The organism is Nocardia arseniciresistens, assembly GCF_046764875.1.
GTDB lineage: Bacteria > Actinomycetota > Actinomycetes > Mycobacteriales > Mycobacteriaceae > Nocardia > Nocardia arseniciresistens.
Genome location: NZ_JBKORD010000008.1, coordinates 114,037 through 344,722, shown reverse-complemented (window position 1 = coordinate 344,722; position 230,686 = coordinate 114,037). Strand labels below are relative to the sequence as shown.

General features: G+C 65.3%; 203 protein-coding genes, 2 tRNA genes, 1 pseudogene and 1 riboswitch. Of the genes and pseudogenes, 55 read left to right on the top strand and 151 right to left on the bottom strand.

From position 1 onward, the window contains the following. The first annotated feature begins 136 nt into the window (after positions 1–136). Complete coding sequence (locus ACLMAJ_RS17405; RefSeq protein WP_412014810.1) at positions 137–631, top strand: DUF3830 family protein; 495 nt, start codon at positions 137–139, stop codon at positions 629–631. A gap of 119 nt (positions 632–750) precedes the next feature. On the opposite strand, the gene ACLMAJ_RS17400 is transcribed toward ACLMAJ_RS17405, so the two are convergent. Continuing rightward, positions 751–2,151 carry an amidase gene (locus tag ACLMAJ_RS17400; RefSeq protein WP_412014740.1) on the bottom strand — a complete coding sequence of 467 codons (1,401 nt, stop codon included), beginning with the start codon at positions 2,149–2,151 and terminating at the stop codon, positions 751–753. 90 nt (positions 2,152–2,241) lie between these two features. Next, positions 2,242–3,207: a D-2-hydroxyacid dehydrogenase gene (locus ACLMAJ_RS17395; protein WP_412014739.1), complete on the bottom strand. Its 966-nt coding sequence runs from the start codon at positions 3,205–3,207 to the stop codon at positions 2,242–2,244. An 86-nt stretch (positions 3,208–3,293) separates the two neighbouring features. Between ACLMAJ_RS17395 and ACLMAJ_RS17390 the strand changes: the two genes are divergently transcribed. From ACLMAJ_RS17390 to ACLMAJ_RS17380, 3 genes are read left to right on the top strand one after another with little or no spacing between them, the layout of a single operon-like run. Continuing rightward, complete coding sequence (locus tag ACLMAJ_RS17390) at positions 3,294–4,034, top strand: maleate cis-trans isomerase family protein (RefSeq protein WP_412014738.1); 741 nt, start codon at positions 3,294–3,296, stop codon at positions 4,032–4,034. Positions 4,035–4,045: 11 nt separating this feature from the next. Beyond that, positions 4,046–4,780, top strand: a complete 735-nt coding sequence (locus ACLMAJ_RS17385) for a maleate cis-trans isomerase family protein (protein WP_412014737.1) — start codon at positions 4,046–4,048, stop codon at positions 4,778–4,780. Beyond that, on the top strand, positions 4,767–5,420 hold the full coding sequence (locus ACLMAJ_RS17380) for a GntR family transcriptional regulator (protein ID WP_412014736.1): 654 nt from the start codon (positions 4,767–4,769) through the stop codon (positions 5,418–5,420). The genes ACLMAJ_RS17385 and ACLMAJ_RS17380 overlap by 14 nt, the downstream gene beginning before the upstream one ends. A gap of 25 nt (positions 5,421–5,445) precedes the next feature. Here the strand turns inward: ACLMAJ_RS17380 and rlmN are convergent, their stop codons facing one another. Then, positions 5,446–6,555 (bottom strand): dual-specificity RNA methyltransferase RlmN, encoded by a 1,110-nt coding sequence (gene rlmN / locus ACLMAJ_RS17375; RefSeq protein ID WP_412014735.1) that lies wholly within the window; start codon positions 6,553–6,555, stop codon positions 5,446–5,448. A 194-nt stretch (positions 6,556–6,749) separates the two neighbouring features. On the opposite strand from rlmN, the gene ACLMAJ_RS17370 reads away from it, so the two are divergent. Then, positions 6,750–7,088, top strand: a complete 339-nt coding sequence (locus tag ACLMAJ_RS17370; protein WP_412014734.1) for a LapA family protein — start codon at positions 6,750–6,752, stop codon at positions 7,086–7,088. A gap of 22 nt (positions 7,089–7,110) precedes the next feature. Here ACLMAJ_RS17370 and ACLMAJ_RS17365 read toward each other — a convergent pair whose 3' ends face one another. From ACLMAJ_RS17365 to rpsB, 5 genes are all read right to left on the bottom strand, one after another. Beyond that, positions 7,111–8,190 (bottom strand): phosphatidate cytidylyltransferase, encoded by a 1,080-nt coding sequence (locus ACLMAJ_RS17365; RefSeq protein WP_412014809.1) that lies wholly within the window; start codon positions 8,188–8,190, stop codon positions 7,111–7,113. Between the two features lie 80 nt (positions 8,191–8,270). After that, positions 8,271–8,828 carry a ribosome recycling factor gene (gene frr, locus ACLMAJ_RS17360; RefSeq protein ID WP_412014733.1) on the bottom strand — a complete coding sequence of 186 codons (558 nt, stop codon included), beginning with the start codon at positions 8,826–8,828 and terminating at the stop codon, positions 8,271–8,273. 50 nt (positions 8,829–8,878) lie between these two features. Next, a complete protein-coding gene (gene pyrH / locus ACLMAJ_RS17355; RefSeq protein WP_412014732.1) occupies positions 8,879–9,607 on the bottom strand; it encodes a UMP kinase in 729 nt (242 codons plus the stop codon). A gap of 193 nt (positions 9,608–9,800) precedes the next feature. Continuing rightward, a complete protein-coding gene (tsf, locus tag ACLMAJ_RS17350; protein WP_412014730.1) occupies positions 9,801–10,625 on the bottom strand; it encodes a translation elongation factor Ts in 825 nt (274 codons plus the stop codon). A 104-nt stretch (positions 10,626–10,729) separates the two neighbouring features. Continuing rightward, positions 10,730–11,632 carry a 30S ribosomal protein S2 gene (gene rpsB, locus ACLMAJ_RS17345; protein WP_412014729.1) on the bottom strand — a complete coding sequence of 301 codons (903 nt, stop codon included), beginning with the start codon at positions 11,630–11,632 and terminating at the stop codon, positions 10,730–10,732. 424 nt (positions 11,633–12,056) lie between these two features. Here rpsB and ACLMAJ_RS17340 point away from each other — a divergent pair, with 424 nt between their 5' ends. The 3 genes from ACLMAJ_RS17340 to ACLMAJ_RS17330 are packed head-to-tail and all read left to right on the top strand — an operon-like array spanning position 12,057 to position 13,662. Further along, a complete protein-coding gene (locus ACLMAJ_RS17340) occupies positions 12,057–12,518 on the top strand; it encodes a hypothetical protein (RefSeq protein WP_412014728.1) in 462 nt (153 codons plus the stop codon). A 7-nt stretch (positions 12,519–12,525) separates the two neighbouring features. After that, a complete protein-coding gene (locus tag ACLMAJ_RS17335; RefSeq protein ID WP_412014727.1) occupies positions 12,526–13,080 on the top strand; it encodes a M23 family metallopeptidase in 555 nt (184 codons plus the stop codon). A 51-nt stretch (positions 13,081–13,131) separates the two neighbouring features. After that, positions 13,132–13,662 carry a DUF1990 domain-containing protein gene (locus ACLMAJ_RS17330; RefSeq protein WP_412014726.1) on the top strand — a complete coding sequence of 177 codons (531 nt, stop codon included), beginning with the start codon at positions 13,132–13,134 and terminating at the stop codon, positions 13,660–13,662. Between the two features lie 369 nt (positions 13,663–14,031). Here ACLMAJ_RS17330 and ACLMAJ_RS17325 read toward each other — a convergent pair whose 3' ends face one another. The 19 genes from ACLMAJ_RS17325 to ACLMAJ_RS17235 form a co-directional block, all read right to left on the bottom strand. Continuing rightward, complete coding sequence (locus ACLMAJ_RS17325) at positions 14,032–14,397, bottom strand: GatB/YqeY domain-containing protein (RefSeq protein WP_412014725.1); 366 nt, start codon at positions 14,395–14,397, stop codon at positions 14,032–14,034. A gap of 297 nt (positions 14,398–14,694) precedes the next feature. Next, a complete protein-coding gene (locus tag ACLMAJ_RS17320) occupies positions 14,695–16,596 on the bottom strand; it encodes an alkyl/aryl-sulfatase (RefSeq protein ID WP_412014724.1) in 1,902 nt (633 codons plus the stop codon). A gap of 45 nt (positions 16,597–16,641) precedes the next feature. After that, on the bottom strand, positions 16,642–16,950 hold the full coding sequence (locus ACLMAJ_RS17315) for a DUF202 domain-containing protein (RefSeq protein WP_412014723.1): 309 nt from the start codon (positions 16,948–16,950) through the stop codon (positions 16,642–16,644). Continuing rightward, complete coding sequence (locus ACLMAJ_RS17310) at positions 16,947–17,309, bottom strand: YidH family protein (RefSeq protein WP_412014721.1); 363 nt, start codon at positions 17,307–17,309, stop codon at positions 16,947–16,949. Before ACLMAJ_RS17310 ends, ACLMAJ_RS17315 begins: the two co-directional genes overlap by 4 nt. Further along, positions 17,306–17,983 carry a DUF3159 domain-containing protein gene (locus tag ACLMAJ_RS17305; RefSeq protein WP_412014720.1) on the bottom strand — a complete coding sequence of 226 codons (678 nt, stop codon included), beginning with the start codon at positions 17,981–17,983 and terminating at the stop codon, positions 17,306–17,308. The genes ACLMAJ_RS17310 and ACLMAJ_RS17305 overlap by 4 nt, the downstream gene beginning before the upstream one ends. 131 nt (positions 17,984–18,114) lie before the next feature. Beyond that, complete coding sequence (locus tag ACLMAJ_RS17300; RefSeq protein ID WP_412014719.1) at positions 18,115–18,846, bottom strand: acetoacetate decarboxylase family protein; 732 nt, start codon at positions 18,844–18,846, stop codon at positions 18,115–18,117. 207 nt (positions 18,847–19,053) lie between these two features. Further along, complete coding sequence (locus ACLMAJ_RS17295) at positions 19,054–19,974, bottom strand: tyrosine recombinase XerC (protein ID WP_412014718.1); 921 nt, start codon at positions 19,972–19,974, stop codon at positions 19,054–19,056. A 148-nt stretch (positions 19,975–20,122) separates the two neighbouring features. Next, positions 20,123–21,238, bottom strand: a complete 1,116-nt coding sequence (gene dprA / locus ACLMAJ_RS17290; protein WP_412014808.1) for a DNA-processing protein DprA — start codon at positions 21,236–21,238, stop codon at positions 20,123–20,125. Between the two features lie 605 nt (positions 21,239–21,843). Beyond that, complete coding sequence (locus tag ACLMAJ_RS17285; RefSeq protein ID WP_412014717.1) at positions 21,844–23,352, bottom strand: YifB family Mg chelatase-like AAA ATPase; 1,509 nt, start codon at positions 23,350–23,352, stop codon at positions 21,844–21,846. Further along, positions 23,352–23,708 (bottom strand): YraN family protein, encoded by a 357-nt coding sequence (locus tag ACLMAJ_RS17280; protein ID WP_412014716.1) that lies wholly within the window; start codon positions 23,706–23,708, stop codon positions 23,352–23,354. Before ACLMAJ_RS17280 ends, ACLMAJ_RS17285 begins: the two co-directional genes overlap by 1 nt. A 224-nt stretch (positions 23,709–23,932) precedes the next feature. Then, entirely contained in the window at positions 23,933–24,238 is a 306-nt protein-coding gene (locus ACLMAJ_RS17275) for a DUF2469 domain-containing protein (protein ID WP_011210678.1), read from the bottom strand. Between the two features lie 43 nt (positions 24,239–24,281). After that, complete coding sequence (locus ACLMAJ_RS17270) at positions 24,282–25,037, bottom strand: ribonuclease HII (protein ID WP_412014807.1); 756 nt, start codon at positions 25,035–25,037, stop codon at positions 24,282–24,284. 114 nt (positions 25,038–25,151) lie between these two features. Then, positions 25,152–25,937 carry a signal peptidase I gene (gene lepB, locus ACLMAJ_RS17265; protein WP_479725037.1) on the bottom strand — a complete coding sequence of 262 codons (786 nt, stop codon included), beginning with the start codon at positions 25,935–25,937 and terminating at the stop codon, positions 25,152–25,154. A 120-nt stretch (positions 25,938–26,057) separates the two neighbouring features. Next, complete coding sequence (gene rplS / locus ACLMAJ_RS17260; protein ID WP_029893064.1) at positions 26,058–26,399, bottom strand: 50S ribosomal protein L19; 342 nt, start codon at positions 26,397–26,399, stop codon at positions 26,058–26,060. A 217-nt stretch (positions 26,400–26,616) separates the two neighbouring features. Continuing rightward, positions 26,617–27,489, bottom strand: a complete 873-nt coding sequence (locus ACLMAJ_RS17255; RefSeq protein WP_412014715.1) for a hypothetical protein — start codon at positions 27,487–27,489, stop codon at positions 26,617–26,619. A 28-nt stretch (positions 27,490–27,517) separates the two neighbouring features. Further along, positions 27,518–30,010 (bottom strand): Tex family protein, encoded by a 2,493-nt coding sequence (locus tag ACLMAJ_RS17250; protein ID WP_412014714.1) that lies wholly within the window; start codon positions 30,008–30,010, stop codon positions 27,518–27,520. Between the two features lie 270 nt (positions 30,011–30,280). After that, on the bottom strand, positions 30,281–30,748 hold the full coding sequence (locus ACLMAJ_RS17245; protein WP_412014713.1) for a hypothetical protein: 468 nt from the start codon (positions 30,746–30,748) through the stop codon (positions 30,281–30,283). Positions 30,749–30,853: 105 nt separating this feature from the next. Next, positions 30,854–32,479 (bottom strand): AMP-binding protein, encoded by a 1,626-nt coding sequence (locus tag ACLMAJ_RS17240; RefSeq protein WP_412014712.1) that lies wholly within the window; start codon positions 32,477–32,479, stop codon positions 30,854–30,856. After that, on the bottom strand, positions 32,479–34,110 hold the full coding sequence (locus ACLMAJ_RS17235) for an AMP-binding protein (protein WP_412014711.1): 1,632 nt from the start codon (positions 34,108–34,110) through the stop codon (positions 32,479–32,481). The genes ACLMAJ_RS17240 and ACLMAJ_RS17235 overlap by 1 nt, the downstream gene beginning before the upstream one ends. A 94-nt stretch (positions 34,111–34,204) precedes the next feature. Between ACLMAJ_RS17235 and ACLMAJ_RS17230 the strand changes: the two genes are divergently transcribed. After that, positions 34,205–35,059 carry a helix-turn-helix transcriptional regulator gene (locus tag ACLMAJ_RS17230; protein ID WP_412014710.1) on the top strand — a complete coding sequence of 285 codons (855 nt, stop codon included), beginning with the start codon at positions 34,205–34,207 and terminating at the stop codon, positions 35,057–35,059. 98 nt (positions 35,060–35,157) lie between these two features. Here the strand turns inward: ACLMAJ_RS17230 and trmD are convergent, their stop codons facing one another. The 11 genes from trmD to ftsY form a co-directional block, all read right to left on the bottom strand. Next, the gene (trmD, locus tag ACLMAJ_RS17225; RefSeq protein WP_412014709.1) at positions 35,158–35,841 is read right to left on the bottom strand and encodes a tRNA (guanosine(37)-N1)-methyltransferase TrmD; all 684 of its coding nucleotides are present in this window, start codon (positions 35,839–35,841) and stop codon (positions 35,158–35,160) included. Between the two features lie 78 nt (positions 35,842–35,919). After that, on the bottom strand, positions 35,920–36,444 hold the full coding sequence (gene rimM / locus ACLMAJ_RS17220; protein ID WP_412014708.1) for a ribosome maturation factor RimM: 525 nt from the start codon (positions 36,442–36,444) through the stop codon (positions 35,920–35,922). Continuing rightward, positions 36,445–36,687 (bottom strand): RNA-binding protein, encoded by a 243-nt coding sequence (locus ACLMAJ_RS17215; RefSeq protein ID WP_412014707.1) that lies wholly within the window; start codon positions 36,685–36,687, stop codon positions 36,445–36,447. An 82-nt stretch (positions 36,688–36,769) separates the two neighbouring features. Further along, a complete protein-coding gene (gene rpsP / locus ACLMAJ_RS17210; RefSeq protein ID WP_412014706.1) occupies positions 36,770–37,207 on the bottom strand; it encodes a 30S ribosomal protein S16 in 438 nt (145 codons plus the stop codon). A 375-nt stretch (positions 37,208–37,582) separates the two neighbouring features. Continuing rightward, on the bottom strand, positions 37,583–38,677 hold the full coding sequence (locus ACLMAJ_RS17205) for an amidohydrolase family protein (RefSeq protein ID WP_412014705.1): 1,095 nt from the start codon (positions 38,675–38,677) through the stop codon (positions 37,583–37,585). Between the two features lie 174 nt (positions 38,678–38,851). Then, complete coding sequence (gene ffh / locus ACLMAJ_RS17200) at positions 38,852–40,426, bottom strand: signal recognition particle protein (protein WP_412014704.1); 1,575 nt, start codon at positions 40,424–40,426, stop codon at positions 38,852–38,854. Between the two features lie 105 nt (positions 40,427–40,531). Then, positions 40,532–40,864 (bottom strand): hypothetical protein, encoded by a 333-nt coding sequence (locus ACLMAJ_RS17195; RefSeq protein ID WP_412014703.1) that lies wholly within the window; start codon positions 40,862–40,864, stop codon positions 40,532–40,534. A 118-nt stretch (positions 40,865–40,982) separates the two neighbouring features. Then, positions 40,983–43,430: a [protein-PII] uridylyltransferase gene (locus tag ACLMAJ_RS17190; protein ID WP_412014702.1), complete on the bottom strand. Its 2,448-nt coding sequence runs from the start codon at positions 43,428–43,430 to the stop codon at positions 40,983–40,985. Positions 43,431–43,517: 87 nt separating this feature from the next. Then, positions 43,518–43,856: a P-II family nitrogen regulator gene (locus tag ACLMAJ_RS17185; protein ID WP_040780799.1), complete on the bottom strand. Its 339-nt coding sequence runs from the start codon at positions 43,854–43,856 to the stop codon at positions 43,518–43,520. A 5-nt stretch (positions 43,857–43,861) separates the two neighbouring features. Next, on the bottom strand, positions 43,862–45,241 hold the full coding sequence (locus tag ACLMAJ_RS17180) for an ammonium transporter (RefSeq protein WP_412014701.1): 1,380 nt from the start codon (positions 45,239–45,241) through the stop codon (positions 43,862–43,864). Between the two features lie 258 nt (positions 45,242–45,499). Continuing rightward, positions 45,500–47,143 carry a signal recognition particle-docking protein FtsY gene (gene ftsY, locus ACLMAJ_RS17175; RefSeq protein WP_412014700.1) on the bottom strand — a complete coding sequence of 548 codons (1,644 nt, stop codon included), beginning with the start codon at positions 47,141–47,143 and terminating at the stop codon, positions 45,500–45,502. 111 nt (positions 47,144–47,254) lie between these two features. On the opposite strand from ftsY, the gene ACLMAJ_RS17170 reads away from it, so the two are divergent. Next, the gene (locus tag ACLMAJ_RS17170; RefSeq protein ID WP_412014699.1) at positions 47,255–47,644 is read left to right on the top strand and encodes a DUF2237 family protein; all 390 of its coding nucleotides are present in this window, start codon (positions 47,255–47,257) and stop codon (positions 47,642–47,644) included. Between the two features lie 80 nt (positions 47,645–47,724). Here the strand turns inward: ACLMAJ_RS17170 and ACLMAJ_RS17165 are convergent, their stop codons facing one another. Beyond that, on the bottom strand, positions 47,725–48,525 hold the full coding sequence (locus tag ACLMAJ_RS17165) for a TetR/AcrR family transcriptional regulator (protein ID WP_412014698.1): 801 nt from the start codon (positions 48,523–48,525) through the stop codon (positions 47,725–47,727). Between the two features lie 118 nt (positions 48,526–48,643). Here ACLMAJ_RS17165 and ACLMAJ_RS17160 point away from each other — a divergent pair, with 118 nt between their 5' ends. Continuing rightward, positions 48,644–49,561 carry an NmrA family NAD(P)-binding protein gene (locus tag ACLMAJ_RS17160; RefSeq protein WP_412014697.1) on the top strand — a complete coding sequence of 306 codons (918 nt, stop codon included), beginning with the start codon at positions 48,644–48,646 and terminating at the stop codon, positions 49,559–49,561. Positions 49,562–49,594: 33 nt separating this feature from the next. On the opposite strand, the gene ACLMAJ_RS17155 is transcribed toward ACLMAJ_RS17160, so the two are convergent. Together ACLMAJ_RS17155 and smc are read right to left on the bottom strand one after the other, a co-directional pair. Beyond that, a complete protein-coding gene (locus ACLMAJ_RS17155; RefSeq protein ID WP_412014696.1) occupies positions 49,595–50,398 on the bottom strand; it encodes a hypothetical protein in 804 nt (267 codons plus the stop codon). A gap of 97 nt (positions 50,399–50,495) precedes the next feature. Next, the gene (smc, locus tag ACLMAJ_RS17150; RefSeq protein ID WP_412014695.1) at positions 50,496–54,107 is read right to left on the bottom strand and encodes a chromosome segregation protein SMC; all 3,612 of its coding nucleotides are present in this window, start codon (positions 54,105–54,107) and stop codon (positions 50,496–50,498) included. Between the two features lie 200 nt (positions 54,108–54,307). Here smc and ACLMAJ_RS17145 point away from each other — a divergent pair, with 200 nt between their 5' ends. Further along, positions 54,308–55,264: a hypothetical protein gene (locus tag ACLMAJ_RS17145; RefSeq protein ID WP_412014694.1), complete on the top strand. Its 957-nt coding sequence runs from the start codon at positions 54,308–54,310 to the stop codon at positions 55,262–55,264. A gap of 62 nt (positions 55,265–55,326) precedes the next feature. Here the strand turns inward: ACLMAJ_RS17145 and ACLMAJ_RS17140 are convergent, their stop codons facing one another. Continuing rightward, positions 55,327–57,168: a hypothetical protein gene (locus ACLMAJ_RS17140; RefSeq protein ID WP_412014693.1), complete on the bottom strand. Its 1,842-nt coding sequence runs from the start codon at positions 57,166–57,168 to the stop codon at positions 55,327–55,329. Positions 57,169–57,241: 73 nt separating this feature from the next. Beyond that, entirely contained in the window at positions 57,242–57,667 is a 426-nt protein-coding gene (locus ACLMAJ_RS17135) for a DUF1707 SHOCT-like domain-containing protein (protein WP_412014692.1), read from the bottom strand. Between the two features lie 254 nt (positions 57,668–57,921). Here ACLMAJ_RS17135 and ACLMAJ_RS17130 point away from each other — a divergent pair, with 254 nt between their 5' ends. Continuing rightward, positions 57,922–59,469 carry a long-chain-fatty-acid--CoA ligase gene (locus ACLMAJ_RS17130; protein ID WP_412014691.1) on the top strand — a complete coding sequence of 516 codons (1,548 nt, stop codon included), beginning with the start codon at positions 57,922–57,924 and terminating at the stop codon, positions 59,467–59,469. 49 nt (positions 59,470–59,518) lie between these two features. Here ACLMAJ_RS17130 and ACLMAJ_RS17125 read toward each other — a convergent pair whose 3' ends face one another. The 7 genes from ACLMAJ_RS17125 to ACLMAJ_RS17095 all read right to left on the bottom strand — a co-directional run bounded on the left by ACLMAJ_RS17125 (position 59,519) and on the right by ACLMAJ_RS17095 (position 66,319). After that, positions 59,519–59,968, bottom strand: coding sequence for a DUF350 domain-containing protein (locus ACLMAJ_RS17125; RefSeq protein WP_412014805.1), 450 nt, complete (start codon positions 59,966–59,968; stop codon positions 59,519–59,521). Between the two features lie 28 nt (positions 59,969–59,996). Then, the gene (locus tag ACLMAJ_RS17120) at positions 59,997–61,160 is read right to left on the bottom strand and encodes a glutathionylspermidine synthase family protein (RefSeq protein WP_412014690.1); all 1,164 of its coding nucleotides are present in this window, start codon (positions 61,158–61,160) and stop codon (positions 59,997–59,999) included. Further along, positions 61,160–62,092, bottom strand: coding sequence for a hypothetical protein (locus ACLMAJ_RS17115; RefSeq protein WP_412014689.1), 933 nt, complete (start codon positions 62,090–62,092; stop codon positions 61,160–61,162). The genes ACLMAJ_RS17120 and ACLMAJ_RS17115 overlap by 1 nt, the downstream gene beginning before the upstream one ends. A gap of 28 nt (positions 62,093–62,120) precedes the next feature. Continuing rightward, positions 62,121–62,420 carry an acylphosphatase gene (locus ACLMAJ_RS17110; RefSeq protein WP_412014688.1) on the bottom strand — a complete coding sequence of 100 codons (300 nt, stop codon included), beginning with the start codon at positions 62,418–62,420 and terminating at the stop codon, positions 62,121–62,123. Between the two features lie 37 nt (positions 62,421–62,457). Continuing rightward, positions 62,458–62,925, bottom strand: a complete 468-nt coding sequence (locus tag ACLMAJ_RS17105; protein WP_412014687.1) for an OsmC family protein — start codon at positions 62,923–62,925, stop codon at positions 62,458–62,460. A 114-nt stretch (positions 62,926–63,039) separates the two neighbouring features. Continuing rightward, positions 63,040–63,720, bottom strand: a complete 681-nt coding sequence (locus tag ACLMAJ_RS17100) for a response regulator (RefSeq protein ID WP_412014804.1) — start codon at positions 63,718–63,720, stop codon at positions 63,040–63,042. A 64-nt stretch (positions 63,721–63,784) separates the two neighbouring features. Continuing rightward, positions 63,785–66,319 carry an ATP-binding protein gene (locus ACLMAJ_RS17095; RefSeq protein ID WP_412014686.1) on the bottom strand — a complete coding sequence of 845 codons (2,535 nt, stop codon included), beginning with the start codon at positions 66,317–66,319 and terminating at the stop codon, positions 63,785–63,787. Between the two features lie 1,056 nt (positions 66,320–67,375). Here ACLMAJ_RS17095 and ACLMAJ_RS17090 point away from each other — a divergent pair. Genes ACLMAJ_RS17090 through ACLMAJ_RS17075 form a run of 4 tightly spaced genes read left to right on the top strand, consistent with a single transcriptional unit; the run spans position 67,376 to position 72,291 of the window. Then, positions 67,376–67,558: a potassium-transporting ATPase subunit F gene (locus tag ACLMAJ_RS17090; RefSeq protein ID WP_412014685.1), complete on the top strand. Its 183-nt coding sequence runs from the start codon at positions 67,376–67,378 to the stop codon at positions 67,556–67,558. Next, positions 67,559–69,229: a potassium-transporting ATPase subunit KdpA gene (gene kdpA, locus ACLMAJ_RS17085; RefSeq protein WP_412014684.1), complete on the top strand. Its 1,671-nt coding sequence runs from the start codon at positions 67,559–67,561 to the stop codon at positions 69,227–69,229. A 1-nt stretch (position 69,230) separates the two neighbouring features. After that, the gene (kdpB, locus tag ACLMAJ_RS17080) at positions 69,231–71,402 is read left to right on the top strand and encodes a potassium-transporting ATPase subunit KdpB (protein ID WP_412014683.1); all 2,172 of its coding nucleotides are present in this window, start codon (positions 69,231–69,233) and stop codon (positions 71,400–71,402) included. Between the two features lies 1 nt (position 71,403). Next, complete coding sequence (locus tag ACLMAJ_RS17075) at positions 71,404–72,291, top strand: potassium-transporting ATPase subunit C (protein WP_412014682.1); 888 nt, start codon at positions 71,404–71,406, stop codon at positions 72,289–72,291. Between the two features lie 78 nt (positions 72,292–72,369). Here ACLMAJ_RS17075 and ACLMAJ_RS17070 read toward each other — a convergent pair whose 3' ends face one another. Continuing rightward, complete coding sequence (locus tag ACLMAJ_RS17070; protein WP_412014681.1) at positions 72,370–73,458, bottom strand: winged helix DNA-binding domain-containing protein; 1,089 nt, start codon at positions 73,456–73,458, stop codon at positions 72,370–72,372. Between the two features lie 79 nt (positions 73,459–73,537). Here ACLMAJ_RS17070 and ACLMAJ_RS17065 point away from each other — a divergent pair, with 79 nt between their 5' ends. Then, positions 73,538–73,822 (top strand): hypothetical protein, encoded by a 285-nt coding sequence (locus ACLMAJ_RS17065; RefSeq protein WP_412014680.1) that lies wholly within the window; start codon positions 73,538–73,540, stop codon positions 73,820–73,822. Positions 73,823–73,839: 17 nt separating this feature from the next. Here ACLMAJ_RS17065 and ACLMAJ_RS17060 read toward each other — a convergent pair whose 3' ends face one another. The 11 genes from ACLMAJ_RS17060 to ACLMAJ_RS17010 all read right to left on the bottom strand — a co-directional run bounded on the left by ACLMAJ_RS17060 (position 73,840) and on the right by ACLMAJ_RS17010 (position 84,765). Further along, positions 73,840–76,002, bottom strand: coding sequence for an amylo-alpha-1,6-glucosidase (locus tag ACLMAJ_RS17060; protein WP_412014679.1), 2,163 nt, complete (start codon positions 76,000–76,002; stop codon positions 73,840–73,842). Beyond that, entirely contained in the window at positions 75,999–77,102 is a 1,104-nt protein-coding gene (locus ACLMAJ_RS17055) for a glycosyltransferase family 4 protein (RefSeq protein ID WP_412014803.1), read from the bottom strand. Before ACLMAJ_RS17055 ends, ACLMAJ_RS17060 begins: the two co-directional genes overlap by 4 nt. Positions 77,103–77,449: 347 nt before the next feature. After that, complete coding sequence (locus ACLMAJ_RS17050; protein WP_412014678.1) at positions 77,450–77,881, bottom strand: carboxymuconolactone decarboxylase family protein; 432 nt, start codon at positions 77,879–77,881, stop codon at positions 77,450–77,452. 91 nt (positions 77,882–77,972) lie between these two features. Further along, positions 77,973–79,499, bottom strand: coding sequence for a substrate-binding domain-containing protein (locus ACLMAJ_RS17045; protein WP_412014677.1), 1,527 nt, complete (start codon positions 79,497–79,499; stop codon positions 77,973–77,975). 175 nt (positions 79,500–79,674) lie between these two features. Beyond that, entirely contained in the window at positions 79,675–80,733 is a 1,059-nt protein-coding gene (locus ACLMAJ_RS17040) for a PHP domain-containing protein (protein ID WP_412014676.1), read from the bottom strand. 5 nt (positions 80,734–80,738) lie between these two features. Continuing rightward, positions 80,739–81,320 (bottom strand): dihydrofolate reductase family protein, encoded by a 582-nt coding sequence (locus tag ACLMAJ_RS17035; protein WP_412014675.1) that lies wholly within the window; start codon positions 81,318–81,320, stop codon positions 80,739–80,741. A 132-nt stretch (positions 81,321–81,452) separates the two neighbouring features. After that, on the bottom strand, positions 81,453–82,319 hold the full coding sequence (gene mutM / locus ACLMAJ_RS17030; protein ID WP_412014674.1) for a bifunctional DNA-formamidopyrimidine glycosylase/DNA-(apurinic or apyrimidinic site) lyase: 867 nt from the start codon (positions 82,317–82,319) through the stop codon (positions 81,453–81,455). A 1-nt stretch (position 82,320) separates the two neighbouring features. Next, complete coding sequence (gene rnc, locus ACLMAJ_RS17025) at positions 82,321–83,043, bottom strand: ribonuclease III (RefSeq protein WP_412014673.1); 723 nt, start codon at positions 83,041–83,043, stop codon at positions 82,321–82,323. A gap of 22 nt (positions 83,044–83,065) precedes the next feature. Continuing rightward, the gene (rpmF, locus tag ACLMAJ_RS17020; RefSeq protein ID WP_412014672.1) at positions 83,066–83,248 is read right to left on the bottom strand and encodes a 50S ribosomal protein L32; all 183 of its coding nucleotides are present in this window, start codon (positions 83,246–83,248) and stop codon (positions 83,066–83,068) included. Positions 83,249–83,311: 63 nt separating this feature from the next. After that, entirely contained in the window at positions 83,312–83,941 is a 630-nt protein-coding gene (locus ACLMAJ_RS17015; RefSeq protein ID WP_412014671.1) for a YceD family protein, read from the bottom strand. A gap of 77 nt (positions 83,942–84,018) precedes the next feature. After that, a complete protein-coding gene (locus ACLMAJ_RS17010) occupies positions 84,019–84,765 on the bottom strand; it encodes a DivIVA domain-containing protein (RefSeq protein WP_412014802.1) in 747 nt (248 codons plus the stop codon). A gap of 391 nt (positions 84,766–85,156) precedes the next feature. On the opposite strand from ACLMAJ_RS17010, the gene ACLMAJ_RS17005 reads away from it, so the two are divergent. From ACLMAJ_RS17005 to ACLMAJ_RS16980, 6 genes are all read left to right on the top strand, one after another. Next, positions 85,157–85,669 (top strand): GtrA family protein, encoded by a 513-nt coding sequence (locus ACLMAJ_RS17005; protein ID WP_412014670.1) that lies wholly within the window; start codon positions 85,157–85,159, stop codon positions 85,667–85,669. A 319-nt stretch (positions 85,670–85,988) separates the two neighbouring features. Continuing rightward, positions 85,989–86,117, top strand: a complete 129-nt coding sequence (locus tag ACLMAJ_RS17000; RefSeq protein ID WP_412014669.1) for a hypothetical protein — start codon at positions 85,989–85,991, stop codon at positions 86,115–86,117. A gap of 223 nt (positions 86,118–86,340) precedes the next feature. Beyond that, entirely contained in the window at positions 86,341–86,703 is a 363-nt protein-coding gene (locus tag ACLMAJ_RS16995) for a hypothetical protein (RefSeq protein WP_412014668.1), read from the top strand. A gap of 163 nt (positions 86,704–86,866) precedes the next feature. Then, entirely contained in the window at positions 86,867–87,190 is a 324-nt protein-coding gene (locus ACLMAJ_RS16990; RefSeq protein WP_412014667.1) for a hypothetical protein, read from the top strand. A gap of 28 nt (positions 87,191–87,218) precedes the next feature. Next, positions 87,219–87,773: a hypothetical protein gene (locus tag ACLMAJ_RS16985; RefSeq protein ID WP_412014666.1), complete on the top strand. Its 555-nt coding sequence runs from the start codon at positions 87,219–87,221 to the stop codon at positions 87,771–87,773. A 230-nt stretch (positions 87,774–88,003) separates the two neighbouring features. After that, positions 88,004–88,600: a hypothetical protein gene (locus ACLMAJ_RS16980; RefSeq protein ID WP_412014665.1), complete on the top strand. Its 597-nt coding sequence runs from the start codon at positions 88,004–88,006 to the stop codon at positions 88,598–88,600. 112 nt (positions 88,601–88,712) lie between these two features. On the opposite strand, the gene coaD is transcribed toward ACLMAJ_RS16980, so the two are convergent. The 3 genes from coaD to ACLMAJ_RS16965 are packed head-to-tail and all read right to left on the bottom strand — an operon-like array spanning position 88,713 to position 93,211. Beyond that, a complete protein-coding gene (gene coaD, locus ACLMAJ_RS16975; RefSeq protein ID WP_412014664.1) occupies positions 88,713–89,198 on the bottom strand; it encodes a pantetheine-phosphate adenylyltransferase in 486 nt (161 codons plus the stop codon). A gap of 3 nt (positions 89,199–89,201) precedes the next feature. Continuing rightward, entirely contained in the window at positions 89,202–89,777 is a 576-nt protein-coding gene (gene rsmD, locus ACLMAJ_RS16970) for a 16S rRNA (guanine(966)-N(2))-methyltransferase RsmD (RefSeq protein WP_412014663.1), read from the bottom strand. After that, positions 89,774–93,211, bottom strand: coding sequence for a pyruvate carboxylase (locus ACLMAJ_RS16965; RefSeq protein ID WP_412014662.1), 3,438 nt, complete (start codon positions 93,209–93,211; stop codon positions 89,774–89,776). Before ACLMAJ_RS16965 ends, rsmD begins: the two co-directional genes overlap by 4 nt. 478 nt (positions 93,212–93,689) lie before the next feature. Then, positions 93,690–93,919: riboswitch (cobalamin riboswitch) on the top strand. A gap of 80 nt (positions 93,920–93,999) precedes the next feature. Here ACLMAJ_RS16965 and metE point away from each other — a divergent pair. From metE to ACLMAJ_RS16945, 4 genes are all read left to right on the top strand, one after another. Further along, positions 94,000–96,333 carry a 5-methyltetrahydropteroyltriglutamate--homocysteine S-methyltransferase gene (gene metE / locus ACLMAJ_RS16960; protein ID WP_412014661.1) on the top strand — a complete coding sequence of 778 codons (2,334 nt, stop codon included), beginning with the start codon at positions 94,000–94,002 and terminating at the stop codon, positions 96,331–96,333. A gap of 663 nt (positions 96,334–96,996) precedes the next feature. Further along, positions 96,997–97,311: a hypothetical protein gene (locus ACLMAJ_RS16955; RefSeq protein WP_412014660.1), complete on the top strand. Its 315-nt coding sequence runs from the start codon at positions 96,997–96,999 to the stop codon at positions 97,309–97,311. Positions 97,312–97,380: 69 nt separating this feature from the next. Further along, entirely contained in the window at positions 97,381–97,722 is a 342-nt protein-coding gene (locus tag ACLMAJ_RS16950; protein WP_412014659.1) for a hypothetical protein, read from the top strand. Positions 97,723–97,857: 135 nt separating this feature from the next. After that, entirely contained in the window at positions 97,858–98,409 is a 552-nt protein-coding gene (locus ACLMAJ_RS16945; protein WP_412014658.1) for a hypothetical protein, read from the top strand. A 15-nt stretch (positions 98,410–98,424) separates the two neighbouring features. On the opposite strand, the gene ACLMAJ_RS16940 is transcribed toward ACLMAJ_RS16945, so the two are convergent. The 4 genes from ACLMAJ_RS16940 to ACLMAJ_RS16925 all read right to left on the bottom strand — a co-directional run bounded on the left by ACLMAJ_RS16940 (position 98,425) and on the right by ACLMAJ_RS16925 (position 104,226). Continuing rightward, on the bottom strand, positions 98,425–100,968 hold the full coding sequence (locus ACLMAJ_RS16940; protein ID WP_412014657.1) for an ATP-binding protein: 2,544 nt from the start codon (positions 100,966–100,968) through the stop codon (positions 98,425–98,427). Between the two features lie 42 nt (positions 100,969–101,010). After that, positions 101,011–102,465: an AAA family ATPase gene (locus ACLMAJ_RS16935; RefSeq protein WP_412014656.1), complete on the bottom strand. Its 1,455-nt coding sequence runs from the start codon at positions 102,463–102,465 to the stop codon at positions 101,011–101,013. Positions 102,466–102,523: 58 nt separating this feature from the next. Then, positions 102,524–103,114, bottom strand: a complete 591-nt coding sequence (locus tag ACLMAJ_RS16930) for a dihydrofolate reductase family protein (protein ID WP_412014655.1) — start codon at positions 103,112–103,114, stop codon at positions 102,524–102,526. A gap of 365 nt (positions 103,115–103,479) precedes the next feature. Further along, positions 103,480–104,226, bottom strand: a complete 747-nt coding sequence (locus ACLMAJ_RS16925) for a MerR family transcriptional regulator (RefSeq protein ID WP_412014654.1) — start codon at positions 104,224–104,226, stop codon at positions 103,480–103,482. Positions 104,227–104,395: 169 nt separating this feature from the next. Between ACLMAJ_RS16925 and ACLMAJ_RS16920 the strand changes: the two genes are divergently transcribed. After that, entirely contained in the window at positions 104,396–104,764 is a 369-nt protein-coding gene (locus ACLMAJ_RS16920; protein ID WP_412014653.1) for a DUF1707 SHOCT-like domain-containing protein, read from the top strand. Here the strand turns inward: ACLMAJ_RS16920 and ACLMAJ_RS16915 are convergent. After that, on the bottom strand, positions 104,761–106,971 hold the full coding sequence (locus ACLMAJ_RS16915; protein ID WP_412014652.1) for a serine/threonine-protein kinase: 2,211 nt from the start codon (positions 106,969–106,971) through the stop codon (positions 104,761–104,763). The two genes, ACLMAJ_RS16920 and ACLMAJ_RS16915, sit on opposite strands and share 4 nt — an antisense overlap. A gap of 342 nt (positions 106,972–107,313) precedes the next feature. Continuing rightward, positions 107,314–108,861 carry an amino acid permease gene (locus tag ACLMAJ_RS16910; protein WP_412014651.1) on the bottom strand — a complete coding sequence of 516 codons (1,548 nt, stop codon included), beginning with the start codon at positions 108,859–108,861 and terminating at the stop codon, positions 107,314–107,316. A 211-nt stretch (positions 108,862–109,072) separates the two neighbouring features. Here ACLMAJ_RS16910 and ACLMAJ_RS16905 point away from each other — a divergent pair, with 211 nt between their 5' ends. Further along, positions 109,073–110,161, top strand: coding sequence for an SPFH domain-containing protein (locus ACLMAJ_RS16905; RefSeq protein WP_412014650.1), 1,089 nt, complete (start codon positions 109,073–109,075; stop codon positions 110,159–110,161). Between the two features lie 40 nt (positions 110,162–110,201). Here the strand turns inward: ACLMAJ_RS16905 and ACLMAJ_RS16900 are convergent, their stop codons facing one another. The 18 genes from ACLMAJ_RS16900 to ACLMAJ_RS16815 form a co-directional block, all read right to left on the bottom strand. After that, positions 110,202–115,139, bottom strand: a complete 4,938-nt coding sequence (locus ACLMAJ_RS16900; RefSeq protein ID WP_412014801.1) for an NAD-glutamate dehydrogenase — start codon at positions 115,137–115,139, stop codon at positions 110,202–110,204. 168 nt (positions 115,140–115,307) lie between these two features. Next, the gene (locus ACLMAJ_RS16895; RefSeq protein WP_412014649.1) at positions 115,308–115,880 is read right to left on the bottom strand and encodes a hypothetical protein; all 573 of its coding nucleotides are present in this window, start codon (positions 115,878–115,880) and stop codon (positions 115,308–115,310) included. Positions 115,881–115,987: 107 nt separating this feature from the next. Further along, a complete protein-coding gene (locus ACLMAJ_RS16890; protein WP_412014648.1) occupies positions 115,988–117,049 on the bottom strand; it encodes a discoidin domain-containing protein in 1,062 nt (353 codons plus the stop codon). 81 nt (positions 117,050–117,130) lie between these two features. Further along, a complete protein-coding gene (locus ACLMAJ_RS16885; RefSeq protein ID WP_412014647.1) occupies positions 117,131–117,484 on the bottom strand; it encodes a helix-turn-helix domain-containing protein in 354 nt (117 codons plus the stop codon). Positions 117,485–117,496: 12 nt separating this feature from the next. Further along, entirely contained in the window at positions 117,497–119,206 is a 1,710-nt protein-coding gene (gene eccE, locus ACLMAJ_RS16880) for a type VII secretion protein EccE (protein ID WP_412014646.1), read from the bottom strand. Then, positions 119,203–120,558 carry a type VII secretion-associated serine protease mycosin gene (gene mycP / locus ACLMAJ_RS16875; protein ID WP_412014645.1) on the bottom strand — a complete coding sequence of 452 codons (1,356 nt, stop codon included), beginning with the start codon at positions 120,556–120,558 and terminating at the stop codon, positions 119,203–119,205. The genes eccE and mycP overlap by 4 nt, the downstream gene beginning before the upstream one ends. Continuing rightward, positions 120,558–122,075 carry a type VII secretion integral membrane protein EccD gene (gene eccD / locus ACLMAJ_RS16870; protein ID WP_412014644.1) on the bottom strand — a complete coding sequence of 506 codons (1,518 nt, stop codon included), beginning with the start codon at positions 122,073–122,075 and terminating at the stop codon, positions 120,558–120,560. The genes mycP and eccD overlap by 1 nt, the downstream gene beginning before the upstream one ends. Next, entirely contained in the window at positions 122,072–123,277 is a 1,206-nt protein-coding gene (locus tag ACLMAJ_RS16865; protein WP_412014643.1) for a MinD/ParA family ATP-binding protein, read from the bottom strand. Before ACLMAJ_RS16865 ends, eccD begins: the two co-directional genes overlap by 4 nt. 449 nt (positions 123,278–123,726) lie before the next feature. Continuing rightward, entirely contained in the window at positions 123,727–124,557 is an 831-nt protein-coding gene (locus ACLMAJ_RS16860) for an ESX secretion-associated protein EspG (RefSeq protein WP_412014642.1), read from the bottom strand. An 82-nt stretch (positions 124,558–124,639) separates the two neighbouring features. Continuing rightward, complete coding sequence (locus tag ACLMAJ_RS16855; protein ID WP_412014641.1) at positions 124,640–124,957, bottom strand: hypothetical protein; 318 nt, start codon at positions 124,955–124,957, stop codon at positions 124,640–124,642. 91 nt (positions 124,958–125,048) lie between these two features. After that, positions 125,049–125,435, bottom strand: coding sequence for a WXG100 family type VII secretion target (locus ACLMAJ_RS16850; RefSeq protein WP_412014640.1), 387 nt, complete (start codon positions 125,433–125,435; stop codon positions 125,049–125,051). Between the two features lie 41 nt (positions 125,436–125,476). Further along, positions 125,477–126,898, bottom strand: coding sequence for a PPE family protein (locus ACLMAJ_RS16845; protein WP_412014639.1), 1,422 nt, complete (start codon positions 126,896–126,898; stop codon positions 125,477–125,479). Between the two features lie 26 nt (positions 126,899–126,924). Then, positions 126,925–127,248, bottom strand: a complete 324-nt coding sequence (locus ACLMAJ_RS16840; protein ID WP_412014638.1) for a hypothetical protein — start codon at positions 127,246–127,248, stop codon at positions 126,925–126,927. Between the two features lie 106 nt (positions 127,249–127,354). After that, a complete protein-coding gene (gene eccCa / locus ACLMAJ_RS16835) occupies positions 127,355–131,371 on the bottom strand; it encodes a type VII secretion protein EccCa (RefSeq protein ID WP_412014637.1) in 4,017 nt (1,338 codons plus the stop codon). Further along, complete coding sequence (gene eccB / locus ACLMAJ_RS16830; protein WP_412014636.1) at positions 131,368–132,921, bottom strand: type VII secretion protein EccB; 1,554 nt, start codon at positions 132,919–132,921, stop codon at positions 131,368–131,370. Before eccB ends, eccCa begins: the two co-directional genes overlap by 4 nt. Positions 132,922–133,032: 111 nt before the next feature. Further along, a complete protein-coding gene (gene eccA / locus ACLMAJ_RS16825) occupies positions 133,033–134,793 on the bottom strand; it encodes a type VII secretion AAA-ATPase EccA (protein ID WP_412014635.1) in 1,761 nt (586 codons plus the stop codon). 522 nt (positions 134,794–135,315) lie between these two features. Beyond that, on the bottom strand, positions 135,316–137,040 hold the full coding sequence (locus tag ACLMAJ_RS16820; RefSeq protein WP_412014634.1) for a WXG100-like domain-containing protein: 1,725 nt from the start codon (positions 137,038–137,040) through the stop codon (positions 135,316–135,318). Positions 137,041–137,067: 27 nt separating this feature from the next. Beyond that, complete coding sequence (locus ACLMAJ_RS16815; protein ID WP_412014633.1) at positions 137,068–138,012, bottom strand: C40 family peptidase; 945 nt, start codon at positions 138,010–138,012, stop codon at positions 137,068–137,070. Positions 138,013–138,192: 180 nt separating this feature from the next. On the opposite strand from ACLMAJ_RS16815, the gene ACLMAJ_RS16810 reads away from it, so the two are divergent. After that, entirely contained in the window at positions 138,193–139,230 is a 1,038-nt protein-coding gene (locus tag ACLMAJ_RS16810) for a hypothetical protein (RefSeq protein WP_412014632.1), read from the top strand. A gap of 191 nt (positions 139,231–139,421) precedes the next feature. On the opposite strand, the gene ACLMAJ_RS16805 is transcribed toward ACLMAJ_RS16810, so the two are convergent. From ACLMAJ_RS16805 to ACLMAJ_RS16765, 9 genes are all read right to left on the bottom strand, one after another. Further along, positions 139,422–141,350 carry a type VII secretion target gene (locus tag ACLMAJ_RS16805; protein ID WP_412014800.1) on the bottom strand — a complete coding sequence of 643 codons (1,929 nt, stop codon included), beginning with the start codon at positions 141,348–141,350 and terminating at the stop codon, positions 139,422–139,424. Between the two features lie 157 nt (positions 141,351–141,507). Continuing rightward, positions 141,508–144,006: a hypothetical protein gene (locus ACLMAJ_RS16800; protein ID WP_412014631.1), complete on the bottom strand. Its 2,499-nt coding sequence runs from the start codon at positions 144,004–144,006 to the stop codon at positions 141,508–141,510. 7 nt (positions 144,007–144,013) lie between these two features. Continuing rightward, complete coding sequence (locus ACLMAJ_RS16795; RefSeq protein WP_412014630.1) at positions 144,014–144,322, bottom strand: hypothetical protein; 309 nt, start codon at positions 144,320–144,322, stop codon at positions 144,014–144,016. Positions 144,323–144,357: 35 nt separating this feature from the next. Further along, positions 144,358–144,726: a hypothetical protein gene (locus tag ACLMAJ_RS16790; protein ID WP_412014629.1), complete on the bottom strand. Its 369-nt coding sequence runs from the start codon at positions 144,724–144,726 to the stop codon at positions 144,358–144,360. Further along, positions 144,723–145,466 carry a hypothetical protein gene (locus ACLMAJ_RS16785; protein ID WP_412014628.1) on the bottom strand — a complete coding sequence of 248 codons (744 nt, stop codon included), beginning with the start codon at positions 145,464–145,466 and terminating at the stop codon, positions 144,723–144,725. The genes ACLMAJ_RS16790 and ACLMAJ_RS16785 overlap by 4 nt, the downstream gene beginning before the upstream one ends. After that, the gene (locus ACLMAJ_RS16780) at positions 145,466–145,813 is read right to left on the bottom strand and encodes a hypothetical protein (RefSeq protein WP_412014627.1); all 348 of its coding nucleotides are present in this window, start codon (positions 145,811–145,813) and stop codon (positions 145,466–145,468) included. The genes ACLMAJ_RS16785 and ACLMAJ_RS16780 overlap by 1 nt, the downstream gene beginning before the upstream one ends. Beyond that, a complete protein-coding gene (locus ACLMAJ_RS16775; protein WP_412014626.1) occupies positions 145,810–147,339 on the bottom strand; it encodes a PPE domain-containing protein in 1,530 nt (509 codons plus the stop codon). Before ACLMAJ_RS16775 ends, ACLMAJ_RS16780 begins: the two co-directional genes overlap by 4 nt. A gap of 30 nt (positions 147,340–147,369) precedes the next feature. Next, positions 147,370–149,835, bottom strand: coding sequence for a hypothetical protein (locus ACLMAJ_RS16770; RefSeq protein ID WP_412014625.1), 2,466 nt, complete (start codon positions 149,833–149,835; stop codon positions 147,370–147,372). Between the two features lie 45 nt (positions 149,836–149,880). Continuing rightward, positions 149,881–152,118, bottom strand: coding sequence for a hypothetical protein (locus tag ACLMAJ_RS16765; protein WP_412014624.1), 2,238 nt, complete (start codon positions 152,116–152,118; stop codon positions 149,881–149,883). A gap of 393 nt (positions 152,119–152,511) precedes the next feature. On the opposite strand from ACLMAJ_RS16765, the gene ACLMAJ_RS16760 reads away from it, so the two are divergent. Further along, positions 152,512–153,954 (top strand): C40 family peptidase, encoded by a 1,443-nt coding sequence (locus ACLMAJ_RS16760; RefSeq protein WP_412014623.1) that lies wholly within the window; start codon positions 152,512–152,514, stop codon positions 153,952–153,954. Positions 153,955–153,967: 13 nt separating this feature from the next. Here ACLMAJ_RS16760 and ACLMAJ_RS16755 read toward each other — a convergent pair whose 3' ends face one another. Both ACLMAJ_RS16755 and ACLMAJ_RS16750 read right to left on the bottom strand, forming a co-directional pair. Then, positions 153,968–155,242: a transglycosylase SLT domain-containing protein gene (locus tag ACLMAJ_RS16755; protein WP_412014622.1), complete on the bottom strand. Its 1,275-nt coding sequence runs from the start codon at positions 155,240–155,242 to the stop codon at positions 153,968–153,970. Between the two features lie 91 nt (positions 155,243–155,333). Further along, positions 155,334–155,930: a C40 family peptidase gene (locus ACLMAJ_RS16750; RefSeq protein ID WP_412014621.1), complete on the bottom strand. Its 597-nt coding sequence runs from the start codon at positions 155,928–155,930 to the stop codon at positions 155,334–155,336. Positions 155,931–156,069: 139 nt separating this feature from the next. On the opposite strand from ACLMAJ_RS16750, the gene ACLMAJ_RS16745 reads away from it, so the two are divergent. Continuing rightward, complete coding sequence (locus ACLMAJ_RS16745) at positions 156,070–156,273, top strand: hypothetical protein (protein WP_412014620.1); 204 nt, start codon at positions 156,070–156,072, stop codon at positions 156,271–156,273. Positions 156,274–156,339: 66 nt separating this feature from the next. Here the strand turns inward: ACLMAJ_RS16745 and ACLMAJ_RS16740 are convergent, their stop codons facing one another. The 8 genes from ACLMAJ_RS16740 to ACLMAJ_RS16705 all read right to left on the bottom strand — a co-directional run bounded on the left by ACLMAJ_RS16740 (position 156,340) and on the right by ACLMAJ_RS16705 (position 165,894). Further along, positions 156,340–158,673 (bottom strand): hypothetical protein, encoded by a 2,334-nt coding sequence (locus ACLMAJ_RS16740; protein WP_412014619.1) that lies wholly within the window; start codon positions 158,671–158,673, stop codon positions 156,340–156,342. A 128-nt stretch (positions 158,674–158,801) separates the two neighbouring features. Beyond that, entirely contained in the window at positions 158,802–161,330 is a 2,529-nt protein-coding gene (locus tag ACLMAJ_RS16735) for an ATP-binding protein (protein ID WP_412014618.1), read from the bottom strand. Next, positions 161,330–161,824 carry a hypothetical protein gene (locus tag ACLMAJ_RS16730; protein ID WP_412014617.1) on the bottom strand — a complete coding sequence of 165 codons (495 nt, stop codon included), beginning with the start codon at positions 161,822–161,824 and terminating at the stop codon, positions 161,330–161,332. The genes ACLMAJ_RS16735 and ACLMAJ_RS16730 overlap by 1 nt, the downstream gene beginning before the upstream one ends. Then, a complete protein-coding gene (locus ACLMAJ_RS16725; protein ID WP_412014616.1) occupies positions 161,821–162,081 on the bottom strand; it encodes a hypothetical protein in 261 nt (86 codons plus the stop codon). The genes ACLMAJ_RS16730 and ACLMAJ_RS16725 overlap by 4 nt, the downstream gene beginning before the upstream one ends. 18 nt (positions 162,082–162,099) lie before the next feature. Further along, positions 162,100–163,107, bottom strand: a complete 1,008-nt coding sequence (locus ACLMAJ_RS16720) for a conjugal transfer protein (RefSeq protein ID WP_412014615.1) — start codon at positions 163,105–163,107, stop codon at positions 162,100–162,102. A 67-nt stretch (positions 163,108–163,174) separates the two neighbouring features. Further along, on the bottom strand, positions 163,175–164,326 hold the full coding sequence (locus ACLMAJ_RS16715) for a GAF domain-containing protein (RefSeq protein WP_412014614.1): 1,152 nt from the start codon (positions 164,324–164,326) through the stop codon (positions 163,175–163,177). A gap of 169 nt (positions 164,327–164,495) precedes the next feature. Further along, entirely contained in the window at positions 164,496–165,389 is an 894-nt protein-coding gene (locus tag ACLMAJ_RS16710; protein WP_412014613.1) for an ROK family protein, read from the bottom strand. Between the two features lie 52 nt (positions 165,390–165,441). Further along, on the bottom strand, positions 165,442–165,894 hold the full coding sequence (locus ACLMAJ_RS16705; protein ID WP_412014612.1) for a hypothetical protein: 453 nt from the start codon (positions 165,892–165,894) through the stop codon (positions 165,442–165,444). Positions 165,895–166,160: 266 nt separating this feature from the next. On the opposite strand from ACLMAJ_RS16705, the gene ACLMAJ_RS16700 reads away from it, so the two are divergent. Further along, positions 166,161–166,871 (top strand): MerR family transcriptional regulator, encoded by a 711-nt coding sequence (locus ACLMAJ_RS16700; protein ID WP_412014611.1) that lies wholly within the window; start codon positions 166,161–166,163, stop codon positions 166,869–166,871. A 52-nt stretch (positions 166,872–166,923) separates the two neighbouring features. On the opposite strand, the gene ACLMAJ_RS16695 is transcribed toward ACLMAJ_RS16700, so the two are convergent. The 3 genes from ACLMAJ_RS16695 to prpB all read right to left on the bottom strand — a co-directional run bounded on the left by ACLMAJ_RS16695 (position 166,924) and on the right by prpB (position 169,467). Continuing rightward, positions 166,924–167,295 carry a nuclear transport factor 2 family protein gene (locus ACLMAJ_RS16695; protein WP_412014799.1) on the bottom strand — a complete coding sequence of 124 codons (372 nt, stop codon included), beginning with the start codon at positions 167,293–167,295 and terminating at the stop codon, positions 166,924–166,926. A gap of 130 nt (positions 167,296–167,425) precedes the next feature. After that, a complete protein-coding gene (locus ACLMAJ_RS16690) occupies positions 167,426–168,553 on the bottom strand; it encodes a bifunctional 2-methylcitrate synthase/citrate synthase (RefSeq protein ID WP_412014798.1) in 1,128 nt (375 codons plus the stop codon). Between the two features lie 5 nt (positions 168,554–168,558). Beyond that, positions 168,559–169,467: a methylisocitrate lyase gene (gene prpB / locus ACLMAJ_RS16685; protein WP_412014610.1), complete on the bottom strand. Its 909-nt coding sequence runs from the start codon at positions 169,465–169,467 to the stop codon at positions 168,559–168,561. Between the two features lie 26 nt (positions 169,468–169,493). On the opposite strand from prpB, the gene ACLMAJ_RS16680 reads away from it, so the two are divergent. Beyond that, entirely contained in the window at positions 169,494–169,670 is a 177-nt protein-coding gene (locus tag ACLMAJ_RS16680; protein WP_412014609.1) for a DUF1737 domain-containing protein, read from the top strand. A 35-nt stretch (positions 169,671–169,705) separates the two neighbouring features. Here ACLMAJ_RS16680 and ACLMAJ_RS16675 read toward each other — a convergent pair whose 3' ends face one another. After that, a complete protein-coding gene (locus ACLMAJ_RS16675) occupies positions 169,706–171,229 on the bottom strand; it encodes an MmgE/PrpD family protein (RefSeq protein ID WP_412014608.1) in 1,524 nt (507 codons plus the stop codon). 138 nt (positions 171,230–171,367) lie between these two features. Between ACLMAJ_RS16675 and ACLMAJ_RS16670 the strand changes: the two genes are divergently transcribed. Further along, the gene (locus ACLMAJ_RS16670) at positions 171,368–172,789 is read left to right on the top strand and encodes a short-chain fatty acyl-CoA regulator family protein (RefSeq protein WP_412014607.1); all 1,422 of its coding nucleotides are present in this window, start codon (positions 171,368–171,370) and stop codon (positions 172,787–172,789) included. Positions 172,790–172,863: 74 nt separating this feature from the next. On the opposite strand, the gene recG is transcribed toward ACLMAJ_RS16670, so the two are convergent. Both recG and ACLMAJ_RS16660 read right to left on the bottom strand, forming a co-directional pair. Beyond that, positions 172,864–175,146 carry an ATP-dependent DNA helicase RecG gene (recG, locus tag ACLMAJ_RS16665; RefSeq protein ID WP_412014606.1) on the bottom strand — a complete coding sequence of 761 codons (2,283 nt, stop codon included), beginning with the start codon at positions 175,144–175,146 and terminating at the stop codon, positions 172,864–172,866. A 4-nt stretch (positions 175,147–175,150) separates the two neighbouring features. Beyond that, the gene (locus ACLMAJ_RS16660; RefSeq protein WP_412014797.1) at positions 175,151–176,824 is read right to left on the bottom strand and encodes a DAK2 domain-containing protein; all 1,674 of its coding nucleotides are present in this window, start codon (positions 176,822–176,824) and stop codon (positions 175,151–175,153) included. A gap of 383 nt (positions 176,825–177,207) precedes the next feature. Between ACLMAJ_RS16660 and rpmB the strand changes: the two genes are divergently transcribed. The 3 genes from rpmB (at position 177,208) to ACLMAJ_RS16645 (ending at position 178,839) form a co-directional block, all read left to right on the top strand. Beyond that, entirely contained in the window at positions 177,208–177,399 is a 192-nt protein-coding gene (rpmB, locus tag ACLMAJ_RS16655) for a 50S ribosomal protein L28 (protein WP_039799620.1), read from the top strand. Between the two features lie 90 nt (positions 177,400–177,489). Next, the gene (locus tag ACLMAJ_RS16650; protein WP_412014605.1) at positions 177,490–177,987 is read left to right on the top strand and encodes a GNAT family N-acetyltransferase; all 498 of its coding nucleotides are present in this window, start codon (positions 177,490–177,492) and stop codon (positions 177,985–177,987) included. A gap of 78 nt (positions 177,988–178,065) precedes the next feature. Then, positions 178,066–178,839 (top strand): enoyl-CoA hydratase/isomerase family protein, encoded by a 774-nt coding sequence (locus ACLMAJ_RS16645; RefSeq protein ID WP_412014604.1) that lies wholly within the window; start codon positions 178,066–178,068, stop codon positions 178,837–178,839. Positions 178,840–179,056: 217 nt separating this feature from the next. Here the strand turns inward: ACLMAJ_RS16645 and ACLMAJ_RS16640 are convergent, their stop codons facing one another. The 4 genes from ACLMAJ_RS16640 to ACLMAJ_RS16625 are packed head-to-tail and all read right to left on the bottom strand — an operon-like array spanning position 179,057 to position 182,099. Then, positions 179,057–179,920 carry an alpha/beta fold hydrolase gene (locus ACLMAJ_RS16640; RefSeq protein ID WP_412014603.1) on the bottom strand — a complete coding sequence of 288 codons (864 nt, stop codon included), beginning with the start codon at positions 179,918–179,920 and terminating at the stop codon, positions 179,057–179,059. Positions 179,921–179,977: 57 nt separating this feature from the next. Beyond that, the gene (locus ACLMAJ_RS16635; RefSeq protein WP_412014602.1) at positions 179,978–180,241 is read right to left on the bottom strand and encodes a hypothetical protein; all 264 of its coding nucleotides are present in this window, start codon (positions 180,239–180,241) and stop codon (positions 179,978–179,980) included. Between the two features lie 41 nt (positions 180,242–180,282). Beyond that, the gene (locus ACLMAJ_RS16630; protein ID WP_412014601.1) at positions 180,283–180,966 is read right to left on the bottom strand and encodes a uracil-DNA glycosylase; all 684 of its coding nucleotides are present in this window, start codon (positions 180,964–180,966) and stop codon (positions 180,283–180,285) included. Between the two features lie 11 nt (positions 180,967–180,977). Then, positions 180,978–182,099, bottom strand: coding sequence for a thiamine-monophosphate kinase (locus ACLMAJ_RS16625; protein WP_412014796.1), 1,122 nt, complete (start codon positions 182,097–182,099; stop codon positions 180,978–180,980). Positions 182,100–182,280: 181 nt separating this feature from the next. Here ACLMAJ_RS16625 and ACLMAJ_RS16620 point away from each other — a divergent pair, with 181 nt between their 5' ends. Further along, complete coding sequence (locus ACLMAJ_RS16620; RefSeq protein ID WP_412014600.1) at positions 182,281–182,988, top strand: DUF3515 domain-containing protein; 708 nt, start codon at positions 182,281–182,283, stop codon at positions 182,986–182,988. A 22-nt stretch (positions 182,989–183,010) separates the two neighbouring features. On the opposite strand, the gene ACLMAJ_RS16615 is transcribed toward ACLMAJ_RS16620, so the two are convergent. From ACLMAJ_RS16615 to ACLMAJ_RS16605, 3 genes are all read right to left on the bottom strand, one after another. Next, positions 183,011–183,316: a DUF6191 domain-containing protein gene (locus tag ACLMAJ_RS16615; protein WP_412014599.1), complete on the bottom strand. Its 306-nt coding sequence runs from the start codon at positions 183,314–183,316 to the stop codon at positions 183,011–183,013. A gap of 35 nt (positions 183,317–183,351) precedes the next feature. After that, on the bottom strand, positions 183,352–184,482 hold the full coding sequence (locus ACLMAJ_RS16610; protein WP_412014598.1) for a D-alanine--D-alanine ligase family protein: 1,131 nt from the start codon (positions 184,480–184,482) through the stop codon (positions 183,352–183,354). 76 nt (positions 184,483–184,558) lie between these two features. Beyond that, positions 184,559–185,569: an NAD(P)H-dependent glycerol-3-phosphate dehydrogenase gene (locus ACLMAJ_RS16605; RefSeq protein ID WP_412014597.1), complete on the bottom strand. Its 1,011-nt coding sequence runs from the start codon at positions 185,567–185,569 to the stop codon at positions 184,559–184,561. 31 nt (positions 185,570–185,600) lie between these two features. Here ACLMAJ_RS16605 and cofC point away from each other — a divergent pair, with 31 nt between their 5' ends. The 3 genes from cofC (at position 185,601) to ACLMAJ_RS16590 (ending at position 189,506) form a co-directional block, all read left to right on the top strand. Further along, the gene (gene cofC, locus ACLMAJ_RS16600) at positions 185,601–186,299 is read left to right on the top strand and encodes a 2-phospho-L-lactate guanylyltransferase (protein WP_412014596.1); all 699 of its coding nucleotides are present in this window, start codon (positions 185,601–185,603) and stop codon (positions 186,297–186,299) included. An 82-nt stretch (positions 186,300–186,381) separates the two neighbouring features. Next, positions 186,382–188,541, top strand: a complete 2,160-nt coding sequence (locus ACLMAJ_RS16595; protein ID WP_412014595.1) for an RNA degradosome polyphosphate kinase — start codon at positions 186,382–186,384, stop codon at positions 188,539–188,541. Positions 188,542–188,561: 20 nt separating this feature from the next. Beyond that, positions 188,562–189,506 (top strand): NUDIX hydrolase, encoded by a 945-nt coding sequence (locus tag ACLMAJ_RS16590; protein WP_412014795.1) that lies wholly within the window; start codon positions 188,562–188,564, stop codon positions 189,504–189,506. Positions 189,507–189,583: 77 nt separating this feature from the next. On the opposite strand, the gene ACLMAJ_RS16585 is transcribed toward ACLMAJ_RS16590, so the two are convergent. From ACLMAJ_RS16585 to leuC, 3 genes are all read right to left on the bottom strand, one after another. Then, positions 189,584–190,246, bottom strand: coding sequence for an HU family DNA-binding protein (locus tag ACLMAJ_RS16585; RefSeq protein ID WP_412014594.1), 663 nt, complete (start codon positions 190,244–190,246; stop codon positions 189,584–189,586). A 156-nt stretch (positions 190,247–190,402) separates the two neighbouring features. Further along, the gene (gene leuD, locus ACLMAJ_RS16580; protein WP_412014593.1) at positions 190,403–191,011 is read right to left on the bottom strand and encodes a 3-isopropylmalate dehydratase small subunit; all 609 of its coding nucleotides are present in this window, start codon (positions 191,009–191,011) and stop codon (positions 190,403–190,405) included. A 106-nt stretch (positions 191,012–191,117) separates the two neighbouring features. Continuing rightward, entirely contained in the window at positions 191,118–192,542 is a 1,425-nt protein-coding gene (leuC, locus tag ACLMAJ_RS16575; RefSeq protein WP_412014592.1) for a 3-isopropylmalate dehydratase large subunit, read from the bottom strand. Between the two features lie 165 nt (positions 192,543–192,707). Here leuC and ACLMAJ_RS16570 point away from each other — a divergent pair, with 165 nt between their 5' ends. The 3 genes from ACLMAJ_RS16570 to ACLMAJ_RS16560 all read left to right on the top strand — a co-directional run bounded on the left by ACLMAJ_RS16570 (position 192,708) and on the right by ACLMAJ_RS16560 (position 194,302). Then, positions 192,708–193,409 (top strand): IclR family transcriptional regulator, encoded by a 702-nt coding sequence (locus tag ACLMAJ_RS16570; RefSeq protein WP_412014591.1) that lies wholly within the window; start codon positions 192,708–192,710, stop codon positions 193,407–193,409. Positions 193,410–193,442: 33 nt separating this feature from the next. Beyond that, a complete protein-coding gene (locus tag ACLMAJ_RS16565; RefSeq protein WP_412014590.1) occupies positions 193,443–193,943 on the top strand; it encodes a PPOX class F420-dependent oxidoreductase in 501 nt (166 codons plus the stop codon). Between the two features lie 173 nt (positions 193,944–194,116). Next, positions 194,117–194,302 carry a DUF5302 domain-containing protein gene (locus ACLMAJ_RS16560; RefSeq protein ID WP_412014589.1) on the top strand — a complete coding sequence of 62 codons (186 nt, stop codon included), beginning with the start codon at positions 194,117–194,119 and terminating at the stop codon, positions 194,300–194,302. A 122-nt stretch (positions 194,303–194,424) separates the two neighbouring features. Here ACLMAJ_RS16560 and ACLMAJ_RS16555 read toward each other — a convergent pair. The 4 genes from ACLMAJ_RS16555 to ACLMAJ_RS16540 form a co-directional block, all read right to left on the bottom strand. Further along, a tRNA-Glu gene (locus ACLMAJ_RS16555) sits at positions 194,425–194,497 on the bottom strand. Positions 194,498–194,644: 147 nt separating this feature from the next. Beyond that, positions 194,645–194,716 (bottom strand) — tRNA-Gln (locus tag ACLMAJ_RS16550). Positions 194,717–194,837: 121 nt separating this feature from the next. After that, complete coding sequence (gltX, locus tag ACLMAJ_RS16545; RefSeq protein WP_412014588.1) at positions 194,838–196,325, bottom strand: glutamate--tRNA ligase; 1,488 nt, start codon at positions 196,323–196,325, stop codon at positions 194,838–194,840. A gap of 16 nt (positions 196,326–196,341) precedes the next feature. Further along, positions 196,342–197,118: a fumarylacetoacetate hydrolase family protein gene (locus ACLMAJ_RS16540; protein ID WP_412014587.1), complete on the bottom strand. Its 777-nt coding sequence runs from the start codon at positions 197,116–197,118 to the stop codon at positions 196,342–196,344. Positions 197,119–197,383: 265 nt separating this feature from the next. Between ACLMAJ_RS16540 and ACLMAJ_RS16535 the strand changes: the two genes are divergently transcribed. Next, positions 197,384–198,562, top strand: a complete 1,179-nt coding sequence (locus tag ACLMAJ_RS16535; RefSeq protein WP_412014586.1) for an MFS transporter — start codon at positions 197,384–197,386, stop codon at positions 198,560–198,562. Positions 198,563–198,749: 187 nt separating this feature from the next. On the opposite strand, the gene ACLMAJ_RS16530 is transcribed toward ACLMAJ_RS16535, so the two are convergent. From ACLMAJ_RS16530 to ACLMAJ_RS16520, 3 genes are all read right to left on the bottom strand, one after another. Then, entirely contained in the window at positions 198,750–199,757 is a 1,008-nt protein-coding gene (locus ACLMAJ_RS16530) for a 3-isopropylmalate dehydrogenase (protein ID WP_412014585.1), read from the bottom strand. Between the two features lie 158 nt (positions 199,758–199,915). After that, complete coding sequence (gene serA / locus ACLMAJ_RS16525) at positions 199,916–201,514, bottom strand: phosphoglycerate dehydrogenase (RefSeq protein WP_412014584.1); 1,599 nt, start codon at positions 201,512–201,514, stop codon at positions 199,916–199,918. Positions 201,515–202,269: 755 nt separating this feature from the next. Beyond that, positions 202,270–202,764: a winged helix-turn-helix transcriptional regulator gene (locus ACLMAJ_RS16520; RefSeq protein WP_412014583.1), complete on the bottom strand. Its 495-nt coding sequence runs from the start codon at positions 202,762–202,764 to the stop codon at positions 202,270–202,272. Between the two features lie 117 nt (positions 202,765–202,881). Here ACLMAJ_RS16520 and ACLMAJ_RS16515 point away from each other — a divergent pair, with 117 nt between their 5' ends. Then, positions 202,882–203,529 carry a dihydrofolate reductase family protein gene (locus tag ACLMAJ_RS16515; RefSeq protein ID WP_412014582.1) on the top strand — a complete coding sequence of 216 codons (648 nt, stop codon included), beginning with the start codon at positions 202,882–202,884 and terminating at the stop codon, positions 203,527–203,529. Positions 203,530–203,603: 74 nt separating this feature from the next. On the opposite strand, the gene ACLMAJ_RS16510 is transcribed toward ACLMAJ_RS16515, so the two are convergent. Together ACLMAJ_RS16510 and ACLMAJ_RS16505 are read right to left on the bottom strand one after the other, a co-directional pair. After that, a complete protein-coding gene (locus tag ACLMAJ_RS16510; protein ID WP_040693519.1) occupies positions 203,604–203,807 on the bottom strand; it encodes a cold-shock protein in 204 nt (67 codons plus the stop codon). A gap of 373 nt (positions 203,808–204,180) precedes the next feature. Continuing rightward, positions 204,181–204,930, bottom strand: coding sequence for a TetR/AcrR family transcriptional regulator (locus tag ACLMAJ_RS16505; RefSeq protein WP_412014581.1), 750 nt, complete (start codon positions 204,928–204,930; stop codon positions 204,181–204,183). Positions 204,931–205,062: 132 nt separating this feature from the next. On the opposite strand from ACLMAJ_RS16505, the gene ACLMAJ_RS16500 reads away from it, so the two are divergent. Beyond that, entirely contained in the window at positions 205,063–205,704 is a 642-nt protein-coding gene (locus ACLMAJ_RS16500) for a hypothetical protein (RefSeq protein ID WP_412014580.1), read from the top strand. 45 nt (positions 205,705–205,749) lie between these two features. Here ACLMAJ_RS16500 and ACLMAJ_RS16495 read toward each other — a convergent pair whose 3' ends face one another. The 3 genes from ACLMAJ_RS16495 to ACLMAJ_RS16485 all read right to left on the bottom strand — a co-directional run bounded on the left by ACLMAJ_RS16495 (position 205,750) and on the right by ACLMAJ_RS16485 (position 211,342). After that, the gene (locus ACLMAJ_RS16495; protein WP_412014579.1) at positions 205,750–206,379 is read right to left on the bottom strand and encodes a chorismate--pyruvate lyase family protein; all 630 of its coding nucleotides are present in this window, start codon (positions 206,377–206,379) and stop codon (positions 205,750–205,752) included. Between the two features lie 110 nt (positions 206,380–206,489). Continuing rightward, positions 206,490–208,631 carry a linalool dehydratase/isomerase domain-containing protein gene (locus tag ACLMAJ_RS16490; protein ID WP_412014578.1) on the bottom strand — a complete coding sequence of 714 codons (2,142 nt, stop codon included), beginning with the start codon at positions 208,629–208,631 and terminating at the stop codon, positions 206,490–206,492. Positions 208,632–208,768: 137 nt separating this feature from the next. Next, positions 208,769–211,342, bottom strand: coding sequence for an ATP-binding protein (locus ACLMAJ_RS16485; protein WP_412014577.1), 2,574 nt, complete (start codon positions 211,340–211,342; stop codon positions 208,769–208,771). A 377-nt stretch (positions 211,343–211,719) separates the two neighbouring features. Here ACLMAJ_RS16485 and ACLMAJ_RS16480 point away from each other — a divergent pair, with 377 nt between their 5' ends. From ACLMAJ_RS16480 to ACLMAJ_RS16455, 6 genes and pseudogenes are all read left to right on the top strand, one after another. After that, the gene (locus ACLMAJ_RS16480; RefSeq protein ID WP_412014576.1) at positions 211,720–212,982 is read left to right on the top strand and encodes a cytochrome P450; all 1,263 of its coding nucleotides are present in this window, start codon (positions 211,720–211,722) and stop codon (positions 212,980–212,982) included. 206 nt (positions 212,983–213,188) lie between these two features. Next, positions 213,189–213,599 (top strand): VOC family protein, encoded by a 411-nt coding sequence (locus ACLMAJ_RS16475; RefSeq protein WP_412014794.1) that lies wholly within the window; start codon positions 213,189–213,191, stop codon positions 213,597–213,599. A gap of 446 nt (positions 213,600–214,045) precedes the next feature. Beyond that, positions 214,046–214,384 (top strand): annotated as a pseudogene (locus ACLMAJ_RS16470) (pyridoxal-phosphate dependent enzyme); the annotation flags it as partial. Positions 214,385–214,466: 82 nt separating this feature from the next. After that, the gene (locus tag ACLMAJ_RS16465) at positions 214,467–215,069 is read left to right on the top strand and encodes a pyridoxal-phosphate dependent enzyme (RefSeq protein WP_412014575.1); all 603 of its coding nucleotides are present in this window, start codon (positions 214,467–214,469) and stop codon (positions 215,067–215,069) included. Between the two features lie 16 nt (positions 215,070–215,085). Continuing rightward, complete coding sequence (locus tag ACLMAJ_RS16460) at positions 215,086–215,280, top strand: hypothetical protein (protein WP_412014573.1); 195 nt, start codon at positions 215,086–215,088, stop codon at positions 215,278–215,280. A 66-nt stretch (positions 215,281–215,346) separates the two neighbouring features. Next, a complete protein-coding gene (locus ACLMAJ_RS16455; protein WP_412014572.1) occupies positions 215,347–216,267 on the top strand; it encodes a hypothetical protein in 921 nt (306 codons plus the stop codon). A 5-nt stretch (positions 216,268–216,272) separates the two neighbouring features. Here ACLMAJ_RS16455 and ACLMAJ_RS16450 read toward each other — a convergent pair whose 3' ends face one another. The 15 genes from ACLMAJ_RS16450 to ACLMAJ_RS16380 form a co-directional block, all read right to left on the bottom strand. Beyond that, positions 216,273–218,891, bottom strand: a complete 2,619-nt coding sequence (locus ACLMAJ_RS16450) for a helix-turn-helix transcriptional regulator (RefSeq protein WP_412014571.1) — start codon at positions 218,889–218,891, stop codon at positions 216,273–216,275. Between the two features lie 89 nt (positions 218,892–218,980). Continuing rightward, positions 218,981–219,571 carry a F0F1 ATP synthase subunit B family protein gene (locus tag ACLMAJ_RS16445; protein ID WP_412014570.1) on the bottom strand — a complete coding sequence of 197 codons (591 nt, stop codon included), beginning with the start codon at positions 219,569–219,571 and terminating at the stop codon, positions 218,981–218,983. Between the two features lie 2 nt (positions 219,572–219,573). Beyond that, positions 219,574–220,068, bottom strand: coding sequence for a F0F1 ATP synthase subunit B (locus tag ACLMAJ_RS16440; RefSeq protein WP_412014569.1), 495 nt, complete (start codon positions 220,066–220,068; stop codon positions 219,574–219,576). Between the two features lie 6 nt (positions 220,069–220,074). Further along, positions 220,075–220,332: a F0F1 ATP synthase subunit C gene (locus tag ACLMAJ_RS16435; protein ID WP_397045908.1), complete on the bottom strand. Its 258-nt coding sequence runs from the start codon at positions 220,330–220,332 to the stop codon at positions 220,075–220,077. A 46-nt stretch (positions 220,333–220,378) separates the two neighbouring features. Next, on the bottom strand, positions 220,379–221,140 hold the full coding sequence (gene atpB / locus ACLMAJ_RS16430) for a F0F1 ATP synthase subunit A (protein WP_412014568.1): 762 nt from the start codon (positions 221,138–221,140) through the stop codon (positions 220,379–220,381). Between the two features lie 23 nt (positions 221,141–221,163). Continuing rightward, positions 221,164–221,523, bottom strand: a complete 360-nt coding sequence (locus ACLMAJ_RS16425) for a hypothetical protein (protein ID WP_412014567.1) — start codon at positions 221,521–221,523, stop codon at positions 221,164–221,166. Positions 221,524–221,881: 358 nt separating this feature from the next. Further along, positions 221,882–223,786 carry a thiamine pyrophosphate-dependent enzyme gene (locus tag ACLMAJ_RS16420; RefSeq protein WP_412014566.1) on the bottom strand — a complete coding sequence of 635 codons (1,905 nt, stop codon included), beginning with the start codon at positions 223,784–223,786 and terminating at the stop codon, positions 221,882–221,884. Continuing rightward, a complete protein-coding gene (locus ACLMAJ_RS16415; RefSeq protein WP_412014565.1) occupies positions 223,783–223,908 on the bottom strand; it encodes a hypothetical protein in 126 nt (41 codons plus the stop codon). The genes ACLMAJ_RS16420 and ACLMAJ_RS16415 overlap by 4 nt, the downstream gene beginning before the upstream one ends. Positions 223,909–224,017: 109 nt before the next feature. Next, the gene (gene iolB, locus ACLMAJ_RS16410; RefSeq protein WP_412014564.1) at positions 224,018–224,905 is read right to left on the bottom strand and encodes a 5-deoxy-glucuronate isomerase; all 888 of its coding nucleotides are present in this window, start codon (positions 224,903–224,905) and stop codon (positions 224,018–224,020) included. A gap of 142 nt (positions 224,906–225,047) precedes the next feature. Continuing rightward, the gene (locus tag ACLMAJ_RS16405; RefSeq protein WP_412014563.1) at positions 225,048–225,941 is read right to left on the bottom strand and encodes a Cgl0159 family (beta/alpha)8-fold protein; all 894 of its coding nucleotides are present in this window, start codon (positions 225,939–225,941) and stop codon (positions 225,048–225,050) included. Then, a complete protein-coding gene (iolC, locus tag ACLMAJ_RS16400) occupies positions 225,932–226,870 on the bottom strand; it encodes a 5-dehydro-2-deoxygluconokinase (protein WP_412014562.1) in 939 nt (312 codons plus the stop codon). Before iolC ends, ACLMAJ_RS16405 begins: the two co-directional genes overlap by 10 nt. Then, positions 226,867–227,676: an ATP-binding cassette domain-containing protein gene (locus ACLMAJ_RS16395; RefSeq protein ID WP_412014561.1), complete on the bottom strand. Its 810-nt coding sequence runs from the start codon at positions 227,674–227,676 to the stop codon at positions 226,867–226,869. The genes iolC and ACLMAJ_RS16395 overlap by 4 nt, the downstream gene beginning before the upstream one ends. Then, positions 227,673–228,725, bottom strand: coding sequence for an ABC transporter permease (locus tag ACLMAJ_RS16390; RefSeq protein ID WP_412014560.1), 1,053 nt, complete (start codon positions 228,723–228,725; stop codon positions 227,673–227,675). The genes ACLMAJ_RS16395 and ACLMAJ_RS16390 overlap by 4 nt, the downstream gene beginning before the upstream one ends. A 16-nt stretch (positions 228,726–228,741) precedes the next feature. Continuing rightward, positions 228,742–229,740: a sugar ABC transporter substrate-binding protein gene (locus ACLMAJ_RS16385; RefSeq protein WP_412014559.1), complete on the bottom strand. Its 999-nt coding sequence runs from the start codon at positions 229,738–229,740 to the stop codon at positions 228,742–228,744. Positions 229,741–229,753: 13 nt separating this feature from the next. Beyond that, positions 229,754–230,656, bottom strand: a complete 903-nt coding sequence (locus tag ACLMAJ_RS16380) for a TIM barrel protein (protein WP_412014558.1) — start codon at positions 230,654–230,656, stop codon at positions 229,754–229,756. Between the last annotated feature and the right edge of the window lie 30 nt (positions 230,657–230,686).

Here is a 230,686-nt window from a genome sequence, read left to right as displayed (position 1 = left end):
AAATGGTCTGCTTGCGACTGCTTGCAGGTCGCTCGAAACGGTCCGCTTGCGACTGCTTGCAGGTCGCTAGCGGACTCGCTGCCCTCCCCACACCCAACGAGGTCGCCTCGGGGCGATGACCAGGAAAGCAGGACCGATGGCCCGCTATATCACCATCACGCTGACGAAGGCAGGCGTGACCTGCCGCGCCCGACTGCTCGACGCGGAGGCACCCCGAACATGCGAGGCGGTGTGGGACGCGCTGCCGCAGGAGGGCGACGCGTTCCACGCCAAATACGCCCGCAACGAGGTGTACACCCTCGTGCCACGGATCGGCGCCGCCCCGCACCGGGAGAACCCGACCGTCACCCCTATCCCCGGTGACGTGTGCCTGTTCGATTTCGAACCGTGGGAGATCGGCAACCCAGCCTATGGCTACGAGCCGGGCTCGACGGCGCATCACGACCAGGGCGCCACCGATCTCGCGCTCTTCTACGGCCGCAACAACCTGCTCATCAACGGCGACATGGGCTGGGTTCCCGGCAATGTCTTCGCCACTATCGAAGACGGCCTGACCGACCTCGCGACTGCCTGCAACACCCTCTGGCTGCAAGGTGTCCAGGGCGAAACTCTGGCATTCGCACGCGCGTAATCACCTCAGCGCCCGCGCAAATCGCACCAGCGCCCGCGCAAATCGCACCAGCGCCCGCGCAAGTCACGCGAGCGCCCCGCAAATCGCACAGCACTCAGATGATCCGATCCCGCCGAGGATCAGGCGGCCAGCACCTGCTCGGCGTAGCGGGCGACGGCGAGGATCAGATCATCTGAGTGACGGGGCCCGATAATTTGCAGGCCCACCGGCAGACCAGCACGGGTGGTGCCCGCCGGAATGCTGATCGCGGGTTGCTGGGTGAGGTTGAACGGATAGGTGAACGGTGTCCATTGCGGCCAGCCGTCCAGGCCGCTGCCCGGCGGGACATCGTGGCCTGCCTCGAATGCGGTGATCGGCATCGTCGGGGTGATCAGCACGTCGTAGGTGGCGTGGAAAGCACCCATCTTGATACCGAGTTGGGCGGCCACGTCGCGTGCGTTGAGGTAATCGACAGCCCCGACGGATTCGCCACGTCCCCATACCGCGCCCAGGCCAGGGTCCACCTGCTCGCGCGCGCCGTCCGGGAACTTCGCCAGCATGGTCGCCGCACCGGCGGCCCACAACACTTCGAACGCTTCGAGCGGATCGCCGAAGTCCGGGTCGGCCTCGACCACCCGAAGCTCGGCCTCTGCCAGTCGCCGCATCGCCGCATCCACGATCGCGGCGACCTCCGGGTCGACCTCGGCATAACCGAGGGTCGGCGAGTACGCGACGGTCAGCCCGCGCACATCGCGCGTCAGCTGGCCACGGAAGGTCGTCTGCGTGGGCGGAAGCGCGGTCGGGTCGCGCGGATCGGGTAGCGACAGGATGTCCATCAGCAATGCGGCATCCTCGACGGTCCTGGTCATCGGTCCCGCGTGCGCCAGCGGACCGAACGGACTGGCCGGATACAGCGGGATCCTGCCGTGCGTCGGTTTGAAGCCGACGATGCCGCAGAACGAGGCCGGGATGCGGATGCTGCCGCCGCCGTCGGTTCCGACCGACACCGGGCCCATCCCCGCCGCCACCGCGGCGGCGCTACCGCCGGAGGAGCCGCCTGCCGTCGTCGATGGATCGGCCGGGTTGCGGGTGATACCGGTGAGCGTGCTGTCGGTGACCGCCTTCCAGGCGATCTCGGGTGTCGTCGTCTTCCCGACGAACACCATGCCGTCCTCGCGCAGCCGGGCCGCGACCGGGCTGTCCACCGCCCATGGTCCGCTCGGATCGACCGAGGTCGAGCCGCGCCTGGTCGGCCAGCCCTCGGTAAGGAAGATGTCTTTGATCGAGATCGGCACACCGTCGAGCAGCCCGCGGGCATAGCCGGAGTGCCAACGCGCCTCCGAATCCTTCGCCTGCACCAGCGCACGATCGGGATCTACCAGACAGAAAGCGTTCACCTCGCCGTCACGGGCCGCGATGGCCTCGAGGACCGCTTCGGTCGCCTCGACCGGAGAGAGGACTCCGGCCGCGTAGGCGGTGACCAGCTCGACGGCGGTCATCGCAGCCGGCTGCGTGGCACTGTTGATGTCGGGATAGCTCATGCCTGTGCCTCGCTGACGCTCGGTCCTGGCATGCGCACGGCGCGATGGCACATGATTCGCTCACTTCGTTCGCTCATGGCATGGACTCCTTCAGCTGGGCACGTACCCCAGTTCCTTGTCGACCACGCTGTCCAATGGCCGGCCAGCGATCCAGTTGTCGAAGTTCTCGGTGAACGTCGTGACGATCTCGGTTCGCCAGCCGATGAAGTCACCCGAATTGTGCGGAGTGATACGGACATTCGGTAGGTCCCATAACGGATGCTGCGCTGGTAGCGGCTCTGGATCCACCACATCGAGTGCCGCTGCCGCGATCGATCCCGTGCTGAGCGCGGCGACAAGGTCGTCGGTTACAACGAGTTCCCCACGACCGACGTTGACAAACCTGGCATGCGGCTTCATCGCGGCGAATGCCTTGGCATCGAACATTTCCCTGGTCTGCGGGGTCAACGGCGCGACAGCGATGACATAGTCGGCCGTCGGCAGCTCGGCGTAGAGATCGGTAGCGACGGTGCCGAAATCCGGATCGGTCGCGCGCGCCTGCCTGCCCACCGCCCGCACGGTCATCCCCGCGGCGCGCAGTAGTCGTGCGATGGCGCGGCCGATCGAGCCGGTTCCGACGATCAGGGCGCTCGAGCCCGCGATCCGCTCGGATTCGCGATGGCGCCATTCGTGCTGTTGCTGCAAGCGCACCGATCCCGTCAGGTCCTTGGCGAAGCCCAGGATCTGACCCAGGACGTACTCCGCGATGGGAGCGTCGAACACACCGCGCGTATTGGTGACCACCACCTCGCTCGCTCGCAGTTCGGGGAACATCACCGGATCGACTCCGGTCGACCCCATGTGCAGCCAACGCAGCCGATCGGCGGCGTGCCAGGCATCGGGAATCGCGCGAGTCAGGAAGTCGTAGACGAACAGCACCTCGGCACCGCGCACCGCATCGGCAAGCCCGGACGCTTCGGTGTAGCGCACTTCTGCGCGACTGGCCACCGGGGCCATGAGATCCGCGCCCGGCACACTGCCACTGTGCAGGACGGTGACAATTGGGCCCTGTTCCACATTGACACACTAAAATCACATCGTATGATTGTCAACAATCCGATCGTGTTCGGAGGTCTTTCCCGCTGAGCACAAGAGGGGCCGTTGTGGAATTCAGCTTTCCCGATATCGAGGGCCCTGTCGCCCAACGGGGTATCGGGATCATCGCACCGTTCGACCTCGCGCTCGAACGCGAACTATGGCGCTGGGCACCCCTGGACGTCAGCTTGCACCTAGCCAGGACACCCTACGAACCGGTCCCGGTTTCGCTGGAGATGGCCGAGCTGGTGTCCAACCCCACGCACCTGACCGCGGCGACCCGCGACGTGCTGCACGTGGAGCCCGAAGTGGTTGCCTACCTATGTACCTCGGGCAGTTTCATCAAGGGCTTGTCATACGAGAAGTCACTGCGCGACACGATCTGTCTCGCAGGGGCGCAGGATGCCGTCACCACCTCCGGTGCGCTCGTAGAGGCGATTCGACATCTGGACATCAGCAGGCTTTCGGTGCTCACCCCGTACGACGAAATCCTCACGCACAAACTGCACGACTTCCTCGGCGAGGCAGGCTGCGAGGTGATCCGTTCCGACCATCTCGGATTGGGCGGCGGCATCTGGAAGGTCAACTACCGCACCATCGCCGAACGCATCATCGGCGCCGACGACCCGCGCTCGCAGGCCATCTTCGTCAGCTGTACCAACCTGCCCACCTACGACGTCATCGAGCCACTCGAACAGGCCCTCGGTAAGCCCGTGATCACCGCGAATCAGCTCACCATGTGGGCATGCCTCGGCCGGATGAAGCTGCCGATGATGGGTCCTGGAAAGTGGCTACTCAACGTTTTCTGATTGGACAACCCATGCAGATACCCACCGTCGGTTTCATCTACCCCGATCACGCGGCCGAGGACGACTACCCGCTTGCCGCGGCAGTTCTCGGCGCTCGGCTGCCGGTGGCCCATATCTACGGCACCGATCTGCACGCCATCCCCGAACTGCTCGATCTCGGCAGCCCGGACAAGCTGCGCCACGGCGCCGAATTGCTGGCGCCGCACCGTCCCGACGCGATCATCTGGGCCTGCACCTCGGGCAGTTTCGTGTACGGACCGCAGGGCGCCCGTGAACAGGTGCGCGCACTGTCGGAGACCGCGGGTGTGCCGGCGTCGAGCACCAGCCTCGCCTTCGTCGCGGCAGCCAACGCGCTCGACGTGCGCCGAGTCGCCATCGCCGCCAGCTACCCCGACGAGGTCGCGCGACTGTTCGTCGAGTTCCTTGCCGACGCCGGAATCGAGGTGGTTTCGATGTCGAGCGCGGGCATCGACACCGCCGCCGAGGTCGGCACCCTGACTCCCGCGCAGGTCCGCGCTTTGGCGGCGGATAACGATCACCCCGACGCGCAGGCTTTGCTGATTCCCGACACCGCCATGCACACCCTTGCGGTGCTCCCGGAATTGGAGGCCGCTCTCGGCAAGACCGTGCTGACCGCCAACCAGGTCACCATCTGGGAGGGCCTGCGACTGGCAGGTGACAACACTGCGGCGGCTACCGCTCTGGGCAGTCTTTTCTCCGAAAGGCGCACCCATGTCGATCGTTGATTTCGAGCCGGTCAACCAGCAATCGACCGCGGAGATGATCGCCGACCGACTGCGGGACGCGATCATGCACGGCAATCTCGCGCCGGGCGCTCAGCTCGGGGAGGCCGACCTCGCGGCGCGGTTCGGAGTTTCACGTGGCCCGGTGCGCGAAGCGATGCAGCGACTGCTCTCCGAGGGTTTGCTGTTCGCCGTCCGCAATCGCGGCATCTTCGTCATCGAACTGACCCTCGGCGACGTCATCGATATCTATCGGGCCAGGACCGCGATCGAGGGTGGCGCGCTCGCGCTCATCCTCGACGGCCGCCGCGACATCGCCTACGCCGCCCTCGGTCCCAGCGTGACCGACATGAGCGTGAGCGCCGAAAACGGCGACGCCGCAGGGGTATCCGACGCTGACCAAGCCTTCCACGAGACGCTGGTCGACAGCGCGGGCAGCCCGCGACTTGTGCGTGCGGCCCGCACGCTGCTGATCGAAACCCGAATGTGCCTGGGCGCCTTACAGACGGCCTATCCGGACCTGCGTGAGCAAGCCCGGGAACACGTCGAGCTGCGGGAGGCAATCGGGGCCGGACCGGTAACCCGTGCCCGGGCCCTGCTTGTCGAGCACATGAACGACGCGGTACAGCGGCTACAGCGCTGATACACCGGCGTGCTGCCCGGAGGCCCTAGCCCTCGGCTGCCAACTGCCCGCAGGCCGCGGCGATTTCCTGGCCGCGGGTGTCGCGGACGGTGCAGGGAACGCCCTGGGCATTGACGCGCCGAACGAACTCGGCCTCAACAGGTTTCGGGCTGGCGTCCCACTTGCTGCCCGGGGTCGGGTTCAGCGGGATGACATTGACGTGTACACGCGAGCCGAGAGCCTTGTGCAGCTTCTTGCCGAGCATGTCCGCACGCCACGGTTGATCGTTGATATCGCGAATAAGCGCGTACTCGATGGAGACTCGGCGGCCGCTCTTGTCGGCGTAGTAGCGGGCGGCCTCGAGGACTTCGGAGATCGGCCAGCGACTGTTCACCGGAACCAGGGTGTCGCGGAGTTCGTCGTCGGGAGTGTGCAGGGAGACGGCCAGGGTGACCGAGAGGTCCTCATCGGCCAGTTTGCGGATGGCGGGGGCAAGGCCGACGGTGGAGACAACCACGTTGCGCTGGGAGATGCCGAAGCCGTCCGGCGCGGGTGAGGTAATGCGGCGGACCGCCGCGACTACGCGTTTGTAGTTGGCCAGTGGCTCGCCCATGCCCATGAAGACGATGTTGGACAGGCGGCCCGGCCCGCCTGCGACTTCGCCGTCACGCATGGCGGCGGCCGCCGCTCGGACCTGGTCGACGATCTCTGCGGTAGACAGGTTGCGGTTCAGGCCGCCTTGGCCGGTCGCGCAGAAGGGGCAGGCCATGCCGCAGCCTGCTTGGCTGGAGATGCAGAGGGTGGCGCGGTCGGGGTAGCGCATGAGCACGCTCTCCAGCAGGGTGCCGTCGCCCGCTCGCCACAACGTCTTTCGCGTCTCGCCCGCGTCGCATGCCACATGCTTGACGACCGACATGAGTGGCGGGAACAGGGCAGCGCCGATCTTTTCGCGGACCGGGGCCGGTAGATCCGTCATCTGCTCGGGGTCCGCCTGTAGCCGTCCGTAGTACTGCCGGGCGACCTGGTCGGCACGGAACTTGGGCAGACCGAGCTCCTCGATGGCCGCGCGGCGTCCGTCGGCATCCAGGTCGGCGAGGTGCCGAGGGGGCATACCACGGCGCGGAGCATCGAAGACGAGCGGCAGGGAGACGGTCATAGTTTCTCCAGTGTCCCATCCCTTGGGCGCGATGCCGACCGAAGGTGACCATCGCGACGTCCGACGCGACGAAGGTCACTGTCAGGAGCCGGGATGACCACGCAAAACGGCTGCGGTGTTCCAGTACGGCGACATGCGGATCACCAGCGCCGAAAATGCGTGCGCCGACCATAGCGATCGGGAATGATCGGACCATGACGAGCCACGCTGACGAGTCGTCCGAGCCGCCGCTCGGTCAGCCGAAAGAACCTTATGTCCCCGCCACGCCGCCGACGCCCGTCGCCAGGTCGTTGGCGAAGTCGAGAACCGGATACACCTGGATCGGTCTCATCGTCGCGGCATTGATCGGGATCCTGGTGCTGATCTTCATCTTGCAGAACCTCGAACAGCAACGGGTGGAATTGTTGTTCTGGGAATTCTCGTTGCCGGTCGGCATCCTGGTGCTGCTTTCGGTGATCACGGGCGCCCTGGTGATGGCCCTCGTAGGCGGAGTGCGCATCGTGCAGCTCAGGCGGGTCGCCAAACGCGCATGACCGCTGGTCGCCGTTCCCGGTGTCAGAGGAAAGCGGAAAGCACCAGCCAGGAAACGAACGCCGAGGGCAGCATCGAATCGAGGCGGTCCATGATGCCGCCATGGCCGGGTAGCAGGGTGCCCATGTCCTTGATACCGAGTTCCCGTTTGATCTGGGATTCGATGAGGTCGCCGACCGTCGCGACCAGGACCAGGCCGACGCCGAGCACCACGCCGATCATCGAGTTGGCGTCCAACAGCAGGGTGACCGTCAGCAGCCCGCCGATGACGCAGAAGACCAACGAACCGCCGAAGCCTTCCCAGGACTTCTTCGGACTGATCGAGGGCACCATCGGGTGGCGGCCGAACAGCACGCCCGCCACATAGCCGCCGACGTCGGAGCAGACCACCAGGATCATGAAGGTCAGCACCCGCAGGTTGCCGTCCGGTTCCAGCAGCAGCAACGTCGCGAAGGATGCCAGCAGCGGAATCCAGGCCAGGGTAAAGATGGTGATCGCAGTGTCGCGCAAGAAGTTTCGCGGTGCGGTTTGCAAGCCGTGGTCGAACAATCGCCAAACCATGCAAATCAGCGTCGTGGCCGCGAACGCACCGGCCACCCCGCTCGCACCCCACGGCCAGCCCAGCCAGAACACGGCCTGACCGCCGATGATGAGCGGAATCCTCGGTACGAGGACATCCGCCTCGCGCAGCCGCTTGGCGACCTCCCAGGTGGCGACGCCGACGCCTGCGGCCGCCACCCCGATGAACACCTTCGGAACGAACAGCAGAATCGCGATCAGCGAAAGACCGAGGCCGAATCCGACGGCAAGCGCGGCGGGCAGATTCCGGCCCGCGCGCGAGCTCGGTGCGGGCACCTCCGGCGCCGGTTCCGCAACCGTAGCTTCCACCGCTGCGAACTCTGGCGAAAAAGTTTCTGCCGCAACAGGTTCCGAGGCACCCCTCACAGCACCGCCCGGATCCGCGACCACCGCATCACCAGCCGCGGGCACGGGTTCACTCGCCCGCCCGGTGTCCGCCACCGCGGGCCCGCTCATCGCATCAGGTGTGCCGTTGTCCGGCAACGGCTCCTTGGCCGCACCGGTCGCGGCGGCGTTCTCGGCCACGAATGTCCCGTCGCTCAACTCGTCGTTCCGTTCGTCCCCCGCCCGGGCGGGCCTCAGGCTGTGCTCACGCCGGTGGGGCGTCAAACCTCGAGCAGTTCAGTTTCTTTGTGCTTGACCAGCTCATCGATCTGGCCGACATACCGCGCGGTGGCCTTGTCGAGCTCCTTTTCGGCGCGCCCGACCTCGTCCTCACCCGCTTCGCCATCCTTCTGGATACGGCCCAATTCTTCCATGGCCTTGCGGCGCACACTTCGAATCGAGACCTTGGCGTCTTCACCCTTACCCTTGGCCTGCTTGGCCAATTCTCGGCGGCGCTCCTCGGTGAGCTGCGGGATCGAGATCCGAATGATGTCACCGTTGTTGGTCGGATTCACCCCGAGATCGGAATTGCGGATCGCGGTCTCGATCGGGCCCATCTGCGCCTGTTCATAAGGCTTGATCACCACCATGCGCGGTTCCGGCACGGAGATGCTCGACATCTGGGTGATCGGGGTCAACGAGCCGTAGTAGTCGACGACGATTCGGGAGAACATGCCCGGGTTCGCGCGACCGGTGCGGATGGACCCTAGATCGTCCTTCGCGACAGAGACGGCTTTCTCCATCTTCTCCTCGGCATCGAAGAGCGTTTCATCAATCACGACCGTTTCCTCCACAGCGTCGTCACGTCATGATCCGCAGGGTCGCGGGGTCAAGACCGAACCAATGTGCCGATCTTCTCACCGGCGACCGCCCGGGCAATATTGCCCTTCGTCAACAAATTGAACACCAGCATCGGCATCTGGTTGTCCATACACAAGCTGAAAGCCGTCGCGTCGGCAACCTTCAGATCTTGCTCGATGACCTCTTTATGAGTGATTTCGGTATACATGGTCGCAGTCCGGTCCAGCTGCGGATCGGCGGTGAAAACCCCGTCGACGGCCTTGGCCATCAGCACCACTTCGGCACCGATCTCCAGCGCACGCTGGGCGGCGGTGGTGTCGGTGGAGAAGTAAGGCATGCCCATACCGGCTCCGAAGATGACTACGCGACCCTTTTCGAGATGCCGCTTGGCACGCAGTGGCAGATACGGCTCGGCGACCTGACCCATGGTAATCGCTGTCTGCACGCGGGTGTCGATGCCCTGCTGCTGCAGAAAGTCTTGCAGCGCAAGGCTGTTCATTACGGTGCCGAGCATGCCCATGTAGTCCGAACGGGCGCGGTCCATACCGCGCTCCTCGAGTTCGGCGCCACGGAAGAAGTTTCCGCCGCCGATCACCACCGCCACCTGCACGCCGGAGGAAACCACCTCGGCGATCTGCGCGGCGACCGTCTGCACCACATCGGGATCGAGCCCGACCTTGCCGCCGCCGAACATTTCTCCACCCAATTTCAGGAGCACCCGGCGATATCCTGGGCGGTCGGTCCCGGGGTCCGTCATGGGTGTTCGTCTCCTTCGGCGGTGGATTCGATTTTCTCGGCAGACATAGGCAGAGCGCCCCATATCCTGCCTTATTCGGATTCGACGGGAGCAGGAAGCCCCCTCCGAAGCCCGGAGCAAAGCCGGTCACGGCCCGCCCGGACAGCCGAAACCCCTCGCACACCATCCGGGGTGCGAGGGGTTTGCGGGGCTATCAGTTCTGGCCGACCTCGAAGCGGGCGAAGCGGGTCACGGTGACACCGGCAGCGTCCAGCAGGGCCTTGACGGTCTTCTTCGAGTCGGTGACCGAGGACTGCTCGAGCAGCACGACATCCTTGAAGAAGCCGTTGACGCGGCCTTCGGTGATCTTGGGCAGCGCCGCTTCCGGCTTGCCCTCTTCCTTCGCGGTCTGCTCGGCGATGCGGCGCTCGTTCTCCACCACGTCGGCCGGGACGTCGTCGCGGGTCAGGTACTTCGCCTTGAGCGCGGCGACCTGCATGCCGACGGCACGCGCGGCCTCGAGGGCAGCGTCACCCTCGCCGGTGTACTCGACCAGCACACCGACGGCCGGGGGCAGGTCGGTGGCGCGCTTGTGCAGGTAGGTGGCGGTCTGGCCGTCGAAGGCCGCAACGCGACGCAGCTCGAGCTTCTCGCCGATCTTGGCCGCGAGGCCCTGTACGGCTTCGTCGACCGTCCCACCGTCCAGCTTCAGCGCCTTGAGGGAATCCAGGTCGGCAGGCTTGGCGGCCGCGGCAGCGGTCACGACCCGGTCGGCCAGGTTCTGGAACTCGGCGTTCTTGGCAACGAAGTCGGTCTCGGAGTTGATCTCGACGAGCACGCCTCCCTTTGCGGCGACCAGGCCCTCGGCGGTGGAGCGCTCGGCGCGCTTACCGACATCCTTGGCGCCCTTGATACGCAGCAGCTCGACGGCCTTGTCGAAATCACCCTCGGTCTCGACCAGCGCGTTCTTGCAATCCATCATTCCGGAGCCGGTGAGCTCCCGCAGCCGCTTCACGTCAGCGGCGGTGTAGTTCGCCATCGGGGGCGATCCTCCTGTGTGTTGTCAATGGGTGGTAACACCACCTTGCCGACCCCTCCCGTACGGGAAGAGGCCGGCAAGGTGAACAAAAGCCGTCGAGAGGCTCAGAAGTCGGCCGGAGTGGCGGCCGGCGGAACCTCGGCGACTGCGGCCTCAGCAGCGGTCTCGACCTCGGCCGGGGCCTCAGCCGCAGCGGCGGGGGCCTCAGCCGCGGGGGCCTCGGCCGTGGCGGGAGCTGCCTCGCCGAGCAGCTCCTGCTCCCACTCGGCGAGGGGCTCGCCCGCGCCGGCTTCCGGCTTGTCGTCACCGGAGGACGCGCCCGCACGCGCCTTGACGCCCTCGGCCACCGCGGAGGCGACGACCTTGGTCAGCAGTGCGGCGGAACGGATCGCGTCGTCGTTACCCGGGATCGGGTAGTCGACCAGGTCGGGATCGCAGTTGGTATCCAGGATCGCGATGACCGGGATGTTCAACTTGCGCGCCTCGCCGACGGCGATGTGCTCTTTGTTCGTGTCGACAACCCAGATGGCCGAAGGCACCTTGGCCATGTCACGGATACCACCGAGGGTGCGCTCGAGCTTGGTCATCTCACGCGTGAGCATGAGGATTTCCTTCTTGGTGCGACCCTCGAAGCCACCGGTCTGCTCCATTGCCTCGAGCTCCTTGAGGCGCTGGAGGCGCTTGTGCACGGTGGAGAAGTTGGTGAGCATGCCACCCAGCCAGCGCTGGTTGACATAGGGCATACCGACGCGAGTCGCCTGAGCCGCGATCGACTCCTGGGCCTGCTTCTTGGTGCCGACGAAGAGGACGGTGCCACCGTGGGCGACAGTCTCCTTGACGAACTCGTAGGCCTTGTCGATAAAGGTCAGCGTCTGCTGCAGGTCGATGATGTAGATGCCGTTGCGGTCGGTGAAGATGAACCGCTTCATCTTCGGGTTCCAGCGCCGTGTCTGGTGTCCGAAGTGTGCGCCGCTGTCGAGCAGCTCCTTCATTGTTACGACAGGCATAGCCCTCGTATCCTTCTTTCGTTTGCCGGTTGACGCAGCAGGTCGGTGACCTACTGCCCTAGCGCCTCCGAATCATCGGACCCGACCAATCAAGACCGGGACCAGCCGACGACTCCCTGCTCTGCACATACGCTGCCTCGAAAGATCTCGAAAACGAGCTTCGGTTCGAACAGCGCCGTTGCGAACAAGCACGGGGTGGCGCGCGAAGTCGGCCCATGCATGCACAGACCGCTCGATCAGTCTACGGCTCGAAGGGGCTACGGCTAAATCGGCCTCGACGGAGCCGGTGTGAAGGGCTGTTTTGCAGGTGAAATACGTGATGTCCACAGTCGACGATGTTGTGCACAATCGGCGGATCGGGCTGCTGCGGAGCGTTCGGCGGGATGAGGGTTGATGAATGAATCGCATCAGCATTTTCACGACAATGTTCATTCCACTTGTGTTCGCGGGGTCCCTGGTGCTGGCGCACAGTGCTACGGCCGCGCCGCGGGAGACCTACGAACCTGTTGCACTTTTGCCGTCGGAGATCCACGCGTCCTTGCCGCCCCGTCCCGCACCGAACGGTTGGGAGGGAGTGCTCGCTGTGGGCACCGGGTCTGTGGGCGCGTTGGTGCGGTCGGTCCCCGCGTCCGACGGTGCCGGGCTGCCGTCGGTGACCGGCTCGTCCGCTCCGGGATTGCCGTCGACCGGCTCGGCCGGTGCGGGTTTGCTGTCGGTCCCTGACATCGGATCATTGCCGGGGCTGCTGCGTCTCAACCCGTCGTTCTCCGGGGCCGTGAGTGGGAGTGGGGCGGGTTCCGCGGGAGACGTGCCGCGCATCGTCGGCGATTTGCTCCGACTGCTGGAACTCGTTCGGCAGGTCCCGCTTCCGTTGCCTGCACACTGAATCTCGGATGAACCGCACCAGTAGGGCGGGCAGGCGGCGGAGCCTGTCGGTTGTCGTCGGTATCGCCGTCCTGCTCGGCGCGGTGTCGGAGCAGCCGGTGGCGGCTGCTCCGACCGGTCGGTTCGCGTGGCCGTTGCAGCCGCGGCCGCCGGTCGAGCGGAGATTCGACAAGTTGGAGCACGACTGGCTGCCAGGGCATCGCGGCGTCGACCTGGCCGGATCGGCCGGTCAGGCGGTGTTGGCGGCCGGAGACGGGATCGTCGCGTTCGCCGGGAAGGTGGCGGGCAAGCAGGCGGTGTCGATCGACCATCCCGGTGGGCTGCGGACGACCTATGAGCCGGTCGAGGCGGCGGTCTCGGTGGGAAGTCGAGTCTCGCGCGGGACCCTGATCGGGAAGCTGGAGGCCGGTCACGAAGGCTGCGCGGCGGCAGCGTGTTTGCATTGGGGTGCGCGGCGAGAAGCGGGTGGGCGAAATCGGCGTGAGTATGTGGATCCGCTGGGGTTGTTGCATACCACTCCCCTGCGGCTCGAGCCTGTCTCCAGCGATGGCCGAAACCGGTGAGTTTGTCGACGATCCCTTCCGAACCCCCGTTCAGAGGACAAGGATCGACTAATGGACAACGCGCTCGGCGACCCTCCGTTCACCTATTCCGAGGTCGGTGCCACGAAGGGGCCGATGCCGGAGGGGTACCACCGGTTCCGGCTCCGGCGGCGGATCGGTTATGGGCGGGCATTGTTCGACCAGGCCGGCACGGAGATTCTGGCGTATCGAATGCAGAAGAGCACCGGCATCTTTCACGAGGCGAGCACGCCGACCGCCGAGCTGGGCACCCGGCTGACCGTGCGACTCGGCTTCGGCCCCTTGGCAATTATCGCGCCATGCCGAGTGGTGTACGTGCTCGACGAGCCCGATCGGCGCGGCTTCGCCTACGGCACGTTGCCTGGTCACCCGGAGATCGGCGAGGAACTCTTCGCGGTCGAGTACGACCCCGCCGACGAATCCGTGCACGGCTCGGTGACCGCGTTCTCCCGCAACGCGACCTGGTACGCGCGCCTCGGCGGGCCGGTGGTCCGGCTGGTCCAGCGTTTCATCGCGAGCAAGTACATCGGGGCGCTACCAACAACCCTTCAAGCGCACCGCTGACCCCGACTCACCTGCCTACGGCCGGACGCACAAGAACGGTGCCCACGGGCCGCCCGTTCGGTCCATCGAGGTTTCATCGCAACCGAGTACAGGCGCGTGCTGCCGACGACCGATCTCGCCGGGGCCAAGTCACCGTGACCGGCGGAGTGTCCCGGCTGACGGCTGACGGCTGACGGCTGACGGCTGACGGCGTCGGTTTACCTGCGAGACATCCAGGGTGGTGGGTTTACAACGGGGGGAGCATCGCCCCTCCCGGAGGACACCAAGGATCATGGCCTCGGGCTGTTGCACGCGACCAGGTCGGCCGCCTCGACCTGCAACAGCGGCGCACAACGGGTGGCCGACTTCCTTTGGCCCACAAGCTCCTGGCTACAGGAGGGCATCCAGGGCGGCGGCCTCGGCGTGCAGGGAATCGCGGCGGGCAGCACGCCCTAAGGTGTCGTATTCGGTTGCGGCTGTGATGCGCTCAGTGATTTCCGTACGGACAATGTGCTCGATGTCGGCTTCGCTGAGATCTCGGCGGCGGGCCTCGGCCGCACCGAGGCCGATAGCGCTGGTCTCGATGGCACCGGCTCGGAGGTCGACGGTATCGATGGCCTCGGCATTGTCGATCGCGGCGAGCGCGGACCGTAACGCGGAAATGGCGTTGCGGTCTCGCGCCTTCAACGCGACGGGCAGAGCAGCGCGCAGTCGCTCGCGCAACGGCTCGGACTTTTCGGCGGTTCCGGTGGGCATGGCCGCCGACGGTACGCGCCAGAGACTCGCGAGGCACGAGATTTACTCGCGTGATACGCGAGGCCACCAGCTCATGGTCATGGTCATGGTCGGTTGGTCCGGACGGTCAACGGACAGGAGCCGCAGGCCACCGGTCGCCTCCCGGCACTGCAGTATCGGAACATTACGACGCAGCACCATTCGGAGCACCACGCCACAACACCATTCGGGCCACCACGCCACAACATCATTCGGGCCACCACGCCGCACTGTCAGGGCGTCACGATGGCGCAAAGTCACGCGTCACGATGGCGCACATCACGGCGTCACGATGGCGAAGTCTGGGTCGGGGGCGTCGAATACGCCGATGATCTCGGCGAGCTTGGTGGGGTCGCCGGTGAGGGTGACGTGGCCTGCGGCGACCGCGGCGCCCAAGTCTTCGCCTGCCAGTAGGACTCGGATGAGGGTTGGGCGGGAGAGGGTGAAGGAGGCGTCGGGGTCGGGGAGGGTCGCGCCGGAGGGCAGGTCGTAGTGGGTGAGTAGGCCATTGCGCAGTTCCAGACGGTGGATGCGGTTCTCGTCGCTGATGTTCCAGTCGGTTGTTACCCGCTGGTCCCAGGCTTTGGGGCCGTCGACGCGCAGCGCCATGGCGTCGAAGATCTGCTCGACGGTCAATGCGGCGAGCATGGTCGGGGAGTTGGTCTTGGTGGGGGTGCCGAAGGAGCCGTTGCGCAGCTCGTAGGCGCCGCTGAGGTAGAAGTTACGCCAGGTGGCGTTCTCCGCGCCGTAGCCAAGTTGCTCGAAGGTACTGGCCTGCAATGCTTTTGCCGCTTCGTTGGCAGGGTCGGCGAAGATGACGTAGTTGACCACCTGGGCCACCCAGCGGTAGTCGCCCGCATCGTAGGAGACCTGGGCTTTGCGCAGTATCTCGTCGGCGCCGCCCATGAATTCCACATGGCGCGTGGCGGATTCGACCGGTGGATGCTCCCACAGGTGGGCCGGATTGCCATCGAACCAACCCATGTACCGCTGGTAGATGGCTTTGATGTTGTGGCTGACCGAGCCGTAGTACCCGTGTGTGTGCCAAGCGTTCTCGACAGCCGGTGGCAGCGAGATCATCTCGGCGATCTCGTTGCCGACATAGCCTTGGTTGAGCAGACGCAACGTCTGGTCGTGCAGGTATCCGTACAGATCACGTTGCAGGGCGAGGAATTCCACGAGACGCTCGGTGTCCCAGGTCGGCCAGTGGTGCGAGGCGAACACCACGTCGGAATCGCGGGCGAACAGATTGATCGCCTCGGTCAGGTACTTCGCCCACACATGCGGGTCACGTACCAGCGCACCGCGCAGAGTGAGCAGATTATGCAGTGTGTGCGTGGCGTTTTCGGCCATGCACAGCGCTCGATGGTCGGGGAAGTAGAAGTTCATTTCGGCGGGCGCCTCGGTGCCGGGAGTGATCTGGAAGACGATCCGGACCCCATCGACCGTCTCCTCCTGGCCGGTGGCGGTAATGTCGATGGTCGGCGGAATCAAGGTCACTGTGCCGAGCGAGGTGGTCTGACCGAGACCGGCACCCACCTGTCCGAGCGGGCCGCGTGGCAGCGCGGCGCCGTACATATAGGCAGCCCGGCGCGCCATGGCGGTACCGGCGTAGACATTTTCGGCCACCGCATGCTCGAGGAGCCCGGCCGGAGCAAGCACCGGACAGCGTCCTGCCGCAACATCTTCCATGGTCGTCACGCCCATCGCGCCACCGAAATGGTCGACATGCGAGTGGGTGTAGATGAGACCGGTCACCGGGCGCTCGCCACGGTGCTCGCGGTACAGCGCCAGCCCGGCGGCCGCGGTTTCCGCGGAGATCAGTGGATCGATGACGACCACACCGGCGCTACCTTCGATCAGCGTCATGTTCGAAAGGTCGAGGCCACGGATCTGATAGATCCCTTCGGTGACTTCGTACAGGCCCTGCCTGATGACCAGCCCGGACTGCCGCCACAGGCTCGGATTGACCGATGCGGGACACGGCTCACGCAGAAATTCATAGGAATCGTTGTCCCACACCACAGTTCCATCCGAGCTGGTGACCACACCCGGCTCCAGCGCCGCGATGAACCCGCGATCGACATCCGCGATGTCGGCGGCGTCCGCGAGCGGTAGCGCCGCGCCCGCTCGCCGCTGCTCGGCGATGATGAAGTCGCTCGGCTCGGTGGCTGTGCTCATGTTCATCCTCCTGTGTGGTGGCCGAATTACCTGGGCCGGAACGTATTAGGGTTGCGGATCGGTCAAGCCGATAACGGCCGCGACACAGGCGACGGCAACGACGGCCACCACTGTGACGGCGATAACGCGCGGGCCGTGATCGAAGCGGCCTTCGTGCAGACTGCGATTGCGCGAGTAGCAGATGCCCGCCACCACGGCCAAGGTGATGGCGGCACCGATCGGGCCGATCGCTGCCGCCCGCCAGCCATGGATCGCGGCGCGATCGAGGAACAGCGCGGCAACGACCATCGCGGCGATCGCGGTGCGTCGCCACGCCAGCGCGGTTCGTTCCGCGGCAAGACCGGCCCGACTCATCGCAGCAGCACCGCCACACACGCCAGCACCGACACCAGCGCGATGCCCGCCGAAAGAATCGGCACCATGATCGTGACGGGCAGCGGTTCACCGAGGCGCATCGCCGCGCCGACGCGCCGCCAGTGCGTGTAGGCGCCGATCGCAACGATCACCGCGAGCACGATGCAGCTCAGGGCGAGCGCCCGCCGAAAGCCGGACATGCGAAACGGCTGGACCAGAGTGTGCACGGCGACACCGCCCGCGAGCAGACCGAGCGAGGTACGTATCCAGGCCAGAAAGGTGCGCTCGTTGGCGAGGGTGAAGCGGTAGTCGAGTTCCTCGTCGTCGTCGGACTCCTCGGCGGGGCTCGGGAGCGTCACGCCGCGGCTCGGCTGGTCGACATCCCGGATTTGCTACGGACCCACAGCCAGGTCGCGGCCAGCATGACGACCAGCGCGGGTTTGCCGAGGATGAGTGCCACCGTGCCGAGGATCACGACCTTGTCGGCGATATACAGCGGCAGCATCACGACCACGTGCACCGCCCAGAATACGAACCAGGCCAACGTGATTCGCCGATGCAGCTTCAACCGAGCAGCCGGATCGGCGGGCTCGGCCGGTTCGAGCCGGATTCGGCGAGACACCGTGTAGCTCAAGGGCTTTCCGGTGAGCAAGGTCGCACCGAACAGCACCGCCATCACGATGCACAGCGCAACTTCCGGGAGGTAGAAGGCGCGCCCTTCCCCGGTGATCTCGACGAACAACGAGAACACCAGGACGACAAGCACCGACAACGCGACGATGCGCACCGAATCGCCTTGCACCAGGCGGACGGCGGCGAGTACGACGGCGATCAGAATGGCGACGAAGACCCCGAGCTCGGCACCGGCTATGGAATAGCCGATAAGGAACCCGACCGCGGGTGTCGCACCGTCGAGGATGTGCCGCGGACCGCGCATGGCGCGGAACTTGCCCCACATATCGGCGACCGTACCGCGGTGATCCTCCAGTTCAGGGGCCTTCTCCGCGGTTCGATGCCGATGGTCGGGGTTCACGGGCGCCACTCCATCTCTGGTCGGGTTTCGTGCCGTTAGCAAACAATCCGCAACATCAGCGTAGCCGTCACCAGGACGACCGTCCACGAACCTAGCTGTGCGACAGCGAGCCCTCGACGGAGTTCATCGCCTCATACCAGGGCGGCGTCCTGGAACGTCATCGACAGATGGTCGACCACGGAGGTCATCAGCGCGCGCTTGGGCAAACCCAGCGAGCCCAACTCGGCCGCCCACGCATGGTCACCGAGGCTGAGGTCGGCGCCGCCAACGCGGAAACGCACGTCCAACGGTTCCATCTGCCACTGCGTGCAGCGAGTGACGCCGTCGATGTGCGAGTAGGCGTCGAACGACGACGAGGTGTCGCGGCGCGAGGGCAGCGCGACGCCCGACGAGACCGCTAGATCGACGACGAGGTTGCCGTCCTGGTGCAGGACACCACGGCGCGCACCGCCGTCGCGATGCACGGTGAAGTCGGCGAGCTCCTTAGGAAATCCCCAAATGCCGCGACCCGCCGCGAGGGTGAACTCGCCATCAACAGGCAGCCGGTGAATGAAGACACCGGCGCTTCCGGTCAGTAGGGCACGCAGGTCGCCGAACTTGGCGGCGGCGGTACCGCGGTGGTGGCGGACCATGAAGGAAACGCCGAATTCGTTGTATGGGCCGAGGTCTCCGTCGACGTAGTCGACAAAGACCAGCGTGCATACGGCGCGGCCGCCGGGCAGGCGCGCGATGCCCAGGCCCGAGTATTCGATGAGCCGCTGTGCCGCGTCGGCGGGCACCAGGTAGGTCGCCATGAAGGTGCGTGCGAGCCGGATCCGCACCGGCATGTGGATGTCCTTGCCGAGGATGGTGTGCGTGGTCATCGACGTGCCTGCCTACCCGCGGCGGTACGGACCCCCCGAGGTAGGGGGACCAACTGCTGATCACCCGATGGTGCGGCGTCCACAAATCCTCCAAAACTAGAACTCGTGTCAGAATAGCGGCTTCTTCGTAGTCGCAACATGGCTTCAAGCCGCAAGAACACGTTTCAGAATCTACTCACGCGCCTAGGTGCGCCGGGCCCGGCAAACTCATGCGCGTGGGTGCGCCTGGTCGTGCACCTTCTTCAGTCGTTCGATGGAGACGTGCGTGTACAGCTGGGTCGTGGCCATGCTGGCGTGGCCGAGTAGTTCCTGTACTACACGGAGATCGGCGCCACCCTCCAGCAGATGCGTCGCCGCCGAATGGCGGAGTCCGTGCGGACCCATGTCCGGCGCCCCCGGAATCGCCGAAATCACTTCGTGCACAACAGTTCTGGCCTGGCGCTGATCGATGCGTTTGCCGCGACGTCCCAGCAGCAGCGCACGTCCGGACTCCGTGGCGACCAGCGCGGGTCGGCCGTACTGCAGCCAGTTCCCGATGGCCTCGTCGGCAGGCACGCCGAACGGCGCCGAACGTTCCTTGTTTCCCTTGCCGAGCACTCGGACCAGATGCCGCTCCCTATCGACGTCGTCGATGTCGAGCCCGCACAGCTCGCTCACACGAATGCCGGTCGAGTACAACAGCTCCACGATCAAACGGTCGCGCAACGCCATCGGATCACGTTGCAGCGCACCGGATTCGGCCGCGTCCATGGCGGCAACGGCTTGCTGGGTGCCGAGCACAGCAGGCAGCACCCGATGCGCCTTCGGTGACCCGAGCCGCAGTCCGGGATCGATTTCCAAACGACCGGCACCGGTCAGCCACGCGGTGAAGGTCCGAGCCGAGGACGCCCGTCGGGCCATCGTCGTGCGCGCGACACCCGCGCCCGCTTGCTGCGCGAGCCAAGACCGCAGCAATGCCAGATCGAGTTCCCTGACCGCCGAATCCGCCGAACGCGCATACAGATGCGTCAGCAGCGACCGCGCATCGCCCAGGTACGCGCGAACAGTGTGCGCCGACCGGTTCCGACCGAGCCGCAGATGGCGCCCATACTCCCCCAGTAATGCCTCTAGATCCTCCGGCAACTCCATCCACCCACCGTCGCCTGCGTTCGCGCGCTTGGCAAGCCAGCGCGCCGAAGTGCCACACCGATCGCCATTCCAAGTCGAAGCCGTCCCGCGACCGATTCGGCGCCGAGGTCCATCCGTCGCCGACGCCACACACCACAGCGGTCGCGCATCATGCCAAGGGGCCTGGCGTGGGCGGCCGTTCGATTCGGTACCAACCGTTTTCGTCTGTGCCGACCAGCCCGGACAACTCGAGTGCCGGGAGGACGGCTCGGACTATCGCTAGCGGTAGTCCGGATTGTTCGGCGAGGGTTCTCGGCAGGCGAGAGCCGATCTTCGGCAGTACGGCGAAGACCGCAGATTCGTCGCCGGACAGTCCGTCTCCTGGGTCAGGCTTTTGATGGTCCGGGAGCGAAAGGCGTAATGGGCCCGCTTCATCGATGACCTCCTCTGCGCGAGTTACGAGCAAGGCTTCTCCTTCGCGGATCATTCGGTGGCAACCGACCGACGATGCGGAGGTGATCGGTCCAGGGACGGCCATGGCGGGGCGGCCGAGGCGGCGCGCCCACTTGGCGGTATTGCGAGAACCACTGCGCAGCCCCGCTTCCACCACGAGAACCCCGTCGGCCAAGGCCGCGATCAGGCGGTTGCGCGCCAAGAACTGATGCTTGTGCGCGACCGTGCCGGGCGGGTATTCACTCACGACCAGCCCACGATCGGCGATCTCGGCGAGAAGCCGAGCGTGCTGTGCGGGGTAGGGACGGTCCACACCGCAGGCGAGTACCGCGATAGTCCGTCCATCGACCGCCAGCGCCGCCCGATGCGCCATACCGTCGATCCCGAATGCCGCCCCCGAGACGATCGTCCACCCTTGTGCCGCAAGATCACCGACGATCTCCCCCGTGACACGATCGCCGTAACCGCTACTGCATCGTGCACCGACCACCGCGAGCGCCCGCTCACTCGACTCGAGCAGCGACCTCGGTCCCCGCACCCACAACGCCAGCGGCACCGCCCCATCCCGATCACGCCCCGGGTCGAGCTGACTCAACCCCAACATCCGCCAGGCAGGCCACTCCGCATCATCGGGCGTAACCAACCGCCCGCCGATTCGCGCCATCAACTCCAAATCCCTTGCCGCGCTGTCAATCCCGCGTCGCTGCTCGGTCGGCCCCCGCAACGACTCCGGCAGCACACATTCCCGCACAGCATGCGCGGCCTCGACCACCCCCACCGCCTCGATCAATGAAGACAACGCCGCACAAGGCCCTTGGACAACCCGAGACAAATAAGCCCAAGCCGATCTCCGCGCCCCTACGTCACCGCTCCCAGCATTCGCACTCCCTCCGAAGGCACCCGGCAACCCACCCACACCAACGCCCGCCCCCACACCCGGGACCGCACTCGGCACTCCAGCTTCGCCCTCAACGCCGATTTCGCGAACTCGGGGGCAGCTGTCCGCGCCCTGCACAGCAGCCCCGTCACCACCGACCCCCGCCCGCCCGATGACATCCACCACGCTCCGCCTGCCTGCTCCGTCCATCGGATAGCCACCTGCCGAACGCCGCGCCACGCGCACTTCCCCCAGCTCCGACACCCGCGCGCCGGACACCGCACTCCGCTCGTCGGCCTCACTCCCCGCCGAATAGGCAGCCCCGGAGTCGACTTCGACAGCCGTCCCCGCAGCCCCATCGCGGCCCGACGTCAACGACCCGGTGGTCGACGCCACTATGGGTAGCTCCAGCCGCCCTTCACAGCCAGCTGCCGGACACGCTGCCCCCGGAACGGTTTCCGAACCCTGCCCCACAGCCCCATCGCTACCCACAGCCGACGGCACGGTTGGATGCTCTTTGTCTCGGCCATCAGGTGACCCGAGTGGATCGATGGCCGCGCTCACTGGGCGCCTCGTTGGCGGAAGTTCAATGCGGACATGACGTCCTGGGCGCTGGGGAGGTCCGCGCCGCGCAGGTCGCTGATGGTCCAGGCGACTCGGATGGCGCGGTCGGCGCCTCGAGCCGATAGGCGGCCGAGGCGTAGGGCGGCTTCGACGGGAGCCACGGATTCTCGGGGCAGTCGAAAATGTTGGCGGAGTACGTGTCCGGGGACTTCGGCATTGGTGAGCCAGCCGTATTCGTGCCAGCGTTGCAGGGCCAATCGCCTGGCTGCGGCGACTCTGTCGCGGACAGTGGCGCTGCTTTCGGCCGCTTCGGTGCCGAACCCCGCGCCGATGTGGCCGTGCATCTGGACCCAGATGTCGATGCGGTCCATCAGCGGGCCGGAGAGTTTGCCCAGGTATCTGCGGCGGGCCAAGGGTGCGCAGATGCAATCGATGTCCCGGGCGGGTGCGCAGGGGCACGGGTTTGCCGCGAGGATGAGTTGGAAGCGGGCGGGATAGCGGGCTACGCCGTCGCGGCGGGCGATTCGTACCTCGCCTTCCTCCAGCGGGGTTCGCATTGCTTCGAGTACTTTCGTGCCGATCTCGGCACATTCGTCGAGGAACAGGACGCCGCGATGGGCTCGGCTCACCGCGCCGGGCCTGGCGGAGCCCGAGCCGCCGCCGACCATCGCGGCGGCCGAGGTGGAGTGGTGCGGTGCGACGAAGGGCGGCATGGTGATCAGCGGCTGATCGCACGACAGTGCGCCCGCCACCGAGTGGATGGCTGTCACCTCGAGGGCCTCGGTTTCCGACAGTGGTGGCAGCAGGCTCGGCAGGCGTTGCGCCAGCATTGTTTTCCCGATGCCCGGTGGGCCGGTCAAGAGCAGGTGATGGCCGCCTGCCGCGGCCACCTCCAATGCCCATCTGGCCTCTTCCTGGCCGACGACCTCGCTCAGGTCGCCGCCCGAGCGAACAACGTCGGGCAGTGCGCCGTCCGGCTCCGCAAGCACGCCTTCACCGCGTAGCCACGCGACCAGGGTGCGCAGGCTCGCCGCTCCGTACACCGTTATCCCATCCACCAATCCTGCCTCGGCCATGGCGGATTCGGGCACGATCACCGTCTGCCAGCCGGCGTTTCGTGCGGTGATCACCGCGGGCAGGATGCCGCGAACCCGCCGAATGCGGCCGTCGAGCGCGAGTTCACCGAGTAACACGGTCTTGGCGAGCCGATCCGAGGGGATCGCGCCCGACGCATCCAGAACGGCTGTGGCCAAGGCGATGTCGTAGACGCTGCCGATCTTGGGCAGCGTCGCGGGCGACAACGCGAGGATGACTCGGCCATCGGGCCACTTCTCCCCCGAGTTGGCCACCGCGGAACGCACCCGGTCACGGGATTCCTGCAACGCGGTGTCCGGCAACCCGACCAGGTGCACCGAGGGCAAGCCCTGACCGATATCCGCCTCGATCTCGACCAACAGGCCGTCCACCCCGGTCACGGCGACGGAATGCGCTCGCCCGAGCGCCATCAGAAAACCGCCTTCAGATGATCGATGACCGGGCCCTGCTCGCGCGTCATCAGGATCGAGACGACGTCGAACCGAATGGGCCGCCATGGACCGTCCTGTTCGGCAAGCCACATCAGGGCCAACCGTCGGATCCGTTGCCGTTTGGTGAAGGTGACCGCTTCCGCGGGTGTGCCGAATCCCAGACCGGACCGGGTCTTCACCTCCACGAAAGCGGTGATGCGGGTGTCCTGGGCGATCAGATCGAGCTCGCCGTACCTACACCGCCAGTTCCTTCCGACGATTTCCATCCCGGCGGCCCGCAGGAACCGCGCCGCCAATTCTTCCCCGTGCGCACCGAGCGCCTGTTTGTCCGTCACCAGGTCAGCGTGCGCCGAGCCGTGCCGGGCTCGACGACGCCGACCTGCCCGGACAGCGTCCCTGTTGATAGCAGCTCAGCTGTGGACAACCACCGGGTAGGCCAACTGATCGACCCCAGCCTGTCGGTGCACCGTGCTAAGCGCAGATATCGCGCGACACCGCCCTCGCTGGCCGGAAGTAGGGCTTGGCCCCGTGCCGGCGGGTGCGGGCCGCGACCGCGCGCCTATTCCGGCAGGCGCAGGTCCGGCTTCTCCAGCTCTTCGATATTGACGTCCTTGAAGGTGATCACTCGAACGTGCTTCACGAAGCGGGCGGGGCGGTACATGTCCCAGACCCACGCGTCACTCATGCGCACCTCGAAATACACCTCGCCATCGGCGTTCTGCGGGCGCAGCTCTACGGAATTGGCAAGGTAGAAGCGGCGCTCGGTCTCCACCACGTACGAGAACTGACCGACGATGTCTTTGTACTCGCGATATAGCGAGAGCTCCATCTCGGTTTCGTACTTCTCGAGGTCCTCGGCACTCATCGGGTGGGACGTCCTCCTTCTCGCCGCACTGCGTGTGCTGACATCATCGCGCATGGGCAGCGTCGGTAGCCACTCGGCTATCCCCACCCAAGGCCTGGGGATCTTCGGAAGTCATGTCATCGGTGCCTGCCGCGAGCACCGCACCGGCGTCGCCGGCCGTGCTGACGCCGGGGCGGAGGCCCCCGGCCTCCCGCACGTTTCGCCACGATCGCCGGTGCTCGTCACAGGGCCCGAGCCGCTCGAGTGCTGCGGTGTGTTCGGGCGTGTTGTAGCCCTTGTGCGCGGCGAAACCGTAGCCGGGGAAGCGCTCGTCCAGCTCGACCATCATTCGGTCCCTGGTGACCTTCGCCAGGATGCTCGCCGCCGCGATGCAGGCCGCGGCCGCGTCGCCACCGATGACCGGCAGCGACGGCACCGGAATGCCTGGCACCCTGAATCCGTCGGTGAGCACGTATCCGGGCGTCTGCCCGAGGCCTGCGACGGCCCGGCGCATGCCCTCGATATTGGCCACGTGGATGCCGATCGAGTCGATCTCCCAGGCTGGGATGACAACGACCTTCCATGCCAGCGCCAACCGGGTGATCACCGGATAGAGCTCCTCGCGCACCGACTCGGTGAGCTTCTTGGAATCATCGAGGCCCGCCAGCTTGTCGTAGGCCTTGGGGGCGAGCAAGCACGCTGCGACCACCAGGGGTCCCGCACACGGTCCACGGCCCGCCTCGTCGACCCCCGCGACCGGGCCGAGCCCGCTGCGGATCAGCGCCGCCTCCAGCGTGCGTAAGCCGCCCGCCCGGCGCATCACCACACGCGGCGGCCAACTATTGCTCGGCGTCCCGCCGTAAGCCTGTGCCACTCGACCTTGCCCCACCGTTCAATTATCCTGCGCCTGGGTGGATCACCTCGCCGGGGCCGGTCAATTCTGCTGGGGGTCCTGAGCGCGCACCGGGCCGATCCGGCCGGGCGGCCAGATCTTGAACACCGCCTTGCCGCGGATGTTGTCCAAGGGGACCGTTCCTTGCAGTTCGTCCGAGACGTGGGCACGAGAGTCGGCGGAGTGGTTGCGGTTGTCGCCCATCACCCACACATTGCCGTCCGGCACCTTCACCGGGCCGAACACGCGGCCGGAGGGGTAGGTGGCGTTCTGTTGGCCGGACACCCACGCGAAATCGCTCTTGACGTACGGCTCGTCCAATGGCTTGCCGTTTACCAGGATTCGGCCTTGGTCGTCACAGCACTGCACGGTCTGACCGCCCGTGGCGATCACCCGCTTCACCAGATCGTTCTCATCCGGCGGCACGAGCCCGAAGAAGGAGAAGAAGTTCTGCACGCCGCGCACCACGGCATTGTCTGACCGAATCGACTGATACCTGGTGTTCCAGGACGGCGGACCGACGAACACCACAACGTCACCCGGCACCGGATCGCCCCAGTAGTAGCTCAGCTTCTGCACGTAGATGCGGTCGCCGGTGCAACCGGAGCAGCCGTGCAGGGTGGGCTCCATTGATTCGGAAGGAATCACATACGGACGCCCGACGAAACTGACCGTCAACGCCGCGATGACCGCCGCGATCACGATGAGGATCGGCAACTCCTGCCAGAAAGGGCGCTGCTTCTTCTTGGCTCGCCACTTACCGCGAGCGCGATCCGATCCTTCGTCGTCCGACTCGGACACCGCCATCGACCCACTTTCGTCTGCCACGCCGAACAGATTAGCCCGGCACCGCGACGAACCGCGTAGTGCCGGGCTAACCGAGTTTTCGATTCGATTCGCGACTATAAGGGACCGCGAATCCGCCGTGCCGAAGGCGCGGCTAAAGATTCAGCGCTTTTCCTTGATCTTGGCGGCCTTGCCGCGCAGATCGCGCAGGTAGTACAGCTTGGCCCGGCGAACGTCACCGCGGGTCACGACCTCGATGTGGTCGATGTTCGGGGTGTGCACCGGGAAGGTGCGCTCCACGCCGACGCCGAACGACACCTTGCGGACGGTGAAGGTCTCACGGATGCCACCGCCCTGGCGTCGAATGACGACGCCCTTGAAGACCTGGATGCGCTCCTTCGAACCTTCGATGACCTTTACGTGCACGTTGAGGGTGTCACCCGGCCGGAAGTCGGGGACGTCGCTGCGCAGCGACTTCTCGTCTACGAAGTCAAGGGTGTTCATGTCCATCCTTCTGATGTTTGCGCGAACAGAGGACCCTGGCGGCACTGGACGTGCTCGACCGGTTCATGCTCCGAATAAGGGGGTGCGCCGGGTCAACAACCACCCAGGGCAACCCACGCATTGTGCCAGATCAGCGGGTCGCGAAGAAAATCGCCCCCTGTCGGCGGCCGTTCGGCGCCCCGGCGACCGATGTGCCACTCGTCCCGGCGGCATCAGCTCAGCGAGGGGTCTCGTGCTCCGATGACCAGGGGAGGTGCCGGTGGGGGTGGGGGGACGGCGGGGCGGGGATGACCGTTCTTGCCAGTTCGGCCTCGGCGGCTGTGCGGACGTGCTCGACGTCGGGTTTGCCGGCTATCAGGTCCTGGACGAAGATCTTGGCCCTGATCATCGGCCGCCGGTAGCGCCGCTCACGCACGATCGAGCGGTACATCAAGCGCCGCCGGTCGCTGTATCGCCAGCGGGCCCACGGCGCACCCGGCCTGCTCAGTCGCAACGCGCCGACGAAGAGCAGTGGCAGAAAGAACATGCCGAACAGGCCGGTCCAGATCTTGCCCTTGGCGATCACGATGGCCGCGAGGGCCAGGTTCACCGCCGAGAACGCGACGATGAAAATACGCATCTCGACGCTGGGGTCGCGGCGAAAGTCGTTGATATCCAACAACCACAGCGGATGGAAGCCGAGCAGTAGCAACCCGGTCACAGCCAGCGCGACGAACACCGCGTCCACCGAGGTGCGACCCTGTTTCTCCCAGTACACGTCGCGTAGATAGAAGATCAGCGCGAACTCGTCGAGGGTCAGGGCCGCCCCGACTCCGAAGGCGGCCGCGAGCAGGCTCGCGGTCAGGGTGCTGGCGTCCTGGTACATGGTGACCATCCCGATGCCCGACAGCAGCACCAGGATGACCCCGAACACCATGTGATGGATGTGCACCCCACCGGAGCGCACGTTGCCCGGCCACCAACGCACCTGTTTACGGATCAGCCGAACGCTGAGTCTGATCAACAGGAATCCGACGATGAACCCTAGTAAGAAGCACAGCAGCGGAAGCCTGCCCTGCGCGATCACATCGTCTTCGAGCCACCGTCGCATGGCCGCCTACATACCTCCGCTTGTCGTCCTACTGTCCGAAACCTGCCTTGCGCAGAGCGTCGGCCATCGAGCCGGTCGGCGCGGGCGTGTTTCGGCGCTGGTTGCCACCCTGGCTACGGCCTTGTCCCTGCGACTTGCCCTGTCCCTGCGACTTGCCCTGTCCCTGCGACTTGCCTTGTCCTTGCGGCTTACCTTGTCCTTGCGGCTTGCCTTGCCCATTCTGCCGCTGCCCGCCACCGGCGGACCCGCCACGAGCGGGATTACTCGGGCGATCGCCCTGTCCACGCCCGCGACCGTCGCCGCGTTCACCCTTTCCGGTGGTGCCGGGCTCGTCGTCCAGGCGCAACGACAGCCCGATGCGCTGACGTGCGACGTCGACTTCCAGCACCTTCACTTTGACCACGTCGCCCGACTTGACCACCTCGCGCGGATCCTTGACGAAGTTGTGCGACATCGCCGACACGTGCACAAGGCCGTCCTGGTGCACGCCCACATCGACGAACGCGCCGAACGCGGCCACGTTGGTGACCACCCCCTCCAGCACCATGCCCGGCTCCAGATCTCCGACCTTCTCCACACCCGCCGCGAATTCGGCGGTCTTGAATTCGGGGCGTGGGTCGAGGCCCGGCTTCTCGAGCTCGGAGATGATGTCGGTGACAGTCGGCACACCGAATTTCTCGTCGGTGAACTCGGCGGGCCGCAGCGCACGCAACGCTGTTGTATTGCCGATCAGTTCGGTCACGCCGTGGCCGGTCGATTCCAGGATCCGCCGCACCACCGGATACGCCTCGGGGTGCACCGCGGAGGTGTCGAGCGGGTCGGCGCCGCCGCGGATCCGCAGGAAGCCCGCGCACTGCTCGAAGGCCTTGGGTCCGAGCCTCGGCACGTCGAGCAGCGCGGTACGGCTGCGGAACGGGCCGTTCTGATCTCGGTGCGCCACAATGCTTTCCGCGACCGACCCCGCAATACCGGAAACGCGCGAGAGCAGCGGCACCGACGCGGTGTTGACGTCGACACCCACCGCGTTCACCGCGTCCTCGACCACCGCGCCCAGCGAACGGGCCAGCAGGGTCTCGGACACGTCGTGCTGGTACTGGCCGACGCCGATGGACTTCGGGTCGATCTTCACCAACTCCGCGAGCGGATCTTGCAGACGGCGCGCGATCGACACCGCACCGCGCAGTGACACGTCCATGTCGGGCAGTTCCTGCGTCGCGTAGGCCGACGCGGAGTACACCGACGCGCCCGCCTCCGACACCACGATTTTGGTCGGCTTGTTCTCCGGAATGCGCGAAATGAGTTCGACGGCAAGCGCATCCGTCTCGCGGGAGGCGGTGCCGTTGCCGATCGCGATGAGCTCGACACCGAACCGGGCGACCAGCGCGCCGAGCACAGCGAGGGACCTTTCGGTCTGGTCCTGCGGCTTGTGCGGGTAGATGACCTCGGTGGCGACGGCCTTGCCGGTGCCGTCGACGACGGCGACCTTCACGCCGGTGCGGTACCCCGGGTCCAGGCCCATGGTGGTCCTGGTGCCCGCGGGTGCGGCGAGCAGCAGGTCACGCAGATTCGCGGCGAACACGTCGACGGCATCCTTTTCGGCCGCCTGGCGCAACCGCATCCGGGTGTCGATGCCAAGGCTCACTTGCAGTTTGGTTCGCCACGCCCAGCGCACGGTGTCCAGCAGCCAGCTGTCGGCGGCACGGCCACGCTCGGCGATATCGAATTTCAGGGCGATCCTGCCCTCGAAGATGCTGCGCTCACCCGGCTCGAGTTCCTGGGTGTCCGGTTCGAGTTGGAGCGAAAGCACATCCTCCTTCTCCCCGCGCAGCAGCGCGAGAATCCGGTGCGAAGGCAGTTTGGTGAACGGCTCACTGAACTCGAAATAGTCGGCGAACTTGGCGCCCGCCTCCTCCTTGCCCGCACGCACCGAGGAACTGACCTGGCCGCGGTTCCACATCAGCTCGCGCAGTTCCCCGACCAGGTCGGCGTCTTCGGCGAATCGTTCGACCAGGATGGCGCGGGCGCCGTCGAGCTGCTCGGCGTTGTACTGCGCCGGGTCGGTGCTGGGATCGGAGATCAGCGCGTCGGCGACCGGCTCGTGGCCCGCCTCGCGCGCGATCTGGGCCTTGGTGCGCCGCTTGGGCTTGAACGGCAGGTAGATGTCCTCGAGGCGGGCCTTGGTCTCGGCGAGCATGATCTGCTGGTGCAGTGCGGGCTCGAGTTTGTCCTGGCTGCGTATCGACTCGAGGATCGCGGCCCTGCGCTCGTCGAGTTCGCGCAGGTAGTGCAGGCGTTCGTCGAGCTGACGCAGCTGCGCGTCGTCGAGACCTTCGGTCACCTCCTTGCGGTAACGCGCGATGAAGGGCACGGTCGAGCCTGCGTCGATCAGCTCGACGGCCGCGCGCACCTGACTCTCGCGTACCCGCAGCTCGTCGGCGATGCGACGGTTGACGCTGGCTTGGCTCGCGATGTCGGAACTGGGACGGGGCTCTGCACTGGCGGTCTCGGGCGCTGTCGTCACGTCCGCAGACACTACCGTCGTCCTCCGACAACGGGCTGGCACCCGGGTGAACCGCCGTGTACGCGGCGTCGATCAGTACGGCATGGTCTTCGCGAGTTCGCGCATTTCCGCCTCGCGCGCCTTCCCGTGACGGTCATCGGGAACTCGTCGACGACGTGCACGTACCGTGGAACCCGAAGTGCGCCAACAACGCCATGCCACCGAAGAAGGTGCTCGGCGCGACATACCCGAGCACCACTTCGAATCCTGTGCTGAAACCGAGCAGGGTCGCTACTGCAAAATCAGGTCTGGGCTGTAGATACGAGCGATCCCCTGACCGTCTTTGGTGACTTCGGTGAAATTGCGATAGCGATGCCCCGGCTTCGCCAGCGCACTGTCCACGGTCAACGGCGGAGAGGGATACCTACCGTCCATGCAACGAAATGGGCCACTGGTCGCGACCTGTTCGTTCGCGCCGGTCTCATACGCGTTGAAATCCACCACGGTCACAACCATGGTGCAATCAGTTTCGGGCGTGATGGCCCCACCTTTGATCGTGAGACCGCCGAATGCCCTTGGCACCCCGTTCTCGGCGTATATGCATGACTCCACTTCTGCGGAACCATCGTTCGACAAAAATATCCCCGAGCAGCTGTAGGGGCTATCCGGGGCGGCGACAGCAGCCGGTGCGATCAAGAGCAGTGGCGCTGCACTGGCAAAAACGCAAGACAGAACACGTGATAGCGAACCGATGGGCATGTAAGACCTTTCGATATCAGATGCATCAGGTTTCCGACGAATGATCTTGTCACACACTATGTGTGCCACCCGCGGGCCACGCGACCGCAGTAATCGGGGCACTCGCTACGACAACCCGAGCAGAGCGCGCGACAGTTCGCGCATCTCGGACTTGCGAACCTTTCCGGTGATCGTCATCGGAAACTCCTCGACGACGTGCACGTAGCGCGGGATCTTGAAGTGCGCGAGCTTCCCGATGCAGAAGTCGCGGACGGCGTCGGCGTCCAAAGGTTTTGCACCGTCGCACATCCGGATCCACGCCATCAGTTCCTCGCCGTACCTCGGGTCGGGCACGCCGATCACCTGGGCGTCCAGGATGTCGGGATGGGTATAGAGGAACTCCTCGATCTCGCGCGGGTAGACATTCTCGCCGCCACGGATGACCATGTCCTTGATCCTGCCGGTGACCGCCAGATAGCCGTCGTCGTCCATCACGCCGATGTCGCCGGTGTGCATCCAGCGGGCCGCGTCGATGACCTCGGCGGTCTCGGCCGCGTCGGACCAATAGCCGAGCATTACCGAGTAGCCGCGGGTGCACAGTTCGCCGGGTTCGCCACGCGGGACGGTGAGACCCGTTGCGGGGTCGACGATTTTGACCTCGAGGTGCGGGCCGACCCGGCCGACGGTGGCGGTGCGCCGGTCGAGGCCGTCGTCGCGGCGGGTCTGGGTGGACACTGGCGAGGTCTCGGTCATGCCGTAGCAGATGCACACCTCGCGCATGCCCATCCGGTCGATCACCCGCTTCATCACCTCGACCGGACATGGCGAGCCCGCCATGATGCCGGTGCGCAAGCTCGACAGATCCGTTGTGGCGGAATCCAATTCGGTGAGCAGCGCGATGAACATGGTCGGCACACCGTAGAGCGACGTGCAGCGTTCGGACTCGACGGCAGCCAAGGTCGCCACCGGATCGAACGATGGCGCGGGAATCACCACTGCCGCACCGTGGCTCGTGCTGGCGAGGTTACCCATGACCATGCCGAAACAGTGGTAGAACGGGACCGGAACACAGATCCGGTCCTGCTCGGTGTAGCCGCAGAGCTCGCCGACGAAGTAGCCGTTGTTCAGGATATTGTGATGACTGAGCGTGGCCCCCTTCGGGAATCCCGTTGTGCCGGAGGTGTATTGAATGTTTATCGGGTCATCGGTGGACAGTGTCGCCGCGATCCGTGCGAGTCCGTCGACGTCGATTTCACCCTGCGCCAGCGCATCCCATTCCGGTGTGCCGAGCACGAGCACCTGCTCCAGATCCGGGCATTCGGGCCGCACCTGCTCGATCATCGCGACGTAGTTCGACGATTTGAAGGCACGCGCCGCGATCAGCATCCGCACCCCGGCTCGGCGCAGCACATACGCCAGTTCGCTGGTGCGATAGGCCGGGTTGATGTTCACCAGGATCGCGCCGAGCTTCGCCGTCGCGTACTGGGCCATGAACCATTCCGGGCAGTTGGGCGCCCAGATACCGACTCGGTCGCCCTTCTCGATGCCGTGCGCCGCGAGGCCGGTGGCCAGGGTGTCGATCGCGTCGGCCAGTAGTCGATAGGTCCAGCGTCGACCGGATAGGCAGTCCACCAACGCTTCTCGGTCCGGATGAGCGGCGACCGTGCGGTCGAAGTCGGCGCCGATGGTGTCACCGAGCAATGGGGTGTCGGAAATACCGGACGCGTAGCTGGGCTGGGGTATCGGTGCCATCATTTGCTCCCCTGCTGACGCAACACGAACCGCTGCACCTTGCCGCTCGGCGTCTTGGGCAACGCGTCGACGAAATGCACCTTGCGCGGGTACGCGTGCGCGGCGAACTTCTCCTTGACCAGTATCTGTAGCTCGGCGGCAAGCTCCTTGTCACCCTCGGAGCCGTTGCGCAACACCACGAACGCCTCGAGCACCTCCCCGCGCAGCTCGTCGGGCATCCCGACGACCGCCGCCTCGGCGACCTGCTCGTGCAGCACCAGCACGCTCTCCACCTCGAACGGGCCGATGCGATAGCCGGCCATGATGATGACGTCGTCGTCGCGGGAGGAGAAGCGGAAGAACCCGTCGGCGTCCCTCGATCCGGTATCGCCGGTGAGATACCAGCGACCGTCCGGGGTGTAGCGCTGCGCGGTACGTTCGGGGGTGTCGAGGTAGCCGAGGAACCACAGCAACGGGCTGCGCTCGGTGTCGATCGCGACCCGGCCGGTCTGCCCAGGCTCCGCCTCGACGTCGGCATCGTCGGCGAGCACCGCACAGCTCCAGCCGGGCAACTGCCTGCCCATCGAGCCGATCGGCGCCGCGGCGTTCAGCTCGTCGTGCCAGGCGTTGCAGATGACCATGCCGTGCTCGGTCTGTCCGTAGTGGTCGCGCACGGCCACCCCGAGATGCTCGGCGGACCACGCGACTACCTCCGGGGTGAGCGGCTCACCGGCCGAGGACGCCCGCCGAAGCGACACTCCGGCCGGCACCGGGGTGTCGTCGGCCCGCAGCGCCCGATACACGGTCGGGGCGGCTGCGAAGTTGGTGACGCCGAAGCGTGCGAGTACCTGCCAGGTCAGCGCGGGCGAGAACCCCGCGTGCAACATCAGACTGCGAGATCCCGCGGCAAGTGGGCCGAGGATCGCGTAGTAGAGCCCATAGGCCCAGCCCGGATCCGCGGCATTCCAGAACACGTCCTCCGCACGGACGTCCAGCGCGAACTCCTGGTACGCATGGAAGGACGCGAGCGCACGGACCGGAATGGGCACGCCCTTCGGCGTGCCGGTGGTGCCGCTGGTGAACAGCTGCACAAGCAGTCCGTCGCCGCCTACGGTGACCGCCGCCGCCCGTGGATCATCGGCGGAGTGCGCGGCGAGCAGATCGGCGAAGCGCAGCTGCGTTGACGCATCGTCACCGGCAACCACGACCCGCCACGGCGCATCCCCGGGAATGTCCGCACCCGGTGCCAATTTTCCCGCTTGGTCGGCATCGACGATGACGAGCACCGCGCCGCTCGCGGACAACCGGAACGCGATGGCGGGTGGCGCGAAAGCGGTGAACAGCGGGACATGGACCGCGCCGCGACGCCAGATCCCGAGCAGCGCCACCACCAGATCTACCGACTTGGCCATCAGGGTCGCGACCCGATCCCCCGGCCCGACTCCCTGCTCGGCCAGCGCCGCGGCGAACCGCGCCGATCGCTCGCGGAGCTCACCGTAGGTGAGGTCTGTCGAACTGAGGTCGGCATCGACGACGGTGAACGCGACCTCGGCCTCCGAATGCCGGTCGCACAACAACTCGGCAGCGCACGCGCCGGGCCCGTCGTAGCGCTCCAGTAGCTCGCGCACCCGTGCATTCAGGTCCGTGCTCATGTCGCCACTCCTCATTTGTGATTCGCCACACCCCCTTCGAATAGGATGTGGGTCACATCATGTTCGCCACTACCCCCGAAAAGGGGTGAGTCGTTTGACCCACACCACCTCCTTGCTGCGCCCGCGCGACGCTGACGCGCTGCGCGCGGAGATCCGCTGGGTGGCGAACAAGGCCGGGGTGCCGGTGGTATTCGGCGGCGAGGTACACAACGACGCACTGCTGTTGACCGAGTTCGTCGGCACTATGACCAACGGGCTGCGCGGCCTCAGCGTGCTGCGCACCTCCGGACTCGGTGGCCGGGTCATGGATATGCGGCGGCCGGCGTCGGTCGCCGACTACCGCAACGCGTCTTCGATCACCCACCACTACGACGGGCCGGTCTCCGGCGAGCGCATTCGCTCTGTTGTCGCGGTCCCCGTGGTCGTGGACGATCACTCCCGCGCGGTCCTCTATGCCGCCAATCGCGGCGGCTCACCGCTCGGCGACCGCACCGCCGACTTGATGGTGGAGGCCGGGCGTCGGCTTGCTTCGGAAATCACCATTCGGGACGAGGTGGATCGGCGCATCCGCCTGCTCGAACTGGCGACACCGACTCCCGACACCGCGCCCGCGGTCACCGAGGAATTGCGCGACATCCACGCCGAACTTCGTGGCCTGGCGCGCTCGGCCGAGGACGAGCGGCTACGCACCCGCCTGCACGATGTGTGCGAACGACTGACCCGCGTGCTGACCGGCGCTCCCGGGTCTGACGCACCTCGCCTATCTCGCCGTGAACTCGACGTATTGTCCCAGATCGCGCTCGGCTGCACCAACCAGGAAGCCGCACAACGCCTTTCGCTCAGCACCGAAACCGTGAAGAGCTACCTGCGCAACGCGATGAGCAAGCTCGATACCCATTCGCGGCACGAGGCGGTCGTGATCGCCCGCCGCCATGGATTACTGCCCTAGGTCAAGCCGACGCGATCACGAACCTTCGCCCCACCAGGATCGGCGGGCGGCGCTCAACGTTGAAACGGGCACCGACACTACGCGGCAGCAGCGTGAAGTCAGTTCGGCGGCAACAGATCCGGGCGACGCGCTCGGGTTCGTTCGAGTGACTGCTCGTGACGCCATGCGGCAACCTTGGAGTGGTCGCCCGATAGCAGAATCGACGGGACGTCCAGATCACGCCAGGTCACCGGCCGGGTGTAGCTGGGCCCTTCCAGCAGGCCGTCGGAGAACGAATCCTCTTGGTGGGATTGCTGATTGCCGAGGACTCCCGGTAGCAGACGGACGACGGCCTCGGCCATGACGAGGACAGCGGCCTCGCCACCGATCAGGACGTAGTCGCCGATGCTGACCTCTTCGACGCGCACGCGCCGGGCCGCGTCATCGAAGACGCGCTGGTCGATGCCTTCGTAACGGCCGCAAGCGAATACGAGGTGCTTCTCGGTCGCCCAGCGCTGCGCGGTCGCCTGTGTGAAGGGGACTCCGGCGGGGGTCGGCACGACGAGCAGAGCGTCGTCGGGGCAGACCTCGTCCAGGGCCTCGCCCCAGATGGTCGGCTTCATGACCATGCCCGGCCCGCCACCATAGGGCGAATCATCAACGGATTTGTGCACGTCATGCGTCCAGCCGCGCAGATCGTGCACGTCGAGAGAGATCAGGCCCTTGTCGATGGCCTTGCCGAGCAAGGCGGTTCGCAGCGGCTCCAAATACTCCGGAAAGATGGTGATGACATCGAGTTTCATGCCGCCCCCTGTCCCGCACCGGAGTTCGAGCACCCCGGCGGCGGCATAAGCGCTGTGTAAGCGTTTCTCATCCCGCCGTCATTCCGGATCGAGGAGACCTTCGGGCGGATCGATGACGACGAGACCATCGGCCAAAGACACCGTCGGAACGATGGCGTTGACGAACGGGATCAGGATCTCCCGGCCGTCTTCGGCAGCGCGCACCGAAAGCAGTTCTCCCGCAGCGGAATGCAGCACCTCGGTGACTTTGCCGACGACCGTGCCGTCGGTCAGCTGGACGTCCAGCCCCTCCAGCTCGTGGTCGTAGTACTCGTCCGAATTCTCCGACGGCGGTAGGTCTGCGCTGTCGACGAAGAACAGCGTGCCGCGCAGCGCGTCGGCCGCGGTGCGGTCGGCAACCCCGACGATATGCACGAGAAGTCGGCCCGAATGCTCTCGGGCCGACTCCACTTCGAAGTCACGGACTTCCTTGGAACGCGCCAGGCGACCACGCAATGTGATGCCCGGCGCGAAACGTGCCTCGGGTTCGTCGGTGCGGACCTCGACGACGAGTTCGCCGCGCACACCGTGCGACTTGGCGACCCGCCCAACGACGAGTTCCATCTAGGTGTCGGTATCGACCACGTCGACCCGGATGCCCCGGCCGCCGATACCGGCGACGAGGGTGCGCAGCGCGGTCGCGGTACGACCGCCGCGCCCGATCACCTTGCCGAGATCCTCGGGATGGACATGCACCTCGACGGTGCGCCCGCGACGGCCGGTGATCAGCTCGACGCGGACGTCATCGGGATTGGCGACGATGCCGCGAACAAGATGTTCGACAGCATCGGCGACGACTGCGCTCATGACTGCGCCTCGCTAGCGCTCGGCTCCATCATGACCGCCGATGCGGCTGCGTCTATGGTTCGCTCGCTGCGCTCACTCACAGTTACTCAGCAGCCTCAGCGGCGGGCGCCTCAGCGGCGGCCTCGTCCTTCTTCGCGGCCTTCTTCTTCGGGGTGACAGCGGCCGCGGACGGCTCACTGTCGGCGGCGGCGAGCGCGGCGTTGAACAGGTCGAGCTTGGAGGTCTTCGGAGCCTTGACCTTCAGGGTGCCCTCGGTGCCCGGCAAGCCCTTGAACTTCTGCCAGTCGCCGGTGATCTCCAGCAGACGCTGCACGGCCTCGGTCGGCTGCGCGCCGACACCGAGCCAGTACTGCACGCGATCGGAGTTGATCTCGATCAGCGACGGCTCTTCCTTCGGGTGGTACTTGCCGACCGCCTCGATGGCCCGGCCGTCACGACGGGTGCGGGCGTCGGCGATGACCACGCGGTACTGCGGGTTGCGGATCTTGCCGAGACGGGTGAGCTTGATGCGAACAGCCATATGCTGATCTGCCTTTCTTAGTTCGGTCACGGCGCAATTCAGCGACCCGCATGGTCTGCGAGCCCGGTTTTGCGCTTGGGGTGTGTGACCGCCGCGCGGTACGTAACCGGAGACGGGCTGACACTGTCCAGGAAGGACGATGACCCATTCTGCCAGACACCCCCACCTCCCCTGAAATCGCCTCCAGGGCGACCTCGCGGTGAGCGACACCGGAGACCGGGTTTCTATCTTCACCGCAGCTGGATGCCGCTCACGGACGGTAGCGGAGCATGGTGATGCCGGAGCGGAAGGGGCGGGCTTCGAAGCGCGCGCCGCCGCTGGAATTCATCGCTGGGTCAGCTCGGTGCATGTCGCCGTGCCATCGCGTGAGACGCCTCAGCGGTGGCCGGTGACGGGATTCGGGGTCTTCATGACACGGCCGCGTAATACGACCCACTCGGGATCGCCGAGCATGGCGGGGTTGGTGCGCGGGTCCTCGCGGTAGACGACGAAATCCGCGGAGGCACCGTGCTCGATGCCGGGGCGGCCGAGCCATGCGCGGGCATTCCACGAGGCCGCGCCGAGGGCATCGTGCGCGGTGAGCCCGGCACCGGATAGGGCGGTGATTTCGTCCGCGATGCGGCCGTGGCGGATGGAACCGCCCGCGTCGGTGCCCGCGAAGAGGGGGACGCCCGCGTCGTTCGCGTTGGCGACGGTGACGCGGACGCGGCGGTGCAGGTCACGCATGTGGGCGGCGTAGGTAGGGAATTTGGCTGCGCTGTCGGCGATTTCGGGGAAGGTGTCGATATTGACGAGGGTGGGGACGAGCGCGGTGCCGTGTTCGACCATCAGTTCGATGGTGTCGTCGGTGAGGCCGGTGCCGTGTTCGAGGCAGTCGATGCCCGCGTTGATCAGGCCGGGCAGGGCGTCCTCGCCGAAGACGTGCGCCGTGACGCGAGCGCCGTTGGCGTGCGCTGCGTCGATGGCTTCCTTCAGGATGGCGTCGCTCCACAGTGGGCGCAGGTCGCCGACGGAACGGTCGATCCAGTCGCCGACGATCTTCACCCAGCCGTCGCCGAACCGGGCCTGCTCGGCGATGATCTCCGGCAGGTCGCGCTCGTCGTCGAGTTCGATACCGAGTTCGCGGATGTAGCGGCGCGGGCGGGCGATGTGGCGGCCCGCGCGAATGATCCTCGGCAAGTCCTCGCGGTCATCGATGAAACGGGTGTCGATCGGCGACCCGGCATCGCGCAGCAGCAACGCACCGGCATCGCGGTCGGTCTCGGCCTGCGCGATCGCGCCATCACGGTCCTCATTTCCCCCGCCGTACCTGATACCGACGTGACAGTGCGCGTCGACAAGGCCGGGCACAATCCATCCTGAGCCGCACAGCGTTTCGGCGTCGGACACCGGTTCGAACGACACCAGCCCGTCATGCAGCCACAGGTCGCGTACCTCGTCATCGGGGAGGACCACACCTCGTAGATGCACAGCAACCTCCTGGACGGCGTCGGCTGTCTCCAACCTACTGTCCGTCCCTATGACGGTCACGCCGAAATCGACCCGGCACGGTGGATCCGCTCGGTGGTGGCGATCAGGCTCGGAATACAGCGGTGCGCCGCACGCGAAAACGCATGCGGCGCACCGGAACTGGGGGTGACGGCGCTACTTCTTGGGAAACTTGAGCTGGGAGAGGTCGATACCCTCCAGGCCGGGAGGCAGCTGGTCGAGTCCGGCGGGCATACCCGACAGGTCCGGCATACCGGGGGGCAGGCCGGGCATGCCCGGCATTCCGGCGGGCATACCGGGGAAACCGCCGCGCACCTTAGGCGGCGTCGGCCCGCGACCGCCCTTCTTGCCCTTCTTGCCCTTCTTGGCGTTCCCACGCCGCGCGCCGGGCATGCCCATCTGACGACCCATCGCGGCCATCATCTTCCTGGCCTCGAAGAAGCGGTCGACGAGCTGATTGACCTCGGAGACCTGGACGCCGGAGCCGTTGGCGATGCGCAGCCTGCGGGAGGCGTTGATGATCTTCGGGTTGTCCCGCTCGGCCGCGGTCATGCCGCGGATGATCGCTTGGACCCGGTCGAGCTGCTTGTCGTCGATCTGGGCGAGCGCGTCCTTCATCTGCCCCGCGCCCGGCAGCATGCCGAGCAGGTTGCCGATGGGGCCCATCTTGCGGATGGCGAGCATCTGGTCGAGGAAGTCCTCGAGGGTCAGCTCGCCGCTGCCCATCTTGCGGGCGGCGTCTTCGGCCTGCTGCGCGTCGTAGACCTGCTCGGCCTGTTCGATCAGCGTGAGCACATCGCCCATGCCGAGGATGCGGCTTGCCATCCGGTCGGGGTGGAAGACGTCGAAGTCTTCGAGCTTCTCACCGGTGGAGGCGAACATGATCGGCGCGCCGGTCACCTCGCGGACCGACAACGCGGCGCCACCGCGGGCATCGCCGTCGAGCTTGGTGAGCACGACGCCGGTGAAGCCGACCCCATCGCGGAAGGCTTCCGCGGTGTTGACGGCGTCCTGGCCGATCATGGCGTCGAGGACGAACAGGGTCTCATCCGGCTGCACCGCGTCACGAATGCCTGCGGCCTGGGCCATCAGCTCGGCGTCGATGCCGAGGCGGCCCGCGGTGTCGACGATGACGACGTCGTATTGCTTGCCCCGCGCCTCCTCGATACCGGACTCGGCCACCGCGACAGGATCGGCCGCCGAGACACCGAGCGCGTGCTCGCCGCCGCCGATGGAGACGCCGGGGTGCGGCGCGTACACGGGCACTCCGGCACGCTCACCGACCACCTGAAGCTGAGTGACAGCGCCGGGACGTTGGAGGTCGCAGGCCACCAGCAACGGCTGATGGCCTTGGCCCTTCAGCCATTTCGCGAGCTTGCCCGCCAGGGTCGTCTTACCGGCACCCTGTAGACCAGCGAGCATGATCACCGTCGGCGGGTTCTTGGCCAGTGTCAGCCTGCGGGTTTCGCCGCCGAGAATGGTGACGAGTTCATCGTTGACGATTTTGACGACCTGCTGCGCGGGATTGAGCGCCGCGGCGACCTCGGAACCTTTGGCTCGTTCCTTGATCTTCGCGATGAAGTCGCGAACGACGGGCAGCGCGACGTCCGCCTCGAGCAAAGCAAGACGGATCTCACGACAGGTGGCGTCGATGTCGGCCGGTGACAGACGCCCCTTACCGCGAAGATCCTTGAGGGCACCGGTAAGCCGGTCGGACAGGGATTCGAACACCGATCGCGCTCCTGATCTCGAGGGACGTCACTTTGGTATCCCAGGGTAATGGGGCCGCCGACATGTTCGCGCAGGCGGTGTGTCCTTCGAGGTAGCAGGGCTCTGCTATTCGAGCGACGGCTCTTCGTGGGGGCGGCGGTGCGGCTTGGCCGTCTTGCGACGATAGTCGTGGTTCTCGATGGCCACCATATAGACCGCCTCGCGGGCGGTCAGGCCCAGGTCGAGGGCCATACCGTCGAGCGAGGCCCACTCGGCCGCGGTCGGCTCTTCGCGCGCGGTGACCGTGGTGGCAATCGTCATCGCGGTCACGGCCTGCTGGCCGGTGAGGGTCCGGCCGGGTAGCCATGAGACGACCCACCGATCTCCGCCGACACACCGCGCGATATGTGTGGTTTCGTCACTCGTCATCATCGACGCCGTAATGACTTCAATTGCCACCGACCTGCTCCCCTCGTGCTCGCGACAGCCAGACGCTCTGATAGTAGGGCTCGCCACCTCCTCCGCATATGACATCCAGCAAATCTTTCGCAACAGATTGGTTATTCGCCCGACGCAGTCAAGAGGCCGTCCCGGAGCCGGGCGGACCCACCCCCTCCGGCGGCTTCGGCGCCGGCCGGGGAACCACGCCCATAATCGCCTTTCCGATAGCTTCGCGCCGGGCGGGGTCATCGTCGGAGCCGAGATCCAGACAGAAGGAGTCGACAACCGCGGAACCCATGGTGACCACCTTTGCCCAGCGCACCTCGGCCCCGGAGGCGGACAGTGCCGCGGCAAGACGGCTCAGCAGGCCGATCCGGTCCTCGGCGCGCAGCTCGAGGATCACCTGGCCGGGCACCGAAGTACCCGACCAGATCAGCCGCGGTTGCGCCTGCGCGTACAGGCTCGGCCTTACCCCCGCGGCGTCGCGTTCCCGCTTGGCCAGCAGCGCGGGCAGGTCCAGATCGCCGGCGATGGCGCGGATCAGCTCCTGCCGCAACAATCCAGCATCCGGCGGGTTACCGAACTTGGGCGACACCATGAACGTATTGACAGCCGACGCGCCTTCGCCGCCGAGCTCGGCCGAGAGCACCCGCAGCGAGTGCAGGGCGAGCACGCCCGCGGCATCCGAGAGCAGGCCGGGGGCATCCGGCGCGATAACGGTGACGGTGTAGGTGAACTTGCCCTCACCGGGCCGCAGATCGACGTGCACCCCACCGGCCGCGGCCCTGGCGAGCAGCTCCGACGCGATCGGCTCCGGTGTCGGCAACTGTCCACCCGCCATGACAAGACGGCAGCGACGGACCAGTTCGCCGATCAACGAGGCCTTCCAGTCGCCCCACACGCCGGGCCCGGTGGCCAGCGAGTCGGCCTCGGCGAGGGTGTGCAGCAGTTCCAGCAGTTGTACGTCGCCGCCGAGCGCGTCGACGACGAACTGCACCGTGTCGGGATCGGCGAGGTCGCGGCGGGTCGCGGTATCGGGCAACAGCAGGTGGTTGCGCACGATGGCGCTGAGTATCCGCACATCCGACGGCCACAGCCCGAGGCGACGGCCGATATGGGTGGCCAGTTCGGCGCCTACGACACTGTGGTCGCCCGCGCGACCCTTGCCGATATCGTGCAGCAGCGCGCCGAGCAGGAGCATGTCGGGGCGGGCGACCCTGGTGCTGAGCGCGCTCGCGTAGGCGACTGTCTCCATCAGGTGACGATCAACGGTCCAGGTGTGCATGGCATCGCGCGGCGGCAGGTCGCGCACCGCGCCCCATTCGGGAAGTAGCCTGCCCCACAGGCCCGTTCGGTCCAGAGCCTCGATCGCGTCGATGACACCTCGGCCAGTGCCGAGCAGCACGAGCAGATCATTGAGCGCGTCCTTCGGCCACGGCTCGCGCAGCTCCGGCGCGTCGTCCGACAGCCGGTTGAGCGTCGTCGCCGACATCGGTAGCCCCGTCTGCGACGAGGCCGCCGCCACCCGAAGAATGAGCCCGGGATCGCGCTGCGGACGCGCGTCCCGGGCCAGCACCACCTCGCCCGCGTGCTCGACCACCCCCTCATCGAGTGGTCGACGCACCGGCATCCGACGCAACCGGGCAAGGCCGCGCCGTGGCAGTGCGTTCGCGGCGGTCCGCAGTCCGACATCGACGGAGTAGCTCACCGTCCGCGCCGAATCGCTCAGGGTGCGAGCGAGATCGAAGCGATCGCCGATCCGCAGCGCGCCACCGATCTCGTCGGCGTCCTGCGCGCGCAGCTGGTCGCGAGCGCGTCCGGCGACCCTGTGCAGCTCCGTACGAACATCCAGCAAACGACGGTGGGCCAGCTCGAATCCGCCTCCTGGCACATCCGGACCGAGCCCCGGCATGGCATCGGTCAGCTGGGCGATAGCCAGCGCGTCGAGGAGCTGGATGTCACGAAGGCCACCACGGCCGTTCTTCAGATCGGGCTCGGCGCGATGCGCGATCTCACCGCTGCGCTGCCACCTGGCCTCGGCCTGGGTAATCAATTCGTCGAACCGGGTACGGATCCCCGTTCGCCATTCGCGGCGCACCCCGCCGATCAGCAAGTTGCTCAGTTCCCCGTCGCCGACGATGTGTCTTGCCTCGAGCATGCCGAGTACGGCGATCAGGTCCTCGGAGGCCACGCGCAGTGCCTGCGGGACGGTTCGCACACTGTGATCGAGCTTGATGTGGGCGTCCCACAGGGGATACCAGAGTTGATCGGCGACCTCCGCGACCTTGGCCGGGTCGATGTCGTCGTGCAACAGCACCAGATCCAGATCCGAATACGGCAGCATTTCCTTGCGGCCGAGCCCGCCGACGGCGACGACGGCAAGTCCGCTGTCCGCGGTGATTCCGAGTTCGGCGCCTTTGCTCGTCAGCCAGAGTTCGTACAGATCGACCAATGCCATCCGCAGCGATTCGGCGTCGAGCCGGGGATTACGGGGCAGCCCGCCATCGAGCAATTGGGTCCGAGCGCGGACCAGATCTGCCGCGCCATTGGAGACTTTTCTGTCATCGGCGTCCTGACTAGCCACAAACCCACCGCCATTCAATACGTGCGGCCCCGCCCCGACCGGGCAATCCGGTGGGAGCGGGGCCGCCGCTCGATTCGATTTTCCGTTTTACAGAGCGTCGGTACCGCGTTCCCCGGTCCGTACCCGGATGATCGATTCCACCGGGGTGACCCAGACCTTGCCGTCACCGATCTTTCCGGTGCGGGAGGCCTCGACGATCACCTCGACTACCTTGTCGACCGAGGCGTCGTCCACGACGACCTCGACCCGAACCTTCGGAACGAAATCCACGGAGTACTCCGCACCGCGGTAGACCTCGGTGTGGCCCTTCTGGCGGCCGTAACCCTGCACCTCGCTGACGGTCATGCCGAGCACGCCCGCCTGCTCGAGCCCGGTCTTCACGTCTTCGAGAGTGAACGGTTTGACGATTGCGGTGATCAGTTTCATTGTCGTCATGCCTCCTTGACGGCCGTACGTGCCATGCCACCCACAGCAGCGAAATCGTATGCCGTTTCAGCGTGCTCGGACTCGTCCATGCCCGCCGCCTCGGCTTCCTCGCTAGCGCGCAGCCCAATGGTGAACTTCACGATATAGGCAATGATCAGCGATGCGATGAAGGAGAACGCCAACACCGCGCCCGCACCGACCGCCTGCCGCCACAGCTGGTCGACGCCACCGCCGTAGAACAGACCGGTCTTCGCCGCGCCCGCCTCCGGCGCGGCGACAAGGCCGACCATCAGGGTGCCGACGATGCCGCCGACGAGGTGCACACCGACCACATCGAGCGAGTCGTCGAAGCCGAACTTGAACTTCAGGCCCACCGCGAGCGCGCACAGCGCACCGGCGACGAGACCGATGGCAAGCGCACCGAGGACGTTGACCGAGGAGCAGGAGGGCGTGATGGCGACCAGACCCGCCACGACACCCGATGCCGCGCCGAGCGACGTCGGCTTGCCGTCGCGGAACTTCTCCACAAGCAACCAGGCCAGCATCGCGGCGCAGGTGGCGATGGTGGTGGTGATGAAGGTCGAACCTGCCAGGCCACCCGAGGAGACCGCGGAGCCCGCGTTGAAGCCGAACCAGCCGAACCACAGCAGACCGGCGCCGAGCATCACGAACGGCAGGTTGTGCGGACGGAACGGGGTGGTCGGCCAGCCCTTGCGCTTGCCGAGCACGAGGACAAGAGCCAGCGCGGCCGCACCGGCGTTGATATGGACGGCGGTACCACCGGCGAAGTCGACCGCGAGCAGCTTGTTCGCGATCCAGCCGCCTTCGTGAATGATGTTGCCGTCGGCGTCCTTGGCATCGAAGTCGAAGACCCAGTGCGCCACCGGGAAGTAGACGACGGTGACCCAGATGCCGGCGAACAGCAGCCAGGAGCCGAACTTCAAGCGGTCGGCGACCGCGCCCGAGATGAGGGCAACCGTGATGATCGCGAACATCAGCTGGAACGCCACGAACACCGTCATCGGGATAGTGCCGAAGAGCGGAATGTTCGTGGCAGCCGTGGTGACCGCGCCGCTGGCGTCCTTGACCTCGGCAACCGAGTTGCCGCCGATCAGGCCCTTCAGTCCGAAGAACTGCGAGGGATCACCGACTACGCCGAACTTGTCGTCGCCGAAGGCCGCCGAGTATCCGTACAGCGACCACAGGACTCCGACAAGTCCCATCGCGCTGACGCTCATCATGATCATGTTCAGCACGTTCTTGGAACGCACCATGCCGCCGTAGAAAAATGCCAGACCCGGCGTCATCAACAACACGAGTGCTGAGCTCGCCAGCATCCATGCGGTGTCACCGGTGTCCGGTGCACCGGTAAGGGGAAATGCCACCTTAATGTCCTCCTCATCTCGGGCCCAGCCGACTCCGGCAAATGGACCTGAACGAAAGGGTCCTCATTTGGTGTTTCGTCCACGACGCTGTCGTGTTTCGCCGAGGTGAACGCATGACGCAGTTGTGTTGCTAACACGTTTCGTGGTGCAAACCGCACGTTTTGCCCCGGCCGCGAGGTGCGTGTCGGCGGATTCGGACATTCGGTTACCGACGGGTAGGTCGGGTGAATCTTTCGCTCGGTCGAGCTAATTCCGAGCTCAGCCGAGCAACGCGTCCACGAAGGCGCCGGGTTCGAAGGGGGCCAAGTCGTCGGCGCCCTCACCGAGTCCGACCAGCTTCACCGGCACGCCGAGTTCGTGCTGCACCTGGAAGACGATGCCGCCCTTGGCCGTACCGTCCAACTTGGTGAGCACGACACCACTGATGTCGACCACCTCGGCGAAGACCCGTGCCTGCGTCAGACCGTTCTGCCCGACGGTGGAGTCGAGCACAAGCAGCACCTCGTCGACCGACGCCTTCTTCTCCACCACTCGCTTGACCTTGCCGAGCTCGTCCATCAAGCCGGTCTTGGTGTGCAGTCGTCCTGCGGTGTCGATCATCACCACATCGACCCCGCGCTCGATGCCCGCGGTGACCGCGTCGAACGCGACAGCCGCGGGATCGGCGCCCTCCCTGCCGCGCACAGTGTCGGCGCCGACCCGTTCGCCCCAGGTCTGCAACTGGTCGGCGGCGGCGGCGCGAAAGGTGTCGGCGGCACCGAGCAATACCCGGCGGCCGTCGGCGACGAGCACGCGCGCGAGTTTGCCCGTCGTTGTGGTCTTTCCGGTGCCGTTGACCCCGACGACAAGCAGGATCGACGGATGATTCTCGTGCGGCAGCGCGCGGATCGAGCGGTCCAGTTCCGGACGCAGGGCCTCGACGAGCACCTCACGCAGCACAGCTCGGGCATCGTCGGTGGTGCGGACGCTGCGCACGGCCATCTCCTCGCGCAGGCGCGCGACGATCGCCGCGGTGCTCGCGGTGCCGAGATCGGCGAGCACCAGGGTGTCCTCGATCTCTTCCCAGGAGTCGTCGTCGAGGTCGCCGCCACCGAGCAGGCCGAGCAGGCTCTTGCCGACGGCATTCTGCGACCGGGACAGGCGACCACGCAGACGGACCAGGCGGCCTTCGGTGGGGTCGATCTCGTCAAGGGTTGGAGTGGACGCGGCGGCGGCCGCAGCGTCGAGCTCAGCCGTGCTGTCGGCGGGCGCGGTGTCGGCCCGAGTGGCAGTCCCGGTCGCCGCGGTGTCGGTCGCCGCGGTGTCGGTCGCCGCGGTGTCGGTCGCCGCGGTGTCGGTCGCCGCGGTGTCGGTCGCCGCGGTGTCGGTCGCAGCGGTGTCGGTCGCAGCGGTGTCGAGAGATGCGGTGTCGAGAGATGCGGTGTCGAGAGATGCGGTGTCGAGAGATGCGGTGTCGAGAGATGCGGTGTCGGCCGGTTCGACGACAGTCGTGTCCGATTCGCCCGTCGATGTACCGACCTCGGCGGGCGCCGACCCGACACCGGCGGTCTGCTCGGCCTCCAGCACATCGCCCTCGGGCAGCGGGATGTTGGTGATGCCCCGCCTCGGCGCGTCGCGCGGAATCGCCGCGTCGTCACCGACGTGTGGCTGTCCGTCGGTGTCGGTGCGCTCGATCGGGGCCGGTTCGGGGCGTGTCGCGGTGGCCGTGTCGCCCTTGCTGAAGCTGAAGCCTCCCGACGCCGAATAACCCCCGGACCGATCGGTCAGTTCTTTCTCGGGGGCGGGCGGCGTCAACGTGATGCGACGGCGTTTGTACAGGACGAATCCGGCGACAAACACCACCAGCAGCAGGGCGGCAACCGCGGCGATCAGGATCCAGGCTTCGGAACTCACGCGGCCCATCCTTGCAGAACCACCGAGACCGCATTACCACGCCGCCACCGCGCCGACACACAACCCCCGAGATTTCTTGTCCTGCGGAACTTCTCGCGAACTGACAATAGGATCGTCGACGTGACTGATCGAAACGTGCTTGGGGGGCCGCTGGAAGAGTGCGGCGCCGATCCTCTCACCGGCTTTTACCGGGATGGCTGCTGCAGTACCGGGCCGGAGGATCTTGGTAGCCACACGGTGTGCACTGTCGTCACGGCCGAGTTCCTCGAACACCAGGCATCCATCGGCAACGATCTGAGTACGCCGCGCCCGGAAAACAACTTCCCGGGCCTGCAACCAGGAGACCGATGGTGTGTGGTGGCCGTGCGCTGGCTGCACGCTCATGAGGACGGTGTCGCCGCACCCATCGTGCTTGCGGCCACCCACGAGAACGCTCTGGAAGTGATCTCCATGGACATCCTGCGCAAATACGCCGTCGACGTGCCCGACGATGTCAGCGACCTGCTCTGAGCCCGGCCCGATAGCGCGAAGACCCGAGTAAGGCGACTCGGGTCGGCTACCGCGGTGCCACCTCGTCACCCCGACACCCGTCAGCTCACGGCGGGCGCGCTCACAGACGCACGGGTACTACGTTGGCGATGTGCCTTCTGGCGACACGCCGGGGAGCAGTAGCGGGCCGGACGGCCGGTGCCGGTGTGTCGCACCGATCCGCCACAGATCGGGCAGTGCGAATCGTCGGCGATTTCGTTACGTGACGTAGTTCCGTTACGGCTTCCCGCCTCGATACCGAGTTTCGTTACGGTGGTCTGCCCCGGGTTCGAACGCATCGCGTCGAGCACGATCGTCACGGCGCGTACCAGGCTCTCGCCGGGGCGCTGATGGCGTTGGATCGCAACGCATCCGGTGAAGATGTCGAGGACATCGGCGAGGGTGATGTCGGCGCGGACCGCGCCTTGGCGCTGCGCGGCGTCCAACAGCGCACCGAGCGACTGGTGAAACCGCACTCCCGCGCTGCGCAACAAGGCTTTCGGCCAGCCGTCGTCGGACTGGACCACGTCGCACAATGCTTGGCTGCCCGGGGCAGAGGAGACCACGTCGGTGCAGACCGCGAAAAAGGCGGCACCGGGGTCCCGCGCGTCGAGGTGATCGGCCGCCAGCTTGGCGAGCCGGTCGACGCGCTGCTGCATGACCGCTTCCAGCAGATCGGTTTTGGTGGGGAAATGCCGGTACACGGTGCCGGCGCCGACACCGGCCTTGCGCGCGACCTCGGCAAGGGATACCGAGGTGCCCTGCTCGGCGAAGGCCCGTTGCGCGGCGGCGAGCACCAGTGCGCGATTGCGGCGGGCGTCGGACCGCGCCGCATTGCCGAGCGGCGGTGTTGGAGCAGACATTCGTTACGGCCTTCCATTCCTGACCTGGCCAAGCGGGTCGACACACCCGTATGGTCCGAATACGGGTCGCCCGACCCGATTCTATCGAGCACAGTTCGATCGAGCAGAGAAGGCACGAATGTCCCCTCAGCAGTACCCCATCCTCGTCACCGGCGGCACCGGTAAGCAGGGCGGCGCCACCGCGCGCCGACTGCTGGCCGACGGTATCCCGGTGCGCACGCTGGTGCGCGATCCCGAAGCGTCCGCGGCGCGCTCCCTGGCGCTCGCCGGTGCCGAACTGGTGGTCGCCGACTTCGACACTCCGAGCACGTTGGATGCGGCCGTGGCGGGCACCCGCGGCATATTCCTGGTTCCCCCTGCCGCTTTCGGCCCGAACGGCTGGGATGTCGATCTGGAGGCAGCCCGTGGCATCGCGGTGGTCGACGCCGCGAAGCGCGCGAATGTCGAACAGATCGTTTTCACCAGCATCGCCTCGATGAGCGACGACTCGTCCTGGGGCGCGGGCGGAAAGCAACGCATCGAAGACGCGATCGCGGCCAGCGGTCTGCGCTACACCGTGTTGCGGCCCGTCCGGTTCATGGAGAACTACCTGATGCGCACCTCGCCGGTGGACGGGATCATCGACGGCGTGCACAAGCACCTGTTCCCCGCCGATCAGCCGCTACAGGTGGTGGCGCTCGACGATATCGCCGCCTTCGCCGCACTCGCCTTCGCCGACGCGGACCGATTCCACGGCCACACCATCGAACTGGCCAGCGACGCGGTCCCGCCGTCGAAGGCGGTCGCGCTGATCAGCGAAACCACCGGACATCAGATCAGCTATCGCGAGCTCACCGAGCCCGACGCGGACGCCTTGGGCCAACAGATCGGCGACACGTGGCGGCTGCTGCGCGAGACCGGCGGCTGGCGCGCCGACATCGCGAAGCTGCGACACATCTACCCCGCACTCACGACCTTCGAATCCTGGCTCGCCGCTACCGGAGCGACGCAGATCAAGGCCCTACTCGACAGCGACCAGGTCAGCTCGGCGCGCTGACACGACGCGTCCACATTACCGGCAGCCGACAGCTCAGCCGATGTCGTTGAGGCAGTAGCCCTCCGGTCCGACGTTCAGCTCGAAGATCGTGGTCTGAGTGACACCGGAGGAATTCGTCACCGGCACCGATACCTCGACGTCGGCGATACCCGTCGATTTCGAGGTCAGTTGGTTGTCGTCGAATGCGGAAGTGCCCGCGAGCCGGCCCGGGTTGGCTGCCAGCACCGAACCCGGGCAGGTGAGCGGGTACTTGCCCTCGGTATCGTCCGGATTTACCGGCTTCCCGACCGATCGCCACAGGTAGCGCCGGACGGTGTAGCGGGCGTCGCCTTCGTTGAGGGAGGCATCGGATCCGGTCGGTGACACCCTCGGACACGCGTAGCCGGAGGCGATCTCGCTGCGCTTCACGCTGACCGTCTCGGCCGGTCCCTTCCAGATAATCGCGAACTGACCATCGACGCCGGGTTGCGCGATCGCGGCGAGAATGCCGTCCCTGTCGGCGTACATACCCCTGACGTTCTTCGGGTCGATGGTCCAGCACTTGCGTACCAGTTGGTCGATATCATCGGCGACCAGATCGCTAGCCCACGGTCGCAGTGCCGTCGCGGCGTTCGCGTTGCCGGGCACCTCGCCGATCGGCACGGTCGCCCCCGGGGCCGCAGTGGCAGCACTCGTCGTCGAACTCGGTTGTGGCAGTGCGGATATCACCGTTCCCTGCTGATGCGAGTCCGTCGCCGAGTGGCCCGAATGCTGGTCGTCGGCGCTACAGCTGGTCAACAAGGCGCACGTGACGATGGCGACAACGCCACCTATTTCCCGCCCTCGGCTCTTGATCATGAGCATGACGATAACCACAAATCATCCGAGACAGCCGCTTTCGGCCTGGACAGCGAAGCGGCAACCGCTGGTCCGTGCGGTACCAGGTTCTCCCGGATCAACCCGCGGGTGCCAGGTTCTCCCTGGTCAACCGCTGACTGATCACCTGGGTGATGCCATCACCGCGCATGCTGACGCCATAGAGAGCGTCCGCGATTTCCATGGTCGGCTTCTGGTGGGTGATGACGATCAGCTGACTCTTCTCGCGCAGTTGCTCGAACAGCCCGATCAGGCGGCGCAGGTTGGTGTCGTCCAGGGCCGCTTCGACCTCGTCCATCACGTAGAAGGGTGAGGGGCGGGCTCGGAAGATGGCCACCAGCAAGGCGACCGCGGTCAGCGACTTCTCGCCGCCGGACAGCAGCGAGAGGCGCTTGACCTTCTTGCCCGGTGGGCGGGCCTCCACCTCGATGCCGGTGGTGAGCATGTCCGAGGGGTCGGTGAGCAGCAACCTACCCTCGCCGCCGGGGAACAGTTTCGCGAACACGCCGACGAACTCCCGCTCGACGTCTTCCCACGCCTCGGTGAAGACCTGGAGGATCCGGGCATCCACCTCGGAGACCACATCCAGGAGGTCCTTGCGCGCGTTCTTGACGTCTTCGAGCTGCGTGGCCAGGAAGTTGTAGCGCTCCTCGAGCGCCGCGAACTCTTCCAGCGCAAGGGGATTCACCTTGCCGAGGGTGGTGAGGTCCTTCTCGGCCCGTTTGGCGCGACGCTCCTGGGTCTGACGGTCGTACGGCATGGGCGAGGGCGCGATGACCTGATCGCCGCGCTCCTTGGCCTGCTCGTACTCCAGCCATTCCAAATCCGAAGGCGGCGTCGGGGTGTCGGGACCGTACTCGGCGATCAGGTCGTTGAGGGCGATACCGAACTGTTCGGAGATCGTCGCCTCGATCTGTTCGATGCGCAAGGCCGCCTGGGCTTTTGCCACTTCGTCGCGATGCACGGCGTCGGTGAGCTGGGCCAATTGGGTGGCGAGGGCACGGGAGCGTTCCTTGACCTGATCGACCTGCGCGGCGGACTCGGTGCGGCGGCGCACCAGATCGTCACGGCGGGTAGCGGCCTCGGCGACCACGATCTCCAGCTCGGCGGCGATGCGGGCACCGGATTCGGCGACGGCGGCCGCCAACTCGGCGGCCTTGCGCCGTGCGGCGTGCGCGCGTTCGGCCCGTTCGCGCGCCTCGCGTTCGGCATGGGCCGCCCTGCGCAGCGAATCCGCTTTGCCGCGAACCGATTCCGCACGTTCCTCGGCGGTGCGGACGGCAAGCCTTGCCTCGACCTCCATCGAGCGCGCCTCGGCAAGCGCACCCGCGGCCTCCTCGCGGTCGCGGCCCGCGGATTCGGTACCCGCCATGCCGATGCCGTCGTCGTCGATGTCGGCGTGCTCGAGCTCGGCATTGCGCAGCCTGGTCTCGAGGTCGACGAGCGAGGTCAGCGACTCCTCGCGGCTCGCCTCGGTATCGGCGCGCTGACCGGTCAGCTTTTCGACGTCGGTCAGCGCGGTGCGCGCGACCTGGCCGAGCCTGCCGAGCCGGTCGTAGATCGCCACCAGTGCCTGGTCGGATTCGTGTAATGCGAGCAGCGACTGGTCGACGGCGTCCTTGCGATCGGCTTGTTCGGCAAGTGCGCCGGAGAGCGCGGCCTCCAGTTCCTCCGCGCGACGCTGCGAGGCGACGAGGTCGGACTTGGCGGTGTCGATGTCGGCCTGGATCTCCAGCTGGCTCGGTGCACGATCGGATCCGCCGAGCACCCAACCGGTTCCGGTGAGGTCACCGTCGCGGGTGACCACCCGCAGCTCCGGCCGCGCCGCGACCAGCTCGACAGCGGCGTCCAGATTTTCGACCACCGCGACACCCGCGGTCAACGCGGCGATGGCACCGCGCACGGTATCCGGGCCGTCCACGACATCCGCCAGCCAGCGCGCGCCGCCGGGCAGCGTGGCGAACTGCGCGGGCGCGCCGTTGGTCGCGCCGAATACCAGCGCGACGCGACCACCGTCGGCGTCTTTGAGTGCACGCACCGCGGCGTGCGCGCTGGCACCGGTATCGGCCGCGACCGCATCGGCAAGCGGGCCGAGCGTGGCGGCGACCGCGGCCTCGAATCCACCGTGCACCCTGATCAGCCCGGACAGCGGACCGAGCAGCCCTTCGGCGCGATGCTCGACCAGCCAGGCGGCGCCGTCGCGGCGGGCAAGCCCCATGCCGAGCGCTTCGATGCGTGCGCTCAGCGAGGCAACCCGCTTGCCCGCGTCGCGATCCTGTTCGCGCAGCTCGGTGACGCGCTGATCGGCCAGTGTCAACGCCTGCACAGCGTGCTCGTGCTGCGCGTCGAGACCTGCCTCGCCCGAGTCGAGTTCGCTGAGCTCGCTCTGCACTGTGTCGTATTCGGACTGCGCGGCATCACCGCGATACCTGGCTTCGGTGATCGCGACCGAGAGCCTGGCGATCTCCGCGTCCACCGACTGTGTCCTGGTGCGCAGGTTGTCGACCTGACCCGACAGCCGGGCCAGCCCCTCACGGCGATCGGCGATGGCCCTGACCGCGGCCAGATGCGCCTGCTCGGCGGCCTTGGCTGCCTGTTCGCGCTCGCCGAGCTGGTCACGCGCGGCCTCCAGCGTCTCGGTCGCGATCTCGACCGATTCCCGCAGTTCGGCCTCTTCGGCCTCCACCCGCTGCGCCTCGGCCTCGAGCTGATCGGGATCGCGGCCGGTGCCGACCGGAGTCTCGGTGTCCAGGTGGCGGGCCCGATCGCTGGCGATGCGGATGGTGGCGTTGACCCGCTCGGCGAGTGCGGAGAGCTGGAACCAGATCTGTCCTGCGGCCTCCGCACTGGGGGTGAGCCGGGAGAGCTGGAATTCCTGCTGCGCCAACGCGGCATTGGCGGCGTCGAGCTCGGTCTGCACCGTGATGTGCTGCTCGCGCGCGTACGCCTCCTTGCTCTGCTGGCTTTCCAGTTCACCGCGCCGGGTGACCAGGTCGTCGGCGGCAAGGCGCAGTCGCGCGTCACGTAGGTCGGCCTGCACGGTCTGTGCGCGGCGCGCCACCTCGGCTTGTCTGCCGAGTGGCTTGAGCTGGCGGCGCAATTCGGTGGTGAGGTCGGTGAGCCTGGCGAGGTTGGCCTGCATCGCCTCCAGCTTGCGGACCGCCTTCTCCTTGCGCTTGCGGTGCTTGAGGACGCCGGCGGCCTCTTCGATGAAGGCGCGACGGTCCTCCGGCCGCGATTCCAGGATGGCCGCGAGTTGGCCCTGTCCGACGATGACGTGCATTTCCCGCCCGATGCCGGAGTCACTGAGCAGTTCCTGCACGTCCATCAATCGGCAGGAGCTGCCGTTGATCTCGTATTCGCCCGCACCGTCGCGGAACATGCGCCTGGTGATGGATACCTCGGCGTAGTCGATGGGCAGCGCACCGTCGGAGTTGTCGATAGTAAGCGTGACCTCGGCGCGGCCGAGCGGCGCGCGACCGGTGGTGCCCGCGAAGATGACGTCCTGCATCTTGCCGCCGCGCAGCGCCTTCGCACCCTGCTCCCCCATCACCCAGGAGAGCGCGTCGACGACGTTGGACTTGCCGGAACCGTTGGGGCCGACCACACAGGTGATACCCGGCTCGAAGCGCAGCGTCGTCGCGGACGCGAAGGACTTGAAGCCCTTCAACGTCAGGCTCTTCAGATGCAAGTTCGACGACCTTTCCGTGCGGTGGCGGGAACGGAGCGACCAGTCATGGTATCCGTCGCTGACCGGCTACCACGTAAGCGGGCGGGCACGACGCGGACGCGGAGGAATCCGGTGTTCCCGCATCACCCGCCACGACGCCCGGTCGACGCATACGATCCACTCTGATCGCCCGCCGGAAAGTTTGTTCAGGAGCACAGAGGATGCCAGCCGCATCGGCCGCAACCATCGTTGCGCTGCGGCTTGCCCGGATCGCCGCGCTGGTGGTCGGGAGTCTGCTGTTCCTCTACGTGTGCGAGTTCAGCGATAACTCCGGATCGACGGGTTGGTGGGTCGAAATCGGGATCGCGGCCGGATTCGGGATCGCGGGCCTGATTGCCGGATGGTTCCAGATCACACTGGCGCACCGCATCGGAGAGCACGAATTCTTGATCACTTCCGACGGACGGACCGTCAGCGCCCGAATCGTCACCACCGGAAACCTGGTCTTCCACGGACGCGATCTCGGCGATCCCCATCCCGAATACGAATGGACCTGGACCTTCCGGCCCACCTCGTTCTCCGCCATACGGGCCGCCCTCGGCGGTGGCGACGGCGATCTCATCGCCCTACTCGAAGACGCTGTCCCCGACCTCGACCAGCACTATCGCCACGACCCGGGAGCCTGGCTACGCCACCACGACATCCCGGCCCGCTACCGCGAAAAGGGCGTCGACCCGACCCACCCCACCCGCAAACTACCGGTGATCAAACCCGTCCCGCCCCAACCCATCTCGTCGCGGCGCAACCAATCGTCACCGCCACACCGCGACAAGTCATCGACATCGCGCCGCAGGCAGGCACGTCCATCGCACCGCGACCAACCGCCACCGGCGCACGACGACCAACCACCACCGCACCACAGTCGGACAGCGCCGCCGCGCCGCGAGCAGCCGCGACGGCCGAGCAGCGAGCAACCTCCGTCGCACCTCGATCAGCCACCGCCCCGCCGCAAGCAAGCCCCGCCGGTGCCCCGCGAGCAGCCGATGTCCCGCCGCGATGAGGCACCGCCGTCACAATCACGGCAGGGATCACGAAGGAATTTGCCGCCTGGCACAGAAGAATCCGGCGCGGCACTACCCAGGGGCACGTCGGACCGATCCCGTGGGCGTCATCGGTGAAATGAAGACGGTAATGCCAGGGCCGTTGGTCCTGCGGTGACCATCCGCGGCGTATTTCGAGGTCAGTTGTCGTAGGACGCGACGCCGACCGGGCCGACCCCGACACACATGTCGAGTCCTGTTGTGTGAGAAGCGATTCGAATCGCCGATCCGCTGCCGACCGCCCGGACGTACACGGTATTCAGCCCCTTCCGAACGGACGCGGTCACGGCGGCACCGTGTTCGAAGGCGACAAAGATCCGACCGTCCCGGCTCGCGAGATAGTTGAGCCGTACGGTCCACTCGTGCTCGAGCATCGGGCCGTCGAGCCGCAACTCGACCGGCTCGCCACCGTGGATTCGGTAGCCACAGTCGGGCTCTGGACCCTGACGAATGCTTCGGTTCCACCAGACGGCCGCTTCGACGATCTCGCCGGTGTCGGTGATCATCCGCAGGTGTGGCGTCGAATCGGCGAAGGTGCCCGGCGGCGCGACGGGGGTGAGTGTCCGGCTGGTCAGATTCTGCGGATATGCCAGCGGATTCAGCACGTTCCACGGCACCTCCTGGTCGAGTAGTGGCACGCCATCCCACTGCTCCAGCGCCGACTTCACGTTCGCGACATAGGTTCTGGTCGGGCCGACCCGCCACGATCGCACGAAGGTGCCGGTTGTCCACAGGCTGCTCACCAGAAAAACCGCAGTCAGTGCGACTACGACCCGAGGACCAGGAAGCAGCGGATAAGTCCTGCCACGCGGCGGCCGCGGACCGGCTCGCACCAACAGGGCGCCCACCGCGGACAGCACCACCGCCACGTCGGCGAAGTACCGCAGGGACTGCATCAGTTCCGCTGCGGTATTCGGTCCGCTTCGGGCCAGTGCCACCGGTAGTTGGGCCAGCAGAATGTAGGCCGCCGCCATCAGCCAGACCGGCCATACCCGCAACCGCGCACGTATCGACAGGGCCACCAGAGCGCCGAGTGCGATCCAGGCCGACACCACCGCCCAGCCCGGCGAATCCGCCCACGGTGTCGAGGGCAACCACCGCTCCCAGACCCATGGCCCGCCAAGCAGCGCGGGCACGATGCCGAATGATGTTGTGCTCGGCAGCAAGCCCAGGAGTTCGCCCGGGCTGCTGTGCATGCCGGAAAAGTCGACCACCGTGAGATATCCGGCCAACCAGCAGGCGATCACCACACCTGATCCCGTCCACAGTGCCGCACCACGTCGTGCGACCACGCGAATCGCGCCCGAGTCACCGTCGACGTATCGAGCCAGTGCGGTCACGGCGAACGCGACGAACGGGACAATCACCGACTTCTCGAAGAAGAGCAGTGCCACTGCCAGCACCACGATCCCGGATATGGCATACCGACGCCGACCGCCGCGAACCAGCAGTACCGCGTCACCGATCACCCACGCGAGCGCGAATTGCAGCGGCAGCGCATTGAGGGCGGCCGCCCACCACGCGAACGCGGGAAGCGTCAACGGGGAGAACAGATAGCAGACCAAGGGGACCAGGATGGCCCACCGCGCACCCACCAGCACGATCAGCATGCGCAGTACGGCCAGCGATGCCCCGACCTGTAGCACCAGCAGCGAGACCACCGGTCCGGCCCAGGCCAGCGGCGCCACCGCGGTTACCAACCACGCGGTGGCGAATGCGAGTGGCATGAAATGACCGTCATGGTTGTACAGCAGCAGATCCGTCGACCAGAGCGGGTATTCGGCTGCCCGGCCGACCAGGATGAGATCGTCCCAGTAGAAGAACCCGCTGTCGGCTACCCACCAGCGGATCGCCAACTGCAGCACGATGAGGCATCCGGCCGCGACAACAACCTGTCGCGCTTTCCAGATCTTGGGCTGAATCCGCGATACCGGTCGCGCCACGTCAGGAGACCTCGGTAGGGCAGCCTCGGCGGTGTCCATGGCCCACCACCGTAGCTGGCCGCACCCATGCCGCCATCGGCGGCGCGGGGTTCGATCAGCGAGTTGCGTTGTCTCAGTTCACTCGGTGACCGAAGCGACCGGACTCGAACCCGGCCAGCATCCGGAACGCGAGGACCGCGCCCCACGGGCCGATCACCCAGATGGGCCAGGGGTAGGTGAATTCACCGACGCTGAGCGAGATCGCGCCCCAGATGGCCAAGACCAGGACGCTGACACCGAGCCATGAGGTGCCCTCGATCTGCTGCCAGATCGGGAATCGGGCGGGGGCTTTGTCTCGCGCTTGCGCCTCTTTCGACAGTTTCGGCAGGTCCGAGAGCACCAGCTGCAGGTCGTCGCGGGTGGCGGTGCCATAGACGCGGGCGACCCGCTGGTCGTATTCGACGACGTCGATCCGCCCGTCGGCCATATGCCTGCTGAGCAGCTTCACTACCTTGTCGCGCTCCGCGTCGGAAGCCCGAGTTCCGGGTGAGATTTCCATTTCCAGGTCCTAACGACGAGTTCTACGCTCCATAGTGGAAGGTTGATTCAGGATGCACCCTCCAATGTGGAATGTCAAGACGACACCGCGCGGGGCCGCCATCGAGACAGACAGTCGCCACGCACGAGCCGGTCCGACTGTTGCGTAAGTGGCCCAGGTCACGTTAGGCTTTCCGGCACCTAAGTGAATATTGATTAGCCAGCCTACGGGGCACGGTCGGGTCGCAGCCCGCGCAATCGGCAAGTAAGGAAACGATGTATCTCACCCAGTCGCTGCATCGCGCGATGCAGCAGCGCCCGGATTCGATCGCCACCATCTTCGGCGATCGGGTTCGCACGGTGACCGAATCCCACGACCGCGTAGCCCGGTTCGCGGGTGCGCTGCGCGATCTCGGTGTGCGGCGCGGTGATCGGGTCGCCATCCTGGCTTTGAACTCCGATCGCTACCACGAATACTTCTTCGCGGTGCCGTGGCTCGGCGCGGTGATCAACCCCGTCAATGTCCGCTGGAGCCCGGCGGAAGTCGTGTATTCCCTGCGGGATTCGGACACCAGGGTGCTACTGGTCGACGACGCGTTCGCGCAGGCCATCGCTCCGATCCTCGCGGAATTCCCCGAACTGCGCACGGTGATCTTCATCGGCGACGGTGCTCGTCCCTCGGGCACCCTCGACTACGAAACGCTGCTCGCCCAAAGCGATCCCGTCGAGGATCTTCGCGTCGGCGGCGACGAATTGCTCGGCATCTTCTACACCGGTGGGACGACCGGCTTCCCCAAGGGCGTGATGCTCAGTCACGCCAACGTCGTCACCTCGGCTCTCGGCTCGCTCGCCACCAACCACGTGATCTCTATCGGCGGCAGACTGCTGCACGCCGCCCCCATGTTCCACCTCGCGGACTTCGCGCTATGGGGCTGCGGCAACCTGGCTGGCTCGACCCATGTGATCGTCCCGATGTTCACCCCCGCCGGTGTGCTGCGGGCGATCGCGGAGCACCAGGTCACCGACGGGCTGCTGGTGCCGACGATGATCCAGATGCTCGTCGACGATCCGGGGGCCGCCGATGCCGACCTCAGCAGCGTCGAGCACCTCGTCTACGGCGCTTCCCCGATCTCCGAATCGGTACTCACCAAGGCACGCAAGACCTTTCCGGCCGCCGGGTTCACCCAGGCCTACGGCATGACCGAGTTGTCGCCGATCGCGACACTGCTTTCGCCCGCCGACCACGACGATCCGGTACTCGGCAAGACCACCGGTCGGGCCGCACCACATGTGGAGGTCCGCATCGTGGACGCCGAAGGCAACGAGGTTCCGCGCGGCACCGTCGGCGAGGTCATTGTCAAGGGCGCCAACGTGATGCTCGGCTACTGGAACAAGCCGGAAGCCACCGCCGAGGCCGTCCGCGACGGCTGGATGCACACCGGAGACGGCGGCCGCATGGACGAGAACGGCTACATCCGCATCGTCGACCGGCTCAAGGACATGATCATCACCGGCGGCGAGAACGTCTACAGCATCGAGGTCGAGAACGCGCTGGCCAAGCATCCCGCCGTCGCGACCTGCGCGGTCATCGGCATCCCCGACGACCGGTGGGGCGAGCGCGTCCACGCCGTCATTGTCCTGCTACCCGACCAGCAGGCAACCGCCGACGAACTCACCACCCATTGCAAAGAACTCATCGCCAACTACAAAATCCCACGCAGCATCGAATTCACCGACGCCCTCCCCATGTCCGGCGCGGGCAAAATCCTCAAACGCGACCTTCGCCAGCGCCACTGGAACACCACCGGCAGCCAAGTCTCATAAGACCTTCCGACGAGTGGCACCTGGCCGTGGTGTGCCACTCGTCGCGGCGCTAGAGGATGGCGAAGGCGACGACCAGCCCGAGCGCGAAGTGGGCGGCGGCTACCACGAGGACTTCTGTTGTGTAGGTGTCGGAGTGGAGGGCTGCGCCGATGTCGATGCCGAGGGCGCGTTCGAGTACTCGGACCGAAATCACCTGAGCGATGATGCCGACGAGGCCGTAGATCAGAGCCGCGATGAGGCCCTCGGACAGCTTGCCCGCCGAGGCATAGGTGGCGAGGACCACGATGAGGGCCATGCTGACAATGCCCGCCGCGGTGACGATGATGGCATTGGGCTTGCCTGCGGCCACCAGGGCGCGCAGCTTGCCCGGAGTGGTGAGGTCGATGGCGTAGAAGCCGACGAGCATGAGCGCCAGGCCGACGATCGCGTAGAGGATGATCGCCCCTACGCCCTCGCCGAGCGAGTTCCAGTACCCCGATTCGAGGGCGACTGCGGTCATCATGGTCCTTCCGAGGTGGATTGAGTGATCAGCTGATGATGCGATGCGGGATGAACGCCGAGCCGTCGTCGGTGATCAAACCGGCGGTTTCGCGAATGCCGAGCCCCGCGGCGGTGTCACCGACGATCCAGGTGCCGAGCACCGGCCGCATATCGTCGAATTCCGGCAGCGGGTCGAGCAATTGGTAGACGAAACCCTCTTCGCCGTAGACACCACCGGTGGCGGTCTCCAGACCCGCGCCGACAATGGTCATGTTCGCGCCTTCGCGGCCGAGCTTCGGTTTCCGAATGTATTCGGTCAACTCGTTGGGCTGATCGAGGTAGGCGGGCAATAGGTTCGGGTGGCCGGGGTACATCTCCCACAGCACGGCGAGGATCGCTTTATTGCTGAGCAGTGTCTTCCACAGCGGTTCGATCCACATGGTCTGCGGCAGGCTCTCGATGACCCGCTTGCCGAAGTCGTCGTCGAGCACCCACTCCCACGGGTAGAGCTTGAAGATCGCATCGATCGGGGACTCCGCCAGATCCACGAACCGGTCGAGGTCGGTGTCGACGCCGATCTCCTCGATCGGCAGCGCGATGGTGTCGAATCCGGCCTCGGCCGCGGTCTCCTGCATGTAAGCGGTGGTGACGTTGTCCTCACCGGTGGCGTCCGCGGACGACCAGGTGAAGTGCAGCTGCGATGAGGGCAAGGTGTCGCGCAGCTCGGTCCAGCGCTCGACGAGCTTCTCGTGCAAGGAGTTCCACTGGTCACCGCCCGGGTAGAGCGTGGTCAGCCAGTGCCACTGCACAATTGCCGCCTCCAGTAGCGAGGTCGGCGTATCGGCGTTGTACTCCAACAGTTTTGCCGGGCGACGCGCGTCGTAGCGCAGGTCGAAGCGGCCGTAGACGTGCGGGTCGTTGCGCCGCCAGGATTCGGCGATCGGGCCCCAACTCCATTCGGGCAGACCGAAATCCTTGAACCGCTCGGTGAGCACGACGTGCTCGACCGCGTTCAGGCACATCGAATGCAGCAGCTCGACATCGGCCTCCAGCGCCAGGATTTCCGACATCTCGAACTCGTAATGCACCGATTCGTCCCAGTAGGGTCGTGGCCCGCCGCTGGCATCGCGACCGGGCGTGCCGTAGACGAGCCCCTGCCCCTCGGTGATCTGCTGCCAGCCCTGCCTCGGTGTACCGCGAACCCGCCGCATTACGATCCGCTCCCGCTCTTACTGCTGCTTCCGAGGCCGCCGCGCTGAATGCTGGTGCCGGTCTTGGTTTTTATTTCTGCGCCCTTGGGCGCAATGGTGGTGCCGCCGGTCGGCGGCCTGCCGACGGAGTTGCTGCCGCCGTAGTAATACCGGTACTGGCTGCCGTTGTAGATGAAAATGCCACCGCCGTAGCCACCGCTGGAACCTGAACTGGCCGAGGCCTTGCCGCAGACATCATCGTCGACTACGACCTCTTTACCGTTCTGATCGATCTGAGTGCAGTACGCGGTCACGTTGTCGGGCTTGGTGAGCGCACGGTAGGCGAGGTACCCGCCGCCGACCAGTCCGGCGACACCGACGATGGCGACACCGCCGATCAGAATCCGCTTACGCGTGCGCTTCTTGTTCTCCTCGGCGACCGCGGCGGCACGCTGCTGGTCCTCGGCGCGCTTGCGTGCCTTGTCCCGCGCTCGCGCCTCGGCCACGGTGGGCGGACGCGGTTGCGTGCGGCCCGCTTCCTGGCGCTGGATACTGCCGGGGCGCGGTGGCCCCGGCGGTATCGCGGCAGTGGGATCGGGCCCCGCATACTCGGCGAGGGTCGGCGTATCCCATTGGGGCTCGGCCGATTCCGGCGGTGTCGGTCCCGCATGCTCGGCGAGCGTCGGCACGTCCGATTGTGGTTCGGGCGCGTCGTAGTTCGGCGGTTCCGATCCGGGAACGGGTTCGTTGTACTCCGCGAGCGTCGGCGCATCGAGTGGTCCGGACGCGTCCGGCGGTATCGCCGGCGATCCTGGCGTGTAGTCGGAAGCGCCGGGTTCGGCCTCGGGTTGGTTATCCGGTGCCGAGGGTCGAGTGGGCGCGGGGGTGCCGGGAATGGGATCGGGCTTGCCGGAGGTGTTTCGGTCGCCGCTGCCCGGATCCTGCGTACTCAACGATCACTCCCCTTGGTCGCTGCTCGCATCAACGCTCCTCGAATCCGGTCAAATCGCCCCGCGGGGCGTCCCAGCTTTCCACAACCAGATCGACCCGGCCAGGCGTATCCCCGGACCGTAGCAAATCGAGCAGCCGCGCGGCGGCGCGCCTCGGGCCCTCGGCCACCACGTGCACACGGCCGTCGCTGGCATTGGTGGCTTGTCCGACCAAGCCGAGTTCCAGCGCGCGGGCCCTGGTCCACCAGCGAAATCCGACGCCCTGGACCCAGCCGTGCACCCAGGCGCTGAGCCGGACGACGTCGGTGTCGGCGGGCGATGTTTCACTCATAGCACCACGCTATGTTCACTCGGCGATGCCCACGCATTCACCCGTCGACGTCGAACGACAGAGTGACTTTGGTGCCCGCCTTCAAGGTCCTGCCCACGGTGCATACCTTGTCGATGGCACGCTGCACGGTGACCAGCAGACGCTCTCGGGCCTCTTCGTCCAGTTCGCTGAGGTCGAGTTCGAACGCCTCGTCCAACTGCGGGTACACCTCGTTCTCCCGATCCGCGTCACCGGAGACGCGGATGGTCGCGTCGAAGCTGTCACCCAGCTTGCGCGAGAGCGGGAAGTCCGCGCTCAGCCCGGAGCAACCGGCCAGCGCGATCTTCAACAGCTCACCGGGGGTGAACGCGCCCGGCACGCCCTGTGAGGCGATCAATACCTCGGCCCCGCGCGAGCTGCGGCCGGTGTAGGCCCGGGTCCCCGTGCGCTCGACCCACAGGGCGGTCTCCCCCGGTGCGGTCGGTGCGGTGGTCTCGGTCGCGGATACAACGGTCTGCTCAGCCATGGTTTCGATCCTGCCATCCTCGTCGGAAACGGAGCACGCCTGGCAACGCTCCGGCAGCCGCCCGCATTCCACACGCGGGTCCGCCCTGCCCATGCCTTCGCGCGGTGGAGGTCGCTATTCCTGGAAGCGGTAGCCCATTCCCGCCTCGGTCAGCAGGTGTTTGGGGTGTGCGGGGTCGACCTCCAGTTTGCGACGTAACTGCGCCAAATAGACACGCAGGTAATGGGTTTCGGTGGCATAGGACGGCCCCCAGACCTCTCGCAGCAGTTCTTTGCGGCCGACGAGTTTGCCGCGATTGCGGACCAGCATTTCGAGCATGCCCCATTCGGTGGGCGTCAGGTGCACGGTCTCGCCGTTCTTGCTGACCTTCTTCGCGACGAGGTCGACCGTGAACGAGGACGTCACCACCACCGGGTCGCCGGCCTCGGCATCGGTCGCGCCGCGGCGGACGGCGGCGCGCAGCCGGGCCAGCAGTTCGTCCATACCGAACGGCTTGGTGACGTAGTCATCGGCACCCGCGTCGAGCGCCTCCACCTTGTCGGTCGAATCGGTGCGCGCCGAGAGCACGATCACCGGTGTCTGCGTCCAGCCGCGCAAACCCGCCAGCACCTCGATGCCGTCCATATCCGGCAGGCCCAGATCCAGAATCACCACGTCGGGATGCTTATCGGCGGCCGAACGCAGCGCCGCGGCGCCGGTCCCGGCCGTGATCACCTCGTACCCACGCACCGAAAGGTTGATCCGCAAGGCGCGCACGATCTGCGGTTCGTCGTCGACCACCAATACCTTGGTCACCGGCGCTTCGTGCTTCTTGTCGGTCATTGCGACTTCCTGTGTCATGCGGGATCCTCCGCCGCCCTCAACCATGGTCATTGTCATCATCGGCGCCCGGTCCCTGTCCCGGCGCATCGGTGTCTGCGGGCAGATCGACGAGCATCGTCAACCCCCCGCCGGGCGTCGGCTCGGCGTGCACCGTGCCACTCATCGCCTCGACGAATCCGCGTACCACCGAAAGGCCGAGGCCGACGCCGGTGGTGTTGTCGCGGTCACCGAGCCGTTGGAACGGTTCGAACAGCTGCTCCTCGGTGCCAGGCGGGATACCGGGTCCGGTATCGATGACCGCGATAGATACGCGATCTCCGGTGCGCTCGGCGGTCACTCGGACGGGGATGTCGCGTGGCGCGTGGCGCAAAGAGTTGTCGATCAGGTTGGCGAGGACCCGTTCGAGCAGCCCTGCGTCGGCCAGCACCGAGACCTCACCGACCTCCACCTTCACCCGATCCATCGCCGCGCGCCGCAGGCCGCGCGTACCCATTCCGACGCTCACCAGCGCGCGATGGGCCACCTCGTCCATGTACACCCGCCGCACCTGCGGGGTGATCACGCCCACCGCCAGTCGCGACGAGTCGAGCAGATTGCCGACCAGCGCGGTCAACTGGTCCACCGATTCCTCGATGGTTTCCAGCAATTCGGTGGTGTCCTCGGCCGAGAACTCGATGTCGTCGCTGCGCAGGCTGGACACGGCCGCTTTGGCCCCGGCCAGCGGCGTGCGCAGGTCGTGGCTGACGGCCGAGAGGAGTGCTCGCCGCAGTCGGTCGGCCTCGAGTAGTGCCGCCGACGCGCTAGCTTCCTCCGCCAGCCGCGACTGGCGTACCAGTCCGGCTGCCTGGTTGGCGACCGCGTGAAGCACCGGCCGGTCACCCGAATCCAGCGTTCGCCCCGCGAGCAGCAACCAGCTGGTGGTATCGCCCGCCTCGATGGCGGTATCGGCATCGGCGACCCGCTGCGGCGGGTCGATGCCCACCACGGCGACCACCTGATTGCCGCAGACCATGCTGACCGCGCGCAAGCCATAGGTCTCGCGAACCTGCTCGAGCAGGTTGGGCAGATCAGCGCCGTGCAGAACGGCGCCCGCGAACATCGTCAGCAGCTGGGCCTGCCGAGATGCCTTGCGCGCCTGCCTGGTTCGCTTCGCGGCCACATCGACCAGCGCCGCGACCGCGACCGCGACGATGAGCAACACCACCACCGTGACAAAGCTGTCCGGCTCGGAAATGGTGAGGCTGTAGCGGGGATCGGCGAAGAACCAATTCAGCAGCAACCCCGAGAACAGCGCCGAAAACGACGCCGGGATAACACCTCCGAGCAACGCGACCGCGACGACGCCGATGAAGAACATCGCGCTCAGACCACCGAGCTCGAGGTAGCCGTCGAGGAACGCGGCGCTGCCCCCGCACACGATGATGGGAACAAGCACCGCGGCGAGCCAGGCGAGGATGGGTTGGCGTGGCAAGAACGAGCGCCAGCGCGGACCGCGACCGGCCTCCTCGTGCGTCACCATGTGCACGTCGATGCGGCCGGACTGCTGCACCACCGCCGACCCGATGCCCTCATCGAAGATGCGCGCCCACCGCGAACGCCTGGAGGTACCGATCACCAACTGGGTCGCGTTCACCTCGCGCGCGAATTCCAGCAGCGCCGTCGGCACATCGTCACCGGTCACCGTGTGCAGGCTGGCGTCCAGACTGCCGGCGAGCTCACGCAACCGCGTCAAACGCTGGGTCGACACCCCTGCGAGCCCATCGCCACGCACGACATGAACGACGACGAGTTCGGCACTGGACTTGGTCGCGATACGGCTGGCCCGACGCACCACGGTCTCCGATTCCGGACCGCCGGTCACCGCGACGACGACTCGTTCCCTGGCCTCCCATAACTCGGTGATCTTGTGGTCGGCCCGGTACTTCGCCAACGCCGCGTCGACCTGGTCGGCCAGCCACAGCAAAGCGAGTTCGCGCAGCGCGGTGAGGTTGCCCGGGCGGAAGTAGTTACGCAATGCCGCGTCGACCTTGTCGGCGGCATACACGTTGCCGTGTGAGAGCCTGCGTCGCAACGCCTCAGGGGTGATGTCGACCAGCTCCACCTGGTCCGCGCTGCGCACCACCGCATCCGGAACCGTCTCGCGCTGCTGGATACCGGTGATCTGTTCGACCACGTCGTTGAGGCTCTCCAAATGCTGAACATTGACCGTGGAGATCACGTCGATGCCCGCGGCGAGTAACTCCTCGACGTCCTGCCAGCGCTTGTCGTGCCCGCTGCCCGGCGCATTGGTGTGCGCGAGCTCGTCGACAAGCGCGACGGCCGGCCGCCTGCGCAGCACCGCCTCCACATCGAGTTCGGGGAAGCTCGCACCGCGGTACTCGATCAGCTTGGTCGGAATCCGTTCGATGCCCTCCAACAGTTCGGCGGTCTTGGCCCGCCCGTGGGTTTCGACAACCGCGGCCACCACATCGCGTCCGCGTTCGATCCGCCGGTGCGCCTCGCCGAGCATCGCGAAGGTCTTACCGACTCCCGGTGCCGCACCGAGGTAGATCCGAAGTTGCCCGCGTTTCAACGTAGAAAAACCTCTCGTATCCAACGTTCCGGTTCGTGCAGCGATCTACCTCCGAGTCGGTCCGGTCACCTCTGGTGACAGGTTGACGGTTGAACATCAGCTTGAAGACTGTATGCGCATAGCCGAGTCACGAGGGTGGTCCATTAGCGATATCTATACGGAGAAACCCGTCCCAGCCTTTGACAAGGTCAAGGCAGGCATCGAGAGCTGCGCGACAGCCGAATCACCCCGACCGATGTGCCCGCCGCGAGCGGGGCGCTGCGCAGTTCCGTTCAATCCGACAACGCTTCCAGCCTGACCTGCGTGTCGTCAACGCTGACCAGTCCGACTATCCCAGGAGGGCTGGCCAACAACTCGAGGATACGGCGGATTACAGACAGAGCCTCCGCGCGGGATGTTATGCCGCTGGCGAGTTCTGAACTCGTTACATCGTGCGTAGACCACGTGGCTGTCACGCCGTAGCTTTCAGTCTTACGCAAGGAACCAGGTCGAGTTATGAGGCTGACTCGGGTGACCTCGTCACCCCGGACCCAGGATTCCTCGTTGTCGTTTTTCTTGATCCGAAGCCAAATCGTGCTGGGCACTCTCCACCCTCTCGTCCAGGCGAAATCACCTACGTTCCAAGCCTACTGACACAGCCCAACACGACACAGAGTGTGAAGCCGCGTTACCTATCGGTTATCGAACGAGTAACTAGTTGTGTTGTCTCATGACATTGGTTCCACGATGTCGAGCTCGAAGACTAGCTGCTCAGGTCCGGTGACCGGTGCGACAGGGATGGCGATTCCGGCGTCGCTGAGTCAGTAGGCGCGTTGCGGAATTCGGGGAACGGTAGCAAGAGCCGTCTCTACCTCGCGATCGCGCGATGAACTGGATCTTTACGGTGTGTTGACAGGTTGTGCTCCGACCTTGACGGCATCCTTTCACCCGTAGTGGAGCGACACCGTAAACGAAGCGTCAATGCTCGAGGAGACGGCGCTAAGGACCCGTAAGGACGCTCGGCACCAGCTCGAATGACCGGTTGACTCACCCTGTCGCGCTCATGAAGGGGCGCCAATGGAGGTTGTAAAAAATGTCTGTCGTTGTGTTCGCGGTGGTCACCGTGGCGATCTTCGCGCTGCTCGGCCTGATCCAGCGGGGGGTGGAAAAACTGTGATCGCCAATGTCATCGGTCTGATTCTGGCCGTCCTTGTTGCGGTCTACATGATCGCGGCTCTTCTTTTCCCCGAGAGGTTCTAGGTGAACACGACTACCGCGGGAATCGCTTTCGCGGCGTCCCTGATCATCGCGCTTGCCTTGGTGCATGTACCGCTCGGCGACTACATGTTCCGGGTTTACGACAACAAGAAACACTCTCGGGCGGAGCGCGTCATCTATAAGGCGATCGGGGTCCAGCCCGAGGTCGAGCAAACCTGGGGGGTGTATGCCAAGAGTGTGCTGGCATTCTCCGCGGTCAGCGTTTTGTTCCTGTTCTTCTTCCAGCTGCTCCAGGGCAAGCTGCCGCTGCACCTGAACGATCCCGGCACCGAGATGACGCCGGCGCTGGCCTGGAACACCGCGATCAGCTTCGTGACCAACACGAACTGGCAGAACTACTCCGGCGAGTCGACCCAGGGACACCTGGTGCAGATGGCCGGTCTTGCGGTGCAGAACTTCGTCTCGGCGGCCGTCGGCATGGCGGTGGCGGTCGCGCTGGTGCGCGGCTTCGCGCGTCGGCACACCGGCGATCTCGGCAACTTCTGGGTGGACTTGGTGAGGGGTACCATCCGCATCCTGCTGCCGATCGCCTTCGTTTTCGCGATCGTGCTCGTCGCGGGTGGTGTGATCCAGAACTTCCACCTGCACGATCAGGTCGCGCAGACACTGAACGGCACCGAACAGACCCTTACCGGCGGCCCGGTGGCCAGCCAGGAGGTCATCAAGGAACTCGGTACCAATGGCGGTGGCTTCTACAACGCCAACTCCGCACATCCATTCGAGAACCCGACCACCTGGACAAACTGGGTGGAGATCTTCCTGCTCCTGATCATCAGCTTCTCACTGCCGCGCACCTTCGGCCGGATGGTCGGAAGCAAGAAGCAGGGCTACGCCATCGTCGCGGTGATGGGCACCATCGCGCTGGTAAGCACGACGCTGCAAAACGTCTTCCAGCTTGCGAACCACGGCACGGTGCCGACCGCGATCGGCGCCTCCATGGAGGGAGTCGAAACCCGTTTCGGCGTGGCCGATTCCGCGACTTTCGCCTCCGCGACAACGCTGACGTCCACCGGAGCAGTCGACTCCTTCCACGACTCGTACACCAGCCTCGGCGGCATGATGACCATGTTCAACATGCAGCTCGGTGAGGTCGCGCCCGGTGGCACCGGCTCGGGTCTGTACGGTATGCTCATCCTCGCGGTGATCACCGTCTTCGTCGCGGGCCTCATGGTCGGTCGCACGCCGGAGTATCTCGGCAAGAAGATCACCCCACGCGAAATCAAACTCGCCGCTTCGTACTTCCTGGTCAGTCCGCTGATCGTGCTGGTAGGCACAGCGATCGCGATGGCGATGCCCGGCCAGCGAGCCAGCATGGCGAACTCGGGGCCACACGGATTGTCGGAGGTGCTCTACGCCTTCACCTCCGCGGCAAACAACAACGGTTCGGCGTTCGCCGGGCTCAGCGGCAACACCGAGTGGTACAACACCGCGCTCGGCCTCGCGATGGTGTTCGGCCGGTTCCTTCCGATCATTTTCGCCCTCGCACTTGCCGGTTCGCTTGCTCAACAGGGCACCACCCCCGAGTCGATCGGCACGCTCCCGACACACCGGCCGCAGTTCATCGGCATGGTCGTCGGCGTGACCGTGATCCTGGTCGCGCTCACCTTCCTGCCCGCACTCGCACTCGGGCCGCTCGCTGAAGGAATCCACTGAAATGACCAGTCCCACTACAGAATTGACCGGTTCCACAGCCGTGCCCGAGAATCCGAAGGACCAGTCCGAGCGCAAAGGCGGGCGGGTCGCCCGTGGCGCGCTCGACCCGAAGATGATGCTGACATCGCTGCCGGACGCGGCGCGCAAGCTCGACCCGCGCCTCATGTGGAAGAACCCGGTGATGTTCATCGTCGAGATCGGCGCGGTGTGGTCGACCATTCTCGCGATCACCGATCCGTCCTTCTTCGCCTGGGCGATCGTGATGTGGCTCTGGCTCACTGTGATCTTCGCCAACCTGGCCGAGGCCGTCGCCGAAGGGCGCGGCAAGGCGCAGGCCGACGCGCTGCGTAAAGCGAAGACCGACACCATGGCTCGACGCCTGGTCGACTGGTCGCACGGCGGCCGGGTGGTCGAAGAGCAGGTCGGCGCGCCCGAACTACAGCGCGGCGATTACGTCGTCGTCGAAGCGGGTCAGGTCATTCCCGGTGACGGCGATGTCGTGGAAGGCATCGCGTCGGTGGACGAGTCGGCCATCACCGGCGAATCCGCCCCCGTCATCCGGGAATCCGGCGGCGACCGCTCCGCGGTGACCGGCGGCACCACGGTGCTGTCGGACCGAATCGTCGTGCAGATCACCCAGGAACCCGGGGCGAGCTTCATCGACAAGATGATCGCGCTGGTCGAGGGTGCGAGCAGGCAGAAGACGCCGAACGAGATCGCGCTGAACATCCTGCTCTCCTCGCTCACGATCATCTTCGTGTTCGCGGTGGTCACCCTGCAACCGCTGGCGATCTTCTCCAAGGCGAACAACCCAGGTGTTCCGGACAACTTGGCACTCGACGTCAACGGCATCACCGGAATCGTCATGGTGTCGCTGCTGGTCTGCCTGATCCCGACCACCATCGGCGCACTGCTCTCCGCCATCGGCATCGCGGGCATGGACCGCCTGGTCCAGCGAAACGTGCTCGCCATGTCGGGCCGCGCCGTCGAGGCCGCGGGCGACGTCAACACCCTGCTGCTCGACAAGACCGGCACCATCACCCTCGGCAACCGGCAGGCTTCGGAATTCGTCCCGGTGCCCGGCGTCCAGGATGACGAATTGGCCGATGCCGCACAACTTTCCAGCCTGGCCGACGAAACCCCCGAGGGACGTTCCATCGTGGTCTTGGCCAAGCAGGCGTTCAACAAGCGCGAGCGCACCCGTGGCGAGCTCATCGGCGCGACCTGGGTGGAATTCACCGCGCAGACCCGCATGTCGGGTGTCGATCTCTCCGGTGGGCACCAGCTGCGCAAGGGTGCGGCCAGCGCTGTCACCGAATGGGTTCGCGCACAAGGTGGGAACGTGCCCGACAATGTCGGCGTGATCGTCGACGGCATCTCCGCCTCCGGTGGCACGCCGCTGGTCGTCGGCGAGGTGGCGGACGGCACGGCGCGAGTGCTCGGCGTCATCCACCTCGAGGACGTCGTCAAGCAGGGCATGCGGGAACGGTTCGACGAGATGCGCAGGATGGGCATCCGAACCGTGATGATCACCGGCGACAATCCGTTGACCGCCAAGGCGATCGCCGACGAAGCAGGTGTCGACGATTTCCTCGCCGAAGCCACGCCCGAGGACAAGCTCGCGCTGATCAAGAAGGAGCAGGACGGTGGCAGGCTGGTCGCGATGACCGGTGACGGCACCAACGACGCTCCGGCGCTGGCACAGGCCGACGTGGGCGTCGCGATGAACACCGGCACCTCGGCGGCCAAAGAGGCAGGCAATATGGTCGATCTGGATTCGGATCCGACCAAGCTCATCGAGATCGTGGAGATCGGCAAGCAGTTGCTCATCACCCGCGGGGCGCTGACCACGTTTTCGATCGCCAACGACATCGCCAAGTACTTCGCGATCCTGCCCGCGTTGTTCATCGCGCTATTCCCCGGCCTCGACGCACTCAACGTCATGCGGCTGGCCAGCCCGCAATCGGCGATCCTTTCCGCGGTTATCTTCAACGCGCTCGTCATCATCGCGCTGATCCCGTTGGCGCTGCGCGGCGTGAACTACACGCCGACCAATGCGTCGAAACTGTTGAGCCGCAACCTGACGATCTACGGCCTCGGCGGCATCATCGCACCGTTCATCGGCATCAAGCTCATCGACCTCGTCGTCCAACTCCTCCCCGGGATGTCCTGATATGCGTATGTCAACTTGGATCCGACAGCATCTGGCCGCACTGCGTGCGCTGCTCGTGCTGACCGCGATCACCGGAATCGTTTATCCGCTAGCGGTTTACGCGATCGCGCAAATACCCGGCCTGCATGACAAGTCGAACGGCTCACTGATCGAATCCGATGGAAAGGTGGTCGGTTCCAGCCTCATCGGGCAGTCGTTCACCGATTCGGACGGCAAAGCGCTGGTGCAGTACTTCCAGAGCCGCCCATCGGCGGCGGGCGACGGCTACGACCCGACTTCGACCTCGGCGAGCAACCTCGGTCCCGAGAGCATCGTGGACACCCTCGACACCGATCCGACGAAGGCGAAGCTCAGCCTGCTCTCCACGGTGTGCTCGCGCAGCAAGGCGGTCGGAGACCTCGAGGGGGTCGATGGCGGCCGCCCGTTCTGCACCGAAGACGGTATCGGCGCTGTGCTCTCGGTGATCGGCCCGCGCGACGCCGACGGCAATGTCAGCCATCCGGTGCAGGTCGTGAGCGTCAACGAGGCATGCCCGACGACGCCGTTCGTGTCCACCTACAAGGGGGTCCGAGTCGAATGCGCCGAGCCGGGCAAGGACTACTCGGTCGGCCGGATCGTCCCGATCTACGGCGACGCCTCCACCGACACCCCCGTGCCCACCGATGCGGTCACCGCAAGTGGCAGTGGCCTTGATCCGCACATCTCCCCCGAGTACGCCGCCATCCAGGTGGCACGAATCGCCCACGCCCGCAACATCTCCTCGGATCGAGTGCGCGAACTCGTCGACGCCGACACCGACGGCCGTACCCTCGGATTCCTCGGCGAACCTCGGGTCAACGTCGTCGAGCTGAACCACGATCTCGACACCCTCTACCCCTTGCGCGGCTGACCCTGGACGTATGAAGCATCGGTTTGCGCAGGCCAACGGCACCGCGGCCGCGACGGCGGCTGCGGGCCGAAAGGCGAGTCAAGCGTCGATTACGACCTTGCCGCCGCCCACCGGGGTAAGGAAGGTGAGCAGGTGCTCCGCTTCGGCGCGAACCGCTTCCTCGGCGGCGGGCGAGAGCGGGTGCCATGGGGAGATGCGCACCGTCGTGTCGTCGAGTGCCCAGCGACCGTGCACGAAGCCATCGACGAGGTACATCGGGACACCTGCGGATGCCTCTTTGGCGATGCGGCTGCGGTCTTCGTCGCTGATGACTCGGCGACGGTCCTTGTGACCGAGCAGGGAGTTGTCGAAGGCAGGTAGGAAGCGCACCGGGACAGGCAGATTCGGATCGGCGAGCGGTGCGTCCGGTAGGTCGAACAGTTCCTTGCCCCGGTCGTCACGGAAGACCCGCAAGTCCGAACGCATGCCGTCGACCACTCCGGCCAGGCGGGTGATGCCTGCCCACGCCTGGATATCCGCGACGCTCGCCGGGCCGAAACCCGCCAGGTAGCGCAGGATCAGGGTCTCGCGCTGCGGCTGTTCGGCCATCGGCGCACCGATCCATTCCGCCGCGAGGCCGACGGTGACATGTCGGTTGCGCCAGCGGCCCCATGCGCCGGTCTCATGGCCGTGCGCCAGCGGAACCATGACCTCGACCGCCTCGGCAAGTCTGCGGGTGTGCCGATCCGGAAAGCGTTCGGCCAGAAATAATCCGAGTTCGCCTCGGGTCAGCGTCCGGCCTGCCAGCAGCTCCAGTCCCGCTGCGGCGAGGGCATCCCTGTCGACGCCGTCGATCTCCTGGCGGAAGTACGGCGTCTGCAACGCGGCGGTGACCGCCGGTTGCACGGTCGGGCGCAGCCAGCGAAAATCCTCGGCGGCGGCCAGGTGCACGGTGCGGCGAATCATGGTGGAACGAACCAGTTTCCGTTCCTCCAGCAGTCGCGCCAGCTCATCGTGCCCGAACTCCGCCAGCCGGGCCCAGAGCCCGACATACGGCCAGTTCGGCTCCTGCCCTTGCACCGCGACCAGGTGGCGCACGAGCTCGAGTGGTGTCATCGAAACCCGCTCCACCAACATCTGGCGCATCAGCAGGGTTCGATTGAGCTCACGCAGCGACAGTTCGGTCATCCCGCCATCCTGGCCGATGCCACCGACAAATCCGCACCCACAACTGGACTATAGATATACGCATACATATACTGCTCACATGTTCGATCCCATTAGCCTGACCGTCGGAGCGGCACTCGTCGGTGCCGGCTGGGCGGTGGGTCGATTCAGCCGACGCGGCAAGCCGACCGACTCACCCGCCACCTGCGGCTGCGGGCACGACCTCGCCATGCACGACCCGGAGCAGGGCGTCTGCCACACGGAGATCTCCCGGAAAAACATGGGCGGCCTGCGCGAATGGGTTCGCTGCGGTTGCCGCCGGTATACCGGGCCGACGCCCATCGAGGACTACTTCAGTCGGCCGATCCTGCCGCCTACCGAGTAGCCCGCGGCAACCATCACTCACCGAGTAACCACTTGCCAGTCATCGGGCACCCGAGCCGAAATCACCTCCGTGCCTTCGGCTTCCAGATCGACGGTCACCGAACCCAGACGCAGGTCGGTCACGGTTATCCTGCCCCACTCCGGCGGCAGCTGCGGCCGCACGGTAAGGGTACGCGCGGGCACATTCGGCTCCAGCCCGAGGAACGCACGCACCAGCAACAGTGGCGCGGCGCTGGCCCACGCCTGCGGCGAGCACGAGGTCGGGTACGGCACCGGCACCGCGAACTGATCGCGCGGAAATCCACAGAACAGTTCGGGCAGGCGGCCACCGAAAGCCGCTGCCGCGTCGAGCAATCCGTTAGCCAGGCGCATTGCCAACTCGAGCGCGCCCGGCACCTGTCGGTAGCGAAGCAGACCGGCGACCGCGATCGCGGTATCGTGCGGCCACACCGACCCGGAGTGGTAGCTCATGGGGTTGTAAGCGCCCATCGACGAAGCCAGTGTGCGCAAACCGAAACCGGTGTCCATTTCCGGGCCCGACAAACGAAGCACCAGCTCGGCGGCATGCTCTTCACTGGCGATTCCGGCCCAGAGACAGTGCGCCGCATTGCTTGTCAGCGCGTCGACCCGACGCTTGCCACCATCCAGCGCGACCGCGTACCAGCCTTTGTCCGGCAGCCAGAACTGCTCACTGAACTTGCCGCGCAGCTCGGCGGCCCGTTCACGCAACCGGCCCGCGGCGCGCAGTTCGCCGAAAGCGTCGGCGAGTTCCGCCCTGGCCAGCAGCGCCGCGTGCACATAGCCCTGCACTTCGCACAGCGCGATCGGCGCTTCGGCGAGATGCCCTGTGGCGTCGTTGATTCCGTCGAAGCTGTCCTTCCAACCCTGGTTTATCAGACCTCGATCGGTGGCTCTGCGATACTCGACGAAATCGTCGCCGTCCCGATCGCCGTACTCGGTGATCCAGCCGATCGCGGCATCGGCGGCAGGCAGCAGTGCCTCGATCGCTTCGGGATCCGCACCCCACCGATGACATTCGGCAAGCAGCATCACGAAAAGCGGTGTGGCATCGACGGTTCCGTAGTAAATATTGCCGCCGAGCGCCTGCCCGCTGGCCGGGCCGCGGCGCATCTCGTGCATGATCCGCCCAGGCTCCTCCTCGGTGAGCGGATCGATCTTCTGCCCTTGCAATTCGGCCAGCTGGTGCAGGGTGCCCACCGCGAGGTCGACCTCCAGCGGCAACGCCATCCACGCGGTCAGCAGACTGTCGCGGCCGAACAGCGTCATGAACCATGGCGCGCCCGCGGCGACGAACGGCCTGCTCTCGCCGGTTTCATCGTGAATCTGCAAGGCGCCGAGGTCGCTTTCCGAGCGCAGCAGCACCTGGGTGAGCGCCGAGTTGTGCGCGGTGATCTTCGTCGCGGTTTTGCGCCATGCCGCGATCTTTCGGCTGGGCGCGCTGAGGCCGTGATGCTCCCCCGGCACCAGTGGCGCCTGGACGCGCTGGTTACCGACGGTCGGCTCGGCGATGACTTCGGTCTGCCACTTCGCACCCGGCGCGACCACCACCCGCCAGACCAAAGTGCCTGGCAACACGGCGGGTTCGACGGTCGAGGTCACCGAGAGCCCGCGCGTCCGATCGGTGCGATCGTGCAGTAGTAGCTCACCTTCGGCCACCGCGACCTCGGCCCTGCCGTGTCCGTGACCTGCTCTACCCTCCTTGACCGCGAATAAATCGACGAAATCGGCGTCGACATGCAATTCCAAGGTGACCGCCGTTGGTTCGCGACCCATGTTCTCCAGCGTCAGGATCTCGTGCATGCCCTCGGCGATGAGGCGCTCGCGCACCACGAGCAGCGTGCTGTCCGGGTGTCCCGCCTGCGGTGGCCTGCGCAGCACGAACCTGGCCGCGAAGGCCTCCGGGCTGAGCACCGAAAGCGGTTCGGCGGGTTGGCCGTCCACCAGCAGCTCCCAGCGCGAAATGACGCGCGCGTCACGGAAGAACAGTCCGTGCGACCGACCCGGCTCGACATCGCCGAGCCGGTTCGACAGACAGAAGGTAGCGCCCTCGACCAGCGTCACCGAACCGTCGCAGCCGCCGAGTCCGGCGGGCTCACCGGAGTTCAACGGTGCCGGATCCTGCGGCGCGAGGTTCGGCGTATCGCCGATATCAGCGGTCATGCCAGTTCGGCCGCCGCGACTCGGAACGACGCGGTCTCATCGAGCCACCTGTCGGCTCGAACCGCACGTCCCTGCCGTCCGAGTAATCGGTGATAGATCTGCTCGTAACCACATCCGAGCGTTTCCGCGCCGAAGTTCGCCTCGACGTGGGCCCGGCATGCGGCCGGATCCATCGCGCTCACCTCGGCGATCGCCGCGGGCAGCTCGGCGGGATCTTCACAGATCCGGCCGGTCACGCCGTCGACAATGACCTCGGCGACCGCACCACCGCGCAGCGCGACCACCGGGGTGCCGCAGACCATCGATTCGATCATCACCATGCCGAACGGTTCCTCCCAGCGGATGGGGAACAACAGACAACGCGCACCGGCGAGCAGTTTACGCTTGGCCGCCGCGTCGGCGAGCCCGAATACGTGATCGTGCTCGGTCAGCATCGGTCGCACTTCCTTCTCGAAGTACGCCAGCTCGGGGGGCTCACTGCACTTGCCTGCGAGCACTAGAGGAATACCGGCCGCGTGCGCGGCCTCCAACGCCAGGTGGGGTGCCTTGCACTCGTTGAAGCGGCCGAGGAACAATGCGTAGTCGCCCTTGTCCGCACGGAAGGGCCACTGCTCCACATGTAGCGCGTTGTGTACTCGCCCAACCCAATTCAGGTCCGGCGCCAGTTCGCGCTGGCGGTCGCTGATCGCGACCAGCGCGATCTCGTCACCCAATTCTCGGTAGTAGTGGTAGCAGTCGTCCTGGACGGGTCCGTGCACCGTCAGCACCGTGGGCAGTCCGAGCTTTTGGTACGCGGGCATGTTGAGTGGTCCCGCGAAGGTGTGATCGTGCACCACATCCAGTCCGGCGGTCGCCGCGACGTGCTGGATGGCCCTTCGCACCTTCAGTGCGTGCAAGACCTCGGGAAACGGGTCACCGAGTCGCTCTGGCACCGCTCGGTCCCACACCGGCACGAACTTGGCCTTGGTGCCCGGCTCACCCGCGCCGAACAATGTCACATCGTGACCTCGGGTGACCAGTGAATCGACCAAATCCGCGACGACAGCCTCGACACCGCCGTATGCCTTGGGCGGCACGTCGAAATAGGGCGGCACCACCATTGCAATGCGGAAACGTTCGCTGCTCTGATCGGTCGACAGCAGATCCGAAGACGCAATCGACGCCGAAGTGGGCGCAGATAATCGTTGGCTCATGACCATCCTTCCAAGCAACCGTTGACACTCGCATCGACCCAGCACTCGGAGCACTGGGCGCCGAACGTGGTGGCCGCCGCGGCGGAGGTGAAGACGGAGCCTGCACCGCCGTCCATCAGGGCTTGGTTGGCCTGGTCGCGCCGAGGGGCGATCAGGGGGGCCGACTGAAACGTACCTCCTCGCCACCGATCCAAACCAGACAGTCGGTCGAATTTGCTGTTCGACCGAGCCCGCCCTCGGTCGCGCGACGGGCGTCAGAGCTTCTCGGGCTGCATCCGCAGGGGTATCGCGACCCGATTCCACAGGTTGATCATCGCCGCGACCCCGACGAGACCCGCGCGAGCGCCCTGCTCGAATTGCTTCTCGACCTCCGCCCAGATCTCATCGCTGACACCCTCCTGGCCGAGTTTCGTCAGCGCATCGGTGTAGGCGAGCGCCGCGCGTTCCTGCGCGGTGTACAGCGTCGATTCGCGCCATGCGCCGAGCTGGAAGATGCGCTTCTCGGTTTCACCGGCAAGGCGGGCATCGGTGGTGTGCATATCGATGCAGTACACGCAGCCGTTGATCTGCGAGGCCCTGATCTTGACCAGCTCGCGGATCGTCGGGTCCAGCGCACTGCGGCGAATCGCCGATTCGGCGGCGAACCAGGCGTGGTACATCTCGGGGGCAACCTCGGCCAAATTCATCCGTGGCACGGTGTGCGTCCTTTCCTAGGTGCTTACTGCTGCACCTGGAAGACGAAACAGCCGTCGCGACTGTGACGCCGGAGGGCTCACCTCACACATCCGGCTGGCATCGAGTCGGATCCGGTAGGTCGGCACAGGCCACATTGCCGTGTGCGGCGAGCACGTTCCGCCCGGCTTCGTCTGTCAGATAACGCCGGAAGGCGGCGGACAGCGAGTCGCCGGGTAGCTCCCCATAGCTGTAGGCGAATTCGATGCCCCAGAACGGGTACGTGCGGTTCATCGCGGCGTCACTGGTCGCGGCGATGCCGTCGACCGCGACGGTCGATACCTCCGCTGTCCCCGCTTCGGAGAGCTCGCTGTAACCTATCGCGCCACGCAGTTCGGCGACGGCTTGCAGCATGTCCTTGGTGACCTGAACGTCGCAATGCGCGGCGCCCGCCGGCGGAGTGTCCTCCAGCGCCTTGCAACTCACGTGCGAGCGACTCACCTGAGGCTGCGAGAGCATTCGCCGCTCGAAGGTATTCCTGGTGCCGGAACCGGGGATTCGATTGACAATAACGATCGGCAGATCCGGGCCACCTACCTCCCGCCAGTTGGTGACCCGGTCTTGGTAGATGTCCTCGATCTGCGCCGCGGTGAGGCTACGGACACCGACGTCCTTGTGCACGACCACGCTGAACAGCGAAAGACCGAGGGCTCGGGACACCAGATTCGAGTACCCTTCGCCCTTCGGGCCGTCGGTGATCGCCAGCAGTTCGTGATTTTCCTTGCCCTCCTCGACAAGTCGGTCGAGGCCGCGCTCGGTGCCCTCGAAGCCGAAGGCGAACTCGGCTCCGGCGCAACGCTTCCGGTACTGCTCGGCGGCGTCCTTGACGACGGGGGCGAACGCCGACGACCCGACGACCGTGAGCTTTCCCGCGACGCATTCCAGTGGTGCGGGGTCCGGCTCGAACGCTGCGACAGTCAGTTGAACGATAATCACCATGACCAGAAAAGTGGTGAGCGCCAGCATCACTCGGGAGGCGCCGGTGCGACTCTGGGTCTCGGCCACCTTCCCGCCCTTGATACCGCCTTGCACAATCGGCGGGCGGTACTCCCCCGTCCCTTCGGAACGTTGCAGGATGGCCAAGATCTTGTAGTGATCACCGCGGTTCAACGACACCTTCGGCAGGTCGATCACGCCGATATGACCGATCGTGTCCTCCCGGACCGCGATACCCGAGTCGCGGTCCAGACTGTCGGCGAGGCCGGGTTCACTCAGCTCGGTCACCGCCATACCGATGACCCTGCGTTGCGGAAAGTGCAGGTGCAGACCGACTCTGCCCGCGTCGGGCGCCTGATAGTCATGGCTGTCGATGGTGACGGCGCCGCTGTTCTCGACGCGGACCAAGACAACCGAAAGGTCCTTCAGATCCGGGCTGGAGCCGTCCAGATCCGGGCGCAGCTGCGGAAGCACCCCTGGGAAAACCGATTCGATCTCACCGGTGACCGGCGTGTCCATCTGCACGCGATAGCCGAGCTGTCGGCGTCCGACGAAGACGAACTCCCACAGGAACGCGCCCGCGGACACCAGTATGGCAACGACCGCAAGCACCATCTCGATCGGAAAGTCGCCCACCAGTTGATCCACTCCCCAAGAGACGCTTGTGCCAACCATTTTCCGGTGCGATCGGCGATCGGCCAGTGAACGGCAGCATAATTCGGCAACAGTTAACCCGGCCGCCATCCAGGATGCACGCTCGGGTCGGCGGGGGCCGCGCGCCGAGCCGCCGCCGCGAGGCAGCGCCCGTCCGTCAGGACGACTTCGTCCGAGCCAACAGCGCATCCAACGGCCAAGTGTTGATAACTCGTTCCGCCGCAACGCCATTGGCCACCGCACGCTCGCAGCCGTAACCCTGCCAGTCCAGCTGGCCCGGCGCATGCGCATCGGTGTCGACGGAGAAATCACAGCCCATCTCGACCGCCAATCGGATCAGCCGAGAAGGCGGGTCGCGGCGTTCGGGGCGGCTGTTGATCTCGACAGCGGTGCCGTAGTGGCGGCAGGCCTCGAAGACGACCTCGGCGTCGAACGTCGACTCCGGTCTGGTACCACGCGCACCCTCGACCAGCCGTCCCGTGCAGTGGCCGAGCACGTCCACGTTCGGGTCGGCCACGGCATAGACCATGCGCTTTGTCATCGTCTCACTGTCGGCGCGCAGGTATGAATGCACGCTGGCGACAACGATATCGAGCTCGGCGAGCAGATCGGCCTGCTGGTCGAGGGCGCCGTCGTCGAGGATGTCCACTTCGATGCCGGTGAGGATGCGGAAGGGCGCCATCCGCTCGTTCAGCTCCGCGATCACCTCCAGCTGGCGGCGCAGCCGGTCGGCGGAGAGTCCATTGGCGACGGTCAGCCGTGGCGAATGATCGGTGAGCGCACAGTATTCGTGCCCGAGCGCCGCCGCGACACCCATCATTTCCGCGATAGGACTGCCACCGTCGGACCAGTCGGAGTGGGTGTGTAGATCGCCGCGCAGCCGGGAACGCAACGACTTGCCCGGCACGCCGATGGGCTGTGCGGCCGACCGTAGATCGAGCAGATATTGCGGTACCGCGCCGGAATACGCCTGTTCGATCACGGCCGCGGTCTTCGGTCCGATACCGCCGATCTCGCGCCAGCTGTGCGCCGTCCGGTGCGCGAGCAGCTCGTCCTCCGGCAGTTCCGCGACGATATCGGCGGCCCTGCGGTAGGCCTTCACCCGGTGCGTCTGGTCCCGAGAACGTTCCAGCCAGAAACCGATCTCGCGCAGCGCCTCCACCGGACCCGGCGCGTTCGCCGGATCCGGTTCGGCGATCGGATCATGTGCCGCCACAGCGGCTATCGAATCCTGGTGTACTTCATGAAGGCAACCCCGTCCTCGAATACCCGGCTGGTGATCACCCGGAACTTCGCCGCTTCGGGCAGCCGTGGACCGGCTCCGAACAGGGGCCGCCCCTGGCCGAGCACCATCGGATACAGCTTGAGGAAGATCTGATCGATCTCCGGCAGCAGCACCTGAGCGAGCTCCCCGCCGCCGCACAACCAGATCCCCAGCCCGTCTTCGCGCTTGAGTTCACGCACCTTCGCCAGCGGGTCGGCGGCGATGAGCTGCACCGCGGGGTCGGGGCTCTCCGGCAACGTCGTCGACACCACGAACTGGCGCAAGTGCGCATACGGACTCGAGGTCCCGGTCCTGACACCGAAATCGTGGGTCTTACGCCCCATCAGCACCGTGTCGAAGTAGCGGTTGCGCTGGTCGATGCCGAGCGCCTCCCGCACCTTCGTCGGCAGCGTTTCCGGGTACTGCGCGATGATCGCCGGACCATGATCACCCCCCACCGGGAAAAAATCGACAGAGCCGTCCTCGGAGGCGATGAATCCATCGATGGTCGATGCGACGTAGTAGGTGAGCTTGCGCATATTTCCTTCCTCCACGACCGGCGTGACTTCCCGACCGCCTAGAAGAAACGGTAGCTCCCCAATCGGTGCTGTGGGGCTAGGCTCGGCCGCAATCCGCGCATGGCCGGACGAAAGGCCGAGGCGGCGGTACGCCTAGTGCGGCTGGGCGCGAGGCTTCGGCTGGCAGCGGGGGCAGGAGTAGGACGAGCGGTTCATGAAACGCTCCCGACGGATCGCCGCGCCACAGCGTCGGCACGGTTCGTCCTCTCGACCGTAGACGGCCAGCGAGCGCTCGAAATAGCCGGATGCGCCGTTCACGTTCACATAGAGCGCGTCGAACGAGGTGCCGCCCGCGGCGAGCGCCTCACCCATCACGACGCCGACCTCCGCGAGCAGGGTACGCAGGGCGGGCCTGCTCAGTCCGGATGCGACCCTGTTGCCGTGAATCCGGGCGCGCCACAGGGATTCGTCGGCATAGATGTTGCCGATGCCGGAGACCACGGACTGATCGAGCAGTATCCGTTTGATCTCGCTGTTTTTGGCCCGCAGCGCGGTCACCACCGACTCCGAGTCGAAGAGCGGATCGAGCGGATCGCGGGCGATGTGTGCGACGGGCTCGGGCAGCGGCGTGCCCTCGACCATGATGAGCGGTGCGAGCGCCCAGCCGCCGAAGGTGCGCTGATCTACGAAACGTAACTCGGTGCCGTCGTCGAGGGTGGCGATGATGTGCGCGTGCTTCTCCACCGGAGTACCGGCGGGCTGCACCAACATCTGCCCGCTCATCCCCAGATGCACGACCAGCGCGGTATCAGGATCGTCGAAGGTGAGCCATAGATACTTGCCACGCCGCTGCGCCGCGGACACCCGCAGCCCGGTCATCCTCGCGGCCAGATCGACAGCGCCCTCGAGGTGCCTGCGCACCGAGCGGGGATGGGTAACCGTCACCGCATCGACGACATGGCCGACCACGTGCTCGGCGAGTCCGCGCCGGACTACCTCGACCTCGGGAAGTTCGGGCACGTCAGGATTCGGCGGTCAGCGCCTGGTAGGCAGCGCCCGCGGCCTTCTGTTCCGCTTCCTTCTTGGACCGGCCGATGCCCGAACCGAACGGGCGGCCACCGATCACCGTGGTCGCGGTGAATTCCTTGTCGTGGTCGGGACCCGTCGAGGTGATCTCGTAACTGGGCACACCGAGTCCACGTTCAGCGGTGAGTTCTTGCAGGCTGGTCTTCCAGTCGAGGCCGGCACCCATCCTGGGACCACGCTCGAGCAGGTCGGCGAAAAGCCGCAGCACGACCTCGCGCGCCACTTCGATGCCGTGCTCGAGATGCACCGCACCCAGTAGCGACTCCATGCCGTCGGCGAGGATGCTCGGCTTGTCCCGGCCGCCGGTGAGCTCTTCGCCCTTACCCAGCAACAGGTGTACGCCGAGGCCGCCCTCGCCGAGCTTGCGCGCCACCTCGGCGAGTGCGTGCATATTCACCACGCTCGCCCGCAGCTTCGCCAATTCGCCCTCGGATTTCTCCGGGTGCTCGAGGTAGAGCCGCTCGGTAATGCTCAGGCCGAGAACCGAGTCGCCCAGGAATTCGAGGCGCTCGTTGGTCGGCAGCCCACCGTTTTCATAGGCGAAGGAACGGTGGGTCAGCGCGAGGCGCAACAAATCCGGCTGCACGCGGACGCCGAGCGCGGCGAGCAGCCGGTCGTGATCACCGGAAGCGCCCGGTTCGTCCTTACTGACAGTCACGTCTATACGACAGGTCGAACGATCAGACAGCGGCGATGACCTGGCGGCCCTTGTACGTGCCGCAGGAGGGGCACGCGATGTGCGGCAGGGTCTTCTCCCCACAGGCGCGGTTCGGGCACGTAATCAGGGTCGGCGCGGTGGCCTTCCACTGACTGCGCCGCGACCTGGTGTTGGAACGGGACATCCGGCGCTTGGGAACGGCCACGACTACTTCTCCTCATTGTCTTATTGCTTGCCAGTTCACAGATCGGTTTTGCCGATCCGGGTCTTAATGATCGGGGTCGGCGGCACCCGCGTCGGGGCCACCGGTGCCGGGCGACTCGGTGGCGAACTTCGCCAACCCGGCCCAGCGAGGGTCAAGTATCTCATGCCCATGATCGGAACCCGCAATCGCCATCCGTACACCGCATTCCGCGCACAGTCCGGCGCAGTCCGGCGAACACAGCGGCTGCAACGGAAGCTCGAGGCCGATGGCGTCGATGATCACCGGTTCCAGGTCGATCGTGTCGTCGACCAGACGATGGACCTCGTCGTCCTCGGTGGTCTGCTCGGTCGCGCTGTCGGGGTAGGCGAACAGCTCGGTGAGATCGAGCTCCACCTCACCGGTGAACGGCTCGAGGCAGCGCGTGCACTCCCCCTCCGTGGACGCGGCCACCGTTCCGGTGATCAGCACACCCTCGGACACCGCCTGCAATCGCAGGTCGAGCTCGACGTCGGAACCCTTGGGGATGGCGATGAGGTCCAGTCCGATTCGATCCTTCGTGGTGACGGTGCGATGGAACTCCTGCATCGTTCCCGGGCGACGCCCCAGGCTGCGGGTGTCCAGCACGAAGAACGCGTCCGGATTGCGGCGCGCAGCCGCACGGGGACGCGAGGCGGAACCGGAACCGGCGGACATCGCGAAACTCACTCACATTCGAAGGGATATGGGCAACCATCCACAATACGCGAGCGCTTACCCGATACCCAAAACGGCTAGCGGCGGTAGTCACCAGCGTAGTCGGGGGCGCCCGCACCGGAACGCAGCTGGTGGCGACCACGGCCGACGGTCCGCAGGGTGTTGTCGAGAGTCTCCTCGAACTCGGCGAGCTTACTGTCGACGTACTGGTCACATTCGTCGCGCATACGGTCGGCCTCGGCGTGCGCCGCGTCGATCACCCGCGCCGACTCGGCGTGCGCGGCGCGCACCACCTCGGTCTGGGCGATGAGCCGAGCCTGCTCGGCCTGCCCCTCCGCTACCGAACGGTCGTAGGAGGCCTGGCCCGCCTCGGCCATTCGCTCGGATTCGACGCGGGCCCTGCCGGTGACGGCCTCGAACTCGGCATTGCCGTCGGCGACGACGCGGTCGGCATCGGCTTGTGCGGTGCTCACCAGGTGGTCGGCGTGCGCACTCGCCTCGGCCACCATGCGGTCGGCGTGCGCCTTGGCGTCGGAGAGAATCCGATCGGCCTCCTCGCGTGCGGATCCGACGGTCTCACGGGCCTGGTCGTTGGCGCCGGTCACCGTAGTTTCGGCGGCCGAGCGCGCGTCCGTGACGATCTTATCGCGGTGGTCGAGCACGTCCTGGGCGTCGTCGAGCTCGCCCGGCAACGCGTCACGCACGTCGTCGAGCAGCTCGAGCACGTCACCGCGCGGCACAATGCAGCTTCGAGTCGGCGGGATCCCGCGCGCCTCCTCGACGATGGCGACCAGCTCGTCGAGTGCTTCGAATACGCGATACATGCTCACTACCCCACTCTCCTGCGGACTTCGGCGAACTTTCTCACCAAGGCCCAGTGTGCCCCTCGTCACCGCAAGCGCCGAGTCATCCTCCGGTGTGTCGTGCCAGTGTCTCGTACGCCACAAAATCAAGTGGAGGATCTACCTCCACTTGGTGTTACATTTATCAGGAAGGTCAGAACAAGATCTTCATAAGCGAATCCCAGGCCCCCATCGGGACAGTGGGACGGAGGACGCCGAAGGGCGGACACCCAGAAGTCGATAGATTGACAGGTTTCAAATGTTCAGTACATACTGAACATGCAGTACTTGAGAACTTGTCCGAGTCGACGGGAAGGAAAGCGATGACTATCGCTGTTGTCCCCACCAGAGGCTCTGTTCGATCGGAAAGACAATGACTGTTCTGGAAATCCCGCGACCGACGGCCGCCAGCATCTACGCCCCGTGGGTTGGCCCGTACCCGGTGTTGCGGTCGACAGAGTCCGTCGGTCCCCGGTTCGAACAGCTCATGCGCTACCTGCGCGGCGATCGGCCCTTCGCCCAGCTGATCCGTTTCGCACTTGTCGGCGGGTCCAGCAATATCGCCTACGTGCTGCTGTTCTTCGCGATGCACGGCATCGGTCCCCTGATCGCCAATGTCGTCGGGTCGGTCGTGAGCACCATCATCGCCAACGAGCTGCACCGCCAGCTGACCTTCCACGCTTCCGGCCGAGTCGGCTGGTTCACCGCACAGTGGGAGGGCGGCGGCCTCGCGCTGATCGGCCTCGGCATCACCACCGCAGGACTGGCCGCGATGGACGTGTGGACCCCCGGCCTCGGCGGAGCCGCCGAAGCGAGCGCCATCCTCGCGATCACCGCGGTAGTCGGCGGCATGCGCTTCCTGGCACTACGCGGCCTGGTCTTTTAACACCTGATTTCGTGAGCACATGGCTGGCCAGCAACCACGCCCGGCCACTGTGACCCCCGGCTATGGACGGTGGTTCCTTTGTCGGCGGCTGGGGTCACCATGAGCACCAACCCGAATGAGTTCGAGGCGGCAGATCGAACCGATGTGCCAGCGCAGTCTGCGGTGCCGACGTGTTGCGGCACCGAACGGCAGACCACGTGCTGCGATCAGGGCGAGAAGGCAGGGAGCGGGTGCGGCTGCCAGTAGCCCTTACCTGCCGAGATGCGGTGCGAGCCTCGAGCGGCTCGCACCGCATCTTTGTCTGGTCGTGGGGATGCCGATGACCGGCGGCCGTTCCCAGGCCGGTGTGTCGGTCTATTGGTCCGGCCGCTTCGTCGGTGTCGAGTTCAGCGTTGGATGGGTCGTCCGGGACGGCGTCGACGGGCAGTTCGCGGCGATGCGGCGCTGAGCGGCCTTCAGTTTCCTCGCCTGTCGTCACGATCGCGAGCCTGCATTTCTGCTCGACAGCACCAATGGGGGCTATCTCACCAAGGGTGTTTCCAGCGGTTTGTTTCAGTAGGTTTAGGCATCGGAAACACCATTGGCGAGATAGCCCGAACCGGGGTGACGGTGTGAGATGATTTCGCTGTACTGACGCCAAACCGGCCTGATCCATCACAGTGGAGGCGAGTATGTCGGACAAAGACGATGAAGAGGTGTCGCAATCTGAGCTTGCTGAATTCGACTTCCTTCTGGACGCTTTGAAGGAAGAGGGGGCCGATTCGATCAATGGGTTCGATCTCGTGAGAGGCCTAAACTTTGCGCGGCATGCAAGGGATGACTGGAGAGCGTTCGAACGGCAACAGCGTGCTCGCGAGGCAAGAGCCAGCTGGACGCCACACCATCGCGTCCGATCGATACTTCCAGATGATCTCGCGAAAAAAGACCTGGGCGACCTGACGCTCAAGGAGCTACTCGGCCTTGAAATCCCCATTGAGAAGTTGTTAGAACTTCGGCGAAACCTGGGTGAAGGCAAAGGTAAAACAGGGCCGTGACTACCGAAAGGTAACCTTCCCGAAGAGGGGCGAGAATCGTGAACGCGCTTTCAGTAGATGTTCAAGTCCGGCCAAGGCAGAGTCCGAGCAGTGTTTTCACGATTACGGCTCCCGCGGTGCGCAATCAGTAATCCGGCCTGCTTCATCTAGAGGGAGAGCGAGGATGTCGAACAAAGATGACGAAGAGGTTTCGCGATCTGAACTCGCCGCGTTTGACATCCTACTGGATGCGTTGAACAAAAAGGGGGTCGATTCGATAAATGCGTTCGATCTCGTGGGAGGCGCAGACTGGACACGGAATATATATAGATGGGACGACCGGGTCAGAAGGGGCAACCGCATACGATCCATACTTCCAGATTCTCTCGCGAAGAGGGACCTCGGAGAGTTGACGGTCAAAGAGCTGCTCGGCATCGAGATTCCTGTCGAGGAGTTGATAGAGCTTCGGCGAGACCTGAGCGGAGGCAAATACCGAGAGGGGTCGTGATTGCCGAAAAGGAGCGTGCCGGAAGGGGTTGGAAATCGTGAATGTGGTTGCCGGAGTCACTGTCATCGGACTGTTCTCGATTTGGCTCGCGCTTTCAGTGGCTTCGCAGATTATCCCCGACCGAGTCCATGCAATGTTCCCACGGTTAAGCGTGTTCGGACTGATCCCTGCATGGACCTTTTTCGCTCCTCGGCCGGGCGTGCACGATATACACTTGCTCTACAGAGACCGTTCTGCAGACGGAACGGTGACTGGAGTGATGTATATTCCAACAATTCCAGGCAGGCGTTGGTTTCATTTCATCTGGAATCCGCGCAAGTATGAAAACAAGATTCTGGCAGACTGCATTGCCTCGCTATTCGAGCAACTGCATGCACTTAAGAAGAGTGACCGAGACCTCAGAGCAATCCTGCTGTCGAGTTCATATTTGACACTGCTGAACATCGTTATGCACATGCCGCCGTCAAGTGGTGCCGAAGCGCGACAGTTCGTCATTGCGGAGAATGCTCGAGGTCGACGGCTGAATGATCGGCATATATCGTTCATTAGTGAATTTCACAGGTTCGAGGGGGTGCTTGTTTGACGACCCTGGATATCGAGACAACGTACATGCTGTGTAGCCGAATAGCTGGCGTTTGGATTGCGATCAGTAGCGCCGAGCGCCTGGCCAGGATTCGAGCACTGAGGTTCGGGGGCGCATACGATCCAAGGGTTTGTCTTGCAATTGCAGACACAAGTATTCGTCTTAGGCCTGTTTATGATCGACTCGCGAGCAGTGCTCGGCTAAATGTGGGCTTACTTATTGTTCGGCTTGTGGCAGGAGTGGCTCTCATCTGTAGCTCGGACACGTATTCGATCATGATGGCCTGCTGGGGCGTCGTGGCAGGGACGATCCTGGTTTCAGATTGGCTTCTGATGAACGGCGGTGAAGACGGCTCACATCAGATGCTAACCATCCTTAGTGTCGCGTTCGCAATCTCATTAGCGCTGGGCTTTGCCGACTGGCTACCTCAGGCGGGCCTCTATTTCATTGGACTGCAAGCATGCCTTGCCTACGGGACGTCAGGGGTTGCAAAGTTGATCAGCCCGATGTGGCGTAGCGGCGAAGCCATCCCCGCCATACTATTAACACGAACGTATGGTCCCGGCAGCTCGGTGGGTTTACTGCAGAAATACCCCGCAGTAGCGATCGGGAGCTGTTGGATGACGATTGCTTTTGAATCCGCTTTCCTTTTTGCTCCTCTGATGCCGCAGTTGATTCTCATCTCACTGTTCGCGACTGCGGCCATATTTCATATTGTTTGCGCGGGAGCAATGGGGTTGAACGGGTTCTTCTGGTCATTCTGTGCCACCTATCCCGCAATACTCTTTCTCAATCATTCCGTTGCATCTGGCGTGCACCTGTACTGACCGAATTTGCTCGAGGCCAACGGCGAAGAAGAGCTCGCATCAGCGCACACGTAGGGTCGGCGATACCCAGCTGCTCGGTTGTGACCACAGCACCTGGGTCTGGCCTCGAGACTCAGGTGCGGCGGGCCGCGAGCCGGTCCAAGAGGCGCTTGTGGACCGCGGGCGGGAGCATGTCGGTGATGTCGCCGCCGAAGGTCGCCACCTCCTTGACAAGGGAACTGGACAAGAAGCTGAAGGCCGGGTTGGTGGCGATGAAGAAAGTGTCCACGCCGGAGAGCCGCTTGTTCATCTGCGCCATCTGCAGCTCGTAGCCGAAGTCACCCGCGTCGCGAAGGCCCTTGACGATCGCGGTGATGCCTTGTTCCTTCGCGAAGTCGACGAGCAGGCCGTACCACGACTCCACCCGAATATTGGGCAGATGCGCCGTGGCCTCGCGCAGCATCTCCATGCGTTCCTCGACGCTGAACATGCCCTGCTTGTTCTTGTTGATCATGACGGTCACCACGACCTCGTCGAACTGGGTCGAGACCCGGTTGAAGACGTCGATGTGTCCATTGGTCACCGGGTCGAACGAGCCCGGGCACAACGCTCCTGCCATAGCTCAAACGCTAGCAGGCGACTCCTCTACGAATTCGGCGAGCTCGACTCTGGTCTCGCCGTACTTGCGTGTCTTCTCCGGGACATACCCTGCGGGCCAGTCGATCTCGGGCGAACGGATGGAACGCTCCACGACGACCAACGCACCGGGGTTGAGCCAGCCACGCTCGGCCAATGCACGAATGTCGTCGGTCACCGTCGCGGTGTCCACGTCGTAGGGCGGGTCCGAGAGCACCAGGTCGTACGCGCCGCCGCCGCCCTGCGCCAAGACCGCCGCGACCGCGCCGACGCGCAGCTCCGCGCCCGGCAGACCGAGGTCGGCGATATTGCCGCGCACGACTATGGCGGCCCTGCGGTCGGATTCGATCAGCAGTGCCTGCCCTGCGCCACGGGAGAGCGCCTCGAGTCCGAGCGCGCCGGAACCCGCGTAGAGGTCGAGGACACGGACACCGCCGAAATCCATCCGAGCGTCGAGCGCGCTGAACAGGGCCTCACGCACCCGATCGGAAGTGGGCCGTGTCCCCGCGGGCGGCACCCGGAGCCGCCGCCCGCCTGCTGTCCCCGCGACGATCCGCGTCATTCAGGCAGATCACTTCGAGCAGCCCGCACACGATCACTTGTGGACTCACGCACGGTCAGCTCGACAAGCAGATCGCCGCCCTCGACCTGCTGTACTCGCCCGATCGCGATCCTGCCGACGGTGCCACCGCGCGGCGCGGTTATCGCGGCCTCCATCTTCATCGCCTCGATGGTGCCGATGGGGTCGCCCGCGGCGATCGAATCGCCTTCCGACACCGCCAACGTCACCACGCCTGCGAAGGGCGCCGCGATGTGACCGGAATTGGCCTTGTCCGCCTTCTCCGCCGCCGGGATCTCGCTGGCGATAGACCTGTCACGAACGGCGACGGGACGAAGCTGACCATTGAGGATGCACATCACCGTGCGCATGCCGCGCTCGTCGGGCTCCGAGATGGCCTCCAGGCCGATGAGCAGGGTGACGCCCTTCTCCAACTGCACGCGATGCTCCTCGCCGCGGCGCAAGCCGTAGAAGAACTGATTCGCCGACAGCCCGGAGGTGTCGCCGTACTTCTCACGGTGCGCGAGGAATTCGGCGGTGGGCGCGGGGAACAGCAACCGGTTCAATGTGTCTCGGCGTTGCTGCGAGGAACCCGCGAGCCCGGCCTCGTCCTCGACGGTCAACGTGGTCTCCGGCTTCGCGGGGCCACGGCCGGCCAGCGCCCTGCTGCGGAACGGCTCCGGCCAGCCGCCCGCCGGGGTGCCGAGTTCCCCACGCAGGAAACCGATGACCGAATCGGGAATGTCATAGCGACCGGGATCGGTGGCGAAGTCCTCGACGTCGACATCGGTGCCGACCAGGGCGAGCGCGAGGTCGCCGACCACCTTGGACGAAGGGGTCACCTTGACGAGGCGACCGAGCAGCCGGTCGGCCGCCGCGTATTTCGCCTCGACCTCTTCGAAACGGTCACCGAGCCCGAGCGCGATGGCCTGCTGACGCAGGTTCGACAGCTGACCGCCGGGAATCTCGTGGGTGTAGACCCGGCCGGTCGGTGCGGGAAGCCCGGATTCGAAGGGCGCGTACACCTTTCGCAGCGCCTCCCAGAACGGCTCGAGATCACAGACGTTCTGGAGATTCAGGCCGGTGTCGTAGGTGCTGTGCGCCGCGGCCGCGACAATCGCCGAGAGCGCGGGCTGGCTGGTGGTACCCGCCATGGAGGCGCTCGCGCCGTCGACGGCATCGGCACCGGCCTGCCATGCGGCCAGATAAGTGGCCAGCTGCCCGCCGGGGGTGTCGTGGGTGTGTACATGCACCGGCAGGTCGAAGTTGCTGCGCAGCGCGGTCACCAGCGTGGCGGCGGCGGGGGCGCGCAGCAGTCCCGCCATGTCCTTGATGGCGAGGACGTGTGCGCCCGCGTCCACGATCTGCTCGGCGAGCTTCAGGTAGTAGTCGAGGGTGTAGAGAGACTCGTCCGGGTTCGACAGGTCACCGGTGTAGCTCATCGCGACTTCCGCTATGGCGGTACCGGTTTCGCGCACCGCATCAATGGCGGGGCGCATCTGGTCGACATTGTTGAGCGCGTCGAAGATGCGGAAGATATCGATGCCGGTCGTGGTGGCCTCGGAGACGAACGCGCGGGTCACCTGCTCCGGGTACGGCGTGTAGCCGACGGTGTTGCGGCCGCGCAGCAGCATCTGCAAACAGATGTTCGGCACCGCCTCGCGAAGTGCGGCCAGCCGCTCCCACGGGTCCTCGTACAGGAAGCGAAGCGCCACATCGTAAGTCGCGCCGCCCCAGGCCTCGATGGACAACAGCTCGGGGGTCATCCGCGCGACATGTCCGGCCACGGCGAGCAGGCCGTTGGTGCGCACCCTGGTGGCGAGCAGCGACTGATGTGCGTCGCGGAAGGTGGTATCGGTGACTGCGACGGCATTCTGTTCGCGTAACGCGCGTGCGAAACCCTCGGGGCCGAGGGTCAGCAGCCGTTGCCGGGAACCGGCGGGCGGCGGCACCGTCAGATCGATCGCGGGCAGCTTGTCATGGGGGTAGACCGTGGTCGGTCGGTCCCCGTGTGGCTTGTTCACGGTGACATCGGCCAGATAGTTGAGAATCTTGGTGCCACGGTCGGCCGATCCACGCAGGGTCAGCAGCTGCGGGCGCTCCTCGATGAACGAGGTGGTGACCCGGCCCGCACGGAAGTCGGGGTCGTCGAGCACGGCCTGCAAGAACGGAATATTGGTCGCCACACCGCGGATTCGGAACTCCGCCACCGCACGCCGCGCCCGCGCGATCGCGGTCTCGAAGTCGCGGCCACGGCAGGTCAGCTTCACCAGCATCGAGTCGAAGTAGGCGCCGACTTCGGCGCCGAGGTTCGCGCCGCCGTCGAGGCGGATGCCGGCGCCACCGGGTGTGCGGTAGGCGGTGATGCGGCCGGTGTCGGGACGGAAACCGTTGGCCGGGTCCTCGGTGGTGATACGGCACTGCAACGCGGCGCCGCGGATCAGCACGGTCTCCTGGCTCAGGCCGAGCTGTTCGAGCGTCTCCCCCGCCGCGATGCGCAGCTGCGACTGCACCAGGTCGACGTCGGTGATCTCTTCGGTCACCGTGTGCTCGACCTGGATGCGCGGGTTCATCTCGATGAAGACATGCTTGCCGCGCTCGTCGAGCAGGAACTCGACGGTGCCCGCGCAGCTATAGCCGATCTGTCGAGCGAAGGCCACCGCGTCCGCGCAAATCCGCTCGCGCAGCACGGGATCGAGATTCGGCGCAGGCGCGAGCTCGATCACCTTCTGGTGCCTGCGCTGCAACGAACAGTCCCGCTCGAACAGGTGCATCACGTTGCCGTGCTGGTCGGCGAGAATCTGCACCTCGATGTGGCGCGGGTTGATCACGGCCTGCTCGAGGAACACCGTCGGATCACCGAAGGCCGACTCGGCCTCCCTGGACGCGGCCTCGATCGACTCGCGCAGCTGCTCGGGAGCGGCGACACGGCGCATACCGCGGCCACCGCCACCTGCGACGGCCTTCACGAAGATCGGGAAGTCCAGCTGCTGGGCAGCCGCCAGCAGCTCCTCGACATCCGCCGACGGCTCGCTCGACCGCAGCACCGGCAGCCCCGCCACCTTCGCAGCGGCGATCGCGCGGGCCTTGTTGCCTGCCAGCTCCAGCACCTCCGCCGACGGGCCGATGAAGGTGATGCCCTCGCGGGCACAGGCGGCGGCGAGATCGGGATTCTCGGACAGGAAGCCATAGCCCGGGTAGATCGCGTCGGCGCCCGCCGACTTGGCGGCCTCGATAATGGCGTCGATGGACAGGTACGCCCGGACGGGATGGCCCTCTTCACCGATCTGGTAGGACTCGGCCGCCTTCAACCGATGGACCGAGTTGCGGTCCTCGTACGGGAAAACCGCGACGGTTCCGATGCCGAGCTCATAGGCCGCGCGGAAGGCCCGAATCGCGATTTCGCCGCGGTTGGCAACCAAGACTTTCGAGAACATTGATCCAACGTACCCGCCCCCGAACCGGCCCCTGGCACGCAAGGTCCCTTCGCAAGAATCTTCACAACGCGACCTAGCACGCTTGCGAAGTTGCGTTAATGCAGTGTTTATATTGCAGTACCCATGGCGCCGGTTGTTCGCACGCCCGTGCCAGGTGTTATCGCATCCCCGTCGCAAGCATCACCACCAACGCGCCCACTCGCCACGACCCCGTATTCCGAGCGAAGCGAGACCGAGCACTAGAGTTCGCGGCCCGTCTCGCGTCCGAGCGTCCGAAGCGCATGCGCCGCAGGCGCGAGTCTCGGACGCTCGGACGCGAGACCAAGGGGGCCGCGAACACGCGACGCCGCAGGCGTCGCCAAAAAAACACAGCCCCGCGAACACGCAGCGCCGCAGGCGCTGCCTATGCTGGATGTGCAGCTGGTTCGCCGGTACGCAGACGAGTTGGAGCCCCGACGTCGCGTGCCGGAGCCGAAGCTCGCTCATCTGTATGTCAGGTGTGCGGGTGAAGAGGGAACCCGGTGAGATTCCGGGACTGTCCCGCAGCGGTATGCAGGAACGACCGCCGTCATAAGCACTGAGCTCCATGGGCACCTAGCCCGGCGGCTCGGGAAGCGACGGCCAGTAGGTGAGCCCCGGCGCAGGCCGGGGTCGGCCAGAAGGCCCGTGCCCGCAAGTCCGAAGACCTGCCAGCCGTGCCGGATACGCCGTATCCGGCGGCCACCGCCTCGTGGATTGGGCGCGCGGACCAGTGCGACGTGTCGGGCTCTGTTGTCGGTTCCTCCGGCATGTCACTTGGTTTCCGCGTGCTCGTAGGGCGTCTGGCCTCTCGAACTCAGCACTGGAGAAACATCGTGACTGTTTCGCACTACACACCGTTCACCGCAACGGTTCTCGGCCTACCGCGGGTGGGGCCGCAGCGTGAGCTCAAGCGCGCCACCGAGTCCTATTGGGCCGGGCGCATCGACGCCGGGCAGCTGCACGCCGTCGCACGCGACCTGCGGCGCACCCAGCTCGCCGAACTACAGGCCGCCGGACTCGATTCGATCCCCGTCGGCACCTTCTCCTACTACGACCAGGTGCTCGACACCGCCGCGCTGCTCGGCGCGCTGCCGCCGAGGGTGGCAGGGATCGCCGATCCGCTGGACCGTTATTTCGCCGCCGCGCGCGGCACCGACACCGTCGAGCCGCTGGAGATGACCAAGTGGTTCGACACCAACTATCACTATCTGGTGCCGGAAATCTGCCCTGACACCGCATTTTCGCTGCACCCCGAGCAGCTCTTGGAGCAGCTGCGCGAGGCGCTTGCCGCCGAGGTGCCAGCACGGCCGGTCGTCGTCGGTCCGATTACCTTCCTGAAGCTGGCGAAGGCGAGCGGCGGCTCGGCACTTGATCGCCTCGGCGAGCTCGTTCCGCTCTACGGTGAGCTGCTGCGACTGCTCGCCGCCGCGGGAGCCGAGTGGGTGCAGCTCGACGAGCCGGTCGTGGTCACCGATCTCACCGACGACGAAATCGAGCTGATAGGAAACACTTACGCCGAGCTGTCGGCGGCCAAGGATCGTCCGGCGATCCTGGTGGCAACCTACTTCGGCAAGCCGGGCGCCGCGCTCACCGCACTGGCAGGCACCGAGATCGAGGGCATCGCACTCGATTTCACCGCGGTCACCGAGCTCTCGGAAGTGGTTGCGGTACCGGCACTTGCGGGCAAGCTGCTGGTCGCCGGTGTGGTCGATGGCCGCAATGTGTGGCGTGCCGACCTCGATCGCGCCCTTGCCACACTCGGCACTCTGCTCGGTTCCGCTACGACGGTGGCGGTATCGAGCTCCTGCTCGCTGTTGCATGTGCCCTACACCCTCGACACCGAAACCGGCCTGGACGCGCAGCTGCGGTCATGGCTGGCGTTCGGTGCGGAAAAGGTCGCCGAGGTGCGGCTGCTCGCTACCGCGCTGAACGAGGGCACCGAAACCATCACCACCGAGTTGGGGACGGTCCGTGCGGCTTTGGCGAGCAGGCGCGCGGATATACGGCTCGACGATCCGAAGGTGCGGGCCAGGCTTGCCGCGCTCGGACCGGACGCCCTCCGGCGGGCGCCCGCCGAGCAGCGTCGGGTATTGCAGGCCGAACGGCTGCGGTTGCCCGCGCTGCCGACCACGACGATCGGCTCCTACCCGCAGACCTCAGCGATCCGATTGGCACGGGCCGCGCTGCGCAAGGGTGACATCGACAACGCCGAGTATGTCCGTAGGATGCGTGCGGAGATTGCCGATGTCGTAGCGCTGCAAGAGAAGCTGGGGCTGGACGTGCTCGTGCACGGCGAGCCGGAGCGCAACGACATGGTGCAGTACTTCGCCGAACAGCTCGACGGCTTCGCCGCCACCGAGGCGGGGTGGGTGCAGTCCTACGGCACCCGCTGCGTGCGGCCGCCGATCCTCTACGGCGACGTGGCGCGACGCACCCCGATGACCGTCGATTGGATCAGCTATGCCCAGTCGCTGACCGACAAGCCGGTCAAGGGCATGCTCACCGGTCCGGTGACGATCCTGGCCTGGTCTTTCGTGCGCGACGACCAATCGCTCGCGGACTCGGCACGGCAAGTGGCGCTGGCGATCCGGGACGAGACGGTGGATCTGCAGGCCGCAGGCATTCGGATCGTCCAGGTCGACGAACCCGCGCTGCGAGAACTGCTGCCGCTGCGTGCGGCCGATCAACCCGCCTACCTCGACTGGTCGGTACAGGCGTTCCGGCTGGCGACATCGGGCGTTTCGGATGCCACCCAGGTCCACACCCACCTCTGCTATTCGGAGTTCGGTGAGGTCATCGACGCGATCGCGGGCCTCGACGCCGACGTGACGTCGATCGAGGCGGCCCGCTCGCACATGGAGGTGCTCGACGACCTCAATGCCGCGGGCTTCGACCTCGGCGTCGGACCCGGTGTCTACGACATCCATTCGCCGCGGGTGCCGAGCGTCGAGGAGATCACCACGTCGCTGCGTGCGGCGCTGAAAGCCGTTCCCGCCGAACGACTCTGGGTCAATCCGGATTGTGGCTTGAAGACAAGGGGACCGGTCGAGGTGGAGGCTGCGCTGCGCAATATGGTCGCCGCCGCGGCCGCAGTCCGCTGATGTATACGGCGTATCGGTGACACGTTCGCAATAATGCGTTCGCATTGAAATCCTTACTCCCTCCGGCCTTCCGGAGGGAGTAAGGACGCCCTCGAAACAAATAGCCCTTCCGAATTATCAATGGTCTCAGCCCGATTCGGGCCCGAGCCAAGGCCGCCGCCTCGGCCGCGTCGGGTAACGCTCACAAACCTCCCCGCCCCGCGGCACCGGCCATATTCGCGATTTTGCACTGATCCCCCGCCGCCACGCCGTATGGCATCCCGGACAACGCCGCATGCGCACCCCTCCTCGCACGATCGAACAGCTCGAATCCCCTTTGCTGTCTTCGACGTGCGCGAACCCGATCGGGTTCCCCCTTTTCGCGACGAGTTTCCGATACCCGCGCCGCGGGAACCGATCACCTCCGCACCCTCGGCCCCCGCGAGCCGCACACGAAACCCGCACCCGCCGAACGCCGCCGGCCTGCCCCGATTCCGAGCCGAAGGCGGCGAACCCCTTCCCGAAACCTCTGCGAAACCTGTTCGTAACTGCGTATTCCTCGGCAAAACCTCTGGACATCTATCGGACCGTCGATTAATGTGACGTTATATAGCGGCACGATAGATAGTGTCTAGCTAGCCGGGGGATCCCCGGGCGATCTACAGATCGTGAAGGACGCAAGCGATGACCGGACACAACCCACAGCAACGGGCAACGAAAACACTGCTCGGCCTGCTGATCGTGAGCGCAACGGTGGTGACCCCTGCGGTGCTGATGCCAGCGCAGGTTCTAGCCCAGCCCGGCCCGACCGCTTCAACAGTGCGGGCCGAATCCCCCAGCCATCACGGACGTGACAAATCGGGAAGCGATTCGTCGCGCCAACGCAGGCGCAATGACGAGAACCGCGAACGCAGGCGCAATGACAACAACCACCGTCGCCAGAACTGCGGAGCGCAATTCATTCCTGGTCCGCTCTTCTGCGGTCTCTTCACTAACTGACCAGCGAAACGCCAGTTAGCCCGACCTCGCAAAGCTTGATTACAGCTCGAAATCGAACGGAGAAATACCATGATCACCAATATCAACACCCGCCGCCTGCTTACCTGTACTGCCATCGTCGGCGCCATCATCACCGCCGGTGCGGGGATGTCGTCCGCAGTGCCCGGTGACCATTCCTACGGCGGGGCCGGCCGCGGCGGTTCCTACAGCCAGGGCGATTCGGCGGGCGCGCACAAGATCGACCCCATGGGTTACCACCACTACGAAAACAATCCCCAGCGACGCCTCGAGCAGGAACAGAACCTGCGCGATTACCACCAGAACCAGAACCAGAACCAGAACCCCCGCAGCTACCAGCCTCAAGGCGGTGGCCGGCAAATCTGCAAGGCACAGGCGAGCTGGTGCAGGTAAGCCGTTCTGCGGCCATTACCGAAACCCTCTTCACCCTCAACCATGCCGTTACTCAACGGCACATTGCATGACTGTGTAGTACCCGAAGCCCGATCGACATCGGCTGTTGGGATAGACGACGAAAGAGAGAAGCCGATGTTCACAATGAGCGGACGTGAGACGGCACTGCCGACAGGTACCGACCGGAGCACTTCGAAGGCCAAGGCGATGGCCATGCTCGCGATCACCGTGGTGACAGCGGGCGGTATCGGTGTCGGCGCGGGAACCGCGGCGGCCGAGCCTGCCGTCTCCTGCCGCTGGGCCGGGGACGCCTACACACAGGGCACGGCGGTGAACGCGGGCGGCTGGAACTTCACCTGTCGATCCGATCGCTTCGGCGGCCCGAACTGGGTACGCGGGCACGCGGTGAACGGGCACAGCACCGTCCACAACCCCGGTGCGTCCACGAACCCGACCGGACTGTTCAGTCCGGGAGCGCGGCAGCCGGGAACCTCGTACAACGACTATTGCGTCGGCAGTCAACTGATCGAAGGCGCCGAAGACGTGTACCAGGTTGTCGCGGACCGGAACGGCGCCGTGTACTGGAAGGCCGCGGAGTCGATCGACATGTGGACCTTCGACGGAGGCACCGGGCCACAGCGCTCGTGGCGATCCGCGAGCCTCTGCAACGACGGCAACCTGACCTGATCGCCGCGGCGAGCTTCACGGACGTGCCGGGAACCTCGACGGCCGTTGCTCGGATTCGAGACGAATCCGATCGGTGAGTTCGCCGGGCACATGCCACATGATGTCCGCGCGAGTGGCCGCCATCAATTTCCGGCGAATGGCCACGACCTGGGCGTCTACCGTTCGAATGGAACTACCGCGGCGCGCGGCGATGGCGCTGTTCGCCCATCCCGCGGCCGCAAGCACCGCGACGTCGCGCTCCGCCGGTGAGAGTTCTCGCCAGCGTGAGGCGGTCGTACGCACCACCGGTGCGTCGGTCGGCAGCTCATCGATGGCGAACCTTCCGAGCATGAACCGTTGCAACTCATCGAGTTCCGGCCGCATTCGCGCGCCACGGCGCGCGGCCGCCGCGTAGTTCTCCGCACCCAGGATCGATGTCGCCACCGCGACAGCGTTTTCGATGCCACGAGCCACCAGCGTGACCCGCTCGGCGACTATGCCCATCGACCGGTGCAACGTAGCGATACCTCCTTGGAGGTGGGCGATTTCGGTCGCCGCCGCACGGAGTTCGACAAGGCCACCATCCCGCGCGGCGATCCGGGCGGCGAGAATGTAAGTCGACGCCATCGTGCTGAAGTGGATGATCCAGCCCGCCGTCCACCGGTCACCCGAGATCAGCAGGCGTTCCACCGCGGCACGGGCGACGTCGATCGCCTCGCGCGGATCGCCGTGCCTGGAGACCGCGATCATCCACGCCAGCTCGCCCCAAGAGATCGCCCATTGGGAATTGGTGGCGATGGACCGGTCGAGATGCCGCCGCGCCGCGCTGAGAGCCTGCTCGGCGTCACCGAGATTCGCCTGGGTCAGCGCCAGGAACAGTTCGCTGCGTTCGACCCCGCCTTCGTCATCTGCCTCGGCGAACTTCCTACTCGCCCTTGCCAATACGTCGGCAGCGCGCAGGTCGAGGTGCATGAGGAACAGCTCGAGACCCCAGGTGAACTCTACTGGGGCCGGTAAGCCGATGTCCGCGCTCGGGTTCTCGCGCCAGAGCTGGTGCAGTGCCGGATCGGACAGACATTCCGCGGCACACTCGTCGAGGAGCTGCGTGGTGTAGGCGTGTCTGCCTTGCCAGATCGAAACCCATCCGACCAGCGCGGTCGCGGTGATCCGGAGTTGGGTCGCCGGCGGATCGACATGTCTCGTGGCCTCCAGCGCCTGTTCGGTGAGACCACCGATGGCACGGTTGGCGCCGGTGATGAACTGAATGCGTAGCGCCATGAGAATGGCGGCGGTCTCCAGGCCGACGACGGCTTCGGCGGGGTCGTCGAGGCTGGTTTCGATGCCGAGCAGAATGTTGCACCACGCCGAACGTGCCCAGGCGAGCCAGTCCTGTTCGTCAGGTCCGTACCAGGCGGCCTGGCCGCCGGCGACTTTGTCCCGGTAGTAGCGCCGATGACGGGCCAGCAATCGCGCTTCGTCCAACTCGTCGCTGCGCGAGGACAACCGGTCCCGCACGAACACTCCGACACTTTCGAGTAGGTAGTACCGGATCATGGTCGGCGCGATGCGCGCGGAGACCAGCGACCGCTCCGTCAGCCGCTCGAGCAACCGCTCGACCTCCTCGGGTGGCAGCGCCCGATCAGCGCATACCGCGATGATGGCCTCGGATTCCGCGCCGCCGCCGAAGACATCGTCGCCGTCGCTGTCGCATCCGGTCACGAACACCGACATCCGGTCGAGCAGGAGTTGTTCACGCGCGGTGCACAGCCCGTACGACCATGCGATCACGTCGCGAACGCTGCGGTGACGTTCCTCGGTGCCGAGCCGGGCGCCGTTGGACCACTGCAATCGTCGGTCGTCGGTATCGCCGGTGAGTTCGCGCAGCACGATGGCGGGCGGCCGGTGCAGCAGCCGTGCCGCCGCGAGCCGGATGAACAGCGGGTTGTTGTCCACGTGCCAGCAGATCTGCTCGGCGATGGCGAGCTGCGCGGGATCGTCGGAGATCGGTCTGCCGGTGAGCTGCGCGCGACGCAGCAACAGCTCGAGCGCGTGAGCAGACGACATCGGGGGCACCGTCACGATGTGCTCGTCGATCCAGCCCAACGGTTCCCTGCTGGTCGCGATGATTGTCAGTCCTGGCACCGCTTCGAGCAGGCCGATGATCAGCGGACCGACACCGGCGAGCACATGCTCGCAGTTGTCGAGTACCAAGATCGTTCGATGGCTCGGCGACATGCCGCGGATGGTGAAAGTCTCCAGCAGCCCGTCCCAAGCCGACCTTGCGGCGATATCGGAGGTCACGACCGATTGCACCACCTCTTCGGCCACCACTCCGGTGTCGGAACCCGGCGCCAACCTGGCCAGCCGCGTCCAGTAGACCGTGTGGTCCGGTGTCTTCCGATACCTGCGCAGCGCTTCGGATGCCAACGTGGTCTTCCCGATTCCACCCGGTCCAGCCAGCGTGATCAGCCGTGCGGTAGATGAGGCGAGTAAACCGGCGACCCGTTGCAATTCGGTGTGCCTGCCAACGAACTCACTCGGCGCGGCGGAAACAGCATCGCCGGGCTGCACTGCAGACATCCTTGCTCACCTATCGATTACGAGGCCACGTGTAGCAGTAGCTTATCGATAACGAGCAACCCTACTTGTACGACGCGGCCTGCGTTCGGATTCGTGCCGAACCCGTTCCGCGAGCTCATCGGGAACGTAGCGGGCGATCTCGTTGCGCGAGGCGATCATCAGTTTCTGCCGAATGGTGGCGACCTGCGCGTCGACGGTCCGGATGGAACTGCGGCGCACGGTCGCGATCGCGCTATTGGGCCAGCCCGCCGCAGCGAATACGGCTACATCTCGTTCTGCCTGGGACAACTCGCTCCACAGGGAAGGAACTCGGGCCGGCACCGGGCGCGAAGCCTCGACAACGGCCCGCAGCTCCTGACCGACCGATTCGATCCACACCTGCTCGGTGGGGAGGTGCCAGGTGGTCTGCGCGGCCGCGGCCCTGTCTCGGAAGTAGCGGCGGTGCCGTACGGCGAGCAGCTCCGCCGCGGCGCGATCGCGGTGTTGTAGCCGGTCGCGCGCGAAGACCTGCACGCTCTCCACCAGATACCAGCTCATCGTGGTGGCGGTGAGGTGCACCGACAGTAGGGAACGCTCGGTCAGACGTTCGAGCAGGTGCTCGATCTGGGCCGCGGGCAGGAGTTCGTCCGCGCACACCGCGATCACGGCATCGAGTTCGATTCCCCTGCGCGGTGATTCGCCATCGTCGGTTTCGTGGCCGGCGGCGAATACCGACAGCCGCTCGAGCAACAGCTGTTCCCGCACGCCGCATAGCGCAAAGGACCAGGCCAGGACGTCGTATACGCCGCGGTGCCGCAGCTCCGTCCCCAATCTGGCGCCGTGCGTCCACCGCAGACGCTTGTCATCGGCGCCGCCAGAGAGCTCGCGCAGCAGCATCGCGGGTGGCTGATGCCGCAACCGCGCTGCGGCAAGGCGGATGAACAGCGGATTGTGATCGACGCGTCGGCAGATCCGTGCGGCGACGGCGAGTTGTTGGGCATCGGTCGCGATCGCGCGCCCGACGAGTTCGGCGCGCTGCCTGAACAGCTCGAGCGACTGCTCGCGCGATAGTGGCGGCACCGTCAGGATGTGCTCGTCGACCCAGCCGATCGGTTCTCTGCTGGTGGCCAGGATCGTCAACCCCGGCGCCGCCGCGAGCAGATCCGCGATCAGCGGGCCGACGGCGCCGAGCAGGTGTTCACAGTTGTCGAGCACCAGCACGGCGCGATCCGAGGAATAGTCGGTGCCCGCGCCGAATGTGCACACCGCCGACTGCACCACATCCTGCGCGGTGGCTCGGCAGTCGCCTTCCATATCAGCCAGGCTCGCCCAGTAGACCAGGCGATTTCTGGCACGATGCGCGCGCCGCACGGCCTCGGCGGCCAACCTGGTCTTGCCGATGCCACCGGGCCCGACCAGCGTGATCAGCCGAGCCCCTGCGGACAGCAAGCCATCTAGTCGGTCCAATTCCGCTTGGCGGCCGACGAATTCACTGGTGGGTGCCTGTACCAGGGACATAGGACGAAAGTTAGCCGAATGCGCGCGAACGCGCTGGAAATTTCAGGTTACCGGGACGCTACGCCGAGCGACACGCTGCTGTCTGAGGTGGTTGCTGATAGTGCATCTGCACAACAGCGCTTTCGAAGGTCATCACGTCGACCAGCTGGAGATCGGCCATCGCGGCAGGCGCCGGGAACAGCGGCACCCCACCGCCGAGTACCAGCGGATGGACGAAAAGCCGGTACTCGTCGATCAGTTCGTTGCGCATGAAGGCCGAAGCCGTCTCGGCACCACCGAACAAAACCATGTCGCAGTCTTGCTGTTCGCGCAGCGCGGTGATCTCCTCGACTATGCCGGTCCGCACGATTCGCGTATTCCAGCCCGCACTCGGCAGGCTGCGCGAGAGGACGAGCTTCGGCGTCTGCTTCCAACAGCGCGCGAAATCGACATAGAACTCGGATATCGCCGGATCTCCGTCGGCCGTCGGCCAGAACGATGCCATCATCTCGTAGGTCTTGCGTCCGTAGATGAACAGATCGGCCGCGCGCAGTTCGTCAAGAAACGATTCGCACAACTCCTCGTCCACCATCGGCCAGTGGATCTCGTGATCCGGCCCCTCCGCAAAGCCGTCGAGCGACATCTGCATCCACAGTGTCACGCTACCCATACCCAACCCATCTGCTGCCTTCGTGCCGAAGTCAGATTGTGGTGGGACGCGGCAACCGCGCGCATCAGTAGATGTGCGCACGACATACCTAAGTATATGGTGAGATGTCACATCACGGATCGTCCGCGATGCAGCCCGACCTCCTCGGACGGTCCGTCAGGAAGCGGCATCGAACCTCGAAACGATCGAGATCCGTACTGCTTCGGGTAGCCGAAAGCGATTCCAGCGCAGTAATTCTCACCCTGTATACGGCTCCGAAGCCGGTGCCGTATGCCAGCAAACATACCGCTGTTTAACGGCACGTTACAGATCAGTATCTTCACGCGTGGGAAGAGTGCGGATCGGGGGTGGAAATTTTCGCCCGATCAGGCGTGCGGAAGCGCCTCGGCGAGCTCGGCGTCCTGGTCGAGATACCGGCTGACGAAGAGCATTACGAGCTCGGCCGTCGCCTCGCCGGACATATTTTTGGTCGCCGTGCGACGGTTGGCGAGCTCGACCCGATCGGCCGAGTCCTGTTCGGACTGCTGGAAAGCCGCGAAGGCCGTTCGACGGAACAACTCGACGAAGCGACGAGCGATCCGGTCGGTGTCGGCGCGCAACTGCTCGAGTTCGTCGAGCACTTCCGCGGCGGGCACACCTGCCGCTGCCAGCTTCTCGACGATCCGGACCAACTTAGTATCCGCCATCCGGTAGTTCGTGGCGTCTACGGGCTCGTAGAGGCCCGCAGCGACCACGCGTGCGAGACCGCTGGGCACCTCGCGATAGCGTTCGGCCAGTTCCGTCGCCGCGATCGTCTCGCCGGGCTCCGAAACCACTTCGGCAACCTTCGACTTCGCCGCGTCGGGATCGATGACGCCGAGGATGTCGCCCAGGTCGTCGCCGCGGCCCCATGCGTCGAGCAATTCCCTGATGCCGTTGAGTTTGATTCCGCGATCCAGCAGCCGGCTGATGGTGCGGACACGATTGAGGTGATCCGGCCCATAGAACCCGGTTCGGCCTTTGACCTGGGGTGGGGGCAGTACACCACGCTCGTGGTAGACCCGCAGACTCCGCACGGTCGTGCCCGCCTCGCGCGCCAGCTCGTCGATCGTGTATTCAACAGCGGCAGCCATAGCTCAAGCAAACCACATCGAGTCGGCGCCGACCGCCGCCACACGGGCCGTTGTGGCCCCGACGAGGGCCGCCAGCGACAGATCAGCAAACGTCATCTCGGCCGATAACCTTCCCGCTCGTGGAAACCGACGCCCGCACAACATTTCCACCTGCACATATCCTTCCGATATGACCGATTCTGCGGGCTCTCGGGTCAGTGTCGCGGACCGTGAACGGGCGCTACTCGAACTGTCACACCACCTCGGCTCCGGCAGGCTGGACCTGGCCGAATTCGATGAACGCAGCGCGGCGGTGTCGAACGCCACCACCAAAAGCCAGCTGGCCGAACAGTTCGCGGACCTTCCCGGCGGTACACCGCCCGCAATGCGGGCCAAGGAGTCGAACCCGCTGCGCAATCTCGTCGTGGCCACCGGATCGATCGCCGTCCTGGCTCTTGTGCTCGCCGTCGTCCTGGGTAGTTGGTGGTTGCTGCTCGTGGCCATCGGCGTCCCCGCGACTTTCACACTCGCCATCCGGACAGGCGTGCTGCGCCCCTAGAACCGGGTCTGCGGCCGGACGTGGTTGGCGAGATCGACGAGCCGGTACCGATGCAAGCGGTGCGGTGCGATACGCGCGAGTGCGCGCAAGCTCGTTTCCAGCCCGCCCTGCAATCCCAGCTCCGTGAGCGTGAACCCGAGGACCGTCGATCCAGGACCCGCTGGTTGTCCGCCGGCACGCAGCCACTCCAGTGCCGCCCCTACGACGATTACCTGTAGTTGCAGTGCCCTCGGTTCGTCCGGCGCCGCGTCCAAACGGGTTGCCGCCTCGGTGAGATCGGCCTCGGTGATGTCGGCGACCGGCCTCGATACCAGCAACAGACAACCGGTCATCCGCGCGATGCTGTGGTAGCGCGATGCTGTGGGTACCTGGTCGAGGACGGCGACCGCCTCGAGCAACGCACCGTCGGTCGCGAGCCTGCGGGCCATGCCGAATGCCGCGCTGACAAGACCATGGTTGGTCTTCCACACCGTCCCGTAGTAGTCCGAAGCGAGCCGGTGCCAGCGCTGCGCGTCGGCGGGTGTATCGAGATGTTGCAGTGCGAGTTCCGCGGTGGCGGCCAGCGCGAGGGCGGGCGCGAGCTCACCGGGCAGCATGCTGTGCACGAGGTCGAAGTACTCGAAGGCGCGACCGTACTGGCCGTCGAGCAGGGCCGCGGCGGCGGAGTACCAGTCCAGACGCCAGTCGGCGTTGTACTGCGGCCGCAGGTCGGCGAGCCGATCGTTGGCCAGCCTTACATCACCGAGATCGAGGTGAGCGCGAATCGCGGTCAGCGTTCCTTCCAACTCGAAGGACTGCGGTTCCGGAATCGTCCCCGAAACAATGCGATCCGCGGCGCGTCGCAGCGCGTCGAGAGCTTGCCTCGGGTCGCCGTGCAACAGCGTGGAGAGCAGCTCGGCACTGGGGTCCTCGTTGTCCATCAGCGGAACGGGCAGCGCCGCGACCACACTCGGCGCGTCGAGGGCGGGAAGGCGATGGCGGCCGTCGGTCATGCCGTCGGTCTGCCCGATGAGCGTCTCGATGCCGAAATCACCACGCATCGAGCCGAATTCGATCGATGCCTGCGGATGTTCCAGACCGGTTTCGGCCGCGAGCACCATCCGGAGCACGCCGGCGAGCTGGCTGTACATCGAATAGGCGGAGGGAAAACGACGCTGCGGATCCAGATCGGTGGAGCGCTGCAACAGCCGGTACAGCGCCGGGTTGCGCCGCAGCAGCGGCTGCTCCTCGGGAGTCGGCAGGCCGGGCAGATAATGGCCTTCGCGATCCTTCGGCAGTTCGAGTATCAGCGCGGCCAGCGTTCTTCCGACGGTGTAGATGTCGGAGGCGACCGTCGGGCCGGTGTCGGTGATCTCGGGTGCTTGGTACCCGGGCGTTCCGTAGATGCTTCCGTAGGACTCCATCGCGGCGACCGCGCCGAGGTCGATCAGTTTGACCTCGTCCTCACTGACCATGATGTTGTCGGGCTTGAGGTCGTTGTAGGCGAGCCCGAACGAGTGCAGGTAGTCGAGCGCGGGCAGGATCTCCATCATGAAAGCAATGGCATCCGGCACCGAAATGCGTTCCGGTGCACGCAGATCGAGCATCTTCTTCAGCGATCGACCGCCGACGTACTCCATGACGATGTAGCCGTCGGCGACGTCGCGGGTCGACCGGTGCTTGACGAAGTTGTGGATCTTGACGATGCCGGGATAGGCGACCTCGGAGAGGAATTGGCGTTCGGCAAGTGCGACGACGTGCGCTTCGAAGTCGAGCGGGTTCTGCAGCCCCTTCAGCACCACCCACCGATCGCTCACATTGCGGTCGATGGCGAGGTAGATCCAGCCGAGTCCACCATGTGCGAGGCTGCCCTGCACCTCGTACTGGCCTGCCACCATCTCCCCCGGCTGCAGGGCGGGACGGAAGTTGAACGGTGAGCCGCAGCGGTCGCATTCGCCGACCACCGCGCCTGGTCCATCCTCGGTGGTTCGGCCGACCTGCTGCTGGCACTTCCAGCAGAATCGTTTGTGCTCCGGCACTTCCGGACGCTCGAGCACCGAGGTCCGTGGATCGAGCGGGCTCACCTGCGGCATGGCGACCAACCCATCGCCGAGCCGTCGCACACTAGGGCGCGATCTGGCGCTGCGGCCCGAAGCGGGCTCATCGAGCGCGGCCAGCAGGGCGCGCTCGGAATCGGTCGTGCGCGGGGAGGGAGCGGTCCGCGACACCGTGTCGGGTCCGCTGCCATTCGGGATCGGCTCGGGCTGTGGACGATCGCGCGGTTTCGACCACGGGTGCAGCAGGACAGGTACATCGGTTTTGGTGGGTCGACGAGATGACCATGGGTGCGGCATTCGCCCTGGCACCTCGGTACCGCGCACCCGCCGATTCGCCCATGGGTGCGATATCGGACGGTCGGATGCGCTGGGATGCTCCGGCATGCGAACCTCTCAAACCCACCGTGTAAACGGGGTTTCATTCTGGTCCGCCACCTGTCGACGTGTGTAAGCATTGTTCTCAGCATTGGGAATAGATCCGCCCCGGGCGTGTCGCCCGGGGCGGATACTGACTCACTCTTTGTCAGGCTTGTCGAGAACTACCGGGGTGTCGGCCTCGGCCTCGGTCGCCGACTGCATGGCGGGCCGCTCGGCGAGAACCGGGAACTGACCGGTGTACCCCTCCCGGATCTGCGCGATGCGCAGCACCTGCTTGCGGGCGAGGAACCAGCCACCCACCAGCGCGGGAACCACGATGACGACCATGGCGATCACCGCGCCGCGCTGCAGCTCGTCGTCGCTGAATGCCATCAGCACGACCACCGTCGCGAGGAACACCAGCGTCGCGTAGCTCGTGTAGGGCGCACCCATCAGCCGGAACTTCGGCCGCTCAACCTTGCCATCGCGCGCCCACTTCCACAGCTGGAGCTGGCAGACGATGATCGCCGTCCACGCGACGATGGTGCCGAGCGCCGACATGTTCAAGACGATCTCGAACGCCTTGTCGGGCACAATCGCGTTCAGACCGACGCCGAGCAATGCGATCGCACCGGTCGCCAAGATGCCGACGTAGGGCACGCCGCCCTTCGACATCCGCGACGCGATGGTCGGCGCACTGCCGTTCATCGACATCGACCGCAGAATCCGGCCGGTCGAGTAAAGACCGGCGTTCAGGCTGGAGAAGGCCGCGGTGAGCACCACCATGTTCATGATGTCGCCCGCGCCGTTGATACCGATCTGAGAGAAGAAGGTGACGAACGGGCTCTCGCCGGACTTGAAGGCCGTGTAGGGCAGCAGCAGGCCGAGCAGCACCAGCGATCCGACATAGAACAGCGCGATGCGGGCAATCACGGAGTTGATCGCGCGGGGCATGATCTTCTCCGGGTTCTCCGCCTCACCCGCCGCAGTGCCGACCAATTCGACCGCGGCGTAGGCGAAGACGACACCGGTGGTGACGAGCACCAGCGGCAGGATGCCGCTCGGGAACAGTCCGCCGTTGTCGGAGATCACGCTGATGCCGGTGGACTGGTCCTTGATCTTGAACCGGCCGCCGAGGAAGACCACACCGACGATCAGGAACGTGATCAGCGCGACGACCTTGATCATCGCGGCCCAGAACTCCAGCTCACCGAACCACTTGACCGACACCATATTGATGCTGACCACCAGCGCCAGCGCGATCAGCGCGATCAGCCACTGCGGAATCGCCTCGAAGGCTCCCCAGAAGTGGACATAGGTTGCGATGGCCGTGATGTCTACGATCCCGGTCATACACCAGTGGAAGAAGTACATCCACCCGACGGCGAAGGCCAGCTTCTCGCCGTAGAACTCGCGAGCGTAGGAGACGAACGAGCCCGAGGAGGGGCGATGCAGCACCAGCTCGCCGAGCGCGCGCAGGATGAAGAATACGAAGATGCCGCAGATCGCGTACACCAGAAACAGTCCGGGTCCCGCGTGGGCCAGCCTGCCGCCCGCGCCGAGGAAAAGACCGGTGCCGATGGCCCCACCGATCGCGATCATCTGCAGCTGGCGTGGGCGCAGCGACTTGTGATATCCCGCGTCCTCGTCGTGGAGCGAGCTCTCCGGAGCCGCCTGCTCCGAGGGAGGTCGAACTGTGGTCATGGCGAAGGCCTTTCAAGTGACGGCGATCATATCTGCGATCAATGTACCGTTAAGTAGCGGCACGTTCAATACGTGGACACTAGACGAAATATGAAGGTAACCGAAGACTTTCAGGCATATGGCCGCTGACCTGGAAGAATCGTCGTAGACATCATTGAGCGAGCCACTGAATATCGGTACGCTCAGTAGGAAAAACCGGCTAGGAGCGAACATGGCGTGGTTCGAAAGGGAGTTCATTGCGGTCCCCGAGGACCGCAAGAACCAGTTGGTCTTCAAGTGGCCGGATCTCAACATCCGCCGCTACAGCCGGGTGATCGTCAACGCGGACGAGATGGCCCTGTTCGTCAAGTCCGGACAGGTGGTCGCCACCATGGGGCCCGGCCGCCACCGCGTCGACGCGGATGAGCTGCCGGTACTCGGCGCGCTCGTCGATAAGGTCACCGGCGGGAACTTCTATCGCGCCGAACTGTATTTCGTCTCGACAAGAGAAGCGCCCGGCATCAGGTTCGGCGGTCGGCTCGCCGACATCTTCGATCCGGTCAGCGAACAGGTGGTGACCCTGCGCGCCTTCGGCGAGTTCTCGCTTTCGGTGCGCGACGCCGGCGAAATGCTCACCTCACTGACCGGCAGCGCAGATCTCGCAGATCCGGACATCGTGCGAAGCTGGACCGGCGACCTGCTGCTCAAGTCGATGAAAGTCGCTGTAACCCAAGGCATTTCAGATGGAAACTGGCAGCTGCTCGGGTTGTCGGCGCAGCTGCAACCGATCGAGTCCGCCGTCATGAAGCAGACCAATATCGCGCTGTACGAATACGGCCTGCGGATCCCGAGGATGGGTAATTTCGACATCTCCCTCGATCCGGAAGACGCCGAGCGCATCAAGCGACTCGCCAAGGACGTCAAGTACATTCAGCTTGCCGGCGACTTCCAGCGTTATGCCGCAGGTGAACTCGCACTCGGCGCCAGCCAGGGATTCGCACACGGCGGCCACGGCGCGGATGGCGGATTTCTCGGCGCCGCATTGGGTCTGGGCGCGATCCAGCAGCAGACGGGCGGTCACCCGAGTCCGTGGCACCAGCCGCAATCCGCCGCGGCTCCCGCCCAACTGCCACCCGCTGCCGACGCAGGGCCGGACTGCGCCCACTGCCACACCACTAACCCGGTCGGCGCGAAATTCTGCACGAACTGCGGCAAACCCCTGACGCCGCCGGGACCACGGCACTGCGCCAACTGCGGCGCGGAACTCGCAGCCGCGGCGAAGTTCTGCGGCAGCTGCGGAACGCGAGTGTCCGGAGGCTGACGCGGTCGCGTCGAACCTCCGGACACTCGCCGGCGGCAAATCAGCCGATGACGGTCGGCGCTACCGCGGTCGACTCGCCGCCGCTCACCATGCTGCGCACCTGGCGCGCCGCCACCGACAGCGTCGCGAGGTCATAGCTACCGGCCTCGAAGATCTGCCCGAGTGACGTACTCGCCCTTGCGAGGCGGGACCGGTTGGTGGATTCCCAGTACGCGATCTTCTCCGCGGCACTCTCGTCCGGCTCGGTGGCACTGAGCACATCCAGGGTCAGCGAGCGCAGCGAATCGTAGAGATCATCGCGGACCGCGAGCCTGGCCAGCGTGCGCCACCGGTCGCCACGCTCGAGCTTGCCGACAGCAGCAAGCAGCCGTTCGATCTCGAAATGCTCGTTCAGCGCGGCGTGCAGCACCCCGACCTCGACCGAGTCACGCTCGGTGATGTCGGCGATGTCGATCACGTCGAGCAGCGGGAACAGATGGATGAGGCCGAATGCCTCCTCGGCCAGATCCTGCGGTGCGCCGCGTTCGACCGAACCGTGCGAGCGCGCGATGAGATCGTCTGCGAGATAACCGGTCAGCCAGGCGGGAGCCTTGCTCGTGAGCGCACGGACACCGTCGCGGTAGCGAGCTATATCCGCACCGATCGCGATCGGCTGTGGCCGGTTGGCGAGCAGCCACCGCGACGCCCGGTCCAGGGCACGCTTGGTCTCGAGTTCGAGCTCGTTGCGCACCGCGGTGGACATCGGCGTTGTCCGGATCCGCTCCCACAACGCGTGCAGATCGAAGATCTCGACCGCGGCGGTAAAGGCGCGCACCGCATCGTCGGTGGTAGCACCCGCCTCCTCGGCAAGCCGGAACACGTAGGTGATGCCGCCGAAGTCGACCACGTCGTTGATCACCACGGTCGCCACGATTTCCCTGCGCAGCGGGTGGCGACGGATGGCCGCGGCGAAACGTTCGCGCAGCGGTGACGGGAAGTAGTTCGGCAGTACCGACGCGAAGGCCGGGCTGTCGGGCAGGTCACCGGCAAGTACTTCGGCCTTGAGCGAAAGCTTCACGTGTGCCATGAGATTCGCCAATTCCGGCGAGGTGAGCCCGCGACCTTCCGTGGCACGCTGCTCCAACTCCGCATCCGTCGGCAGCGCTTCGAGCCTGCGGTCGAGACCACGGCGTGCTTCGAGGTCGGCGAGCAGCCTGCGGTGCACACCCGACATGGCCACCGCGTCGGCGCGGGAGAGGCCCATCCGGAAGTTCTGCGAGATGTTGTCACGCAGCACGAGTTCGGAGACCTCGTCGGTCATGGAGGCGAGCAACGGATTGCGCTCGGCGACCGCGAGGTCGCCACTGGAGACGAGGGCGTCGAGCAGGACCTTGATGTTGACCTCGTGGTCGGAGCAGTCGACGCCCGCCGAGTTGTCCATCGCGTCGGTATTCATCCTGCCGCCTGCGCGGCTGTACTCGATGCGACCGAGCGCGGTCGCGCCCAGATTGCCACCCTCGCCGATCACCTTGACGCGCAAGGCATTCGCATTGACGCGGACGGCGTCGTTGGACTTGTCGCCCACCGCGGCATCGGACTCGGCGGCAGACTTGATATAGGTGCCGATACCGCCGTTCCACAGCAGATCGACAGGGGCGAGCAGAATGGCCTTGATGATCTCCGGCGGCGACAGCCTGGTCACCTCCGGGCCGAGGCCGAGCGCCACGCGCACCTCGGGGGTGACCGGCACCGCCTTTGCGGACCTGTCGTAGACCCCGCCGCCCTTACTGATCAGGGACGCGTCATAGTCGGCCCACGAGGAACGTGGCAGCGCGAACATCCGCTGCCTTTCCCGGAACGCCCGTGCCACCACAGGATTCGGGTCGAGGAAGATATGCCGGTGGTCGAACGCCGCGACGAGGCGGATGTGCGGAGAGAGCAGCATGCCGTTGCCGAATACGTCACCGCTCATGTCACCCACGCCGACCACAGAGAATTCCTGCGACTGCGTATCGAGGTTCAGCTCGGCGAAGTGGCGCTTGACGCTCTCCCACGCACCCTTGGCGGTGATTCCCATCGCCTTGTGGTCGTAGCCCGCCGAACCACCGGAGGCGAAGGCGTCACCCAACCAGAAACCGTACTGCGTGGCAACACCATTGGCGATATCGGAGAAGGTCGCGGTGCCCTTGTCCGCGGCGACCACCAGGTAGGTGTCGTCGCCGTCGCGGCGCACCACCCGTACCGGCGGCACCACGGCGCCGGTGGTGTGATCGACATTGTCGGTGACGTCGAGCAAGCCGGAGATGAAGGTGCGGTAGCAGGCAATGCCCTCGGCGAGCATCGCCTGGCGGTCGATGCCGGGATCACCGGTTGCCGCGGGTGGCTGCTTGACCACGAAACCGCCCTTGGCGCCGACCGGAACGATGACGGCGTTCTTCACCGCCTGCGCCTTGACCAGGCCGAGGATCTCGGTGCGGAAATCTTCCAACCGGTCCGACCAGCGCAGCCCGCCACGCGCGACCGCACCGAAGCGCAGGTGCACGCCCTCGACCCTCGGCGAGTACACAAAGATCTCGAATTGTGGCCTCGGCTTGGGCAATTCGGCGATGGCGTGCGGATCCAGCTTGAACGACAGGTATCCGATCGGGTTGCCTGTGTCGTCACGACGGTAGTAGTTGGTGCGCAACGTCGCCTTGATCAGACCGAGGACCGCACGCAGAATCCGGTCGGTGTCCAAGCTGACGACGGCGTCGATCTCGGCCTGCACCCGCTCCGCGATGCTCTCGGCGAGGATGTCGACCTCATGGCCGGTGCCGTCGGGATCGAAGTAGGCGCCGAACAATTCGGTGCACGAGCGCGCGGTCGCAGGATGGGTCAGCAGCACTCGGGTGATGTTGCCGAGGGTGTAGGCGAAACCCGCCTGCTGCAGGTACTTGGCGTAGGCGCGCAGCAGCGCGATCTGTCGCCAGTGCAGGCCGGCGCGCAGCACCAGTTCGTTGAGCCCGTCGACCTCGGCCATGCCGAACCACATCGCGGCGACGGCCTCCGGAAAGCGCTTGCGCACACTGGTTTCCGGCAGTGAGTCGAGATCGGCGGACGCCGCGAGATCGGCTTCGATATCGGCGTCGAGCGAACCGCGCAGCAGCGCGGCGGGGACACGGAGGCCGAAGTCGTAGATCCAGCGCTGCGAGCCGTCCCACAGCGTGATGCGGTACGGCTGCTCGTCGACCACTTCCACACCGAGACTGTGCACGACCGGAAGTACCCGACTCAGGGATACTCCGTCACCGGCGACATAGAGCGTGAAACGCCACTCCCCCGACGGTGATTCGGGATTGCGGTACAGATTCGTGTCGATGGCGCCGTCGGCAAGCCGCTCGAGCCGTCGCACGTCCGAGAGCGCACGGGTCGCCGAGTACTCCTGCTGATAGCTCGCGGGAAATGCGGACGCGTAATCCTGTGCGACCGTGGGCGATACGTCGGGCACGCCGGCGGCCTCGGCCACCAGACGATCGGCCCAGGTCCGCGTGGTCGCGAACAGCTGCTCCTGAATGCGCTCGCGATTGGTTTCGGAGATGTCCGCCGGGTCCGCGCCCGGCTTGCGGTGCACCGTGAAGTACACGACGGCCAGTTCCGATTCCGTGGCGCGCGCGGAGTACGCGAGCTGCTCGGCATCGAACTCCCGTCGCAGCAGCTCGCCCATCTCCACTCGGACCTCGGTCGAGTATCGATCGCGCGGCATGTAGACCAGGCAGTAGACCGTACCGCTGCGGTTATCACGCCGGAGGAACAGCCGGATCTGTCGCCGTACGCCCAAATTCATGACGCCGGAGACGGTTTCGAACAGACTGCGTGCGTCGGTAGAGAACAGCTCGACCCTGGGGAAGGACTGCATCATCTCGAGCATCGCCTGGCCGGAGAAGGAGTTCAGTGCGAACCCGGACCACTCGATGACCTGCAGTACCCGCCGGGAGATGACCGGAATGTCGAGGATGTTCTCGTGCAGGCCCGTAACGGTGAACGTGCCGACGAAGACATGCTCGCCCTTCACCATCGCCACCGTCGCTCCGGCGGGTCCAGCGCTCGTCGCCGCGCCGGTTCCGTAGTCCGCGACACTGATGTAGTAGAGGTCGCGGGAGCCGGGCAGCAGCGAATCCACCGAGCCGTTGGCCAGGCGCAGCACGGGCCGCTTGACTCCGAGTACGGGGGCGCTGACATCGGCGACAGATCCGTTGTGGAGCACGCCGAGGCCGGTTCCCGGAATCTGCCACGGCTCGAAGGCCGCATCCGGACGCGGTGCGGAGCGACGGAAACGGTAGTACCCGTAACCGAGTGTGGTGAAGTGGCCGTCGGCCATCCAGCGCAAAAGGTCTGCGGCCTCGGGGATTTCGGGATCGCCGGCCCACTGCGCGGCATTCTCGAGCCCGTCGGCGACCGTATTCATCGCCCCGACCATGGTCGGGGTATCGTCCGCGACGCGGCGCAGATCGCTCAGTAGCGGCTCGAGCGCATGCGCGATCCGGTCCACCTGCTCCTCGGCGAGTCCGTGGCCGAACTGCACGTGGATCCACGATTCCGCGACGGCGTCGGGACCGGGATCCACCTCACCGTCGCGAGCGACGATGGTCAGCAGCTTGCCGTCACCATCGCGAGTGACGTAGAAGACCGGATGGATGACCTCGGTGACCGTGGCGCCGAGTCGGCGCAACGCGGCGGTCACCGAATCGACAAGCAGCGGCATATCGTCATTGACGATTTGGACCGCGGCCCCGAGTCCGCTGCTGTCGTCGGGCCGGTACACCTTGGTCGTCGCCGACCCGGGAGTGCGGACCGCGGCCAACTCCATGTGTTGACGGAGAATCCGCTCGGCCCGATCCGTGATCGCCGACGTGGACGTGGACGCTCCGGGTTGGATCCAGCGGAAGTAGGCCGCCTCCAGATCGGTCGGGTCGTTGCGGACCCGCCCCGGAGTAATCGTCTGCTGAGTGGTTGCCACCATCGAACCGCTGCCTTCCCGAGAACTGACCTCGTAACGTACGGTTTCCATACGCTACCTGATTAACGTACCGTTGTATAGCGGCACATTAGGCGATGCGACATGGGTATACGTCGCGTTTACTGCACACTTATTCGGATCGAGTCCCGCCGACCCGGTGGTAATGCACCGTCAACGGGTTAAACCGGCCCGTGTCAGGAAGGTCTGAGCGGCTGCCTTACCGGTGAAAGTCCCGGTTTCCAAGCTCAGGCCCGACCGCGTATCGGCGTACCACGCGGTTGCCGAAGGGCCGACCGCGGCGAAAATCTGGCCGTCCGTCACGACGGTTCCGCCTGCCGCCCGCCATCGACGGATGATGTCGCCCAGCCGTTCCGGCGAGGACGACTGCGCGTAGAAGGTCAGCTCTTTACCGCCTGCGATCCCACCGGACAGCAGCGAACTACTGGCTCCGATGACGCATTTGTCGACCATCTGTGCGGTATCGAACCGCTCGCACGACGCATTGGCCCGCACCGACTCCGGCAACGCGCTTTCACCAACTTGCGGTGGCGCCAATGGCATAGAAGGCAACGAGAACGAACACGAGCGGATCACCAGGACCACGAGTCCGACCATGACGGCGGAAAATATGCCGAGCGCGCGCCACTGCCAGCGCGGATACCCCGCGACAGTCTTGACCGCCGACTCTGCCGTCTCGACCGTCTTTTCCACCACGTGAGCCGTGGATTCAACAGCAGCGGCCACCTTGTGCGCCGCAGCGCGCAACGGTGCTCCACAGTGGGCGCATCGGGAGATCGCGCCGCCGATATGGCGGTGCGAACAGTACTGACAGATCAGCTCGGACATAGTGGTCAATGTCCGGTGACCACGACCGAGGAGATCGCGGTGGTATTGATGGCGGGCTCACCCTTCGATTCCAGCACGGTCAACACGATCTTGGAGGCGCTCACCGGTGGGTCGATCTTCGTGGTCACCAAGGTGCGCTGGTCCAGGGTCGGCTGCGTGTAGGTGGTTGCCTTGCCGTCGTCGAAAAGATACGAAACCCGGCTAGCAGTACGGTATTTGGCCCATTGGTCCGCGCCGTCCGGGCTGATGTAATCCCAGCCGGGAACGATGCCGATCGAATCGATCTGATAGGTCTTGCCGAGCTCGATGGTCAAGACTTGGCCGTCGACCTTGAAAGCACGCACACAGGACCACGCTTTGCCGGCCTGCCCACCGAAGGCATCCATCGCCGAAGTGCTGCCCGGCGGGCATTTCGACTGCGCGGACTTGACCGTGATGGTCTGGCCTACCGCCGCGGTACTCGTGGTCGTCGGCGCGGCCGAGGTCGGGGGCGGCGTGATGACGAGAACACGATCCTGCTCCTGCGAATCGTTCCCGCCGGTGGTGATCAGCAGCAGCACGAGCAGCACGGCGACGACAGCGCCGACGGCCAAGGCCACCTTCGGCTTCCGAAGCTGGATAAGCGCCCCACGGGCGTATTCGTCAACGGGCCCGAACCGACTCGAGGCCGATGAGCTCGATCGTTCGTCCGCCGATGACTTCGGCGGAGCTTCTGCCTCGGCGGCTCCGCTCGGTGTCGCTGTGTTCGGCTCCGAGTAGCCGGGCGCGTAGTCCATCGAAGACGGAGTGTCCGTCGACTGACCATTAAGCAACGCCAGGATTCGCTCGCTCGCCTTCGGCCCGTCGACCGACCGCAGCCGCTGGACCGGAGCCGACGGATCCGATTCGAACTCGGGCTCGTTGAAATCCGGTGCGCCCGAAGCTGATCCGCTCGACTCCGGCCGGTCGAGGCTCGGCATCGGGCCCAGACCGATCTCAGCAGACCCGAGCTCCGGATCCGAGAGCAAGGTGGCCAGAACCGCACCTCGATGTCGGAGAAAAATATCTCCCGGATCCTGGTCGGACATGGTCCGGATCGTATCCGCACCGGCGGCCCGCTTCCGATCGTCGCTATTCCCGCTGGAGAGAACAGCTGATCGGACGGGAAATCAGCGCTTCCTCTCCTCGGTCACGAAATACTCGGGAGGAACGTCGAATACCCGAGCCAACGCGATAACCAGGTCCAAACGCGGAATCGCGTCGCCGTGGATGAGCCGGTAAAGACCAGACTGCGATACCGGCACATCCGGATAAGCCAATTCGAGGTGCTGCGCAAGCGAATACAGCGTCAACGAGCGCGTTGAACCATCCTCGGTCGAGACCACGGATTCCGCGATCAGACCAGATAATCGGCTGGAAAAAATGGACGCCGCAGCCTGTCTTGGAGAGAGTGCGTCGCCCCCGTCCTGATGAGACAGGTCGCCGCCATCGGAAGGAGAGTCCGCTACCACGGTGATAGACATTACCGACACCCCTCAGCTAACGCGACGGCCGCCGGGCTGCTGCGATGAAACCGCAACTGCGGAACCTGTGGCCGTTTGGCCGTCATCGGAATCGAAATAGCGTGTTTCGCCTCTCGGCTCGATCAAATCCACCCGCACGGTGCGCATCGGGATACTGACATCTACAGCGGTCGCACTGACCTGACTGATCGTGAGGTCCACCACGCGCCGGCGTGGACCGCCAGGGTCGCTGATGGTGACCGTCGTCGACGCGTTCGACGCCCGCGCCGGTAAGTGGTCGAAAACGGCGATAGTCGCGTCCCCGTCCCCGTCGTCGGCCGCGGCCGCCCCTTGACCCGGCTCGGGGATGAGCCGCAGCGACCGGGAATCCCCGACCGCGGCGACCAGTTGTCGCCAACTCTGCGGCCGGGACGAGTGAATCTCCACATCCGCTCCGACGACCATGGCACGCAGCACGATTTGCTGCGCGACCGGCAACATGGCGTGCACGTCGACGGTGCGCCTGCGCGGGTTGTAGCGCGCCGGGTCGAACAGCGGAAGTGCGAGAGTGTGCCGCGGTTGCCCGGTGAGAGATCCGAGGATCTGACCATTGGGGCCGATGGCGACCACGAGTTCGTCGGCCAGTTCCTCGGGCGCGATATCGGATCCGGATTCGTCGCCGCGCACCGCACGAATCGAGGTCGCCGTCGGTAGCGTGGCCATCAGTGCGATCGACTGGTTGCCGGTCAGCAACCGCAGGTACTCGGGTGGTTGCGTGGTAACGGCGGGACCGACGAACCGGACAAGCGCACGCGGGCCCGTCTCCACGTCGGTCAGACTGACCACCAGGGTGGTGCGGCCGCGGTTCCAAGTCCAGCAATCGTCGAGTCCGACACCGTCGAGGCGGGTCCAGTCGATCAGGAAGCTGGTCACGCAGCGACCGGGCGCCGACGATTCCAGGTGCCCCCAGGTCTCCCTGAGATCCGAGAGCTCGACTCCGCCGTGCAGCATTCGCGTCGCATCGCGCACCGCCGAAGCGGGCAGGGCTTGGGCCTCGATGCCGCGTTCGCGCAGCCGCCCCGCGATCCGGTGTGCCGCGGTGGCCAGTGCCTTCGGCCCCGTCACCGCGCACGGACCGCGCTGGGCCAGCGTGGTCAGATTGCGTTCCTGGTCCAGTCGGACCACCAGCCAGGTCAGCCGGTCACCGATCACCGGATGGGAACCGATCAGCTGGTCGTACAGCATGCTGTAACTACCGCTCGAGCGGACGCGCTGACCGGTCGTCACGATATCGATATCCACGGCGATGCCGTATTGATCGAGCATCGGTAGCAGTAGGTCGGTCCGCATCGTGTCTTCGGTATAGAGGCTTCGTTCCGAGATCACCGTGGGCAGATCGAGGTTCGGGGCGAGCTGGATCATGGCGACCAGTGTCGTACCCGCCTCGTGGATGCCACAGAGCCCGGCCGCGACCTCGATATCCCGAATCTGCGCCGGCTGCGAACGCTCGCGCGCCCTTGCCGTGCGTTTGACCCGATACTCCATCCAGTCCAACAGCCAGCGCACCGCGGTCCGACCATTGACACGAACTGTCACCGTCACAAGCAGGATCGTGACGACCGTCGCGCCGACCCACCACGGCGTCCGAGCGGACAGCATGACCAGAAACGGACTGCCTGCGATCACGATCGCCGCGAAGGGACCTCGTTCTACACCGGCGGCCCGAATACTCGGAAAGCTCACCGCCTCCTCCGGATCACCGAACTCGCGTAAGTCGCGCCGACGCCGAGCAGCACCGCCGCGAAGATGACGACCGTCGCCGTCACGGCGGGCTTCTTGTCCGCGGCCCGCGGCGGTGCCGGAATTGCCAGCGGTCTCGAGGAGAACAGCCCGGCGGGCGGCTTCGGCGCGCTGCGGTAGCCGAGGGCGACCATGGGATCGATGATGCCGGCGCCGATCACGTTATCGATGCCACGAGCCGGTGCGTGCGCGCTGGCCTGTAGGCGCGCGCTGATGTCACCGGGAGTCTCGTTGGGGAATCGCGATCGCAACAACGCGGCCACCCCGCTGACGTAGGCCGCGGCAAAGGACGACCCGCCGACCGGCACCAGTTTGTTGGCCTCACCGATTCCGTTGATCAGGCCGCCGCCGTCGGGACCGAGCGACTCGATACCGGTGCCGGGTGCACCGACCGAAACCCACGGTCCACTCATGGAATCACCCATCGGTGCACCGGTCGCGGTCGTGAATCCGACGGTGAGTACATCGGGTGCGAACCACCCTGGTGTCGAGATCGTCTGCACGTACTTCCAGTTGCGCAGGTCTTCGGGGCGCGTCCAATCCATATCGGGATTGCTCCCGCAGTCCGCGACGCTGGTACCTCCCGCGCCCGCCACGATCAGTGCCCCTCGGATGTGCACGGCGTACCCGATCGCGGCCGCCAGCGCCGATTGATCCACTTGCTTCTGGACCGGCACACAGATCGGCAGCGACACCGTGATCACTCCGGCACCCAGATTCGCCGCGCGCACGATGGCCCGTGCGAGCGTACGGATCCTGAGGGCCGTGACCGCGGCCGGATCGAGTGCCGCCTTGTCGGCGGAGAACGCGCCGGAATGATTGCGGATCGAGATGATCCGCGCATCGGGTGCGACACCGGTGAATCCGTCAGCGGCATCAGATGTGGCACCGATGATTCCGGCGATCAAAGTTCCGTGGGCATCGCAGTCCGATAGACCGTCGCCTCCCGCTGCGGCGTAATCACCGCCACCGATCAGGTTGGGCAAGCGTGGATGCGGGGACACGCCGGTATCGATGACGGCAACGGTGACGCCGGCGCCCCGGCTCAGGGCCCGGGCGCGCGGTAGGTCCAGCGCCAGCTCAGCAGGCGGAGTGCGCGATAGATCGCTATCGCGTAGTACACCGGCGGGCAGGCACCCCTGATCTTGCTTGGTCGGGAATTCCGGGCCGGGCGGATCATCCAGCGGCGGAGGCCCGACCACCACCTGGGGTGGCGCGAGCGCGCTCACCGGTGCCGCGGTAATAGCGAGCACTGCCGCGGCCATCACCACGACAGCGGCCTTGCCGAGTTTCATCAGATCGCTCGCATCGCGGTGTAAACACCCATGATCCAAAAGGCGATGACGGGGATAACGAGAATCAGCAGGTACTCCACCAGGTCGATGATCCGGCGGGTCACCGGCGAAAGGCGCTTACCGGGCAACTGGAGCGCCGCGACACATCCGGCACAGGCAGCCAGCGTGACCACCAGCCCGACAACGAGTCGGGGGCCTGGGGTTTCATACGCTCCGACCAGGACGAATCCGACGCCGGACACCGTGAGTGCCGCAGCGGCGATCAGGGCGATCGCCTGCGTCCGGTCCGGATACCAGCGCGCCCGCATCGCGAGCACCCCGGCGATCGCGGCGGCCATGACGATCTCACGGATACCACCCGGGCTCACCGCGGCGGTGAGGACGGCGCCGATCGACAGCAGGGCCGCGACCGCGGCGATCAAGCCGCGAAGACTGGTCACCGCCAATCGAGCACGGCCTTCGATGCCGACTTCGGCGTGTCTGCGCTGCTGCTCACTGCTGTCGGTGTGCTCGTCACCTTCGCGCGCGGTTTCGGCGTCGAACAGGTCGGTCAGCGTCGCGGGCGCTACTTCGTTACCTGGGTCCGGCAGGTCGGGCGGTCGAATTCGCGCGATCACCACGGCGATTCGAGGAGCGGCCGTGAGCAGAATGAGCGCGATGAACACCGTGCCCGCGGTCACCTGCCGGACCGAAAGATCCAAATACGTCAGCGGCAGGGTCGCACCGGTCACGCATATGCCGAGGACCGTCACCGCCATCAGGGTCGCGATTCCCAACCCGGTCAGCCGCATCATGGTGGTGGCGGCGACAGCGACCATGACGGCGCCTGCGGCGAGATTGGCCGCGGCGAACGGACCGGGTTGACCGTAGGCGGGTGGTACCAGCATCGCCGTGCCCGCGAACAACAGCGGCGTCGCCGACAACGAAAGTCCGAGGGTGATCCGTGGCGCCGCGCTGCGCCTACGCGCCGACATGGCCGCAACCCAGCAGACCACGCCGAGCACGAGCGCGGGCAGGGCACACAACCAAATCGAACCTGTCGAGGTCCATGACCACGACAACATCGCCGCGACGGCCGCCGAGCCGACCGCCAGCACCGAGAGGCCGACGACCGCCGCTGTGCCCGCGTCGAATTCGGCGAACTCGCGCTGGTTGATCAATGCCAAGGCATCGGTGATGTCTTCGACGACCGGAGTGAACTGTTCGGCCGATTCGACCACCGACAACATCAGCACCGCGCCGTCGCTGACCTCGTGGTCACCGAGGCTGCGCCACCGCGGAATCGGGGGCTCGCCCGGACGTGCCAGACTCCACAGCCCCTGCGGCGGAGTGAAGTCGACGTTCTCGTCGTCGATGGCCGAGGCGAGCACGCCGAGCAGATCGTCGATGAACGTTTCGATCGTGAACTTGGTCGGCACCACGACATCTACCTGATAGGTAGAAACCATCACCGCGATCCGCGCGCGCGCGACCTCCGCGGTCGGCTGCGTACCGGGGGGTGCGACAGCAGCGGTCATCGACGCCCTCCGCGATCACCGGCATCACCGGAGAGATAGCCGGGGAAGCTATCCGAGAGCCAGGCCGCGAGTTCCTCGAACGCGAGCCCAGTGTCCTTGTCGAGCAAACGCAGGTCGATCTCGCCACCTTCGGCCAAGTGTTCGTCATAGGGCATCACGCACGTCGGCCGCTGCGCGGTCGCGAAGAGCTTCTCGATCGCGGCGACATCGACGGTCGGTTTCGCGGGTTGGTGATGCACGATCGAAACGATCGATTTCGCGATCAGGTGCTGCAATCCGTGCGCGCCCAACCAGTTGATCGTGGCAACCGCGCCGGTAACACCGCCAACGGTCGCCGGAGTGACGACGACGACCGCGTCGCTGGTTTGCAGGACGGTGGCGGTCGCGGAATCGAGCACGCCGGTTCCGCAGTCGACGAGTAGCAGGTTGTAGTGCCTGCGCAACACCTCGACCGCGGTGGCGTACTCACGGCCCGACAGCGCCTCGTTGGCCTCGGTCGTCCACGGCGATGCGATGACAGCGAGGTCGTCATTGTTGATCGAGGTGAACGACTGCACCGCGGAAAAGGCATCGAGGTTCGGCGCCTGCGCGAGGTCACGCAAGGTCAGTCCGTAAGGGTGGCGGCTGGTGCGGGTGGCGAGATCGCCGAAATCCGGGTTCGCGTCGATCGCGACGACACGGTCGGGCCGCAAGCTCGCGAAGGTCGAGCCGAGTGTCGCGGCGGTAGTCGTTCGACCGACTCCACCCTTCACGCTCACAACGGCGATCTGGTAGGTCGTGGTCAGCTGGCGTCGGATGCGCGAACGGCGATCCTCCGCGCGCTGTTCTGCCGGAGACAGCCCCAGCTTGAATCCGACCTTGTTCAACGCACCACGCACACCGTGGTTGGCTCGCAGTTGCGCACGACGGGAGGCGGCGATGTCGCTCAGCAGGTCGATCGAGCTGAGCGTGGCGGGCAATACCTCGATCCGCGGCAACTGTTCGTAGGCAGCGTGGTCGATGCGTTCAGGGACCCAGGACGTCGCGGGGGCGGCGGCCTGCTGCCAGACAGCACCTTCGCCTGCGGTGGAATAGGTATTGGTGGACACCGATTCCGGGCGCGCCAGGGCCTGCGAGGGAGCAGCGGACGCCGGTGCGGCCGAATAGTCCGTTGCCGCAGCGCTATAGTCCGTTGCCGCGGCGCTCCCCTGCGCGTGCTGCATCGCCTGCGGATTGTCCTGCGATGGCGGCGCTGTGCGAGTCTGCGGGGTTGCCTGGGCCTGCGGTGCCGCCTGGCCTTGGGGGTTTGGCTGAGACGGTGCTGCCTGGCTCTGTGACGCCTGAGCGGGCGCTGCCTGTGATCGTGGCGCTGCCTGGCTCTGCGGCGCGCTCGGCGCGGATGGTGGGGTACTCACACCCTGTGTCGCGGCACGATCATTCGCTGCCGCAGGCTCTCTCGGAGCTCCGGCCGCGGGGCCGCTGCGATACGCGGTCGCATTGGTGTCAGCACCTGCTGACTGCGTAGGCGCGACAGACGTGTCCGAGGGTTCACCGGTCGGCGCGAAAAACGCATCGTAACCACCCCGAGCCCGGACGGACTCGGTCGAATGACCGTTAGTACTCGGTGCTCGGTTCATATCCGTCGTCCTCTCGACAACCCACAGTGCGACGTTCAACCAATTCGACTGGTATCGAACCAACTTCGGCCGGGCAACAGTTCTATCAGAGCGGCGATGCCGGCCCGCACGGCCGTATCGTCGCCCGGAGCGTACGTCGACCAGGCTTGCCCGTCCATCGCCTTACTCGGTGTGACGATAAGTCGCCCCGATAGCGTGTCGATCACGCTCACACCAACTTCGGTCTGCGCCGAACCACCGTCGCGGTGTTCGATCACCAGGATCTCGGCGCGCCGTTGCACCTCCTCTAGTACCCGGCTGAGCAAACTCGCGGTCTGCGGATTCGCGCCGAGGTCCAATAGGGCCCTTCGTCGCTCATCCTGATCGGACGGGACTTCGCCGAAGTCCTCCGAAGTCGCGGTGAGCGGCTGGAAACGCAGTACCTCTTTCGAGCCGAGCGCCGCGACCAGGCCGGCGGCCACGCTCTCCAGATCTTTCCGTTCCTGGAACACCGACTGGATGACCACGGCGTCATCGCAACGCACCGCGAGCACATGGGTGTCGCCGCTGCGCACCAGGGAAAGCCGAAGCATGCCCTTCGACCCGCCATCCAGACCGGTGTCCAGAATTCGTGCGACCAATTCCATATCGGGTCGGTATAAACACTGCAACCAATGTTCGACCGTCGGGTGCACGCGGTCGCCTTCGATGATGCCCACCTCGGTGAGCTCCTTCGCGACGACAGCGCGCACCCGATTCCGATCCTCGATGCGGTAGATATTCGGCAGTAATGCCAGCACCGGAGGATAGGAATCGATGCCGACCATGCTTTGCAATAGCAGGGCGGCATCGACATTGAGGTCGATCGCTATCGGATCAGTATCCACACCTTCACCAAATGTCGAGTCGTGCAGTGCAATCCTGCCGCACCCGGATTTGGGTACGGAAGTAAACAAGGACCGCGCTGGCTCAGGCCTTGATACCCAAGAACCTGTTTCCCTGCTGAATGTCAACGTGCTCCATGGTGCCACCTTTGCTGGTGTGCTCTCCCATTTTGGAATTCAGTTGACTCACCTGGGTGTCATACGCATCGATCTTGGCTTTGAATGTCCTCATGACTTCTTGGTACCCGTCCGCGGACGAACCCGTGTAGTCCAGTCCCGCCATAAGGCTGGTGTAAAGCGAATGCAGATTTGCTGTATTCTGCTTCATCGCGGTCACGAGAGTTCCGAGACTCCCTGTGGCCGCCTCCGCGGCGGAGTAGTTGAAAGCAATGACTTCGCCCATTGTAATATCGCCTTTCGCTATTTGTCTTTATATAGAGACCGACACCATCATCAGGCGTCGAGATCGACTTCGGGACCGACCGATATAGAGGTCAGTACCAGCTGTTGAGGTCGGCCTTTCCGCCCACCGACTTCGCCACGCTATCGCTGGCCATGCCCGCACTCGCGCTATCGACGCCATCGGCACCGAACTGCTTGTACTCGGCCGCCGACGCGACGTCATGGGCATCAATCTTGACACCGGAATCGGTCAGTGCATCGACGATTTCCTGCAAGGTCGCGGCCAATGACTTACCCGAGCTGTGGGCCTGGCTCATTGTTTGGTAAATCGCGCGCCCGGTATCGCCCTTGACTGCGGCGAAGAGTTCGTCCTGGGCGCTGACCATACCATTCAGGTGACTCTCGAGCTCACCAAGGCATGACGTGCTGTTATTCGCCGCGGATTGCACCTTCGCGGGAACGACGTTTGTCCAACCCATTGAAATTTCCTCTCATAGACTGAATTCGGCCGCGGTGTAGATCACCGGGGACGCTCTGCGAGCAGTTGTGCCTGGTCCTCGTCGGCACGCTCGATAACACCGACCAAAACCGCGTCTGCGGCGATAAGGTCGTCATTACGGTCGGCATCGTCGTATTCGATGACACCGATGACAGGGGGTTGTTCCAGAACCGGCACGTCCAAGGATTCTCCAGGAACGAAGACCTTCGACTTCCTGTCGCGGTCCTTGTCGCGCCGCCTGCGCATATTCGCCTTGGGCGCCGTAGCCCCTCGCGGCGCAGTGCTGCGCGACGCGGGCGCGGTGCCCGAATTGATCGGTGAGGCACCGTATGCCGTACCCTGCCCGAGCGACCAGTTGGCAGGCATACGGAATCCGGTCGAGGCACCAGGCATGGACCCGATGCCGCCACGGAACATCCCCATAGCCACGGAACTACCCAGGCCGCCATTGAGTCCCGTCAGGGTTGGCGAGTAGGGCGATGTTCCGACGAAACCGTGATCGGCAGGGGAGCTCGCCCCGTCGGCCGAAGGATCGGCCAACGAGTCGTTCATGGAGGACGTGGCCCTGTCCAGATCCGATGCCGCCCGGTCCGCCTCGGACACCGGATCGGATGGTTGAGTGGGATCGGATGGTTGAGTGGGATCAGTGGTCTTGCCAGGATCGGTCGTCGAGTCGGTGGGCTTCGTATCGACCGGTTTTCCGTCGTTGGTGGTGGTGTGCGTGTCGTTCAGAGTCCGATTGGAAGTGGGCCCGACATATGGCTTGACCCCCACATCATTGAACATTTTCAACACGCCGGGATCCGATCCACCGGGTGTGATGGACGGCGGGACAGTCGGCGTCGGCATCCCGCTGAGCAGGGTTGCCGTCGCGCCCGCATAGCCGGTCATCACCAGCGTCGCCTCGATCCACAGCACGGTGTAGGCGATCTCGGCGATCGTGAGGGGTATCGCGGTCGCATTCATGTTCACGGCACTGGCGGCCGACAACGCCGCGATGGTTGCCTGCACCGCCAGGATCTCCGGAAGCTTCGGCATAGCACCGAATGCCGTCGTGTACGCACCCGCCGTGCCGGTGGCCAACGTCGCGGTTTGCGTTGCGACACTGGCCTGTTGCCGTAGCCATGTTGCGTGGTTACGGAAGGCCGCCTGCGCCTGCTGCGACGAAGGGCCCTGCCACGTGACGCCCATCGCGGTGGTCGAGCCATCCGAACTGCCCGCCGCCGCTGTCAGCCCCGCGGCCAATGCCGAGTACCCGTTCGCGGTATTCAGCATGGGCAACGCACCCGGGCCGAACGTGAGCCGGGCCGAGTTGATCTCCGGAGGTAGCGCGCCGAAAGCACAGGTGGCCGGAAGCTCGGCCATGGCCTCTACGGCCTTTATCATAGCTGACAGCACATTGTCCAGCGCGGCTTGCACCGCGAGGTCCACCCATGACGTCATGATCGGCTCCAACTCTGCTTACTTGGCTACACAGGGAAACCCGTGCCCTGGCAAGTGACCTCGACGCCGGCACCGGTATCGGTGGTGGCGTACGCGACACTCACCGGCACGAGCACCTCGGCGCCTTGCAACCATTTACTGATGGCGTCGAAGGTGGTGCCTAGGACCGCCGGTGCTTGAGTGCAGAACGCAGCGGACGCGCACGCGCTCACGTCATCGAATGCGGCAGGGATAGGTGCGGTCATAGGAGCAGCGGTGGTAACCACCGAGGTCAGCCCCGTTTCGGAGACGCAGTGCTGGGCTCCAGCAGCAGCGATGAGCTCCGTGACGGCTTCAAATGGGAGAGCCATTGAATTCTCCTAACGACTGATGCCGACTCTTATCGAGCGGTACAGAAAGAACGCTAAGCCATTCCCATTCTTGGGAACTCGGCTCGACCGTGACGCTGACCACGGATCAATCCTGTGGCGGTGCCCACGCGGATTGCACGAGTTCCCTTGCGGAAAGCAGCGGTTCGACGAGGATGCCTCGACCGACGGGCTGCTTGGTCGGCTTCACGTCACCGATGAGCATGCCGTCGAGCTTCGAACCATCCATGATCAGGCCCGACGAGTTCAGGTTCTTGATCTGGCCGAGCACGCTGTCGTACATCGCGGTATCGGCCTGTGCGATATTGCGCGCGACGATGACGTGCAGACCGGTGTCCCGACCGTCGACGATGATGTCCTTCAGTGGGTCGAGCGGATTACGCGCACCGCGCTGGGCGACCATGTGGTAGTCGTCGACAACCACGAAGATCTCGGGCCCGGTCCACCAGGAACGCTCCTTGAGCTGCTGCGAGGTGACGCCATCGGGTGGGCGGCGGCCACGCATCTTATCGGCGAACGCCGGCATGGCCTCGAGTACATCGCGTTCGCTGGTCAGGTATCCGATCGACTGTTCGTCCGAGATCGCGTCCATGTGCTGTCGGCGATAGTCGACGAGCAGCACCCGCGCTTGGTCTCGGTTGAACTGGCGACTGATCGACTCCAGCAGCGCCGCAAGCACAGTCGACTTACCGCACCCCGACGATCCGAGCACGACCAGATGGCTCGAAACGCCGAAATCGATTCGAGCAGGTCGCAAGTCGGATTCCCGAACCCCGAACGGCACCACAAGGCGTTGCGCCAGATTCGCCGCCTCTGGTATGCCCGCGCGCACCTCGTCCATGGTCACCTGAGCAGGCAGCAACTTCACTACCGGCGCTCGGCGACCCGGATAGGTCTGGTTGAGCTGCTCGACCGCGGCGATCAGACCCGCACCCGCGGAATCCGCTTCGCCCACCCCGTCGACACGAGGCAACGCGGTCAGCATGTGCAGAGCTTCGGCGGAGATGGAGCGTCCCGGCCGATCCGGCGGAATCGCGCTGACGACGTTGCGATGCGAACCGAAAACGGTATCGGTGAGATCGCCGAGTCGCATCTCCAGCCGGGTCTGCAACAGATCCTTGATGGCGGGCCGAATCGCCGCCCACCGCGAACTGCTGACCACCAAGTGGATGCCGTAGTTGAGGCCTTGCAGCGCAATCGATTCCATCAACGGCAGATACTCGTCGAAGAACGGCCCACTGACCGCGAAACCGATGTCCCAGCCGTCGACCACGACGAAGACGTCGCCGTGTTCGTCGCCGCGGGCGTTGAGTTCGGCCGATTCCCTCGGCACCGAACGCCGCCGCCGGAACTCTCGCATACCGTCGATGCCGAGGTCACTGAACAGTGTTTGCCTGGTTGCGATGAGATTGGTGACCAACGCGAAGGTGCGCCGGATTCGGTCGACCTCGCGCGAGGTGGCGACCGAGCCGACGTGCGGCACATTTCGTAGTCCGGTGAGGCCACCGGAGAAGTCGAGGCAGTAGAACTGCACCTGTTCCGGCGTGTGGGTCAGCGCGGCCGACATGACAAGGGTTTGCAGTGCGGTCGATTTGCCCGACTGCGGGCCGCCGATGACGGCCATATGGCCGCCGGCACCGGACAGATCGATGGTCCACACGTCCTGCCGCTGCTGGCGTGGCTTGTCCACGATCGCCAGCGACATCTGTAGCGATCCCGGATTGACGGTGCGTAGGAGTTGGTCCAGTGTCGGCGGCACGGTCAGCGGCGGCAGCCACATCTTGTGCGCCGGACGACCGTGACCGGCGAACTGCTGTAGGACCGTTTCCATCACGGTCACCACATCGCCATCGGACTCGGTGTCCGAAGCGACGTGTTCGGGCTCGGGGGCGACCACGGGCCGTACTTCGACGATATGCGTCGCGGTGAACTGCTGCGGCGGCCGATACCCACCGCCTGCCCTGCGCACCCGTTGCGCACTGGCCGTGGTGGCCTGCACCGGCGCCACATAGGGCGAACCGACGTACGCGGCCTGGAATCGTTGCAGATCACCCGAACCGACACGCAGGTAGCCCGCGCCCGGCTTTTTCGGAAGGTGATAGGCGTCCGCGGTGCCGATGGCGTCGCGCGAGTCACTGGTCTGGTTGGTACGCAACGCAATTCGATAGGAGAGGTGCGCCTCCAACTCGCCCATTCGGTTGGCGGGCACTTTCTGCGATGCGAGCAACAGGTGGATACGCAGCGACCGCCCGAGCCTGCCGATCGCGACGAACAGTTTGGAGAAGCTCGGATGATGTTCGAGCAGTTCGGCGAACTCGTCGAGGATGATCAGCAGCGTGGGCATCGGTGCGAGGTCCGCGCCTTGCTCGCGGGCCCGCTCGTAGTCCGCGACGCTGGCGAAGTTGCCCGCGTCACGCAGCAGCCTTTGCCGCCTTGCCATTTCGCCGTTGATCACGTCCTCCATACGGGTGACGAGATCGGCCTCTTCCTCCATGTTGGTGACAACGGCAGTCACATGGTGCAGCCGGTCGAAGCCGAGGAAGGTCGCACCACCCTTGAAGTCGACGAGCAGCAGGTTCAAGGCGTCCGGCGAGTGCGTTGCGATCGCCGAAAGCACCAGCGTGCGAAGGAATTCCGACTTGCCGGAGCCGGTAGCACCGATGCACATACCGTGCGGGCCCATGCCCTCCTCGGCGGATTCCTTGATGTCGAGATAGACAAGGCCGCCCGCGGGGTCATAGCCGAACGGGATGTTCAATCGCGATCGGTCGCTGTCGCGCCGCAGCGGCCACTGACGCTCGATACGGATGCTGCCCGGGTCGAGAACTCCGACCATTTCCTCCCATGACGTGCCGCCACTAGCCTGTTCGGCGGCTACCGCCTCCACGACCGTCGACAGGCGATAGGGCGAGACGCTGCGTGCCAGCGCCGTCATCCCGGCGCTCGAGAGCGCGTCGGCGAGACCGACTCGTCGCAACCCGCGCGCGCCGATTTCGTTCAGTGACCGGTCCTCGCCGATGGTGAATTTCAGTGCCCTCGGCAGGCTCTGCTCGGCGGGGCCGAGGCGCAGCCAGGTGCAGCCGTCGATACCCGAGATATCGCGATCGCTCGCGGGTCCGGGCACATCGACGATCAGCAGGTAATGCTTGCGATCCAGCGTTGGTTGCGAGTTCGCCGAGAAGGGGCCGCGGTTGAGACCCGCCAAGACCTTCATCCGCAGCTCCGCGACGGTGCGGTACACCATTCGACTCGACCCGATCGCGTCGGTTTCGTCCGGATGCTGGGTATGCGGCAGCCACTTGAGCCAGGACCACTCCGGGGCGTCGGGCTCCGACAATGCCGCGGCAATCGCGACCTGATCCGGACCGTGCAGCACCACGACCTCGGCGATCATGGCGCGCACCAGATCGGCGACCGCTACCGCGTCACCATCGATGCCGATCTGCGGCGCCGACAGCAGGTTGATCGCGACAGGCATCCCGCCAACGGTGGAGTACGCCTTCGCGAATCGAGTCACCTCGACCACGCCGACCGGATCCAGATCGGCGGTCGGCGCGGCCTCCGGCACGATCACGCGCACCTGGTTAGCGATTCTGCCGCGACCGACTCGAATGCGCAGGAATTGCGGACTGGCGACCTGCACCTCCCACATCCGCTTCCCGCCGATCAGCCGGGAGACCTCCTCCGGACCGGGGTGGGTGTAGCGCAGAAAGGTGTGCAGTTCCTCTTCCGCCTCGTGCACGGTCTTGCGATTGTCGGTGATGCTGCGTAGATAGTCCTTGCGTTCCTCATTGAGACCGGCCGCACCGCCGCCGCCACCGCCCCCGAGTCCGCCACCCATCATTCCGCCCATCCCCACCAGCATCATGATCGGGAACATCATCGACATCGGTGACATGGTCGAGGCGCCGCCACCGCGGAACATCATGACCATCATCCCGCCCATGGCAGCGACCATGACGACGGGCATGATCATTTTGAGCCGCGAGGGGGGTACCGGTTTGGGAAGCTCGGTCGGCGGTTGCAGGCGCAACTCGGTCACCGCGGGCGCTTTGGGGCCGCGCACCATTCGGGCCGGCCGGACGAATCGGCGGGTGGTTGTCATGACGGGCCGCCCAATCCCGCGACGATCTGGTTCGGCGTGATGCTGTCGTGCGCGAGCTTGGCGTTCTCCGGCGACAACGTCGGTCCCACCGCGAAAAGCGAGATGATGGGCCACGGCGCCGGGACCGGAGTGCGCAACGCCAGCGCCTTCAACGTCGCATCGTTTCCGGTCGCGATCTGACGGGCGTCGACACCGTAGCGAACACCGCTATCGGAGATCCAGTACAGCGATTCGCGCAGGGGCGACGCCGACTCCGCACCGGTCACCTGCACGAAACGCCCCGTATCGCGTGGCATGTACGCCGCGTCGGCGGTACGCCCTCCTGACGGCACCGCGGTGACGAGATCGACGGCTCTGCCCTGTTCGTCCTTCGTCAAAGGGAGCTGACGGCCGACAAGCAGTTCGGTGGCGGCATTCGGGTCGGTGCCGGTGCGCGACCAGTGCAAGCAGGTCACTTCCGACTTCACGGGATCTACCAGCCTGATCGGACGCGATGGGTAGGTCGCGGTTCCCGGCCATGAACCCGGGCGCAGATTCGTCGCGATCAAATCCGGTCCGACCGTCTTGGTGGCGGGCGCGCCCTGCGAGTCCGCGTTGCGGACCATGGCCGCCAGTACGGGACCCACCCGCACCACTCCCGACTGCGAAACCAGATAGTAGGACGCGCCCTGATCAGGGGCCGTGACAGTCAGAATCGAGCCGACCGGCGTCGTGAACCCCGTGCTGAGCGTCACCGCCTCGCCCTTACCCGGCACTTCCGGCACCCGAAGCGGCGGAACCTCCGGAATAGCGTTGATCAAGCCCTTGGACGCAGCCATCACCGGGGCGCTCGAGTCGATTCCCAATGCCAGCGCGACGGCCGTGTTCCTCAGATCAATGGCCGCGCGGACCACGCCTTTCTCGGCGTCTGTGTACACCAGCCAGGTGGTGGAGTCGTCACGCATCAACCGAGCCTCACCCTCGGCCAGCAGCCGGTTGGAGTCACCGTCGACGGTGAGCGGACCACCGATCACCGTGGTACGCACCGAGGATTCGCGCAACGTCGGCAAACCGGTCGCTGGGTCGATCGGCGCGGACGCACCCGTCTTCGCGGTATTGCACACCGACCACGAAGAATCCCGTTCGGCGTTGTCGACGATGATGCCGGGCGCACCGGGGATGCCGACCAATGGCCCACGTGGGTATTTCGACAGCTCGGCTTGCGAAACCGGCACCGGCTTGTCGGCACTACCGACGATGAGCCGGGCCGAGGTCAAGTTCAGCGCCGGATACAACCGGGGACCGATATGCACGAACAGGGCGCCGGTGTCCTTGTCGGAGATGATCTTCGCATCCGACACCTTCTTGGCGGGTTTGAAGAACGCCATGACCGCCGAGCCCGCGATGACAACGCAGACAATCGCGATGCCGATCGTCAACGCCGTGGAACGCCCGCGCTGCGGATCGTCGATCATCGAGGCATCTCGACGCACCAGCGCATGCTCGATACGACGCAGCAGAAACCGCCAACCAGATATCTGGTGTTTGGTCACCACCCGAAAGCGCGCCACCGGTTTTTGTTCCTTCCGCCGACCTGCGGACAAACGTATCCGCGGATACCGATCCAACCGTCACGTGACTTCCCAAGATTGGGAAGTCACCAGCAAATGGTCAGATTCTGGTCACACCCGAGCGGACGGTGACAGACCCTCCAGTGCGGTGCTGATGTCGAACGCATCGATCGTCATCAGTTCCTCGTCGGTCATCGAAACAACATCGACGTTGTCCCTTGTGAAACGGTAGTCACGCTCCGCCTCCGCGGATTCGACCACGTTACGCACGAAACGACCGTTGCCCGCCAGGTCGATCAGCCGCCTGCCGTTCTTGGTCTGCTGCGCCAACTCCTCGCAGCGGAGCCGCAACACCTCGCGGGCCTGTTCGGAGAGTATCGAATCCTTCTTGTGCGCAATGTGTTCGGCGATCCGCACGAGTTCGGGCGCGTCATAGCTCGCGAAGCGGATCCGCTTGGTGAAGCGGGAGGCGAGACCGTCGTTGGATGCCAGGAACCTGTCGATCTGATCCTCGTACCCCGCGATGATCACGACCAGCTTGTCCCGGTCGTTCTCCATGCGCGCCAGCAGCGTGTCGACGGCCTCTTTACCGAACGCGTCACCGCCGGAGAGTCCTTCTTGAATGAGCGTGTACGCCTCGTCGATGAACAGCACTCCACCCAGCGCAGAGTCGATGAGCGCGTTGGTCTTCGGGGCGGTATGGCCCAGATGGGTACCGACCATGTCGTTGCGGGACACCTCGACCACATCCGCGTTCTCGACGACGCCGAGCCCGGCGAAGATCTTCGCGATCACGCGAGCGATCGTGGTTTTACCGGTTCCGGGAGGGCCGGAGAAGATCAGATGCTGCGACTTCGAATCGACGGCGAGTCCACGCTTGGCGCGCACCTGGTCCATCAGCACACCGGACTTGAGGCGGTCGACCTGCTCCTTGACGGAGTCCATGCCGATCTGCGCTCGCAGCAGGTCGGAAGCCTCCGCGAGCAACGTGTCGCGTTCCTCTTTGGCGGCCGAGGCCGCGACTTCGGCCGGATCATCACCGGATGACGGGTCCCAGCGGTCGGTCCGCGAGGCGATGACATCTGCGGAGGCGACTTCGAGGCGGTAGGTCTTGTCTTTGACCGCGCGCTGCCATTCCTCGCGTTGCTGCCACAGCCCGGAGCCCTGCAAACCCTTGAGGATCTTGTCCGCGGTGTCGTGATCACCGCTGTGCCGCAACAGCATTCCGAGCAGGAAGTGCGCGTCCGCCCAGATGTAGGACAGGCTTCCCGAGGCGCTGTCCTCGACGATCCGCTGAGCCCGTGGCAGGGCCTCGCCCATCCGCCCCAGCTGCGCGAGCGCCTGGGTGGACATCAGTTCGGCCGCGATATCGAGCAGCCCGTCCTCGAGCGTCGGGCGTGCCTCGCGGGCGGTGAGCACATCCGTCCACCGCTTGGTCCGGAAAAATAGCGACATGCGCACGAAGTCGGAGACGTCGTCGCTTGGCACCTCATCGAGAATGGCTGAGGCTTCCTGCCATTCACCGCCCTGCGCGTACGAGCACGCCTGGGCGATCGAGATCTGGTCACGATCGGCCATCGCGACGCGCAGTCCGTACATGCCGATTTCGACCTGGCACCACAGCGCACGATCGACCAGTCCGGCGCGCTGCTGGTCACGATAGAGATTGTGGACCGAACGATAGACGCCGTAGATCACTTCCTCGGTGACCTCACCCGCCATGCCGCGCCCGAGCCAGGCATCGCACATGTCGGGATCGAGGTCGGTGGCAGCCCGGAACGCCGCGGCCGCATGTTGCTCGTTGCGCACACCGCCGGGGACTAATGCCAAGCTCTGTACCCCTGTGTAGAACGCGTCCTCGGCCGCTGACAATTCGGGCTTCCTTCCGCCGATTTCGCCTGATTAAAACGATAGTTACTGACGGCGCGACCCGTGCCGCATCAACTTCCCAACACTGGGAAGTTGGAAGATGCGCCCCGAATTCATTGACCGACATTGAACGTACCGTCACATGACGGTACGGTAAATACTGGAGTCGCAGTCATCCCACTTCTGACGACCCCCTTCCGGCGGCGGCTGGTGGCCGCAACCCGGCGACCAGCCGCCGCACTGAAAACAAGCCACCGTTGCGGCCGCAAAATTCTTACCGCTGATTGGGTGCACGCTATTGAACGCTCCGATATAAGCGGGTACAGTCAAAGACGGATCGCGGTCCCTCATCCCACGATCTGACCTTAAGAACAGTGGCCGGTAGCGCCGGCACGCCGCCGGCCACTGCAAGGTTCAACTCGGCCATTCGAGCCGACTCTCCCGGCACAACGGCGGTGAATCTCCCCCATACCGTTGTCGCGATCCCCTTCAGGCGCAAATTTCCATCACTGGGAACACATCTGTTCAGGCACCCGGCTTGGTCGGTGCCCGCTGCGGATCGGCCGCCTCCAATGCTGGTGCGGTAACTGTTGGCGCTGTCACGCGCGGTGGGCCGGATGCCACCGCGGCCTTATCGGGGGCGACCGCGTCGCGATCCTTTTCGGCGGCCTTCTCCTTGCGCGACTGTGGTGCCGGTCCGTCGGTCTTCGGCGCGAATACTACGGCCGCCGCGTCTGGTGTCCGGCCGGCCTTGGACCACGGCGTTTCAACGGGCTTCCGGTCCTCGGACGAAACAGCGCCCGATGGGCGAACAGCCTTGGGCCGCCGCGGCTTCGCGGACTTCCCGGACTTCGAGGTCTTCGACTTCGTGCGCGCCCACGGCGTTGCTCCGCCCGCCGCGCCACCACGTCCCGGCTGGGACGGAGCGGACGATCCAGCAGCCGGTGTCGCCTCGGACGACGCAAGCGGCTGATTGTCACCGGATGCGATCGGCTGCATATGTCCACCGAGCGCGACACCCGAGGAGTCGGTCGCGGCGGCAACCTGCACACCTGGGTGCCGGCCTTGCGCCTGATCCACTTCTCCCGGATGCACTCCCGGCCGACTGCCTGCGGCATCGGCCGGGGCACTCGCGGCCGGGCTCATCACCGTGTTCCGACCGCCGTCGCCGCGATCTACGGTGTCGCCGTGCGGCAAGGCTTCGCCAGGTGTGCCGCTGGATCGACCCGGCGTGGCGGAGGACTGGCCCGGCGCGTTTCCGGGTTGTGTTGCCTCGCCGGTCGATTGTCCCGCCTCGCCGGTCGGCTGCCCGGCCCCGACGGCGCGCTGGCCGGGAGCGCCGGTCGATTGCCGATCATCGCCCGAACCATTCGCAGTCGCGGGCGGCCGGGCGCTCACCTGTGGCCCAGTGGCCGCGGGTAGTGGTTGGTTCACCCGCGCAGTCGCCGAGGGTCCGATATCGGCTGATCCGATCGGTGCAGTCGGCGCGATCCGGTGTGTTGGTGTGGCCGAGTTCGGAGTCTCGTCGAATCGGACGGGTGTCGTGAAGTCCAGCGGCGCTACGCTTGCGGCGAAGGTCGCGGCATGCTGCATGATGTCGTCGGCGTGCTCGTCGAGCACCTTGGCGTAGCGCTGCACCTCGTCGGGATCGATCCGCAACGGTATCCCCGCCGAACCGTTGTCCGGCACACCGAGCAGGTTGCTCGCCGCGCCGTAGACCACGCCCTTGATCATTTCTTCAATGGTCTTCTCGAGCGGTTCGATCGCTTTTCCGATGACCTCGGCGACGATATAACCCACCAGCATCTGCTGCATCTGAGAGCAGATATTGCGCGCGGAGAGCCCGAGCGGGACAGTCATGGGCTGCATACCAGGGATGACTATCGCGCCGAGATACGACGCCGCCAATGCCGCGAGCTCAGCGAGTACCACCACCTTGACCACGGTGATCACCTCGGCCGCGATATCCAGCGCCTTCGCGACGAAGCGGCAGGCGCTGTCGAGGTCGGCCATATGGGTCGCGCTCATGTTTGCCCAGGTGGACAGCAGTTGCTCGTAGGAATATCCCGAATAGACCGAGCCCATATCGTTGATCACGCCGCTGGCCGATTCGTGCGTGTTCTGGACGTTGGTCGCGAAGGTGCGCACATGCTCCGCGAGCGTCTTCACGTCGTCTTCGTTGATGTCCGGATAGGGAACACCGACCATATTGAGGAAGAACACGACTTCGCTCGGAAGTTCTATCGCCACCCGGTCATCCCCTCCTCGACCGCTGGCTCAGAGCACCCGAACGACAATGGCATCACTGGACATTCGCGACCAACTGACGGTCGAGCCCGTATACGGCGCTTCGATGACCATGCCGTTGCCCGCCGCGAGCTGGACGTGCTCCGGTCCCCTCGTACTGAAGGAAGTGCCCGGGAACACCAGATCACCTGGCTGGACATCCCTCGGATCCACTCGGACCCCGCTGTAGATCTGCTCGTAGGTGGTGCGTGGCAGCACCACCTCCCCGTGGGAGGCTTGCGCGATCGCGTACTGGGTCAACCCTGAGCAGTCGAAGCCGCCGCCGCTCGGACCGACACTGCCACCACCACCCCACACGTACGGAGTCCCGAGCCAGGCGCTGGCGGCGCTCACCGCAGTGCTGCCTTTCGTCCCATCGGATCGGATGGCGCCGCGACGCTGCATCCGGGATGCCGAGGCCGATCGCGTTCGATTTCGACGACGGCGACGGGTTGTCGAGCGCTTGCGCACCCGTGCCGGTGGCACCGAGGGCGGCATGATCCGCGCCGCCTTCTGGCTGGCGTCGGCGGCGTCGGCGTCGACCCGTTTGGTGGCGTTGGCAATGGTGGTCTGTGCGGCATCGAGCAGGGCGGGTCCACTGAAGCGAGTATCGCCTACCGACGAGATCGCCCGCAGTCGCGCTTGGAATTCCGCGATCTGATCGTTCAAACGAGCGCGACCGCTGACCGTTCCGTCGGCGGACTCGCCGGCTGTCTTGTGCACGAGAGTGTCTTTGCCCGCGTGTGATTCGACGAGCGAGGTGTGCAGGCCACGCGCATCTGTGTAGCCGAGCGCTATCGCCCCCACGTTAGACTGCATGTCGGCCTCGAGGGCCTGTGCTACCGCCGCCTGACCTGCTCCGGGTTGGCCTTCGCCGTAGAGCCCGAGCAGCGATTGCAATACCCCATGCAGGTCATCAGTCAGTGTCTGAGCCATTCGACCGACTCGCCATCGCGCATCACCGACCGCCTTTCACATCCTGCCCGGACAAGTAGGGCCGCCTCGCAGTGGCGTCTTGTCGTCCCTGGAGGTACCTAAGTAGTTCAACTATGCAGCACTCCCCATGTTTGGGAAGCGACCACAATAAAAGGACTTCCAGAGAGGCGGTGCTGGCGCATGGCAGTGCAGACGGCTAAAACCGAGGCCGAATTAGCGGCGGAACTCGCTGCCAAGTCGACGCCGAAGCCATTGGCGAATACGGTCGGCAAGCACTACTTGCCAGTGGATTTGGATAGCCCACCGGGTGCGTCGGCCGGTCTCAAATCCTTCATCGCGATGGGTCAAGCCGCGATTCAATCGGCGGTCGACCTGCTCGGTCGCGGCACAACCAAGCCCCCACCCCAGGTGGAAGATCTGTTGCGGCCCGTCGTGTACGGACACCTCGGCGAAGGCAAACTGACCGATGGCTACAAAGAAGCCCTCAACATGGTCGAGACGCGTAAGAGTTCCTTGCTCACCTTCGACACCGAGGTCCTCAAGACTGCCATTGTGGTGGACGCGGACGCGGTCAAGACCCGGAGCGATATCAAAGGCATCGTCGACGACCTGAAAGCTCAGCTGAAGTCGGCGGGAAGCGCCACACTGAAGGCGCCCAAGGAATCGGCCCTGCTGAAGGCGGTAGCCACCGCCGTGGACAAGGTGTACGAACTGGTCACCGACGCCGCCAAGAGTAACGAGGAAAAGGCCAACGGTGACAGTGGCGGGAGCGGCTCCGGCGACACCGGTGGCGGGAGCTCCGGCGACGGGAGCGGCGCGAACGGTGGTAGCGGCGCGAACGGTTTGGCGAGTGCGCTACAGGCCCTCGCACCGATGGCGTCGATGATCCCGATGGCAATGATGCCGCTGGCCCAGATGGTGCCGGAACTGATCAAGCAAGACCAAGAGAACAAAGAAAAAGACCGCGAGAAAGAGGACGAGAAGCGGGAAGAGGCCAACCAGAACCAGCCCGCCGTTTCCGCGCCCGCTCCCGGCATCCCTACGACCGTGGCGGACCCCGGCGCCGCAGACCCGAGTGCCGGTATACCGGGCATACCGGGTATGCCGCTTCCGTCCGGCCGCAGAAATGCTCGTGGACAAACGCCGGGCTCGAACGTGCCCGTGAGCGACGAATCCGAACCGGTCGACCAGGAATTCGAGCCGGTCGCCGAGGCGTAGTCGAACGCGAAAATGCCGGTCGTCGTCGGACGACCGGCATTTTTATTTGTCACACCCCGCGCGCAATGGGTTCCGGCGCAATGGGTTCTGGGCCGGTGCGGCCCGGTTCGAATCAAGCGACACCGTGGCCGCGAAGGTTTTGCCCCGGCCATCTCGAGGTCGGGGCAAAACCTTCGCGCTCTCGGACGAGCTTACGACCGGTCGGTCGTAGCAGCCGGCGGGATCACCGGCGGCACCGTCGTCGGTGCGACAACGGCGCCGGGCGGCGGTCCCGCGATATCCGGAGCCGTCACACCCGGAGCCGTGACACCGGTGACGGCAGGCTGGACGGCACGCTCGGGAGCTGCCGTAGCGACCGGGGCGGGGACCGCCACGAACGCCGGATGATCCACGATCTGTTCGTGCGCGTACACGATGTCACGCAGGATCTGAGGTGTCGATTCTTCCGCGAGCAACAACACCAGCTCGTTGCATCGACGCTCGAACACCATGGCACGTAACGCCGCTACCTCGGCATCGACCCGCAGCTGTCCCAGTTCCACGCGGCCGACATCTACTCGCCGCGACAGCATCGACGCCGCGAGTAGATCGTCGGTGTCACGCAATTCGTCCCAGACCTGTCGCGGCACCGGCCGTCCTTCTCGCACATCGACCAGGATCCGTTCCCGCAGCTGACGAGATCCGGCCGAGTCGGCCGACGACGCCACGGAACGGCCGACCTGTGCGAGGGCGTCGGCAACCAGCTCGATGCTGCGCGCGCGCACCTGTGCCTCCGGTATCGACGCGATCTGGTCCAAGACCGTCGCCGAACCGGTCAGACCGAGTCGGTCGGTGGTGTCCGGCGTGGCCACGCGCAGGTCGACGTCGTAGCCGGGACCGACAAGTCCTTCCATCGCGACATCGTTCAGGCGCGAACTCAGGCCAGGATCGATCGGGCCGGATGAAACGATCGCCGACAGTTGGGCATTGGCCTTGGCGCCCCAGGCCAAGCCGAACTCCGCGAGGACGCGGGCCGGATCCGACACGCCTTCCCACGGCGACGCGCTGCCCTCGTCGTCACCGCCGAGCAATTCGTCCCACAGCCACGGCGTGGATACCTCACGCGGCAGGAACAGCCGCGCGGGCAGCCATCCCCTGCCCTCGTTCGAGGTGATGAACACACCGGGTCCCGCAGGGCCGCGCAGCACCGCGACCGCCCAGGCCATACCGACCGGGGAATCGACGGCCGCCAGCACGCCGGCGAGCAAGGTCCTGGCGAGCACCAGATCGTCGTTCACCCGGTCGCCGACCACATAGTCCGGCTCGGACGCCTTGTTCTTGGCCGCGGCGACCGCGGACCCGAACGGCGTCTGCACCGGCATCGGCATCCCGTCCGCCGTACCCGTCGCATTCGAAGCCGCCACCGCGCGGTCGTCCATCGGGGTGTAGAGCGGCGGCCCGGCAACGGGCGCGGCCCCCACACCGGACGTCGGAGCCGTCACGCCGCCGACAGGCGCAGTCGTGCCCGTTCCGGTCGGAGCCGCGCCGTTACCCGCGTGATCGGGAGCGGCACCGGCCGTTGCGGCGACACCGGGAACGCCTGGTGCACCTGATGCACCGGGGGATCCAGCGCCCGGGCCCCCGGCATTCGGCGCAGCGGGCGGCCCGCTCGTCTCCTGCGACGGCGGCGGCACGTTGGGGCCGGCGGCGACAGGGCTGGTAGCCGGACCGGCGGCCGGCGCGGAACCGTTCGGCGTCACGTCGGAAGGCTGCGTCGGACCGCTCGGAGCCGCACCGGGGGCGGGTTGCTGGTCCCGTGGCTGCGGTGCGGGATGACCGCCCGGCTCGATGGTCTGCTTGATGCTCGCTGCCATGTCGCGATCGTGGTCTTCATACGACTGCGCCGACCTTCGCAACGAATCGGCGGTGTTGTCATGTTCGACGGCCAACGCCTCACCTGCCCGCTGCCTGGCGTCGTAGTAGCGGATCAGCGCGTCGTGAACCGGAGCGGCGATCTTGCCGTAGGTGGGCAGGAACGTGGCGAGCCAATCGGCGGGCGGCTTCGCCCACTCACGAGTGTCACGAGCCACCTGGTCATGTTGATCGGCCAGCTGACGCAGCACTGTGGGGTCGATCTCCATACTGGTCACGCGCGATCAGTCCTTTCCCGCCATTGACCTCATCATTGTCGATCGTTCCCATCATTGGGAAGCCCTGTGATCGCCTTTACATTCGCGGTCAGTTCTATTCGGCTGCACCACAATCAGTTTCACGACTTCGCCGACACCGGCCGCTGCATCAGCGTCCCGGCCCTGCCGTAATTGTCGGCCGTCGTGCCGTCCCGGCGTCCGGTGCGGGCCCGCGAGATACGGGCGCGACGAAGGACGGGTGCCCGACGACCTGCGCGTGCGCGTACGTCGCGTCACGCAGTCCCTGGCGCGACGGCCCATCCTCCATCAGCAGTACAAGCTCGTCACACCTGCGCTCGAACACCATGCCGCGCAGGGCGGTCAACCCCGATGCCGAATGGCCCGTGGGCTGATCGGATCGCAACTCACCGAGCGCGACGGCGGACACATCGGTTCGCTGCGCCAACATCGTCGCCGCCAGCAGATCATCGGCGTCCCGCAGCTCGTCCCACCAGTCCTGCGACACCTCGCGCCCCTTGCCGAGCGCAAGGAGAACACGCTCGCGCAGCGCCGGTGCTCCGAAAGCTTCCGCCGATCCCAGTCCCGCCCTGCCGACCCGGACATGTGCGTCCGTCGCCAGTTCCATGCAGCGCCTGCCGAATTCGGCAGGCGTCGCGGCGGCGACCCGATCCAACAGCGCGGGCGCACCGACCAGGCCCAAACGGTCGACGAGGCCCCCTCGCGGCGCGCTCAGATCCATCGCCGACGAGGCGCCCACCTCCCCCGCCGACGGCACATCGCCCAACTGCCGTCGCATGTTCACATCGATCCGCCCCGACGAGGCGAGCGCCGTCAGGTTCGCCCCCGACTTGCGCCCCCAGGCGAGTGCGAATTCGGCGAGTACCCGCGCCGGATCGGCCACGCCCTCCCAGCCGGCCCCCTCGGCGACCTCCCAGACCCAGGGAATCGATACTTCGCGTGGCAGAAACAGCCCTGCGGGCAGCCATCCGCGACCTTCGTTCGATGTCATGAACGCGCTGATGCCACTGGGGTGCCGCATCACCGACACCGCCCACCCGACACCGACCACCGACGAACCCACCGCCGCGAGCAAACCACCCAGAATCGTGCGTGCCAGCACCAAATCGCCGTCTACCCGTTCACCGAGCACGAACGACGGCGCAGCGGCGACGGTCATGGCGGCGCCGACGACATCGCGGATCAGTTCGTTGCTACCGCCTGCCTGCGCCGGCTGGCCTTCCGATCGCTGACCGTCGCGGTTCGCCGATTGCGATTTGATTACCGGCGCAGCGGTGTTCGGCCCTGGGGTCGCCGCGCCTGCCGAAACCTTCGGCATCGCGGGGGGCGCCTTCGACTCCATCGGAGAGGTAGTCGACCGAGTGGGAGACTGCGGCGATCCCGCCCCGGACTGCGCGCCTTGGGTCGACGACCCGGCCTGCGCGGAAGCGGTGGTCATCGACGACCCGAGTGCCGCACCCGGCATGGTCGACATGGGCATCGCTATCTGCGAATCCGAATCCGAGTCCGCCATCACCAGTCCGGCCGCTGCCAGCGCGTCCAAGGGGACGCCACCGGTGGGTGTACTGGAGACAGTCGCCCCGGCCGTCTCATCACGTGATCTCGATCCACCGGCGGCAAGCGGGGAATCCGGAGCCGCATCGTCATCAGCGCCGGCGGCCGCGGCATCAGGGGCCTGCGAACCCGAATCCACTGCGCCTTGGCGCGACGGCGCGCTCGCCGCAGCGCCCGAGTAGTCATCGTGACCGACTATCGGTGCGACCGGCGTCGCGGCCGTTGGACCGCCCTGAGATGTGGTGGGCGGTGCGAACACATTCGAGGACGGAATCTCGGACCCGCCGACCGTCGGGCGATCAGCCTGGCGGTCAACGGGATCCATGTCGAATATCGGGCGATCGACAGGCTGGCTCCCTGGCAGGCCGAGGATGTCGTCGAGCGGGAGATTCGGCCGCAGCGGGCCTGGCATACCTGGGCTCTGGTGGTCGGGTCGGTGCGGTGCTGAGCCGTCATCGGAGCGCTGGCGCGGGTGCTCGGTAGCAGGGCGGTGGTCACCCGGCCCGCCGGAAGCACTGGGCTGTCCGGCCTCCCATGGCCCCGGCATGCCGAGCACGTCGGCGATGACGGCCAGGCTCGGCAAACCCGTCGGGCTGATCGAGCCCATCGCGGTTCGCGTCACGTCCTCGACCTCTTCGCGCGCCCCGGTAATGATGCCGGGGATACGCGCCCGTGCCGCCTCGGCTTCGTCCTTGTCCTCGGTGCTGTCGGCGGTCCGCGATTCGGAGTTGGCGCGCGCGGTCGCCCGCTCCACGATGTCCAGGATCTGATGCCGAGTCCGGTACACCAGATCCGAGAAGTCGCCGAAGGTGTCCGCGGCCGCCTCCAACGCGTCCGCGAAAGCCTGCGGGTGGGCGCGCTGCCTGAGCATGTCGTCCTTCACCGGCTGCAAGCCGGCGCTGGAGCGCACTTTGTCGTCGAAGGCACGACGGTGCTGGTCGATGTCGAAGAGATCGAGCGCGGCGGCGGCCTCACGCGCCGTCACCGCGAGCGCGCTCCAGTCCGAGGGAGGAATCTCCGGCCAGTTGTCGCCGACGATGGCATTCCAATACGGGCTGTTACGCTCCGGCTCCATCAGGGGATCAGATCGACACGCGACGGACCTGGTTACCGCCCGTGGTATCCGCGGCGGCGATCGCACCGGTGGTGTGCTCGGTGTGTTCGGAAGCATTCTCCGCGCGCCTGTCGGCTCGCGGTATGGCTTCACGGATCGTGTTGGTCATCCAGTGACGCACCGTCTCGAGTCCGCGGTCGAGCTCCGACTGGGGACGGTGCGTCGGCACCAGATCACGGACCACCGTCTGCACTTGCGCGGTGGCCGTTGTCATCGACCCGGTGAACTTGCGGGCGACCGCGTTCACTTCGTGCGGCTCATCCATATCCAGCGTCATGGCGGTGTCCTGTCTCGGAGTTGACGGGTTCTCGTTCAGGTGGTGGTTCTGCCGAATTCGGCATCCTCCATGGCCCGGTAGGAGGCCTCGGTCGGGAGGTCGAACGAATCGATCGTGTAGGGCAGCGAGCCTTTGCGTTCCATCTCGTTGCGCAGCCCCACCCGCGATTTCGCATGGGCGAGCCGCGCGAGCTTGAGGATCTCGGCGGCCAGCCAGTCATCGCCGTTTTCGAGAGCCTCGTCGGCGACGTGCATACCGATGATCTCACCGTCCCTGTCGCACGCCACCCCGGCGCTGTGATCGGGATTGAACACCTCGAAGGTCCGGTTCTGGTACTCCAGCGGGTCGTATTCCGACTCCTCCGCCTCGAAGTCGTCCACATCGAGCGGAAACATCTCTTTCATCGGGTGCCCTCCGAGAGTCGTTGTGAGGATTGGGATCTGACCGAGTAGTCGGCGACGGACCCGACGGGAGGCCCGCCGGATTCGGAGTCCAACCGCTCGGCGAGCGCGGACCAGGCTTCGTCCTCGATACGCATCACGTGACGCAGCGCCCAGAAGCGGGCCCCGAGGTACATCTCCCCCGTTCCATCGAGCTCGAACTCGAGATGGTCGGGCCCATCGCCGGTGGCGTTGAGAGTGATCGCGGTGACCGGGGGGCGGCCGTCGTCGACGTTGACAATCAGCGCGCCGCTGCCAGGAATGAAGCTCTGCCGCAGTCGGGGACTCGAGCCGATCGCGACTTCGGTGCAGTTGGTGGTGACGGTGACTTCCGAGTTCAGCATCAACTGCATCACCCAGGAGCGCGCGGCCTCCTCCGGATAGTCGGCATTGATCGACATGGCAAGGGTCGCTGCGAGATCCACCACGAGCAAGGCCTCGGATGTGGTGACACCGACGATGACCAACCGCTTGGCGGTGCCCACCGGGTGCGGCAGATCGTCGGCAGCCACCGTTATCACGTCCGAGCCACCACCGGACCCGGCCACGGGATGAGCGACGACGGTTCCGGTAGCCACTTCGACGGTGTAGGCGGCGATAATCCCGGGCGCCTGTTCGGCGACACCGGCCAAGCGGACCAGCCCTTCGTCATGCAGCCATCGCACCGTATCGGCGATGGAAACCTCGGGGGTAGCCGCAGTCATCACGCCTGGCTCGGCGTAGCGGTGGCCGACACCGATTCCTCGTCATCGGCCATCGAGGGTGGGACTTCCATGATCGTCTGGTACTGGCGAGCAGCGTCGGCCGTGCTCTCGCGGATGGCGGCCATGATCTCGGCGACCAACTCGGCCCCGGTGAGCCTGGCGGTCGTTCCCGCGGCCAGGTACAGATCGGTCAACCTGCCCATCGCGTCGACCTCGGGAATGACCGCGCCGCTCGGCGATGGTCGCCTGGCCCGGATGCTGTCGATCCGTTCGCGCATGTCGGCGATCTTGTGCCGCAGGTCGCGTGCGGCGTCCAGCGCGGCCTGCACGTCGGGATGAATAGTCATGCGGTACCTCCGGATTGGGTTGAATTCTGGTTGCTCGGTCCCGGCGTCGGCGGCGTAACGGTCGGGGCGATGGTCGGCCGCTCACCGATGACCAAATCCGTATGCGGTGTGTCGTCGACATACATCAGGCGATCGGGGTGCCATGCCACCACACGACTGCGGTCGCCGCCCGCGCCACCACCGCCACCACCCATACCGCCGGGCCCCATCGGCATATACGGCATCCCTGCACCGCCCATTCCCGCCCCCCGCGCGCCGGATGTCGCATTCCCCGCGAGCGGCTCGATCACCTGGGTGCGAGGCAGTCCGCTGCTGCCGCCACCGGCGAGACTTCCCGTGGGGGCGACCGTCGGCAGCCCTGCGCCCGAGAAGTTTTTGATGTTGGCGGCCGACGGAATGCTGCCGACCGATGACGGGCTCGGGATGGCACCGCCACCACCACCACCACCGCCACCACTCGGAATCATGGTGCCCGCGCCCGGAATTCCGACATCCCCGTAGTCGTCGAGGCCGTAGTCCTCGTAGTCATCGATCGGCGCTGAGGTCTCCTGCCCCTGCCCCATCCCGGTCAATCCGCTCATCAGTGCGGGCAGCATCGACATGAGCGCGCTCGTGTCCATGCTTTGACCCGTTCCGGTGCCGGTCCCCTTTCCAGTGCTGTCGCTCGATTCTTCACCCGTATCGTCACCCTCGGGAACCTTCGAGCCGACGGTTGTGGTGTAGCCCGTGATCGTCTCCGCCGAAAGTGCGTTCTGCGCTTGGAACTTGGCCAGGGCTTCCTCGATCGCCAGCTCGTTCTTCGACCGCATCGCCGAGAGCAGCTTCTTACGCGCGGCGATGATCTCCTGCGGCGTCGGATGCTTGTCCTTCGCCGTCCGGAACGCATGGCCGTAGGTGTCGGCGGCGTCGGCCAGCGTGTTCATTTGGTTGCCGTACCGGTCCAACCAGCCACGGTGCTTCTCGATGTCGGCCGCCGCGGCCGACCCCACGGGCCGCCAGTTCTGCATTGCCCGCGCCGCTTCTCCGGTGCCTTCCATGGCGGTCGCGTGAAAGGCGCCCGCGAACTGTCGAATCGAGTCCGCGAAGCTGTTCGCACCGCCGGGACCCGGCCCATTGTGCAATTGCTGCGCGAAGGTCAGCGGATCGACGGTGGGGCCGGTCGCCGGGAAGGTATGGACCGGAGGCCGCCGCAGGCCGACCTGCTCAACCACCGGAACGGGATTGGCGACCTCGCCGCCACCGGTGCCGGAGATGTCGCGCGCGCCCGCCCCGTCAGCTTTGCTGTACTCGTTCGCCGCCGCGCCGACGTGGTGAGCGGTCTGCTGAATGTTATTGAGAGCCTGGAGCATTCCGTTGAAGAGCGTGGCCGCGTCGTTATTGAGCCGCGGCACGTACGACGCGGAGATCGGGTCGGTGCCCGCGGGCACGACCCAGCCTTTCGGCAACGCCATCCCGGTCTGCCGGGCCAGCTCGGCGAGCTTCGCCGCGTTACGGACAAGTTCGTCCGGGTCGACTTCCAGCGCCATCGTTGTCTCCTCTCACCACTTGTTGCGCAATCAGCCCGCGGGCATCGCGACGACCGGCATCGCCCCGGCCGCGGACTGATCACCCAGCACCGGCATGTCGGGGACCGAGCCACCGTCCTTCGGCGCGGCCTTCTCGATCCCGCGCGGATGGGCGAATCCGCTGAATGGGCCGAATTCTGCGTCGCTGGCCATCAGCGGGGGCAGTGGCACCAGTTTGCCCTTCACGAGTACCTCGAGGCTGCCTTCCTGGCCGGTTCCGGCCATATCGCCCGTTCCGGCACCTGCGCCGGTTCCTGCCCCTGCGTCGCCGCCGAATTTGACGACCAGAGCCGTGCGTTCGTCCTCCCACATGGCGACGTCGCCGGTCATCAACTGGCTCGGATCGACGCGCTCGCCGATCTTCTTGGGGTCGGTCCACTTGGCCTTGGTGTTCTTGTACGAGTCCTGCGCATTGGTGTCCTCGGTGTTGGCCTCCGCCGCTGCCAGCGCGTCGTAGACGACCGGCGACACCTGGACCGAGCGGCCATCTGGCTGCTTGAACGTGTACGTCATATTTCCGTCGGGACCCGGCGTGCGACCCGGCAGAGTACTGGTCTGCGCCGGCGGGGTTGTGGTTGGCGCGTGCACATTCTGTGTCGGAGGTGCGGTCGCCGGAGGTGCGGTGCTAGCGGGCGGCGCGGTCGCGGCCACGGCGGGAGGCGCGGTCGCGGCTGGGTAGGCCATGGCGGGATCGTCGTAACGACCTGGATCGAGGTTGTCGCCCATGCCCTGACCGAGGCCCTGGTTCATGCTGTCCATCATCTGCTTCCGCTGCAACATATCCATCATCTGCGTCCCCGCATCGGTCCCCATGCCGGTCCCGGCACCAGCACCGGCGAACGGCGACTGAGCCGAACTGGCCGGAGTCGCTGAGGCCTTGATGTCGTCGATGGCCTTTTGTATCTGGTCGCTGGTGCTGCCGGGGGTATCTCCCGTGGTCGTCCCGACGGGATCGGGGGTGGTACCGGGCGGATTGAGGCTGTTCGGATCGATCGTAGTGTCCGGGGTTTTGATCGGGTCCGGCGTCAGATTGGGGTTCTGCTGCGCGGCGGGCACACCGGTGGTCGCCTTCTGCAAGGCCTCCGCCGCCGCCGCATCGCGTTTTGCCTGCTCTGCTTCGAATTGTTTCGTCCAGGCGTCGATTTTATCCGCGGCGGTGTCACTGCCAGTGATGCCTTCTTCGGTGACACCCTGAATCTCCGAGAATGCTTTGCCAATCAGTATTGCGAAGTTTTGAGCGCTTCCATCCTTGGAGCCGACGACATATGTATTCATTCCAGCGATAAGTTGGGTAATATTCGCTTGACCGGTCGCGGATACAGTTTCGACGTCTTTCAACGTCGTTATCATCCCCTGCTCGATCCTGTCGAAGTTCGCCGCTTTTCCCCGCAATGTATCAGATGCCTGCGTGTACTCGGTGACACTCTTTCCCTGTAGTCCCGAAATGCTTTTCGGCACCGACGGCGTCTTCTTCAGCGTCGGATCCTTCTTATTCTTGAGATCACCGAAAAGTTTGTAATTCTCGTCGAGCGATGTCGCCACCGATTCCCCGGGCCCAGCGTGCCACTGTTTGAGCGCCTTGTATTCCTGGATCTCGAGCGGCTGTAATAGAAATCCCTGCCCGTCCGCGGTCGCACCCGGTGTCGCACTCAGCACACTAGGATCGGGTGTAAACGGGGGTGTCTCGGGGTAGAGATCCACATGTTCACCGTCCCACACGAACTTCCTATGCTCCGCCGGATTCGGGGGCTCCTTCTCAGGCGGATAGAGCAGATCCTTGCCCGCATTGAAGCCGAAGTTCAGGGCCGAGGAGCCGAGCCCGCGTAGCGTGTTGACACCCCAACCCGCTGCTTCACTGGCTGCCCCCGGTTTGAGAGCATTTTCTGCTCGCTTCAACAGTGCTTGATTTCTTTTCAACACCACATTGCGGGGTTCCCAAAAATCCACGCTTCTCTGCAGACGTGGCAGTGCGTTGTTGGCCGCAGTGATAGCATCGTCAGTAGCTGTGATACCTGCCGCCGCCGCTCTTTGACCCTCCGCCGCTTTCTGAATGGCTTGGGCTCTAATCATAGCGTTGGCCCCACGCCCACCCCGTCTCGGCAGCGCTAGCGCATCGGCCATATCTTGCGCCGCTTTGGTTTGGGCGTTCAGGGCCGCTGTCCTGGCATCGCCCGCGTTGGAGATAGTCCTGCGCGCCGCGGCCAACTGGTCGGTGCGCTTGGTAATTCCCGCGACGTTGGAATCCACCGCCTTCAGTGTCGTGCCAACTCTCTTCGCCAGAAGCTTGGCAGCGCCATTGCCCAACAGACCACCCACGGCGCCGACACCAGCACCCCGAATAATGTCAGCTGCCCCGTGCCCCTGGACAGCCTCGCCTAAGGCACCACCTGCGGCGGCCCCTGCGAGCCCGGCGAACTTATTGGGAGCAAACTTGCCGACGACGAGGGTCACCGTCATGTCGGTTGCGAAAGCCCCCCACGGGCCCCAGTCCATGAATACTCCTTACGCCGGAACTACCATGGACGCACCGGCAGCCGGATCGGCCGGCACGGTCGCGGACTGGATGGCCGCATCAGGTGCGGCCACGGCGATCTCGATACCGGCCGGATGAAGGAACCCGGCGAATGGACCGAAATCGCCCTGTTTGCCGCTTGCCTGAGCAGCAAAAGGCTTGAGTTCACCGTCGATGATCATCTCGAACGTGGAGTTCACGTCGGCTCCGAAAACAACGACCAAAGCTGAGGTTTCACTCCACGACTCGACCTCTCCCGGTATCGGCAGTCGCCACCATGCGACGTCACCGGTCATCAATTGATACGGATCGACCGACGAGCCGAGGCCCTGACCGGCGGGCACCGCCGCCGCGGTCTTGGCGTAGGCGTCCCGAGCATCGGTGGCCGCGGCATTGCCGAACGCGGCGTCGAGTGCGTGCGCAACCACCGCCGAGACCCGCTGGGTTCGCCCGTCCGGGAAGGTGTAGATCAGGCTGCCGTCCTCGCTCGGCGCCCGCACCGATGCCGCCATCGCCGAAATCGGCGTGGCCCCTACCCGACCGGGCGACGCCGCCTGCTGGGCCGTCGGAGCCGCGGCCGGCTGCGTCGAGGTCGCGGGCTGGGCTGAGGCTGCTGCTGCCGGAGTTCCGCCCGGCGCGCCACCGGTCTTCTCCCGGTCGTCGCGGCTTCGGTTCTCGTCGTCACTATCGCCGCTGTCGTCCGTACCGGCGCGGCGACCGGCATTGGCGAGGTTGGCCATCGCCAGCAGCGCCGGCGCGATACTCGCCGTTCCGGCAGCCGGACTCGCGGATGTGGCAGCAGCCGATGCGGGATCGGCCTGCGCGACCGGCGACGTGTCGGACGAGGCGGATTCGGTCTTGGCGGGGGTGGATGCGGCGACTTTTGAGGAGCTGTCGGCACCCCCGGTCGAGCTGCCGGTTTTGCTGGTCTGTCCGGTGCCCCACTCCCACGCCGGTGGTGGCGAGCCGACGCCCGCGGCACTCGCCTGGGACGTCGATGTCTGGACGGGCACACTGCTGTTGGTGAGATCTGGTACCGCGGTCGAATCTTTGCCGTCGTCGACATTTACAGCGCCGGGCTTCGCCACGTCGCCGGGCTTCTCCGCATCGCCAGGCTGTTCCTTGTTGATATCAGCGGCCAGTGCCTCGAACAGGTTCGCCCACCCGGGGTTATCTTCCGTTCCGTCACCGTTCATCGTGACGTCCAAGTTCATTATCGACGACTCGACTACAGCGATGAGATAGTTGTCCTCTGTAAAATCGGCTTCTTTGACGAGATTTGTTGCATCCAAAATTTCATCTTGTGCGTATTTAGTTATAGCATCGATATTAAATGGATGCGTTCCCGCCATTCCATTCGTTGATTTGATGAGGCTATCAATACCCGTTCTCCCCTCTTCGCACCCCTCGGCTCCCTTGCCGACCACTTGAGATACGCGGATATCCGCTTCACGAAGAGTGTGGTACCGAGCAGCCAACACATCGACCCGCGTCAAATAATTGGGAATGTTGGCCGCTTCTGCGCCTTTTATTTCCGGCACCGGCCGTTTTTCCGGAATTGGTGTATATGGACCGTCACCGAAGCTCTGCCAACTTCCCAGATATATTTGAGGAAGACCTCGATAGTTCGCCTCGGGTACAGCCGATAACGTGAGCCCGTCCGGCAATGCCTTCGGATCGGGCATCATCACATGCCGCAGACCTGCTGGAGTGTCAGCCGGACTGATATCAATAAGCGGGATCTCAGGAAATTCGGTCTTGTGGTCGCCGAAGTATAAATCGATTCTTTCACGTATTGTTTGAGGTAAATGAACTGCTGAATCAACCGTCCAGTGCCCGCCCGCGGCGCCGGCGAGGCCCTTAGCGGAGGACCATTTCTTGCCCACCAACCGAAGCGGCGTCTGAGATGCTTTCCAAGCCTCCGGCAGCGCTCTTCTGCCGCTACTGATCAGCGCTCTCCGCCCCCCGCTATAGCTGGCACGAATCGCGGTTCGCCCCGCGGACTTGACCATAGTCTTTACGCCGAGCCCACCCATCCCACCACCCAGGAGACCACCGACAGCGCCGTATGCGGCGCCCTCCAGCATTTTCGTGGGATCCCAGCCGCTCTCGAAGCCCGCCGCGATACCACCCACGACGCCACCGAGCAGCGCCGCACCTGCCGGGCCGCCGATCGCGTATCCGGCCATGCTCGCGACCGAGCTGGCGATATCTCCCCAGAGACCCATGCCGGCAGCTACCTACCCGGCGACGAGCAGCAGCGGCCGACAACACCTGCCACCACAGTAAAGTTCGCTCTCCGATCGACTGCGCCACTATTCGCATCGGACATCAACCGAACCGGGACAGGAAATCCAACATCGGCACCGGTCATGGCTCATTTCCCTTCGACGCACTCATTGTCGATGATTCCCATCAATGGGAACCGGGATCCAGGCCGTACCGGTCAAGATGGTCCTGGTAGCACGTGCGCGAACGCGCACGAACCACCTGGCCGCCAAACCCTTCCAGCCACAGGTGACCGAAGTAGGAGGAAATATCGGATGCGCCTCCGTCGCCCGCCTCCCCCGGCGCCGTTCACCGATGCTCACCTGTGCGAAATAGATGCCGGGTGGTGAATTGTGACTAGCACGGAGATGCCGCAGGGCGCTGATTTCGAGGTCGACGAAGGCGATGGCGAGGACGGTGAATCCACCGGCCCACTGACTCCGTGGACGGATCGGCCCGGACACAAGCAGGGGCGCCCCAGGTTGGGAGCCCCCGTGCCGCCCGGTGCGCAGACATCACCGGTGTCACCGGTCCAGCCGGGCGTCACCGGTCAGCCGGGTCGCAATGAAACGCCGCTGGGTACACCCGGACAGCAGAAAGCTGGGCCGGTGCCCGGTGCGGGCCCGCCCGCCGCGGCCGCGCCTGCCCAGCCGGCGCCCGCCGCGGTCGCGCCGAGCCCACCGGTCGCGGAGGGTGCGGCAGCACCACCCGCCGGGCAGGCTACGCGCTACGCAGAGCCGGAACCTGCTAAGCCTCTGATAGATCCGGACGCCCTCGGGGTAATCCTGCCCGCGGCCGCGACAGCGGGAACGATGGCGTTGGCCACCCTGCCGATGATCGCCTCCGCATTGGCGGGCCTCGCGGGCGGCGGCGGCACCGGTGGTGGTGGTGAAACCACCGACAGCGGACTCTCGCCCGAATCCGAACGCGCCCTGAAACTTCTCGAACTGCTTGCCGAGGTCTATGGCGACGGCGAGGCGAGCAGCCCCGAAGTCGCAGCCCTTCGCGAAGGACTCGGCGTCACCCCCGGCACCGGCGGAACCTCCAGCACCGGCGAAACCGTCAACGCTGTCAAAGCCCGCCAAATGTTCCAACGCAATGCCGCCACCGCGTTCAACAACGTCGACAACCAACTGCTCCGCTATATCTCCGGCCTTGCGGGCAACAACAAAGTCGACAAGAAAGCAGTTCTCGCGCTCGTGCGTGAAGTCAACGTCGCACTCGCCCAACTGGGTCCGCAGGCCTACACCAAACAAGGCCAGCAAAAGGTTCGCGAAATACTCACCGCCGCACTGAAAAAGGCCCACACTGTCGTCTCCGCGGGACAGTCCAACTCCACCGACACCGCCAACGCCATCAATCAGCTCACCAACCAATACCTCTACAACATCGCGGGCGCGAACTATTCATCCGGTGTGGGCAGCGGAGCAACTTCGGCGGCACAGCGGGCGATCGAGGTCGCCTTGGCCCAGAGCGGGAAGCCCTACGTCTACGGTGCCAACGGTCCGAATTCCTTCGACTGCTCGGCCCTGATGCAGTACGCGGCCGCGGCCGCGGGTGTCAAGATCCCGCGCGTCGCGGCGGATCAGTACAGCCAACTGCCCCAGGTCAACCCGGCGGATATTCGCCCAGGCGACCTCATTTTCCCAGCGAACTCGTTCAAGCCGTCGGGACTGCCGGGGCACGTAATCATGTACATCGGGAACGGCCTGTGTATGGCTGCCTCCAGAACCGGAGTTCCTCTTGGAACGGTCCCGTTGCCCCCCAGTTACCGCGCCACTCGTTGGGCGAACTAGCTACTGAGGACCATCAGTATCCGACGTACGAACCGCCGCCACGCATCTGCACGATCCCGGGCACATTACTGACAGAGCCGTAGCGATCGATCGAATACCGCACGCCTGCAACGATGTTGTCGACCGGATTCCAGATATCACGATGGCCGGGCGCAGCATAGGAATTGAAAGTCGGGTCGATGGTCTGCATCAAACCCTTCGACGGAATACCGGCCGCCGCATTGCTGTCCCAGAGGTTGATGGCATTCGGATCGCCACCCGATTCGTGTTGGATGATCGCGGCGATGTCGGCGGGATCGATCTGCCGAGTGTCGTAGCCCTGCTGGCGCAGGACCTGCAACGCCTCGTCGATCCACTGCCCCTGCTGTCCGGAAGGCCTGGCGCGTGGCGGACCCCCGCTCGGGACGCGCCCATCCGGGTGGGCGACCCGCCCCTCCGGACGGGCTACGCGGCGCCGTCGACGCGGCTTTGCGGGCCGAGCAGGCCGAGAGTCCTGCAGGTACCGATCGGCCAGTTTGCTCACGCGCTCCGCGGTGCCCGCGGCCACGGTTTGACCTTGCGCCAGTACCGTTCCCGCGCGCTGCACCGCGTTGATCAGTGTGGCGAGCAGAAAGTTTCGAGCCGCTGCGGCATCCGAGATACCAGCGAGGGCGATCAACGCGGTGTCGACCTCGGCGACGATAGCCGAGATGGCTGCTCGGCCCTGCGTGGTGCTCTCGGCCGCCCCATCGAGGACACGCCCGAGCTCGGCGTTCAACGATTCCACGGTGTTCACCCGCTGAGTCGTGTTGTGGCTGTTGGCCGCATACTCCGATCCGAGCTCGCCGATCCCCGCCATCGGTCTCGCCGACCCCGCTGCCGCCACGGCGGGAGGTGAATATGGCTGCTCACTATCGGTGGCGGGGTCACCGTCGCCGTACTGGGCGGCGATCGAAGTGAGGGCGGCCAACGCTGCCGTCGCCATCGGTGTCGCGGCACCGGACCAGGCAAGTGCGTCCGCTCGGGCGGCGGACGCCGGCCCAGCGATGGATGGGTCGGCAACCAATGGGGCCATCGGACCACGCGCGCCGGTGCCGACGGGCGACGCCGCGGCAGCAGCAGCTGGTGTCGGCAGTGTCGAGAGTGGCCGCGCGGGACTGCCCCGCGCGGCGGTCTTGACGGGGCGGCGCGGTTCCGCGCTCGCGACGCTCGCCTGAGCATCGCCGATTTCGGCACGTCCAGGTTCGGATCCAGGTTCGAGTTCGAGTTCGGGTTCGGGTTCCGGAGGATCCTGCTTCGTCGACGCCATCAGTACACGGCATGCTCTCGACCAGTACCTATGGCCTCGATACCGGGAACATTGCTGAGATCGACCTCCATGGACGGCATCACGACCGGCATCACACTCCGCCCCCCAACACCCGCTTCGCTCGGACATCGCGCGCTGTCGGGATCGCTCGTTGCACGAATCCTCCGGACACCGGATCGACTGTGACGAGCTGAGTGACGCTGACGGCTACCCCGACATGTGTCGGCGCACTGTCACGGTAATCCCAGAAGATCAGATCACCGGCCGATATCCCGGACGGATCGACGCGCAGCCCGCACACACCCTGGGCTGCCACAGTATTCGGCAGGATGACGACTGCCGGTTCGGTGCCCGCGACGGACGACCCGCACGAACCCCGGGCGGCCTCGATCTGCGCCACGGCTGCACCGGCCGACCGTTCACAGCGACCGACCTCGGCCGCCACCGATGCCTGGTAGATCACCGACCGCACCATCGCGGCGGCACCGACCCCAGTTCCCGAACTTCCCTGACCGCCCGCGTTTTCGGCCGTCGCCACCTGAGCGAGGGCCAGTTCACGAGCACACTCGACGACGAACCCGGTGGCGGTCGTCAGTGGTTGCTCAGGTTGCAGTGGCGCCGATTTCATCGCGGCTACGCAGGCACGGTGCCAGTCCGAGACTCCGGTGGCATCGGGCGGAATGGTCATTTTCGAGTACGGATTAGTAGTCGGTACCGCAGGTGAACGTGGCGAGGATGTTGTTCTCGGAGCGGAATTCCCAGTAGTTGCACGCGGACTCGTCGTCCCGGTCACCGCCGGATCCGGACCAACGAGACTGTCGCACTGATTGTTGAAACTCGAGGCCACCGACGAGGTGGAGGTGCTGACAACGAGCGCAAGCAGCACCACCATCCCGATAGGGCCACCTATTACCACCACTAGGCCCCACTTCCAGAGCGTCATCCCGGACTTCGAGTCCGCATCGGGCGACGAGCGCGAGGAGCGCGAGCGGCGCGAGCGGCCGTTGCCGCTATTCCACGCAATCGCGTAGGTCAGGAGACGACCGAGCATCGTGCGCCCTTTCCGGGAGACAAGGGATGGATGACAGGCTTTGCTGCTACCTCAGCAGTTCGGCGACCGGAGCCATCGCCGGGCCCCAGTTTCCGGGTGGTGGGTTGGTGCCGGGGAATGCCACGGAGTTCCACGGGGTTCTGTTGACTCCGGACGCCCACTGGTCGGTGTCGGCGGCGTTTGCGACCACGCCTCTGACTTGTCGCATCAGTTGCACGTCGGTGGGGTTTGCTATCAGCCTGTCGACGGCTCTCTGTGTTTGGAGGGCGTGTTCGTTGCCGATCCACTGCATCATCCGGCCTGCACCGATCTGGTCGACGCCGTGCAGGGTCCCAGTGGCATGATTGAGATCGCCGGCCGAAAGCCTCTGCAACTGCTGCAACTTGGCCGCGGTCGGCGCATTCATGTAATCCGCGACAAATCTCTGTTGCGGCCCAGCGGCGGCCCCACCATCCAAGGTGACCCCTCCCGGGTTGGCTCGGCGGAGTCGGAACGCCGACTCTTGCAGCGTGGCCAGATCGGCGGCGGCTTCGTTGATATTCCCGCGGCCGCGGGCGACGTCGTTGGACGACCGCTGGGCGTGTTGCAATGCGGAGACCACCTGGCCGAGTTGTTTATTCGCCAGAGTCTCGTCCTCGGAGTTCTGCATCATGATCCCCCTCGAACGAATCGCGTTGGTCATCAGTCGCTCATCGGTAAACCCGGCGCCCGAGAGCGCGCCCCACGCTGAATCGATCCCACCGCCGGCGACCATCAGACCGTCGAGGGCGGCCGCCGCGCCCCGGACCGTGTTGACGCCGCCGTAGCGCTCGGCCGAGAGTCGAGCAATCCTCGAGAACTGGAGCTGCTTCATCATGGCCTGGCTATTCGATTCCGCAAACCACGGCTGTGCAGCAACTCTCCACTGCGGCACCTGCGCTCGCTTCTCCAGTCTGGAAAACGGCTTGAGTGGCTGTCGCGTTCTCCCCCACAGCCATTCCGTCATGTGCGACCCGCCAATAGTATTCAGCGCGGCCATTGCGGTCAGCGCGCGGCCTCCCGGCATGGACCCTCCGGCCTTGGAAGCAGCCATCCCTAGGGCATTCCCACCACCACCACCGCCACCACCGCCACCGGCCCCCTGTATCGCCAGCGAGAACCGGTTCGCGATCCATTGGTTGCCACTACTGAGGCCGTGGCTGAGCCGCTGCAACTGCAGGACTGCGACGATCTCGACGATCGCGCCGATCACGAACACCGACATCACTTGCCCGCCGGCCTGCCGGAACAGGCTGGCGAGGAACAGAACATAAATACCGAGAAAGATGCTGTAGATGGCCATCCTGGCAGCCGCGATGAGACCGTCGACCAGGTTGCGGACCAGGAAGGTCTGCGTCGGTCCGTACACGAATCCGCCCGCGGCGAACCCGAAGATCGACATGAAGCCGTGGTAGATCGCATCGAGCGCAGCCCAGATGATCTTGATCGCCAGATATACCGCAAACATCAACAGCACGGCCCCCGAGAGCAGGAGCACAAGGCCGGCACCGATCTGTCCCACGCTCGGATGGTCTGCCTGCCACTTCGCGTAATCGTCGTTGCAGTTATCCATCCCGTCTTTCACACGGTCTTCGTCGCCGCTCGCTATTCCCGTCGTCCAGGCACTCCTGCACCCGGGCTGGTCGTCGACTATGTGACCGAAGTTCCATATCTGCAACGGACGCCGCGCGAAATTATCCGCCATATCCTTCTGCATCGACTCGATCAACTGCGTCGGATCCGGATGGCTATTGCCGTTCAGGCCCGCCGCAACCGAAAGCCCGACGTCACGCCCCTGGGCCAGCCATCCGTCCGACGAAAGCACCTCCGCAAGCGGCGCAGCCAGGAAAACCGGGCCGATGATCGCCACCCCGATCATCGTCACCACCTGGATCGCCGCTTTGGAGTGAAAGCCGCGCACGATAAACCAACCCACGAAGAACGCGCCGATCGTCACAGCCGTCACCAACATGATCGGTGTCGCGATCTGCCCGGTCAGACTGTCGGCAACGCCGCTCAATGCCGAGCCGAACATATCCAACCATTTGAAACTCAACGCATAACCGATCAACCAGATCCCGGTCGTCACGATCACGATCCACCCGGCGAACTCCAAGCTGATCACCAGCGACAGTGCCGTATTACCTGGATTGAGCAGGCCGCCGCGATCGGTCGCGAACATGTAGTTCGAGAGCTGGACACCCGAGGAGTCCTTGACGTCCATCCAGCTGAGCGCGCTGTTTGTCGACGATCCAGCGCTGGACGCCGCGGTGGCGACAGCTCCCAGACAGCCGGGAAACACGAACAGGACGAAGATGATCGCCAGGATCCACACCGTCCACCGTCGAGCACGGGACGCCATGACCCACTCACGGCAGCGCCTGCGCACCGCCATCGGGTGCCAGCGGGCCGGATCCCAGAACTCCAATTCCCCTGCCGACCATGACTTCCACGTATCGCGTTTCCGGATGACATGGTCGGCATGAACGGTCAAGGGACCACCTGGCGTTGCGAAATAGCGGTGCGACTGTTACCAGCGGCCGTCGGCGTGCTGGTGATCGCCTTCGCGCGGTCCGGGCGGGCGGGACCGAGGACCTTTCCTCGGCCGATCCGGTTCAGCGCGTCACGCATGAACATCTCGCCGCGGCGCTCATCGGGAACCTGGCGGCCGGGACCGATAGGCGGCGAGGTCTCCTCCCGCAATATTTGCAGCAGGAACGGTGCCTCATCCAAATCGACGCCGAGCCATTCCAAGCTGTTGCGGGCCAGGGTTTCATCGCGCTGGCGGAAGATGAATCGGTTGGGGATCAGATTGTGTGCGGCGCCCTGAAAGTCGGTGGCCGGATCGTGGGAGGCCAGGCCGATCGCGGCAAGGTGCTTACGACCGTCGCGACTGAAGTCCGAGGTCACCGCCGAACCGACCTGGGTCTGCGTGAAGTGGTGCGCCTCGTCACCTACGAGCAACCCGAACCTGCCGTTGTCGGTCAGGAACGCCTCCCGCGCGGTGACGCCGACCAGCTCGTACAGCGCGGTGCCCAACCGTTTGGTCAATGGCAAGCGGTTGTAGAGATGCGGAGTGGTGAGTTCCTCCGCCGTCGGCAGCGCCAAATTATGGCTGCGGACGACGGTGGCGGCGGCGTTGAGCTTCAGCGGTTTCAGCTTGGGGTCGAACAGTACCGGCACCCGCTCCACGATGGTTCCGATCCGCGCGGTGAGGTCGGCGTACTCATCCCCACTATTGGGGTCGTCACGCAGCCTCTGGACCGTATGGAATAGATCGAGCAGACTGCGGATACCGTGCGCGGCAATCCCTTTGGCCGTCAGCAGATTGCTGATAGCCGCTCCTGCCCCGGATGTCGGCGACAGGTCGAGCAACGGCAGGATCGAGTCGAGCGCACGCTCACCCGCGATCCGTGGTTCGAACAGCCGCAGCGGATCAAGGGACACCGTCGGATTCGCCAAGTCGATGATCACCGCGTCATCGATCGCGGAGGCGAAATGCGCCCACTCACCGACCTGACTGCGGTCGATGGCGAGGAATTGACCGCCCATGTCGTGGACGAGGACCGCCATGAGTTTCAGGAAATACGACTTACCCGACCCGAGCTCGCCGGTCACCGCGAAGGACGCGGACAGGTCGTGCAACGCCGCTTCCATGATCCCGAAGTGGATCGGCTCGAAATTGCCCGACAACAGGTTGACCCCGATCACCGGGCCACTGTCGTCACCGATCTGACTGGTGGTGAACGGCACGAAACCGGCCCACATGTCCGAAGGCACGATATGTGCGAAATCATCGAACGCCCGTCGCGGGTCGCTGCCTGGAATCAGCATCGACCACAGGTCGACCTGGGTGCCGACCGGCGCTGTCATCTCGACCTGGAAGCGCTTGTATCGGCGTTTGAGCGCGTTGACCGCATCCATTGTCACGTCGCGCGATGGCCCGCCGATCGCGATCACGGTAGTGAACGACACCTCGGACTCGCCGGTGTTGACTTCGTAGTGCTGGTTGTATTCACCGAGCATCTGCGCCTTCGATGTCAGCGTGTTCTGCGCGAACGAAACCTCTTGATCGCGCTGATCCATCTGCTCACCGAGCCGCCGCAGGCCGAGCTCGTTGTTTTTGAGCACCTGATCCGCGGGCTTGGTCGTCACCCGCATACCCCAGTCGACCGTGACGTCGCCGAGCCCCTCGAGGACACTCAGGAATTCACTGCCACCGGGAAAGGTCATGCCCGAGTACGGGAACGAGTGCGGCGTGAGCATTGCCTGATAGGACGGCCGGTATTCGAAGTCGGGCTGCACTACCTTGATGACCGGGATGAACGAGGGCCGCAGGCGCCGGTTGCTGTCGGCCTGAGCCCCTTCGTCGAGCGCCGCGGAGCGGAACACCGCCGCGGTCGCGTCGTCCAGAGCGCCCGCTCGGGTAGGGGCGACCGGATCACCTGCCGCGCCACGCGACAAATAGTGCTCCCACAACCATTGGAACAGCGCGGCGGGCACCGGGACCGGATCGAAATCGCCACCGATCCTGGACAGGATCTCGTTCGCCTTCTCGTCGTAGGCATCCAGGTCGGCACGCGAGAACGCGGTCGCATCGATCGTGGAGGTGGTGCCGCGCCAGATCCGGGACAGCGCGGAGATACCGGAGTTGCTGGCGCCGACCGGAACCGACAGCAGGAAGATCCGGGTCTGTGGCCCGATCGCGCGCACCCGCTCGAAGGAGGCGACCACTTCGTCCGCGTAGTCCTCGCACTCGTCGAGATCGACGCCCTCCACCATTTTGGTCAGCACGTCGATCGTATTCAGACGTGCCTGGATACCGAGCAGCAGCGACCCGTTCGGCAGGCTGTTGATCAGGGCGTGGTGCGCCACCTTGACGTCGTGTTTGTCGCCGGACTTGCGTAACCCGTAGCCGAGCGGGTTGATGAAATAGGTCGCGGTGATCAGACCCGAATGGGTGAACTGTAGGTGTCCGCGAATCGCGGCGGTGGGCTGGATATCACGTCCGAACGCCATCAAACACCCTCGCCCGGCGCCAGACTGCGGCCGTTTCCGATCAATTCCAGCAGTTGGACTCCTGCGCCGCCGCTCTTCGACGCGGTATTGGCCGACGGCCGGTCGGGCAGCAGGACGACCACGGACTCCTCGACGAACAAGGTAGTGCGTGTCGCATCGGAGCTGATCGGCATCCCGGACGCGGAGACCGGCTTTCGACTGACGATGAGCCGAAGCACCCACAATGCGCGCGAGGTCATCCGCACACCGGTGTAAGGCACAAGTCCGATGGCGAAGACGACGGCGATCGTGATAGCAAGACCGGTCGCGAAAGTGACGGCCGGATTGACCGGAAAGACCATGGCGCACACCGACGCGATCGTCATCATCGCCACCCCCCCGGTGACCTGCGGAAGCGTGTAAGGCCCGAACGGGAGCTTCTGCCCGTTCTGGGCCTTACCGATCATGGTGGGAACGCGCTTGATCGGCGTGAACACCTTGATCGTCTGGCTCACCGATAGCCACCGATCGGGTGGTCGGGAACCACGATATTCGAATCCGTGCGTGCGTAATTGACGAGTGTCGGCAGAATCCAGAACATCACGGCGGCAAGAATCGCCGATCCCGTGACCGTCAGGATCTTGGCAGGTGACAGTCTCGATTTGGCCGCTTCGCCGATCAGTACCCCCATGCTGAGGATGGTGATGACAATCAATCCTGCCCAGCGCACAAACATCAGAACGCCATAGAGGATATTAGTGAGATTACCCATCGGGTGCCTCTTCTCGGATCAATTCTGCTTGGCCGGCGGTATCTGCATCGTCGTTGTCGGCGGTGCTGTCGAGGTGCTCGATGCCCCCGAGCCGCGCGAGTCCTGGGCGCCGACAATAGCCAGCGGATTCGCCAGTGCGGGTACCGAGTCGATGGACTGCACCTGCCACTGCCCGCCGTTGCGCACCATCGACAGTGGGTATGCCAGTGTCGCTGTGGCGCCGCCGTCGGCCTTCGGGTTGACGGTCGCCAACACCTGAGCCGTGGCGTTGCCGGTGCCGCAACTGCGGTCGTCAGCAACAAGCGACACGAGTTCGACGGCGGTAAAGGGGGCAGGCTTCAGTGCCGTGATACCGGAGTCCTGGGTGGTGTATCGAACTACGTCACCCGAATTGGCCAGCAGCGCACTGAGGAATCCCGCCGCGACCTGCGCCAGCGGAGTCTCCGCCGCGCACGGGGAGGAGTAGGCAAGCGCGAGGTCGGCGCCGCGTGCCGGTGGCTCCACGACCGCGGGCACCGACAGTGCGCGTAGTCGTCCTTCGGACAGGGACACCGCGACCCGGTAGAACTGGCGGGGGTCCGCGGCAGTCGCCGTTGTGCCCTTACCGATCCGAGCCGAAACCGTCACCGACCAGACGTCGAGTCCGTTGACGGACCGCTCGCGCGAAACATAGACGACAGCGGGATCCGACACCACCCGCGCGGCCGTCGGCAACGAAATTTGCTGTGCGGTTCCGACATATTCGCCGATCCGATCCTGTTGTCCGGCAACAGCAGTCAGATAATTCACGACGAATTGTTCGGCAAATGAACCCGCTAATTGCGCACGTCCGACAATCGCGGTCGTGGTGTTATCCGACGGCGGCGGTGGATCCGAGGAGAAGAGACTGAAAAACGCGTGACCACCGCCGAAGACGGCGAGGACCGCCAGCACGGCGACCACAATATTGTCACGTCGGCGGCGCGCGACCATCCGGCGAAGCAAAGCTTCACCCGATTCTGGCTGCTCGCGACCCACTGTCCTCACTCTCGAAATGGTAGAGAGCACAGCCGATCCCGACCGGCGGCCCATCCCCATAAGTGGGAATAGTGCGTCACCACGCTGGGCTCTGCGGCATACGGCCTGCCAACCAGTGCCGGAGCTGATCGTCGTAGCCGATCGGCGCACTCCGTTGCCGCGGCTCCATGGACGTGCGGTTAGGCTCGAGGACTGGCACGTCGTAGCCGACACGAACGAGTTGCGCGATCGCCAGGCGCCCGCTCGAGTAACCCGGATACGGATACAGCAGCAGCGAAGTCGGCGTGTAGCCACCGCCGTAATTGAGAGCCCGAACCGTAACGCCCACGCTGTCGCCGGACTGCAACCGGTCGCTGAGCTCGACCAGACGCGGCCGATCGTCGGAATGGAACACGTCCACCGGCCGGAACAGATAGTCCCATCGGATCCACGGTGCGGGATCTGTGAGCCAATGCGCGATGCTGGTGTGCTCGAGCTGGACGACGGCCAGATGGGTTCCGGCGCGACGGTGCGCCTCGCGCAACCCGATTCGCTCCAGCGTGGGCCAAGCCGACGACTCGTTATCCGAGGAGATGTCCTCGATCAACCACCACGCGCCATGCCCTTGATCGTCGTCGCGCGCCCGAATGGTGATCCGCCACCGTCCCGGACGGGCCGGACCATGCGCGACGGAGGTCTCGAACTGTAACTTGTCACCGGGCTTGGGGTTGTAGAGCAGATCGAGCACCTCGGCATGCCGATCGAAGGTAGACACTCGGTGAAACAGCTCGGCAATGGACATTCTCGGCACGTACTGCTCGGCGGAGATACCCGACAGCTGCGTCATGCCGCTCGGCTGCTCTATGGTCTGACTCTTCAGATCCCATATCGCGCCGACCGCGGGGCTCAAATCCGGCACCTGCGCCGAGGCGGGCCCGAGCCACAGCCGGATCGCGTGCACGTCGCCGGTGGGCCCGAATACCGGCCTGATCAGCAGCTTGTGCGGACCTGCTCCGGTCGGCACCGCCAGATCGACATCCTCGGCCTGGTCACGAGCCGTCTGGACGGCCTGAGTAAGCATGGGGGTGGTGAGATTGTCATAAAGCGCGGGTGTTTTCGACAGCAGACGCTGTAGTGCGCGCTGCCAACCCGCGAAACCTCGCGGCTCATTACCGATCGAGGCCACCGACATGACGCCAGGCGTCAGGGTTTCCACCGTCACCCATGGAATCACTGCTTCACTACGCATCGCACATTGCCCGCTTCAGCCGTTGTTCCGGGCATGACCCAGATGAGACATCCTGTGACTTAGGCAATGTACCGTTGTTTAGCGGCTCAATCAACCGGAGTTTTCGAGGCCCGGTCATCCCGGGCACCCCGCCGAGTGCGGCGGTCAGTGGCGATGGCGTCTGCCCTGGTCAGCCACCCGGTGCCGTCAGCGCGAGTACGCCGGCTCCCGCCAGCACAGACACCGGGCCGAGCTTCGACTGCACCACTCGCAGTCCGGACAGGAAACTGAGCCGAGCATGGGTGGCAACCGCTTCATTGAGCGGTTTCCATAGCACGGGCCCGGCTTCGGAGAGCAGGCCGCCGACGGCGACAAGATCAATGTCGAGCAGCGCCGCCACCGATGCGATCGCCCTGCCCAGAGCCGTGCCCGCTCGCCGCATCGCGGCAGCGGGGATTTCGTCGCCCGTCACGGCGGCCTCGACCAGCTCCGGCACGGATACTCCCGACCAGCCCTGTGCGCGCGCCCACCGCAGCGCCGCCGCCCCACCCGCGACCGCCTCCAGGCAGCCGCGGCCGCCGCACTCACACGGGTCGTCGAATCCTGGAACCAATACGTGCCCGAGGTGACCGGCATTGCCGGTCCGTCCCACGACCACGAACCCACCCACCATGACCCCGCCGCAGATTCGATCGGACACATTGAGGACCAACGAATCCATCACGTCCTGGGTGGTACCGAGATTCCGCTCACCGAGGGCAAGACAGACCCCGTCGAGGGCAAGCCGAACCTCGGCCTTCGGAAAGGCCGCCTGTGCGGCGGCGACAATGGCGAAACCCGCACGCCATTCGGGAACATCGAGTGGCGCGACCACCCCGGCCGCCATATCGATCGGCCCCGCCGAAGCGATTCCCAACGAAGTGACTTCCCGACCCCCCGCGACCTCGAGCAGCAGTTCTTTGCACTGCTCCCATGCGCCGCGGGCCGGTACCGGAATTCTGCGGACGTCATCGGTGTCCACATCCGACGCTATCTCACTGACCGCGAACCACGAAGTGGCGATCTCCAGGGCCAGCACCGTCATGAGTTACCCACTATCAGAGAGAGATTCGTCGTCAAATGTCAACGCAGCCTACTCACAACGCGTCGGTTCCGGTCGGTTTCAGCGGCCGACCGAGCACTATGTGCCTGCGCGGTGCCGTCAGCGCCGGCGTCGTCCGAAGTTGCCTCGGACCATTGCGAATGATCTGCATCGGCCGCTTGTGATCGATCGGAGCGGTGCGGTGCCGGTCCAGATTCTCGATCACGCTGCCGGAATTGTCGTACGCGACGCCCGCCCAGATCATCGCGCGGGGGCCGTCACCGCGTTCGATGAGCGCCTGCACCATCTGCTCGCACTGCGCGAGCAGTGGGCATCTCTCGCACGTTCCGACGGCGGTTCGCCAGGAGTCGGGGTTTCCGGCGTCCATGTCCCAGTCGTCGGGTCCGTCCGCGCAGGGGGGGCGCTGCGTCGACTTGGTCTTGATCGGTGAGATCCTCGCCGGTACCGGGGTTTCCGTCTTCGGCGGTGCGATCCGCGTAATGCTCATAGCCATCTCCGGGGATGCCGAGGGCACGCCTATAGAGGCGTGTTCCATGGATCGGAAGGTCATCAGGGCTGCTCGACAGTCCCCGGAACCCAGCCGCGATTAGCTGGTCAGACGCACGTTACTGTGTCGTTGACCGACTGGCAACAGTTTCCGCCACTAAGTAACGGCTCGTTGACACAGTCGCAACCCTGCGATACCGTTTTTTGACGGCGCGTTATGGAACGGTCCATTTTCGAGGGGGCCCAGATTATGGTTTCCTGGTAAACATGGCTGCAGAATCAAACTTCACGATCGACGAACTGGCACGGGCAGCCGACACCACCGTGCGCAGTGTGCGCGTGTATCACGAGCGTGGGCTGTTGCCCTCGCCCGAGGTGCGCGGCCGGATCGGCTACTACGGGTCGGATCATCTCGACCGGCTGCAAACAATCAGTCGCCTGCTGGGTCGCGGCATGAAGCTCAACGGAATCCGGGAGCTCCTGGAAGCCTGGGACCGAGGCGACGGACTCGCCGACGTCCTCGGCGTACCCAACCAGGAGAGTGCGGAACCGACCGCATCGGTCGACCCTCAGGTCGAAGACATCTACCCCGATCTCCCCGAGTACGCGAAGCATGCTCTCGCAACCAGCGACGACCCGCTCGAGGCATATCGGCTCACGAATCCACGCGCCTGTGATCTGGCCACCCGGCTTGCCGACTCCGGATTACCCGCACCGGATACCTTCCATCTGGTCGAGCGCTTGCGCGCGGACTGTGATCGGATCGCTGATCGGTATGCCACCGAGCTGTTCTATCGCCTGGCCGGGCAGACCTATGAGCAATCCCCACGCACGCCGAAGGATCGTGCCAAACTCGAGACCGATCTGGCCATCGCAAGGCTCATCGTGACTCGCGCGGCATCGGAACTGATCGACGAGGCTTTCGCTCGACATTTCGAGCTGCCTGCCACTCCACCGCGCGCCGCAGAGGCGCACTGAGTAGTCGATAGGGCAGCGCCGGCGTCGCGCTGCCCTATATCGACACCGGAACCTACAGGCCGAATGCCTTGTTGATCGCGGCCATGTCGAAGTAGTCGCGCCAGGCAGTGATGACTCCGTCGTCCACTATGAAAACGCCCATCACCGGCAACGGAGTCTCGCGGCCGTTGCCGCGCAAGGTATCCGTGCGCTCGTTCATGACCACGTTGCCTTTGACGACCTGATGGTGGATGTCGAATTCGATGGCGTCGAACGTGGTGAGGAAGCCCGCGATGAAGTCACGGATGGCAGCGCGCCCGTAGATCGGCTCCATCGGAATATTGTGGTAGACGGCGTCTTCTGCGAAGAAGGCGCTGATTTTGTCCGGGTCCGGATCCGACCAGCTCTGACACATGGCACTGACGATCTCGTCGGGACTCGACATTCGGCTCACTCGCTTCCTTGCGCCGATACGGCGATGCCGCATCGCTCGGGCTTGATCGCTACGATTACACCAAACGCTTGCTTGGTTTGGATGTGATTCGGAGAGATCTCCCGCGCTCAACCGCCGACGTTCACCCGCGCGTCCCGAGCAACTCCCGCTGCGGCACACCGACGTACTCCGACAGCGGCCGGATGAGAGCATTCGCGGCGGACTGTTCGAGTATGTGCGCGGTCCACCCGGTGATGCGGCTCATCACGAAGATCGGCGTGAATATCTCGATGTCGAAACCCATCAGGTAGTAGGCCGGGCCCGCCGGGAAGTCCAGATTGGGTTCGATACCGGTCGCCTCGGCCATCGCGCGCTCCAACTCGGTGTACATGCGCAGCCAACGCTGTCCGCCCGTCACCTCGGACACCTGCTCGAGCGCGGCGCGCATGGTCGGAACACGGGAGTCGCCGTTCTTGTACACCCGATGCCCGAAACCCATTACTTTCTGCTTATCGGAAAGCTTGGCGCGCAACCATTCCGCTGCCAGATCGGGATCACCGATTTCCAGCATGGCTTGCATAACGGCCTCATTGGCACCGCCGTGTAGCGGCCCCTTCAGCGCACCGATGGCGGCGGTGATCGCGCTGTACATGTCCGATCGGGTGGAGGTGACGACCCGCGCCGCGAAGGTGGACGCGTTGAAACTGTGCTCCGCATACAAAATCAGCGAGATTTCGAAGGCGCGAACAATGCGCGGGTCGGGTATCTGCCCGAAGCACATGTTGAGGAAGTTCTCGGCGAAACCGAGATGTGAGTGCGGCGCGATGGGCTCCAGCCCGCGGCGGCGACGGCTATCCGCGGCGACCACCGTCGGCAGCACCGCGGTCAGCCGCAGCGCCTTGGCCAGTAGCGCGCGCTGCGAGGGAACGTCGCCGAGGTCTTCTTCTGGATCTTCCGCGCCCAGGTAACTCACCACCGTCCGCACCACATCCATCGGATGGCAGGATTGCGGCATCTTCTCGATCAGGGACAGGGTCGAGCGATCGATCCGTCGCTGCGCGCGTTCGCGCTGGCAGAGCAGCTGCAACTGGGCCGCGTCGGGCAGTTCGCCGTACCAGAGCAGGTAGGCGACCTCCTCGAAGCCGCAGTGCCGCGCCAAATCCTGCACCGCATAGCCACGGTAGGTCAACGAGTTGGTCTCGGGCACCACCTTGGAAATGCTGGTGGTGTCGACCACCACACCGGCCAGGCCCTTCTTGATCTCGGTCATGTCGATCACTCGCTCACGGTGAAATTGAATATTCCGGAATCGAAGTCGTTGTACTTCTGGTACTCGAGTAGTTCGTAAAGTCGAGCCCGGTGCTGCATCTGCCCGACCAGATCGAATTGTGTGCCGCTGACCGCGAGTTCGCGCAGCCCCTGTTCGACCGCGTACATCGCCAGCCGAAGCGTCGTCACCGGATAGATCACGGCGTTGTAGCCGAAGTCCTCCAATTTCTTCGCCGAGAGCAATTCCGATTTTCCGAATTCGGTCATATTTGCGAGTAGCGGAACATTTACCGCCGCACGGAATTTCGCGAATTCACCGGCATCGGCAAGTGCCTCGGTGAAGATGAGATCGGCCCCGGCGTCGGCATATGTCTTCGCCCGTTCGATGGCGGCGTCGAGCCCCTCGATGCCACGCGCGTCGGTGCGCGCGCAGATGACGAAGTTCGGGTCACGGCGGGCCGAAACGGCCGCGCGCAGCCGCCGAACCATCTCGTCGGTGCCGACGACGGCCTTGCCGTCGAGATGACCGCAGCGTTTGGGGTTGACCTGATCCTCGATGTGACAGCCCGCCAGCCCCGCGTCCTCGAGCATGGTGACGGTCCGTGCCGCGTTCATCGACTCACCGAAACCGGTATCGGCATCAATCAGCACCGGCAGATCGGTCACCGACGCGATCTGCCTGCCCCGCGCCGTCACCTCGCTCAGCGTGGTCAACCCGATGTCCGGCAAACCCAGCTCCGCCGAGACCACCGCACCCGACACATAGACGCCTTCGAAGCCGATCTCCTGAATCAGCTTGGCCACCAGCGGATTGAACGCACCGGGCCACCGTTGGATACACCCGGACCCGAGACCCGCCCGCATCGCGACACGCTTCTGCGCCGCGCTGGTAGCGGCGGCAATCAGCCCGCTCATCGCGCCCACCGCTCTAAGCTGGCGGTATGACCGAAGATCATCCCCTGCGCTACCGACTGATCACCGGCGTCGACGACGCCGCGTTCTGTGAGCGGGTCAGCGATTTGCTCGATCAGGGCTACCGGTTGCAGGGTCCTCCCGCCGTCACCTACAACGGCGAGAATGTGATCGCCGCGCAGGCGCTGGTCTGGGGGCCGTACTGATGGAGCTATCGGGGCGGACGTGGTGATCGCGGACATCAGAAGATCCCCTCAGGCGTCGCAGGCGCACGATCGAGGACGGTGTCGGTGACGGTGAACGTCAGCTGATCCAGTTCGCCCGCAGCCAGTTTCGGCGCTCGCTGTGCGGCTTCGAGGAAGCGATTCTGCTCGGACTGGGCCAGTACGCCTTCGGTCAGCGTCCGGAACTTCGCGATGTATTGCTCGCGGGCGAACGGCCGTGCACCGAACGGGTGCGCGTCGGCGACGGCGAGTTCATCGACGATCGTCTCTCCGCTCTTCAATGTCACCACAGCCCTTGCCCCGAAGGCCTTTTCATTCGGATCGGTGGCGTGATAGCGCCGCGTCCACTCCGGGTCCTCGATGGTGGAGATCTTGCGCCACAGTGCGACGGTGTCGGGCCGCCGCGCGCGCTGGGGCGCGTAGGAGCGCTCGTGATGCCAGGTGCCGTCCTGGAGTGCGACCGCGAATATGTAGGGCACCGAGTGGTCCAGGGTCTCCCGACTCGCCTGCGGATCGAACTTCTGCGGGTCACCGGATCCGGTGCCGATCACCACGTGGGTGTGGTGGCTGGTGTGCAGCACAATCGAGGCGATCTGGTCGAGATCGCCTATGCGGTCGCGCATTCGACGAGCCAGATCGATGGGCGCCTGACTCTGGTACTCGGCGGAATGCTCCTTGGTGTAACTGTCCAGAATCGCCCGCTTCGCCTCTCCCGGCCCCGGCAACGGCACCAGATATTCGACGTCATGACCGCCGAGCAGCCAGGCGATGACACCATCGGCGCCTTCCCAGATCGGTGCGGGCGCGCCCTCCCCGCGCATCGCCCGATCGACCGACTCCACCGCCATTTTCCCCGCGAAGGCAGGCGCGTAAGCCTTCCAACTGGAGATCTCGCCCTTGCGGGACTGACGGGTGGCGGTCGTGGTGTGCAGCGCCTGTCCGATCGCCTGATAGATCGTCTCGGAGTTCAGTCCGAGCAGTGTGCCGATGCCCGCTGCGGCCGACGGCCCGAGATGCGCGACATGGTCGATCTTGTGCTCGTGCAAGCAGATTCCCCGCACCAGGTCGACCTGAATTTCGTAACCCGTCGCCAGACCACGGATCAGCTCGGCGCCGCTACGTCCTGCGTGCTGGGCGACCGCGAGGATCGGCGGGACGTTGTCGCCGGGATGCGAGTACTCCGCGCCCAGAAATGTGTCGTGAAAGTCCAACTCGCGCACCGCGACTCCGTTCGCCAGCGCAGCCCACTCCGGCGACACTCGGCGGGATGCGGGCAGACCGAACACCGTGGCGCCCGAACGACCCCGGCGCGGACCGTAGGGCTGCGCGGTCGCTTGGGCGCGGGCGCTGGTGACGGGACGGCGGATCAGCGCGGCCGCCGCCACCGCCGCGTTGTCGATAATTCGGTTCACGATCATCTCGGTCACCTCGGCGGTCACCTCGATCGGGTCGGTGGCGACCTCGGCGATCTTGGTTGCGAGATGTTCCGAGCGCGGGAACTCCTCGGCGGCGCCGTGAGCGCGTACGGTGTGGATCTTCATACATCCTCCGGTTTCGTGTCACTTCGCACGCTACGCAGGGGCCGGTTAGATGCAGAACACCTTGCAACAGCAGATTTTTGCGGGCGAGATTTATATATTTTGCGATGTTTGCGAATTTCGGCCGCTACCATCTTGCAGGTGCGCAAGATGTACGCGGGCGCCCGACTACGGCGCTTACGCGAGGAACGACGGATGACCCAGGCGGCCCTGGCGAAATCCCTCGATCTATCGCCCAGCTACCTCAATCAACTCGAGCGTGACCAGCGACCACTCACCATCCCGGTACTGCTGAAACTCAACTCCACCTTTGACCTCGACGTGCAATTCTTCGCGGCCGACTCAGACGCACGGCTGGTCTCCGACCTGCACGAGGTGCTGGTGGATGCCGCGGGTGGCGACAGCGCGCCGCTGACCGAGGTCGAGGAACTGGCGACCCGACTGCCCGAGGTCGCCCGCATCGTCGTCGCGATGCATAGGCGATTGCGGGCCGCGACCGATCAGCTGGATCTGCTCTCCGCCCGGGTCGACGCACCGACCGGTACGCCTGGCATGCCCTTGCCCTATGAGGATGTGCGCGACTTCTTCTACGACCACCACAACCACATTCCGCAGCTCGATCACGCCGCCGAACAGCTCTTCGAGGAATGCGGCCTGACCATCGGCTCGCTCGATCGGCAACTCGCCAGAGTGGCCGAGGAACGGGCGGGAGTAACGGTTCTGGTCCGTGGCGACGGTGCCGATCCATCCATCCCGAAACGGCACTACGACCCCGAGAGCCGCACACTGACGCTGGCTCGGCGGCTACGTCCTGGACAGCGCGCCTTTCAGATCGCCACCACGCTGGGGTTCTTGCTCTTCGGGAAAGAGTTGGACGCGGTACTGGCCGAATCCCCGTCGCTCAGCGGCGAATCCCGCACCCTCACGCGCATCGGCCTCGCCAACTACTTCGCGGGCGCGTTGGTACTGCCCTACGGCAGGTTCCTGCGCTCGGCCGAGGAACTGCGTTATGACCTCGACCTGCTCAGCCTGCGGTTCGAAGTCGGTTTCGAAACCATCTGCCACCGACTGAGCACCCTGCAACGCCAGGGCCAGCGCGGTGTGCCGTTCTTCCTCGTCCGCACCGACCGCGCGGGCAATATCTCGAAACGCCAGTCCGCCACCGCATTCCACTTCTCCAGGGTCGGCGGCAGCTGCCCACTGTGGGTGGTGCACGAGGCCTTCGCCAACCCCGACCGGATACTGACCCAGATTTCCGCGATGCCCGATGGCCGCCGCTATCTGTGGATTGCCCGCACCACCACAACCGTCCCACACGGATTCGGTACCTCGACGAAGAACTTCGCGATCGGCCTCGGCTGCGACATCGAATACGCCGACCGTCTGGTGTATTCCACCGGCCTGAACCTCGGCGACCCCGCCGCCGCCGTACCGATCGGCGCGGGCTGCAAGGTCTGCGAACGCCCCGCCTGCCCGCAACGCGCGTTCCCGAATATCGGCAGCCCACTCGCGGTCACCGAACACATCAGCACAGATCTCCCGTACCCCCGCTCTGTGCGCTGACGATGGTCGCGGCACGCGGCTTCCGGCCGAACCGCTTCGGAACCTGGGCTTTATGGAGCTCGTGTAGCAGTAACTCAGGATTTGGCGAGGTATTCGATGCGCTCACCGTCGACCGCTGCGTGCATCATGCCCGCAAGGCCGGGGTGTTTCACGAGACCGGGGTCGGACTCCACGACCTTCCTTGCCAATTCCTGTGCGGCGGTGATGACTTCGAGATCGTCGAGCAGCGAGAGCAGCCGCAGCGAGCGGGCGGTACCGGATTGGGCCGCGCCGAGTACGTCACCTTCACGGCGTTGGCGTAGGTCGAGCACCGCGAGTTCGAAGCCGTCGGTGGTGGCGGACACGGCATTGAGCCGGGCCATGGCCGTGCCGGCGGGATTGGCGTCGGTGACGAGCAGGCACAGACCGGCGTGCTTGCCTCGGCCGATGCGTCCGCGCAGCTGATGTAGCTGGCTGACGCCGAAACGGTCCGCGTCGAGGATCACCATCACGGTGGCGTTCGGAACGTCGACGCCGACCTCGACGACGGTGGTGCACACGAGCACATCGATGTCACCGTCGTTGAAAGCGCGCATTACCTGGTCTTTTTCATCCGACGGCAGCCTGCCGTGCAGCAGCCCGACCCGGACGCCGGACAGCGGGCCGGCGCGCAGCGTATCGAACACCTCGGCGGCGGCCTGCGTTGTCGGACCCTCCTTTTCGGGTTCGGGCTTTTTCGAACCACCGTTACGGGCCTTACCAGGGCCCTTGCCGTTCTCGTCGTCACCGATGCGCGAGCACACGACATAGGCCTGCCGCCCCGCCGCGACCTCCTCCACGATCCGTTCCCAGGCCCGGTCGACCCAGCTCGGATGTTGCTTGCGCGGCACCACCTTCGAGGTGATGGGCGAACGCCCCCTCGGCAGTTGGGTGAGGGTGGAGGTCTCCAGGTCACCGAGGGTGGTCATGGCGATGGTGCGCGGGATCGGCGTCGCGGTCATCACAAGCAGGTGCGGGCTGGTGCCGGTCTTGGCCTTGGCGCGCAGCGCATCCCGCTGCTCGACACCGAAACGGTGCTGTTCGTCGACCACCACCATGCCGAGATCGAAGAACTCCACGGCGTCCTGGATCAACGCGTGGGTGCCGATCACGATGCCCGCCTCGCCGGTGACCGCGTCGAGCAGTGCGGCCTTCTTCGCGGCCGTCGCCATCGAACCGGTGACCAGCACAACCTTCGTCGCGTGCTCCGCCGCGCCCAATTCGCCTGCGGTCGCCAGGTCGCCGAGCATGCCGCACAACGACCGATAGTGCTGGGCGGCAAGTACTTCCGTCGGCGCGAGCAGTGCGCACTGCTGGCCGGCATCGACCACTTGCAGCATCGCGTGCAGCGCGACGATCGTCTTACCCGAGCCGACCTCACCCTGTAGCAACCGGTGCATGGGATGGGTACGCGAGAGGTCGTCGGAGATTTCCGAAATCACCTGCTGCTGACCTTCGGTCAGCTCGAAGGGCAGGCGGGTATCGAAAACCGCGGCGATACCGTCGGAGCGCGGCGGGCACGGGCGCGCGGCGCGACCCTCCACCTCGTGTCGCCGCTCCGCCAGCACCAGCTGCAACGCCAGCGCCTCGTCGAAACGCAAACGGTCCCTTGCCTGATCGATATCGGTCTTGCTCTCCGGCAGATGGATCAGCCGCAGCGCTTCGGACACCTTCAGCAACCCGCGATCCTCGCGCAAGTCGTTGGGCAGTGGATCGTCGATCGGGTCCAGCTGATCGAGCACCTGCCGCACACAGGCGAGCAGATCCCAGCTCTGCACCTTCGCCGTCGCGGGATACACCGGAATGAATTCTCGCTCGAAGAACGAGACATCCACGCCATCAGCGCCTTTCGCGCTCTGCGCCAAGCCGCGCAGCCCGCCGCCACCGCGCACCGAGGTCAGGCTCTCGACCGAACCGTCTTCCTTCTCCGGCAGGATCAGATAGTCGGGATGCGCGAGGTTCCATCGGTCGGGCCGCCACCAGTGCACGGTGCCCGACATCATCGCCCTGACCCCTTCGCGGACAAGGTAACCCACCTTGTCGCCGTTGAAGAAGGTGATCTCGATCGGACGTGCGGAGCCGGTGTCGAGAACGACCTTGAGCAGCCGCCCCTTGCGGTTCTTCATCGGCCGCAGTTCGGTTTTCGTCACGCGGCCGATGACGGTGATGTGCGCGCCCTCTTCCGGCTCCTCCTGCGTGAGGGGCTGCCCCTGGGTCGCGTAGCGCAGCGGGTAGTGCCGCAGCAGGTCCTCGACCGTCTGCATATCGAACGCGTCGGCCAGCGGCTCGGCCGCCTTCACGCCGAGCAGGTGGTCGAGCCGATCACTCAATGTCGCCATGGATCTATTCCACCCCTATCTGCACCAGATCTCCTTGCTGCCCACCGGAATACACGTTGACCTCGATACCGGGGAAACCGTCGGTGATATGCGCGACCAGCGCGTCGGCGAGCCCGACGGGCGTCGATCGGCCCATCAGCAGGGTGACGAGCTCGCCGCCGAAGCCGAGCATCCGATCGAGCAGGGTCAGCCCCGCCGTCCGCACATCCCGATCGATCACCACTACATCGTGGCCGACCAGCCCGAGCCCGTCACCGGGTTCGCAGGTCCCCACCATGGTCAGCGCACGACCCGCAGCGGCCCGCAGCGAACCCCACCGGGTGGCCGCGGCCGCCTCGGACATCGCGAAGGCATCGTCCACAGCGATCCGGCCGTGATCGTGCACGGCGAGCGCGGCGAGGCCCTGCACCATGGATCCGCTCGGCAGCAGCAGCACGTCGCGGTGCGCGTCTCGCGCCGCGACCCCGACGGCGAGTAAATCGTGTGCGGGCAGCGCGCCGTTGGGCAGCACCAGCACCTCACGGTTGGGCAGCCGTCGGATCGCGGACAGCAGCGCGGCGCCGGTGATCGGACCGTCTCCGTCGAGCACGACCGCACCGGCCGCCTCGAAAAGCGCTGCGGCTCCCGCGCCCGACGCGACGGCGAGAACCCCACGGTCCGCGGGTTCACCGCGGTCAGTGGCCACGCCGCGCCATGCCGCTTGCATAGCGCCATCCGCGTTCGCCGTGGTATCCGCATGGGTATGACCGACCTGCGCGGTGATCGCAAAGCTTTCGATTCTGACGGCGCTCAACGTTCCCGCGGCAAGCCCGGCCTCCACCGCGGCGCCCGCATCCGCGCAATGCACATGCGTCGACCAGGCCCCACTGCCGTCGCCGACCACAACAACGGAATCCCCCAGCCCGGCCAACGCCGCGCGCAAGCGAGCGACCTGCTGATCGTCGGTGTCGGTGAGCACGTACATGACTTCGAAATGCGGCCCAGGATCGGTGGCGTCGGGTACGACCGCGCCGCTGGTTTCAGCGCGGACATACTGCGGTCTCGTAGGCGCCTCGCCCAGGGTGACCGAGACCAAACTATCGAGGAGGACCACCAGTCCACGCGCCCCCGCATCGACCACCCCCGCCGCACGCAACACCCCCAGCTGCGCGGGCGTGGCACCGAGGGCCTCGGCGGCCCCATCGGCCGCCGCCACCGCTACCTCGGCCAGTGCGGGGTCCGAACAGGCCGCGGCACAACCCGCCGCGCAATCCAGGACCGTGAGGATGGTGCCCTCGACAGGGACACTCAGCCCCTCACGCACTAGCGCCGACGCCCTCGCCAGCGCTTCACGCAGCGTTCGTCCGGTCAACGGCCCGCCGTGCACCGCTTCGGCGATGCCGCGCAGCACCTGCGACAGGATGATTCCCGAGTTGCCGCGCGCGCCGAGTGTCGCCCCGCGCGCCATCGCGGCGGCCACATCGTGCGCGGATACCGCGCTGCCAGGCGCGCGATAGGAATGCGCGGAAACGACCGCGGCGTCCGCGGCCTGCATCGCCGCGCGCATGGTTGCCAGCATGTTGGTGCCGGTGTCGGCATCGGCGATCGGGAAGACATTGAGCGCGTTGATCTCCTCGCGCCGCTGTCCCAGGTCCTCGAGACAGACTCGACCCCAGCGCAGCAACGCCGTGCCGTCCAGAGCGCTCGGGCGGACGAAGGTCCGGCCATCGCTCGTCGTGTCCCGCACTCCGGACACCGTCACCTCTCCTTCTTCCTCGACACCGCGATCGGCCGCCGCAACCCGCGGCCCGCGCACCACCGCACGCCAGGTTAGCGGGCGATAGCGACAGTGGATTCGGGACACCGAGTCACTACACTCGACGTGCCCGACGGCAGTGGCGGGTGTGCTCCTGCCGCCCGGTTTGGCGGATCGGGGGCCGTGCAGCTAATCTTGCAGGGTTGCCTCGCGCGGCCGTCGCCGGTTTGCGCTGGCCGACATCAGTCGGCAGGGCATTTGACATTGTTTCCGGACATGCTGCCGTAATGCAGCGGTCCTCACATGACACGAAGGAGTTCGCGACTATGGCTGCCGTCTGCGACGTCTGCGCCAAGGGCCCCGGCTTCGGGAAGTCGGTCTCGCACTCGCACCGGCGTACCAACCGTCGCTGGAACCCGAACATCCAGACCGTTCGCGCCCAGGTTGCGCCGGGTAACACCCGTCGCATGAATGTGTGCACCTCCTGCCTCAAGGCGGGCAAGGTCGCCCGCGGCTGATTCAGCCGCACCATACCGACGCACGCCCCGGCACCCTTTGGGTGTCCGGGGCGTAGTCATCGATAGGGTAGTTCGACGAGCATGGTGACCATGACCCCGTGGCAGATCGTTCCACTCGCCGCCGAGCACACTCATAGCCTGGCCGAGTGCCACATCGCTTGCTGGCGCGAGGCCTACCGGGATCTTGTACCCGCTCACGTGCTCGACGCCTTCGACATAGACCGACGCGCGGCACAGTGGGAACGCAATAGGGTCGCATACCCGGGGCGTACCCATGTCGCGCTCGTCGATGACGAGGTGATCGGATTCGCGAGCGCGGGCCCGACCCGCGACCGGCCCGCGGTGCCGGCCATCGAACTGAACGCGATGTACGTCCTGACCCCGTGGTACGGCACCGGCGTCGCGCACGAGCTGATCCGCACCGCCATTGCCCCGATGACACCGTGCTCGCTGTGGGTGTTCGAGCAGAATCCGCGCGCACACAGCTTCTACCGCAAGTACGGATTCGAACTCGACGGCACTCGTCGGATCGAGGCATTCACCCCCTCGATCGAGGTTCGGATGGTGCGATTTCCGCACGCTGAATGAGCGCTGTCGGACGAAGTCCGTCCTCGAGAACTCTACGCATGGCGGAGCGAGAGGCGGAGGTACGCCTAAGGTGCTGTCATGACCTTCGAGACCGAGTACGTCACCATCGTCGACGGCGTGCTACAGATCACCATCGCCACCTCCGCCAACGGCACCTCCATGGATTTCGCCGGCATCAACGCGGGCACAGCGGCATTACAAAAGCTCGATTCCGAAGTCGGTGCGGTGTTGTTGACCGGGACCGGTGCGAATTTCTGCGCTGGCGGCAATGTGCGCGGCTTCGCGGCAGCCGAGGATCGCGCGGCGCATATCCACGCTCTCGCAACGGATCTGCACGAGTTCGTCGTGGCGCTCGATGAGACTGTGGTTCCGGTCGTCGCAGGGGTCCAAGGCTGGGCGGCGGGCGCGGGGATGAGCCTGGTCTGCCTCGCCGATATCGCGCTCGGCGGCCCGAGCACCAAGCTGCGCCCGGCTTACCCCGGTATCGGGCTGAGCCCCGACGGCGGCATGTCGTGGACGCTGCCGCGCATCGTCGGCGCTGGGCGGGCCCGCGAAATCCTGCTCACCGACGCGGTTCTCGACGCAGACGCCGCCGTCCGCCTCGGCATTCTCAGCCGTCTGGTGGCCGACGAGGACGTGCGCACGGAGGCACTGAACCTGGCCCGAACCCTCTCCGCCGGACCGCGATCGACCTACGCAAGCATCAAATCTCTACTGGCGCAATCAAATTCGGCAACATTGAGCGATCAGCTCGACTACGAACGCGATGCCATCGCCGCGGCCGCGAACGGCAAAACCGGGCGCGAGGGTGTCGACGCATTCGTCGAGAAGCGCAAGCCCAACTACACCTGATGGGAGCAGCCGGACGAAGTCCGTCCGCAGAACACGCACGGCCGGAGCGAAGGCGGAGGTTCGCACTCGCGCACGGCCGGAACGAAGGCCGAGGTTCGCACTCGCGCAGGGCCGGAACGAAGGCCGAGGTTCGCACTCGCGCACAGCCGGAACGAAGGCCGAGGTTCGCACTCGCGCACGGCCGGAACGAAGGCCGAGGTTCGCCTTGCCCTCACGGTCAGGACAGGGACGTCAAGACGAAATTCGCGACGGCGTCGGTGAAGGCGTCGTTGTCGTCACCGGCGGCGGTATGCGCCGCGCCGCCGATTTCGACCAGCTGAGCGTGCGGCACCAATTCCTGAAACGCGGCGGCGCCCTCGGCACTGACGACATCGGACTTCATGCCACGCACCAGCAACACCGGGATGGTCAGTGCGCCCGCGGCAGCTTCCATCTCTTCGGTCATGTCCGTCGCGTCTTCGACACGATTGCTCAACATGTCCGGATCCCAGTGCCAGTACCAGCGGCCGTCCCGCTCGCGCAGATTCCGCAGCAGACCGTCGAAATTCTTGGGTCGCGCACGGTGCGGCATGTACTCGGCGACCGCATCGGACGCCTGCTCGACGGTGTCGAAACCGTCGCGGTGCTTGCCGAGGAAGTCGATAACCCGCGCGACACCGTCGTGCTCGGGGCGGGTGACGATATCGACCAGAACCAGCGCGCTGATCGCCGCGCCGCCGGAGGCCCGGGTGGTCAGTAGTCCAGTGATCCCGCCCATGCTCGCGCCGACCACGACGGCAGGAGCGCCCAACTGCTCGAGGACCGAAACCAGGTCGGCGACCATCGTTTCGCGCCGGTAATCGCTGTCGGGCGCCCACTGACTATCGCCGTGACCGCGGGCATCAAGGGTGACGACCCGCATCCCGGCGGCGGCCAGCTTCGCACCCGTTTGCTTCCACGAGTGCCTGGTCTGCCCGCCACCGTGGAGGAACAGGACGAGCGGGCCGTCCACCGGGCCGAACTGGTCGGCGGCCAGCTCGATTCCGCCCGACCCGTACAGCCGGAGCCGGAGCGGATCGAGAAGATTGTTCGCATTACTCACGATCCGAGGATCGCACAGTAAATCTCAGGACTTAATCGAGCCCCGGTGAATGGGACTTCAGCAGTCCCACTTGCCCGACGCGCTCAGAGTGCGCTGGAGCAAGCACGCGACCGTCGCGTTCACCGAAGACGAGATGGTGGACGATCCGCTGGAGGTCATTTCCTCCCCGATCGGGGCCGAAATGGTGGTGTCCGCGGCCACGGCGGGTTCGAGCGCCAGCGGCGCCGCGCTTGCCGCCGCGATCCCGCCTGCCAAGGCCGCAAAGAGGGCCAGGGTGGCGGTAGCGGCACGCAATGCGCCGCGGACAGTTCTGGTCTGCATTAATAGAGCTCCTCTACTTGTTTTTTCGTCAGCGCCCGAAATCAGGGCAGGCGCCAGTCCACCGGTTCCGCACCGAGTTCGTCGAGCAGTTCGTTCACTCGGGAGAACGGGCGGGAACCGAAGAAGCCGCGAGACGCGGAAAGCGGAGAAGGATGTGCGGACTCGATGTAGGGCACCTCGGCCTCGGCCAGCGTCGGCTTCAGCGTCGAGGCGTCCTTGCCCCACAGAATCGCAACAAGCGGCTCGTCGCGCCCGACAAGCGCACGAATCGCCTGCTCGGTCACCGCCTCCCAGCCCTTGCCTCGATGGGAGGCCGGCTGGCCCGCCGACACTGTCAGCACTCGGTTCAGCATCAGCACACCCTGATCCGACCAGGGGCTCAGGTCACCGCAGGACGGCGTCGGGTGGCCGAGGTCCTTGGTGTATTCGGAGAAGATATTGGCCAGGCTGCGCGGCACCGGCGAAACATCGGGCGCGACAGAGAAACTCAGCCCCATCGCGTGTCCGGGCGTCGGATAGGGGTCCTGTCCGACAACCAGCACCCGCACCGCGTCGAACGGACGCTGGAAGGCGCGCAGCACATTCTCGCCGGCCGGTAGATAGCCGCGGCCCGCGGCATTCTCGGCGCGCAAGAATTCGCCCATGATCGAGATTTGTTCTTCCACCGGTCCGAGAGCCCGTGCCCAACCCGGATCCATGATTTCTGTCAATGGTTTCGCGCCCATGACCGGACAACCTATCCGGTCTCCGCGTCGGATGCCGAGTCCACCCCGCTGAACGATTCCCAGCCTCCCGCGCCCGGCCGGGGCACACCATCCACCGTGACCCCGTGACCAGCCAGCACCCGCCCAACCGGCACCCAACCCGCGGGCAAGAACCGCTCGTGCGGCCAAGTGGCAACAAAAGCGTGATCCTCTCCGCCGGTCAGAATCCATTGCGCCGCATCGGCATCCAGCTCTTCGGCGATTGCCTCCAGCGCCGCGTCGCGCAACGCCGTCGAGTGCAGATCGATAGCCACCCTCGACGCATCGGCAATGTGCCCCAGGTCGGCGAGCAAACCGTCCGATACATCCGTGAGCGCGTTCGGCACCACCCCGCCACGGTGCCCGGCGGATCCGATGACGCCCGACCCGAACACCGCGCCGCCCGACCGGGTCGGTTGATGGTGCGCCCCGAGTACCCCGTCACCTGGCAGCTCCTCGTGCGCACCGACGCCCGCGGCACCCGCACCCTCGGAGTCCGACAACGTATCCAGCACCGCCGAATACGGCGGCCGTGGAACCCGATGGGCCGCAAGCACATCGGCAAAAAGGTCGGCCGTCGGATCGGCCGCCGCGGTCAGCACGGCCAGACCCGCCGCCGACCAACCGAGACGTCCCGCGACCGCGACCGTATCCCCCACCCGGGCACCCGCCCTGGTAATGGGTGGCCGCCCGCGCAGATCGCCGAACGCGGTAACGGAGAGCACGATCTGCGGGCTACACACCAGGTCGCCGCCCGCGATGGAACCGCCCGCCCTTGCCGCCTCGGCCCACATTCCGTCGGTCAACCCGTCGATCACCTCGAGCGGGGTGTCGGCAGGGCAGCCGAGCGCAACCACGAAGGCGGTCGGCACCGCGCCCATCGCGACCACGTCGGCGGCATTCTGCGCGATCGCCTTGCGTCCGATGTCGTGCGGGCTGGACCAATCGAGCCGGAAGTGCCGCCCCTGCACCAGCATGTCGGTGGTCACCACGACCCGTCCGTCCGGCGCCGCCACCAGCGCGGCATCGTCACCGGGCCCGAGTAGCACCCCACGCGCCTGCACCCTGCCCGCATTGATCCGCTCGATCAGCGCGAACTCCCCCAGCTCACGCACCGTCCTCGGCCCCGTGCTCTCGCTGATGACCGGTCCCTTTCCGACATGCTGCTGGCTGGAATCGCAACGACGGTACTCTTTCCAGGGCAATCAAGCATTACTGGGCCGGTGCGTAGCATCCCGCAGCGGACACCCGCGCGGCACGCAGACCGGCGCGAACCCGACCAGGAAGGACCGGTGCATGGCGGCGGATTCGTCGGAGACAGATCCGTCGGAGGCAGATCCGTCGGGGGTCGACTCGTCGGGGAGCGCCTCCGAACGAGCTGGCGACAACCCCGTGTCGAGCAGCGACTCGGTAGGCGACGCCGATAGCAACGGCACAGTCCACGGCGACGCCGAGCCTCCCTCGGACGCTCGCCCCTACCCACCCGCGCTCATCGCGACCGCGGTGGCATTGCCCGTCGTGCTGATCGTCGCCATTCTCGTGGCCGCAATCCTCGCCCGCAAAGCACCGACCGAGCGCGAACCACTGGTACTGGGCCCGGTCCCCGCTCCTGCCGCTGACGGCACCGCGTGCACCGCGCTGCTGCCCGAGCTGCCCGTCGAACTGGGCGACTACACCAAATCCCAGTTGGTCGAACCAGCTCCGCCCGCAACGCGTGCCTGGCAGCGCAGCGACGGCGGCGACCCGATCGTGCTGCGCTGCGGCCTGGACCGACCGCTTGAATTCAACCGCGCCTCAGCACTACAGATCGTCAACGGCGTCCAATGGTTCGAAGCCCGTGACCCGGCAAGCAAGGCAAGCACCTGGTTCGCCGTCGACCGCGAAACCTACATCGCCATGACCATCCCCGACGGCTCGGGTCCGACACCGCTGCAAGGAGTTTCGGACACCATCACCGCCAAGCTCCCGCCCCGGGCAATCGATCCCGGCCCGCTGCCCAACTGACCCGACAGCGAACGCGGCTCGGTCACTCCGGCCGGGGTGGGGTCAATCTCGCCTTGCCGGACGACAAATTGACATCGAACCCGCCCGGCGCACCGTCCCCCAGGTCCTCCCGATGCATGAGAGTCGACTGTCGCTGCTCGAATTGATAGTGCCGTCCTGCCGCGAATACGGCATCGAACTGTTCGAAGCCGACCGCCGAGAGCGGCCGGTCGGAACCGCGCATCCAGGGCGCCAACGACTTCCCGGTCACCTTCCGCCAGGTCATTTCGGCGAAAGAAAGCACGACCAGCAGTATTGCCAGCCCCGGGATTGTGACTGCTACCAGCATGATTCGAGGCTACCCATCGCGCACGGACCTGCGCGCTACCTCAGGCCGGTGCCCCGCGCGAGCGCGGTATCGATCAATGTGGAAACCAGGGACGCGTAGTCGATTCCGGTCGCTTCCCACATGCGCGGGTACATCGAGATCGCGGTGAAGCCTGGCATGGTGTTGATTTCATTGATGACCGGGCCGTCGGCGGTGACGAAGAAGTCGACGCGGGCAAGACCCTGGCAGTCGAGGGCACGGAAGGCTTGGACCGCGAGTTCCCTTATGCTGTCGGAGGTTTCGTCGTCCAGTTTGGCGGGGACGTCGAATTCGCAGACGTCGTCGAGGTATTTGGTGTCGAAGTCATAGAAGTCGGGGGCATCGGTGTCGGCGTCCGGCATTCGGATTTCGGCGACAACGCTGGCCTCGACCCGGCCGTCCGGGAATTCCAGTACGCCGCACTCGACTTCGCGTCCGACGATGCCCGCCTCCACGATCACCTTCGGGTCATGGCGGCGTGCCGTCGAGACAGCCGCGTCCAGCTCGGTCCAGTCGGTCACCTTGGTGATGCCGATCGAGGAGCCGCCGCGCGCTGGTTTGACGAACACCGGCAGGCCGAGCCGGGCCCGATCGTCCGCGCTTACCGTCGCGGTGCCCGGCCGCAGTACCACCTGGTTGCCGATCGGCAGGCCATCGGCGGCGAGCAGCTTCTTGGTGAATTCCTTGTCCATGCCCGCCGCGCTGGCCAGCACGCCGGGTCCGACATATGGAATACCGGTCAGCTCGAGCATGCCTTGCAGCGTGCCGTCCTCGCCGAATGGGCCGTGCAGGATGGGGAACACCACATCGACCGAACCCAATGCCAGGCTGGGATCGTCGAGCGCGACCAGCGCGCCGGATCGGCTCGGGTCGGCGGCCAGGGTCAGCGCGGTGCCGGTGCTGTCCACCGACGGTAAACGTACCTCCGCCTTCGCTCCGGTTGCGCGGTCGTTGTCGCCGTTGAAACCGAGTGCGGCGATATCGGAACTGCCCAGCACCCAGCTGCCCTCGGTGGTGATACCGATCGGAACCGCCTCGTACCGTTCCGGATCCAGGTTGCGCAGCACGCTACCGGCCGACACACAGGAAACGGCGTGCTCGTTACTGCGCCCGCCGAACACCACAGCCACCCTGATCCGGTTCGTCATGCACGGAACCGTACCCGTTGCCCTGCTCGCGCCAACCTGCTACCCGGACGCCTTCGAGGTCAGCGCGCTGCGGGAACTATTCAGGCTTGATTCGCCTTCCAAGTAGAGTGCCGACCGCCGCGCTGACCGAAATGCCCTCGTGGCATACCTGGTGCACCGCATTCGTCAGCGGCATCTCCACATCGTGCGCCACGGCCAGCGCCCGAATCGATGTGCAGGACTTCACACCCTCGGCGACCTGCCCATGAGTGGCCTCCTGCGCGGCATCCATCGACCCGCCCGCGCCGAGCACATGTCCGAAGGACCGGTTGCGCGACAGCGGCGAGGTACACGTTGCTACCAGGTCGCCGACACCGGCCAGGCCGGCGAGGGTGACCGGCTCCGCGCCGAGCGCGACCCCGAGCCTGATGATCTCGGCGAGCCCACGGGTGATCAGGCTGGCGATCGAGTTATCGCCCAATCCCATTCCGGCGGCGATACCGCAGGCCAGGGCGATCACGTTCTTACACGCGCCGCCGATCTCACAGCCGATCACGTCGGTGTTGGTGTACGGGCGGAAATATCCGGTGGCACTTGCCTGCTGCAACGCGACAGCACGCGCCGCGTCGGTGCAGGCGATCACGGTGGCCGCGGGCTGCCCCGCGGCGATCTCCTTGGCCAGGTTGGGACCGGAGAGCACGGCGATCCGGCGCTCGTCCGCCCCGGTGACCGCGCCGATCACCTGGCTCATGCGCAACAACGTGCCGGTCTCGATGCCCTTGGCCAGACTCAGCAGCGAAGCGTCGTGATCCGACACCGCATTCCCGATCGCGTCGTTCCACTTTTCGAGGTTTCCGCGCAGGGATTGGGACGGCACCGCGAGCACGATGATCTCCGCGCCGTCGATGGCCCGCTCGTGATCATCGGTGGCCGCGACCGCGGGCAGTTGCACGCCCGGCAGATAGAACGGATTGCGATGATCGTTTGCGAGCGCATCGGCAACCTCCGGCCGCCGTGCCCAGATCGTGACCTCGGTTCCCGCTTCCGCCAACACCTTCGCGAACGCGGTTCCCCATGATCCCGCGCCCAGTACTGCCGCCCTCGTCATCTGCCCAATATGCCATGGAAGGATTGAACGCATGCGTCCGCACGCCGTGCACGCCGTGATCGCGGTGAAGAGCCTCGACCGGGCCAAGAGCCGCCTGGCCGACCGGCTGCGCCCGGAGCATCGGGCGCGGCTGGTGCTCGCCATGCTCGCCGACACCGTGACCGCCGCGGCCGCCGCGCCGCAGGTCGTGTCGGTCACCGTCGTCACCCCCGATCCCGCGGTCGCCGACCTGGCGCGCACGCTCGGCGCTACCGTGCACCCGGAGCCTCGCCGCGACTCGATCGACCCCGCCGATCCGGACGGCCTGAACACCGCGCTGATCGACGCCGCCGTCGCGCTGCGGCACCGGCACGGCCCGATCGATCTACTGGCCTTGCAAGCCGACCTTCCCGCCTTGCGCGCGGCGGAACTGTCGGACATGCTGACGACCGCGCCGCACGGCGTGCGCTCGATCGTGGTCGACCATGCGGGCACCGGTACCGCGGCGCTATTGGTCCGCGACGCCACCGCCGCGCTCGACCCCCGCTTCGGGCCCGACTCCGCGCGCAGGCATATTGCCGCAGGTGCGACCGATCTGGGCGGCGACTGGCCAGGGTTGCGGTTGGATGTCGATACCGCCGACGATCTCGACCTCGCAGTCGACCTCGGAGCCGGGGCCGCGACGCGCGCTGTCCTCTACGACATCGGCTGGCCAGACCACGTTCACGAGCAGGTTCGACACGTGTGCTAGATGATCGCCACGTCGGGGTGATGCTCACATCAATCATGTTGTCCGGGTCCACACAGTCCAGTTTGTGAGGGATGATCGTGACGTGAGTGATCTGGAAACTGTCAAGCAGCAGCAGCTGCTTCCCACGGCGCCGCCCGCCGCGACACCTCCCTCGGAGGACTCGGCGGCCGAGCGGTTGCCACGTGATCGCTACCTGAACCGCGAACTGAGCTGGCTCGACTTCAACGCCAGGGTGCTCGCCCTTGCCGAGGACGAATCACTGCCGTTGCTGGAGCGGGCGAAGTTCCTGGCGATCTTCGCGTCGAATCTCGACGAGTTCTATATGGTCCGCGTCGCAGGCCTCAAACGGCGCGCCGAGACCGGGCTCTCGGTGCGCTCGGCGGACGGCCGCTCGCCCAGCGAGCAATTGGAGATGATCGCCGCGCGGGCCCAGGAGATTGCCGACCGGCACGCGCGCGTCTTCCTCAATTCGGTGCTGCCCGCCCTGACCGCCGAGGGCATCGACATCATCGTCTGGAGCGATCTCGACGACGATGAACGCCAACGTCTTTCCAGCCATTTCCAGGATCAGGTCTTCCCCGTGCTCACCCCGCTCGCGGTTGATCCTGCGCACCCGTTCCCCTACATCAGTGGGCTGAGCCTCAACCTCGCGGTGACGGTGCGGGATTCCGTTACCGGCGGCGAGCACTTCGCCAGGGTGAAGGTGCCCGACAACGTCGATCGATTCATTCGGGTCCGGCGGACCGATTCCGGCTCGCTTCGGGCGTTCCTGCCGATGGAGGAGCTGATCGCGGCGCATCTCGATCTGCTGTTCCCCGGCATGAAAGTCGTCGAGCACCACGCGTTCCGCATTACCCGCAACGCCGACTTCGAGGTCGACGAGGACCGCGACGAGGACCTGCTGCAGGCCCTCGAGCGCGAACTCGCGCGGCGGCGCTTCGGTTCGCCGGTTCGCCTGGAAGTTTCCGACGATATGACCGAGCACATGCTCGATCTGCTCTTGCGGGAGCTGGAGGTCGACGCGGGTGATGTCATCCAGGCGCCCGGACTGCTCGACCTGTCGTGCCTGATGCAGGTCTACGGCGTCGACCGGCCGAACCTCAAAGACGCACCGTACGTGCCCGCCACCCCGCCGGCTTTCGGTGAGCGCGAGACCCCGCGCAATGTGTTCGCCGCGCTACGCGACGGCGACGTTTTGGTGCACCACCCGTACGACTCGTTCTCCACCAGCGTGCAGCGCTTCATCGAGCAGGCCGCCGCCGATCCGCAGGTGCTCGCGATCAAGCAAACCCTGTACCGCACCTCCGGTGACTCCCCGATCGTGAACTCGCTCATCGACGCCGCCGAAGCGGGCAAGCAGGTCGTCGCGCTCGTCGAGATCAAGGCCCGCTTCGACGAGCAGGCCAACATCAAATGGGCGCGGGCGCTGGAGCAGGCGGGGGTGCATGTGGTCTACGGCCTTATCGGCCTCAAGACGCACTGCAAGACGTGCCTGGTGGTGCGGCGTGAGGGCGCGACGATCCGCCGCTATTGCCACATCGGCACCGGAAACTACAACCCGAAGACCGCGCGCCTGTACGAGGACGTCGGATTGCTCACCGCCGCACCGGAAATCGGTGCCGATCTGACCGACCTGTTCAATTCGCTGACCGGTTACTCGCGAAAAGCCAACTACCGCAACTTACTTGTTGCGCCGCAAGGAGTTCGGGCCGGAATCATCGAGCGGATCCGGCGTGAAACCGAGCTGGCACAGCAAGGCATTCCGGCGCGAATTCGGTTGAAAGCCAATGCGATCGTCGATGAACAAGTCATCGATGCGCTCTACCGCGCGTCGCAGGCGGGCGTGCCGGTGCAGATCGTGGTGCGTGGCATCTGTGGGCTGCGACCGGGTGTTCCCGGCATGAGCGACAATATCGAGGTCCGCTCGATTCTCGGCCGCTTCCTCGAACATTCGCGGATCATGCACTTCCAGGCCCAGGACCAATACTGGATCGGCAGTGCCGACATGATGCACCGTAACCTCGATCGCCGCGTGGAAGTGATGGCCCAGGTGAAGGATCCACGGCTCACCGAGCAGATGGGCGCGGTGTTCGACTCCGCGCTGCATCCGATGACGCGGTGCTGGGTACTCCAGGCCGATGGCAGTTGGCACGCCAGACCGCAACAGGCGGGCGAGAACAGCGAACAGGTACGAGACCACCAAGAATTCCTCATGCGATTGCGGAGACCAGATCAGCAGTGAGTGACGCGACGGGATACGAGATGGACGGGGGACCGTTCTGGGATCCCCGAGTGACAGCCAACATTCACGCAGCCGGCGCGGTGCTGTGGCGAAGGGCGGCCGACGGTTCCGGGGTGATAGAGATCGCGGTCGTGCACCGCCCCAAGTACCAGGACTGGTCCTTGCCCAAAGGCAAGCTGGATCCCGGTGAGACACCAGTGCTTGCCGCGGTGCGTGAGGTGCGGGAGGAGACCGGGCTGGAGTGCCGGCTCGGCCGCTACCTCGGGCATGTCACCTATCCCATTCCGGGGCACCGCAAACTCAAGCGCGTCGACTATTGGGCGGCCGAGGCCGCGCGGGGTGAATTCGCCGCCAATTCCGAGGTCGATGTATTGAACTGGTACTCGCTGGACCGAGTGATGGAACAGTTGTCCTATCCCATGGACCGGCAGGTGTTGCGCGCGTTCATCCGGCTACCGGCGGCCACGAGCACACTGCTGCTGGTGCGGCATGCGAAGGCGGGTAGCAGCGCCCGATTCGACGGTCCGGACGACGAGCGGCCGCTGGAGCGGGCCGGACAGGCCCAGGCACATTCACTGGTGTCGAACCTGCTTGCGTTCGGCGCATCCGAGGTCTATTCGGCCCCACCGCGACGTTGCGTACAGACGGTGGAGCCATTGGCCGAGAAGATCGGCGCGGGCATCGCCATCGAGCCGCTGCTGTCCGAATCCGGTTATGCCGCAGCGCCCGACGCCGCCCGCGCGCGGGCCCGCGAACTCGTCTCCGATCACGCGGTGCGGGTGTTGTGCAGTCAGGGCAAAGTAATTCCCGATCTGCTGAAGTGGTGGGCCGACCGGGACGGGGTCACCCTGCCGTCGGCGCGCAATCGCAAGGGCAGCGCATGGGTGCTGTCCTTCGCGGCTGGACGACTCGTCGCCGCGAACCACCTCGATCGTTCACTCTCGAACGCCATTGTGAAGTCCTGACGGCGTCTGTACCGGTCCTGACACAGCGAAACGGCCCCGGGGGCAGACCCGGGGCCGTTTTGGATGGAGCCGTGGCGTCAGCGGCCCCGACGGGCCGGAGCCTTCTTCGCCGCAGACTTCTTGGCGGGCGCCTTCTTTGCCGTTGTCTTCTTGGCGGCTGTCACCTTCTTGGCGGCGGTCACCTTCTTTGCCGGAGCCTTCTTTGCCAGAGCCTTCTTGACTGCTGCGGCCTTGGCCGGAGCCTTCTTGGCGGGTGCCTTGACCGCAGTCGTCTTGCGGGCGGTGGTCTTTGCGGGTGCCTTCTTGGCTGCCTTCTTCGCCGTGGTCTTGGCGGGCGCCTTGGTCGCGGTGGCCTTCTTGGCCGCCGTCTTCTTCGCCGCCGTCTTCTTGGCAGCCGCTTTCTTTGCTGCTACCGGCGCATTCGCGCCCCGCTTCACGGCGGGGCCGCTCGCGGTGAGCTTCTGCTTACCCGCAATGACGGCCTTGAACTGAGCACCCGGACGGAACGCGGGCACCGAAGTGGGCTTCACCTTGACGGTTTCGCCGGTGCGGGGGTTCCGCGCCACCCGAGCCGCACGCTTCCGCTGTTCGAACACACCAAATCCGGTGATTGTGACGCTCTGACCCTTGTGCACGGCGCGCACGATGGTATCGACCACGTGCTCGACTGCCGCGGTGGCCGTGCGCCTGTCCGTACCCAACTTTTCGGTCAGAACGTCGATCAGTTCCGCCTTGTTCATTGAATCCTCCGCAGACTAATGGCCCGTCGTCGGACCGACTAGGTACCACGGTAAACCCACAATGGGCAAGAGTCTATGTGCCACGCCAAAATTCATGTGGTTTAGCACACGTCCAGCTACCGCCCCTAGGGGTGCACAGCTATCTACGCGGGGCGATTACGCTTGCGAAATACGGGCCGGCAGGGTGGCGGGTTTCCAAGTTGGCCTTGCCTTTTCGAACTCGTCGATGGCGTCACTACGCCGTAGCGTGAGCCCGATGTCGTCCAATCCTTCCAGCAGACGCCACCTCGTGTAGTCATCAATATCGAACGGCAACACGACGGTTCCGGCCGTCACTGTGCGCGCTTGGAGGTCTACAACCAATTCGATGCCGGGCTGTTCCTCGATCAACTTCCAGAGCATTTCGACATCGTTCTGTGACATCTGCGCGGCCAGTACACCGCCCTTGCCCGCATTGCCGCGGAAGATGTCGGCGAAGCGCGATGAGATGACCACTCGAAAGCCGTAGTCCGACAGGGCCCATACGGCATGCTCTCGTGAGGATCCGGTTCCGAAATCCGGGCCGGCCACCAGCACACTTCCCCGGTTGTAGGGCTCAGTGTTCAGAATGAAGTCCGGATCCGATCGCCATGCGGCGAACAGACCATCCTCGAATCCTGTGCGGGTCACGCGCTTCAGGTACACCGCGGGAATGATCTGATCGGTGTCGACATTGGATCGGCGCAACGGCACTCCGATCCCCTTGTGCACAGTGAAGGCTTCCATAACTCATTCTCCTGGGTCGGTAGGCGATTTGGGCGGGCGACGGGATTGATCCGAGCGCATGCGACGAGATTGATGCATACGGCCGCGGGTTCTCCCCCACGGCAGGTCAGTTCAGATCAGAAGGCGAGGAGAGTGTGCCCCTGACCGCTGTCGCGGCCGCTACGAGCGGGGAAACCAGGTGTGTGCGGCCACCTTTGCCCTGCCTGCCCTCGAAGTTCCTGTTGGACGTCGACGCACACCGCTGCCCCGGCTCCAGCTGATCGGGATTCATTCCCAAGCACATAGAGCAACCCGCTTGTCGCCATTCGGCGCCCGCCGCGGTGAAAATCTCGCCGAGTCCTTCTTTTTCCGCCTGTGCGCGAACCCGCATCGAGCCCGGTACAACCAACATTCGCACGCCATCGGCAACGTGGCGTCCCTTCAAAATCCCCGCCACCGCTCGCAAATCCTCGATGCGTCCGTTGGTGCACGATCCGACGAATACCGTATCGACGGCGACATCACGAAGCGGAGTACCCGGCTCCAAATCCATGTACCGCAGCGCTTTCTCTGCGGAGTCACGGGCGGACTCGTCGAGAATCCGCGCCGGGTCGGGCACAGTGGCGCCCAGCGGCGCACCCTGTCCCGGGTTGGTGCCCCAGGTGACGAACGGCGTCAGCGTGGTCGCGTCGATATGCACTTCGGCGTCGAAACTCGCACCCTCGTCGGTCTTCAGCGCGTCCCAGGCGGCCACTGCGGCATCCCAGTCGGCCTCCTGCGGGGCGTGTGGGCGACCTTTGAGGAATTCATAGGTTGTCTCGTCAGGAGCGATCATGCCCGCCCGTGCGCCCGCCTCGATGGACATGTTGCAGATGGTCATTCGCGCCTCCATCGACATGGCGCGGATTGCCTCACCCCGATACTCGAGGACGTAGCCCTGACCGCCGCCGGTGCCGATCTCGGCGATAACCGCCAGAATCAGGTCTTTGCTCGTGACACCGTCCGGCAATCGGCCGTCCACGGTGATCGCCATCGTCTTGAACGGGCGCAGCGAGAGCGTCTGGGTGGCAAGGACATGCTCGACCTCACTGGTGCCGATACCCATCGCCAGCGCGCCGAACGCGCCGTGGGTGGAGGTGTGGCTGTCACCGCACACCACCGTCGTACCCGGCTGGGTCAGGCCGAGCTGCGGCCCGACCACATGCACGATGCCCTGATCCAGATCGCCCATCCGGTGCAGCCGCACACCGAATTCCGCGCAATTGCGCCGCAGCGTTTCGACCTGGGTGCGTGAAACCGGGTCGGCGATCGGCCGATCGATGTCGATGGTCGGGACGTTGTGATCCTCGGTGGCGATCGTCAGGTCCGGACGGCGCACCGGGCGGCCCGCCGCGCGGAGCCCGTCGAAGGCCTGCGGGCTGGTCACTTCGTGCACAAGATGTAAATCGATGTAGATCAGATCCGGCTCACGTGCGGCGCCTTCGCCCTCGCCACGAGCGACGACGTGCTGCTCCCACACCTTCTCGGCCAGCGTCAGTGCGCGGTCGGCCATTCTCGATCACCCTTTCCGACGAGCATCCGGTTCGCGCGATCTGGGCTGAGTGCGCGACGCCGGCTGCACAAGTTTGTGGATATCCACGTCCATGGATGGAAGGAGCCGTCGATGCCGATCGATCAACATTGGCGATCTCAGCATCCGGGACGCTAGTATCGTTCTATGAGACAGCATAGCGGTATCGGCGTCCTCGACAAAGCGGTGTCGGTGTTGTACGCCGTTGCCGAGCATCCCTGCGGTCTCAACGAGCTGTGCACCCGCACCGGCCTGCCGCGCGCCACCGCACACCGGCTTGCCGTCGGCCTGGAAGTGCACCGCCTGCTCGCCCGCGACAACAACGGTCTGTGGCGGCCGGGCCCCGCCCTCGCCGAGCTCGCCTCCGGCGCCACCGACCCGATACACGAGGCCGCTGCGGTCGTCCTGCCGCGATTGCGCGAGATCACCGGGGAGAGCGTCCAGATCTACACCCGCGACGGTCACGCGCGGGTCTGCGTGGCCGCTCTGGAGCCCAACGTCGGCCTGCGCGACACCGTCCCCATCGGCTCGAGGCTGCCGCTCACCGCGGGATCCGCGGCCAAGGTGCTGCTCGCATGGGCCGATCCGGAGCTACAGCGCGCGATCCTTTCCGACGCGGTCTTCGGCGAGCGCGCGCTTGCGGAGGTTCGCAGGCGCGGCTGGGCGCAGAGCGCCGCCGAACGCGCGGCAGGCGTGGCGAGCGTCTCGGCGCCCGTGCGCGACACGGCGGGCGCCGTGATCGCCGCGGTGTCGGTATCGGGGCCGATCGATCGCATGGGCAGGCGACCTGGCGCCCGCTGGGCAGCAGACCTGGTCGCCGCAGCGGAAGCGCTACACAAGCGCCTGTAACACGTTCTAATAAGTGGCCTCTACAGTTGCCCCATGGGAGCAAATCAACGGGCCGAGATCGTGATGTCCGACACCGAGATAGCCGACTTCTTGGAGCGCAGCCGTATCGCGACCATGGCCACCATCGGCGCGAACGGCGCACCGCACCTGATCGCCATGTGGTACGCGCTGATCGACGGCGAGATCTGGTTCGAAACCAAGGCCAAGTCACAGAAAGCGGTCAATCTGCGCCGCGACCCACGGATCACCTGCATGCTCGAGGCAGGCCAGACCTACGACACGCTGCGCGGCGTCTCCATCGAAGGCCGCGCCGAGATCATCGACGACCCGGACAAGCTGTACGCGGTCGGTGTCAGCGTGTGGGAGCGCTACACCGGGCCCTATAGCGAAGAGGTCCGCCCCTTCGTCGAGCAGATGCTGCACAAGCGCGTCGCCGTGCGTCTGGTGCCGGAACGGGTGCGCAGTTGGGACCATCGCAAGCTCGGTCTGCCCGCACTGCCGCTCGGCGGCACAACGGCCAACGCACTCGACTGATCCCCGCGGCATTGAGAGCCTGGCCACATGGCCGGGATCAACCGGCGCGGCGCGACCGAATTCCGCCTGACAGGGCGGTGCGAGCGCGTTAGCGTCAGAGGGTTCGACACGAATCGGCCCTGCACGCGCGTCCAGCGGACGACGTGCACGGCCGCGACGACGAGGAGCAGGCGATGGCGGAAGCGGATAGTTCCAACAGCAGCAGTGCCGACGAGGTGAAGCGCAAGTTCAAGGAGGTGCTGGATCGCAAGAACCAGCAGTCCGCCAAGGCGTCCGATCACCTGGACGGCCGATCCAAGGCTTCGTCGGCCCAGGGCAACGCCAGCCACAAGCGCGAGTTCCGGCGCAAGAGCGGCTAGACCCGCCGACACGAAAGGCCCTCCAGAAGCCGGTCTGGAGGGCCTTGCTTGTGCCTTGAAGTGCACAGATACCAAACGCGAAAGGCTCATGCTCTCTGTGAGCATGAGCCTTCAACGCGTTGTAGCCCCGACGGGATTCGAACCCGCGCTACCGCCTTGAGAGGGCGGCGTCCTAGGCCGCTAGACGACGGGGCCAGGACTGATCTCCCACTTTCGTGGTGATCATCCGTATGATCTTTCGATCAGTGGAAGCTCGGCTAGCTTAACCGGCCGAAGCTCGGCGACCAAATCGCCGGTTGCTGTTGATCTTTCGGCCGCGAACCGAGTCGACAACAATCTCCGCTGGGGTACCAGGACTCGAACCTAGAATGGCTGAACCAGAATCAGCTGTGTTGCCAATTACACCATACCCCAAAGCACCGGGCGCTGGACCTCGTGTCTGGCTGACTCCGAGGCCGCTGTTCCTGGCCGAGAAAGAGAGTACCAAACAGCGCCCGGGTAACTACAAATCGGCTGGTCAAACGCCCGTTTTTGGCTACACCGGCTCAGATTCGACCGTTGCGCTCCACCCCTGGGCCGACCGCAACCGCTCCAGAGTGACCTCTCGGCCGAGCAGTTCCAGCGACTCGTACAACGGCGGACTGATGTGCGAACCCGTCACCGCGACCCGCACCGGCGCGAAGGCCTTGCGCGGTTTGAGCCCCATGTCATCGATAAGCGCGGCTTTGAGTGATTCCTCGATAGCGGTAGTCGACCACGCCGACAACGGCTCCAGCGCAGCAATAGCGGCTTGCAATACCGGCTCGGCGTCGGGACCGAGATTCTTCGCACCCGCGGCCGGGTCGATCGCGAAGTCATCCGCGGGCGCGAACAGGAATCGCAGCAGATCCCACGCGTCGGCCAACACCACGATTCTTGTCTGCACCAGTCCGGCCGCTACCGCGAACACTTTTTCGTCGATTTCGGCGCCGATGTGGTTGTTTTCGGTGAGGTACTCACGCAGTCGGTGAGTGAAATCACCTTGCTCCAGCAACCGAATATGTTCGGCGTTGATCGCGTCGGCCTTCTTCTGATCGAAACGGGCCGGATTCGAATTTACTTTCGAAATATCGAAGGCGGCAACCATCTCTGCCATCGAGAACACATCGTGATCATCGGCGATGCTCCAGCCGAGAAGCGCGAGATAATTCAGCAAACCCTCTGGGATGAATCCGCGATCGCGATGCGCGAACAGATTCGACTCGGGATCACGCTTGGACAACTTCTTGTTGCCCTGCCCCATCACGAACGGCAGATGACCGAACTCGGGGGTGAACTCGGCGACCCCGATTCGCCGTAATGCGCCGTAGAGGGCGATCTGCCGCGGCGTCGAGGAAATCAGGTCCTCACCGCGCAGCACATGGGTGATCTTCATCAGCGCGTCGTCGAGCGGGTTGACCAGCGTATAGAGCGGGTCGCCATTGCCCCTGGTGAGCGCGAAGTCCGGCACGATGCCCGCCTTGAAGGTTGTCTCCCCGCGCACGAGATCGTTCCAGACGATGTCCTCGTCGGGCATCCGCAATCGGATCACCGCCGGGCGTCCCGCATCCCGGTAGGCCTCGATTGCCTGTGGCGTCAGGTCCCGGTCGAAGTTGTCGTAACCGAGCTTCGGATCGCGCCTCGCGGCACGGTGGCGCGCCTCGACTTCCTCAGGCGTAGAAAAGGATTCGTACGCTTCACCGGCCGCCAGCAATTTCTGCACCACATCGAGATGCAAATCACGCCGCAGCGACTGCCGGTATGGCTCATAGGGGCCGCCGACTTCCGGACCCTCGTCCCAAGTCAGGCCGAGCCAGCGCAATGCGTCGAGAATTGCACGGTAGGAGTCTTCGGAATCGCGTGCCGCGTCGGTGTCTTCGATGCGGAAGACGAACTTGCCGCCGGTATGGCGGGCGTACGCCCAGTTGAACAGCGCCGTCCGGATCAGGCCGACATGCGGTGTCCCCGTGGGTGACGGGCAAAAGCGGACCCGTACTTCAGTCATGGCTCTCTTTCGGTCGCTAACGATGTTTAGCGGCAACGGGATTGGTGAGCGTCCCGATACCTTCGATGGTCACGGACACGTTCTGTCCCGGCTGCATCGGGCCCACGCCCTCGGGGGTTCCGGTGAGGATGACATCGCCGGGCAGCAGCGTCATCACGGCGCTCACCCACTCGATGAGCTTCGGAATATCGTGCAGCAGAAGCGAAGTGCGGCTGCGCTGGCGGACCTCGCCGTCGAGCTCGGTCACAATCTCCAGATCCGATGGATCCAAAGAGGTTTCGATCCACGGACCCAACGGGCAGAAGGTGTCGTAGCCCTTACCCCTTGTCCACTGACCATCGTGACGCTGCTGATCACGAGCGGTGACGTCGTTGGCGGCGGTATAACCGAGCACGACGTCCATGGCGCGGGCGGCGGGCACGTCCTTACACGGGCGCCCGATGACAACGGCAAGCTCGCCCTCGTAGTCGACCTGAGAGGAGCTGGGCGGCAAGATGATCGACGCGTTCGGGCCGACGATCGAGGTGTTCGGCTTGAGGAAGATCACCGGCTCCTCCGGCGCGGCCCCGCCCATTTCCGCCGCGTGCGCGGCATAGTTCTTGCCGATGCAGACCACCTTGCTGGCCAGGATCGGCGCGAGCAGGCGGATATCGGCCAGCGGCCAACTCCGGCCGGTGAACGTCGGCGTACCGAACGGATGCTCCGCAATCTCCTTGGCGACGGCATCACCTCCGTCCCCCTCGATGCTGACGAAAGCGACCCCATCGGGACTGGCAACTCGACCTAGACGCATGCCCGGCAGTCTATTGTGTCCGGTTTGCGCGGTGTCCTTTGGCAGCGCCTTCGGCGCTGCGTGTTCGCGGCCACCTTGGTCTCGCTTCGCTCGGAATACGGGGTCGTGGCGAGTGGGTGTGTCGGTAGGGACGGTCGCGACCTTGGGATGTGACCCGATCGACAGCATGGAACCGAGATCACCCGCCTCACCGGGTGTACGGTGAGACTTCAAGTTCACTTGGTGAGAATTGTGTTCCACATTATGAGATTTCGAGGTGAGGCCGATGGCTACCGTGACGCAGATTCACGACGTGCGGCGGTGGTCGATGCTCGGGCTCGGTGTATTCGCACAGTCCTCCAGTGCGGTCTTCGTCCATGGCGTTCCATTCCTGCTGCCCGCACTGACCGCGGGCGGCATGCCGCTTGCCACCGCGGGTCTATTGGTGGCGATGCCCACTGTCGGGCTGGTGTGCACATTGATCGCCTGGGGTTATGTCGTCGATCGCATCGGCGAGCGCAAGGTACTGGTCGGCGGGCCGGTGCTGATGCTCGTTGCTGGAGCCGCGGCCTCGACAACGTCGAACTATGTCGCGCTGGGTGCGCTGTTGTTCGTGGGTGGCGTCGGCGCCGCGAGTACCAATGGGGCCAGCGGGCGGGTCATCGTCGGCTGGTTTCCGCCGCATCGACGTGGGCTGGCGATGGGGATTCGGCAGACCGCACAGCCGTTGGGCGTCGGCGTCGGCGCGCTGGCTGTTCCCGCCGTTGCTGCGGCACACGGGGTTTCGGCGGCCATCCTGGTTCCGGCCATCATGGCCGGTGTCGCCGCGATCGGCTGCCTGATCTGGATCGTCGATCCGCCCCGGCCGGAAGGCAGAGCCGCCGACCGGGCCAATCCCTATCGCGGCGACTCCACGCTGTGGCGCATCCACGCGGTATCCGTGCTGCTGTGCGTACCTCAGGGCACGGTATGGACTTTCGCGTTGCTGTGGCTGCATCGCGACGTCGGCTGGTCGCTGACGGCCGCGGGCGCACTGGTCACCGCGACCCAAATCCTGGGCGCCCTAGGCAGAATCGGCGCCGGTCATTGGTCGGATCGGGTCGGCAGCCGACTGCGTCCGCTGCGGACGGTCGCCATCGCCGCCGTGCTCACCATGGCGGGCCTGGCCCTGACCGCGTGGACGCAGTCGTGGTGGGCAGCGATCCCGCTCTTGGTCGCGGCATCGGTAATCACGGTGGCCGACAACGGACTTGCCTTCACCGCCGTCGCGGAAATCGCCGGCCCCTACTGGAGCGGTCGCGGGCTCGGCATCCAGAACACCGGCCAAAACCTGGCCATGGCCGCGATCCCACCGGTCTTCGGCGTTCTGATCACCGTAAGCGGCTTCGCCGCGGCCTACTTGGCAGCGGCGGTACTAGCAGTGGCCGCCATCCCATTGGTACCTGCCGACCGCCGAACCGAGTAGCCCTGCTGCTCTGAAAGATTCGCGCCCGCCCGACTGTGGGCGAGCGCGAATCCGCGCGACCGAACCCGGGCACACAACCCGACATCGGCTGACCTCGAGAAGTTCGCCGCGCGGCGCAAGGAGGCGGGGGCCGGATGCAAAAGAACCCCGCGTCCGGAATCGGACGCGGGGCCTCTTGGGTGCGTTGTCAGACTGCGGCGGCGATTCGGTTGCCGACCTCGACGGTGGAGGCGGTGCCGGTGCGCGAGGCGAGGTCCTTGGCTACTGCTGCTTCGATGCGGGTCGCTGCGTCGGTGTTGCCGAGGTGGTTGAGCAGCAACGAGACCGAGAGGATGGCGGCGGTGGGGTCGGCTTTGGACTGACCCGCGATGTCGGGGGCGCTGCCGTGTACCGGCTCGAACATGCTCGGGTTGGTGCCCGAGGCGTCGATGTTGCCGCTCGCGGCAAGGCCGATGCCGCCGCTGACCGCGGCTGCCAGGTCGGTGATGATGTCGCCGAAGAGGTTGTCGGTGACGATCACATCGAAGCGGCCGGGGTCGTTGACCATGTGGATTGTCGCGGCATCGATGTGCTGGTAGGCGATCTGTACGTCGGGGAACTCGGTGGCGACCTCGTCGACGGTGCGCTGCCACAGCGAACCCGCGTAGGTCAGGACGTTGGTCTTGTGCACCAGAGTGAGGTGCTTGCGACGGGCCTGCGCCTTGGCGAAGGCGTAACGCACGACGCGCTCGATGCCGAAGCGGGTGTTGGTGCTGACCTCGGTGGCGACCTCGTGGGGGGTCTGCACGCGGATGGCGCCGCCGGTGCCGGTGTACGGGCCTTCGGTGCCCTCACGCACGACGACGAAGTCGATATCGGGGTTGCCCGACAGGGGACTTGTAACACCCGGGTACAGCTTCGACGGCCGCAGGTTCACGTGGTGGTCCAGCGCGAAACGAGTGTGCAGCAGCAGCCCGCGCTCGAGCACACCGCTGGGTACCGAGGGGTCGCCGATCGCACCGAGCAGGATCGCGTCGTGCTGCTTGAGCTCGGGCAGCACGGAATCCGGGAGAATCTCGCCGGTCGCATGGTAGCGCTTGGCGCCCAGGTCGTACTGCGTCTTCTCGACACCGGGCACGACCACGTCGAGCACCTTCAGCGCCTCGGCAATGACCTCGGGGCCGATTCCGTCGCCGGGGATGACAGCAAGCTTCATGACAACAATGCTCCATTCAGTTTTGCCGGTCACCGGCGTCGCCGGGTTTCACGGCGAGCTGTTTAATGCGTTGCGCGCCGCCACGAGAGGTGACGGCGCGCAACGTGGTTCAACATGAGGCCAGGCCGACCCTTATCAATTCAGCACCGGCCTGCCGATCAGAACAGGTCGACCTGAACAACCTTGGCGGCGCCGACCGCTTCGGCGATGGCGGCCTGGACGTCGGCGGCGACCTCGCGGTTGACCCGCAGGACGACGGTGGCGCCTTCCTTGTCGACATCCTGGCTCAGCTGGGCGGCAAGGATATCGATCCCGGCCTCACCGAGCTTGGTACCGATCTTGCCGAGCGCACCCGGCTTGTCCTCGTAGTTGAGGATGGCCAGGTTCAGGCCCTCGGCACGCAGGTCGTAGTTGCGGCCGTTGATGTTGACGATCTTCTGGACCTGCTGCGGCTCGGTCAGGGTGCCCGCGACGTTCAGCGTGCTGCCGTCACCGAACACCGCGCGCAGATCGACAACGCTGCGGTGGCTCGGGCTCTCCGACGCCGTGGTCACCTGGGCGCTGATGCCGCGATCCTTGGCGAGCGCCGGTGCGTTCACGAAGGTGACCTGGTCTTCGACGAGTGCCGAGAAGACGCCACGCAGCGCGGAAAGCTCCAGCACCGCAACCTCTTCGGAGGCCAGCTCGCCGCGAACCTGAACCTCGAGACTGACCGGAAGCTCGTTGGACAGCGCACCGAGCAACGCGCCCTGCTTGCGCACGATGTCCAGCCACGGCGCGACGGAATCGCCGACGGAGCCGCCGGTGACGTTCACGGCACCCGGCACGAATTCACCGGCCAGCGCCAGCAGTACGGACTTGGCGACATCGGTACCCGCGCGGTCCTGCGCCTCGGAGGTGGAGGCGCCGAGATGAGGTGTCACCACGACCTGCGGCAGCTCGAACAGCGGGCTGTCGGTGCACGGCTCGGTCTCGAAAACATCCAGGCCCGCGGCCCGCACGTGACCCGAGATGATGGCATCGGCGAGCGCCTGCTCGTCGATGAGTCCACCGCGGGCGGCATTGACGATGATCACGCCCGGCTTCGTCTTGGCGATGGCTTCCTTGCCGATGATGCCCTTGGTCTCCGGGGTCTTCGGCAGGTGCATCGAGATCAGGTCGGCGCGCTCGAGCAGCTCGTCCAGGCTCAGCAACTCGATGCCGAGTTGCGCGGCGCGGGCGGGCGACACGTAGGGGTCGTAGGCGACGATCTTGGTTTCGAAGGCGGCGAGACGCGCGGCGAACAGCTGGCCGATGCGGCCGAGGCCGACAACGCCGACTGTCTTGTCGAAGATCTCGACACCGTTGAACTTGCTGCGCTGCCAGGTGCGCTCACGCAGGGTCGCGTCGGCGGCCGGGATCTGGCGCGCGGCGGCGAGCATCAGGGTGACGGCGTGCTCGGCGGCGGTGTGGATGTTGGAGGTCGGCGCGTTGACGACCATCACACCGCGCGAGGTGGCCGCGGGCACGTCGACATTGTCGAGGCCGACGCCTGCGCGCGCGACGATCTTCAGGTTCTTACCCGCCTCGAGCACCTCGGCGTCGACCGTGGTGGCGGAGCGCACGAGGAGCGCGTCGGCCTCGGGGACCGCGGCGAGCAGCGCCGGGCGGTCCGGGCCGTCGACCCATCGCACCTCGACACCGTCACCGAGCGCGTCGACGGTCGACTGGGCGAGCTTGTCGGCGATCAGAACAACAGGACGGCCTGCTTGGCTCACGGTGGAGTACTCCTGGGGAGAAAGGGTCGGCAATTACCGCCGATCAGCTTAGTGGTCGAGGTTTCGGCACCGTCCGCACCCCAGCAGTCGGCTGCCGTCAGTGCGATCGACAGGCCCGCGCGGCGGTCGCTCCTCGATCGACTCGCCGGACAACGCAGCAGGCCCCCGGCGCCGAGCGCCTGGGGGCCTGCTGGAAGTCGAGTTAATCGACCGTCATATCTACTCAGCCGCCGAAGGAACCGGTCCACAGGGTGCTGAAGATGCCGTGCAGAGCCGCACTACCAGTGCTGAAAAGGCCGTCCAGTGCGGCGCTACCGGTGTCGATGATAACGGGGATCATTTCTTGCCTCTCGTCGAGCGAAATCCAGCCTTGCTGGCCAACACAATGGACATCGGGGCCAGAACTAATCCAGTTACGGAATTCGACAACAATGTGACGCAGACTACATTTATTCACAGATTGTGAGCTGGACGACCGTCCATAAGCATCCTGAGCTGCCGAAACATCCCACTACCAGGTCAGGGCAGATTTTCAACGCCCATAATTACTCCGGCAAAGGACCCACATTGCGAATTCCTGAGAGAAATATGGCAATCGTCTGAGAATCGGCACACCTCTCGCGCTCGATCCGAACTCTGACAAACACCGCCCACTCGCACATCGAGCCACTTGATGGCATGAAATATCGCGCGCCGCACATCACAGGTCGATCACCAGGAATGCCGCTCGAGACATCCCCCGGAATATCGCCGCGCTACGACTCGGCTACCGCGGCGGCGTAAGCCTGCGCTAGACGTTCGGTAGCCCTCGGCCCGGTCGGATCGGGACGCGGAGTGCCCAGATGGGATTCGCGCAGTTCGTCCATGAACTCACCCCACAGCTGCGGCCCACCGGCCTCCAGCAGCTCGGCACGCACGCGCAGATGCTTGGTCGTCGGCCGGTGCCGCAACCCCCAGGCGCCGAGCTGGGCCATGATCGGCACCAGCTGGATAGCGGGCTCGGTCAACCGGTACTCGGCCTTCTGCCCGGGGCGGGTGTCTTCGCGACTGAGCAGACCGGCGGCGACCAGGCGCTTGAGCCGGTCGGACAGGATGTTCGACGCGATACCCTCCTCGGACCCGGCCAGCATCTCGCGGAAATACCTGCGGTTGCCGAACATCAAGTCGCGCAGCACCAACAGAGTCCACCGGTCCCCGATCACCTCGATGGTCGCGTTGATCGGACAGCCCGAGCGTCCCTCATCACGCATGCGGTGCTCCTCTCGCGCAAAGAAAATCTCGAACTTCTGATTGCAATATACAACCAGTTGTGATTACAGTACCACCCAAGCGATTGCGGAATGCAATCACCTGACGGAAGAGTCATCATGCCGAAGCTGCGTGTACACAACATCGCGATCTCCCTCGACGGTTATGTCGCGGGTCCGAATCAAGGAATCGACAACCCACTCGGCGAGGGCGGCATGCGCTTGCACGACTGGGCGTTCGCCACGAAATACGGTCGTTCGATGGGCGGCGAGGACGCCGACGGCGACACCGGCCTCGACAATGACTTCCTCATGGCCGGCGACGTCGGGATAGGCGCAACCATCATGGGCCGCAACATGTTCGGTCCGATCCGCGGACCGTGGACCGACCACGAGTGGAACGGCTGGTGGGGTGAGAACCCGCCCTACCACCATGACACTTTCGTGATGACCCACCACCCGCGTCCGTCGGTGTCGATGGAAGGTGGCACCACGTTCCACTTCGTTGACGAGATCCCGGAAAAGGTACTGCGCCTGGCGCTCGAGGCAGCCGACGGCGCGGATGTGCGGTTAGCGGGCGGCTCATCTGCCGTCCGGCAGTTCCTGCTCGCGGGCCTGGTGGACGAACTGCACCTGGCCGTCGTCCCGATCCTGCTCGGTGCGGGCGAACGACTTTTCGACGGCCTCGGCACGCTGCCCGGTTACGAGCGCACATCGGTAGCAAGCTCCCCCGCTGTCACCCATGTCCAATTCGCCAAGCTTGCCTGAGCGAATCGGCCCCGGATATGGCAAGAGGCTCGCACCCCCTGCCGGGTACGAGCCTCTGGAGAAGTCACGCTTGATCAGATAGCGCGGACGTCCTGGGCCTGCGGACCCTTCTGGCCCTGGCCGATCTCGAACTCCACACGCTGGCCCTCTTCGAGGGACCGAAAACCCGAGCCGCTAACGGCCGAGTAGTGCACGAAGACGTCGGGGCCGCCTCCGTCTTGGGCGATAAAGCCGAAGCCCTTCTCGCTGTTGAACCACTTCACACTGCCTTGAGCCATGTTCGTTACTTCTTACTTCCTGTAGGTGAGTCAGGCAGATCACTTCGATAAGCCCGATCTCGCCGTCAAGAATGCCATCATCCGACGTATTCCTCCAGCTCTGGCATCCCCAGCCGTGAGCAAAACAACGCCCCCTCGGCGCTTTCGCGTCGGATTCGAGCCTTCGCCGAAGGTCTCAGAACGGCTCTGACGGCGGGCGGAGGCAATTACCGGGCTGGTTCGAGACCACCCCGAGATCGCAATGTTGCAGTCGCACAACAATTGCGGCGTTGGGCCGCCCACCTACCGAGTGCCGTTGGCGCCGATTGCGGAGCTTCCCGCCGGACTGCTCCGCAGCGTCACTCGACGCACCGGATTCGCGCCCGCTCGCGACTCAGGACGGCGCGTCCGGGACCGCGGCGGCAACACCGTCGAGAATGAGCTCGAGGCCGAAAGTGAAGTCAGGGTCGGCGGTTTCGTCGTTGGCGGGTTGCGCTTCGAAGATGCTCGCGGCGAAAAGTCGAGCGGCATCCGGGAAGCGAGCGGGATCGACGAGCCCGGCCATATCTCGGCCGTAATTCTGCTCGACCTGTGCCTGTTCGAGCCCGGCCGCCGCGCTGCCCTGTTCGAGTTGGTTGGCCAGCACGTAGCCCTGCCGGACGTATCCGCTCACGACCGTGATGACGCCGACTTTGGCCGACCAGTCCAGATTCGTATCGCGCAGCGCACGCAGCCCCGCGTCCATCCAATCGATCGCGTTGGGGCCGCGCGGCGGGCCACTGATCGGCAGTTGGGTCAACCAGGGGTGACGACGGTAGACCATGAGCTGCGCCAGCGCCCAGCGCCGCAGATCCGCGCGCCACTGTCCGCTCGTCTCGATGTCGGCCGGGCCGAAGCCCAAATCACCCATCAAGACGAGCAACTCGTCTTTGGAGCCGATGTGCCGGTACAGCGACATGGGCGTGACGTTGAGCGCCGCGGCGATTTTCGGCAGCGTCGCGCCGGACAGTCCGTCACGGTCGGCCAGCGCCACTGCCGTGCCGACGACTCGATCCACGTCCAACTCCGCGGGGCGGCCGAGGCGCGGACCGATCGGCAGTCGCCATAGCCGGACGAGCTGGTCGGGCAGATCTTCTTCGGCCATAAGCCGTGGTTACCTCTATTCTCGCTGGTCATAGCGTCGCGCAACTTTAACATGTCTCTTATAGTATAAGTCGTATACTATCTAGCGACGGTGGAAGAATCCGCCCCGAACTCCCCCGGAATGTGAGAGCACATGGACGCCAACGCAATACGCCGCACCGCAGGAATCGCCGGTCTGGTCGCAGCCGTACTCACGCTGATCGAACTGCCCTTGTACTTCGTCTACGACGGGCCACCGCCCGACTCGAATGTGCTGACCCGCAGCCTGTTCGGGCTCGCCGGGCTCACACTGCTCGTCGTCTTCATGACGGGCCTGGGCTACCTACTGAAACAGACCGCCTACGAATGGGTCGGCACCGTCGCCGCCACCGCGGGACTGATGTGGGTGACCGTCGCCTTGGTATCGACGGGTCTCGAGGTCGGTGCGGTCATCGAGGCGCCCGACCCCATCGATCCGACCATCGCGGTCAGCGGTACCTACATCCTGTACGGCACGATCTCCCGCCTGCTGGAGGCATTATTCTTCGTAACCTTGGGATTCGGGGTCATGCGCACCGCGCTGCTGCCACGCTGGGTCGGCAGGTCGGCATGGGTGCTCGCGCTGATCAACCTCGCCTTCGTCCCCTCGCTGTTCTTCGGCAACACCCCCGCCGACTTCTATGCGGCCAACGGCTGGGGCACCACGGCGACGGTCGGCGGCATCACAATGCTTTGGATCCTCGCGGTCGGCGGCACGCTGGCGTTCACCCGCGCGCCGTCCGCGCAGCCGGCCTGATCCGCGGGCACCAGGCGGTCCGACCTGGTGCCCGCGACAACGCACTCACTGCAGAAACCATTCGTTGATGACCAATGACGGAACGCCACGGACGATGATCCGATAGCTGCGGGCACATACCGAATCGAATGTCCCGCCGAAGTAGAGCAATTGCCTGCGTGGCTCGGCCTTCATTGCTTGCAGAGCAGCACCGATGCCCGCGGCCTGGGATTGGAGTGCGTCACGGAAACCAGCGGGCAGACGATTCATCACGATCAGGGATTCCGCACGTAGATAGCGGGTGCCCGAACGCATGCCGACGAGATCGACATACCGCGCTACGACCTCGTCTTCGGGTCGCACGTCGAGCCAACGGTTGTGGCTCTGCACAGTCGTCGGCTCGTGTTCGGAAACGCCGACCGCCGCGATCGGTTCGAGAGCGAACGCTTCGAGCAGGCGGGTGACGGTGCCGTCGTTCATCAACAGGCTGCGATGGTAGGGACTCAATTCCGCGGCGTGTAGGTCGCGCCAGTCGGCCGGGCGATCGTCCTGTGCCTCGAAATGGCGTCGCATCAGCACATCCGGGTCGGTACCGGCCGAGACCGGGGCAGCCACCCCGCGCACCGGACCAGCGGGAGGGCTGGTAAGGATTGTGGGGTACTCGGGGTCTTGCCGCAGCGGTTCGATGATTGTCATGGTCCGACACTTCCTGGACGGGCGATTAGCTTTCTGCGTACCGAGCATTCTTGGATAGGTAGACGACGCGCATGGGGTGCTGCCGGAAAACTACGTAGGTAGACCGCTGCTCAGATCGGCCGTAGTTGGAATGTGCTGCGTCCGGGGAGGTCGATGGTCACCGACATCCGGCCGTGCTCGTCGGCCGATGCCACCGGTATTACCGCGCCGAGGATCAGGTAGTCGCGGCGCGGCAGCAACTGGTCGAGCAGCACGGTGAACCGGCCCGGTTCCTTACCCGGGTAGAAGACCGCTTCCAGGCCGTGTCCGTCCGAAACCGCCTTCGCCACAATAACTTCGGGGTGTGGCACATCGACGATTCTCGGTCCGTTGTTCCAGGCCTCCGGCCGGGGCCGACTCATCATGTCCGCCAGCACGTAGGGACGGCCGAGAGCGCCGAAACCCAACATTCCATTCGCGTGCACCGACGCCGATTCGAAGCGCGACACCCCCGATTGCCGTTCGTCCTCGGTGAAACACAGTTGTTCGACCGCCTCGCGCCACAGTCTCTGGTGCCATTCGGATTCGCCGCATTCCTGCGCGAGCAGCATCGCCGCCGCCAAGGACTCAGCGTTCGATTTCGCGCGCGAACCCCAGTCCTCGGCGACCGGGGATTCAGCGCCGCCCGATCCTGTCCGATGGAATTGCCCGGTATCGAGCCATTCGTGGCGCAGGACTTCCCACGCACGCCACGCGAGATCCGGTAAAAGCGGTGCGACGAACGCCGCGATGCCCGCAGTCGTGGCAGGTCCACGGAAAGCGCGTGCGGTCAGTCCGAGTCCGGAGGCGATGAAGGTGACGATATCCCCGTCGGCAGCGGTGAACTCGGCCGCGAGTCCGGCCTGGAATCGGTCGACGATCGGTGTGGCGCTGGAGGTCCCGTTGACCGCATCCGATACCGCGACGCCGGCTGCGCTGACCGCATTGCAGTAGGGGAAGACCAGCCCGTGCGTGCGGGCCCGGCCGACAGGTAACGGTTCGCAGGGCCACAGCACGAAATCGCTGTCGAAATTCCGGATCACGATGTCGTTGATCGTGTCGTGGCGATAGTCGAATTGCCTGCCAGGTGACCAATGGAAGCGCAGCGAACCGGGCTCGGCGAAGCGTGCGTCGCCGGTGGCCTGCCGGAACATCCCCAGCTGGAGATTGAGATAGCCGGTGAACATGATGTTCTGCGGCACGTCGACGGGATCTACCCGCCGTTGGCGGAAGTCCCAGTTGCCCAACAGGTTCTGCTGATTCCAGTAGCCCCATGCGGCTTTGTCCTGTGCGCGGGCGATCAGGTCGAGTTGCGCTCGGTGCAGTGGGCCCAACAGCGCCGGAGTGTGGGAGTAGCCGTACACGGCCAAGGCCCAGCCGAGCGCGTTGAGCTGATAGCGGTACTGCTGCAGCGGTCCGGGGCCCTCCTGATCGAAGCCCGCCCAATCGTCCGGTGACTGCATGGCGACGCTGAGCAGGTACCGCAGTAACGCCAGCTGCTGGGGACTCGCTTCGGTGACTTCTGGTGTGCCCGAGTGGTGTCGATCTCGCGCCCGAGGGGGCTGCGCGGTCCTTTGATCGGCGAGGTAGCGCGCTCGTTCGGCCCCGACGCGTTGCGCCGACCGGTGCCGGAGGCGCTCACGGACGAGGACGACCACCGAAATGCTCACGACCGCTACGAGAGATCCCAAGGGCACCAAGGACATCGGTCCCGGCATGTCCGCGTGCGCGGATACCAATCCGGCGGCCGCTGCGGCGGACACTAGAACGATCGCGGGCAAAGTCACGTAGTCCGAGCGGGCGATCGAACGAAACATGAACGCCCACAACGCCGCGACAAGCACTCCGAGAAACGCCGCGACATGACCGACGACCACGACCACCACTGGTGCGCTCACGACGGCGGCCGCCACCAGCGCGACGATCGACACCGCCGCCGTGGATGCGACGAACGGGTGCCGCCGCAGCGTCCACAGCGCACCTGCGGCCTCGAGGAGAATCACTGCAGCATGCGCGAGGACAAAGGGCGTGCTGAACGAATGATGCAGTGCCGGAATCGCATACAGCAGCCCGGCGCCCGGCACGACGAGACCGGCGCCGAACGCCCGCCAAGCGCCCGAAAGCCCGAGCAAGGCAGGCCCGAACACCGCCGCGGCCCACACCACCGCCACGACGAGCTGTGTTCGGCGCAACCACCGGGCGGTGGACGGCCCGCGCAACCGCAAAGGATCCATATCGGCCTCGAATCATCGTCACAGCCACACCGCGGTCGGCCGGAAAACCGGTCCGAATCGCCAGAACCGAGCGATCGAGAACAGCGTGGCCGAATACGTAGCGACCACCGCATCCGTAGCGGATACGCAACAGACGGTCAGGGGCGCTGACGACGTGCGGCTTCCGCTCGCACTTCGCGAAGCAGAGTCTTCGGCACGAATCCGATGATGTCCGCGCGGGAGTTGGTCACCAGCTTCTGCAAAATGGCGGCCACCTGAGTATCGACAGTCCGGACGGACGTCCCTCGTCTGGCCGCGATCGCGGAATTGGTCCACCCGGCCGCGGCCATCGTCGCGACCTCACTCTCCGCCGATGTCAGCTCCTGCCACGACGAGGGGCCTGATCTGTCGATCGGCACTCGGACTCGCAACACCTCCGCGGGCAAGGTACCCAGCGCGAGGCGCAGCACCTCACCGAGTTCGGGGCGCAGCAAGGAACCTCGAGTCTCTGCCGCCGTGAACGCCTCGTCGCCGAGCACATCGCGGGCGACGGCTGAGGCTTTCTCGGTCTCGTCGGCGAAGGGCCCCAACTCGTTGATGTCGATTCCGAGCCTGGATCGGAGTGTCCTTGCACCACCGTTGAGTTGGGCGGTTTCGGTCGCAAGGGCGACGATAGCGCCGCGATCGGGCTTGCCGCCGGCGAGCGCATCGGCGATGAGTTGCGCCAACGACCAGGCTCGGAACTGCACCGCCCACAGCCCGCCCCACTGATCCCTTGTCAGCAACTGATGCGTCAGCGCGATCCGTATGAAATCGGCTGCCTCAGTGGGTTTCCCGTGTCTGGTCAAGACGATCGCCCAGGCGAGCTCAGCCCAGGACTTCGCCCACTTCGCACCCGAAGCGCGAGCCCGGTCCAGGAACGGTGGTACAAGTTCGTAGGCTTGTTCCGGTGTTCCGAGCAGACCGGCGGCCAGGCAGGCGAACAGCTCACTCATCGTCGCACCGCCGTGTTCACCCGATCCATCGAACTTTTCGCGCGCCCGCCCGAGTACGGTTATTGCCGCCGGATCTCGTTGCACAACCAAAAGCTCTACGCCCCAGGCGAATTCGATCGATGCGGGCAGTCCGATATCGGACTCGGTGGTGTGCCGCCAGTTCGAGGGATCGTCGGTGTCGAGTGTGCACGCGGCGACGCATTCTTCGAGCATTCGCTCGGCTGCCTCGCGTTCGCCCTGGCACAAGGTGAGCCACACCAGCAGCGCCATGGCTTGTATTCGCAGTTCGACGGGTTGCGGGTGTAGCGAACCGGTGGCGTGCAGCGCGCGTTCGGTCCATCGGCGCATTTCACGAAACGAGCCTTTGAAGAACGGCAAGCGCAGCGCGAGCAGTCCGGTGCAGATCTCCAGACCGACCGCGGCGTCGCTCGGGGTCGCGACGCTGCTGTCGATCGCGGTCAGAATGTTGTTCCACGCCGCACGAGCCCAGTCCAGTAGGTCCTGCTCGGCGGGGCTGAACCAGGTGGCCGCCGCATGTACGACCTTGTCCCGGTAGTAGCGCCGGTGTCGCTCAGCCAATCGTGCCGTTTCGTCGGACTCTTCGGTGGAACGTTCGCGTAGTTGTCGCCTTGCGAAGATCCGAAGGCTTTCCAGCAGGGAGTAGCGCACGGTCGATGGCGTCATGTGCGCCGACACCAGGGACTGATCGACAAGCCGTTCCAGCAGACTCTCGATATCGGCCTTGGCCAACCGCACTACCCCGCCATTGGGCTCGAGGTCGGAACAGACTGCTTCTATGGCCTCCAGGTCGGCTCCGACGTCCACCGCGGCGCCGATTTCGTCCTCGGGGTTGATGTCGTGTCCCGCGGCGAATACCGACAGGCGCTCGAAGAGCAGCCGCTCCTCGGGGCTGCACAGGTCGTAGGACCAGGCGATGACGTCGCTGATGCCACGGTGTCGGGCCTCGGCCCCGACCCTGGGCCCGTGTGACCATCGCATTCGTTTGTCGTCGTCGTCTTCGCCGCTGAGTTCTCGAAGAATCACCGCCAACGGTTGGCGCATCAACCGCGCGGCGGCAAGTCGAATGTAGAGGGGGTTGTTGTGCACGTGCCGACAGATCTTGTCGGCGATCGCGACCTCCTCGGCGCTGGTAATCGGGTGTCGGGCGAGTTCGGATCGGTGCCGGAACAGTGCGAGCCCATGCTGCTGCGACAACGGCGGGACCACCGCGACCTGTTCATCCACCCATCCGATGGCCTCGCGGCTGGTCGCCAGGATGCTGAGCCGGGGCACCGCTTCCAGCAGGCGGGCGATCAGGTCACCGGCTCCGGCGAGCACGTGTTCGCAGTTGTCCAGCACCAGCACGGTTTGGCGGGGCCGGCCCACGGAATCCTGTTCGGTGAAGGTGTCGACCAGTGCCTGCCACAACGGTCGTCCCGAGAAGTCGGCATCGACGACCGCCTGCGCGACCTCTTCTTCGACGGCGGCGATATCGGCGCCCTTCGGCAGTCGTCCGAGCCCCACCCAGTGCACCGCGGTGCGCCGTGCCTTGCGGTAGCGGGCCGTGGCCTCGGCGGCCAACCGGGTCTTGCCGATGCCGCCCGAACCGACCAGCGTCAGCAATTGAACCGAACCGAGCAGTGCGGTGATGATGTCGTTCAGCTCCGCCTGCCGACCGACGAAACCGTCTACCGGCCACGGCTGGTCGGCCACCTCATCCTGGTATCGCGCCACCATGACGAGCAGGTTAATCGGATTGCGAAGTCGGTGGGGGCTTCAGGTGGGTTCCGACGGCTCAACTACGTATCGGATACCGATGCGGCATTACCTACGTAGCTGCGCATGCTGTTCTCGACCGACTGCTCACGTCGTGCGTCAGAGCGGTTGGGTGGACCCGCGCTCGGGTCCCCGACGATGTTGCGAGGTACCGAAAACGTGGTGTGCTGTGTCCTGCTCGGCGGGTTGATGCTGTTCGGACCGCGAGGTCTGCGCCTGTTCCGTGCGCTACGCGGAGATCAGCCGCCCCAGGCGGCGCGCCCGCCGCTGGAGGCGACGATGTCCCGTCATCTGCTCGTAGCTTCCGGTCCGGGCCACCGCCATTCGGAGCCACTCGGTTGACCACCCCGCAGAGCCCCGCCCAACCCGCGAGTTGTCCTGTGCCGCATCACGGCTCGCCCGTCGACACCGACAGGCAGCGCGTTCCGTTGCACTCTCCGGAGTTCGCGGCCGACCCGCATGGCGCCTACCGGGACATGCGCCGCCGCTACGGATCCATCGTGCCGGTGGAACTGGCGCCCGGTGTGCCTGCCACGCTGGTGATCGGCTACCGCACCGCGGTGCGGATCCTGCACGACCCGGAGCATTTCCCGGCCGATCCGCGCACCTGGCAACAGGACATACCCGCCGACTGCCCCGTTCTGCCGGTCCTGGAATGGCGACCGAACGCGCTGCGCAGCGCGGGCGCGGAGCACGCCCGCTATCGGCAGGCCAATATCGCGAGCATCAACGAGGTTGATCTGCACGCTCTGCACGCCACCGTGGAGCGCATCGCCGTCCCGTTGATCGATGCCTTCTGTGAAACCGGTACGGCCGACCTGGTCAGTCAGTACGCGCTTCCGCTCGCCTTCGAGGTCATCAATGCGATGATCGGCTGTCCGCCGCAGATCGGGCAGCGTGCGGCCGCCGGGTCGGTCGCGATCTTCGACGGAATCGACGCCGAACAGGGCAACAGAATGCTGACCGACGCATTCATGGAGCTGATCGAGCTCAAACGGGCCGAGCCCGGCAACGACATCACCACCCGACTGCTTCAGCATCCGAGCAACCTCGACGACGCCGAACTCGTCCATCAGCTCGTCGTCCTGTACGGCGCGGGCATCGAACCCCAGCAGAACCTGATCGTCAACACCATGCTGCTGATCCTGACCGGCGACCGTTTCGGCGGCGATGTGCTCGCCGGGAGTCTGTCCACCAGAGACGCCCTCGACGAAGTCCTGTTCAACGACCCCCCGATGGCGAACTTCTGCCTCACCTACCCCCGGCAACCGATCCTGATCGACAACGTCTGGCTCCCCGCCCACCAGCCCGTCGTCATCAGCATGGCCGGTTGCAACAACGATCCCGCCATCAACACCGGTAATCACACCGGCAACCGCTCGCACCTGTCCTGGAGCGCGGGCCCGCATTCCTGCCCGGCCGCCAGCGCCGCCTATCTGATCGTCCAAGACGCCATCGACCAACTCCTCGACGCTTTGCCTGATCTGCGACTGGCCGTTCCGGCCGACGAATTGACCTGGCGGCCAGGCCCTTTCCACCGCGCGCTGGCCGCGTTGCCCGTTGTCTTTCCCACGTCCGCGCCGTCCTCGACCTTGTCCTGACGTCCTTCGCGGGACATCACAGTGCCCTGAGAAATGACCGCGTGGGTTCCGCGGGCTTTGCTGCCGCTCGAGGAGCGAGCCGGCGTACAGGTACACCTACGTGGTCGGCGACGACATCGCCGATGACCAGGCTCTACCGACGGCAGCAACATTGTTGGGACGTGACATCGAAGATCGCAAGAAACGCACCGATGAAGGAGACCGAAATGCTGCAGGGAATGGCGACGAGCACGTTCTACGCCGACGATCTGGAGGTCGCGAAGGACTGGTACACCGAGTTCTTCGGCGTCGAGCCATATTTCACCGTGGCCGGTGCCTACTACGAGTGGCGGATCGGTGACTACCAGGCGGAATTCGGCATCGTCAACCGTGCGTACGCCCCCGCGGGAGCCAAGAACACACCCGGTGGCGCCATCCTGAACTGGCATGTGAACGACTTGCAAGCCACCTTCGACCGCTTACAAGAGCTCGGTGCCACTGTGTACGACCCGATCACCGAGCGCGGTGCGGACACCGGCTTCATTACCGCTTCGGTGGTCGATCCTTTCGGCAATATCCTCGGGCTGATGTCGAACCCGCACTACCTCGAGGTGCTGGCGAAAACCGGCCCAGCGTAATCCACCAGCGCGCAGGTCGATCCGGGGGCGACTCGTCGGCATCGCCCGAGCAAAGCCCGGACGATGCCAACCCCGAACACGGAGATCTCATGGCACACCTCGAACACTCGGCCCCTTGCGCCTTCGCCGATCCCGGACAATGGGAGGCAAGAATCCGGACACGCCGCGATCCGAGCCGCACAGGCCGACGGACGATGGGACGCGGCATACGAGTCGCAGCGCAACGCCACAGCGCCGGAGGACCTTTCGGCTGCCCTCGCCGATAACGACCGCGCGCTCACCGATTCGAACTCCTGGACCGCACGCATCGATACGCCCCCTGTTCCTGCGCCTGATGAAGGCGAAGTCACCAGTCAGCCGCGCATCCCAGATCGCCGAGACCATCGAGACACTGGCCACGTGAAGTGACCGCTGACCGCTGACCGCTGACCGCTGACCGGGAAACGATGAACGAGCTCGAGATGGCAATGCGCCGTCTAGTTGACCGGATAAGTGCCGCATTCAGTTCCGTCGTTTCCGGACGTCACCGCGTCACGCGTCATGTCAGCGAGGAGATCAGCATGGGCATCGACAATACTGTGAGAGCGGACAAGGGCAATGGGGCAGGCATCGCTATGGTTGCTGCGAATCTGCCACCTGGGAAATCTCTCTATTTAGCCTCGTCTGGCAACCATGCAATCGCCTACGCCGAAGCCGCACGGCGGCGTGGAATTCCCCTCACCGCGGTGGTGCCCGAAAATACCTCACCACTCAAGGTCGACAAGCTGAAGTCGTTGGGCGCGAACGTGGTTCGGCATTGGGGGCGAACTGGGATGCGGCCAACGAGCACGCCAAGCGGATCAACCAGGACAGTGGCGGGTTGTGTTCATGGATGTGTCCGCGCCGGATTCCGTTGCGGCACTGGGCACCGCAGTCCACGACATGATGTCACAAAGGCATTTCGCGGACGCCGTCATACTGTCGGGCGTCGGTGGAACCATTGCCTCGGCCGCGCAGGTGGTGCGCGATTACGGGCATACCTGGAGACGTGACTACACCATCCTGATCGCCTGCCCGGAGCGCGCCCCCACCCTCTATGAATCCTTCAAAGCAGGCGCGCCGGTAACGGTGATGCCGCACACGATGGCCGAGGCGATGCAAGTCGCGACCGTCGACGCACACCTGCTCTCCGACATCGTCACCTACGCCGACGACGTTGTCCTGGTTCCCGAACGTTGGATCGAGCAAGGTATTCCACTGCTCAGCAATGCCACCGGCCGCCCCATCGAAGGCGCGGGTGTCGTGGCCCCGATGGCGGTCCTCGGATCCCACGGCATCCCGCACGGAGCCAGCGGCACTATCCACGACCTCCGCGGTCAGGAAGTGGTCACCATGGCCAGCGGCGGCAGCATCGCCCAGGACGCGGTAGACGCGATACACATCGACAAAGGAAATACTTCGCGGCCGTGTGAGCTCGGATCGGACCTATGAAGGCGATCGCGTACCTATGAGCTACCGATGCGATACAGCCACCCAGTCGGCGACGCTGATTTCGCTCGATACTTCTCGCCCAAGCACCGGCGATGACTCCGCCGCCGAGACTCGCAACCGCGGATACCGCCCGAAAGAAACGATGATCGCTTATGACGCAGGCGCACTGTGCAACGTCATCGATGTGGCGGTGCAGACCATTACGGCATAAATTCTCGGCACCGACTCTAGAGAGCCCTGGCGATCTCCCGCCCCTGATCGAATTCGGATCCGGTCCGTGGTAATTCAGGCCGGCGGACTCGTCGGAATCGGTCATGTTATCGGAACACGCCTCTCCGGAGCGACAAACAAGGTGTCATACTTCTTGGCAGAAGGAAAACTTGTACCAATCAGCTCCCAGCTGCGCCAGGCCGCTCAGGAATATATAGAAAAGGATTCACACGGCAAGGCAATTATTCAGCGGACAGATTTATGGACGGTTCCGGAGCTACCACGCAAGATAATACCGGGCGAGACGCCGATCTGGGGCACTGATCCCTACACCTTCAGAGAACTGGCGCTCTGGCCCGGAGATCTCAGCAAGGAAGTACTGTACGACCGACAGGGGGAATTTATCGGCTTATCGTACCCACTCGAGCGGGAGGACATTCCACATCTTCGAAATCTGGCAGAGGACGGCTCGCCTTCGAAATACAGCCATACGACTTTCGACTCAACTGGGCACAGTAACATGACAAATAATCCATGGATAACTCCATGGTCAGCAGAGCCCGGCGCCTTCTATATTCACGCAGAGGCGAATGCCGAGACAAGCACATTTCATATCAGGGCCGATCTGCCGACCTTCGATCAAATGAATCAACATCCTGGTGGTGAAATCATAGCTCTCGAGCCGGAGGTGCTCGCAAAACAAGTTTCAACCGAGCCAGAACTACGGAAAGCGGTTGCCAGGAGTCCGAAGTCTGCGATTGTCATGTTGTCCGGTGATATCGGGCGCCATGATATGGCTGCGAGGTTCGCACAATCCTTGCAGGAGGAGGAAGGGTTCCGCCGGGACATATACTTTTCGAACGGACCTCAGATTGTCTGGCTGGATCCCCCCACTGGCTGGAACCCTTTGAGTATCCAGGAAAAAGCTGAGGGTGGACTTCGGGATGGTTGGACACGGTATGCCCCGGCACCGTTCGAAGCGGGTTGACACCGTTAGGACCGGCGCCGACGGTGGTCTCGGTTCTGCGCCTGTGCGACGTCCGCTCGGACCTGGCCGATCAGGGCCCTCGGAACAAAATTGATGATGTCCGCACGTGAGGTGATCATCAATTTTTGCAGGATCATGCCCATCTGCACGTCGGTAGTTCTGAAGGAGTTTCCCCGACGCGCGGCGATCGAGGTGTTGGTCCATCCGGCTGCGGCCAGTATGGCGACCTCCCGCTCCGCTGCGGTCAGCCTGCCCCAATACGAGGTGGTCGGCGGGGTTCCGGAACGCGTCGCCGACGCGTCGATTGCCAACGTGCCCATAGCAAGTCGCTGGACCTCGTTCGCTCCGGGACGCAGCCTGGAGCCTTGCCTCTCGGCCGCCGCGAATGCAGTTGGTCCGAGCGCGGTACGGGCGACAGCGACGGCTTTTTCGGTTTCCTGGGCGAACGGACCCAGTTCGTCGATGTTCACGCCGAGTCTGGCACGCAATGTTTCGACTCCACCGGCGAGCTGAGCGGTTTCGGTCGCCAACGCGACAAGTTCACGACGGTCGCTGCCGCCCCTCTCGATCGAGTCGAGGATGAGTTGAGCCAGCGACCACATCCGAAACTGCACAGACCACAGCTGGCCCCACTGATCACCGAAGGCGAGCTGGTGCCCCAGTGCGATCCGTTCCACCTTCAACGCCTCGACCGGGTCACCGTGCTTGGTCAAAGTGATCGCCCACGCCATATCCGACCAGCACGTCACCCATAACGCGCCCGAGGCGGTAGCGTGCTCGCGGAAGCGCAGTACGAGTTCGAAGGCCTGTTGTCTGGTTCCGAGCACGCTCGCGGCCAGCGCTACGAGCATTTCGCTCATCGCCGCGGAACCGTCGTCTCCGTCCCTGAGGAACTTCTCGCGCGCCCGCTCCAGCACCGTGATCGCATCGGCAGCGCCCCCGACGAGCAAAAGTTTTGCGCCCCAGGCGAACTCGACGCAGGCAGGAAGTCCGATGTCCGTCTCGGCCGTGCCTCGCCATTGCCGCATGCCTTCCTGGTCGGGTATGCACGCGGTGACGCTGTCCTCGAGCAGCCGTTCGGCATCTTCGGACTGGCCTTGGCACAACGCTATCCATGCCAGCAATGCCATTGCGCCCGTTTGGAGTTCGATGGGTTGCGGGGTAAGTGCGCGAGTGGCCCGCAAAGCATCCGAGGTCCACCGCCGCATTTCACGGAAGTTGCCTTTCAAGAAAGGCAACCGTAGGGCCAGTAGCCCGACGCAGATCTCCAACCCGACGGCGGACTGGCCCGGTGTGGTGACGCTTCTCTCGATCGCCGTCAAAATGTTGCCCCAGGCTGCCCGAGCCCAGTCCAGCAGGTCCTTGTCCGCGGGGCTGAACCAATGGGCAGCGGCGAACACGACTTTGTCCCGGTAGTACTGGCGATGACGCTCGGTCTGTCGTGCCGGTTCATCCACATCGGCGGTGGAGCGTTCCTGAAGCCTGCGCCAAGCGAAAATCCGCAGGCTCTCCAGCAGGGAGTACCGCGTGACCGTTGGTGTGATGTGCGCTGATACCAACGACTGGTCGACGAGCCGATCGAGCAGGCCCTCGATTTCCTCGCGCATGAGGCGGATGCCCGCTGCGCCGTCGCCCGCAACCTGCCCGCCGTGACCGGGCTCTTCGTCGTCGGCACAGACGGTTTCGATCGCTTCCAGATCTGCCCCCACGTCGGATGTCGTGGCGTCGTCGTCTTCCGGATTGGTGTCGTACCCGGAGGCGAAAACCGACAGGCGATCGAACAGCAGACGTTCCTTGGGCTGACAAAGGTCATAAGACCAGGCGATGACATCGTTGACGCCGCGATGCCGCTCGTCGGCCCCGACTCGGGGTCCGTGCGACCACCGCATTCGTTTGTCGTCGTCTTCGCTACCGCTGAGCTCCCGAAGAATCACGGCCAGGGGTTGGCGGATCAATCGTGCGGCGGCCAGCCGGATATACAGCGGATGGTTGTGCACATGGCGGCAGATGGCGGCGGCTGTCGCGATCTGATCGTCGCCCAGCACGCGGTTGCCGGTAAGTTCGGCGCGTAGCCGGAAAAGTGTCAGTGCTTGCTGCCGCGACAACGGCGGAACGACCACCAAATGCTCGTCGAACCACCCGATCGCTTCGCGACTGGTCGCCAGAATGCTCAGCCCCGCTACGGCTTCCAGCAGTCGAGTGATCAGGTGCCCGACGCTGTCGAGCACGTGCTCGCAATTGTCCAACACCAGCAAGGTCTGGCGCTCCCGGCCCGCCCCTTCCGTTTCGGTCAGTACTTCGACGAGCGCATCCCACGCCGATCGCCCAGAGAAATCCATATCCACGACCGACTGAGCGATCTCCGCTTCGACGGCGTCGACGTCGGCACCCTTGGCCAGTCGAGCCAGTCGCACCCAATGCACGGACGTGCGCTTCGCTTTCTGGTAGCGGCGGACCGACTCCGCGGCCAGCCGAGTCTTGCCGATCCCACCCGAACCGGTCAGAGTGATCAGTCGGGTGGCGCCGAGCAAGGAGAGGGCGATCGCATCCATCTCCGGCTCGCGACCGACGAACCCGTTGGTCGGCGCAGGCAAATCCCGCTGTTCTCGCTGCCTTGTGGCCATGGGCTCCTAGATTAACCACCACCCGACGGCGGCGCGCCCCGAACTCGCGCCGACAATGTCCTGCGGTCCTCTACCCGCTCGACGAGTCTTCACAGAATCCAAAGTTGCGGGCTGCGCCGAACCGTCTGTGACCGGTTCGCTATGGCCTCGAGGTCTTCCAGGAACCTGTCGATGCTGTCCGACACCACGTGTTTCGAGCTGAGCTGCAACCGCACCTTGTCCTCGGTGCTTGCCAGCACAGTCGCGGACAGATCGGCGGACAGATCACGGATAAGTTGCGCGCGCATCTGCTCGATCTGGTCGTTGCCCTGCTTGCGCACCCGAGCGACCTCGGAGTCGGCGATCTGCCGCAATTGGGCCACGATGCGCACAGCGTCGACGCGAGCGTCTTCGCGAAGTTGATCCAGTTCGACCTGGGCCTCTGCCAGCGCGTTGTCGTAGGCCTTTTTGGCCGCCGCAAGCCGCGTCGCCGCCTGTTCGCTGTGGTCGAGCTGTTTCTGAATGTTGCCCTGCGCCTTGCCCATCATCGACTTGACGGGTGGCGCCACCCATTTGACGACGATGAACACAATGCAGGCGAAGCCGAACAGCTGACTGAAGAACACCGGCCATTGAATAGTGATGTGATAGGGGCCGGAGGCGACGGTCCCTTCTGCGAGGATGCCGCTGGTGCCGATCATGACTACGCCCGTCCTGCCTGATTGCCCGCGCTTGTTCGGTCGTCGACGCCGAGCACGCGATCGGCCAATGTCCTGGCCAGCGGCTCAACCGTCTCGCGCAGTTCCGCGGCAACCTGGTCCGCTCGAGCCCGAAGTTCTGTCGCGGACTCCGCGACAATCCTGTCTGCCTCCTCCTGCGCTTCACCTCGCAGCTGCTCGAGAATGGCTCGGCCTTCGGCGCGAGCCCGGTTCCTGATCTCGACCACTTCACTGCGTGCTTCTGCGATCGCCGCCTTGTACCGGGCCTCGGCGCCGACGAACAAGTCCTTCGCCTCTTTGTCGTCGGCCGCGGTTTTGGCAACTCTCGCATCACGTTCGGTCAGCACCGCCCGGATCGGCGGTACAACGAACATCCAAATGACTCCGAGCACGATCAGGAAGATCAATAACTCGACGAAGAAGGTTCCGTTGGGGATAAGGAAATTACCCTCGGCAACCACCTCTGTTCGCGGAGCCATGCCGTGTTACTTACCGGGAGTCGCGAAGACGAAAAGCGCCATGAACGCTAGGTTGATGAAATATGCGGCCTCGACAAGACCGACTGTCAGGAAAAAGTTGCCGCGCAACCGCCCCTCGGCCTCCGGCTGACGGGCAACGCCGTTGATCAGCGCGGCGCCCGCGAGCCCGTCACCGATACCAGCACCGATCGCGCCGCCACCCATGATGATGCCGCCACCGATGAGCGCGCCCTGGATGATGGCCGCCGTTGTTGCGTCTGCCATTTTTCACTTCCTGTTCTCTAACAATGTGCTCGATCGGCGGCGCCGATCAGTGTTTTTCGTGCTCCAGCGACATCGACTGGCTGAAGTAGAGGACGGTCAGCAGTGAGAAGATAAAAGCCTGGATGAGGCCCACAAAGAGATCGAACAGCTTCCAGACGGCATTCGGTCCCCAACTGATCCAGAATGGGAACAGCGTGATCACCGAGATCATCACGCCGCCCGCGAACATGTTTCCGAACAATCGCAGCGACAGCGAGAGCGGTTTCGCGATCTCCTCGATGATGTTGATGAAAACCATGGGGCCCCAGCCGGTGTGACCCTTCAGCAGCTGTTTGGCATGCCCGAACGGGCCGCGCCGCATGACACCGGCCCCTTGGTAGAAGATGAACACGAACAATGCCAGTGCATAGACATAGTTGATGTCCGAGGCAGGCGGTGTGATGAATTCGCCCTCGCCGTACTGGACGGGAAGCACCGACAACCAGTTCGAGAGCAGGATGAAGGTGAACAACGTGACCGCCAACGGCAACGCGAACGGCGCGACCTTCATACCGATCGCGCTCTCCACCTGGTTGCGCATCTGGACCGTCACGGTCTCGAAGAACAGCTGCACGCCGTTCGGCACGCCCGAAGTGATCTTGATCCGCAGGTAGAACGCCAACGCGAGCACGATGACCGCCGCCACGCTGGTCGAGACGATCGTGTCGACGTCGAACGTCATTCCCCACAGATGTGCGACCGCGTGTTCGCCGACCTTGATTTTCGAATCGGACGGAGCGTCACCCTCCGCGAGGGCGGGAAATGTCATGAGAACAATCGAAGTTTGGAGCGTCATGGTAGCTGGCGAAGCTCCTTCAGTTCGGGCAGGACGGTACAGAGAACCAGAACGACTTGAAAAACGGCCAGGCCGAAGAAGATTCCGATGCCGCTTGGCCTCGCGAAGAAAGCGACCGCGATCGAAACTGCCGTAATACCGAACAATCGGACCGCCGACGAGAGCAGCAATCCTTGCTTCCTCGGCGACTCCGAATTGGCGACCCGGTTGACCGCCATCCTGGTTAGATAGGCATTCAGCCAACCCAAAGCCAGTCCACCGCAAATGAACACGCCGAGCAATAGTCGATCCAGCGGTCCACTAGCCATCATGACCAGCGCGCCGACAACGATTGCGACGATGGTTGCACGGCGCATTCGGAGTGTATTCACATCCATCTGACACCGCCCTCGCCATCGTCCCACCTCGTAGTGGGGTCGTGATGAATCGATAGCATACACACGGACAAGGGCGTTGTGGGGCAAGGTTTTTGATCTTTGTTCTATCGAGCTTGATAGCAGGACAACATTTTTGATCTTGACTGTATCGATTTGTGGAGCGCAGCAAGCATTTCTGCGTTCCGAGATTATCTAGCTGATACCAAGGGTTGTTAATATGAACACCAAAGGCGCATAAATTTCCCTTTACTTTCAATGGATCAACCAAACCGGTCGCCCTGTATCGCAAGGGTTTCGGGCAGGCGGCCCCGAACCTTCCGCCCGCGCCCGCCGGCACCTACAGGTACCGCACCTGTCGTGACTTCGATTCCTCGTACGCCGCTCGGCCGGACAGGTGCGCAGGCACACCGACCTCCCACCACGCTCCAGCTTCCGTCCACGCGGACGGCTCGGTGCGAACCACGAGCACAGCCGGGCGCGACTCGGCCCGCGCGGCGGTACGGGCCTCCGCATAGGCCGCACGGACTTCGCCCAGATCGGCAGCGGTGTAGACCGCGCAACCCAATGAGCGTGCGTGGGTGGCGAAATCGACCCGTGGCGGCTCGGCGTGGTTGGTGCGGCAGTCGGCGTAGAAATTGTTGAAAGGTTCGCCGCCCTGGCCTTCCTGTAGCCGGGCGATCACCGCGTAGCCGTCGTTGTCGCAGACAACGGCTACCAGCGGGTGACCGGCGAAGGCCGCCGAGAACAGCTCGGAGTTCAGCATGAGATAGGAGCCGTCGCCTAGCATGGTCGTAACCAGGCCGTCGTGGGCCATCGCCGCGCCCCAGGCACCCGCGATCTCGTATCCCATGCAGGAGAAACCGTATTCGACATCCATGGTCGGAGCGTCGCCGGTGGCGCGCCAGCCGCCGACGAGTTCACCCGGCATGCCACCGGACGCGGTCATGACGTAATCGCGCGGCCCGCTGAGCTCGTTGACGACGCCAACCACCTGGGCATAGGTCGGGGTGCCAGGGGTGGGAGTGCGCAAGGCGTCGATGTGGGCGTCCCATTCGGTGCGCACCTCGACCGCTCGGGCCGTCCAGTCCCCCTCGGCCCGCCATTCCGGTGGATCGGCGGGCGGCCGTACATCAGCATGACCGAGAGGTCGAATCTTGTTCTGCCCGGGCGTATTTGCTGTCAACTGCGCCGCCAGATCGCCGAGCGTGACAGCGGCATCGCCGACGACAGCGAGCGCTCCGTGTTTCACGGCGTCGAAACGGGCGGCGTTGATCGTGACCATGGTGGCGTCGGGGGCGAATACCGTCCAGGACGCGGTCGTGAAGTCCTGCAACCGGGTGCCCACCGCGAGCACCAGATCGGCTTCGGTTGCCATCGTGTTGGCCGATGCCGAGCCGGTGACGCCGAGCGGTCCGGCATACAGCGGATGCTCGTGCGGGACCAGGGTGCGTCCCGCGGTCGTCTCGACAACCGGAATCCCGTGCCGCTCAGCGAATTCCATGGCCTGCCCGGCCGCACCGGAGTATCGGACGCCGCCACCGAGCACCAGCAACGGTCGCGACGATGCTTGCAGTGCCGCGGCAGCGTCGGCCAGGGACCGCCGGTCGGCGCGCGGCCGGATGAGGCGATGCACGACCTGCTCGAAGAACGAATCCGGGAAGTCGTAGATCTCGGCTTGGACGTCCTGGGGCAACGCCAGCGTCACCGGTCCCGCGTCGGCCGCGTCGGTGAGCACTCGCGCCACTTGCGGCAGCGTCGCCAGCAACTGTTCGGGTCGGGTGATGCGATCGAAATAGCGACTCACGGGGCGAAAGGCGTCGTTCACGGTGAGCGTCCCGTCACCGAAATGCTCCACCTGCTGGAGCACCGGATCCGGCGCCCGCGTGGTGAACGTGTCACCGGGAAGCAGCAGCAGCGGAAGCCGATTCGCGTGCGCGACCCCGGCGGCGGTGACCATATTCAACGCACCGGGCCCGATCGAGGACGTCGCGACCCCGACCTGTCGTCGATGAGTCGCCTTGGCCATCCCCACCGCCGCCAACGCCATCCCCTCCTCGGTATGCCCGCGCCAGACCGGAATCTCACCGCGTCGCTCTTGCAACGCGGTACCGAGCCCTAACACGTTGCCGTGCCCGAAGATGGCGAAAACAGCCGGGAACAACGGCACTTCGCGTCCGTCGAGAGTCTCGGAGCGTTGGGCGATCAGCCACGCCACCAATGCCTGTGCTGTAGTCAGCTTCACGTGCCCTGCCCTTCGAGGTCGGCCACCACGCAACTCCGATCACCACAAGCTTCGACGGCGGTCGTGTCAGCGCGCTGCGTGGTCGGATGGCTCTGCAATGCCTGCTTCACAACGAGATTCATGAACTCGGTCCTTCGTGCTCGCCGACGCCCACAGAGCGCCCCCACAAGGACAGCGCGCGCAGGTCGCCGACCCATAGATTTCGGTAGGACACCCAGGCCGGCGGCGGATTCATCGGCACCGGCCCTCGTGGTCGGTGACGGGGCAGCGGGGGTCGGTCGGTTCGCCTGCCCAGCTGTCGCGCACCCAGGTGTGCGCCGGGTCGTCACAGAAGGCCATCGAGCGGTCGGGGGCCGGGCCCGCGAGCACATTGAGGTAGTACATCGGGTAGCCGGGGGCGGCAATGCACGGTCCGTGGTAGCCACGCGGTACCAGGAAGACGTCGCCGTCGCGGACGACCACGTTTTCATCCACGGTGCCGTCGGCGGTGTAGGTCCGGTGCATGCCGAAACCCTCATCCGAGGTGGTGATCCCGTCGCGCCCGGCGATGCGGAAGTAGTAGATCTCCTCGTTGACCACTTCGCACTCGCTCGCCTGGTCGTGCTTGTGCGGCGGGTAGGAGGACCAGTTGCCGTCCGGAGTGATCAGCTCGCACGCGTTGAGTTTGTCGGCGTGGTCCCATATTCCTGGTGCACCGAAACTGGTCACCTGCCGTGTCGCAGGCCCAGCACCGCGCACTTCGACCGGAACATGCTCCGCGGGACCGTATCTCGGCTCCAGACGATTCACACACCGAGCCATCGGCAGCGCGACCTCGAGCCCGCCGGCCGTCGACAACTCGACCTCGGCATCGCGTGGCACATAGGCGAAGTCCGTCACCCGACTGAAAACCGAATCCCGACCGTCCAATTCGAACGTCAGACCATCCACCCGCACCGTGCACGCCCCGGCCAACGGCAGCACGAACGCCTCGTACTCCCCCGTCCGCACCGTCCGCGCCTCTCCCACCGCCAACCGCAGAACGCGCAGCCCGGTGTAACTCAACCCGGCCCCTTCCGCCGTCAGCAATACCGGATCCACCCCATCAGCCAAAGTCCCCGCCGGACGATGCAGACTCATAGCCCCCTCCACCCAACCGGCCGCCTCCGAGGTTCGGCGTCGAGCGGTACACGACAGAGATCCCTACTCGCCCTTTGCCGCAGCCGGGTACCACTCGCCGACGCAGCCAGCGCTCGAGCAGACGGGGGAATCGCCGAGCGGGTCATCGGGCCTCTTTGAGGATCTGGGCCGCGGCGTCTACCGCGGTCGCGACGTCGCCGTCGTGCGGGTAGAGGAGGGTGCGGCCGACTACCAACCCTCGGACGACGTCGTGGCTGAGCGCACCACCCCAAGAGGCGAGATCCCCGGCAGGGTCGCCTGAGGGTGCGCCGCCCAAGACGACGACAGGCAGCGTCGTCGCATCCAGTACCGAGAAGTCTTGCGGCGCTGGTATTTTCAGCCAGGTGTAGGCCGAGGTGACGCCCAAGCCGGAGGCGACGGTGATCGCCCTGGCCAGCGAAGCCGCGTCTTTACTCATCACCAGCGCACCGGCGGCGTCGCGATGGTAGGGCAGTGGTTCGACCATCGCCATCAGCCCGTGTCCGGCCAGATCCGTAACCGCTTGCGCGCAGGCTTGCAGTGTCGGGATGGTGCCCGCGTCGGAATCCACCAGCCGCAGCAGCATTTTCCCGCCGTCGAGACGGAATCTGACCAGTGCGTCGGCGTCGTATCCGGTGAATCGGTCGTCGATCTCCCACTGGGCGCCCGCGAGGCCGCCACGGTTCATCGAGCCGATAACGATCTTGTCGTCGAGTGCGTCGAGCAGCAGCAGCTCCTCGACCACATCCGGGGAGCCGAGCACACCGTCCACGGCCGGGTGCGCCAGCGCGATGAGCAGTCGTTCCAGCAGGGTACGGCGGTCCGCCATTGCCGTCAGGTCCGAGCCGACACCGAGTGCGCCGCGCGCGGGATGGTCGGCGGCGACGAGGAAGAGGGTCTCCTTGTCCGACAACAGGCTCGGACGCCGACGCCGCTCGGCATAGGCACGTTCGATCGCCGCGGGGTCTGTCGCGCGCACGCGCAGTAGTTCATGCCAGCGTTCATCGGTCAGATACACAGCACCTCCTCGATCTCGGCGTTCGTCGGCATCGCTTCGGCGCAGGCCAGTCGCGATGCCACCAACGCACCTGCGGCGTTGGCGTAGGTGGCCAACCGCTGCGGATCCCAGTCCGACAGCAGACCGTGGATCAACGCGCCACCGAACCCGTCTCCCGCACCGAGCCCGCACACCACCTCGACCGGGCACGGCGGCACCGACCACCGTCCCGACTCCGTCGCCACGAGTACACCCTCGGCACCACGCTTGATCACCGCTAGACGCACGCCGCGCGCAAGCAGCCGATCGGCCGCCTCATCCGGATTCGCGGTGCCGACCGCCACCCGCACTTCGGTGCGGTTGCCGACCACCACATTCACGTAGTCGAGCATCCAGCTGATCTCGGTACGTGCGGTCACCTCATCCGGCCAGAACATCGGCCGATAGTCGAGGTCGAGCACCGTGTGTCCACGGCGGGAACGATGTTCGAGAATGGACCGTTGGGTGGAACGAGCAGGCTCCGCGCTGACACCGGTACCCGTAACCCACAGCAGCGGAACCGAATCCACCACATCCCACGGCACCTCGTTCGGTTCGATCGTCAGATCCGGTGCGATGGGTGCTCGATAGAACAGCAGCGGCGGGTCGGCGGGCGGGTTCAGCTCGCAGAAGACCACCGGTGTCGCGAGATTCGGCGCGGTCGTGACGTACTCGGCCGATACGCCGAAGCCCTCGAGCGCCGAACGCACGAAGTCACCGAAACCGTCGGGCCCCACCTTGGTCAGAACGGCAGAACGCCTGCCGAGGCGAGCGGCTGCGACCGCGACGTTGGTCGCGGTGCCGCCCAAGAACTTGGCGAACGTCTCGACCTCGGCCAGCCGGACACCGCTTTGCTGTGGATACAGATCGACGCCGACTCGCCCGATCGTGAGCGCTTCCAAGTCCGTCATGGCGTCACCACACGCTGTAGCTCGTGCTGGAGTGCGTCCAACTCCGCGCCACCCGCCATTTGGCGAGTCAGCTCTTGCAGGTCGATATCCGACTTCTCATACGAGCCGAGCATCGCCCCGCGTTTGAGCAACAGGAACCGGTCGCCAACGGGGAACGCGTGGTGCGGGTTGTGAGTGATCAGGATGACCCCTAGCCCCCGGTCGCGCGCCTGTACGACGTACTTCAAAACCACACCGGCCTGTTTGACGCCGAGCGCCGCCGTCGGTTCGTCGAGAATCAACACCTTCGCGCCGTAGTGCACGGCACGCGCGATCGCGACACACTGTCGTTGCCCGCCGGACAGCGTGCCGACCGGCTGCTCCATATCGCGGATTTCGATCCCCATGTCCTCCAGGGCTGTCCGCGTGATCTCGCGGCCCTTGCGTCGATCGAGCAGGCGCAGCGGGCCGTATCCGACCGTCGGCTCCGAGCCGAGGACGAAGTTGCGCCAGACGCTCATCAGCGGCACCACCGCGAGGTCCTGGTACACCGTAGCGATCCCGTGGTCCAAAGCCTCTCGGGGCGAGGACAATCGGGTCGGCACACCCTCGATTCGCAGTTCGCCGTGGTCGTGCTGGTGGACACCGGCCAGAATCTTGATGAGCGTCGATTTGCCCGCGCCGTTATCGCCGAGGATGCAGGTGACCTGCCCCGCGTTCACCACGGTGGTGACATCCCGCAGCGCGACGACGCCGCCGTAACTCTTGCCGACATCGATCGCTTCGATCAGTGGAGTGGCCCTACCCGTACGCGATACCGCATTCATCGCCGTACCCTCTCGGCTCGCTTCTGGAATCTATTGTTGACCAGCACAGCAGCCAGCAGCAGCACACCGAGGAACAGCATGAACCAGTCGCTGTCCCAGCGGGCGAACACAATGCCCTGACGTGCCATACCGAAGATCAGCGCACCGAGCGCGGCCCCGATCGCCGAACCGAAGCCACCGGTCAGCAGGCAGCCACCGACGACGGCCGCGATGATGTAGTGCAGTTCCAGCCCGACACCCTGATTCGCCTGCACGCTGGCGAATCGCAATATGCTGCAAGAACCTACGACCCAGCCCGCGAACGCGGTGGTCATGAAAAGCACGATCTTCGTCCGGTCCGCGGGAACACCGACAGCGCGAGCGCTCGGCAGTGAACCGCCGACCGCGAAGATCCAGTTGCCGAACTTGGTGCGCACCAGGACAACCGCGGCGATCGCCGTGAGCACGATCCACCAGACAACCGAGGCCTGCAAGTGTGTGTCACCGATATTCAACGTCGATGCGAACACCCATCCCGCCGAGTTGTAGCCGTCGGCGCCGCGAATGCCCGACACCTGAACGGTTCCGGTGACCATCCGGGTAACACCGAGGTTGAGGCCCTGTAGCGCAAGGAAGGTGCCGAGCGTGACGATAAAACTCGGTAGGCCGGTCCGCATCACCAGCCAGCCGTTGAACGCACCGACGGTCAGCGCGAAGATCAGCGAAACCAACAGCGCCAGCCAGACATTCCACCCCGCGTTGACCGCGAGCAGCGCGGTCACCAGCGCGGTGGACGCGGTCATCACCCCTGCCGATAGATCGAACTCGCCGCCGATCATCAACAGCGCCACCGCGACTGCCATGATGCCGAGGGTGGACGAATCGTCCAGCCAGGTCGCGACGCCCAATGGGCTGAGAAAACGGTCGGTGATGATCGAGAAGAACGCGAATACCAGCATCGCGCCGAGGAGTGCGCCGATCTCCGGCCGCACGATCAGTCGCTGGAACAGCGAGGGGCCGCCCGGGGGTGTACTCGCGGCGACGTCGGAAGTTTTTGTGGCAGTGCTCATGTCATCCACTCCGATCTCACCGCGTGCCCTGCGCCACTAGCGCGGCGACGGCATCGACGTTGTTCTTGTCGACGAAGGCAGGGCCCGTCTGCACCGGCGCGCCGCCGCCGACGGAGTTCAGGTTCGTCCGGTACAGCTGCAACATCACCACCGGCAGGTAACCCTGCTCGAACTGTTGCTGGTCGACAGCGAAGAGCAGCTTGTCCGCCCGAATAGCGTCGACCACATCGGTATTGAGGTCGAAGGTCGCGACTTTCGCCGCGGACTGCGACTCCTTCACCGCGTCCACAGCACGCGCGGCAACCTGCGAATTCAGTGTCAGCACTGCGTCTATGGACCTGTCGGCCTCCAGCGCGCCCTTGATACGGGACTGCGCGTCGGTCGGGTTGTTGATGTCCACCTGAAGCGTGGTTCCGTTGCCGAATGCCTTGGTGGCACCCTCACAACGCTGGTTGGCACCGATATTGCCCGCCTCGTGAATCACGCACAGCAGCTTCTTGTGTCCGGCGTCGGCGAGACGCTTTCCGGCGGCCTGCCCGGCGAGCGACTCACTCTGTCCGACGTGAGCGATAGCGCCGAACTCGGTGCTCGCGCTCTCGCCGGAGTTGATGGTCACCACCGGAATGCCCGCCGTAACAGCCTTTTCTATGGAAGGCCGCAGGGCCTCGGGGTTCGCCATCGATACGACAAGGCCGCCCACGCCTTGCGCGACGGCGTTGTCGATGAGTTTCGCCTGCTGGCCAGGATCGCCGGCCGAGTTGTACTCGACGCGGATGCCGAGGTCCTTACCGGCCGCCTCGGCCCCGTTCTTGACGACATTCCAGAATGCGTCACCGGGGCTACCGTGGGTGACCACCGCGACCGAGTCCAATGTGCCCGCGACGACGGGCGATTGCATCGAGGGGGCATCGGTGCCCGGTCCGCTACATGCGGCGAGGAGGGTACTCGCCGCGACCAAAGGCAGGATGCGCCGCGACCAGGTCGTGGCACCGGAGCGGTGTGCTCGTTGAGACATCGTTGTATCCCCGTCAGATTCGAGCTGATGTCAGTGCGGCGCCGATGCCCGCGAGGTGGCGCAGACTGCGCAGGGCGTCCCGGCTCGGCAGCTGTGCCACGTCGTCGGGGCCCAGTGCGGTGTCCTGTTCTATGACGTACCAGCCTTGGTATCCGGCCGCGTACACGCTGCGCACCAGGGCCTCGATGTCGATGTCGCCCTCGCCGAGCGCGGGGTAGATTCCGCGACGGACCGCCTCGCTGTATTCGATTGCGCCGCTTCGTACTTCATCAGCCAGCGCGCTTCGCACATCTTTGAGGTGAATATGGCCGATGCGGTCGGGATTTCGCTGTGCGAGGCGAACCGGGTCGGTGCCACCGATGAGCAGATGCCCGGTGTCGAGGCAGATGTCGAGGTCCGAGTCGGCGAGGAAGCGTTCCACCTCGGCCTCGGTCTCGACGTATGTGCCGACGTGCGGATGCAGGGTGGTGCGCAAGCCGTGCTCGGCGGCGACATCGCGTATCGCGGCGGCGGTCTCGACGAGGGTTCGCCACTCGGCCTCCGTGAGCGGTGGCCTGGTGTCGTATCCGTCGAGCCCCGTCGCGGCCGCGAGGACGAGTACCTCGGCACCCGTCTCAGCGAACAGTGCGACCGTCTCGCGCGCCGTCTCGATCGCCCGCGGCGCCTCCCGATGCAGCGCGAGCGCGAGAAATCCGCCGACCGAGCTGATGCCGAACCCCTCGAGCAGCGAACGCAATTCGACCGGGTCCTTCGGCAGATAGCCGGGGGGACCGAGCTCCATCGCGGAGATTCCGAGGCTGACCATCTCGGTCAAGACGGTCCGAGCATCGAGCACGTGTCCCCAACCGGGGACTTCGCAGACTCCCCAGGAGATTGGCGCGGCCGCGATACGCAGCGGGTACAGAGGTTCGGTCATGGGGACTTCTCCGACCTTCGGTGTCGATCG

Excerpts from the sequence above, each read along its gene's own strand:
- ACLMAJ_RS17370 (WP_412014734.1), top strand. The coding sequence starts at position 6,750 with ATGACGAGCCACGCTGACGAGTCGTCCGAGCCGCCGCTCGGTCAGCCG.
- ACLMAJ_RS16780 (WP_412014627.1), bottom strand. The coding sequence starts at position 145,813 with ATGACTATTCATCCCGACGTGCAGGCCGCGCTGGACGCCGCACGCGAC.
- ACLMAJ_RS16855 (WP_412014641.1), bottom strand. The coding sequence starts at position 124,957 with ATGGGCGAAGTCATTGCTTTCAACTACTCCGCCGCGGAGGCGGCCACA.
- coaD (WP_412014664.1), bottom strand. The coding sequence starts at position 89,198 with ATGGCAGGAGCGTTGTGCCCGGGCTCGTTCGACCCGGTGACCAATGGA.
- ACLMAJ_RS16590 (WP_412014795.1), top strand. The coding sequence starts at position 188,562 with ATGGACGGGGGACCGTTCTGGGATCCCCGAGTGACAGCCAACATTCAC.
- iolC (WP_412014562.1), bottom strand. The coding sequence starts at position 226,870 with ATGACGGACTTGGAAGCGCTCACGATCGGGCGAGTCGGCGTCGATCTG.
- ACLMAJ_RS17215 (WP_412014707.1), bottom strand. The coding sequence starts at position 36,687 with ATGAGCGCAGTCGTCGCCGATGCTGTCGAACATCTTGTTCGCGGCATC.
- rpsP (WP_412014706.1), bottom strand. The coding sequence starts at position 37,207 with ATGGCTGTTCGCATCAAGCTCACCCGTCTCGGCAAGATCCGCAACCCG.
- ACLMAJ_RS17340 (WP_412014728.1), top strand. The coding sequence starts at position 12,057 with ATGTTCATTCCACTTGTGTTCGCGGGGTCCCTGGTGCTGGCGCACAGT.
- ACLMAJ_RS17130 (WP_412014691.1), top strand. The coding sequence starts at position 57,922 with ATGTATCTCACCCAGTCGCTGCATCGCGCGATGCAGCAGCGCCCGGAT.
- iolB (WP_412014564.1), bottom strand. The coding sequence starts at position 224,905 with ATGAGTCTGCATCGTCCGGCGGGGACTTTGGCTGATGGGGTGGATCCG.
- ACLMAJ_RS16755 (WP_412014622.1), bottom strand. The coding sequence starts at position 155,242 with ATGGCGTCGACGAAGCAGGATCCTCCGGAACCCGAACCCGAACTCGAA.
- ACLMAJ_RS16390 (WP_412014560.1), bottom strand. The coding sequence starts at position 228,725 with ATGAGCACTGCCACAAAAACTTCCGACGTCGCCGCGAGTACACCCCCG.
- ACLMAJ_RS16795 (WP_412014630.1), bottom strand. The coding sequence starts at position 144,322 with ATGACGCTGGATATGGATGAGCCGCACGAAGTGAACGCGGTCGCCCGC.
- ACLMAJ_RS16385 (WP_412014559.1), bottom strand. The coding sequence starts at position 229,740 with ATGTCTCAACGAGCACACCGCTCCGGTGCCACGACCTGGTCGCGGCGC.
- ACLMAJ_RS17255 (WP_412014715.1), bottom strand. The coding sequence starts at position 27,489 with ATGCGACGGTGGCTCGAAGACGATGTGATCGCGCAGGGCAGGCTTCCG.
- ACLMAJ_RS17325 (WP_412014725.1), bottom strand. The coding sequence starts at position 14,397 with ATGCCCACCGGAACCGCCGAAAAGTCCGAGCCGTTGCGCGAGCGACTG.
- prpB (WP_412014610.1), bottom strand. The coding sequence starts at position 169,467 with ATGAGCGGGCTGATTGCCGCCGCTACCAGCGCGGCGCAGAAGCGTGTC.
- ACLMAJ_RS16515 (WP_412014582.1), top strand. The coding sequence starts at position 202,882 with ATGCCGAAGCTGCGTGTACACAACATCGCGATCTCCCTCGACGGTTAT.
- ACLMAJ_RS17005 (WP_412014670.1), top strand. The coding sequence starts at position 85,157 with ATGACTGTTCTGGAAATCCCGCGACCGACGGCCGCCAGCATCTACGCC.
- cofC (WP_412014596.1), top strand. The coding sequence starts at position 185,601 with ATGCGTCCGCACGCCGTGCACGCCGTGATCGCGGTGAAGAGCCTCGAC.
- rlmN (WP_412014735.1), bottom strand. The coding sequence starts at position 6,555 with ATGACCGTCTCCCTGCCGCTCGTCTTCGATGCTCCGCGCCGTGGTATG.
- rplS (WP_029893064.1), bottom strand. The coding sequence starts at position 26,399 with ATGAACACCCTTGACTTCGTAGACGAGAAGTCGCTGCGCAGCGACGTC.
- ACLMAJ_RS16605 (WP_412014597.1), bottom strand. The coding sequence starts at position 185,569 with ATGACGAGGGCGGCAGTACTGGGCGCGGGATCATGGGGAACCGCGTTC.
- ACLMAJ_RS16380 (WP_412014558.1), bottom strand. The coding sequence starts at position 230,656 with ATGACCGAACCTCTGTACCCGCTGCGTATCGCGGCCGCGCCAATCTCC.
- ACLMAJ_RS16425 (WP_412014567.1), bottom strand. The coding sequence starts at position 221,523 with ATGCGCCGTGCAACCATCGTCGCAATCGTTGTCGGCGCGCTGGTCATG.
- ACLMAJ_RS17035 (WP_412014675.1), bottom strand. The coding sequence starts at position 81,320 with ATGCGCAAGCTCACCTACTACGTCGCATCGACCATCGATGGATTCATC.
- gltX (WP_412014588.1), bottom strand. The coding sequence starts at position 196,325 with ATGACTGAAGTACGGGTCCGCTTTTGCCCGTCACCCACGGGGACACCG.
- pyrH (WP_412014732.1), bottom strand. The coding sequence starts at position 9,607 with ATGACGGACCCCGGGACCGACCGCCCAGGATATCGCCGGGTGCTCCTG.
- ACLMAJ_RS16995 (WP_412014668.1), top strand. The coding sequence starts at position 86,341 with ATGTCGGACAAAGACGATGAAGAGGTGTCGCAATCTGAGCTTGCTGAA.
- ACLMAJ_RS16930 (WP_412014655.1), bottom strand. The coding sequence starts at position 103,114 with ATGGGTAGCGTGACACTGTGGATGCAGATGTCGCTCGACGGCTTTGCG.
- ACLMAJ_RS17155 (WP_412014696.1), bottom strand. The coding sequence starts at position 50,398 with ATGATCAAGAGCCGAGGGCGGGAAATAGGTGGCGTTGTCGCCATCGTC.
- ACLMAJ_RS16775 (WP_412014626.1), bottom strand. The coding sequence starts at position 147,339 with ATGGCGCTGGAAGTCGACCCGGACGAACTTGTCCGTAACGCGGCGAAG.
- ACLMAJ_RS17405 (WP_412014810.1), top strand. The coding sequence starts at position 137 with ATGGCCCGCTATATCACCATCACGCTGACGAAGGCAGGCGTGACCTGC.
- ACLMAJ_RS16900 (WP_412014801.1), bottom strand. The coding sequence starts at position 115,139 with ATGGTGGCAACCACTCAGCAGACGATTACTCCGGGGCGGGTCCGCAAC.
- ACLMAJ_RS16800 (WP_412014631.1), bottom strand. The coding sequence starts at position 144,006 with ATGGAGCCGGAGCGTAACAGCCCGTATTGGAATGCCATCGTCGGCGAC.
- metE (WP_412014661.1), top strand. The coding sequence starts at position 94,000 with ATGTCACTTGGTTTCCGCGTGCTCGTAGGGCGTCTGGCCTCTCGAACT.
- ACLMAJ_RS16615 (WP_412014599.1), bottom strand. The coding sequence starts at position 183,316 with ATGCTGGTAGCAGTCACAATCCCGGGGCTGGCAATACTGCTGGTCGTG.
- ACLMAJ_RS16450 (WP_412014571.1), bottom strand. The coding sequence starts at position 218,891 with ATGGCCACAAGGCAGCGAGAACAGCGGGATTTGCCTGCGCCGACCAAC.
- ACLMAJ_RS16535 (WP_412014586.1), top strand. The coding sequence starts at position 197,384 with ATGGCTACCGTGACGCAGATTCACGACGTGCGGCGGTGGTCGATGCTC.
- ACLMAJ_RS16565 (WP_412014590.1), top strand. The coding sequence starts at position 193,443 with ATGGGAGCAAATCAACGGGCCGAGATCGTGATGTCCGACACCGAGATA.
- ACLMAJ_RS16750 (WP_412014621.1), bottom strand. The coding sequence starts at position 155,930 with ATGACCATTCCGCCCGATGCCACCGGAGTCTCGGACTGGCACCGTGCC.
- ACLMAJ_RS17070 (WP_412014681.1), bottom strand. The coding sequence starts at position 73,458 with ATGACCGAACTGTCGCTGCGTGAGCTCAATCGAACCCTGCTGATGCGC.
- ACLMAJ_RS16680 (WP_412014609.1), top strand. The coding sequence starts at position 169,494 with ATGACCGAAGATCATCCCCTGCGCTACCGACTGATCACCGGCGTCGAC.
- ACLMAJ_RS16485 (WP_412014577.1), bottom strand. The coding sequence starts at position 211,342 with ATGGTGGCGCGATACCAGGATGAGGTGGCCGACCAGCCGTGGCCGGTA.
- ACLMAJ_RS16710 (WP_412014613.1), bottom strand. The coding sequence starts at position 165,389 with ATGACGGTGCTGGCCCTGGAGATCGCCACTTCGTGGTTCGCGGTCAGT.
- ACLMAJ_RS16965 (WP_412014662.1), bottom strand. The coding sequence starts at position 93,211 with ATGTTCTCGAAAGTCTTGGTTGCCAACCGCGGCGAAATCGCGATTCGG.
- ACLMAJ_RS16635 (WP_412014602.1), bottom strand. The coding sequence starts at position 180,241 with ATGCAGACCAGAACTGTCCGCGGCGCATTGCGTGCCGCTACCGCCACC.
- ACLMAJ_RS16700 (WP_412014611.1), top strand. The coding sequence starts at position 166,161 with ATGGCTGCAGAATCAAACTTCACGATCGACGAACTGGCACGGGCAGCC.
- ACLMAJ_RS16560 (WP_412014589.1), top strand. The coding sequence starts at position 194,117 with ATGGCGGAAGCGGATAGTTCCAACAGCAGCAGTGCCGACGAGGTGAAG.
- ACLMAJ_RS17120 (WP_412014690.1), bottom strand. The coding sequence starts at position 61,160 with ATGCGGCGGGTTCGCGGTACACCGAGGCAGGGCTGGCAGCAGATCACC.
- ftsY (WP_412014700.1), bottom strand. The coding sequence starts at position 47,143 with ATGGGCCGCGTGAGTTCCGAAGCCTGGATCCTGATCGCCGCGGTTGCC.
- ACLMAJ_RS16910 (WP_412014651.1), bottom strand. The coding sequence starts at position 108,861 with ATGACCACAGTTCGACCTCCCTCGGAGCAGGCGGCTCCGGAGAGCTCG.
- tsf (WP_412014730.1), bottom strand. The coding sequence starts at position 10,625 with ATGGCGAACTACACCGCCGCTGACGTGAAGCGGCTGCGGGAGCTCACC.
- ACLMAJ_RS16770 (WP_412014625.1), bottom strand. The coding sequence starts at position 149,835 with ATGACGGTGACCCTCGTCGTCGGCAAGTTTGCTCCCAATAAGTTCGCC.
- ACLMAJ_RS16925 (WP_412014654.1), bottom strand. The coding sequence starts at position 104,226 with ATGGCTGCCGCTGTTGAATACACGATCGACGAGCTGGCGCGCGAGGCG.
- ACLMAJ_RS16630 (WP_412014601.1), bottom strand. The coding sequence starts at position 180,966 with ATGGGCGCGAAACCATTGACAGAAATCATGGATCCGGGTTGGGCACGG.
- recG (WP_412014606.1), bottom strand. The coding sequence starts at position 175,146 with ATGGCGACATTGAGTGATCGGCTCGACCACCTGCTCGGCGTGAAGGCG.
- ACLMAJ_RS16445 (WP_412014570.1), bottom strand. The coding sequence starts at position 219,571 with ATGATCGGCACCAGCGGCATCCTCGCAGAAGGGACCGTCGCCTCCGGC.
- eccCa (WP_412014637.1), bottom strand. The coding sequence starts at position 131,371 with ATGACAACCACCCGCCGATTCGTCCGGCCGGCCCGAATGGTGCGCGGC.
- ACLMAJ_RS16415 (WP_412014565.1), bottom strand. The coding sequence starts at position 223,908 with ATGAATCTCGTTGTGAAGCAGGCATTGCAGAGCCATCCGACCACGCAG.
- ACLMAJ_RS16805 (WP_412014800.1), bottom strand. The coding sequence starts at position 141,350 with ATGGAGATCGACCCCACAGTGCTGCGTCAGCTGGCCGATCAACATGAC.
- ACLMAJ_RS17000 (WP_412014669.1), top strand. The coding sequence starts at position 85,989 with ATGACCGGCGGCCGTTCCCAGGCCGGTGTGTCGGTCTATTGGTCCGGC.
- leuD (WP_412014593.1), bottom strand. The coding sequence starts at position 191,011 with ATGGAAGCCTTCACTGTGCACAAGGGGATCGGAGTGCCGTTGCGCCGA.
- ACLMAJ_RS17275 (WP_011210678.1), bottom strand. The coding sequence starts at position 24,238 with ATGAGTGCCGAGGACCTCGAGAAGTACGAAACCGAGATGGAGCTCTCG.
- ACLMAJ_RS16620 (WP_412014600.1), top strand. The coding sequence starts at position 182,281 with ATGGCGGCGGATTCGTCGGAGACAGATCCGTCGGAGGCAGATCCGTCG.
- ACLMAJ_RS17125 (WP_412014805.1), bottom strand. The coding sequence starts at position 59,968 with ATGACCGCAGTCGCCCTCGAATCGGGGTACTGGAACTCGCTCGGCGAG.
- ACLMAJ_RS16935 (WP_412014656.1), bottom strand. The coding sequence starts at position 102,465 with ATGTCCCTGGTACAGGCACCCACCAGTGAATTCGTCGGCCGCCAAGCG.
- ACLMAJ_RS16850 (WP_412014640.1), bottom strand. The coding sequence starts at position 125,435 with ATGGGTTGGACAAACGTCGTTCCCGCGAAGGTGCAATCCGCGGCGAAT.
- ACLMAJ_RS16570 (WP_412014591.1), top strand. The coding sequence starts at position 192,708 with ATGAGACAGCATAGCGGTATCGGCGTCCTCGACAAAGCGGTGTCGGTG.
- atpB (WP_412014568.1), bottom strand. The coding sequence starts at position 221,140 with ATGACATTTCCCGCCCTCGCGGAGGGTGACGCTCCGTCCGATTCGAAA.
- ACLMAJ_RS16645 (WP_412014604.1), top strand. The coding sequence starts at position 178,066 with ATGACCTTCGAGACCGAGTACGTCACCATCGTCGACGGCGTGCTACAG.
- rsmD (WP_412014663.1), bottom strand. The coding sequence starts at position 89,777 with ATGACGCGGATCGTCGCGGGGACAGCAGGCGGGCGGCGGCTCCGGGTG.
- rimM (WP_412014708.1), bottom strand. The coding sequence starts at position 36,444 with ATGGAACTCGTCGTTGGGCGGGTCGCCAAGTCGCACGGTGTGCGCGGC.
- ACLMAJ_RS16940 (WP_412014657.1), bottom strand. The coding sequence starts at position 100,968 with ATGTCTGCAGTGCAGCCCGGCGATGCTGTTTCCGCCGCGCCGAGTGAG.
- ACLMAJ_RS17110 (WP_412014688.1), bottom strand. The coding sequence starts at position 62,420 with ATGAGTGAAACATCGCCCGCCGACACCGACGTCGTCCGGCTCAGCGCC.
- ACLMAJ_RS16765 (WP_412014624.1), bottom strand. The coding sequence starts at position 152,118 with ATGGGTCTCTGGGGAGATATCGCCAGCTCGGTCGCGAGCATGGCCGGA.
- ACLMAJ_RS16495 (WP_412014579.1), bottom strand. The coding sequence starts at position 206,379 with ATGACAATCATCGAACCGCTGCGGCAAGACCCCGAGTACCCCACAATC.
- ACLMAJ_RS16695 (WP_412014799.1), bottom strand. The coding sequence starts at position 167,295 with ATGTCGAGTCCCGACGAGATCGTCAGTGCCATGTGTCAGAGCTGGTCG.
- ACLMAJ_RS16690 (WP_412014798.1), bottom strand. The coding sequence starts at position 168,553 with ATGACCGAGATCAAGAAGGGCCTGGCCGGTGTGGTGGTCGACACCACC.
- ACLMAJ_RS17330 (WP_412014726.1), top strand. The coding sequence starts at position 13,132 with ATGGACAACGCGCTCGGCGACCCTCCGTTCACCTATTCCGAGGTCGGT.
- ACLMAJ_RS16440 (WP_412014569.1), bottom strand. The coding sequence starts at position 220,068 with ATGGCTCCGCGAACAGAGGTGGTTGCCGAGGGTAATTTCCTTATCCCC.
- ACLMAJ_RS16460 (WP_412014573.1), top strand. The coding sequence starts at position 215,086 with ATGAGCTACCGATGCGATACAGCCACCCAGTCGGCGACGCTGATTTCG.
- ACLMAJ_RS16585 (WP_412014594.1), bottom strand. The coding sequence starts at position 190,246 with ATGAACAAGGCGGAACTGATCGACGTTCTGACCGAAAAGTTGGGTACG.
- ACLMAJ_RS16905 (WP_412014650.1), top strand. The coding sequence starts at position 109,073 with ATGGCGTGGTTCGAAAGGGAGTTCATTGCGGTCCCCGAGGACCGCAAG.
- kdpB (WP_412014683.1), top strand. The coding sequence starts at position 69,231 with ATGACCAGTCCCACTACAGAATTGACCGGTTCCACAGCCGTGCCCGAG.
- ACLMAJ_RS16510 (WP_040693519.1), bottom strand. The coding sequence starts at position 203,807 with ATGGCTCAAGGCAGTGTGAAGTGGTTCAACAGCGAGAAGGGCTTCGGC.
- ACLMAJ_RS16465 (WP_412014575.1), top strand. The coding sequence starts at position 214,467 with ATGGATGTGTCCGCGCCGGATTCCGTTGCGGCACTGGGCACCGCAGTC.
- ACLMAJ_RS17090 (WP_412014685.1), top strand. The coding sequence starts at position 67,376 with ATGGAGGTTGTAAAAAATGTCTGTCGTTGTGTTCGCGGTGGTCACCGT.
- ACLMAJ_RS17055 (WP_412014803.1), bottom strand. The coding sequence starts at position 77,102 with ATGGTGGTGCCGCCCTATTTCGACGTGCCGCCCAAGGCATACGGCGGT.
- ACLMAJ_RS17185 (WP_040780799.1), bottom strand. The coding sequence starts at position 43,856 with ATGAAACTGATCACCGCAATCGTCAAACCGTTCACTCTCGAAGACGTG.
- ACLMAJ_RS16810 (WP_412014632.1), top strand. The coding sequence starts at position 138,193 with ATGGCAGTGCAGACGGCTAAAACCGAGGCCGAATTAGCGGCGGAACTC.
- ACLMAJ_RS17300 (WP_412014719.1), bottom strand. The coding sequence starts at position 18,846 with ATGACCACGCACACCATCCTCGGCAAGGACATCCACATGCCGGTGCGG.
- ACLMAJ_RS16520 (WP_412014583.1), bottom strand. The coding sequence starts at position 202,764 with ATGCGTGATGAGGGACGCTCGGGCTGTCCGATCAACGCGACCATCGAG.
- ACLMAJ_RS16885 (WP_412014647.1), bottom strand. The coding sequence starts at position 117,484 with ATGTCTATCACCGTGGTAGCGGACTCTCCTTCCGATGGCGGCGACCTG.
- ACLMAJ_RS16815 (WP_412014633.1), bottom strand. The coding sequence starts at position 138,012 with ATGGCTCAGACACTGACTGATGACCTGCATGGGGTATTGCAATCGCTG.
- ACLMAJ_RS16505 (WP_412014581.1), bottom strand. The coding sequence starts at position 204,930 with ATGGCCGAAGAAGATCTGCCCGACCAGCTCGTCCGGCTATGGCGACTG.
- ACLMAJ_RS16845 (WP_412014639.1), bottom strand. The coding sequence starts at position 126,898 with ATGACGTCATGGGTGGACCTCGCGGTGCAAGCCGCGCTGGACAATGTG.
- ACLMAJ_RS16610 (WP_412014598.1), bottom strand. The coding sequence starts at position 184,482 with ATGACGAACCGGATCAGGGTGGCTGTGGTGTTCGGCGGGCGCAGTAAC.
- ACLMAJ_RS16705 (WP_412014612.1), bottom strand. The coding sequence starts at position 165,894 with ATGAGCATTACGCGGATCGCACCGCCGAAGACGGAAACCCCGGTACCG.
- ACLMAJ_RS17285 (WP_412014717.1), bottom strand. The coding sequence starts at position 23,352 with ATGGCGCTCGGGCGAGCGCATTCCGTCGCCGTGACCGGGGTGGACGGC.
- ACLMAJ_RS16530 (WP_412014585.1), bottom strand. The coding sequence starts at position 199,757 with ATGAAGCTTGCTGTCATCCCCGGCGACGGAATCGGCCCCGAGGTCATT.
- ACLMAJ_RS16945 (WP_412014658.1), top strand. The coding sequence starts at position 97,858 with ATGTTCACAATGAGCGGACGTGAGACGGCACTGCCGACAGGTACCGAC.
- rpmB (WP_039799620.1), top strand. The coding sequence starts at position 177,208 with ATGGCTGCCGTCTGCGACGTCTGCGCCAAGGGCCCCGGCTTCGGGAAG.
- ACLMAJ_RS17075 (WP_412014682.1), top strand. The coding sequence starts at position 71,404 with ATGCGTATGTCAACTTGGATCCGACAGCATCTGGCCGCACTGCGTGCG.
- leuC (WP_412014592.1), bottom strand. The coding sequence starts at position 192,542 with ATGGCCGACCGCGCACTGACGCTGGCCGAGAAGGTGTGGGAGCAGCAC.
- ACLMAJ_RS16950 (WP_412014659.1), top strand. The coding sequence starts at position 97,381 with ATGATCACCAATATCAACACCCGCCGCCTGCTTACCTGTACTGCCATC.
- ACLMAJ_RS16840 (WP_412014638.1), bottom strand. The coding sequence starts at position 127,248 with ATGGCTCTCCCATTTGAAGCCGTCACGGAGCTCATCGCTGCTGCTGGA.
- ACLMAJ_RS16785 (WP_412014628.1), bottom strand. The coding sequence starts at position 145,466 with ATGACTGCGGCTACCCCCGAGGTTTCCATCGCCGATACGGTGCGATGG.
- ACLMAJ_RS16650 (WP_412014605.1), top strand. The coding sequence starts at position 177,490 with ATGACCCCGTGGCAGATCGTTCCACTCGCCGCCGAGCACACTCATAGC.
- ACLMAJ_RS17270 (WP_412014807.1), bottom strand. The coding sequence starts at position 25,037 with ATGCGCCGGGCGGGCGGCTTACGCACGCTGGAGGCGGCGCTGATCCGC.
- trmD (WP_412014709.1), bottom strand. The coding sequence starts at position 35,841 with ATGAAACTCGATGTCATCACCATCTTTCCGGAGTATTTGGAGCCGCTG.
- ACLMAJ_RS17235 (WP_412014711.1), bottom strand. The coding sequence starts at position 34,110 with ATGAGCACGGACCTGAATGCACGGGTGCGCGAGCTACTGGAGCGCTAC.
- eccD (WP_412014644.1), bottom strand. The coding sequence starts at position 122,075 with ATGACCGCTGCTGTCGCACCCCCCGGTACGCAGCCGACCGCGGAGGTC.
- ACLMAJ_RS17060 (WP_412014679.1), bottom strand. The coding sequence starts at position 76,002 with ATGACCGCTGATATCGGCGATACGCCGAACCTCGCGCCGCAGGATCCG.
- ACLMAJ_RS17135 (WP_412014692.1), bottom strand. The coding sequence starts at position 57,667 with ATGGAAATCTCACCCGGAACTCGGGCTTCCGACGCGGAGCGCGACAAG.
- ACLMAJ_RS16920 (WP_412014653.1), top strand. The coding sequence starts at position 104,396 with ATGACCGATTCTGCGGGCTCTCGGGTCAGTGTCGCGGACCGTGAACGG.
- ACLMAJ_RS16740 (WP_412014619.1), bottom strand. The coding sequence starts at position 158,673 with ATGGCGTCCCGTGCTCGACGGTGGACGGTGTGGATCCTGGCGATCATC.
- ACLMAJ_RS17050 (WP_412014678.1), bottom strand. The coding sequence starts at position 77,881 with ATGAATTTGGCCGAGGTTGCCCCCGAGATGTACCACGCCTGGTTCGCC.
- ACLMAJ_RS17320 (WP_412014724.1), bottom strand. The coding sequence starts at position 16,596 with ATGAGCACAGCCACCGAGCCGAGCGACTTCATCATCGCCGAGCAGCGG.
- ACLMAJ_RS16475 (WP_412014794.1), top strand. The coding sequence starts at position 213,189 with ATGCTGCAGGGAATGGCGACGAGCACGTTCTACGCCGACGATCTGGAG.
- ACLMAJ_RS17240 (WP_412014712.1), bottom strand. The coding sequence starts at position 32,479 with ATGGCACCGATACCCCAGCCCAGCTACGCGTCCGGTATTTCCGACACC.
- rpsB (WP_412014729.1), bottom strand. The coding sequence starts at position 11,632 with ATGCCTGTCGTAACAATGAAGGAGCTGCTCGACAGCGGCGCACACTTC.
- ACLMAJ_RS17400 (WP_412014740.1), bottom strand. The coding sequence starts at position 2,151 with ATGAGCTATCCCGACATCAACAGTGCCACGCAGCCGGCTGCGATGACC.
- mycP (WP_412014645.1), bottom strand. The coding sequence starts at position 120,558 with ATGAAACTCGGCAAGGCCGCTGTCGTGGTGATGGCCGCGGCAGTGCTC.
- ACLMAJ_RS17145 (WP_412014694.1), top strand. The coding sequence starts at position 54,308 with ATGCCAGCCGCATCGGCCGCAACCATCGTTGCGCTGCGGCTTGCCCGG.
- ACLMAJ_RS16395 (WP_412014561.1), bottom strand. The coding sequence starts at position 227,676 with ATGAATGCGGTATCGCGTACGGGTAGGGCCACTCCACTGATCGAAGCG.
- ACLMAJ_RS17315 (WP_412014723.1), bottom strand. The coding sequence starts at position 16,950 with ATGAGTCGGGCCGGTCTTGCCGCGGAACGAACCGCGCTGGCGTGGCGA.
- ACLMAJ_RS17165 (WP_412014698.1), bottom strand. The coding sequence starts at position 48,525 with ATGTCTGCTCCAACACCGCCGCTCGGCAATGCGGCGCGGTCCGACGCC.
- ACLMAJ_RS16955 (WP_412014660.1), top strand. The coding sequence starts at position 96,997 with ATGACCGGACACAACCCACAGCAACGGGCAACGAAAACACTGCTCGGC.
- ACLMAJ_RS16675 (WP_412014608.1), bottom strand. The coding sequence starts at position 171,229 with ATGAAGATCCACACCGTACGCGCTCACGGCGCCGCCGAGGAGTTCCCG.
- ACLMAJ_RS16735 (WP_412014618.1), bottom strand. The coding sequence starts at position 161,330 with ATGGCGTTCGGACGTGATATCCAGCCCACCGCCGCGATTCGCGGACAC.
- ACLMAJ_RS17160 (WP_412014697.1), top strand. The coding sequence starts at position 48,644 with ATGTCCCCTCAGCAGTACCCCATCCTCGTCACCGGCGGCACCGGTAAG.
- ACLMAJ_RS17010 (WP_412014802.1), bottom strand. The coding sequence starts at position 84,765 with ATGTATCGCGTATTCGAAGCACTCGACGAGCTGGTCGCCATCGTCGAG.
- ACLMAJ_RS16865 (WP_412014643.1), bottom strand. The coding sequence starts at position 123,277 with ATGCAGCACGCGCAGGGGAGCGCCGCGGCAACGGACTATAGCGCTGCG.
- ACLMAJ_RS16715 (WP_412014614.1), bottom strand. The coding sequence starts at position 164,326 with ATGCGTAGTGAAGCAGTGATTCCATGGGTGACGGTGGAAACCCTGACG.
- ACLMAJ_RS17380 (WP_412014736.1), top strand. The coding sequence starts at position 4,767 with ATGTCGATCGTTGATTTCGAGCCGGTCAACCAGCAATCGACCGCGGAG.
- ACLMAJ_RS17140 (WP_412014693.1), bottom strand. The coding sequence starts at position 57,168 with ATGGACACCGCCGAGGCTGCCCTACCGAGGTCTCCTGACGTGGCGCGA.
- ACLMAJ_RS17105 (WP_412014687.1), bottom strand. The coding sequence starts at position 62,925 with ATGGCTGAGCAGACCGTTGTATCCGCGACCGAGACCACCGCACCGACC.
- ACLMAJ_RS16725 (WP_412014616.1), bottom strand. The coding sequence starts at position 162,081 with ATGGGTAATCTCACTAATATCCTCTATGGCGTTCTGATGTTTGTGCGC.
- ACLMAJ_RS16790 (WP_412014629.1), bottom strand. The coding sequence starts at position 144,726 with ATGAAAGAGATGTTTCCGCTCGATGTGGACGACTTCGAGGCGGAGGAG.
- ACLMAJ_RS16500 (WP_412014580.1), top strand. The coding sequence starts at position 205,063 with ATGGACGCCAACGCAATACGCCGCACCGCAGGAATCGCCGGTCTGGTC.
- ACLMAJ_RS17295 (WP_412014718.1), bottom strand. The coding sequence starts at position 19,974 with ATGGAGTTGCCGGAGGATCTAGAGGCATTACTGGGGGAGTATGGGCGC.
- ACLMAJ_RS17385 (WP_412014737.1), top strand. The coding sequence starts at position 4,046 with ATGCAGATACCCACCGTCGGTTTCATCTACCCCGATCACGCGGCCGAG.
- ACLMAJ_RS16435 (WP_397045908.1), bottom strand. The coding sequence starts at position 220,332 with ATGGCAGACGCAACAACGGCGGCCATCATCCAGGGCGCGCTCATCGGT.
- ACLMAJ_RS17245 (WP_412014713.1), bottom strand. The coding sequence starts at position 30,748 with ATGCCCATCGGTTCGCTATCACGTGTTCTGTCTTGCGTTTTTGCCAGT.
- ACLMAJ_RS17335 (WP_412014727.1), top strand. The coding sequence starts at position 12,526 with ATGAACCGCACCAGTAGGGCGGGCAGGCGGCGGAGCCTGTCGGTTGTC.
- ACLMAJ_RS16540 (WP_412014587.1), bottom strand. The coding sequence starts at position 197,118 with ATGCGTCTAGGTCGAGTTGCCAGTCCCGATGGGGTCGCTTTCGTCAGC.
- ACLMAJ_RS17015 (WP_412014671.1), bottom strand. The coding sequence starts at position 83,941 with ATGTCCGCCGGTTCCGGTTCCGCCTCGCGTCCCCGTGCGGCTGCGCGC.
- ACLMAJ_RS16490 (WP_412014578.1), bottom strand. The coding sequence starts at position 208,631 with ATGGATCCTTTGCGGTTGCGCGGGCCGTCCACCGCCCGGTGGTTGCGC.
- ACLMAJ_RS16890 (WP_412014648.1), bottom strand. The coding sequence starts at position 117,049 with ATGTCCGACCAGGATCCGGGAGATATTTTTCTCCGACATCGAGGTGCG.
- ACLMAJ_RS16990 (WP_412014667.1), top strand. The coding sequence starts at position 86,867 with ATGTCGAACAAAGATGACGAAGAGGTTTCGCGATCTGAACTCGCCGCG.
- ACLMAJ_RS17065 (WP_412014680.1), top strand. The coding sequence starts at position 73,538 with ATGTTCGATCCCATTAGCCTGACCGTCGGAGCGGCACTCGTCGGTGCC.